Origin of the sequence: Sorangium sp. So ce128 (assembly GCF_051525245.1) — a bacterium.
Lineage (GTDB): Bacteria > Myxococcota_A > Polyangia > Polyangiales > Polyangiaceae > Sorangium > Sorangium cellulosum_B.
On record NZ_CP150313.1, the window covers coordinates 2,531,100 to 2,761,785 of the forward strand.

The window sequence follows — 230,686 nt, forward strand, 5'->3', positions numbered from 1 at the left end:
GCGACGGCAACCCCGGCGATCCCGTGGGGGGCTCGGACGACAAGCAGCCCGGCCAGGGGCAGGCGGGCAGCGGCGAGGGGGACCACCTCCTCGAGGTCGACGTCACGCTCGAGGAGCTCGCCGGCATCCTCGGCGAGGAGCTCGAGCTGCCCGACATCCAGGACAAGGGCAAGAGCAAGATCTCGAACGCCCACGATCGCTACTCCGGCATCCGCAGGGTGGGCCCCGAGTCGCTGCGCCACTTCAAGCGGACGTACCGCGAGGCGCTGAAGCGGATGATCTCGAGCGGGACGTTCCGCCCGTCGGCGCCCGTCGTCGTCCCCGTCCCGGACGACAAGCGGTACCGCTCGTGGAAGACGATCACCGAGCCCGTCGCGAACGCGGTCATCATCTACATGATGGACGTCTCCGGGTCGATGGGCGACGAGCAGAAGGAGATCGTGCGCATCGAGTCGTTCTGGATCGATGCGTGGCTGACCCGCCAGTACAAGGGCCTCGAGTCGCGCTTCATCATCCACGACGCGATCGCCCGCGAGGTCGACCGGGACACGTTCTTCCACACGCGCGAGTCCGGCGGCACGATGATCTCGAGCGCCTACAAGCTGTGCTCGCAGATCATCGACAACGACTACCCGCCGGACGAGTGGAACATCTATCCGTTCCACTTCTCCGATGGCGACAACTGGTCGATGGACGACACGCTCTCCTGCGTGGACGTGCTCAAGACCCAGATCCTGCCGCGGGTCAACATGTTCGCCTACGGGCAGGTCGAGAGCCCGTACGGCTCGGGCCAGTTCATCAAGGATCTGAAAGAACACTTCTCGCAGGACGATCGGGTGGTGGTGAGCGAGATCAGGGACAAGGACGCCATCGTGGGCAGCATCAAGGATTTCCTGGGGAAGGGGAAGTAGAGCGGTATGAGCAAGTTCGCCCTGAACACCGCGCTTCCCCGCTACCTGCGCACCGAGAAGGAGCGCATCGAGAAGATCGCCCGGGACTACGGGCTCGACTTCTTCCCCGTCATCTTCGAGATGCTGACGTACGACCAGATGAACGAGATCGCCGCGTACGGCGGCTTCCCGAGCCGCTACCCGCACTGGCGGTTCGGCATGGAGTACGAGCAGCTCTCGAAGAGCTACGAGTATGGCCTCTCGAAGATCTACGAGATGGTCATCAACAACAACCCTTCGTACGCCTACCTCCTCGAGGGCAACTCGCTCACCGACCAGAAGCTCGTCATGGCGCACGTGTACGCGCACGTCGACTTCTTCAAGAACAACTTCTGCTTCCGGTCCACCGATCTCGACCATCGCGGCCCGATCCTCGACCCGGTGCGGAAGAGCGAGGCCTACGATCCGGACCGCAAGTGGATCGACAAGATGGCGAACCACGGCGCGCGCGTGTCGCGGCACATCGAGCGCTATGGCATCAACAAGGTCGAGGCGTTCGTCGACCACTGCCTCTCGCTCGAGAACCTGATCGACCCGTGGGCCCCCTTCAGCGGCCGTCCTGTGGCCAAGGAGGACGAGGAGCCCACGGAGGAGCCGATGGACACCTACAAGCTCCGGGCCAAGGAGTACATGGACTCCTTCATCAACCCGGAGGAGATCCTCGCGGCGCAGCGGAAGAAGCGGCAGGACCAGAAGAAGCCGGAGCGCAAGGTGCCGGAGCGCCCGGAGCGCGACGTGCTCAAGTTCCTGCTTGACCACGCGCCGCTCGATCGGTGGGAGCGCGACGTGCTCGAGATCATCCGCGAGGAGACCTACTACTTCGTCCCCCAGCGCCAGACGAAGATCATGAACGAGGGGTGGGCCTCGTACTGGCACTCGAAGATGATGACCGAGAAGGTCCTCGATGCGTCGGAGATCATCGATTACGCCGAGAACAACGCCGGTGTCATGGCGACGGCGCCGGGGCGCTTCAACCCCTACAAGGTCGGCGTGGAGCTCTATCGCTACATCGAGGAGCGATGGAACAAGGGCCGCTTCGGCCGCGAGTGGGAGGAGTGCGCGGACCTCGACGCGAAGCGCACCTGGGACATGCGGCTCGGCCTCGGCCGCGAGAAGATCTTCCAGGTGCGCGCGCTCTACAACGACGTGACCTTCATCGACGAGTTCCTGACGCCGGAGTTCGTGATCGAGCAGAAGATGTACACGTTCGGCTTCTCGGGGCGGAACGACAGGTTCGAGATCGAGAGCCGCGAGTTCAAGGAGGTGAAGGAGAAGCTCCTCTTCCAGCTGACGAACTTCGGCGACCCGTACATCCGTGTCGTCGACGCCAACTACGGCAACCGGGGAGAGCTCCTGCTCGAGCACGTGCACGGCGGCTTCGACCTCCGCGCCGACTACGCGCGCGAGACGCTCGTGGCGCTCGTCCGGTGCTGGAAGCGGCCGGTCGGCGTGGCGACGAAGATGGATAACAAGCCTGTGCTGCTCCGGTACGACGGCAAGGAGCACGCGATGACCCCGTACAAGCTGTGAGCGCCTGCGGAGCGATCCGCCGGCTCGGCGTCCTGCTCGCGCTCGCCGGCTGCGCCCCGGCGGCGCCAGCGTCGCGCTCGCCGGCGCCGCGACCATCGACGGAGGCCCCTGCGCCGCCTTCCCGGCTCGATCCGACGGAGAACGCGGCGCCCGCGCCGCCTCCAGGGAGTGGCGCTGCCCCGGGCGAGCCGGTCGGCTCGGGCGTCCCGCTCGACGCGCCGTCCACCAGCGAGGCAGCGGCGGCGAGCCCTCCTCCGCGCGTCGCGCGCGGCACCGGCACGCCGGCGGACAGGAAGCTCGAAGAGGGCGACGCCGCCTATGCGAGCGGCGATTTCGCCGCTGCCGAGAGGGCCTATCGCGCGGCCGCGCAGCTCGACAAGAAGGACGCGGCGGCGATCGTCGGCGCCCAGCGCGCGGCGATCGCCAGGGCAGGCGTGTCCACCGACTACAACGGGGCGCCGGGCGACCGGACGCTGCTCGCCGCGCTCCCTGAGCTGAAGCGTGCGGTGACGCTCGAGCCTGACCACGCGCTCGCGCACCTCGAGCTCGGCCGCACACTCCTTGTCCTCGGCCGGGCCGACGCGGCGCTCGGTGAGCTGACACGTGCCGCGGAGCTCGCCCCGAGCGACGCCGAGGCGCACTCCGCGCTCGGCGTCGCGCACCTCGCGCTCGGCAACCTGCAAGACGCTGTCCGTGAGCTGACGCGGGCGGCGGAGCTCGCCCCCGGGGACGCGGAGCGGCAGGCGAACCTCGGGACAGCGCTCTTGGCCGCGGGGAGGACGGCCGACGCGATCCGCGCTTACGAGCGCGCCGCGAGGCTCTCGCCGGCGGACGCGCGCCTGCAGAACGACCTCGGGACGGCGCTCCTCGCCGCGAACGATCCCGCGCGCGCCGTTCCGCACCTCGAGGCGGCTGTGGCGCGCGACCCGGCGCGCGCCACCTACCGATCGAACCTCGGGTATGCGTACCACCTCCGCGGCGACCTGCAGAAGGCGACCGCGCTCTACCGCGAGGCGCTCAAGCTCGACGACAAGCTCGGGAGCGCCTGGATCAACCTGGGCAACGCCCTTGCGCAGTCGGGCCAGCTGAAGGACGCGCGCGCAGCGTACGAGAAGGCGCGCGCCGTCGATCCCACGGATCCGCGCGTGAAGGCGGTGATGGACGAGCTCGACGCCATCGAGCGGCGCGGCGCTCCGCCGCGGTGACGCCGGGCGCCGGTCGCGTGCGCCACAGCGGCGCTGCGCGGCGCGGGCCAGCGGTCAGGCGCGCGCTGCGTGCCGCGCTCGGGAGGCGGCGCGCTGCCGCGCCGGACAGCGCGACGGTGAACACACGCGGCCTGCATGGATGATTGTCAAGCTCAATCGTTGCGATGTCCGACCTCGCGCGTTTTTGGGCCGCTCGCGCCGCTCGCGGCGAAGGTGAGGGCGCTCGGTCGAGCGGCGCCCAGCTGCGGGACGAGGGCTGCGGGACCATCGATGTTGCGAAGCGCTCCCGGACGCCTGACGACACCCGGCGCCAGCCGCGAGCGCTCGCCCGGCGTGGGGCTCGTCGCGGCGCTGCCTCGAGACGCCGACTCCCGCGCGAGAGGGCCGCATACCGAATCCGCGCCCGAGAGACGCACTCGGCTCCGGCGCGCGATGGGCCACGTGGTAGGTGGGCGCACGGATCTCCTCGCACTCCCGCGGCGACTCGCTGGACCACACGATGCCTGAGCGCACCTCCGCCGCGCGCAGGAAGGGGTTGACAGCAGCGACGCACTTTCGATTACCTCTCTTCTGCTGCTCCAAATGGTCTGATGGTCAACGACTGTGCGCCCCGCCGAGGCGAGCGGGGAGCACATGTGTAGCGAATTACAAATGGCGCCGCCGGCGCGGGTGCTCTGTGGACAAAATGTCTGCCTGTCGTGGTGACCCACGAACATCGCGTGCTGAGGCAAGCGGAGCCCGTTTCACCCGGATATGCGCGCAACGACCGAACGGAGCCGTCGGCCAGCAGCCGGCGCCCTACATCGGTTCACCTGGTCATGAGACCAGTGATCTTCGATAAATGCGAGCTGTATTACAGAAAGTTTGCCGCGCGGTGGCATGCCTGGTGCAACCGCCCGGGCGGTCGCTGACGTTTCTGCCGCGTGAAGGCCCGGATGGCGCTCGCTGGAAACCTCGCGATGCACTCGACGGGGCACCCCGAACCCGGGTAACCTCGTTCGTGCCTCACTTGTCAACCAACCCCCGAGGCTTTGATGTCCGTTTCCAAGCAGGCCGACATAGCTCCGACCTTGCGACCGCCGCCCGCGTTACCGGCGGACGGCATGGTCATTTCCGCGAACTTCTCGGTCGGTGGCTTCAGTAAACGGTGGAACCACTGTCATCAGCTAGCCAATTTCCTCGCGAGGTACGCGAGCGCCAATGAGGATGACCCCGAGCGCCACGCGACCTTGCTCTCGACGTTCTTCAACGAATTGCTGGAAGCGATATACCGGAATCACGGCTCCACCGGCGAGATCAAGATGCGGTTCCGCAAGAAGCAGAACCATATCCTCGTCGAGGCGGAGGTCCCGATCAACGAGCAGAGCGCCAAGTTCTACAACCACGCCGTCCAGCTGGCCAATCAGCCGGACCCGATGGCCTGGTATCGAGAGCAGCTCGAGCACGACGTTCCGGATGATGACGCTCAGGCGCTCGGGCTGCTCGAACTCGCGGTCGTCTACGGCTCGAAGCTCAGTATCTCCGAACCCACGAGCGGGGACTGGCTCCTTCTGGCGATTCAGTTCCCGTTCACTGAGGTAGAAGAACTATGACAGCTCCGATCGGTCGCGAATCCGCCGTACCGCCCTCGTCTGCGAGCGGCCTGCCTTCGTGGCGCTCGCAGGTGACCTTCAGCATGCGCGTCGACCAGACCGACCAGGAGGTTGCGCTCTCGGGCATGCTGCGGCCGTTCGGTGCCGATCAGATGAGGGCCATCCGCGGCACGCTGGAGACCGCGGCCAAGAACGCGAGCGGCGAGCTCTGCCTGGACTTCAAGCGGCTCAAGTACATGAACAACGTGGCATTCCTGGAGATCAACAGGTTTGTCCGTTGGGCTGTCGAGGCGCGTCCCAACCTCAAGATCAGGCTGATCATCTCCAGCGTCATCCCCTGGGCGATCCGCAAGTTTCAGGTCATCGCGGAGATCTACTCGAGCGTCTCCGTCGAGATCTACGACGTCGCGTTCTACCCGAGCCAGGGAATGCTCGAAGATGCCGAGTTCATCGACGTCCTCCGCCTCCAGGAGCGCATCATCTGGGAGCACGAGAAGACGGGGCTGATGAACCACGGCCTCTACCCGGGGATGAAGATCGCCGATATCGCGTGCGGCTTCGGCGACTTCGCGATCTTGCTCCAGAAGGAGTTCAAGCCGGAGCACGTCACCGGGGTCGATCACTCCCGGCCCGCGCTCCGCTACGCGCAGGACCACATACGGCGGCTCGGGCTGGAGAACGTCGAGTATCAGTACGGGGACGCCGCGGCGCTGCTCCTGCCGGACAACTCGTTCGACTTCGTGTCTTGCCGTCTGTCTCTCCAGGTCTTTCCGCAGCCCGAGCGCATCATGCAGGAGCTCTACCGCATCTGCAAGCCGGGCGGCCGGATCTACATCACGAACGAGCTCCTGTCGTGCGCGTACGGCTATCCGGAGCAGGACCTCATCCGTGCGACCTACAAGCGGTTCGTCGAGCTCGGCAGGTCGATCGGGATGGATCTCGATACGGGGATAAAGACGCGGCAGATCCTGGGGGAGGCCGGCCTCGAGGACATCCGCGTCAACCTGATCGACATCAACAACATGAACACGGACTGCTTCGACTTCGCGCGCGTCGTCGAGTGCTGGATCTCGGTGACCGCCAACATGGCCCGGACCGCCGGCGCCCCGCCGGACTACCACGCCGAGCTGAGCACCGGGCTGCGCGCTCACATGGCGGCCATCACGCACCCGCACGGCCTCGCCTCGTGGCCGATCTACGCCGGCTCGGGCCGCAAGCCGATGCGGGTCATGTGAGGGGAGGCCGGGTCGTCATGCTCCGCCGCGTCGTGATGCCGATCGAGTGGCCCAGGGCCGTGCCGTTAGGAGATTGCCAGCCGTGAGCGTTCAACCTCGGAACTCTGGCGAACAGCGGCCTCAAAGCCTGCTCTTCAGGTTCAGGAAGTTCAGCACCAAGATCATCTTCGTGACGGGCGTGAGCGTCCTGCTCGGTGCCGTGTGGAACGTCGTCGTCGGGCGGCAAGGCATCCACCGGCTGAGCAGCGAGGCCGCCGCGGAGATCGAGGCCGGCCTCAACTCGGCGAACCGCGAGTACCTCACCAATCACCTGGAGGACAAGGCCACTCACGTCAACCTCAGGCTCGGCGAGGCGTACAGGGACCTCCAGACCCTCGCCGGCGTCTTGCAGACCGTGATCGATCGCGAGGAGGACGTCGCCCCGTTCCTGCGGACGGCCGCCGACTTCCCGTATTTCCGCGATCAGATGAAGTTCAACCCGAAGGGGAACTGGTACCAGAACGATCCGAGCGAGCCGAGCGTCGTCAGCGTCTGGGGCTACCTGGGGAAGGACGGGACGATCCTGCCCGAGGTCCAGCGGGCCGTCAACGAGACCGCGTTTCTGGATCTCATCCTGCCCTCGTTCGGCAAGTACGGCGCCGACAAGCTTCAGATCTATTACATCGGTCCTGAGGACAAGCCGTATGTGCGGCTGACGCCGTACACCGACATGGCGTCGACCTTCGACAAGCTGTATCCGGGGCACAACGACCAGGGGTGGTACAAGTTCTTCTTCCCCGGCATCGCCGAGAGCTGGAACGAGTGGGCGAAGGACCCCGCCGGGCTGGGCGCGCACCCGGATCAGACCACGGTCACGGCGCCGTACGACGACGCGGCGGGCGGCGGCATCGTGATGACGGCGTTCCACCCGCTCTGGGCGAAGGACCGCAAGACGTTCGTGGGATCCGTCGGGCTCGATCTCACGCTCGCGCAGCTCATCGCGTCGATCAAGGACGTCAAGCTGGCCACCGCGGGCTTCGCCTTCCTGGCGCAGGCGGACGGGAACGTCTTCGCGGTCAACGAGCTCGGCGCAAAGACGCTGCGGCTGCGCACGGACGCGGGCGCCGGCCAGAACTCCGGCGTCGGCATGCTGCAGCGGTTCTTCAAGGACAGCGAGGACTCGGGGGTGTCTGGCATCGTCCTTCCGAACGATGATAAAGTCGACTACCGGGAGATGGTGATATCGGGCGAGACGTACATCATCGCCCTCCAGCGGCTCGCGCCGGTGAACGGCTGGGCCGGGCCGGACGCGCGCGTGGCCAAGGAGCGGTGGACGATGGGCTTCGTCGTCCCGAAGAAGGAGATGTACGCCTCGCTCCTCGCGGCGCAGAAGAGCATCGAGAAGAGCAGGACGGTGATCGTCGGGACCCAGGTCCTCATCACGATCGCCTCGTTCCTCGTGCTCATGCTGGGTGTCTACCTGATCTCCCGCAAGATGACGGGCGCCCTGGTCGCGCTCTCGACCGGCGCGACGCGGATGCGCGAGGGCGATTACGGCGTTCGCATCGACGTGAACTCCGCGGACGAGATCGGGCAGCTCGGCGTCGCGTTCAACGAGATGGCGAGCGAGATCGAGGCCTACACGAACAACCTCGAAGAGCTCGTCGGCGAGCGGACGAGGGCCCTCGAGAAGGCGAACGAGGAGATCAGCGAGCTGAACGCGAAGCTCGCCCAGGAGAACATCCGGCTCGGCGCCGAGCTGAACGTCGCGCGGCAGCTCCAGCTCATGGTGCTCCCCGCGCCGAGCGAGCTCCAGGAGATCCCGGGCCTCGACATCGCGGGCTACATGGCCCCTGCCGACGAGGTCGGCGGGGACTACTACGACGTGCTCCGGAGCGACGGGCTCGTCAAGATCGGCATCGGCGACGTCACCGGCCACGGGCTGGAGAGCGGCGTGCTGATGCTCATGGTCCAGACGGCCGTCCGGACGCTGCTCGCGGCCAACGAGCGGGATCCGAAGAAGTTCCTGAGCATCGTCAACAAGGTCATCTACCAGAACATCCAGCGCATCCGGTCGGACAAGAACCTGTCCTTGACGCTGCTCGACTACAGCGACGGCGGGCTCCAGCTCACCGGCCAGCACGAGGATCTGATCATCGTCCGGAAGGACGGGACCCTCGATCGTGTCGAGACCATGGGGCTCGGGTTGCCGATAGGCATCGACCTGGATATCAGCGATTTCATCGGTAGCATCGAGGTGAAGCTGGAGCCCGGGGACGTCGTGACGCTCTTCAGCGACGGCATCACCGAGGCGGAGGACTCTTCAGAGGAACAGTACGGAATCGACCGTCTGTGTCAGGTGATCTCACGAAACCACGAAAGAACCTCGCGGGAGATCAAGGACGCTATCATCGAGGACGTCTTGGCGCACGTAGGCTACAACAAAATCCATGATGACATCACTGTACTTGTCATTAAGAGGGTATGAGCAAGGGGGAGACTGGGCATTACCATGAGCGAAATCATCGGCGTCTACTCTTTAGACGATTCGTTCAGCGAACACATGTCGCTGACGTTGTACCCCGACTCGTTCGCGGTGAGATGGAGCCTTTGTAACCTGACGGCCAATTTCATGGCCGAGTACTTCGGCGAGCTCTTTCCGGAGATAGACGGCGAGGACAGGCTCATCAGCCGAGACGAGGTCTCAGGCGCCATCGGGTACGTTCTGAACGAACTGGTTGAGAACGCCGTCAAGTTCAATCAGCACGGTGACATCACCGTGACCGTGGGTATCGGGCGTGAGGATCTGGTGTGTCTCGTCAGCAACCAGATCACGAACGCCGCCGTCCCCTCGCTTCGTGAGAAGCTCCTAGAGCTCACACAGGAGGACCCTGGGGAGCTCCTGCGTCGACAGGCGGAGGCGAACGCCGAGGACGCGGAGAACGCCGGGTCGGGGCTCGGGTATCTCATCATCATGAATGATTACGGTGTCAGTCTTGGTTGGAAGCTGGATCCGATCTCGGTCAACAGCTTCAGCATCAAGACGATGGCCAGGATTCCTATTTTGAATGAAAGGTCGAGAATGGAAATCAAGGGTGGTAACTATCGGGTTTGGTACGATCCCTCTGAGGTGGTGGTGTACCTGGAAGGAATCCTTCGTCTTGGCGGCACCACCGAGTACGCCCCCATCGAGGAGCTGCTCGACAAGGTCCTGGCCACGAACCCTCCCACCATCACACTCGACGTCAGGGCGCTGAACTTCCTGAACAGCTCAGGGATCAACGTCCTCTACAAGTTCGCGATCGCCACCCGGAAGAAGGGTGAGCTCCAGCTCATCGTCCGCGGGTCGAAGTCCATCCCGTGGCAGGGGAAGTCGCTGCCCAACCTCAAGAAGTTCAATCAGAACTTCGAGATGATACTCTGTGATTGAGATCGGATGGGTTCTTCCGTCCAACCCGAATCGCGTCCAGGTCGAGCCATGACTGCACCCAAGGACATCAGCTCGATGCACTCCAGAGGCTTCCTGCAGAAGCAGAGCAATCTGGATGCCATCAGGGCGATCGTGAAGGAGCGGCAAGCGTGGAACACGTTGCTCCGCGAGGAGGGGAACTTCACAGACTTCATGGAGCGCTGCAACGCGCTGCTGGAGTACGTCGACAAGCTGAAGCTCGACTTCGACGACCTCTCCCTGGTGCACGAGGCGATCCTGGAACACGCGACCAGCATCGAGAACGAGCTCGAAGGGTACAACCGGGCCATCGACGACGACCTCGCGGTGGCGCGGCAGGTCCAGCGCGCCCTGCTTCCGGAGGCGAGCGGGGCCATCGCCTCGTCCTTCGACATGGCCATCTTCCACAAGCAGCTCGCCCAGGTCGGAGGAGACTACTACGACTTCTTCTACCTTCCCGGCGAGCGCCACGCGATAGGGGTTTACGATATCTCAGGGCACGGAGTATCGTCGGCGCTCATCATGGCGTTTCTGAAGGCGCAGTTCGCCCACGCTACCAAGCGGCTAGATAGCCCTGGGGCGATCGTGGACTGGGTGAACCGGAGCGCTTACTCGTTCCTGCGGGAGGTTCGCCGGTACGCGACGGTGAACTTTGTCATGTTTACTGACCGATTCCTCCGCTACGTCTCGGGCGGAGGGTACGGGCTCCTGGTCCGTCGCGGCACGCCTCGCTCGTTCAACCGGGTGAGCAACTTTATCGGTCTGCGCATCAAGCCATTTCACGAGTTCGAGCTGCCGTTCGAGGAGGATGACGTCCTCGCCTTGTACACAGACGGGATGTTCGAGGCCCAGGACGCGAGCGGGGAGATATATTCCGTGCAACGTCTCAACGAAATCGTCGTCAAGCACAGCGAGGAACCGGTGCAGGTGATCCTCGACCGGTGCATCGAGGACTACACGCGGTTCCGGGTGGCGGACGCCGACGACATCACACTGATCATCCTGCGAAGGTGCGCCTGATGAAGCCCGAGAAGAATCATTCGCAGACGTCGGTCGGTGCATCGATATATATCTCTCCGATCGATCACATCACGGGCGACGTGGCCGGCCTGCTTGCGAACTTTTTGGACGCGCTTCTGGTGAGGTTCTATCCCAGACGGATCTGCCAGAAGGTCAACGTGGTGGTCACGGAGCTGGTCACCAACGTGCTCCAGCACGGGACCGAGCGTGAGAGCGAGGTGCGGCTCGATCTGAGCATCGATCCGGATCGATTGCTCATCAAGGTATCCAACCGCGTTACGCCGGAAGAGTACCGGACCGTCAAGGCGGTATTCGACGAGATCTTCGCCGCGGAGGACCCGAGAGAGCTCTTTGCCAGGACGGTGCGCGAGCGGCGCAACGATCGACGCAGGGGCGGTCTAGGGCTCATTCGGTTGACCGCCGAGAACAAATTCCATCTCTCGACGCAGTACGTCGATGGAATCCTCGTCGTCCAGGCTACTTTCCCTTGAAAAGGCTGCGTATGTTTTTCACGAAAGGTCGCGTATGAAGGCTCTCAGCTATGGCGAAATCACGGATGGCGGGCTGAGCGTCTTTCAGTCGGTCGCCCGGCTCGATGACGACAACCGCCTCGTTTTGACCTTCGAGGGCGCTATCCGGATCGACAACCCGTACCGGTACCTGTCGAGCTACCTGGACGAGCTGGCTCGAGTCCTCCCGCAGCACCCGATCACGTCCACGGTGATGGATTTCGTGAAGATGCGGTTCTGCAACTCGAACGGCTTCTACGTCATCATGGATATCGTGGACGCCGTGTACAACCTGGTGCCCGGCCGGGTGACCGTGCGGCGGATCCTCGACGATGACTGGCAGCACGAGACGCTGCCCATCCTGCTCAACCTGAACGAGGAGCACGTGGCCGCGCGGACGACGTTCGAGGACGTCAAGGAGACCTAGGCGTGGGGGTGTGGGCTGGGGAAGGCGACCGGCGATGGACACACCTGCGAACGAAGCGGACGTAGAGAGGTTCTTCGCTGTCTGTCCCGATCCGCTGTGTGTTCTGCGGAGCGATGGATCGTTCCTGCGCGTGAGCGGCGCCTGGGAGCGGACGCTCGGCCTGGGGACCGAGGATCTCGTCGGCCGGAGCCTCCTCGATCTCGTGCACCAGGACGACGTCGTCGCGACCAGGGAGCAGATGGATCGGCTCCTCCAGGGGCCCGTCACGCTCGGGCTGGAGAACCGGTGCAGGAGCAGGAGCGGCCTCTACGTCTGGCTGTCGTGGTCGATGCTCTCGGTGCCGAGCGAAGGGCTCGTGTACGGGTGGGCGCGCAACGTGGGCAAGCAGAAGCGCCTCGAGCGGGCGCTGATGCAGCGGATCGAGACGAAGATGCTGGTCGCGTCGATCTCGGCCCATTTCATCAACGTGAAGCTTTCGGACGTCGACCGCGGCTTCCACTCGGCGCTCGCGGAGCTCGGCAAGGCGCTGCGCGCCGACAGGACGAGCCTTTTCCTCCTCGCGGAGGACGGGCGGCGGTTCCTGAACACGCACGAGTGGTGCGCCGACGGGGTGCCGTCGCTGCGCGCGGAGCGGGGAGTCGTGTCCAGGGACGTGTATCCGTGGCTCGTCGAGCGGCTGTTCCGCCTCGAGGTGTGCGACGTGCCGCGCGTGGCCGACCTGCCGGATGAGGCAGCGAGCGAGCGGCGGGCCTTCGCGGAGCTCGGGATCGCCTCGCTCGTCCGGATGCCTGCAGCGTACGCGGGGCGGCTCGTGGGCGTCGTGGGGCTCGACGCGGTGCGATCCACCCGCGCGTGGGACAAGAGCGTCCGGGCGCTGCTCCAGGTCATCGGCGAGATGTTCGCGATCACGCTGGAGCGCATGCGCGCCGAGGAGTCGCTGCGCGAGGTGGTCGAGCAGCAGGAGTCGATGCGCGCGGTGATCTCGCGGCAGGAGTCCGCGATCGAGACGCTGTCGACGCCGATCATCCAGGTCTGGGACAGCGTGCTCGTGCTGCCCCTCGTCGGCAGCATCGATCGCCACCGGGCGACAGAGATCACGGAGAAGCTGCTGCGCACGATCGTCGAGACGAAGTCGCGCTACGCGATCGTCGAGGTGACGGGGGTCGAAGAGGTCGACTCCACGACGGCGCAGCACCTCATCAGCATGCTCCAGACGATCGAGCTGCTCGGCGCGCAAGGGGTCGTGGCCGGAGTCCAGCCGCAGGTGGCGCAGACGGCCTCGTCGCTCGGTGTCGAGCTCTCGTCCGTCCAGGTGCATCGGGACCTCCAGGAGGCGCTGAGGTGGTGCATCCGGGAGCTCCGGGCAGACCGGGGGTCAGAGAAGCGGCGGTAGATCCGACGTCGCGCCGCGTTCTCCTACATCCGAACGTTTACGTGGACGTTTACGTGGTCGTGGTCGTGGTCGTGGTCGTTCACGGCCTATCGTTGACGACCACGACCACGACCACGTAAACGTCCACGACCACGACCACGTAAACGTCCACGTTGGTGACCGATGGTGGGGGCGGGCTTCGGTGACCGGACGAGCTTGGTTAACGCCGATGCGCCGGGGGGTGGGGCAGCGCCCGCTCGGTCGGAGGGGGGCGCGGGAGCTTGACGCACCCCCGGGGAGCGAATATTTCGTACACGAAGCATCGTGACAGCGACCCTGCCGCCGCCCGAGAGGCCGGAGATCGACGCCATCGTGGAGATGATCATCTATCTCTACACGGAGTCGCGCAGGCTCACGAAGGGCATGGCGAGCGGATTCGGCCTCACCGGGCCACAGCTCACCATCCTCAAGCTGCTCGAGTCGTTCCAGGATCTGTCGCTGTCCACGCTGTCGGAGCGCATCCGGGCGCAGAACAGCACGGTGACCGGGATAGTCGATCGCATGGAACGAGAGGGGCTCGTCCGCCGCGAACGCTCGAAGGCCGACCGGCGCGTCGTCCACATCCGGCTCAGCGAGAAGGGGGCGCGGCTCGCCCGCGAGATCCAGGTCGAACCGATGGAGATCTTCCGGAGCGCGCTGCTGAGCTTGAGCTCGACCGATCTGCGCGATCTGCTCCGGATCCTGACGAAGCTGCAGAAACAGGTGGTCTCGCGGGTCGGACAGAGCCGGACAGAAGAAGAGCGACGGCGCTGAGGACGCGAAAGGGAGGCAGGGGGCATGAGAGAGAAGCCGACGTTCACCGGGGAACCGAGGGATCCGAACGGACGAGATCCCGATATCTGCGTGGTGACCTGCGCGCTGTCAGGGGTGCTCGCCGGCCGCAAGCAATGCCCCGCCATCCCCTATACGCCGGTCGAGATCGCCGAGGAGGCGAAGCGGGCCTACGACGCAGGGGCGGCGGCGGTGCACATCCACGCGCGCAACGACGACGGATCACCGACGTTCTCTCCGGCCGTGTTCGCGCGGATCAAGGACGAGGTGCGCCAGCGCTGCCCGGTGATCCTGAATTTCTCGACGGGCACCCTCCTCGACGACGTGAGCGAGCAGTGCGCGACCCTCCGGGAGAGCCGCCCCGAGATCGCGGCGCTCAACATGGGCACCATGAACTACTCGAAGTACTCGCGCGCGCGGAAGACCTTCGATTTCGACATGGTGTTTCCCAACACGTACGCGAAGATCAGCAAGCTCCTCAACGCAATGAACGAGGCCGGGACGAAGCCCGAGCTCGAGTGCTTCGATACAGGGCACACCCAGGGCACCTGGCCGCTCGTCGACATGGGGCTCCTCAAACCCCCGCTCCAGTTCTCGTTCATCGTCAACGTGCTGGGCGGCATCCCCGCGCACGTGGAGTCGCTCCAGCTCCAGACCAGGATCATGCCTCCCGGCTCGGAGTGGGAGGTGATCGGGATCAGCCACGGGCAGTGGAGGATGCTGGCGGCGGCGCTCGTGCTCGGCGGCAACGTGCGGTGCGGGCTCGAGGACCACTTCTACCTGCCGAGCGGCGAGATGGCGCGCAGCAACGGAGAGCTCTGCGAGGTGGCCGTGCGCATGGTGCGCGACGTCGGCCGCAGGCCAGCGACGGTCGAGGAAGCCCGGCAGATCCTGGGCCTGCGCGACGACGGCGCGCCCGGCGCTGCAGGAGGGGCGGCCTCGTGACGGAGCGCGCGTACACGGTCATCCAGGCCTTTTCCGCGGGGGGCGTCCTCCGGCTCACGCTGAACAACCCGTGGCGCAAGAACGCGATCGGGCCGGCGATGGTGAGCGAGCTCCTCGACGCCCTCGCGGCGGGCGCGGCGGACGAGACGGTGCGCTGCGTGGTCCTGACCGGCGCGGGCGACGCGTTCTGCGCGGGCGGGGACTTCGCGCAGATCGCGGGCGCCGAGGGGGCGCCGCCGCCCGAGATGAAGGGCGATTACGCGGACCTCCTGCTCGCCTTCGCGAACTCGAGCAAGCCGATCGTGGCGCGGGTGAACGGGCACGCGCTGGGCGGCGGGCTCGGGCTCGTCGCGGCGTCGCACTTCGCGATCGGCGCCCGCGGCGCCAAGCTCGGGACGCCGGAGATCAACGTCGGCCTGTTCCCGATGATGATCATGGCGGTGCTCCAGCGGCACGTGAGCCGGCGCAAGCTGCTGGAGATGATGCTCCTCGGGCAGCGCCTCGACGCCGACGAGGCCGCGCAGTGCGGCCTCCTCAACAAGGTGGTCGAGCCGCGCGCGCTCGACGCCGCGGTCGACGAGGTGACCTCCGCCATCGCCTCGAAGAGCCCGATCGCGGTGCGCCTCGGCCTCGAGGCGTTCGCGGCGCAGGATGATCTCGACCTCGAGTCGGCGCTGCCGCTGCTGCGCGAGCGGCTCGCCGGCTGCCTCGCGACGGACGACGCGCGGGAAGGGCTCCTGGCCTTTCTGGAGAAGCGAAAGCCCCGCTGGTCGGGCAAGTAGGCGCGCCGGGGCGCGCAGGGAGAGGTGGCCCGTGAACATGCGAGAGCTCGTGAAGGACCTCGAGGCCCGCCGGGAGCAGGTGCGGCGGATGGGCGGCGAGGAGCGCGTGGCGAAGCAGCACGCGCGCGGGAAGATGACGGCGCGGGAGCGGCTCGCGGCGTTCTTCGACGACGGCGTGCACTTCGAGGTGGGGATGCACGGCACGCAGATGGGGCTCGCGGCCGGGCCGGACGGGAGCGACCGGCCGCCGGCGGACGCGGTGGTCTGCGGGTTCGGCAAGGTCGACGGGCGGATGGTCTGCGCGGCGGCGTACGACTTCACCGTGAAGGGCGGCAGCATTGGGCAGACGGGCGAGGAGAAGGTGACCCGCCTGCGGCAGATGGCGCTCCGCGGCCGCTGGCCGATCGTGTGGTTCATCGACTCGGGCGGGGCGCGCATCGATCCCGGCTCGATGCACCCGGACAGCATCTCGCTGTTCGCCGGCTCTGGGCACCTGTTCCGCGAGCAGGTGCACATGAGCGGCGTCGTGCCGCAGGTCGCGGCCATGGTGGGGCCCGGCGCCGCGGGCACGGCGTACATCCCGGGGCTCGCGGACTTCGTGCCGATGGTCAAGGACGTCGGCTCGCTGGCGCTCGGCGGCCCCGCGCTCGTGCGCGCGATGACGGGCGAGGACATCTCCGAGCAGGAGCTCGGCGGCAGCAAGGTGCACGCGACGAAGAGCGGCGTCGGGGACGCGGAGTACCCGAGCGACGCCGAGTGCATCGCCGCGGTGAAGAGGTACCTGTCGTTCTTCCCTTCGAGCTGCGACGAGGAGCCGCCGCGCCTGCCGATCACGGATCCGATCGACCGGCGGGAGGAGTCGCTGCTCGACCTCCTGCCGGAGAGCCCGCGGCGCGCCTACGACATGCTGAAGCTGATCGACGCCATCGTCGATCACGGCGAGCGGTTCGACCTGAAGCCGCGGTGGGCGCGGTCGATCATCACCTGCCTCGCGCGCATCGGCGGCCAGCCGGTCGGCGTCGTGGCCAACCAGCCGACCCAGATGGGCGGCATCCTCGACGTGGACGCGTCGGACAAGGCCGCGCGCTTCATGCAGATCTGCGACGCGTTCAACATCCCGCTCGTGTTCCTGCAGGACGTGCCGGGGTTCATGATCGGCTCGAAGGTCGAGCACGAGGGGATCATCCGCCACGGGGCGAAGATGCTGCACGTCATGGCGGCGGCCACCGTGCCCAAGATCACGGTGGTCGTGCGCAAGGCGTACGGCGCGGGCTACTACGTGATGTGCGGGCGCGCGTACGAGCCGGACCTCATCGTCGGCTGGCCGACCGCCGAGATCAGCGTGATGGGGCCGGAGGGGATGCTCGGGATCGCGGCGAGGAAGATGTTCGGTGACGCGCCGCCGCCGCCGGAGGTGAAGCAGGGGATGGTCGACGCGATCCAGAAGAACATCGACGTGATGAAGGTCGCCGGCTGGGGCCTCATCGACGACGTGATCGATCCGCGGGACACGCGGAGGGTGATCGCGTGGGGGCTGGAGCTCGCGCGGAAGAAGCGGGTGGAGCGGCCGGAGAAGAAGCGGGGGATCCTGCCGGTGTAGGGAGCCAGGGACGGGGTGCTCGGCCTCAGGGGGTCCCAGCCGCGCGCCGGCGCATCCCTGTCGTTACTCGTCGTGAGCCTCGTGTTCCGACGCCTGGCTGGCCTCGGGCTTGGGCGTCGGCACGGCTCGCGGCGCGGCCGCGTAGAACGGCTCGGGAGCGCTCTTCACGCGAAGGAGCGTCGTGTTCTTGGCGGGGACGACGGCGGTGTACGCGTCCAGGCCGAGCTCGCTGCCCGGCTCGTTCGCGTGCAGCGTGGCCGTGACCTCGTAGAGGCCCTCGCGGTTGAACGTGTCGGCGGGGCAGACCTCCCGGAGGAGGAGCGAGACGTCGGCCGATGCGCCGGGCTTCAGCGTCCTGAAGAGATCGCGCGGGATCGCCCCCGTCGGCGGGGCCGCCGCGCAACTCGTCTCGCCGTTCGGGCCGGCGACGTGGAACTCGAGCATCCGAGACCGGATGGCGACGGTCATTGGGCGCCTGCCAGCGTTCTTGGCGCTCACCCGGACGACGATCGAGCGAGGGCTCGCCGCGTCGGACCAGGGTTCGCTCGTGAGCTCCAGGCGAGGCGCGTTGGCGTCCACGATCGGCTTGATCGGCGGACCGGCGCTGTGGCTCTTGTCCGACGGAACGCGCTTTTCCGGGGACTCGCCAGCTGGCCTGTCCGCGGACGTCTGGGCCGCTTTCTCGTCCCTGGGTTGAGCAGCCTTGTCGCCCGTGGGCTGAGCGGCCTTGTCGCCCGAGGATTGTGCTGCCTTGTCGCCCGGAGCCGGAGGCTGAGCCGTCTCGTCCACCGGAGAGGCTGGCTCGGCGCCGCCCGCATCGTTCGCGGCGGCCTCCTTGGGGGGTAGGCCGTAGCTCAGCACGACGGTGGGCGCCGCGAGGCCGGGCGCAGGGGCGAACGCCGGCGGATCGTCCGTCGACTCCGCAGCGAACGGCGCCGCCGGCGGCTTCTTCGACCACTTGGGCGGAGGACCCCAGCCGTACCAGGTCCTCACCACCGAGCCGCCGGCGAGCGCCGCCTCGTCCTTGCCGAAGCAGAGCAGGCGCGGGTCGAAATGCTCCATGTACGACTGACCGGGCGCCAGCAGCAGCGCGCGCCGCTCCGGGAAGCCGCTCGGCTTGAGCCCCGCGGGCGCGGCGCAGCGGACCGTCTTCTTCGTGCGCTTGTTCAGCGTGTCGACCTCCAGGCGCAGCAGCCGCACGTCCGCCGGGATGCGCATAGGCCGCTCCCCTTCGTTGTCGATCCGCAGCGTCCATGGCCCGTGAGGCGACGGCGCGATGAGCCACAGGCGCGCCGGCGAAGGCGGCAGCGGCGGGGACTCGGGCGCCTTCTTCTTCGCGTTTGTCTTGGGCGCGCCGACGCTCGCCTTGGGCGCGGCGACCTTGCTCCCTGCAGGCGGCGGGGCCGCGCCAGCCTTCGGCCCCTCCGTTGGCAGGGCGGAGCCCGGCCCCTCGCTCTGCTGCGCGGGGCTCGACTTCTCCTCCGCGAGCGCGGGCGCAGGGCTCGACGCGAGCCCCATCACGGCCGCTGCGGTAGGAGCGATCGAGGTGAACAGACAGGCGATCCGGACGAGACGTGTGCGCATGGAGGATCCGTTCGGGAGCGAACGCTTCCGCTTTCTTTCCGGGGGCGTCAACCTTAGCGTAGCCAGCGAGCCTGGCCTCCTCCGGAGCGCCCGGGCGCTCTCCCATCGCTCGAAGCGTGGTCATGCGCGGCCTGTACGCCATCGTCGACACCGACTCGCTCGCGCGCCGCGGGCTCGATCCCGCGGCGTTCGCCGAGGCCGTCCTCGACGCGCGCCCCGCGGCCATCCAGCTGCGCGACAAGCGGGGCGGGGCGGCCCAGACGCTCTCGCTCCTCCGCGCGATCCAGCCCCTGGCCGCGCGCGCGGGGGTGCCGCTGTTCGCGAACGACAGGGCGGATCTCGCGATCCTCGCCCGCTGCGACGGCGTGCACGTCGGCCAGGACGACCTCCCGGTGGCCGCGGTGCGCAGGCTGGCGCAGCGCGCTTCCGTCCCGCTGCGCGTCGGGCTCTCGACCCACACGTCCGCGCAGATCGAGGCCGCGCTGCGGGCGTCGAGCGAGCTCCGCGATGCCGGTGGTTCCGGCGATTCCCTCGAGCGCCTCGACTACGTCGCCATCGGGCCGATCTTCGCGACCTCGAGCAAGGAGCGCCCCGACGCCGTGGTCGGCCTCGAGGGGCTCGCGTCGCTGTGCGCCCTGGTCGAGCGGGTGCGTCCCGGGCTCCCGGTCGTGGCGATCGGCGGCATCTCGCTGGAGAGGGCGGCCGAGGTGGGCGCGCGCTGCTCCGCCGCCGCGATCATCGCCGCGCTGCTGCCGGATCAGGGCACGCCCGCGCCGCGCGCCCTCGAGGAGGTGAGCGCGCGGGCGCGGGCGCTCCAGCAGGCGCTCGCGCTGGCGGGCGCGCGCGCGGCGCCGGTGGACGGGGGCGCGCGATGAGCCTCACGCTGCTCGCGGCGGCCGCCGCGGTGGCCGCGACCGTGGGCTACATGGCGTCGCGCCGCGAGCGGGAGGCGCCGGGAGCGAACGGCGGCGAGCGCGCGGGAGACGCGCCGGCGGCGCCCCCGGGGGACGCGCGGTGGCACGAGCTGCCGTTCGCGCTCGGCGACGTGGTCCTCGCCGGGAGCGAGGAGCGCTGGCTCTCGGGCGCGATCGTCGCGCGCGAGCGGGGCGAGATCGTCGCCGCGGTGTTCCTCGCGCCCGAGGGCGGCGCGCACGGGGCGGTCGTGGCCTTCCCCGCGCCTCGGCGCGAGATCCTGTGGCTCGCGCCCGCGGCGGCCGATTCGCCGGACGAGCCGCCGGCGACTCTCGAGATCGCGGGCGCGACCATGCGGCGGCGGGCGCGGCTGCCGGCGGCGCTCGAGCGGTGCGGGCAGGGCGCGCCCCCCGTGGGCGACGCAGGGATCATCGCCCTCTACGACGGCCCCGGGCGCGACGCGGCCGTGGTGCTCGCCAGCGAGGGGCGGATCCACGCGTGGGCCGGGCGGCGCATCGAGGACGGCGGATACGAGCGGCTGGGCGGAGGCGGCGAGGGCTGACACCGGCCCGCGCGGCCACGTGGGCGCGCGGCACCTGTCAGCCGACGACGCTGCGCAGCTCCGCGATCAGCGACGCCATCGCGAGGCTCGGCGAGGCGTTGCGCTCGAGCTGCGCCACGGCGCGGGAGACCGCCGCGTAACGCCGGGCCGACAGGCCTGCGTGGCGCGGATCGGACGCGACCGCGGCGCGGGCCTCGCGGGCGAGCGCGGCGCTCAGCGCGCGGAGGTCGTCCTTGAGGGCGCCCTTGTCGCGGTCCACCGACTCGGCGAACGCGACGGCGGGCCCGAGGTCCCGGGCGGCCGCGGCCTCGAGGACACCCTTTACAAAGGCGTCGCGCGAGGCGGTCTGCTCCTCGTCCGCGAGATCGAGCGCCGTGGACGCGCTGCCGGCGGCGAGCTCGACGGCGAGGTCGTGCCGCCCCTCGGGCACGCCGCGATCGCGGAGGATGCGGCGGATGAGGGCCTCGGAGAGCGGGGCGAAGCGCACGGGCAGGGTGCGCGAGCGGATCGTGTTGAGCAGGCGATCGCCGCGCGAGGTCAAGAGGATGAAGTGGGTGCCGGGCCGCGGCTCCTCGAGCGTCTTGAGGAACGCGTTCGCGGCGCCGACGCTGAGGTCCTCGGCGTCGCGGACGATGAACACCCGAGCGCGCCCCTCGTGGGGCGGGTAGGCGGCGCGGGCGAGCACGATGGCGCGGACCTGATCGACCGAGATCTCGGTCAGCTCGTCGCGGCTCCGGCCGATGACGGCGGCGGGGTAGAAGTTCTTCGCGACGATCTGCACGTCGGGATGGAGCGGCGCCGCGGGGCGCCCGTCGGAGCGCGCGGCCGCGCGCCGGCACGCGTCGCAGCGCCCGCAGCCGAGCGGGTCGCCCCCGGTGCAGACGAGCGCCTGGGAGAGGGCGACGGCCGCGAGCTCCTTGCCGACGCCCGGCGGGCCCTCGAAGCGGTAGGCGTGGTGCACGCGGCCCGCCTCGAGCGCGCGCACGAGCGTGCCGACCGCGGTGTCCTGGCCGAGGATGTGGGAGAACGGCACGGCCCGCTATCTAGCACGACCGGGGGTCGACCTGGTCCCGGTCCGCGCCGCGCGCGAGGCCGCCCGGCGGCGGCTTCCTTACCTGCGCATGATGGCGTCCTCGTCATCGTCATTGCGCGCGGCGGTGATAGGTTGCCGCGCATGCGCGTCCTCGTGCTCGGCGGCACTCGATTCATGGGTCATTTCCTGGTCTATCGCCTGCTCGCGGCGGGCCACCAGGTCACGCTCCTGAACCGCGGCGCGACGCCCGACGCGTTCGGCGATCGCGTAGCGCGGGTCCGCTGCGATCGCGCGGCCGGCGATCTCGCGCGGGCGCTCGGAGGTCGCGAGTTCGACGCCGCGGTGGACTTCACCGCGTACACGGCCGCGGACGGCCGCGCGGCGGCCCAGGCGCTCGGCTGCGGGCGCATCGGCCACTACGTGATGATCAGCACCGGCTCGGTGTACCTCGTCCGGGAGGCGTGCCCGCGGCCGTCGCGCGAGCGCGACTACCACGGCGCGCTCCTCCCTGAGCCCGCGGGCGAAGAGGACCGTGAGGCGTGGTCTTACGGCGTGAACAAGCGCGGCTGCGAGGAGGAGATCGCCGCCGCCTGGCAGAGGGATCGCTTCCCCGCGACCGTCCTGCGCATCCCGATGGTGAACGGGGAGCGCGATCCCTACCGCCGCCTCGATCGGTACATCGTCCGCATGCTCGACGGCGGTCCGCTGCTCGTCCCGGACGGCGGCGGACACCCGGTGCGGCACGTCTACAGCGGTGACGTCGTCAGGGCGATCGTGAAGCTGCTCCTCGTGCCGTCGACCTTCGGCGAGGCGTACAACCTCTGCATGGACGAGACGCCGACGCTCACCGAGCTGCTCGAGCTCATCGCCTCGCTGCTCGGCGCGCCGGCGCGGCTCGCGCCGATCCCGTCGGCGGCGATCAGGGCCCGCGGCATCGATCCGGTCGCGATGTCGCCGTTCAGCGACCGCTGGATGTCGATGCTGGATCCGGCGAAGGCGAGGGCGGAGCTCGGCTTCCAGCACACGCCGCTCCGGCGCTGGCTGGAGACGGTGATCACGTCGCTGCTCGCGAACCCGCGTTCCGAGCCGCCGGACGGCTACGAGAAGCGCGCCGAGGAGATCGCGCTCGCGGCGGAGCTCGCCGGCGCGGCGGGGGGTGGAGGGCGCTGACCCTGCGCGGGCGCTTTCGACCGCGAGCGGATAGAGAGGCAGGCGGGCGCTTTCGTTGAACCGGCGTCCGCTTGCTGCGAACCATCGGACGGAGGGAGATCTCGCGATGCAGGATGTGCAACCCAAGCGGGTCCTGGCGGCCATCGACGCCTTCCTGAGCACGCCGCTCGACGCGGCGCTGTCGCGGCACCGTGAGGCCGATCCGGCCGACCGCGCGCTCGCGCTGTTCCACGAGGTCGCCGCCGCTGTCCCTGCTTACCGCCGCTTCCTCGCGGAGCACGGCGTGGACCCGGCGGCGATCCGGACGCCCGTGGATTTCGCGGCGCTGCCGGTGATCACGAAGCAGAACTACGTGCTCCGGCACCCCATCGCGGATCTCTGCCGCGGGGGGCGGGTCGAGCCGTGCGACATGATCGCGGTCTCCTCGGGCTCGACCGGAAAGCCGACGTTCTGGCCCCGCTCCGTCACGGACGAGCTCCCGGTCGCCCGGCGCTTCGAGCAGGTGTTCCACGACGGCTTCCGGGCCGACACGCGCCGCACGCTCGCGGTCGTGTGCTTCGCGCTCGGCTCGTGGGTCGGCGGGATGTACACCGCCGCGTGCTGCCGTCACCTCGCGGCGAAGGGGTATCCGATCACGGTCGTCACGCCGGGCAACAACAAGGACGAGATCTTCCGCGTCGTGCAGGATCTGGGGCCGGCGTTCGAGCAGGTCGTCCTGCTCGGCTATCCGCCGTTCCTGAAGGACGTCATCGACACGGGGCGGGCCCGGGGCGTCGACTGGGCGCCTTTCCGGATCAAGCTCGTGATGGCCGGGGAGGTGTTCAGCGAGGAGTGGCGCACCCTGGTCGGCGAGCGCGTCGGGTCGGCGTCGCCCTGCTACGACTCGGCTTCGCTGTACGGGACGGCGGACGCCGGCGTGCTGGGCAACGAGACGCCGCTCAGCGTCGCGATCCGCCGGTTCCTCGCGGGGAGGCCGGACGCCGCGCGCGCCCTGTTCGGGCAGGACCGGCTCCCGACGCTGGTGCAGTACGACCCGGCGGAGAGGTTCTTCGAGCAGCGCGACGGGATGCTCCTGTTCTCGGGCGACAACGGCGTCCCGCTCGTCCGTTATGCGATCCTCGACAGCGGGGGCGTCACTTCACACGCGGAGATGATGGCGGCCCTGGCCGGCTTCGGCTTCGACCCGCGGCGGGAGCTCGACGGGGAGCGTGGGGCCAGGGAGCTCCCGTTCGTCCATGTGTTCGGGCGCTCGGATTTCACGGTGTCGTACTTCGGGGCGAACATCTATCCGGAGAACGTGGTCGTGGGCATCGAGCAGCCCGGCGTGAAGGAGTGGGTGACCGGAAAGTTCGTGCTGGAGGTCCGCGAGGGCGCGGACAGGGATGTGTACCTGTCGGTGGTGGTCGAGCTCGCGCCGGGGGAAGGGGAGAGCGAGGCGCGGCGCGAGGCGGCGGCGCGGTCGATCGAGGAGCACCTCGTCCGGCTGAACAGCGAGTTCAGGAGCTACGTGCCGGCCGGGAAGCGGGCGCCGCGGGTGATGTTGAGGGCGGCGGGGGATCCGGAGTATTTCCCGCTCGGGGTGAAGCACCGGTATACGAGAAAGCCGGGGGGGTGAGGGCATAGGCGGTACAGGCACTTCGCGGCGTTCTCTGCACAATTCCTGTACTGTGCCTGGATCACCTCGGCCTGCCGCCGGGCTGTGTTCATGTTTCGTGGCAAGGCCATAGGGCCGAGCGTGAATGTCGGCGGCCGTCACGCGTTCCTGTCCACGTGGACGACATGGGGCGAAGCCCGGTTGACGCCTATGGGAGAGAAGGAGGCCGATGTCAGGGATCGACCTCGACCTCGTCCGCCGGCGGGGGGAGGGCGGTGGAAACCGCGTCCAGGAGCGCCCAGCAGAACGCCGCTACGTCGGGGAATCGCTCCGATGCCTCGAACTCGATCGCTCGCTCCAGCACTTTCCTCACCGCATCGCTGCACGGAAGCCGCTCCAGCACCCGCCCCGGATAGCGCATCATGAGCGGTGGCAGCTCCGCTCCGTGCAGACAGAACACCGCCGTCATGCCGAGCCCGTACACGTCTGCGCGCGCGTCCGCCTCGTGCGGGCGGTGCATGAGCTCCGGCGCCGCATAGAGGAACGTCCCCAGCGCGCCGCTCCTCGTGCCGCCCGTCGTGTCGCGCGCCCAGACCAGATCGAAGTCCGTGATCCGGGGCAGCCCGTCCGCGTCGAGCAGGATGTTTGCCGGCTTCACGTCCCGGTGCACGAGCCCCTGCCCGTGGGCGAACGAGATCGCCTCTCCAGCGCTGAGGAGCATCGGTATCACCCGCTCCGCTGGCAGCCGCTTCCCGATGACCGCGCTGTGCACGTCCTCGCCATGGACGAGCTCCATCACGAAGTAGTGCCAGCCGCTGTCCTCGCCCTTGGGATCGAGCATGCGCACCACGCCGGGGTGGTCGAGCTCGGCCATCGCGCGCGCTCCCCGGAAGAACCGCTCCCGGCGGACCTCGTCGCCCGCGAGGTTCGGGTGCAGCACCTTGATCGCCACGGGCAGGTCGCCCCGCCCCGCGTCGAGCGCGCGCCACACGGTCGCGAACCCCCCTCGACCGATCCGCTCGAGCAGCAGATAGCGGCCTTCGCCGAGCTCCTCGCCCACGTGCAGCTGGCCGCCTTCCCGGCGTTTACGCCGGAGGTCGAGGATCTCCCCGTCCACTTCCGCGGTGCTCGCACACGCGGCCTGGAGCTTCACCCTGCGCTGCTGCGCTGCCGCAAGCCTCTTGTCGATCGCGCGGATCGCGTCCTCGGCCTCGCGCAGGGTCGAGGCGAACGTGCTGGGCGGCTCTGGCTTGTTGACCGGTGCCTCCGGCTGCGCGCTCGCAGCGGCTTCTTCCACCGTCGCGCGGATGCCTCGGACGACATCCTTCCACGCTTCATCCAGGTTGGCCCAGCTCGTCACCGCCGCGCCGTCCCGCGGCAGCGCCTGGAGCTCTGCCAGCGGAGTGCCCTCCAGGTCGCACGCGCGCACCAGGATGGGCACCACGCGCGCCGCCCCGCTGCGATGCCGCTCCAGCGCTCGCCCGAGCTCTCGCTCGTAGCAGCTGTCCGAGGCGAGGAACGCCTCGCTCACCAGCAGCAGCACCACCTCGGCGGAGGAGAGCTCCGCCGCGATCGACTCGTCGCGCATCGCGCCTGGGCCGATCCGGCCGCGGTGCCAGGTGCTCACCAGGCCCTGCCGCTTCAGGGAGGCGAGGTGCGCCTCGAGCGCTTCGAGGTGCGACCGATCCGCGGGGGCGTAGGAGATGAAGACGTGGACCGCCATGCGCAGAGGAGCGTCGCTGCGGCGAGCACGCTGCGTCCCGGCCGCCCGCTCCCTGCCGACCAGGCTACCAGACGCGGCGTGGGCTCTCGACCCTCCGTTGGCTCCGCGCCGTCCCGGCCGTGGAAGCGGCCGGGGCGGGCCCCGGGACGCGGGCCGTCGACCTGCGAGATCGAGGGGCCACGATGCCAGCGCGGAGACGTGCTCGCCGCGCTCGCTCAGCCTCTTCGCCTGGTCGTTGCCCGGTCCCTCCGGCCAGCGTCGCCACGCGCCACGTCGGCCGTTGCCTCGGTGCACCTCGGGCGCGGCCGGCAGCGCTCTCGCGCCGCGGAGGCGTCCTCTCGCGCTTGCTGGTAGAAGCGTCGCCCAGCACCCATGCGCAACACCTCCCCCCCGCTCATCGTCCTCGGCTGCGGCTTCACCGGCGTGGTGGTCGCCGGCCTGCGGAGGGCGTCCGGCGGCCGCGTCGTCGCGACGACGCGCTCGCCGGAGCGCGCCGCGGAGCTCGCGCAGGCGGGCATCGAGGTGAGCGTCCTCCCGGCGCTCACCGCCGAGGCCGTCGACCGGCTCGTGACCGACGGCGCGGACGTGCTCGTCGCCTTCCCGCCCGACGGCGCGACCGACGCCGCGATCGCGCCTTCGCTCCGCCGCGCGCGCGCGATCGCGTACGTCTCGTCGACCGCCGTGTACGGCGACGCGACGGGGCGCATCGACGAGGCGACGCTTACGTCGGCCGACGGCCCACGCGCGGCGGCGCGCCTCGCCGCCGAGGACGTGTACCGCGCGCGCGGCGCCGTGGTGCTGCGCGCCGCGGGGATCTACGGCCCGGGTCGCGGCCTGCACCAGCGGCTCTTGCGCGGCGACTTCCGCATGACCGGCGAGGGCGATCGGCAGGGCAGGAACGTCGTTTCGCGCATCCACGTCGAGGACCTCGCGCGCCTCGCGCTCGCGGCGCTGGAGCGCGTCGAGCGCGCCGCCCCCGGCGAGGCCTTCCTGGTCGCGGACGACGCGCCCGTGCCGCAGATCGAGGTCGTCCGCTGGCTCTGCGCGCGGCTCGGCCTCGCGCTGCCGGCCGGCGCGCCGCGGGAGGATCTGCACGAGACGCTCCGCCACGATCGCGCCGTGGACAACGCGAAGATCAAGCGCGCCCTCGGGATGGCGCTGCTCTACCCGAGCTACATCGAGGGGTTCGAGGCGTGCCTGGCCGCCGAGGCCGAGGCGCCGGCCCCCGCCGCGAGTGAGCGCGCCCCGCGGCACCGCGGGTGAGCCGCGCTGGCATCGCGGGTGAACCGCCGCGCGGCCGCGCCGTTCGCCGCCCGCGCTGTCACGCCTCGTCGTCCGCGGTGCCTTGCGGCGGGTCCTGCGGCTCCGTCGTGTCGAGCCGGTCGAGCTCGCGGAAGAGCGCGTCCAGATCGAGCGTCAGCCCCTCGCAGCCCGGAACCTCCCGGAGCACCCCTCCGGGCGCGGTGAGGCGGTGCTGGTAGAGCCCGCCGCGCGCGAGCTCGTGGATCTCCAGCGTGCGGAGCTGCGGATCGAGCAGCCAGTACCAGCGCACCCCGAACGTGGCGTACTCCTCGAGCTTCTCTACGCGATCGCGCCGGCTGTCCCGCGGCGAGGGGGAGACGATCTCGACCATGATGTCCGGCGGGATGCCGACGGCGCCACGGGCCGGGGGCCTCCGCGAGGTCGGGAGGAACGCCGACACGTCGGATTTGCGCCCGCGCCGCGGCTTGAGCGCGTACTTCACCTCGGAGCCGAAGACGAAGCCGCCGCGCGGGATGAGCCAGGCCCGCAGGGTGTGGATGAGCCAGGCGACGGCCAGCTCGTGGACGCAATCGGGCATCTCTTCCTCGACCAGGCGGCCATCGATGAGCTCACCGGCTTCGTCTTCCGGCAGCGCTGCCCACTCCGCGACGGACAAGAGGCGGGCTGCCTGGGGCTCAGGATACGGGCGCTGGCTCACGCCTGGAAAACTACCATCACCGCGCGCCTCGTGCCGGGTCATGAGCGGGGTCGCGAGGTCACGCGGCGCGCCTGCACGGCGCGGCGCGGCGACGCACGATGTCCAGCGAGGCGTCCATGCCTGCCGTGAAAATCAGGCATCGACGGACGGGATGGCCGCGACTAGGGTCGAGGATCTTGGAGGATCGTTGGATGAAGCTTGGGTATTGGATGGTGCTTGCGCTTGCGGCCGCCGCGGTGGGCGCAGGTTGCGGTGATGACGAAGGCGCGAGCAGCGGCCTCGGGCCAGGCGGCCCGGGCGGGGCTGGCGCTGGAGGCGCTGGAGGCGGAGGCGCTGGAGGCGGAGGCGCTGGAGGCGGAGGCGCCGGCGGAGAGGGCGGCACGAGCGACGGCGGGAGCGGCGGGCAGCCCCCGACGCCGCGGTGCGAGCCGTCCGACCCCGCGCTGGCCGACCGCGACGCGGACGAGCTGTACGCGGCGGAGGAGGTCCCGCGCTTCGACTTCTACCTTCCGGAAGAGCGCTGGGCGGAGCTCAAGGCGAACGCCCGCGACGAGCAGTATGTCGAGGCCGAGGCCTGCTACAACGGCAAGAGCCTGGGCGTGGTCGGCCTGCGGTTCAAGGGCGGTTACGGCACCCTCGACATGTGCTTCGACGGGGAGGGGAACCTCACCTGTCCGAAGCTCAGCATGAAGGTGAAGTTCGACGAGGTCGTCGGCGGACAGCGCTTCTACGCGCAGAAGCGCCTGAACTTCCACTCCATGATCTGGGACCCCACCCGGCTCCACGAGCGGATCGCCTATGGCCTGTTCCGGGAGATGGGCGTCGCCGCCCCGCGGAGCGCGTGGGCGACGCTGAACGTGAACGGCGAGTCGCAAGGGCTCTTCTCGATGGTCGAGGACGTGGACGGCCGCTTCCTGGAACACCACTTCTCCGAGGCTCCGGACGGCGATCTCTACAAGGAAGCGTGGCCGGTCTCGGACGACGCCGGCTACTACGCGGAGCGGATCGAGACGAACGAAGACGTGGCCACGCACGAGCGATTCATCGCGTTCTCGACCGCCCTCGCGTCCGTCGAGGGCGCGGAGCGGCTCACCGCGCTGTCGGAGTGGACGGACATCGAGCAGCTGCAGCGCTACATGGCGGTCGACGAGGCGATCGTGAACTGGGACGGCGTCACGACCTACTACGCCAACGAGGCGGGCGCCGCGTTCAACCACAACTTCTACTTCTACGACGAGCCGTCCTCGGGCAAGTTCCACCTCATCCCGTGGGATCTCGATCAGACCCTCGGCCCCAGCACCTACTTCGGTCACGTGCCGCGATGGACGGAGACGCCGACGGACTGCAGCGCCGTGGTCCCGGTGTTCATGGGCTCCGAGCACGTGCGCCCGCCGGGCTGCGACGCCCTGTTCGCCGCCTTGAACCAGGACGCAGCGGGCTACAAGGCCGCGCTGCAGGCGCTCCATGAGGGCCCGTTCAGCGACGGGCGGCTCGAGGAGCAGGTCGACAAGTACGCGGCGCTGATCCGCACCGCCGTCGAGGAGGACCCGCTCGGGCCCGGGCTCGCCGGGTGGGAGCCCGCGGTGGAGCGCCTCAGGAACGAGCTGCCGATCCTGCGAGAGCGCCTGGGCCGCTTCGCCAGCGGCACGCCGCTCGCGCCCTTCTCGTTCACCGCGACGGGGATCAACGACTTCGAGGCCGCGGACACGCTCGGGCTGTACGTCGGGACGGTGCTGTCCACCAACAACGCGTCGAGCGCCGTGCAGGGCCTTTCGCAGGAAGATCCGCTGAACGGCGCGCAGAGCATGCTCCTCCGCTTCGACTTCCGCGACGAGGCGTCTCCCTGGGGGCAGTACGTGTACTTCGGGGTGCCTCTCGCCGAGGGCATGATCGACGCGACGGCGCTCGAGGGGGTCCGCTTCTGGGCGCGGGCGGAGGCGGCGCGCGGGATGCGCTTCGACGTCGAGAGCCCGGCGCAGAGCGAAGGGCTCTCGGGCGTTCGCCACGGATGGGACGTGCGGCTCACCGCGGAGCCGACGCTGATCGAGCTCAGGTTCGCCGACATGGCGCTCCCCGGCTGGGCCATCGATCAGGGGCGCGATCCGGGCGACGACGTGAACGACGTGCTCCGGTCGATCGTCGGCCTCTCCTTCAGCGCGGAGATGAACGGCGTCCGCGCGAACGGCTTCCTCGGCAAGGACAAGGCCGACTCGGGCACCATCGAGATCGATGATGTCGAGTTCTTCGGGCCGACGTCCGAATCACCCTGAACGACGGATACGGAGGCCCGGGGCCGAGCGCTCCGGGTCTCCGCCCCTCCTGCGGCGCAGCCCGAGGCTCACGGCGAGGAGCAGCGCGGCGACGCCGCCGGCGGACGGCGCGTCGCCGCCGAGGCTGCAGCTGCAGCCCGCCGACTCCCCGCTCCCGCTCGCGTCCCCGCCCGCGCCGGTGGAGGGAGCCCCACCCGAGCCCGAGCCGTCCCCGCCCGCGCCCGATCCGGCGTCGCCCGCGCCGACCGAGGCGGCCACGTCGAGCGTCGGACCCGCCGTCGTGGTGGCAGGAGCCGGCGGCTCCTCGGCGCACATGCCGGCCACGCACCGCTCGCCCGCGGGGCACACGACGCCGTCGCAGAGGTCGACGCACGCCCCGCCACGGCAAGTGGTGCCCGCGCCGCACGCGACGTCGGCGCACGCGGCCTCGATGCACCTCCCGGTGTCCGCCGCGCAGCGGTCCTCCGACGGACAGCCCCGGCAGCCGCACTGGACCACGCAGACGCCGCTCTCGCACACCTCGCCCGCGCCGCACGTCACGCCGTCGCACGGATCCAGGCAGCGATCGCCGCGACAGGTCTGGCCGTGCGGGCAAACCACGCCGTCGCAGGGCGCGCGGCACTCGCCGTCATGGCACACCTCGCCGACATCGCACATCGCGTCGACGCACGCCTGCTCGACGCACAGGCCCTCCACGCACACGAGCCCCGGCTCGCACGGGAACTCGGCCGAGCCGCAGCGGTTCACGCAGCGGCCGCGGCTGCACACCTGGTACTCCGGACAGGGCGCCTCCTCGTCGACGATGTCGTCGCAGTCGTTGTCGATGCCGTCGCACTGCTCGGCCTGGCTGCCAGGCTCGACGATCGGCGTGCAGATCGCCTGTCCCTGCGCGTCGCAGTCGGAGATGCCCGCGCGGCACGCGCCCACGTTCTCCTCGACCTCGCACGGCTGGCCGGCCGCGGGGCACGTGATGCCGGAGAAGCGGAACAGGAAGTCCTCGTAATCGAGATCATTGCCGTTGACGCCCGCGCTGCCGGCGGCGTTCCGGAAATCGAGATCCTCGAACCCCAGGTAGAACGTGTTGGCGAGCTGGTTCGACCTGTAGATGAGATCGGAGTACCAGGGCCCCGGGCTCTCGCACGCCGTACACTCCACGTTGAACCGGTGCTCGGTGTAATGGTACTGCGTGGCGTTGCCGTTGCCGGTGCCGTTCGGGTTGGGGATCAGCACGAAGCCGATGAGGCCTCCCGCGTAGGCGGGGTTCTCCCGGATCGAGACGGCCGTCAGCTCGCGCTTCTCGGCGGGCGGCAGGGAGCCAGAGAACGGAAAGAGGATCTGGATATCGCTCTCCGGCGCCGGCGTGCTGAGGTTGGCTCCGGCGTCGACGGGGACATACAGCGGCGGGTCGCCGCTGTCGCGGCCATCGTCGACGTTGTACCAGCCGACCGCGAAGTTGGCGCCGCCCCCCTTCTCGATGTACTTGCCGCTGAACTCGCAGAGCGGCGAGAACACCTGGGGCTCCACCGCGGCGTCGGCCACGACGTCGATCATCTCGTCGAGCATGTCGTTCTTCGTCGAGCCGTTCAGCAGATCGCTCAATCGGCTCGTGATCACGGGGACGACGGTGCCGTTCGGCTGCACCACCTCCGCGCGCGCCGCCCCGCCCGTGCCGAGCGCCACGAGGAGGGCCACACGCCACGCGAGAGAAGACGGTTTGTTGGGGGTCGACCAGCGCATAGGGCTTCTCCTTCCGACAGAACACGTGAGTCCGGATCGTAAATTGGACTCGAGTTTTGCTCTCCTGTCCAGGTGGCGCGCGCCCGCTCGAACCAAATAACGACGGATGTGGAGGACCAGCCCACGTGAGAACACTTCGTGTCTGTACGCACGGAGGCGGGTGATCCCCTTTTTCCAGGGCGCCGGATGACGGGTGATGTGATGACGAAGGGGCGCACCGCGCCGGCTCTGCGCCGCCGTCCGCGTTCTTTCGCGTTCTTTCGCGTCTTCCGCGTTCCGCGAGCCAGCGTCCGTTCGAGCCAGCGAGCCAGCGGGCTCTGCCGTGTCACGATGCGCCAACGGCGGCGGCGCTCACGCCGCGCCGTCGGTGCGCGCCGCGCCAGCCCGTCCGGGCCGGGGCGCTCAGCCGTCCTGCTCTGCCGGCTCTTCCCGCTTGCGCGCGAGCGCCGCGAGTTCGCGGACGAGCTCCGGCATCCCCTCGCCCGTCGCGGCGCTGATGAGGTGGAGCTTCACCTTCGCCTTCGCGAACCGCGCCTTGAGCTTCGGGTAGGCCTCGCGCACCTCGGTCAGATCGGCCTTCGTCAGGACGACGATCTCCGGGCGCTCCGCGATCTCCGGGCTGAACTTCTTGAGCTCCTTGCGGAGCGCCCGGTAGTCGGCGAGCGGCTCGCGGCCCTCGCCCGGGTCGAGCGTCACGAGGTGGAGGAGCGCCCGCGTCCGCTCCACGTGCCTCAGGAACTGGATGCCGAGCCCTACCCCCTCGCTCGCGCCCGGCACCAGCCCGGGGATGTCCGCGATGACGAAGCTCGACCCGCCCGCGCGGACGCCGCCGCCGATCTCGACCATGCCCAGGATCGGGGTGAGCGTCGTGAACGGGTAGTCGCCGATCTTGGGCCGGGCCGCCGAGACGGCCGCGACGAAGGTGCTCTTGCCGGCGTTGGGGAAGCCGAGCAGGCCGATGTCGGCGAGCACCTTCAGCTCGAGGCGGAGCTCGCGGGCCTCGCCCGGCTCTCCCGGCTCGGCGCGCCGCGGAGCCCTGTCGTGCGGCGACTTGAAGTGCAGGTTGCCGCGGCCCCCTTTGCCGCCGCGGGCGACGATGACCCGCTGGCCGTGCTCGGTCACGTCGGCGATCAGCTCGCCGCTCTCCGCGTCGAAGATCTGCGTCCCCACGGGGAGCTTCTCGACCCGGTCGGCGCCGGCGCGCCCGTGGCAGTCGCTCCCCATCCCGTGCTCGCCCCGGTCGGCCTCGAGCGTGCGCGCGTAGGTGAAGTCGAGTAGCGTGGACAGGCCTCCGTCGCCCACGAAGACGACGTCCCCGCCGCGGCCGCCGTCTCCACCCGCGGGGCCGCCGAACGGGATGTACTTCTCACGACGGAATGCGATCGCTCCATTGCCGCCATCCCCGGCGATCACCTTCAGACGGCACCGATCGACGAACCGCATGACGGCGGCTCATAGCATACAATTTAGGAAAGACCCCAAAGCGGAAGGGCGCCCCGCGCATCGGGCCGCCCGCCTGACCGCTCGCCCAGGAGACCCCAGGTGCCCGCTCGAATCCTGATCGTGGACGACAACACGAGCCTCGCCGGAAACCTCCGCGAGGTCCTCGAGGGCGCGCGCGAGCTCGACGTGGAGGTCGCCCTCGCGCCCGACGGCAAGCAGGGGCTCGCGGCCGCCCGGCGCGACGGGTTCGACGTCGCGGTCGTCGACGTCAAGCTCCCGGACGCGAGCGGCCTCGAGCTCATCGCCCCGCTCCGCGCCGCCGCCCCCCACGGCGAGATCGTCCTCGTGACCGGCTTCGCGACCGTCGACGCCGCCATGGCCGCGCTCCGCGCCGGCGCCTTCGCCTTCATCCTCAAGTCGTTCCGCCCCGAGGAGCTCATCTCCACCGTGGCCCAGGCGATCGAGAAGATCTCGCTGAAGCGCGAGCGGGAAGAGCTCGAGCGGCGGTACCGGGCGATCATCGACGCGGCGGACGTGCTCATCCTCGGCCTGAACGCCGGCGGCAGCGTCGCGCTCTTCAACCCGCGCCTGACCGCGCTGACCGGCGTGTCCTGCGACGCCGCGCTCGGCATGGCGTTCTGCGAGGCGCTCGTCGACGAGCCCGATCAGCGCCGGTTCAACCAGTCGTTCCTGAGCGTGGTCGAGGGCGACGCCGCCGCCGAGGTCGAGGTCGGCGTCCGGGACGCGGTGGGCGCGATCCGCCGCGTGCGCTGGCACCTCTCCGGCGTCCGCGGCGGCGGGCGCGGCGGCAGGACCGACCTCGTCTACGGCATCGGCATCGACGTGACCGAGCGGCGCGCCCTCGAGCGGCGGGCCGCCGACGCCGAGGCCCTGAACGCCATGGCCCCGCTCGCCCTCGGGCTCGCCCACGAGATCAGGAACCCGCTGAACGCCGCGGTCCTGGAGCTCCACCTGCTCAGCCGCGGCATCGACCGCCTCTCCGACGAGGCGATCCGCGAGCCCATGAAGCGGCGCGTCGGCATCGTCGAGGCGGAGATCGCCCGCCTGGGCCGGCTCCTCGGCGAGTTCCTCGAGCTCGCCCGGCCGCGCGCGCCCCACCGGGAGCCCGTCGATCTGGCCCGCGTCGTGCGCGACGTGCTCGACCTCGAGGAGGAGGCGTTCGCGAGCCACCACGTCGAGGTCGTCCGCGATCTCGCGGACGACTGCTTCGCGCTGGGCGACGTCGAGAAGCTCAAGCAGGTGGTCTTGAACCTCGTCGTCAACGCGCTCGACGTGATGCCCGACGGCGGGGTCTTGCGGGCGTGCGCGTCGGGGGACGCGCACGAGGTGTGGCTGTCGATCGGGGACACGGGGCCGGGGATCGCGCCGACGATCCTCGCCGAGATCTTCGATCCGTTCTTCACCACGAAGGCGGCGGGCACGGGCCTCGGGCTCGCGATCGTCCGGAAGATCGTCGACCAGCACGCGGGCCGTGTGGATGTCGACGCGCACGCCGCCGACGGCACGACGGTCCGGGTGAGGCTCCCCCGCTTCGTCCCCGAGCCCGTCGAGCGCCCGATCGGCTCGTCACCCCCCCGCGTCGCTGGCGTCTGACTCGCCGCCCGGAACGCGCACCGCCGAGCGCCGCTCACCCCACGATGCGCATGGGGGGCTTCAGGGGGAGGGGAGGCTTGGAGCCAGGGGCGGAGGGGATCGCGGAGGGGGCGGGCTTGGGCACCTCGCCCTCGAGGGCGGCGAGCGCGACGAACAGCCGGTCCATGCCGTAGTCGAGGGCCACCTCGCGCTGGAAGACGTGGGCGACCTTGATGAGGCGCAACGACGTCTGCTTGCCGAGGTCGATCTCGCGCTCGAGGAACGCCTCGAACGAGCCGTAGCCCTTCGCCTGATACAGCTCCTGCTGCTGGATCTCGGCGAGCACCACCCCGATATCGAAGAACCCCTTGTCGAGCCGCTTGCGGAGCGTGCGGATCTTCTGGGTCTGGTTGTGGAGCTCGGCGATCTTCGCCTTGATCTCCTCGGCGCCGCTCGGCACGCGGATGGTCGCCCGGGCGCTGCCAGGGGGCGCCGGCTCCGCGGCCCGGGCCCGCGCCTCGGCGGCGTGCTTCGCAGCGTGCCGCGCAGCCCAGGGCGCAGCGCCACGGAGGCCGAGCTTACGCTTCGACGCGCTCGACGCCGATTTCGAATCTTCCTTGATTACCGGATTCACGGGCTTCGCAAGCTGAGCTTCTGCGCCCCCCTTGCTGCTCGAAGAGGCCTTCTTCTTCATACCCGTCGCCTTCTCGGAGCTGCCCTGCTTTGTGATCTTCGGCATGTCGCTGCGTCCCCCGCTGGGTACGAGATCGTCGCGGCCCTTCGCCTCAAGCGCGCGCCGCCCGCGCGGCGGTAAAGACCCGCACGGCTGTCAAGCCCGATTGGCTCACCAGGTCGTCGCCTTACCAAAAAATCGACCACCCCGTCCACTAAGTTTCGGGGAGGCTCCTCGCTTTCCCGAAGGGCAGCATGACCCAAGATCGGTCCGGGAGCCAAAACCAGCGAGCATCGCACGCTATCGGGCCTCCCGGAAAGCTGGTCGTCCGGCGGGACCGCTGGGTTTCGTCGGCCACATCGGCCCACAATCGCCGGCCCCGGCGGGCTCGGCGCTGGGGTCCGGCGAGAGCCGCGCCCGCGACGCCTGTCGCGCGCCGGTCGCCTGCCGGGCGGTTGGTCATCCATCCATCCAGCCAGCCGTCCCGCGCGATCCCGCGTCATCCCGCGCTCCAAGCGCAGGGGTGGGTCGTGGTAGATCGCGGTGTATGACCTCTCCGCCCGCCGGTCGCGGCCCCGCCGATGACGTCCCCAAGGCCGTGGTCGCTGATGCGCCGCGTCGTGCGAGCGAAATACCACGAGGCGCGGCGAGCAGCCGGATTGCCGTGGTGGTGAACGGCAACGCCAAGAGCGTGACGGCGGAGGTGATCGAGACGCTCGATCAGATCCTTGACACGGGGGATCTGTTCGTCTCGCGGCGGGTGGAGGAGAGCGAGGGCATCGCGCGGATCCTGGTCGACCGGGGTTACGGCACGATCCTCACGGGGGGCGGCGACGGGACGTTCACGGTGGTGGTGACGGCCGTTGTCAACGAGGCGAAGCGGCGCGGGCTGCCGCTGCCGCGGTTCGGGCTGCTGCGCCTGGGGACGGGCAACTCGCTGGCGTGGGTGCTCGGCGCGTCCGGCGGCGCGGGCGCGAAGCCCGGGCTCGCGGTCGACCTCCAGCGGCTGCGCGCCGAGGCCGGGAGCCGGAACCTGCGGCTGGTGGAGGCCGAGGACATCCTGTCACCGTTCTGCGGCTTCGGGATCGATGCGGTGATGCTCCGCGACTACAACGCGGTGAAGTCGGCGCTCGCGCGCGGCCCGCTGAAGCGGCTCGCGCCGGGGCCGGTGGCGTACGCCGTCGCCGCGGCGACGCGGACGATCCCGAGCTACCTCGTGCGGCGCACACCGCACTGCCGCATCATCAACGAGGGCAACGACGCGATCCGCGTCGGCGAGAAGGGGGCGATGCTGGGGGCGCCCATCAAGAAGGGCGGCGTCATCTACGAGGGGCCGGCGAAGATCGCGGCGCTGTCGACGATCCCCTATTACGGCTTCGGCTTCCGGATGTTCCCCTATGCGGACGATCGCCAGGACCGGATGCAGCTGCGCGTGTCGGTGGTCTCGCCGTTCACGTTCCTGCGGAATTTCTCGAGCATCTGGAGCGGAGAGTTCGACGATCTGGAAACGGTGTTCGATTACTTCGTGGATGAGGTCACGATCGAGATGGACCCGGCGACGAGCTTCCAGATCGGCGGCGACGTCCGCGGGGAGCGATCGCGGGTGCGCGTGCGCCTGACCGAGCCGATCCGGATCGTGGATTTCTACGCGCCGCCGCGCGGATGAGGCTCACCCCTCCGGCGGGGCGCGAGACGACACGGATTGGACCAGATTGGCACGACTCGCGTCGTGCTCCTGGCGCAGGGTGGCACGGTGGAGCGCTTCGGGGCTCCTGGTGCCACGACTCCCGGGGATTTCGCGGGATGAGCGGGCGGCGAGGGGCTGGCGCAACGCTTGCTCCGGTCATGTGCCATGAACCTCAAGCTGACCATTCTTCGCTCCGGTTCGGTGGGAATTGCCTCGCTTGCGCTCCTCCTCGGCGTGGCGTCGATCGGCGCTGGATGCGCCGCGCAGGTGACAGAAGGGGAAAGCGGTGAGGGCACCGACGAGGGCGCGCTCGAAGGCGACGAGGTCGAAGGCGACGAGCTCGAAGGCGACGAGGCGGAGGCGGCGTGTGAGATCGGCGAGTCCCGGAGCTGCACCGTCAACGGGACGGAGGGCTTCGAGCAGTGCGAGAACATCGACGGGGTGGCGACCTGGACCGGGTGTCAGGCGGGCGGCAGCGTCACCAGCACGCCGCTCGTGCTCTCGTTCGAGCAACGGCCGGTCGAGTACGTGACCGCGATGAGCGGCGCCTTCGATCTGAGCGGGCTCGGGGCCACGATCGCCACCGACTGGCCTACCGCGGCGACGCCGTGGCTCGCGCTCGATCGGGACGACAACGGGGCGATTGACGGCGGCGAGGAGCTGTTCGGCTCGGCGACGGTGCTCTCGAGCGGCGCCCGCGCGGACAACGGGTTCACCGCGCTCCGCGAGCTCGACACCGACGGAGACGGCCGGATCACGGCGCGGGACGAGGCGTGGTCGCGGCTCGTGCTCTGGAGCGACCGCGACGCGAACCGCGCGTCGAGCGCCGGCGAGCTCGAGCCGCTCGCGTCGCGCGGGCTCGTCGCGATCGAGCTCTCGTATGGACGCGATCGGCGCTGTGACACGCGCGGCAACTGCGAGATCGAGCGGGCCTCGTTCACGTTCTCGGAGGGCGCCTCGACGCGGACGGGCGCGGTCGTCGACGTGCACCTGCGCTGGCAGTGACGCCGCCGCGGGGGCGGCGCGGAGCTGCCGGGCGATCAGTCGTAGTACTCGTTGCCCAGGTGGGTGATGAGGTCCTCCCCCATGAGCCAGCGCATCGTGTTCTTGAGCTTCATCGACTGGATGAATAGATCGTGCTCCGGGTACAGGGTCGGCGCGGTCATGGGGCTCTTGAAGTAGAAGCTGAGCCACTCCTGCGTGCCGCGCAGCCCGGCGCGCTGCGCGAGATCGAGGAGGAGCGCCAGGTCGAGCACGAGGGGCGCGGCGAGGATCGAGTCGCGGCAGAGGAAGTTGATCTTCACCTGCATCGGGTAGCCGAGCCAGCCGACGAGATCGATGTTGTCCCACCCCTCCTTGGCGTCGCCCCGAGGGGGGTAGTACTCGATCCGCACCTTGTGGAAGAGCTTGCCATAGAGCTCGCCGTGGACGTGCGGCTGGAGGATGTGCTCGAGCACCCCGAGCTTCGAGACCTCCTTCGATCGGAACGAGTCCGGGTCGTCGAGCACCTCGCCGTCGCGGTTGCCGAGGATGTTCGTCGAGAACCACCCCGCGACGCCGAGCATCCTCGCCTTGAGCCCCGGGGCGATCACCGTCTTCATCAGGGTCTGGCCGGTCTTGAAGTCCTTGCCGGCGATGGGGACCTCCTGCTTGCTCGCGAGCTCCCACGCGGCCGGGAAATCGACCGTCAGGTTCGGGGCGCCGTTCGCGAACGGGACGCGCTCCTTCAGGCAGGCCCACGCGTAGATCTGGGAGCTCGAGATCGCCGGGTGGTCCTCGGCGAGGCCCGCCTCGAAGCGCGCGACGGAGGAGTGGACCTCCGCCGGCGCGATATAGACCTCGGTCGATCCGCACCAGACGGCGACGGCGCGCGCGGCGCCGCTGTCGCGCAGGAAGGCGCGGATATCCTCCCGGACCTGCTCGACCATCGCGGCCTTGCTCGCGCCCTTCTTCACGTGGTTGCCGTGGAGCCGCCGGACGTACTGCGGGTAGAACACCGCGGGCATCGGGCGGATCCGCTCGAGCTCCTCGCGGACGGCGTCGAGGTGGCGGTGCTCGAGCACGTCCGCGTGCCGCGCCGACTCGTAGGCGTTGTCGGGGAAGATGTCCCACGCGCCGAACACCAGCTGATCGAGCGCCGCGATCGGCAGGAAATCCTTGATCCTGGGCGCGCGTTCGTCGGTGCGCCGGCCGAGCCGGATCGTGCCCATCTGGGTGAGCGACCCGATGGGCGCCGCGAGCCCGCGCCGCGCGAGCAGGGTGCCCGCGATGGTCGTCGTGGAGACGGCGCCCAGCCCCGGCAGCAGGACCCCGAGCTTGCCCTCCGCGGTCTTGATCTCTTTCGGCTGCTTCACGTGACGTGTTCCCCCCGGTCGTGGTCGTGAGCGCTCGCCGGGCAAGGCGGGGCATCCGCCGGCGCCGTGGGCGCGGCGAGCGCGACGTCGGTCGAGGCCGCGCGGCGCTGCGACCCGCCGGGAGCATGAAGCTCGAGGGCCGCGATCACCACGGGCGCGGCGCGCGCGCGATGGCGTTTCCCGCGGGCTCCCTTCGCGCGTTTCCGGCGCTCCCTTCCTCTCGGCGCCTCGGACGGCGGCATGAGGTGCTGGCACGAGATGGCATGTTCGCGACGCGCCGGGCAACCCCGGCGGGCGATCGCGATCAAGGGGAGGGGCGCGGGTAGCCGGCGGCAGGGGTCATCGCCTCGATCCAGGCGCGGATCGCGGCGACGGCCTCCTCGTCGACGCGCCGGGTCGCGAGCGGCGGCATCTGCTCGGGCGGCGCGCCGGGCGCGTCGCGCCGGGACATGCTGCGGAGCACGGCGCTGCGATCCGGATCGAGGGGCCTCAGCCGGTCATAGCGGGCTCCCGGCGGCGCTCCGGGCGGGCGGACCTTCGCGGGCTGGTTGATCGCCGTCTGGTAGACGCGCGTGCCGCGCACGTCGCCCACCCGGCCGGCAGCGTCGACGTCGAGGCGCATCTCGAAGTGCGTCGCGACGCCGAGCGGGTGGTGGCACGAGACGCCGCAGTTGACGTGCAGCAGGCCGAGGGCGCGCCGCTCCGTCGCGGTCCCGGGCACCTCGAGCGCGGCCGCGTCGGGGAGCGGGCCGCCGGATGTCGTCGACAGGAGGCCGCGCTCGACGAGCTCGGCATACGTCAGGCCGCCGGCGCCCCGCGCGGCGAGCTGGATCGCCTCGAATCCAAGCGGGTTGTCGGTCTTGCCAGCGTGGCAACGGATGCAGTCGACCTGCGCCGGGATCGCATAGTCGGGGGCGCCGGGGACGTGGGGGACACCGGCCTTCACCTGCGTCGCGCTCGCTCCGTCCTCCGACCAGACGTAGGTGGCGCGCGTCCAGCGATCCTCCGCGGTCTTCCACAGGAACCTCGTCTCGATACGGCGGCTCGCGCCGGCGACGGGCAGACGGAACTCCTTCCACAGCCTGGTGCCGACAGGAAAGGTCCAGTCGTTCATCCGGGAGACATCGATGGTCGCGCCCGGAGGGAGGTAGATCCACCGCGTCTTCTCCGCGCCGTCGCTCCAGAGCTCGAAGGCGGGCTTGAACTCGCGGACACCCGCCGCGAGCGAGCGCGCGCCGGGGTCGCCGTAGAGCCCGGTGCAGCGGAGATCGTGAGGATCGGTGTCGCCGTCCTTGCAAGGCGGCAGGCCTCCGGGCGCCTGGGCCGCGCCCTGGCCGGGGCGATCGCCTGTGCCGGGGGCGCGCGTGGTGGTCGCGGCCGCCGGGCCGGTCTGGGCCGGTGGGGCGGGGAGAGGTTCGGGCCGGGGCGTCTCCTGCGCGCCGCAGCCGCCGCAGCCGGCCAGCAGCAGCGATGCGAGCACGGCTTGCCAGGCGCGGCCTCTCGTGGTGAAGGTGGAGAGGGAGGTGCCCGCTTGCCCGAGAGACCGAGCCACCGGCGCGTCGTGGGGCGCGCTGCCTATGTGACGAGAGCGTGCCATCGGACCGCCTGGTGCCTCCTGCTCGCAGGCAGTGTAGCCGCCTGCGACAGGCGCGTGCAGGTGGCGGGGCCGCCCGAGGAGCCTCGCGAGGGCGGCCCTCCCGGCCATGCCACGGCGGGGAGCCCGGTCCAGGCGGCTCAGGGGGGCACGGGGGCGCCTGGCGCGGCGCTCGCCGCGCAAGACACGCCGGCCGCGCAGGGGGCGCCCGCCGCGCAAGGCGCCCCCGCGGCGCAGGGGGCGCCCGCGAGCGCCGCGGATCTCGCTCGCCCGGCGAAGTGCGGGGGCGTTCCGCAGCTGAAGCTCACCCTGGTGGCGAGCGGGCTCGAGCAGCCGACGTATGTCGCCGGGCCGCCCGGCGATCCGTCGCGCCTCCTCGTGCTCGAAAAGACGGGGGTCGTCCGGCTCATCAAGGGCGGCGCCGTCCAGCAGGCGCCGTTCCTCGACGTGCGCTCGCGCGTGTTCTTTCCGGCGCCGAACGCGGAGGGCGGCCTGCTCGGGCTCGCGTTCCACCCGGACTACGAGAAGAACGGGCGCTTCTGGCTCCACTACTCGTCGGCCCCGCGCGGCAACGTGGTGATCGAGGAGTGGAAGCGCGCGGCGCAGGGCGGCGACTCCGCCCATCCCGAGCCGGTCAGGTCGCTGGTCGACGTGAAGCACGGCGCCTGGAACCACGTCGGCGGGATGCTCGCCTTCGGCAAGGACGGCCATCTCTACGCCGCGATCGGCGACTCCGCGCGATCGCCGAGCCCCGCGGCCGATCTCACCTCCAAGCTCGGCAAGATCCTCCGCATCGACGTCGATCAGCCGGGCAAGGCGCCGGCGGGCAACATGACGAGCGGTGACCCGATGATCTGGGACTACGGGCTCCGGAACCCGTGGCGGTTCAGCTTCGACCGGCTCACCGGGGACATGTACATCGGCGATGTCGGCCAGAAGAGCTGGGAGGAGATCCTGGTGGAGCGCCCTGGCCAGGGCAGGAACGACTACGGCTGGGAAGCGATGGAGGGCGCCCATTGCTACCCTCCCGGCGCGACGTGCAAGCCGCGCGGCCTCCCGCCCGCGGTCGAGCACCCGCGGAGCGAGGCGGGCTCCATCGTCGGCGGCTATGTCTACCGCGGGGCGAAGATCCCGTGCCTGCGCGGCCGTTACCTGTACGCCGACTACGTGACGGGCCGCTTCTTCTCCTTCGTGTGGGACGGCAACGCAGCGACCGATCCCGCCGAGCTGACCTCGGCGTTGAACCCGAATGGACTCCCGTCCTCGTTCGGCGAGGACGCGGCCGGGGAGGTCTACGTGGTGATGTTCAACACGGGGCGCGTCTACCGGCTCGATCCGGGGTGAGGTGGTTCCACGGCCGCCGGCGCGTCGCCTGCTCCCTCCGGGACGGGCTGTCGACGTGGCGGCGACGAAGGGCTCCGCCGCAGCGCCGCGTCGAGGAACTCGCGCACGTCGCGCTCGAGCCGACGGTGGAACGCCTCGCGATCGAACCCGGCGCGATCGATCGCGGGCAGGAAGTCCGGGCGCCGCATCTGGGGAGGAAACGGGCTCAGGAACGAGTAATGGTTCGCGTTCTCGACGACCTCGAACGTGACCCGGGCCGGGTCAGGGACGAGGTCGAGGACGAGCTGCCCCTGCCATCGCGGCGCGATGCGGTCGTGCTCCGCCACGAGCAGGAGGATGGGCGCCTCGACGTCCTTCAAGGCGTCGTTGGGCACGAACCAGCACGCCGCGGGGGCCATCAAGACCAGCGCCTTGACGCGCGGGTCCTTCGTGACCGCGACCCTCTGCCCCGGCCCCGTCCAGGGCTGCCCGCCCGCGAGGGCGAGCGCGGTGTAGCCACCCATCGAGTGCCCGATGACGGCGATGTCGTCGCCCAGCAGGCGAGGCCCGAGCTCGGCGTCGGAGCAGACAGCGTCCACCGCCAGCCGGGCGTGCCGGGGCCGGCGCTCCAGGTTCTCGACCGCCTCGGTCAGGGACCGATCGTTGCGATTGTCCCCGGGGTGCTCGGGCATCGCGACGACATAGCCGCTCTGCGCGAGGTGGGACGCGAGCGTCCGATACCCGAGGGGCGTCCCGCCGCCGCCATGCGAGATGACCACGAAGGGGAAAGGGCCGCCGTGCGCGGGCGCGTTCCGGGCCACCTCGAGCGAGTAAGGCCCCATGGCGACGACCTCGGCAGGGACGTGCGTCGGGTACATCACGAGGACCGGGAACGAGAGGTCGTTCATCGGATCTCGAACGGTCAGGCTGCGGTAGCCCACGAATTGACTCATGCTCGTTTCTCCGGACGGTGTCGGGGGGATGGGAAGACCAAGGACGATGCCCGTCCGTTTATCAGGAGCTCACCGGCACGACCACCCCGACCTTGGTGACCGATGGTGGGGTAACACCGACGCCCCGTGGACCCGCAACCACGGCCGGTGACGCCGGCGGCTGGGACCCGTCGCGCGCCGCTACGGATCCATCCGCCTCGCCGCGCATCCTCCCCGGCTTCGAGTGAAGCCGTTGATGTCGCCTTCGCCGAGCGGACGGACCCGCCGGACGTGGACGTAACGGCCGCTCGGTAACGTAGGATCGGTACGCTCCCCATGGAGCGGCGGGCGCGCGGCGGGTGAGCGGGCGCCGTGCTACCGTCGCTCGCGGCGGCTCACGATCGGAGCTGCGCCGCGGAATGACGACACGAGGTACGCCAGGCCGCCGGGTGGGGCCTGCGACGCTCCGGGCTCGACCCGCGGGGCGGTAAGGAGTGTGATGACGCGCGTGGAGAGCTGGTTCGGCATCGCGCGTTCGCTCGCGATGTATTACGGCGTGCCGCTCCGCGGCGGCCGGATGGCTCGTCTTTACGGGCAGTTCGTGACGCCGGGCTCGCTCTGCTTCGACGTCGGCGCGCACGCGGGGGATCGCATCCGCGCGTTCCGCTGTCTCGGCGCGCGCGTCGTCGCCGTCGAGCCCCAGGCCGCGTTCGTCCGCCTGCTTCGTGGCCTCTATGGGCGCGACGGGGACGTCGTCGTCCTGCACGCCGCGCTCGGTCGGGCGCCGGGACGAGCGCGCCTCTTCGTCAGCGAGCGCGCGCCGACGGTCACGACGCTGTCGCGCGCCTGGATCGACAAGGTGCGGAGGGATCCGTCGTTCCGGGGCGTGAGATGGTCCGAGGGCGCAGAGGTCGAGGTGCGCACGCTCGACGCGCTGATCGACGAGCTCGGCGTTCCCGCCTTCGTGAAGATCGACGTCGAAGGCTTCGAGGCCGAGGTGCTCTCGGGCCTCTCGAGGCCGCTGCCCGCGCTCTCGTTCGAATACCTGCCTGCCGCGCGGGAGATCGCGCTCGAGTGCGTCGAGCGGCTCACCTCGCTGGGGGATTACCGCTACAACTGGTCCCGCGGAGAGAGCCTCGTCCTCGGCGAAACGGCGTGGCTCGACGCGGATGGCATCCGCCGCTTCCTCGCGTCGCGGACCCTCGGATCGGGATCGGGCGACGTCTACGCCCGCCTCGGTGGCTGGACGCCTTCATCGCCCGCGCCCGCGCCGACGAGCTCATCGTGAGCTCGCCGATCTTCGAGCACGCACGTGCTCGACCCACGGCAATCAGGATTCACTCGAGGAGCAGCGTCCGGATCGTGCGCGAGTAGCTCGGTCGACTCCCCAGAAACGACTGCCGCTCACCTGACTGGATCGCCGCCGGCTTCGCCGTGACATGTCATGGCCGCACCGTGACATGCGCTACAGTCCAGCAGAAGCTTTCAACGCAGCTCCGCCTGGCGACGCGTGGCGCAGCAGCCCTCTCGCTCTGCAGCCGCTGTAGTTGCGACGCTCTGGCGCCGCGGTGACCCGAGTTTGGCGCTGCTGCGCATGCGAGCACCCCGGGGCGCCAGAGCTGGCGCGCCTGTTGCTTTGTCCCTTCAGCAGCGCTCGTCACCTGATCCACGCGTTGCGGGACCGTGACCCAGGGCTCGATCGAATATCGCTGCATGCTCGGGCGCGGACCACGAAAGCGCCGCTGCATGGATCAGTTTTGAAGCGTCGTCAAAGCTGCACGACCCCTATCGATGGAATACATATGAAGAACGTATCGAACAAACTCTGGAAGCTCTCGTGCATCCTCCCTGTCCTGCTCATTCATGGGAATCGGCTGCGTAGCGGCCACGGATGAACAGGCGGGCGACGAGCTGGTGGACGACGAGCTGGTCGGCACGGCCGAGCAGGCATTCGGCGGCTACTGGGGCTGGTCGCGGGCGACGGAAGGTGGCGATACGCCGTCATGGGACATCGGATCGGACGACGATATGAGATGCTTCCTCTCCGGGGTCGCCGGTGACCTCAATGCCAACGACACCTCCAACATTGGCTTTGCGGGGCTCTGGACCTTCAGCGGCCGCTGGTATTTTCGAACGAAGGGCAGCTACGAGGGCGCCAAGGTCAAGGCGACCGCCCTCTGCGTTCCCAGCATCGCGAACAGGACGGGAGATCCGGTGGAGTTCCGGACAGGCGGCGAAGGTCATGGCGCCGGTCACTGCCAACCGGCGGTGTGGCCTGATGAGCGTGTGGAACAACGGGGGCGACAAATGGCAGGCCGCCAGCGACAGCGTGCAGGTCTGGAACGACGGTACCAACTGGTACATCGGCGGCACCGGGAACGCCATAGGCGACGGCAGTTGCGTGGACGTCAGCCCCGGCACCGGCATCGGGCTCTGGACCTATATCGCGCCGAGCTCCGGCACGGCCACGCACAACCTCGTCCAGGCAATCGACCACGGCACGAGCCCGCTCGGCACGCAATGCTTCCTCACGGGCGTCGCTGGACGCTTCCGGACCAGCTCCTGGGACGACGGCGTCTTCGTCACCTATGACCCCGGCACCCACTGGTGGAAGGTGACCGTGAGCAACGGCAAGACGGCCCACGTCATGTGCATCCAGTAGATCCCGCACGACGGTCGACGAATCCCTCCGTCAACGGGTCGCCTGGGCGCCCCCGGTGAGCGCCTGCGGTCCCGCCTGCTACCCGACCCGGGTCGACGCATCGCTCGGCTGCGTCGACCGGTACCGAACAGTCCCGTCACCTCCCGCTGCAGGGGCTCGAGCGCGAGGTTCGCCCCCCGGTCGGTGAGAAAGCTCACTGCCACCGTCCCGCCAACGAGCCGGACGGAGAGCGCTGCGTGCCGAGCCGGCGCCCCGCCCGGCGCGAGCCCGCGCCTCCGGGCAAGGCGCTTCACCCGGCGCGGGCGAGCTCGTCGCGCACCGCCGCCGTGAGCTCGAGCGAGCGCACGCGCGCGGCGTGGTCGAAGATCGGCGAGCTCACGATGAGCTCGTCGGCGCGGGTGCGGACGATGAAGCCGTCCAGCCACCGCCGCACGGTCTCGGGCGAGCCGGCGACCGAGCAGGCCAGTGCCTGCTCCAGGCCGGCGCGGTCCAGGGGGCTCAGGTCGCGCTCGAAATCGTCGACCGGCGGAGGAAAGGGCCCCGGCCGGCCACGGCGCAGGTTGACGAAGGCCTGCTGGAGCGAGGTCCACAGCCGGCGCGCCTCCTCGTCGGTGCCGGCGGCGACCACGTTGACCCCCAGCATGACGCGGGGCGCTGCGAGCTCGTCCGAGGGGCGGAACTCCCTGCGGTACAGCGCGATCGCCTGCGTCATCTGGCCCGGCGCGAAGTGCGAGGCGAACGCGTAGGGGAGGCCGAGCGCCGCGGCGAGCTGCGCGCCGAAGAGGCTGGAGCCGAGGATCCAGATCGGCACGCGGAGCCCGGCGCCGGGCACGGCCTGAAGCAGCTGGCCAGGCTCCGCGGGGCGGAAGTAGCCCATCAGCTCCAGGACGTCCTGGGGGAAGCCGTCGGCGTCGCCGGCCAGGTTGCGCCTGAGCGCGCGGGCGGTGATCGGGTCGGAGCCCGGAGCGCGCCCGAGGCCCAGATCGATGCGCCCAGGAAAGAGCGACGCCAGCGTGCCGAACTGCTCGGCGATCACGAGCGGCGCGTGGTTCGGCAGCATGATCCCGCCCGCGCCGACGCGGATCGTCGAGGTGCCGGCGGCGACGTGCGCGATCACGATCGACGTCGCGGCGCTGGCGACGCCGCCCATGTTGTGGTGCTCGGCCAGCCAGTAGCGGTGATAGCCGAGCCGCTCGGCGTGGCGCGCGAGATCGAGCGAGTTACGGAGCGCCTGCGCGGCGTCTCCGCCCTGGACGATCGGGGCAAGGTCGAGAACGGAGAAGGGAATCATGTTGGACACCTCGCCAGACTGTTGCACGCCACGGACGGTTGCGGCAGCGCTCGGGGACCGGCGCGGCTCGTGCGCGGTCTCCGCGCGCGATCGCGGCGAGGAGGCGCCCCCGCCAGCGCGCGCCCCGCCGCCAGAGCGCGCCCCCGCCAGCGCGCCCCGCGGCGCGTCGCCCCGCGGCGCGTCGCCCCGCGGCGCTCGAGCCGTCTGGAACGCCATGACGCGGCCGCGCCCGCTGTATTACGCTCGGCTCGTGCGCCGTTCGTCCTCGCCGCTGCGCCGCCTACCGCAGGTCCTGCTCGTCGTCGCCGCCTCGGCCGCCGCGGTCGCGTCGCCCGGGGGAGCGGCCGCGACCCTCTGGCCCAACGTGCCGGAGCAGATCGCGCGTGCGCTCACGTCGGGCGACGCCCTGGAGCGGCGCCTGGCCGCGACCCGCGTGGGCGAGCTCGCCCCGGAGACGGCGATCAGGCTGATCCAGCGGGGCATGAGCGACCCGGACGTCGAGGTGCGGCTGCACCTCGCCGGGGCGGCCGTGCGCCTCCGGATGCCGCGCGCGGGGGACCTCGTGATCGAGTGGCTCGGCGAGGGCGACGCGCGCCTGCGGCTCGCGGCCTGCGACGTGATCCGCGCGGCGCCCACGGACCGCTCCGTCGTCGCGCTCGGGCGGGTGCTCGGCGATCCCGACCCGCACGTCCGCCTCGCCGCCGCGACCGCGATGGGCGCGGCGGGGCTCCCGGACGCGGTCTCGCCGCTGCTCGGCCACCTCGACGACACCGCGCCGGAGGTGCGCGCGGAGGTCGCGCGCGCGCTCGGCCGGATCGGCGACGCGCGCGCCGTCGTGCCGCTGATCGGCAAGGTGCAGGACTCGGTGCCGGAGGTCCGCAAGGCCACGGCGCGCGCGCTCGGAGAGCTCGGAGACCAGCGCGCGGTCAGCGCGCTGCTGCTCGCGCTCCAGGACGCATCCCAGGACGTGCGCGTCGAGGCGGTCACCGCCCTCGGCCGGCTGCGCTCGGACGACGCGACGTCGGCGATCGCCGATCTCGTCACGGCGTCGCCGGGGGCCGCGGGCGCGTTCCCGGGGGCGCGGCCGTCCGACAGCGCCACCTCGAGCAACGACGTGCGGGAGGCGGCGCTCCGGGCGCTCGGCCGCATCGGCTCCGACGCGGCCGTGAAGGCGCTGCTCGCGGCGCTCGCGAAGGACAACCCCGCGGCGCCGCGCTCGGCGGTCCGCGACGCCCTCGTCAGCGCCGGCGCCGCGGCCGTCCCCGCGCTCGTCGCGGCGCTCGCGGCCGCGCCGTCGGCCAACACCGCGGCGGGCGCCGCCCTCGTGCTCGGCGAGCTCAAGGCCAGGGAAGCGCTGCCCGCGCTCGCGCGGGGGATGCAGCGGGGCGTCGTCCCGCTCCGGCACGGGCTGCGCGCCCTCGGCGCGCTCGGCGATCCCGCGGCGCTGCCCGGCGTGCTGGAGCTGCTCGGCGACGGCGACCCCGCGGTCCGCGCGGAGGCCATCCGCGCCGCGACCGCGCTGCTCGATCCAGCGCGGCCCGACGGGCGCGCGGTGGACCCGGCGCGCGCCCTGCTGGTCGACCCGGCGACCGCGCCCGACGAGAAGCTCGCCCTCGTCCAGCTGCTCGGGCGCACCGGGTCGCCGCGCGCGCAGGCGGCGCTGCTGCCGCTCGCCAAGGCGCGCTCCACGCCGCTCCGCCTCGCCGTGATCGAGGCGCTCGGGGCCGCGCGCGCTGCAGGACAGCTCGGCGCGGCCGTGGACGCCGCCCTGCTCGCGGCGCTCGACGACGAGTCGGCCGACGTGCGGCTCCGGGCGGCGATCGCGCTCTCCCGCGTCGCCGGCCCAGCGAGCGCCCGGCCGCTGCTCCAGCGCCTCACGGTCGCGGCGGAGCAGGACCGCGGCGCGCTCGGCATCGCCCTCTCGGGCGCCCTGTCGCGCGCGGACGACGCCGGCGGCGCGGGCGACGCGGCGGACGCGAAGGCCGCGCGCGACGCGAGCGGCAAGGGCCTCGTCCACGAGGTCGCGGCCGCGATCGCGAGCGCGCCGGACGCCGCGCGCGACGCGCTGATCGAGGGGCTCGGCCGCATGCCGGGGCAGGCCGCGGGCGCCGCGCTCGCGCGGATGGCCTCGGCGGCGCCCATCGACGATCGCCGCAAGATCGCCGAGGCGCTCGCGGGGCACCCGGAGGCCGCCGCCGCGCTCCGCAAGCTCGCGGGCGATCCGGATCCCGGCGTCCGCGCCAACGCGATCTGGTCGCTGGGCGCGGCGGGGGACAAGGACGCGCTGCCGCTGCTCCTGCCGCTCCTCAAGGACCCCGACGCCGCCGTGGCGGGCAACGCGGCGGGCGCGATCGGGCGCGCCGCCGGCCGCCTCGGGCAGCCGGCCCGCGCGGCCGCGGCGCTCTGCGCGGCGCTCCCCGACGCGCGCCCCTACGTGCGGGCCAACGCGCTCGCGGCCCTCACCGTGGCCGGCGCCCGCTGCGACGGCGACGCGGCCCGGGACCTGCTCGCGCGCGACCCCGCGGAGGCGGTCCGCCTCGCGGCCGCCGACCACCTCGCGCGGAGCGGCGCCGACGACGATCGCCGCGCGCTCGCCCGCTGCGCCGCCGAGGACAGGAACGCCGCGGTCGCAGGGCGCTGCGCCCGCGCGGCGCCGCCCCGCGCGCCGGCCGCCGGCGCCGAGGACGTCGTGGTCTTCATCGTCCCGTTCGACGCGGGCCGGGGCGGCTCGGTCCGCGACGCGCCGGCCCCGCGCGCGCCCTTCGCGCTCGTGCGCGCGGACGGGCTCCTGCGCCTCGGCGTCGCGGACCGGCGCGGAGAGATCTTCGAGCGCGGCGCTCCCCGAGGGCCGATCCGCCTCACCGTCCCGGCCCCGCTCGTGAAGTGAGCCCGCGCCCGCCGCGCTGAGCCGGACACCATGCGAACCCGACCCGACGTCGAGCTCCGGATGTCCAGGACCGTCCACCCGGGCGACGTCGTCCTCGTCGAGCTGGTGCTCCGCTGCCGCGGGAGGACGCCGGTCGACGCGATCGAGCTCCACCTGGAGGGCATGCAGGTCGCCCGCGTCGAGGAGCGCGTCCTCGTGCCGCCCCACTTCCTCTCGCTCGTCGCCCGCGTCTCGGGGCCGACGACGTTGCCGGAGGGCGAGCAGCGCTACCGCGCGAGCTTCCCGGTCCCGGCCGACGCGCCCTGCTCGTACCTCGGCACGCGCGCCGAGATCCGCTACGGCCTCACGCTCTCCATCGCGATCCCGTGGTGGCTCGACGTCCAGGAGTCCTACGAGGTGCTCGTCACGCCCCGCCCCGTCACCCGCCCGGGCCGGTCGCCGGCCGCGGGGACCACGGCGCGCGGCGACAGCCCCTTCGTCGAGGTCTCGCTCGACGATCGCGTCTTCGCGCCGGGCGACGAGATCTCGGGGGCGGTGGCCCTCGGCAACGTGCAGGGCCGCGGCGTGCGCGGGATCGAGATCTCGCTGGTCGGCGTCGAGCGCCTCCTCAGCGCCGACCGCTCCGCGCCGAACCGCGCGACCGAGGCGCACCGCTTCACCGCCTTCCGCCGCGCGGACGGCCGCGACGAGGGGCGGGAGCTGCCCTTCCGGTTCAGGATCCCCCGCTCCGTCGCGCCGTCGTTCGACGCCGGCTGGGTCGCCCTCGTCTGGGGGCTCGAGGTGCGCGTCGATCTCGCGCGCGCGGACGGCGTCGTCCACACGACGCCGCTCGTGCTCGGCGTCTTCGACAGCCCGCCCGGCCTCGGCGCGATGCGGCGGCAGATCGGCTCCGGGAGGTGGCGCGCCGTCTGGGAAGCGGTCGGCGCGCGCCACGGCCTGTCCCTCGACGCGCTGGAGCTCCGCCTCTCGGGCACGCTCTCCGGCGCCGCGGCGTCGGTGTGGATCGACGCGGGCTCCTCGTCGAGCGGCGCGCTCGTGGGCGAGCTGCGCTGGCCGTCGTGGGGGCTCGACCTGGAGGTCGGCGTGAAGCGCTTCCTGCTCGCGCTGTCGTCCGAGGACGACGAGGGCTTCGGCCGCCGTTACCGCGTGCGCGGGCGCGATCCCGGCCAGGTGCGCGCCGTGGTCGCGGGGCCGCTGCGCCGGGCGCTGCTCGCCTTCGACGACGTCCGGCTGGACGACGAGCACGTGTCGGTCCGGTCGCGGACGCCGGGCCACGATCAGCCCTGGCTCGGCGCGTTCCTGGAGCACCTCGCCGCGCTGGCGGCCGAGATCGGCGCCGCGAACGAGCGCATCCCGCCGCCCACGCCGATGGCGGGGATGCGCGCGGCCTGGGAGCGGTTCGCGGCCGAGGTCCACGGCCGCTTCGAGGTGGGCCGCATGCGCATCCGGGACGCGCAGGTCGACGGCGCCACGTTCCACGTCGACACCTGCTTCGAGCGAGGCCCCCACCCCGAGCGCTCCGAGATCACGCTGGTGGTGGATCCGCCCCTCGACGCGGCGCTCGATCCCGACGATCCCGAGCAGCTGCGCGCCGCCTCGCCCAGGGCGCGCGAGGCGGTCAAGGGCCTGCAGGCCCGCACGCGCGCGCTCCGGATCGCCCCGCACGCCATCGTGATCACGCTGCCGGCCCCGCTCGAGGACCCCGCCACCCTGCGCGATCTGCTCGGCGAGCAGCTGCACGTGGCGGCGCTCCTGCGCGGCCCGCGCGCCGCCCGCCCGTACCGCTGAGCGGCGAGGAGCGGGCGCCCGGGCGGGGGCTGCGGCGACCGCGCTGGAGCGCGCGGCCCCAACCCACCAGCCCACCAGGAGGACGCGCGGGCGGAAACGCGAATGCGGGGGCGCGGCAGCGCGAGCGCGGGAAGGCGAAAGCGCGGCAGCGCGAGCGCGGGAAGGAGGAAAGGCGAGGAACCGGGAATCCCCTTACGCGGCGCGCGGCTCGCTGATTTCCACACAAAACGCTGGCGGATCCGGGCTAGAGTCCCCGCCCATGCTCGACAAGCTTTCTCGCGAAGAACGCCTCCAGCTGATGCGGTTCATCTGTTCGTTCGCCTGGGCCGACCTCCAGGTGCGCGACCAGGAGCGCGAGTTCGTGCGCAAGATGATCCTGCGGCTCCACCTGGACGCGGAGGAAGCCAAGCAGGTGCGCGGCTGGCTCGAGGTGCCGCCCGCGGCCGACGACGTGGATCCGATGAAGATCCCGCGCGCGCACCGGCAGCTCTTCCTGAACGCCGCGCGCGAGATGATCTCGTCCGACGGCGAGATCGGCGAGGAAGAGCGCGAGAGCCTGAGCCTCCTGGATCAGCTCACGCGCTGACGCGGGCGGGGGGGCGACGGATGACGGACGACGGACGGACGATGAGCCGGTGAGCGGTGGAACGATGAGCACGATGGCGCAGGGAGGGGCCGGCGAGGGCCGGACCCCAGCGGAAATGGGAGCGAGCTCGGCCGAGAAGCCCTGGGTCGGCGTGATCATGGGCGGCAAGAGCGACTACGAGCACCTCGCCGTCACGAGCGAGCTGCTCGCGCAGCTCGGCATCCCGCACGAGGTGCGCGTCGTCTCGGCGCACCGCACGCCGGACCGGATGTTCGAGTACGCGAGCACGGCCGCGGAGCGCGGGATCGAGGTGATCATCGCCGCCGCCGGCGGCGCCGCCCACCTGCCCGGGATGGTCGCCGCGAAGACGGTGCTGCCCGTCATCGGCGTGCCCATCCCCGCCACGGCGCTGAACGGCATGGACGCGCTGCTCTCGATCGTCCAGATGCCGAAGGGCGTCCCCGTCGCCACGATGGCGATCGGCAAGCCCGGGGCGGCCAACGCGGCCCTGTTCGCGGCGGCGGTCCTGTCGGGCAAGCACCCGGAGCTCCGCGAGCGCCTCGCCGCCTTCCGCGGCGCCCAGGAGGCGGCGGTGCTACGCGACTCGGTCATCGTCTAGCTCGTCAGGCCTCGTCAGGCCTCGTTTCGGTCCCCCTCGTACAGGTCTTCCGGAAATGCCCATCGCTCCCGGCTCCACGCTCGGTATCCTCGGTGGCGGCCAGCTCGGCCGCATGACGGCGCTGGCCGCCCGCACGCTCGGGTACAAGGTCCACGCCCTCGACCCTGACCCGGACTGCCCGGCTCGTTCGGTGCTCGATCACTGCATCGTCGCCTCGTTCGACGACGTAGCTCAGGCGGCCGAGCTCGCGTCGCAGTGCGACGTGGTGACGCTCGAGATCGAGAAGGTCGCCACGGACGGCCTCGTGGCCGCCGCCCGGTTCGCGCCGGTGCGCCCGTCGGCCGACGTGCTGGCCATGGTGCAGGACCGCGGCGTCCAGAAGGGCTGGCTGTCGCGCAACGGGTTCCCGGTGGGGCCCTTCCGCGAGGTCGCGACGAGCGAGCAGCTCCTCGAGGCGACGCGCGCCATGGGCGGGGCGTGCTTCGTGAAGTCGTGCGTCGGCGGGTACGACGGCCGCGGCCAGCTGCGGCTCTCGGGGGACGCGTCGCCGGGCGGCGCCGGCGGTCTCGAGGGCGAGGCCGCGTCGCTCTTCGCCTCGCTCGGCGGCCAGCGCTGCGTGGTCGAGCAGGCGCTCGACCTCGAGGCCGAGCTCTCGGTGCTCGTCGCGCGGAGCCCGAGCGGCAAGCTCGCGGTCTACCCGCCGGCGCTGAACCACCATGTCGACCAGATCCTCGACTGGTCGCTGCTGCCGGGCCCGCTCTCGGCCGCGGTGACGGGGCAAGCGGTCCAGATCGCGCTCGACCTCGCGGTCGGCCTGCGCGTCGAGGGGCTGCTCGTCGTCGAGCTCTTCCTGCTCAAGGACGGCCGCCTGCTCATCAACGAGCTCGCGCCGCGGCCCCACAACAGCTACCACGCCTCCGAGGTCGCCTGCGCGACGAGCCAGTTCGAGCAGGCGGTCCGCGCCGTGTGCGACCTGCCGCTCGGCTCGGTCGAGATCGTCCGCCCCGCGGCGATCCTCAACCTGCTCGGCGACGTGTGGCTCGGCGGCGCGCCGCCCCCGTTCGAGGCCGCGCTGGAGATCCCGGGCGTCCGGCTCCACCTCTACGGCAAGCGGGTCGCCCGCCCCGGCCGCAAGATGGGCCACCTCTCCGCCACGGGCCGCACCCCGGAGGAGGCGCTCGTCGCCGCGAAGCTCGCGATGGCCCGGCTCTCGGCGCAGGCCGGGCTGCCGCTCCCCGGGCGCTGACGCGCCGCCGGCGCACGACGCTCTCCGCTGCCGCCCAGGGGGGCGCGGCGCGCGCCGCGCCATCACGTCGATGGTCGACGGACTCGTCCCGTTCGCGTCGATTCATGAGCCGCCGGTGAGCCGCGGCGCAACTGCATGTTCGGGATGGCCCTGGAGGGTAGGGAGGTGTGTTCTCTCGCGCTCAGGTTCGGCGTCGACTGCGCAGCGGCCGGCGTCTGGGCGCGACGGCGACGCCGCGGCCGCGCGCAAGCGATCTCGGCGGATTCAATGGTCTCGAGCGCTCGTGCGGAGGCATCTCACTGTGTTTTCGTCCACAGGGGCAGCACACGCTGGCCAGGGCGGAATCACGCACACTGGCTATCGGGACGAAACGTCGATATAGGATGCATTTGATCTGAACACACGCCCTGGACTTCAACGAATATCTCGCACAGAGGCGCCGCTGTGGCAGTTTCGATTCTTGACGGGTCACGACCGTGGAGACTCCGGCCGTGCCCCTGCTTGCAACCCTGTCCATCTTGGGCGGCGGTGACCGCCCGAGGAGGAGCAAGTCGATGAAAAAAACCTCATTCATGGTGTTGGCGTGTGTGGCGGGCGGGCTGGGCAGCGTGTCGTGCGGGGGGGCGGACGCGGGCGACGACGCCACGCAGGAGACTGAGCCCCAGTTCTCTGTCGACGCTCAGGGCGGGGTCTTCACCGGGGATGATGGATTCAAGATCGAAGTGCCGCCGGGGGCGGTCAGCGCGGCGACGGAGCTCACCATCGAGAACATCGTGGACGCCCGCGAAGGCGCGGTAGGCCCCACGTACCGCCTCGGTCCGGAGGGGCAGACGTTCGCCAAGCCGATCAAGCTCACGCTGCCGATCACCGTGGAGCTCGAGGCGGAGCTCGGGGAGAATACCGTCCTCGATGCCTACGGCTTCTCCGCGCCGACGGGCTCCGACGCCTTCACGCTGCTCGAGCGTCACGAGGTCTCGGCCGCTGAGCTCATCACGGAGACCACCTCCGTTGGCACCTTCTACGCCGGGATGATCCCGGCGGGGGTGATGGCGAGCCAGCACGCCTACCCGATGGCGCTCGCCGCCGACGACACCTACCTCTACTTCGCGAGCGGCGGCACCGAGTCCACCGCGCCCGCGGACTCGAACGACGGCTACATCTATCGCATCAAGCCGGGCACGACCGAGGTGGAGGCGATGACCCCCGCGGATCCGGACCCCAAGGCGCTGTGGGTCAACGCCTCCCACGTGTACTGGGCGAGCGGCGGAGACAACGATCCGGTCATCCCTTCGGCGCTCAAGCGCGTCGACAAATCGACCCTGGAGATGGAGACGCTGGTCGAGATCGGCTACGTGCTGAGCGTCACCGGAGACGGGTCGTCCGTCTATTTCGGCGATGGCGACGGACACAACATCTACAAGATGCCGCTCGACGGCGGTGAGCCCGTCGTCCTCGCGCAGGGCGCCGGCGCGCCGGAGCACCTGGCGCAGGACGCAGAGAACATCTACTGGACCGGCGGCGCCACGACGAACAAGGTCTACAAGGTGGCGAAGTCGGGCGGGGACGTGACCGTCATCGCCGAGAACGAGGGGGAGCCGGCCGGGATCGCGGTGGACGCGGAGTTCGTCTACTGGGCCAACGCCGGTGACGGCGGCGTGTTCAAGGCGCCGATCGCCGGCGGGGCGAAGACGCTGATCTACCGGGGGGGCTCGATGGCGGGGTTGGCCCTCAGGGGCTCGACGCTCTTCTCGACGGACATGAGCCGGAACCGCAGCGTCCAGGCCCACGATCTCGCGAGCAATACGACCGTCGTGCTCGCGCTCGGCCAGCACTTCGCCTGGCGCATCCTCGCCCCGGAAGGTCAGGACGTGTTCTGGACCAACGGCGGTGACTACCGCTTCGAAGGCCAGATCGTGTCCTACAGCGCTCCTTGAGCGCGCGTCCGGCGGCGATTGCGGGCAGCAGGACAGCAGGGGCGAACGCGGCGGAGGGAGCCTGTTCGCCCTCACCGCATCGAACCGAAGTGGCTCGAGAGCGCATGGCGAGCGCTCCCGAGGCCGCTCGCCAGGGCGCGTTGCGCCGCCCCGCTGCGCCGGTGTCGGCTGCTTTACGCGTTGACCGTGTCCGGCGTCCTGGCGTAGTTCTTCTCATTCGATGCAGATCACCCTCCCGAGGGCCCGGCTCCAGGTCGCGCTGCTCGCCGTGATGGCGGTGATTGCGGGCGCCGGGCTCGCCGTCGAGGTGCTCAAGCCGCTCCTCCACCTGAGGAGCCAGAGCGGCGTCGTCCCGTTGTTCTCGCTGAGCTACGAACAGAATGTGCCCACGTGGTACACCTCGTCGCTGCTGTTCGTGTGCTCACTCACGCTCGCTGTCATTGCCGTCGGCGCCCGCCGCACGGGTAAGTTCGTGAAGCACTGGTGGGGGCTCTCCGCGGCGTTCCTCTACATCTCGCTCGACGAGGTGGTCGAGATCCATGAAGCGGCGAGCTCCTGGCTCGATCTGGGCGGGGTCCTGTACTTCAGCTGGGTGATCCCGGCGGCCGCCGCGGTGGCGATGTTCGCGGTCGCATACCTCCAGTTCCTCTCGCACCTCCCGCGAGATACGCGGAATCGATTCCTCCTCTCGGGCGGGATCTATGTCACCGGCGCCCTCGTCCTGGAGCTGCCGCTCGGGTACTGGACCGAGCGGGCCGGGAGCGACAACCTGATCTACGCGCTCATCGACTTCGTGGAGGAGTCGATGGAGATGCTCGGCGTGAATCTCTTCCTGCTGTCGCTCGTCGATCACCTCGCCGTGCAGGGATGGACGATCGGCTTCTCGCCAGCAGCACCGGAGCCGCGGCCCGCGGCGGCCCCACGTCCCGCATGAGCGCACGGGCCGAGCCCGCGTCCGCTGCGCTGCTCGGTGTGGGCCGGGCCGCGTACATCGTCGGCCCCTGGTACGACTGGGCCTTCTTCCTGCTCCCGCCGCTCGTCGCGCTGGCCGCGGGCGCCCTGATCGCGGGGACGCCGTTCGCCGACGCGACGTTCAGGCTTCATGGGGAGAAGGTCACGTGGGCGGGGCTCTTCATCGGCACGCTCATCCACGGCCACCTCGCCGCGGTGCTCCTCCGGAGCCACGGCAACGCGGACATCTTCCGGCGGCACCGGCTCCGCTTCCTCGTGGCGCCGGTCGCCCTGTTCGCCGCGATGATGCTGTCCATGTGGGCCGTCGCCTGCGTGTCGGTCCTCGTGGTGTTCTGGGACGTCTACCACTCGGCGCTCCAGACGTTCGGCCTCGGGCGCATCTACGACGCGCGCGCGGGGAACGCGCCGGCGCTCGGCCGCCGGCTGGATCTCTGGCTCAACCTCGTCCTCTATGCCGGCCCCGTCCTGGGCGGCGCGACGATGCTCCTCCACTTCCAGAGCTTCGACGCCTTCGATGGCGTGGGCCCCGCCTTCTTCACCGCCGTCCCTGCGCTGATGACGTCGAGCCACCGCGTCCTCAGCTGGGCCGTCATCGCCGCGGGCACGTCGTACCTGATCTATTACGCGCTCGCTTACCGCGCGATATGCCGGCGGGGCTATCGGGTGTCGTTCCCCAAGGTGTGGCTGCTCGTCAGCACGGGTCTCTGCTCGATCTACACGTGGGGTTTCAACCCCTGGGGACAGGCCTTCTTCATCATGAACCTGTTCCACGCCGTGCAGTACCTGGCGCTCGTCTGGTGGTCGGAGGGCGGCCGCCTCCGCCGCCGGCTGCGCCTCGACGCGCTCCGGGCCGGAACGCCGATCGCGGTGGCGGTCTTCCTCGGGGGTGTCCTTGTGTACGGGGTCTGGGCCGAGCTCGCGCCGGCGGACGACCGCGCGCTGTGGTCGATCACGCAGACCGTCGCGCTGATGCACTTCTGGTACGACGGCTTCATCTGGTCCGTGACGCGCAAGCAGGTATGAGGCGATCGCGCCTTCAAGGTGTTGCAAAGAGGGGTGTATGCGAATCCAACGTTGTCTCCGGTCCATGGTCGTCGCGCTCGGGGTCGCCTCCGCGGCGCTCGTCTCGTCCGCTTGCAGCAAGTCGCCGCAGATCACGGCGGAGAGCATGGAGGACAACTGGGCGCTGACGGAGCAGCACGAGCCCGGGTCCGTCGTCATGACGGTGGCCCAGGACGGGCAGGTGACGGCGCTCGTGAAGGATCGCGACGGCAAGCCCATCGCGGCGGATGTGTCGGGCAGCGTCGCGGTCAAGGTGCCTGGCAAGGGCGGAGCCCCCATGAGCGCGGCGCTCGTGCCGGAGCCCAAGTCGGGGGGCGTGCTGCTGGCCAAGCTCCCGCCGCTCGAGGACGACCTGACCGAGGTCAGCTACGAGCTCAAGGTGAAGGGCGAGCCGTTCAAGGGGGTGCTGCACGTGCCGCGCGGCGGGACCCGGGAGCTCCAGGAGAGCGCCAGGGAGCACCAGACCACCCAGCTCGACGGGACCAAGGGGCCGAACGGGGGCGTGCTCCAGCCGGTCGGAGACGACATCGTGGAGATCGTCGCCGACAAGGAGAGCGGCGATCTGCGCGTGTACGTGCTGGATCTCAACCTCAAGCCGGTGCCGATCGGCGAGCGCGAGATCAAGCTCGCGATCCAGACGGCGTCGGGGCCGGACGTCATCGTGCTCGCGCCTGGGCCCGATCGGCTCTACTTCACCGGCAAGCTCGACGTGAAGGTCAATCCGACCAAGATCACGGTGGTGCTCAAGGAAGGCGGGCACACGCACGTGGTCCTCTGCGGTTACCGTCCAGGCGCGGTGATCGTGGTCGGCCCGAGCGCGCCCGTGATCGGCATCCTGGTGGCGACCACGTGGGCCGTGAAGGTCGACGTCAAGCCGACCGTGGTGGTGCACGACGACGATGACGACCGGGTCCTCGTCATCCACAAGCACAAGCACAAGCACAAGGGCAAGGGGAAGGGCAGGTGGCACTGGAAATGACGGGGGAGGAGGGCGCCGCGCTCGGACGGGGCGCGCCGACGCGGTAAGGTGGCGGCGCGGCGCGCCCGCGCCTCACCCGACGGAAAGCCCTCTCCCATGACCGAAGCGCCCGAGCTCCCCGACCTCTCCCCCGACGACTGCCACCCACGGGCCGCCGCTGCCCTCGCCGACCCGTTCTTCTGGTCGCTCACCGACGAGACCGCTCCGTTCGGCAACGAGACCGCGCACGAGACCCTCACCGCCTTCCGCGACTTCCGCGACGAGCACCCGAAGAAGAGCCCGATCGAGCTCCTCGACGCGCTCCTCGAGCGCTGGGAGGTCGGCAATGCCGGCTGGGACGCCGTGGGCGCGGCCGAGGTCGAGGCGCTCGGCGAAGAGGACGAGTACGGCCTGCTCACCCGCGACGAGGCGATCCTCGCCCTGGCCTTCAGCCAGATCGTCGTCGAGGGCAGGCTCGATCCGGAGGTCCGCCGCCGCGCGCTGCTGGCGCTGGCCCGGCAGGCGCTCCCCGCGCTCCTGAGCGCCTACGAGGGGCGCGCCCTGGAGAGGGCGCTGCGGATAGACCGGATGAGAGGCGTCCTCTCCGCTCGCTGGGATTAGAGCGACGGTCACCCGCTTCGGAGACGGGCCCACCTCGACGTTTTCGGTGCTCAGCGCACCGGAGTCTCAGGATCCTACACATCTCGCTTGATGTGTGCAGGGCGACATGATCCAAGCTGCGGATGGGTTCACCTGAAGCAGAGCACGCGGCGGCACTCGCCGAGGAGATGAGCGACGCCCACTTCGGCGACGCTCGGCTTTCCAAGCGCCAGACCAAGCTGGTGCAGAAGCTGGCGCAGGCGCCGGACAAGAGCTTCCCCGCGCTGCTGTCCGATAGCGAGCTGGAGGCTGCGTACCGCTTCTTCGGCAACGATGCCGTCACGCCCGCGGCGATCCTGGCTCCCCATGTGCGCGCTACCCTCGCGCGCATGGAGGCCGAGCCGGTCGTGCTCGCCATCCACGACACCACGACCCTCTCCTTCCGCTCCGACGGCCAGCGGCAGGGACTCGGTCGGCTGCGCTCCTCTGGGCAGACGTTCTTCGCCCACTTCACCCTGGCGGTCAGCGGCGATGGAACGCGTCGCCCGCTCGGCGTGCTCGAGCTGAGCACGCACGTGCGCGACGACCACACGACGGGCAACGAGCACGACCGCTGGGGAGAGCAGGTGGAGCGGGTCGCGGCCCTGGGCAGTGCTCCGCACGCCCTGGTGCACGTCATGGATCGCGAAGGCGACGACTATGGCCTGTTCGCGCAGCTGCTGAGCGCAGGGCATCGGTTCGTGATCCGGCTCGCGCACAACCGTCTGGTGGAGGCTGCCGCCCCCGGAGAAGAGGCCAAGCTTGAGCAGGCCCTCGCGCTCGTTCAAGCGGTGGCCGTGCGCGAGGTGGAGCTGTCCCCGCGGCCGGCGGGCAACCGCAGCCCTCAACAGAAACGGCTGCATCCCTCCCGCGCCGGACGCCTGGCGAAGCTCGCCCTTGGAAGCACGCGCGTGACGCTGCGACGACCGAGATCGCAGCCGCGTGAGCTGCCTGCGACGCTCTCGCTTCAGGTCGTACGTGTCTGGGAGCTCGAGCCGTCGCCAGGCGAGGCGCCGGTCGAGTGGGTACTGCTCACGAGCGAGCCAGTCGAGTCCAACGAGCAGCTGACGCAGCTGGTCGACTGGTACCGCGCGCGCTGGATGGTGGAGGAGTTCTTCAAGGCCCTCAAGACCGGATGCGCCTACGAGAAGCGCCAGATCGAGGACCTGCATGGCTTGCGCAACGTCCTGGCGCTCTTCGCGCCCATCGCCTGGCAGCTCCTGCTGCTGCGCAGCGAGGCCCGGCGCGCTCCGGAACAGCCCGCGAGCGCCGTGCTCACGCCCACCCAGCTCGACGTGCTGCGGGTCTTCGCCCGCAAGCCGCTCCCCGAGAACGCCACGGCCCGCGATGCCTTCCTGGCGATCGCCGCGCTCGGCGGACACCTGCGGCGAAATGGCGAACCCGGCTGGCAGACCCTGGGACGTGGCTACGAGCAGCTTCTCACCCTCGTCCAGGGCTGGAGCGCCGCGAAGGAGACGGGGAAAATGTGATCAATCCTGAGACCGGAGTGCGCTTGCGCGCCGAAAACGCCGATCTGGGCCCGTCTCCTGTGCGGGAGACCGCCGCTCTGCTGCCGCTCTGCTCTGGATGGTGCAGAGGGGGGCGGAAACCGCTGTAGAGCGGGGCGCATCTTCGTGCGCTACGGGCTCATCCGCGTCGTCAGGCTCGCTGCGGCGCCCCTCCGGCGCCGGCGGCTACGGGAGCGCCCAGTCCTGCGCGTCCTGTCGGCACCCAGGCCCGCAGTCTTCGCCGTTCGGGTACCATGTCCGGTACGCGGGGGTGAAGCTCCGCTCTCCGAGGAGGGCGCCGTCCCGGCGCACGACGACGTCGACGCGCGCCGGCGTGCCACGAATCGCGAGCTGCTGCGTGAACTGCCCGGGGGCCGGGACGCAGCTCTGGGAGACGGCGCCGCCGTGCCTCGTCTCCGTGCAGATTGTCACCGCATTGACCGAGACACTGACGGTCGGGCTGCACTGGACGAGCACGCCGCTGCCGCCGACGTTCGTCGTGTTCGTCCAGCTGTAGGCGCACGACACCGCGTTGCCGTCCACCGCGAGCTCCAGCGTGTACTCTCCCGCTGCCCAGCTCTTGTTCGCCGTCGCGGCGGTGATGGTGAAGGTGTCGCTACAGGCCATCTCGGTGCATTGCTTCGGGTTCATGATGCAGCCGGCCATGGCGGCGGTCACGGCGAACCCGGCGGCGAGCGCGGCGGCCTTGCGGGCGCAAGGGCCGAGCGGGACGAGGGAAAAAAGAGATAAGGTCATGGAGCCATCCTCTCTCCGGCGGGACCGCCGTGGATGGAGGCGCTGGCGAAGCAACGGGTAGACCACCTGCGCGGGCGCAAGAAGCCGGCGCTCCTGACGCCTTGTGCCAGGCGCCCGCCGAGCGGCATGACAGGTGTGTCACGGCGACGAACCCGCGGCTCGGCTGATGGACGCCCCGGCGCCGCCGGCGCAGCGCGCCTCCAGACCGCGCGGCGGCGCTTCGAAGGGGGCTCCCGCCGGTGCGGATTCGGGTACCGTCAGGCCTTCAGGTGGTCGCGCGTTCGAACGCGAACGCCCATCCTGCCAGGAGGTTTGCACATGAAGAAGACCTATACAGGGAGCTGCCACTGCGGCGCGGTCCGCTTCGAGGCCGACATCGACCTGAGCGCTGGAACCAACAAGTGCAACTGCTCTATCTGCACCAAGACGAGAAACTGGAACGTGATCCTCAAGCCGGACGCGTTCCGGTTGCTCGCGGGTGAGGACGCGCTGAGCGACTACCAGTTCGGCATGAAATTCGGGCACCACCTGTTCTGTCGACACTGCGGCGTGCGCTCGTTCGGGCGCGGGTATGTCGAGGCGATCGGCGGCGACTATGTGGCGGTCCAGCTCGCCTCGCTGGACGGCGTGGATCTCGAGGAGCTCATCGCCGCGCCGATCCGGTACGCCGACGGACGCAACAACAACTGGGGCGCGCCGCCGGGAGAGACCCGCCACCTGTGAACGACGCCGCCGCTGGCTGCGGCGGACGGGGGCCCATCGACGGAGGCGCCGCCGCACGCCGGCGCCCCCGCCGCGCCGTCTTCACCCGTCTTACTTCGCGACCTCTCCCGTCTTCAGATCCAGCTTCAGCTCCCGCACCACCTCCGGCTTGGCGCACACGATCTGCGGCGTCGAGCCCTGCACATCGGTCTTGATCCGCTCCTCCAATTTCTTGGCGAGATCCCAGGTCGGCACGAACGCGGCGAAGAAGCGCTGCCCCATGTCGCGCGTCACCACGAAGCGCGCCGGCGAGAACTCCGTGCGCCCCTTGAGCGCCTTGCGCGTCAGCGGGAAGTCGTAGTCGTCCGGCGCCGTCTTGCTGAACGTGTAGAGCACCACGAGGTTCTGCGGGCATTTCGGCCCGCCGGGCCTGGGCAAGGTCCGGTTCTCCTTGGGCTTCGGCGGCGGCCCCTTCTGGAGCTGGATGGTCCCAGGCGCCGCGCCCGCGGCCTCGCTGGCGCCGCCGTGCTTCAGGATCGCCCCGCCGGCCGCGACCCACACCGCCCCGTCCCTCCCCACGGCCACGTCGCGGGCCTTCACCCCGTCAGGCAGCGGCGCCTGCTCCCAGGCATCGCCCTTGCGCGCGAACAGCGCGCCGTCCGTGAGCGCCCACAGCGTCCCGTCCGGCGCCGCCGACGCGGTGAGCACGCGCGCGCCCTTCGCCGGCGGGTCGATCTTCTTCGCCTCCCCGCCCTGGTAGCGGAGCACGCCCCCGTCCACGATCCACGCCTCGCCGTCGCCGGGGCCCGGCAGGATCAGCGTGCGCACATCGTCGGCGCTCTGTTCGTCGGAGGGCGCCGGGATGGGCAGGATGGTCGAGCGTCTCTCGCCCGGCTTCCAGACCTCCAGGGCGCTCTCCCCTTTGCAGTCGAGCCCGTAGCTCAGCGCGGTCCCATCGCGCGTCGCCCCGAATGCCTCCGGGCGGACCTCGGTCTCCGAGTAACGCGATGCCCCTTCGAAGTCGAACCCGCGGCACTCCCCCTTCTTGGGCGCCGGCGTGATCGTCAGCCCCACCCTGGGCCCGCGCAGCGTGACGAACCTCGAGGGCCCGATCATCGTCGGCCCCACCAGCCCCACGAGCGAGCTGCCCATGCTCGCCACCCCGGTGAACCACTGCCCCGCGTCGCTCACGCGCTGCACCCAGCCCTTCGCCCCCAGCGCGTAGTGCTCGGCGACGCCGGTGCGGCCCGTCGTGCCCGTCGCGATCAGGTCGAGCTGGTCGGGATAGCGCCCGTGGACGCCGATCACGGACACCCACCACCCCGGCAGGTGCAGCCGCTTCGGGAACTCGATCTTCCCCTCCTTCAGCACGCCGACGGCGGCGGCCACGGCCGTCTGCTCCCCCTCGAGCATCGTCAGGTTGGAGGTCGACACGAGCAGCGCCCCCTCCACCGGGTGCAGCCGCAGCTCGACCTCCTCCGGGATCTGCGCCACCGGCGCGAACGCCGACTTCGGCGGCGGCGCCGGCTTCGCCGCCTCGTCCGCCTTCACAACGCCCGCCGCGCCCGGCGCGCCCGCGGTGCTCGATGCGCCCGGCGCGCCCGCCGCGCCTGCCGTGCCCGGCCCCTGCGCCGCGGCCTCCGCGCGCGGCCCGTCCGCGGCCTGCGGCGCAGGCGCCGGTACGCACCCTGCCATCGCCATCACGAGCCCGCCCAGCCCCCTCCACGCCCTTCGCCCGATCATCGCTCGTCCTCCTCCAGGCACGGCCGCGCCGGACTGCCGCGCCGCGCTCCCATGTTCTCATCCTGGACCCGCCGGCTGCCCGGCCGCTCACCACCCCGGACCGCTCGCCACGCCGGCCTGCTCCCCCTCGCGCCGATCCCTCGTCCGCTCATGGCGCGAGCCTCCCCGACGCGACCCGGATCTCGCCCTCGATCTCCGCGTCGCGCAGGTCCACCCCGTTCGGGTGCGCCACCCGCTGGTAGGCCACCTGCCATGCGATCGTCTGCCCCTCGCCGGCGGCCCCGACGTCGAGCTCCACCGTCACGGGCTCCGCGTGCACCCGGTCGTCGGCCACGAGCTTCCGCCCGATCGCCCCGGGCCGCAGCGCGAAGTGCCGCGTCAGGTAGCGCTCCGCTTGCCCCAGCACCAGCTCGTCGGGCCCGAGCGCCTCGGCCGACACCTCGAGCCTCCGGAACAGATCCCCCGTCGGGAACGCGTGCCCCGCGTTCGCGGGCGCGAGCGTCACCGCCACGCGCGTCGCCGAGAGCCGCCGCGCCGTCACCGCCACGGCGCTCCGCACGAGCGCCTCGTCCCGCGATCCCGCGAACCCGTGGCCGCGCCGCCCCCCAGGCCCGCGGGGCATGTGGCACGCCGCGCAGGGCTGGTCCGCGGCCGGAGACGCGCGGTGCTCGATGACGGTCGACTGCATCAGCTCCGCGGCCGAGCGCCCTCGCGCCGTGGGGAACGCGAACTCGTGGCAGGCCGCGCACGCGTCCACGCCCCCGAACCGCGCGTCCCGGATCACCGCGTGCGGCGCCGCCGGCGGCGCCCCGCTCCCCGCCCACGGCGCCGCGAGCACCGGCGCCACCGCCTGCCCCGCGAGCTCGCCCTCGCCGTCGGTCGTCACGTGGCACGTCACGCACCCCACCCCGAGCGCCCCGAGCGCCTCCGGCTCTGGCTCCTCCGGCCTCGCCTCGGGCGCGTGGCACGCCCGGCAGAACGGCATCGGCTCGATCGCGAACGCCCGCCGGTAGGCCGGCTCGGTGTTCGCCCGGTGGTGGAGCGACGCGCGCCACTCCCGCGCCGCCTCCTCGTGGCACCCCTCGCAGGCCTGGTTCGCGATCGCCGCCGCCCCGAGCCGCGCCCGCGCCGGCCTCGGCATGGGCACCCGCGCCGCCTCCGCGGCCCCAGGCAGGGCGCTGCCGGCCGGCGCCTCGACGTCACCCGTGGGCCGCGCGGGCGCGTCCGGCGCGGCAGCGCACGCGCCCGCGAGGGCGCCCGCGATCAGCAAGCCGAGGCCAGGTACACAGCGCCGCACAGCGATGATTGCGGCTACAACACCCCCGACGCTGCGTCACCTCCGAGGCATCCGCGCGACGCCGGCCGCTCCGCCCCCGTTTCGCGCCGTTCCGCCGCCGCAGGCGGCGTGGCGCCGTAAGATCCAGCGGGCTCCCGTGTTTCCTGCCCATGCACGCGCCTGCTCTGCTCCTGTGCCCCCTGATGCTCCTCGCCACGGCCTGCGCCACCAGGGGGCCCGACCCGGCGGATCCCCCTCACCCGGGCGCTGACAACCCCTGCGCGCCGGGGGGAACGCCGCGGCCTCCCCGCGAGCACGTCGTGGCCACCACGGTCACGCCGGACGGCCAGATCGTCGACTGGATCCCCATCGAGTCCCAGACGCCCGACGGCAAGATCGCCACGCCTCCCGCGGGGCCAGCGGGCCCGGAGGGAGCCAATCCCCCGCCGCCGGCGAGCCCGGGCGGCGCTGCGCCGGCGCGGTCTCCGGCAGCGCCTACCGTTCAGCTCGGGCCGAGAGGCCCGGCCGGCACGGTGCCGGTGCTGCGCCCCCGGCGGCCGCAGTGCGACTGCCTGCCCGGGTATGTCCAGCAAGCCGACGGCTCGTGCGCAGCGCTCGCGTCGCGCTGCTCGGGCGAGGGAGGGATGGCGTCGAGCAAGTCGTTCACGACCTGCTGCCCGGGTCTCACGCCCATCGAGAGCATGGCGCGCGTCGACGGCGCGTGCGTGACCACGGCGCCCGACGCGCACCTCTGCGCGAAATGCGGCGACGGCGCCTGCGGCGCGGGTGAGAACGACTGCAATTGCCCGGGCGACTGCGGTGGAGCCCGGCCCTGAGCGGCCCGACCCAGGTTGTTGTGATCGCGATACACTCTGTGCTGTTCGAGCGACACCGCGACCAGGCTGTCACGGGCCGCGCGAGCGCCAGCGCACGCCCGCAGGCGAGCCAGAGCGGCCGGCGGCCGAGGGAGCGATGGAGGACTCGTGATCTCGCGTCGGACAGGCCAGCGCGGCGGCGCTCGGCGGCGGGCCGCATGAATACGACGCACCTGGTACACGGGATGCTCCAGGGCGCGACATGCGCTCACTTCGATCGAACTCGCCTCGATTGTTCGCGACAGCCCTCTTTCTTTGCGCCGGGGCGGCCCGCGCGCAGGAGGGCAGCGCCCCTGACGTCGCTCCTGCGCGCAGGTCCGCGCCGAGCATGGATTTCAACGTGCAGGTCGGCGCCGGCGTCTACTCGAGCTCGAAGAGCGATGGGCTGCACCTCAATCTCGCGCTCACGTACCGCATCAGCGTCATCGAGGTAGGTGGCTTCGCCGAGACAGGGGGTGAGCTCTTCGGGGAGAGTTTCTCCGGCGTCGGCGCGACGGCGGGCGTCGCGTGGCGATCGCCGGTTGGACTTCGACTCTCGCTCGCGGGCTCCTTGGGGAAACATACCTACCAAGGGGTGGGATCTCTCGGCTGGGACGGCGGCCCCGGCGTCGATGGCGACACGACCTTCGTCGGGGCTCGCGCCGGGGCGAGCTGGATCTTCGGTCCAGGCCCCGTGCACTTCGAGCTCGGCCTCGCCGTCGCCGTCGAGCACGACGTGACGAAGCAGCAAGTCCCCTACTCATCCATTCATGACCCCGAAACCATGGGCGAGCCTCGGCTCATCTCCATCGGAACCACACTCGTGCCCGTGTCGCTGGTGCGGCTTGGCATCACTTGCGACCCGCTCTGACGCGCCCGTGACCCGAGCCGCCGGTAGGTTCTCGCGGGCGCCGCGCGGCGAGCGCCGCCGCCGCCCGGGCGGCGCCGCGTTGGCGTCGACGACGCAGGGGCCAAGGGAGGATCATCCGGCATACAAGCCGCGCGTGCGGCCGCACAGGCGCACGAGGCCGAGCAAGCCGTCGATGGTCGGCGTCGGCACGCCGGTCAGCTTGCCTATCTCGTGGACCACGGTCACCAGCGCGTCGATCTCCAGCGACTTGCCCGCTTCCGCGTCCTGCAGCATCGATGTCTTGAACGCGCCGAGCCTGCGCGTGACCTCCATCCGGTCTTCTCCGCTCTGCGCGATCGGGCAACCGATCCTCTCGCCGATCGCCGCCGCCTCCTGCATCGCCTGGAGACAGAAGCCGCGCACCAGCGGATCGTCGAGTATCCGATCGCACGTCGCACCGGTGAGCACCGACACCGGGTTCATCGTCATGTTGCCCCACAGCTTGTACCAGATGTCCGTCCGGATATCGGCGCTGGCCTCGGCCTCGAAGCCGGCGCGCTGCAGCAGCTCGACCAGCGCGCCCACCCGGTCCGAAGGTCCGCCGGCCGGCTCGCCGAGGAGCAGGCGGTTGCCGAGGCCGGCGCGCACCAGCCCCGGCTCCGGGCTGGAACCCGACAGATGCACGACGCAGCCGACCACCTGGCGGAGCCCGATGGCGCGCGGCACGAGATCGCCCGGGTCGAGCGAGCGGAGCCGAGCGCCGGCATACGGCACGTTCTCGGGCGCGAAGAACCACCACGGCACGCCGTTCATCGCGGGGACGACGATCGTGTCCTGGCGGAGCAGCGGCGCTACGCGCGCGGCGACGTCGGCCAGCGCGGTGGCCTTGACCGCGATGATCACGACGTCCTGCGCGCCGAGCGCGGCCGGATCCTCTGCAGCGCGGATCGGCACGCGGGTGATCTCTCCATCGACCTGCAGCAGCAGGCCGCGCTCCTGCAAGGCGGCGAGGTTCTCTCCGCGCGCGACGGCGCTGACGTCGCAGCCGGCCGTGGCCAGCCGGGCCCCGAGCAAACCGCCGATGGATCCGAAGCCGTAAACAGCAATTTTCATGATGTCCATGCATCCTATCGTCGTGGACCGCCGGTCGCCTCCTCGCCTGCCGCCGCCGTTCACGGCGCACCGCGGCGCGCCGGTCCTTGGCCTGCGCGGAGCGCGCGGTCGAGGCGCTGTGCCGCTCGGTCACCTCGGCCCTTGCGGCGCGAGGCGAGCTGACGATGATGAGCGCGCCCGATCGGCACACCATCCGGGGGCGCTTGGAGGCACTTGCTTATGAAGATCAGGTACTCGCTCGTTGTTTCTTGGATCGTGCTCGTCGCGGCGAACGGCTGTGGCGGCGGCGACGACCCGCTCCAGTCGGAGGGCGGGGGCGGAGCCTCCAGCGGCGCTGGAGCTGGCGGGTCGAGCGGCTCCACGGGCAGCGTGGGCGCCACGAGCTCCAGCGGCACCAGCGCGGGCAGCGCGGGCTCGGGCAGCGCTGCGGCGACGAGCGGCAGCGGGGGCGACGCGGCGGGGAGTGGCAGCGGCAGCGGCGGCGCCGGGGCGGGCGGCGCCGGGGCGGGCGGCGGTGATGAGGTGTCGGCCGTCTGCCCAGGCGGCCCGTACGCGGCCGATCCGGTGCCGGCGAACGGCAGGGCGCAGCTGGTGAGAGGGGGGTTCACGTACGTCGAGGGCCCGGTCTGGGTCGCCGAGCTCGGGGCGCTGTTCTTCTCGGAGATCAACATGCAGGCGCAGAACGCGCCGCCCCTCAACGGGCCGAAGGCGAAGATCCAGAAGCTCACGCCTCCGAGCACGATCGAGGTGTTCCTCGAGAACAGCGGGACGAACGGGCTGGGCATCCACAGCGACGGGAACCTCATCGCGTGTACCCACGACACGCGCAGCGTCTCCGTGTTCGATCTCGGCACGAAGGCGCGGCGCGAGGTCGCCGGGTCGTACATGGGCAAGCGGTTCAGCTCCCCGAACGATGTCGTCGTGCGGAGCGACGGCAACGTCTACTTCACCGATCCCGATTTTCAGCTCAGCGGCGGCAGGCCGGAGTTGCCGACAGCAGCTTACCGCGTGTCCCCGTCCGGCGCGGTGAGCCTCATCAGCACGCTGGAGACCCCCAACGGCGTCGCGCTCTCGCCGGACGAGAGCGTGCTGTACGTGACCGAGTTCACCCCCGGCCGGATCCGCCGCTATACGCTGAGCGCCGACGGAGCGCCCGGCGCCTCGTCCAATTTCGCGGCGAACCTGCCGAAGGCCGACGGCATGGGCGTCGACTGCGCGGGCAATGTCTACATCGCGTGGCGCGACGGCGTCGAGGTCCTCGCGCCGAGCGGCGCGAGGCTCGGCGCGATCACGGGGATGGGCGAGGTGTCGAACGTCGCGTTCGGCGGGGCCGATCGAAAGACCCTTTACATCACGTCGGGCGCGTCGCTCTATGCGATGGAGATGAACATCCCCGGATACCCTTACTGAACCTCGCTGGACGCAGGCCGCCGGTGCTCGGCCGCGCCGGCGTTCCAGCAGCGAGCGCCCGGCGGCTTGCCCCTGCGCGCGAGCGCGCTGTCCAGGAACTCCGTGATGGATTCACCGACGCGGAACACCGAGCGGGCGACAGCGCTTGACCGGTCTGGCGGTCCGGCGTAGGTCACGATGATCGAGGGACTCGAGCCGGTGTGCATGGGAGTGGTTGTCGCCGAGACGCTCGCCGCGCAGCACATCGGGCGCGATGCCGGAAGCAGCCTCGACGCCGCGCTCGCCCTGGCGACCACGCTGCACACGCCGGGGCAGCGCGAGCGCTACCGGCGTCTGCTCGACTGCGCGATCGAGCAGGCGGATCGCGCGCTGGCCGCCGCCGATCAGGAGCGCGCCGCCCTCCAGGAACATGAGGTCGCCGCAGGAAGAGAGCGAATCCTCGCGACGACGATGCGCGCCCGTTCGACGCTGGCAAGGGCCCATGCGGCGCGGGCGGCAGACGCGCTCCACGGAGCGGGCCAGCTCTCGTTGAGCGCGCAGCGCGCGCCGACGCGCGACGCTTGCGACGACGGCTGGCGGCGCGTGGAGGCGATCGTGGCCGGCGCAGAGGCCTCGGCCCGCGCGGCCGCCATCAGCGCCTCGGAGCTCGAGGGCGGGTCTCCGCGGTCAAAGGTCGCCCGCGCGGCGCGCGCGGCGGCTCACGAGGCCGAGGTCGCCGCCCGCGCGGCGCGCAGGATCATCGAGGAGCGAAACCACGCGTATACATTCCACACGGACGGCGGCTTCTCGTTCGGCGAGGGGTGGTACGTCGCCGCGGCCGCCGTCCTCGCGGGCGCGGCGATCCAGGTCGAGCCAGGCAAAGCGGGAACGGCGCAAGCCGAGGCGTTTCTCCGCGATGCAGGCCTGAGCGATCACCTTCAGGCGTACCGCTCGCGCCCGCGCGCGGTGAAGCAGACCACGGAGATCGTCGCGCGCGCCTTCAAGGCCGATCCGTCCTCCGCCCAAGGGAGACTTCGCGCGGCGTTTCTGGCGGACGCGCCGATTCCGGGATCGGTGATCGCCTGGGTCGATCGCAGGCTCGCGGAAGCGCGCGCGGGAGCGTCATGCCGGAAGAAGGTGCTGCTCTGGATCCGCGAGGGGATCCACCACCCGCACCGCAACACGACGCTCGCCGAGCTGCTCGAGCTGACGGACCTCGTTCAACGCACGGGGCTCGTGCCTGTGCTGACCGGCGACGCCCTTCGAGACGCACAGGTCCCCGACGGCGCGGTCGACATGACGCTCTTCTGGAAGGACCCGACTTTCCGGCAGCTCGACATGCGCCGGGCACAGCTGCAGTTCTTCGAGCACCTGAAGCGAACGCACGGCCTCGTCGGCCAGCTCGGCGTCACGACCGCAGGCATGGACGGGCCCGCGCTCATGGGGCTTCCCACGATGTACCTCACCGAGGCGTCGAACGTGCGTATGCGGGAGTGGGTCGGCGCGGTGCCGGGATACCAGGAGATCGTGCGCGAGGGGGGATATCTCGAGCGCGTCCGCCGTGTGTTGTCCGAATGGGCGGCAGCTCCGTTTTCGGGAAGTTCACAGGGAGGCGGGGAGTCGGGGAGTGAAATCCCATCAATCTCCCCGTCTCCCCGTTCAATTTTTTTTCGTTAAAATGCCAGCAAAGTGAGGGGATTTGTCAGGAGGCGCCGCCAGCGCCCCCTCCGCCGCCGGTGCCACCCGCGCCGCCGGTGCCGAGCGGGGTGTCGTCGCCGCTGCAGTCCTGATCGATGCTGTCACCTGCCACGTCCGTCGCGCCGGGGTGGATGTCCGGATTGCCGTCGTCGCAGTCCTCTTCGGGCCCGTAGCCCTCGCATGTCGCCTGGTAGCCGTCGCCGTCGCCGTCGGTCGCGGGCTCGTCACACGGGGGCATGCCGTAGCAGGCCATCAGCGTGACAGCCATCATGCCGCCCGACGCCGCCGCGAGCAGCCGGCCCGCGATCCCGTGGCGCGCCTGCGCGCAGGTGACGCGCTCGGCCGTGGGCGTCGCGCCGCAATGCGGGCAGGCGGAAGCGCCGGGAGGCAGGAAACCATCGCAGCAAGGACAAGCGCCGAGGGTGAGCATGAGGATCTCCGCCTTTGGGCCATGGGGCCGAGCCCTGGCGCGCCTCGGAAGGCCGAGCCAGGGAGGTCAAACCGTCCCATCCTATGGCAAGGCGCCTCGGCGACGCGCAAGGAAAATGAAGGGGAATGGCGCAGCGGCCCGGCGTGCGCGTGCGCAGGTCACCCCCCTTTAACGATCCCCCCCGCGCGTCGAAAGGGCGCCCGAGAGCAGGAGCCGGCGGCGGAGTTCGCGGTAGGCTCCGGCATGGCGCTGCGCCGTCTCGATGTGGTCCCCGGCGAGTATTACCCGGCGTACGTGGTCTGGGAGCTGACGCTCCGCTGCGATCAGCCCTGCCGGCACTGCGGATCCAGGGCAGGGGCCGCGCGGCCCTCGGAGCTCGGCACCGAGGAGGCGCTGGGCGTGGTGCAGCAGCTCGCGGCGATGGGCGCGCGCGAGGTGGTGCTCATCGGCGGCGAGGCCTACCTGCACGGCGGCTTTCTGGAGATCATCGCGGCGCTCAAGGCCGCGGGCGTGCGGCCGACCATGACGACCGGAGGGCGGGGGATCACGGCGCAGATCTCGGCGCAGATGAAGGAGGCCGGCCTGCACAGCGTCTCGGTCAGCGTCGACGGGCTGGAGCGCGCCCACGACCTCATCCGCAAGGCCCCGGGCAGCCACCGGAGCGCGCTCTCGGCGCTCGGGCACCTCCGGGGCGCGGGGCTGCTCACCGCGGCCAACACCAACCTCAACCGGGTGAACCAGGGCGATCTGGAGGCGCTCTACGACCTGCTCCGGGAGCAGGGGATCACGGCGTGGCAGGTGCAGATCACCGCGGCGCTCGGCCGCGCGGCCGACCGGCCGGCGATGCTGCTCCAGCCCTACGATCTGCTCGACGTGCTCCCGCGCATCGCCGAGCTGAAGCGGCGGGCCTTCCGGGACGGGATCACGGTGATGCCCGGCAACAACCTGGGCTACTTCGGCCCGGCGGAGGCGCTCCTGCGCTCGCTGCGCGAGGGCGGCCGCGACCACTTCCGCGGCTGTCAGGCCGGGAAGCTGGTGCTGGGGATCGAGTCCGACGGCGCGGTGAAGGGCTGCCCGTCGCTCCAGAGCGACGCCTACGTGGGCGGCGACCTGCGCGGGCGCGCGCTCCACGAGATCTGGGACGAGGCGCCGCGCCTCGCGTTCGCGCGGGCGCGCACGGCCGACGACCTCTGGGGCTTCTGCCGGAGCTGCGCTTTCGCGGAGGTGTGCATGGGCGGGTGCACCTTCACGGCGCACGCGCTCTTCGGGCGGCCGGGGAACAACCCGTACTGCCACTTCCGCGCGCGCACGCTGGCCGCGCAGGGCAAGCGCGAGCGCCTCGTGCCCGCCGCGCCGGCCGCGGGGAGGCCGTTCGACAACGGGCTGTTCGAGCTCGTGCTGGAGGATCTCGACGGTCCCGATCCCGGGCGCGATTCCCCGGAGCGGCTGGTCCAGCTCACGCGCAAGCCGCGGCCCTCCAGCTGAGTTTGCTAAGATTCCGAAATGGTCCGACCGGTCACCCGCCGAGCCTTCCTCCACGCCAGCTGTTGCGCTGCAGGGATTGCCGCCGTGGATGGGATCGCCATCGAACCTTCCTGGCTCGATGTCGCCGAGCACGATGTCCCGATCCCCCGGCTCCCGGCCGCGCTTCAGGGGTTTCGGATAGCTCACCTCTCTGACATCCACCTGCGCGCGCTGGGCAGTGTCCACGAGAAGGCCATCGACGCCATCCGCGGGCTGGCGCCTGATCTCGTCGTGCTGACCGGCGACTCGATCGAGGGCGAGGGCTCGCTCGGCGTGCTGGAGGAGTTCTGCCGCAGCCTCGCCGCGCCGGGGCGTGAGGTCCTCGCCACCGTCGGCAACTGGGAACACTGGGGGCACGTCCCCTTGCAAAGGCTGAGCGAGGTGTACGCGCGCGCCGGAGCCAGGCTCCTCGGGAACGAGTCGGTGCTGCTGAAGCGCGGCATCTCCATCGTCGCGACGGACGATTTCTGCAGCGGGAACGCCGACCTGCGAGCCGCCCTGGCGAGCGTGCCGTCCGCTCCGGCTCGGCTCTTTCTCACGCACGCGCCCGGCGTCTTCGATACGCTCCCTCCCGGCGCGCCGCGCTTCGATCTGGGCCTCGCGGGGCATACGCATGGAGGACAGATCCGAGCGCTCGGAACAGCGGTGTGGGTTCCGCCTGGATCGGGCCGATTTCGCTCGGGTATGTACGACACGGCCCATGGCAGGGTGTACGTGAGCCGCGGTGTCGGCACAAGCGTCCTTCCTGTGCGGTTCACCTGTCGGCCAGAGCTCCCCGTGTTCCGGCTGATCGCCGGGTGACGCCCTGCCCGACGACGGATGGCCGGGGGTGAGCCGCCCGGAGGCCGTCAGTCGCGCTTCGGTTCTGCGGAGAGCGCGTCCAGGCGGCACACGACCGACAGAGAGAGCCCCACCTCCAGCAGCGAGATGGGCCGCTGCTCGATGGCCCCCGGCGGCGCGCAGTCCACCAGCAGGAGCGGCGCCGACGCGGCCTGCGCCGCCTCCGCGAACGATCGCGCCCTCCGGAGCCATTGCTCGGTCAGCTGCGCGCGGTGCCCCTCCGGCTCCTTCACCTCGGCCCGAGGCTGCCCGAAGGTGGCCCCGCGCCGCCCGTCCTTCGCCGCCTGTACCGTGGCGCTCACCTCGCGCCTGATCTGCGCCATGGCTGCGGCCAGCCGGCTCCTCGCCCAGAAGTCGAGCTCTGGGGCGAGGCGCACCTCGATCACGCCGTCGACAGCGGCCGATACGGCGTCGCCCTCGCTCTCCGCCTTCTCGGTGAAGACCGTGCTGAACGACGCGCCCAGCATCCTCACCGTGGATGCGCCGCCGGTCGCCTCCTTGAACTGCCGCTCCACGTTCTCCACCGCGGCCTGCGCCGCGGTGAGGGCGCGCTGCGGATCGGCGTCGGTCTCCTGGAGCGCGAAGCCAAGGACGAGCACGTCGGGGCGGACGACCAGATCGGCCTGGACCGAAGCCCGACTGGGCAACGCGGGCGCGGACGGCATGCTGGGCATGCTCGCCGACGTGGAGCCCAGGCTCGTCGCGTAGGAGGGGGAGAGGGCCGCGCCGGGCGCCGCCCCGGATGCGCCCCCGCAGCCGGCCAGGAGGGCGAGGGCGAAAACCGCGGTTCGCATCGGGGGCCGACGCTAACACGCGCATCGAAGCCCAGCAATCGTACGGCCGGGTTGGATCTGCTGTGCACGATCTGGAACGCGTGCCGCCGTGCCATCCGCGACGTCGACGCGGACCTTCGGCACGGGAGGCGTGACGCGAGCGCATGGCGCGTGCGTGCGCCGGGTCATCGACGTGGAGCTTGCCGCCTTTTATCCCACCCGCCCGATCACCGTGGGGCCTTCTGGGCATATAGGACGGCCACTTTCTGACGCCTGCTGCAGGCACCACCAAGGGGTCGCACCCCTGGGATGGAGGATTTTTGTGATGAACAGGGCACGAGCTTCGACCGCCGGCATATTGCTCGCGTTTCTCTTGGTGGGTTGCGGTTCTTCGAGCGGCCCGGAAGAACCCGAGAGCTCGGGTGGCCCGGGTGCGGGTGCGGGCAGTAGCGGGAGCGGAAACGCGAGCGGGAGCGGGAGCGGAAACGCGAGCGGGAGCGGAAACGCGAGCGGGAGCGGAAACGCGAGCGGGAGCGGGACGACAGGCAGCGGCGCGGGGACGGGCGGCTCGACCGGTTCGGACGGTGCGGGCGGCGATCCGGGCGGAGACGGCGGCGGCGGCTCGTCTTCCGGTACCGGCGGCGGTGAGCCCGACGTTGTCGAGCCCACGTTGATCACCTCGGGCGCGAACGAGTACTGGAAGATCGGGACGCCGACGGAGGTGACGAGCGGCAATGCCGACGTGACCGTCGACGACGCGGCAACGCAGCAGCGATGGGATGGCTTCGGCGGCTCGTTCAACGAGATGGGCTGGAACATGCTCTCGATGCTCAGCGAGGCTGAGCGGCAGCGAGCCATCAAGCTTCTCTTCGACAAGAACGAGGGCGCAGGGTTCGCCTACGGGCGCATCCCCATGGGGGCCAGCGACTATGCGATGGACCGCTATAGCCTCAACGAGAAGAAAGATGATTTCACGATGGAGAGCTTCTCCATCGCGCGGGACAAGGAGAAGCTGATCCCGTACATCAAGGCGGCGCTCGCCGTCAGGCCCGGCCTCCACCTCTGGGCCAGCCCCTGGACGCCCCCCACCTGGATGAAGAGCAACGGCGCTTTCGACGGTGGCAAGATGAAGGACGACGCGAACACCCTGAAGGCGCATGCCCTCTACTTCGCGAAGTTCGTGGAGGCGTACGCCGCAGAGGGCATGACCATCGAGGCGGTCCACCCCCAGAACGAGCCGACCTACGAGACGAGGTATCCGAGCTGCGCGTGGACGGGGCAGCTCATGGCCAAGTTCATCGGCACCCACCTGGGGCCGCTGTTCGAAGAGCGCGGGATCAAGGCTCAGATCTTCCTCGGCACGATGTCCAACGACGCGGCAGACCCGGGGATCCTCAGCGCCGTGACCGGCGATGCCACCGCGATGAAGTACGTCAAGGGCTTCGGGCTGCAGTGGAACATGCGGGGCAGCGTGAACGGCTTGAAATCGCGGAACATGCCGATCGTGCAAACCGAGCACCAGTGCGGCAACTACAACTGGAACCCTCCGGGCGTGCCGGCGTTCAACCCGAACACGGCAGCGAACGATCACGCCTACGGGCAGGAGAGCTGGGGGCTCATCCGCGACTGGATCAAGGCGGGGGTGAACTCGTACAACGCCTGGAACATGGTGCTGGACCCGGTGGGGAAGAACATCGACTCGCAGCGGCCGTGGCCCCAGAACGCGCTCCTCAACGTGAAAGCCGACACGAAGGAGCTGGTACTGACCCCTGCCTACTACGTCTTCCGCCACGTCTCGCAGTACGTCGATCCTGGAGCGATGCGCGTCAACACGACCGGCGGCGACGCGCTGGCGTTCAAGAACCCTGACGGCAGCATCGTCACGGTCATCTACAACTCCGGCAGCTCCGCGAAGACGACGACCCTCAGCGTGGCCTCCAAGAAGCTCCAGTTCAGCGTTCCTGCCCGCGGCTGGGCCACCGTCAACTGGAAGTGAGGCGCGCGCGACCCGACCCGGGTCGACCCATCGCGGCCTGAACCTGTCGAGAGCCTCCCGGGAGAGATGAAACCTGAACCGGAGGGTGTCGACGCTCCGGAGCGTCGCCGCGCTCGGCCTTGCGAGCCTCCGGCCCCGGGGCGCTATGATCGCCCTCCATGGACGCCGCTTCCTTCCTCGCCGACATCGAGCCGCTGACCCATTACGACCGTGTCCGCCGCGTGGTGGAGCTGGGCCGCGCCGCCGCGCGCGGCGACGCCGGAGCAAGCGCGCTCCTCGGCGCGCTCAGGAGCAGCGCTCAGCCCTACGAGCGCCTCCTCGCGCTCATGAGCGTCTACGGCTCGGGCGACGGCGCGCGCGTCGTGGCGGCCGTCTCCGACCCGTCCCGCACCGTGCGGCGGCGGGCGTGCCGCATGGTCGCCCGCTTCTGCGACGACACGCAGGCGCTCGCGGCGCTCGGCGCCCTCCTCGAGCGGCGCACCCTCCGGCGCACCGTCGCCCAGCTCGCGCGGCGCAAGCGCCAGGCCGCCGTGGACGCCTTCCTCGGCGCGCGCATGCAGGCGGGGCGCGACCCCCTGATCGTGGATCTGCTCCCGTTCGGCTCCGAGGCGCTCGTGTCGGCGCACCGGCGCGCCATCGACGAGGCGGGCGGCCCGAGCTGCCTCGATCGGCTCGGCGTGAGGCACCCCGCGGCCGCGGCGCGCTGGTTCGGGGAGGCGATCGCCCGCTCCCCGTCCCTCGACGTTCGCCTGCGCTACCGCCTCGCGCCGCTGCTCATCCCGCTCGCCCGGCGCGCGCCCGACGCGGCGCTGCCGCTGATCCAGGCCCTCTTCGAGCGCGGCGAAGAGCCCTCGTTCCTCGCCGGCTCCCTGCACCTCCTGGCCCGATCGCGCCCGGCCGCCACGTTCGACCTCCTCAAGGCGCGCCACGAGAGCGGGCGACCCGCGCGGCCGCCCGGCGCCTTCGCGGTGGTGCGCTTCGACAAAGGCGCGCCCGCCCTCGGCGCCGAGCGCCTCGATTACCTCATCCGCCACGCCTGGGGCGCGCTGAGCGACGGCAAGCAGGGCCCGCGGTGGTTCCTGCGGCTCGGCCACGATGACCAGAAGGCCGTCCTCCGGGCCTTCCTGCTCGGAGGGCGCGGGGGCTTCGGCGCCTTCCTGTTCCGCTACGTGAAGGCCGATTCGGCCGAGGAGCAGGCGATCCGGGAGCGGGCCTTCGAGCGCTGGTCCTGCGCGGCGCAGGCCGCCGACGGCTCGATCGCGCCCGAGGTGCTCGACGCGCTGCCCCGCGACCTGCGCGAGCGCGAGGCGAGGCGGCACCTCTCGAGCTGCCCGTCGCTCGTCTCGAAGCCGGAGCGGCGGATGAGCTACGCGCGCCTGCTGTCCTTCGCCGAGGCCAGGGAGGTGCTCGCGCCGCTCCTCGGGCACCCGGAGGGCGACGAGCGGGCGAAGGCGCAGGCGCTGCTCCTCGCGAGCGTCGTGCACGACCGGGGCGCGCTCGCGGACGCGCTCGCGAACGTGCGCGCCCGCAAGTTCGAGCAGGATCCGGTGCGGCGGGCGATGATCGGCGCCCTCGCCGCGCTGCCCATCGGTCGGTTCGCGCAGGAGCACCTGGAGGCCGTGGGCGCCGTGGCGCAGGACGCGCTCGACGCCGCGGATCTGTCCCACGCCACGGCCTCGGCCGTGGAGCGGCTCGTGGTCCGCCTGTTCCGCATCGACGGGGCGTGGGGGGCGCGCTGGATCGCGAAGATCCTCGCGGTGCGCGGCTCGGTCTCGACCGCGGGGCTAGGGGAGGGGCTGACCCGCGCGGAGGCCGAGCGGCTCAGCCCGGCGCTCGCGCAGCTCGCGGGCGCGTGGTGCACGGGTGAGCGGGCAGGGGCGGTGCTCTCGCTCGCGCAGAGCCTCGGCATCCGCCTCAAGGTGGTCACGCCGCTGCTCGAGGCGCTCGAGCGGCTGTCCCGCGAGCTCCCGTTCGTCGGCGTCGCGGCGGGCGCGCTCGGTCTGCTGCGCGCCCACGACAGGCCGCGGTTCGCGCGGCTCGTGCCCGCGCTGCTGCGCGAGGACAGGAGCTTCGTGCTGATCGGCGCCGTCGCCCGGCACGTGAGCCAGAAGCGCCAGGATCTCCTGGACCCCCTGCTGGACCGTGGGCAGCCCATGACCGGCAGGTTCGCGACGGGCAAGACGCGCTGGGTGCTCGATTTCGGCGGGGGCCACGGCCGCTGGACGGCGAGGCAGCAGGAAAAGTACGCCGCCGGCCTCCGCGCGGTGCTCGGCGACGAGACCAGCGACGTCCCCACGCTGCGGTTCGCGCTCTCCACGCTGGTCCGGCTCGCGTACGTCGACGCGTCGGCGATCACCCCGTTCGCCTCGGATCCGAGGCCGCCCCTTCGCGAGATCGCCATCCGCGGCCTGCCGTGGCTCGACGCCGGCCAGGGCGTCCCCGTCCTGATCGAGTGCCTGGGCGACGATCGCGCGCGCTGGGCGATCTACGCGCTCCGGAAGGCGTTCGCGGAGATGTCCCGGGAGCGGGTGCTCGCCGAGCTCCGGGCGGTGCCGACCACGAAGGTGACCGTGGCCAAGGAGGTCGTGCGCCTGCTCGGCGAGCTGGGCGGCGACGACGCCTACCGCGACCTGCTCCGGCTGGACGCCCCGAAGACCCACCGCGACGTGCGGATCGCGCTGCTCCGGGCGCTCTGGGACCACCTGGACAAGCCCGAGACCTGGGACGTCTTCGGCCGCGCCGCGCGGGATCCCGACTGGATCGTGGCCTCGAAGCTCGCGGACATCCCGCTCGGCAGGCTGTCGACCGAGGCCGAGCGGCGCGTGGTGGACCTGCTCGCCGCGATCCTCGGGCGGGCGGAGCCGGAGGCGCGGCTCGACCTGCTCCGGCGCACCGCGCACCTGCCGCTCCGGGACGAGGCGCGCTCGCTCTTCCTCCGGCTGATCGAGCACATGGCCGCGCCCGCGCCCGAGGAGGCGGCGGAGGCGCTGTCCGCGGCGCTCGCCAGGATGCAGCACGGGGAGGTCGCGACCGTCGTCCAGCGGCTCGCGGAGCTCTCGCCGAGGCGCCGGCACCTCGTGGCGTTCCTGCCCGTGCTCTCGGCGCGGCTCGGCTCGTACGCCGCGAAGCACCACGTCGCCGTCGGGGAGGGGCTGCTCGCCGCGCTCAAGGCGGACGCCCTGGCCGTGCCCCAGTACCTGGGGCTCGCGGCGCGCCTCCTTCCCTGGAAGGCGCTCGGACAGGCGCTCGCCGAGCTCGGCCGGCGGGACCTCCTGCACCACGACGCGATGGTCGCGGCCATGTCGGCGGTGCACGGCTGCGTCCACCCGTCGCAGCTCGAGCAGGAGCTCCGGGGGAGCGCCGATCCGCGGCTGCGCCGGCTCGCGCTGGAGGCGCTCGTGCAGGCGGCGTCGCCGAAGAACGGCTGGACGGCGGACCGGCGCGAGCTGCTGGCAGAGCGCTACCGGAAGGACCCGTCCCCCGCCGTGGCGGGGCCGGCGTCGTTCGTCATGCCGCCGTGAGGCGGAGGGCGGCGGGCGCGCCGTCTGGCAGGGCTCACCTCACGACGACAGCGCAGCCATCGGCGGTGTAAATCACCGCCTCTGCCATGGCGAGATCGGCCGTCGGTTGCGTCGGTTCGATCGGCCGCCGACGAGCCGACTTCTTCTTCGTCGAGCGCACGAACGGCCAGAAGAGCTGCTCGGCCCAGGGCTCGACCGGTGCGCCCTCGGGGAGCCCGAAGCCCTCCTGGCGCGCGTGCGGGATCATGAGCGTGCCATGGATCCAATCGAAGCAAATGAGGGCGGCGCCATAGTTCTTCGTGGCATTGCCGAAGCGGCCCACCCCGTGGTGCACATGGTGCGTGTCGGGCAGCGAGACGATGCGCTCGAGGACCCGCATGGCAGGGCGCGTGAAGCGGCCCTGCTGGAGGTGCAGGTCCCAGCGGAGATCGCTGTGCTCCACCAGCACGATCATCGTCCTGAAGGCCAATGCCACGACATAGACGCCAGGGTGGCCGAGCCAGACGACGAGCGGGGCCATCCACATGCCCGGCAACAGGACATCCCAACTCCAGTTTTCCCGGTACGTGACCGCGATGTTCATGTTGCGCGGCACGTGGTGCGGCTTGTGGATCCGCCAGAGCCAGGGCCACTCATGGCTCTTGCGGTGTACCCAGTAGATCCCGTACTCATCGAGGAGCACGTAGATCGGGAACACCAGCCAGGAGCTCACGCCGGCAAGCGCGCCCTCGGAGCCGGGCCAGAGCGCCCCGAGCGCCCAGGTCACGGCGACGAAGGACGCGCCGCGGATCACGAGGTAGACGCCGACGGACACGAGGCTCGCGCCGAGCTCCCGCATGGTGAGCACGCCTGTGCGGCGATACAGGCCGAGCGCGAGCTCGAGGGCGGCAAAGAGCGCGAGGAAGACGAGGACGAACACCGTGCTGTGGAGCATGAGGGCTCTCCTTTCGAGCGTCGTGGCCTGGCTCAGGCAACCGCAGCGGCGGCGCGAGCCACCGAGCCGCGGTCCAGGAATCTGTCGTGATGCAAGTGCATCGGCGGGATCTCGCCGCGCAGCACGTCGAGCACGGCGTCGATCATCCCGGGCGGCCCGCACACGTAGGCCGCGCAATCGGCGTGGCTCGCGGCGACCTCACGGAGGTGGTCGGTGACGTGCCCCTTCCGCCCTGTCCAGCTCGAGCCTTCGGGCTCGTGCGAGAGCACGGGCATGAAGACGAATCGACCTCGCCATCGCTCCTTGATCGAGGCGATGGCGTCGAGCGCATAGAGATCCTGCCGGGCGCGCGCGCCGACGACCAGCGTCACGTCGCGGGCGAGCCCATCCGAGAGCCCCTGCTCCAGGATCGCCTTGATCGGAGAGAGCCCCGTGCCTCCTGCCACGCAGAGGAGCGGCCGATCGGCCTCGTGATAGCGGAAGCTGCCGTGGGGCCCCGAGAAGCAGAGGCGCGCGCCCGTGCGATCGGCCCCGAAGAGCCAACCGGTGAAGGCGCCGCCCGGCACGTGGCGGATATGAAAGAGCGCCCTGCGCGGCGAGGCCCGATCCGGCGCCTCGGCGAACGAGTAACAGCGCGGCTCGCCGAGCCCCGGGGCGCCGGGAACCGTGAGCTGCGCATACTGCCCGGCCACGTAGCGGACGTCCGCGGCGAGGTCGACCTCGAGCGCGAGGACGCTGGGCGCGAGCCGCGTCACGCGCGCGACGCTCGCGTCGATCTGCACCGGCGCTCGATCCGTCGAGCGCCCGCTGCCCATTCCCGGGATCTCGATCGCCACCTCCTCCGACACGGCGAGGCTCTGGCAGGCGAGGACGAAGCCGGCAGAGATCTCCTCGGGCGCGACGTGGCGCGAGATATCGCTCTTGAGGCGGATATGCCCCTTGATGAGGCGGCACTTGCACGTGCCGCACTCGCCCACGCTGCACATGTGTGGAAACGGGATGTTCCCGCGCACGGCTGCGCTGAGCAGCGTTTCTCCGGCCTCGATACGGACCGCGCGATCGCTGCCCAGGAGTTGGAGGGTCCCGGCTCGACTCCTCGTCCGGCCGCCGAATGAGATGGCTTTCACGATGTCATGGCTCCCTGTTGCACGTGGCTTCATGGAGGCGGCCCCCGAAAAGCCCAATCAGGAAATGGTATGAGGCAGATTGCTGGCGTGAATATTCCTCCGAATCCATGGCCGCCCGCCTCTTTTCGGGCCGAGCCCGCCCGCATGGGACGTCTCAGATGCGACTGCAGAGCTCGATGAGGGATCGCCGGAGCCACTCGTGGGCCGGGTCGCCGTCCTGACAGGCATGCCACATCATGAACAGCGGGATCGGCTGGATGGGGAGCGGACAGCTCACCACCCGCACGGGGAAGTGCTGCTCGAACAGCCGCGCCAGGGGGAGCGGCACCGTGCAGACGAGGTTCGACTGCGAGACGATGAACGGCATCGAGAGATAGCGCGGGACCTGCACCCGCACGCGCCGCGATCGCCCAACGACGGCCTGAATTTGCTCTGCCAGGTTGGTCTGGCCCTCGCGCGGCTCGATGATCACGTGCTCGAGCGCCATGTACTCGTCGAGGGTCAGCGAGGGTCCCACGGTCGGATGATCCTGGCGCACCAGCGCGACGAACTCGAGGTCGAGCACGCGCGTTCGCCGGAACTCCTCGCCCGGGATGGCGATGTGATCCAGGACGAGCTCGATCTTGCCGAGCCGCATCTCGTTTTGCAGGGAGGTCCCGGGCTCGCGACAGAAATCGAGCCGGACGCGGGCGCCGAGCTGCTCGAGCCACTGCAGAAAACGAGGCAAGAGGAGGGCCTCCCCGATGTCGCTGATCCCCAGCCTGAAGGTACGGCTCGCCGTGCAATCGAAGGCGCCCGTGTGGGCGAGTGATGCCTGGATCAGGTCGAGCGCCTTGCGGATCGGGCCGACGAGCGCGAGGGCGCGCGGCGTCGGGGCCATCTCCTTGCCGCGGCGCACGATGAGATCGTCGTTGAACAGCAGGCGCAGCCGGTTCAGCGCGCTGCTCACGGCCGGCTGGGTCATGCCGAGGCGCTCGGCCGCCCGCGTCACGTTGCGCTCGGTGAGCACGGCGTCCAGCACGGTGAGCAGGTTCAGGTCCACGGCGCGCAGGCGAGGCAGCGGCGGTGCGTTCATGCGGGGAGGGTAGCGCTGCCCCGAGAGGCACCCGCCGCTGGGGGCCCGAGCGGCGTGCGCGTACGGTCCATGGAGGAGATCCCCGAGACCTCATGGGCACCGGGAGGTGGCGGCCGGCGCCTACGGTGGCCCGGGCGCGGCCTCGATGCCGCCCTGCCCGACGCCCGGGGGCGGCGGCATCGCCGCGGCCACCAGGGCCACGCGCGCCCCGCGCGAGAGACCGAGGGTCACCCGGGTCCCTGCGGGCACGCGGAGCAGGGACCCGACCAGATACCCCAGCTTGCCGGTGACATCGTGGCCGTCCACCGCGACGATCACGTCTCCCACCTGCAGGCCCGCCGCCGCGGCCGGACCGTCGCGGCGCACCTCGACCACCTTGTGCGGCCGCATGGCCACATCCATCGGCGACTGGGGCGGCTCGACCGTGAACCCGAGATCGCCGGGAGGCTCGTCCTGCCTCACCCGGCGCTTCGCCATGAACAACCGCCCGACGTCGGTCTCCGCGCCCGGCTGCACATCGACCGGGATCATCGCCGCGTCGAACGCCGAGCTCATCGGATCCGCGGGCATGAGCATGAGCACGAGGGGACCTCTGGGCACGCGGTCGAGGTGAAAATGACCCGCTCCGTCCGTGACCTCGTGCTGCTGCACCGGCGAGGGCGCCATTCCGCCGGCGCGCGGGTACGCGTGCACGGTCACCCCGGCCATGGGCGCGCCGTCCTCCAGGGACACCACCTGACCCCGGAGGGCGACGCGCCCGGCGAGCGTGAGCACCACCCCGCTCCGCTGCTCCCCCTGCGCGAGCGTCACCTCCCCCGTGGCCGTCCCCTCCGGGGCGTCGGCTGCGAGTTCGTACTCGCCCGCCGGCAGGTCGCTCATCGTCCAGGCCCCGTCCGTGAACGCGAAGGACTCGTTCCGGAAGAACGGCGCTTCGCGGCCCGTGACGCGGATCGTGAACTGATCGGGCGGCGCGCCGCCGGGGCTGGAGACGGCGCCGGAGACGGTGCCTGTCTCCTGGATCGTGAGCGTCACGGTGCCGCCGATCTCGACGTGCTCGACGGCGGCGCGGCCCCCTCCGCGGCGCTGCGCCTGGACCGTGTACGTGCCCCGGCCCAGGTTCCCGATCACGAACTCCCCGTCGGGATCGGTGAGCACCGGCGCGTGGGGCCCCATGCTCTCCGGCGGCGGGGGCGGAGGGGCCGGGGCGCCCGGCTCGCCCGCGCCCTCGGGCTCCCGCTGGACATTGACGAACGCGTCCGCCACCGGCCTGCTGCTCCCGTCGACGACGCGCCCGTGGATCTCGCCGTTCTGGCGCTCCACGACAAGGCTCACGCGCGCGGCCGCCCCTGACTTCACGGTGACCGCGACCCCGGGGTCGTCGCCGCCGGCCTGACCAGGCGCCCTCATGGGCATACCCCCCTGCATGGCCCAGATCCGGTACGCGCCCGGCGCGACCCCCTTGATCACGAATGTCCCGTCCGCGAGGGACTTTCTCGGAGGGCCGCCCCACCCGGGCTGCTGCGCGCTCAGCATGACGTCCGCGCCTGCAACGGGGCGGCGGTCCTCGTCGGTCACGGTGCCCTCGACGCTGCCCCCGCCATCCATCACGAGGGTGATCTCGGGAGCGCGCTCATCGACGAGCTCGACCATCACCGGTTCGGGCGGAATGTGATCGTTCGAGTGCGCCATGACCCTGTGCTTGCCAGGGAGGAGCCCCCGGAGCACGAAGCGGCCGTCGTCATCGCTCTGCCCGACGGGGCCGGGCTGCATCGGCTGCATTCCCCCCATGTCGGTCGGGCTCGCGTGGACCATGGCGCGCACAGGCTTGTCCTCGCGGTCCACCACCCGGCCGCGGAGCGACAGCCCGGCGCGGACGGTCCACACGAGTCCCTCGACGTCCGCCTCGCCGACCTCCACGGCGGGGTAGGCCGGCTCCGACGCGTGATCCTGGCAGAGCACCATCACCTGGTACGAGCCGGGCAGCACCCCCTCGAAGCGCGCCGAACCGTCGGCCCCGAGGACCGTCGGGAGCCAGCCGCTCCCTTCGTGAAACAGGGTGACGGAGCCGCTCGCGCAGGGCCCGCCCCCGGGCGCGACCTCCACGCGGCCGGCCACGCTGCTGGCGGGGTGCATCTCGATCACCACCTCGCTCGCGGTCTGGCCGATCCCGAGCACCACGCTCGCGCGCGCCTGGCCATAGCCGCCCGCGGCGCGCGCCGTGGGCTTGTACCGCCCGGGCGGCAGGCCCGGGATGCGGAAGCGCCCCTCCGCATCGCTCGACACGGGTTTCACCTCCCCGGGGCCCCACCTCTGCGCCATCCCGGGACGGATCGTCGCGCCGGCGATCGGCGCGCCCGAGCCCGCCTCGACGACCCGCCCCTCGATCACCGAGCCGGGCGTCATCAAGATCTCGAGCGGCGGCCCCGGCGCCATGCCGTGCTGCGACCCCTCGGCGTACCCGTCAGCGGTGGCGCGCGCCAGGCAGTATCCCTCCTCGGTCCACGCGGAGAAGGAGCCCTCTGCGTCGGAGCGGGTCACCGCGGCGCCCTGGTGCGACCCCAGGAAGCCATGAATCATGACGAGCGCCCCGGCGATGGGCCCGCCGCTGACGTCCTTGACGTGGCCCCGGACCTCGACGCCGCCGCGGACGAGCGTCAGATCGACGCCGGTGCGCGCCTCTCCCTGGCGGAGATCGAGCCAGCGGGCGCGGTCCGGGGCAGGGGAGGTGTAGCTCGCCGGGCGGTGGCCCGGCGCCGAGGCGAAGATCGTCCAGCGCGCGGGGGAGAGATCCGCGATCTGGTAGCGGCCGTCCTCTCCTGCGGGCGCGCACGTCGGCTCGCCCAGATCGAACGGCGTCAGGCCGCTCGCTCCGCCGCTCGCGCTGGCGCACACAAGCGCTCCGGCGACGGGCGAGCCGGCCGCATTGGCGACCCGCCCCGCGATGCTCCCGAGCGTCGGGGGCGGCGCGTCCCTCGCGCGGAGGCGCCGCGCTCCCCGCGTCGAGGCGGCGCTCGCCGGAGGCGCGGGGCCGTCCGCCGGCGCCCCTCCGGCGCGGAGCCACAACAAGAGGCCCAGGATCCCCGCCGCCGCCAGCCCGAGCACGACAAGGATAAGCCACCGTCTCGCTTCCGCTCTCTTCATGGCCTGACAGCCCCTCCTTCGTGCATGGCCCCCTGCCGCAGGGATCACTAATCCATCGCGCGCACGCGCGGCGGGGGCTCGTCCTGGGGAGCAGGATGACGGCGCGTTCCCACGGCGGGGCGCGGGGGCTTGCCCTGTCGCCTCATCGAGGGCGAATCGAGCGCCTCGACCCGCCCCGGGACCCCCATCGGCGTTAACCAAGCCGCGCCGCGTTCTCCTACATCCGAACGTTTACGTGGTCGTAGTCGTGGTCGTGGTCGTGGTCGTGGTCGTGGTCGTCAACGATAGGCCGTGAACGACCACGACCACGACCACGACTACGACCACGTAAACGTTCACGTTTACGTTTACGTTCACGTTGGTGATCGATGGTGGGAAGGAGAGGGGCGGGCTTCGTGCCCTGAGCGAGACGAACGAGCTTAGTTAACGCCTATGCCCCTGAACCGCCGACACTCCTCCCGAATGCGGGGAGCGACCGCGCCCCCATCACTGACAGGCGGTCCCGTCGGCCAGCGCGAGGCACTCGTCCGGGTTCTCGAACGCGCGGCTCACGTGGAGCAGCCGGCAAGAGACCGTGTCGCCGCCCTCGGCGCTCGCCACGGAGTAGTGGGAATCATGGGCGGCTCCCGTCATCGTGCTGCACTCGTCCTGGCACGCCGCGCCCCAGCCATCGTACGCCTCGCCGAGGGCCTCCTTGCAGGCCGCCTCGAACAGCGTGCAGTACGACACGCAGTTGCCCGTCGTGCCCGAGCCCGGCTCCTCGACCCCGCAATGGCCGTCTCCGCCCGGCCCCGCGTGCGGGCAGTGGGTGGTCGGCGCCAGCATCGCGCTGTAAGCGTGGTACTTGCGGCAGCCCACGGTGTTCTCGGTCCGGTCCTCCGTCGCGCCGGGAGGGAGCGCCGCGCAGACCGAGAGGCATTGCGCTCTCGACTCGTACACGGCCAGATCGCCCGTGCACGACGTCATGACCACCTGGCAGAAGTCCTCGCAGCTCGGCTCGGTCCCTTCCGGATCGCCGCAGGGCTGCACCGGCGTCAGGCTCGCGTGCGGGCAGTGCTCCTCGGGGTCCACCGTCGCGGAGCTCACGTGCACGAGGCGGCACTGCAGCGTGTCGCCGTCGTGGTTCTCGATGACGTCGAACTTGTCCACGTCCTTGAGCCCCGCGCACATGGCGACGCACTCCTCCTCGGTGGCGACCTCGAGCGTGCACGCCGCGGCCCGCAGCGCGCAGTAGCTCTCGCAGTTGCTCCCGCACTCGCCGCCGCCGCCCGGGCCCGCCGCCGGGCAGTGCACCCCGACCTCGCCGGTGGCGCCCGCCAGCTCCGCCTGGCGGGCGCGGCAGGCGACCGTGTTGTCCACGGGCTCCAGGGGATCGCCAGCCGGGAGCAGCGCGCACACGCCCTGGCACGTCGCCAGCGTGGCATAGACCTGGTGCTCTCCCGTGCAGTTCGCCATCACGTCGGCGCAGTACGACGCGCATTGCTCGCTCACGGGCGCCTGCCCGCCCCCGGTCTCCGTGCTGCCCGGGTCGAAGGTGCGGTCCTCGATGCCGGCGATGGCCTGGCAGCCGAGCCACGCGAGGCTCGAGAGCGGGGCGAGCAGGGCGAGCGACAGGAGCCCTGTCATGCGTCTCATTCGAACGTACCTCCCACGCGCAACCCGACGTTGCGCGCGTCCACGAACGCCCCCACCTGGACGGGCGGGGCCTGCCTCGGCGCGACGACGAACACGAGGACGGCGCCGCCGATCGCCGCCGCCGCCCCGAGCCCGAACGCGACGTTCGACACGGTGGCGGCGCTCTTGGCCTCCTCGGTCAGCGTGACGCCGCGCTCGTCCTCACACGTGCTGCCGCCCTTGCAGTAGCCCTCCGCATCGCTGTTCTTCGAGATGGCCTTCACGCCGAAGAACGTCCCGACGCCGAGCCCCACGACGCCCGCGCCGCCCACGACGAGGCCAATCAAGCGCGCCGTGTTGCCCCCGGACGCCGCGGGCGCCGGCGCCGGCGCAGGGGCGCCGCGCGCCGGCGCAGGGCCCGCCGCCTCGGGAGGCGGCGCATCGCGGGGCGCAGGCGGCGGCCCCTCGAGCCGCTTGAGCGCCGGGACATCGACGCTCGCGGGGCCCTTCTTGTCGCCCCCGAGCTTCACGGTCGCCGTCCAGGTCTCGTGGCCCGGGGCGCTCGCCTCGATCGCGATCTCGCCCGGATCCACGGGGATCGCGACGCCGAAGACCGCAGGATCGAGCGCCTTTCCGGCGGAGCGCACCTTGAAGCCCTCGATCGCGAGGTTCTCCGCCGCGACGCCGATGCTCAGCTTCGACAGGCCCGGCTCCAGCCGGGCCGCCCTCGCCTGCGCCTTGCGGGCGCGGTCGGCCTGCCCCGCGGCCTGCGACTCCGACCCGGCCTGCCGGAACGTGGCCCAGGCGCTCGCCGTGCGGCCGGTGTTCTCGTAACACTCGGCCAGGTAGAGGAGCGTGCCGATGCCCGGATCGATGCGCTGGCTCTGCTCCAGCCTCGGGCACGCCTCCGTGCTGCGCCCCTGCTTCATCAGGTCGAGCGCCGCGTCGAAGAGCGCCTCCGCCGTCGCCTTGTCGGCGGCGCTCGGCTCCGCCCGCGCGGGGAGCCCCCCGGAGATCAACGCCGCGCACAGACCCAGGCCGACGCAGTGTGCGATGCTTCGCTGACGACGTTTCGTACGCCTCATACGTCCCGTGTTCTCCTCCAAGCTGGCCACGGCGGCCCCGGGGGCCGTCGCCGGATCGACGCGAGCGCCACGCTCAGCGCCGCCCGCCGAAGTCGCTGATCGAATTGCCCCGCGTCGGCTCCGGGCGCGCCCCCGCGTCGGGCTGCGCGCGCTCGACGGGCCGGGCCGTGGCGGTCGCCCGAGGCGCGCCCGGCTGCGCGGCGAGCGGCGCCGCCGGGCCGGAGGACGCCGCCGCCGGCGCGGGCGCGCTGGCAGAGGCCGCCGGCGCGGTCGGGGCTGGCGAACCGCCGGCCACCTCGGGCGCGGCGCCGGTCGTGCCGGGCGCCTCGTGCGCGTCGCCCTTCGCCATGGCCTCGGAGGTGGGGGCAGCCGTGGCCTCGGAGGTGGGCGCCGTCGTGGCCTCGGCGGTGGGCGTCGCCGCGGCTGCGGGGGGCTGTTCCTGGTCGGTGGCGAGCCCGGAGCGCAGGAAGAACAAGGCGCCGAGCGAGGCCCCTGCCAGGAGGGCGCCGGCGGCGATCGCCAGGACGACGCGCGCCCCGTGCCGGACCGTTCGCACCGGATGGCCCGAGTTGCTCCACGAGCTGACCGTCGGCCCCGTCTCCGCGTTGGGCGCAGTTGGTGCGACCGGCACGAAGGACGGCGTGCCCGGCGCGAAGGACGGCGTGCCCGGCGCGAAGGACGGCGAGGCCGGCGCGAAGGATGGCGAGGCCGGCGCGAAGGACGGCGAAGACGGCGAGCCCGGCGCGAAGGGCGCGCCCCCGTGCGGTATGGACGGGCGCGATCCGAAGCCCTGAGCGCCCCCGCTCGGCACGCCGGTCTGGAGGAGCGACGGCCGCGCGATGTCCGAGGAGCTGCCGAGCATGCGGCGCGCCCGGTCGACGTGCATGTGGCCCGTGGCGGGGCCGAACGGGAGCAGCGCGGCCGCCAGATCGCCGACGTTCGTCCACCGCTGCTCGCGCTCCTTGGCGAGGCAGTGCATCACCACGGCGTCCAGCTCGCGCGGGACGTCGGGGCGCAGCTGGGCGACCGGGGCAGCGTTCTCGTAGAGCAGCGCGTGGAAGAGCTGAGCGACGGAGTCGCCGTCGTACGGAGTCCGCCCGGTCAGCATCTCGTACAGAATGACGCCGAGAGACCAGATATCCGCGCGCGTATCCACATCCTTCGCGGAGCGCACCTGCTCGGGAGACATGTAGAGCGGCGACCCGAGGAGCGACGCTGTCTGGGTCAGCGCCACCTGGTCGCGCGATATGCCGAGCAGCGACTTCGAGATACCGAAATCCAGGACCTTGATGACCCGGTCGCCGTCGGGCCGGAGCGAGAGGAACAGGTTGGCCGGCTTGAGATCGCGGTGCACGATCCCCGTGGCGTGCGCCTCGGCCATCGCGTCGAGGGCCTGGAGCATGTACCCGACGGCCTCCATCACGGGCAGCGGACCGCGCGCCCGGATCTCGTGGGCGAGGTCGTTCCCCTCCAGGAACTCCATCACCATGTAGGGCATCCCGCCCTCCAGCGAGCCGACATCCAGGACGCGCGCCACGTGCTCGCTCTTGATCCTGGCCAGCGCGCGCGCCTCGCGCCGGAACCGCTCCGCCGGGTCGCCGCCGTCCGGCCGCAGCGAGTGCAGGAACTTCATCGCGACGCGCTGATCGAGCTCCAGGTGCCACGCAGCGACGATCGTGCCCATCGCACCGGCGCCAACGATCTGCTCCACGCGGTACTTGCCCGCGAGGACGTCGCCCACAGCAACGGGAGCCATCGCCATGGGCCCCAGGCTAGCCGAGATCCACGAGATCACATACTTCGGCGCGCCGCGATCTGCGCGCAGGGCGGAAATACCTCGTCGACGCTTCCGCTGCGGCGGAGCCGTGCGTCTGGGCGCGTGGTGGGCAGGCATGACACCCGCGCCGGCGAGATCTCACCGGCGTTCCAGCGCGACGCCCGCGACGCAGCGCCAGCGCTCGGTCTGCCCCTCCACGGCCCACAGCTCGAGCCGGTCGGCCCGCCACACCCCGTGCGCGAGCGCAAGCACCCGAGGATCCGCGGCGAGCTCCTGGCGGCGCGCGTCCGGCAGCTCGCCGTACACGAGGCTCACGTGCGGGCGAAAGGGGGCCTCGTTCGCGCCGAGCGCCGCCTCGGCCGCGCGGCGCAGCGCCGCGAGCGGCTCGGACGGCGTCACGTCGAGGAACACGCACTGGTGGCGGGTGCCGCCGGTGGCGGGGCCGCGCGCCTCGAGCGCGACGGGGCGGAGCGCGCCGCCGTCGCCGCGCAGCCCGCCGAGCTTCGCGGCGAGCGCGCCGCCGTCGCCGCGCAGCCCGCCGAGCAGGGTGAGGTGAGGCGCGAACGCCGTGCCTCCGGTCTCCCGGGCGAGCGCCTCGATGAGCTCCTCGAGCCGCGCGGCCGGCGCTCCGCCGGGGATGAGCCACAGGGCGAACGCTGTCTCTTGCGCCATGGCCGACACCCTTTGCGCCGCCGCGCCTCGCGGGCAAGCCGCCGCGCGCCGGAGCTCGCGTGAGCGCCCCCTCCGGCTCACGGCCCGCTCAGGGCGTGCGCAGGGGGGCGGTTCGCGGCGGATGGTTCGGATCGAGCAATGAGACGCTCCTCAGCCGAGCGCCGCGCGCAGGTGCCGGTAGAACGCGTCCGCGGCACCGCCCTCGGGGATGCCCGCCGACCCGCCATCGTTCAGCTCCACCAGCATCCAGCCGCCCCCTTCCTTCTCGGCGACGTCGGCCGCATAGAAACGACTGCGCACGCGGCCGAGAACGGGCGCGAGCACGTCGGCGCTCGGCGGCTCACCCGGATAGTCACCGTCGGCCCAGTACGGTGCCGAGTAGAACGGCCGGCCGTCGAGCACGAAGAAGCGATGCTCGTTCACCAGCGGCAGCCTGCTCTTCGGGTGCAGCCCGATGCGTCGCAGCGCGACGAACTCGCGGAAGACGAGCCCGCCGACGACGTGGTCGTCCTGGAGGCGGAGGAAGTTGCCCACGACGCGCCGCACGTTGGCCTCGTCGTCCGCCGCCGGGATGAAGCACGCGTCGAACCACTCGTGCTTGCGGGACTTCACATAGTCCTTGAGGATCACGGCGCCCGATCCGAACGCCTCTCGCACGTGAACGACGACGGCTTCGAGGTCGAACGTGGAGCCCGGGATCCAGATCGACCGCGCTGTGTGCTCGGCGCCGCCGATCGTCTCGTACCACTCCGGCAGGTGATAGCAGTGCTGGTACGCCGCCGGCTCCGTGATCAACCGCCGGCCACGCGCGGCGACGACCTCACTCATGCATCGGTAAGCATCGAGGCCCAGGAGCCAGCCGCGGTAGATCACCTCGCCCGGGCCTTCCGGCACCCGGCGGAGCTTCACGTCGCCGCCGAGGAACACCTCGAGGTCGATGAAGCCGACGTCGAAGCCTGCGCTGGCGGCATGCCGGGCTTCCTCCTCGAAGGCGCTGTCCGGCGTGGTCGGGTGCAGCGGGTTGCTCGGAAACAGGACGAGCGGGGCTGGGAGCATCTCGTAGACTCTATCCGATTTCAGATCGCTCGTCCGTGGCCGTCGAGCTCAGCTCTGGGCTGCTCCCTCGACATCGATCCACGCTCCGCACATGGTGCAGAGCTTCGCCGAGGCGTCGGGCAGGAAGTTACAGCTCGAGCAGTACCTCTTTCCGTCGGGAGGCGGCGGCATGGGCGGGCGGGGCGGCGGCGGATTCCAGTTTGACGCCATGGGCTCCGGCGGTAGCCAGGGCGGTGGAGCTCCCTCCCAGCCGTTCAGCGCGATTGACGCGCCCGCCCTGTCGCCCGGCACGCAACGCAGCGCCGGCCCGCCGAGCTGGTCGCGCCGCGCCCAGAAATCGCCGTTGCTCATCCGGGACCGCAGCTCCGTGCCGTGCACGCTCGAGGGCAAGAGCGGCCGGTGCGCCCCCGCCTCATCGCGGTAGCGGACCGGCTGTCCGTCGGGCTTCAGGGCCGAGCCAAAGGAGATGTGGTGATCGACCTCGACCGTCGCCCGGAGATCGGGCGGGTTGCCGTCGTGCGCGTCGAGCGCGGGCGCGAACAGCCACTCCGGGTACCTGGGCTCGTACCACCACAGGAGCGGCTCGGGCTGGAGGTTGCCGTTCCAGCAACAGACCGCCACCGGCCAGCCGGGGTAGTAGGCCTCGAACGCCTGAAGCATGCGGTCGTTGAGCGCAGGCCGCTTGGGCTCCGGGACCTGCCCGAGGACGGAGAGCACCGCGCGCGGCGACTCGGCGAGCACCACCGCATAGCTGCCCACGTCGAAGACCACGGCCCGGGCGGCGGGCGGCGCGGCGAACGGCGGCGGGCCGTAGCTTGGCGGGATCGGCCGGCGCGTCGCCTGGCGGATGTCCTCGAGGAAGGTGCGGAACGGGCGCGTGTCGACCGCGTTCTGCGGGCCGATCCGCGTGGCCGGGATCGGCAGGATCATGGCGTTCGGGCCGGAGGTCGACGCCGTGTTCTGGTAGGCGAGGACGTGGACGTAAGCGCCGTTCCACTGCGCATCGCCGGCATAGAGGAGGGTGCTGGAGAGCCTCGCGGGGGAGAAGGTGCAGCACATGGTCGCTGCAGGATACACGAAGAGGAGCCTTTCCGCCCATTGTCGGCGGATGCGCCACGGGCGCCGCGGGCGCCCGTCGGATCCATCGGCAGATTGGGCGGCGTCAGCGTGGTCGCGACGTGCAGCCGCGTCGTTCGCCCCTCCACACACCGCCCTCGCAGGGGTGCCGCCGTGCCTCCGCCGGCGTGAAATCCCCAGTCACCTGTTGCTGCCATCCGGTCGGGTTTGCTCAAGCAGCATTTTAACGCCGGTCGGAGCGCCGCCACGAAAACGCTTTTTCGTTCGACCGCCCACCGGGGTCATCCGTTGTCCCGAACGAGCTTTGAAATGGCGGTTCGAAGACCGCGCGCTACGTCCAGCCATGCCTCGTCACGGTTAGGCCAGCTGGTGATTGGTTTCGCGTCCTTGGGGAGGGCCTGAAGGCGCGCGAATGGCGCCGCGTTCCAATCGGTTGGCCGGACAATAATCGGAATGACCAAAACCTCGCCTCTGCCGAAACGGTTCATAGCTCGAGTCATTTCGACCTCGTAGCAATAGTCCGACGCGACAAAATGCGGACTTACCAAAATGAGCACAATGTTCGACCTGTCGAGGCGCTCGTCAATTGCTTCTCTCCAGTCCGTGCCCGGAGCAATTTGCCGATCATACCACTGCGATATGAGTTTCTCGCGACGAAGAGAAGCGAGATGAACGTCGAGCTCATCTCGCAGTGCTTCGTCCTGGTGCGCGTAGCAGAAGAACACGCTCGCTGGCGAGGTCTGCCCCATACCGGAACTGTGCGGACGTGCGCCTACAGGCGGTACTGGCGGCGGAGGCAACTCAGAACGAAAGACCGAACCGCCACGGGCTTTAGCGATCCTCAGCAATCCTTCCTCAATGAGTTGATCTCTGATTTGGTCGTAGAACTCGGCCTCCCACCCAAGCTGGCGAATCAATGTGGCATCCGAAATCTCCCGCCGATCCACTGGGACAAGCGCCATGAGCTCATTACGGCGGCTCTCTGTCCAGCCTGAGGCGAGCATGACACTGCCGCCGCGTCCTTTTCCTAACCAGATTAAGCCGCCCTCAAGCAACTTCGCGCGGACCGAGTAGTACTTGCTCTCGTCCCAGGCGAGGTGATTGCGAAGCTTGCCGTTGCCGATCGCGGAGCCATCCTTCGGGAGCTGCGACAACATGGTCTCCTCCGCTGCCGTCGACGACTCGACGTCCGGCTCGTCAGAAGGAGGTGCGGACACTACATCGACCAGAGAAATATTTTTGAGCAGTTTGTGACCGCGATGGCGGGAGAGACGAAGGCGTACCCCACTCTCATCGACTCCGAGCGTCCTAGCGACCTGACCAAACAGGTCATAGTGCCGGACCGTTGCGACGCGGAGATTGCCGAGGATGTCGCTCAGGACTACCTCGCGTTCTTCACGATCCACCTTGCCGGGCCACGCAAAGTTGAAGGCATTCTGGATGTGCATCTTGCCTGAGACCTGATCCAACACAAATTCAACCATTTGCGGATCGAGGGTCGTCACCTGGGAGATGTTGTGGCCGTACTCTCCCGTCCTCGCAGCGGCGACCGTCTGCTTGCCGAGCTCGCCAGCAAGATCGGGCCACTCGTTAACGAACACGCTCCGAAGCTGGGCGTTCCCGCGGGCACTATCCAAGCGGAGGCGAACCAGCCGCGGGGGGAGCCTCGTAACCTCGACAATCTCGGCGAGCACGCCGTCACCCGATCCGCGTACTTCCGTCACCGTGCGATCACCGAGGAGCGCCATGCGAACGGTGACGCCAGCATGATCCACGAGCGGCGTCAAGGTTGAGCGCGGACGGCGGGACGTGGACGTCCGCCGGCCCAACGTGCGCTGCGCCGCGGTGCGGCGGGAGGCGATCGCGGCGAGGTCGTCGGGCCGGTCGCGGACGAGCTGGACCTCGTGCTGGACGGCAGGAAGCGGTGAGGTCAGCGCCGCGGCGGCGAGCACCCACTCACACGCGTCGCTGTAGGGCACCGGCCCGAGGTTCTCGTGCGGCAACATCAACCCGGGTCGGGGCCGCTCCTCCACACTCCGTCCTCGCAGGGTCGTCGTCGTGCCTCCGCCGGCGTGAAGTCCCCAGTCACCTGGGGCTGCCTCTTGGGCGGGGTTGTTAACCAGCGTTTTGCGACCAGTCGGAGCGCCGCTTCGCCGCAAAAACGCTAGTTCGTTAGGCTGCTCGCCCCGAGGCCGGCGCCGCCGCGGTACCGGACGGGATCGCAGTCGTCCCGGAAGTCCTTCACCGCATTTTCGCGCCTCCTAGCGATCGGGAACAATCGCCCACTTGCCGGTGTCGTCCCGCTTGAATTTCCGCTCTCTCTCCTTCCTCCCCGGCTCGGGCTTTTCGAGCCGACACGCTTCGATCTTCGGGAGCAGCTCATCGTCGGTCGTGAACTCGCGCTCATACCTCACCGTCGCGGTGTTCCCTTCGGACATGATGGACGTCAGACCGACGAACTTGAACGAGCCACACGCGAAGTAGAGTCCATTCTCGTCAAGGTCGGCCTTTCCGGCGCCCTGAAGGGCGCGTTTGCAACAACCACCGCAGCCCGATGTAACGCAATCTCCGCGCTTGATCAGCCCGGCCCTTTCCAAGGCAGCCCCACATTTCGCCGTTTCATCAAAGTCGGAGAACGTCCACGTCTTGTCGGTAGTACGCCGGGGATCCCTCCAATAGCAGTTGACGCCGGGCCCCTTCGCGAAGTTCGCCTCCACGAGCCGTCGCGCGTTCTCGGCGTCGAGCTTGCCGGTCGGCTGCACTACGTCGGCCTGGGTTGGCGGCGCGAGGACTGGCGCGGGCACGTGCGCGACCCATCCGATCGCCACGCCGAGCACGAGTCCTCCAACCGCCCCTCCTACTCCAGTCTGCCAAGGTTTCATTGGGTCTCCTGTTACCGATCAGTCCCGCGGCCGCGGAGCCGCGCGATCCTTACGCCCGATCGTTGGTGGGGTTCAATCCCCTTATACGCCGCCGCAGGTCGTTCTTTGTCGCTTGCCGCACCGGACCGCTGGCCGCGGAGTCCACGGCACGACTGTCTCCACGGAACTGCGTAAGAATTCGCTGACACAGCCCACTCTGTCCGCCCAACGAAAGCGCTTCTTGGGACGCATCAGGACTCGTAGAGTTCTCGGAATTCCTTATGGGCTGCTCGAAGATCAGCAACGACACTCTTTGCAGAGGAATATCTCTTGACGCGATCCCTCAGTAGAAGTCTCTTGATGCACTGTTGTAGCTTGTCGGAAAGAAAGATCGCATCCTTGGCAGACTGGTGGGCTGCACCGTCGACGATCGCTTGCTTCTTCTTTGCAATAGGCAGGGAAGAATCAATGGCCGACTCTCCCTGCGCCATGAAGTAGAGGACCAAGCCGAGCTGGAACAGGTCGGATTGCGGAACGCTGAAGTCGCCGCGAGCGAGTTCAGGTGCGACGAACGACCAATTGGCAACCTGGGTTACCGCGACGTCGTACTGGCCGTCAAGCTGCTTTGCAATACCGAAATCCCCAATCTTGAAGATCGACTTCCCCTGAAAATAGAAGATGTTGTTGGGCGTTACATCGCGGTGGATCAGCGGACCGGCGGCGCCCCACGCCGTGTGCATGTAGTGCAGTGCGCTGGCGATCTGGATGCCGGCGCGCATGACCTCCGACTCGTCCCAACCCTCCGCGGGCGTGCAATGATCGAGAGAGGCGGTAGCCAACTCCGTGGCCATGTAGAGAAAGCCTTCACATTCGAACGCGTCGAACACCTGAAGGATGTTTGGATGGCTGAGCGAGTCGTGCGTCTCAGACTCGTTCGCCCAGCTCTCGAGAACGGACGCCGTGCTGCCCGGCTTAACCCTGAAGCGTTTCAGCGCCACGCTGAGATTCAGGTCAAAGAGTTCGGCCTCGTAGACATCCCCGAAGCCACCTGACCCGAGCAGCTTCTTAATGACATACCTATACAGCGTGCGGTCGCTCTTGACGATGGGGAAGCCCTGCTTAGTCGTCTTCATATTGTCACCTCAGATACAAGGCGCATGCCACCAGCTGCAGCTCGGGAGCCGGCCTCGCGGCCCAGTCGATTGGTCAACCGAAATCGCCGGACCAGGTCTGTCTAGCTCGTCGCCTTTTGTGACCTCCTCCCACGGAAAATCTCACGGATCGGTTCTGCGCCGCAAGGCCCAAATGCTGTCCAGCGCCATAGGCTAGATCGGTCTAAGACCGGCGGCAGTCGCCGCCTTTCCGGGGAGCCCAGGGGCGCGGCGGACGCGCAGCCAGAGGCGTGGTTCCGCATCGCGCCTGGACGACGCGGCGCGGCCGCCTCGTCAGGAGGTTGCGGGACACCTACCAGTCCGTTCACAACCTCGGACCGAAGGGGCCGTCGAGGGGCTGCGGACGGTCAGGCCGCCGCGGTTCAGCGCGTGGGTGTAGATCATCGTCGTGCTCACGTCGCGGTAGCCGAGGAACTCCTGGGAGCGTGCGGATGTCGTGGCCGGCTTCCAGCAGGTGCGTGGCGAAGGAGTGACGCTGGCGTTCTGCTTCGCGCCCGGGACGTGGGCGGACGCGGAGCTCGACTGCGTCGCGCAGGACGGGCACCTCGTGCCTATCCACGACACGGAGACGCGGGATCTCATGGTCTTGAGTGCCGCGGCGGTCCGGCCGCGCTCCTTTTGGATCGGGGGCACCGAGGCGTCCGGGGGGACTTCGAGTGGACTGACGGCGCACCGTACGACGACGAGCGCTGGACCGGCGGCGAGCCGAACAACGCCGGCCACGGAGAGCGCTGCGTGGAGCTGGCGAGCTTGGCAAGCGAGCAGTGGAACGACATGCCCTGCTACGCCGAGCTGCCCTACGTGTGCAGGCTGCCTTGACGAGGATCACGGCCGCCCCAGCCGCAGAGGCAGGCAGGGCGGCCGCTCACCTCGGTCATCTCATCTGCTTGCGCGCGGCGCCAGCCGGAGCCACACGCCGCCGGACGTGCTCATCGGGCGGGTTGCCGTCGTGCGCGTCGAGCGCGGGCGCGAACAGCCACTCCGGGTACCTGGGCTCGTACCACCACAGGAGCGGCTCGGGCTGGAGGTTGCCGTTCCAGCAACAGACCGCCACCGGCCAGCCGGGGTAGTAGGCCTCGAACGCCTGAAGCATGCGGTCGTTGAGCGCAGGCCGCTTGGGCTCCGGGACCTGCCCGAGGACGGAGAGCACCGCGCGCGGCGACTCGGCGAGCACCACCGCATAGCTGCCCACGTCGAAGACCACGGCCCGGGCGGCGGGCGGCGCGGCGAACGGCGGCGGGCCGTAGCTTGGCGGGATCGGCCGGCGCGTCGCCTGGCGGATGTCCTCGAGGAAGGTGCGGAACGGGCGCGTGTCGACCGCGTTCTGCGGGCCGATCCGCGTGGCCGGGATCGGCAGGATCATGGCGTTCGGGCCGGAGGTCGACGCCGTGTTCTGGTAGGCGAGGACGTGGACGTAAGCGCCGTTCCACTGCGCATCGCCGGCATAGAGGAGGGTGCTGGAGAGCCTCGCGGGGGAGAAGGTGCAGCACATGGTCGCTGCAGGATACACGAACAGGAGCCGTTCACCCCATGGCCCCTGGCGCGGCGCCCGGTCACCTGCCGGCGCGCGGTCCAGCCGGAGCCGCTGCGCTGGCGGCAAGCCGGGCTTCCTCCTTGTTGACGCTCAGGCTGGCTGATGGTCCGCCGAGCAAGCTGCTTGATGGCCATCGCGGGCGTGCACGGTTGCGGTCAAGGAGAGCGATGGCCATCGCTCGGACGCGCGCCGCAGGGCAGCTCGCAATGGCCATCATGGTTGGTGGCCGTCGGCGCCGGCGAGGTGTCCCTTTACCAGCGCCGAGGTGGCGCCCGTCGTGTGGGTCAGCGTCAGCTGCCGTCCGTCCCCAGGTCGCCGACGATGCGCGCCATCACGTCACGCTCGACGAGTTTCTTCTTCCGTCGCGCCGCCTCGCGCAGCGCGGCGGTGGCCATGCGGTCGATCTCGCGCAGGCTCGAGCCAGCCGCCTCGTGGAGCAGCGTCAGAGCGTCCGCGGTGAAGACGTCGCGATCGGCGCCGGCACGGCTCATCCGGAGCCGCACGTACTCTCCGGTATCGTCGGGGACCATCGCACCAATGGACAGACGCCGCTCGATGCGGGAATATAGCGAGCGGTTTTTGCGCAGCTCAAGCCGGTCTTGGAGGTCAGAGAGCCCTACCAGGATCAGCGACAACAGGGCGCGGCTGTCCCATTCGTAGTTGAGCAAGATGTGGAGATGATCGAGCGTGTCTTGGTGGAGCAGGTGCGCTTCGTCCAGCAGGAAAACCGGGTGGATGCGCTCGCGGCCGAGGGTCTCGATATGCGCGCTGACAGCGTAGAATACGGCCGCCGCGGTCGCAGCGGGGTTGAGGCCGAGGGCATGGCAGAGCTGGCGATAGAAGTCGCGGCGGCCCAGCGTGGCGTTGTGGCAGTAGGTCAGCCGGAAGCCGGCCTGCGGCAATCGATGACGCACGGCCCGTAGCACACACGTCTTGCCGGCACCGGGCTCGCCGACCAGCAGCACTTGGGCGTGCTCGTGCACGGCCTCGCACACCTCCTCGACGAGCTGCTCCTTCGAGGGCGGCAGCCACAGCTCGCCGTCCTGGATCTCCTTGGAGAAGGGTGCGGCGGAGAGGGTGAAGAAGCGGACGTAGGACTCGCTCACGTCTCTCCTCCGCGCTCGCTCGTGTCAGCGCCAGTGCCTATCGAGCGGCCGAGCGTCCGCGCGGGGTTGAAGTCCACGGGGCGAGTCGGCTTGTTCACCGCAGGCCCGCCGCACGGCAGCCGCTTTCGGCGCGCGTTGCGCTGCGGGTCGACCGGATGCAGCACCAAGCGCTTGCCCTCGTGCTCGACCCACGGCGGCTCGTCGGGCGCGACGAAGCATCGGGCGACGGAGACGATCTGGCCGGCGAGGTAGCCTTGATCGAGCTGCCAGGCGACGCCGTCGACAGAGACGATGTTGTCGCCCGAGACGCGGCGCCGGGTGCGCTCGGTGAGCGCGACGCGCAGCGCCCTTTCGTCGACGCCGCCCTCGGCGGCGGGGCGGGCCGCGTAGACCTTCGCCGGGGTCTGGCCGAGCAGGCCCCCGTGCGGCGCCGGGTGGTAACGCCTGTCGAGGAAGGCGCGGAGCGTCGTGTTGATGTCCACGAGCGACGCCAAGGCGCCGAGATAGGTAAGGCACCCTTCGCGCAGCGTGCGCCAGAAACGCTCCATCTTGCCACGCGCCTCTGGGTCGTACGGCTTTGCGTGCAGGAGCGTGATGCCGAGCCGCGCGCACGCGGTTTTGAGGATGTCGCCGCGGTAGGTGGAGCCGTTGTCGAGATAGAGCGCGTCGGGCTTGCCGTGGCGGCGCAGGGCGTCGACGGTCATGGCGAGCATGTCGACCTCCTTCTCGGTCGTGTGCGCCTCGAGGGCCACGACGTAACGAGAGGCGTCGTCGAGCAGCCCGTGGATGCGGAGCGGCATGGCTTTGCCGCCGACGGTGCAGCCGGTCACGTGGCAGACATCGCCGTGCCAGAGCGCGCCGGGGCGCTCGGCTTGCCAGCGCAGCCGCGTCTTCGGCTCTCCCTCGGCGCGCGCGGCGCGGCGGCGAAGGCCGTGCGCCGCGTACAGTCGCCGTACGGTGGGCTCGGAGATCTGGGTGGCTTCGAGTCGCCCCTCGTCCACAAGCGTCTTGAGGATGAGCGGCACCGAGGCGTCGGGATGCTCGCGCCGAATGTCGAGCAGCAGCGTACGCAGCTCCTCCGACAGGTCCTGCGCGAAGCCGCGATCGCTGCGTGGCTGTGGGCGCAGGCCGTCGAGGCCAGCGGAGCGATACGCGTACAGCCAGCGCTCGAGCGTGGGCACCGAGTAGGTGCGGGTGCTGTGCGCGCCCGGCGGTCGAAACCGCTGCTCGCTCAGCGCACGCAGCGCTGCGGCGAGCTGGCCGTGAGTGAGTACGCGGTGCATGAGAGGGCCGATGACCGTGGCGCGATAGATCGCGACGGTCTCGGCGTGGTCGGCGGGGCCGAGGGCCATTCGGACAGGTCCTTTCTGCGCCTTGCTGGCGCGCGGTCCTTGTCCGGGATCGGCGGCGTTTTTGGCAGGGATCCTCTCAGGTGGGCTGTACGATCGGGGCTCCTCGGGGGCAAAGGCCCTCACGCCGCATGCGCGGCGCCGAAGAAGGCGCGCTGCTCGATCGGCAGCGCCCGGGTCGTCGGGTCCGCGGTTGCCGCGAGCGATGTCGCGACGGCGGCTGCCCTCTTTCGGAGCGAGGCGGACGGGCCTGGGTCGGGGGCGTCCGAAAACAGACGTCGCTGCGCGACGTCGCGCGCCCACCGACGCAGCGTGGCCCAGCCGGCGACGGCGCTGTCGCCGAGGATCTTCGCTGGGCCCACGCGCCGACGGACCTCGGCCGCCGTCGCGAGCGCCAGGCCCCAGAGCGCGAGGGCGAAGCCGATCGCGGCGGCGCTGTATACGCGAAGGCCGAGCACTCCGCGAGGAACGACGAGCAGCACAGCGCGGCAACTGAGGCAGCGGTAGCGGCGAGCTGTCACCGAGAGCACCTCGGGGCGTTGGTCCGGGCTGGTGGGGCCCCAGACCTGCCGCTCGCGCCTGCCGTGGCCTTGGAGCCGGATGGCGCCGCCCAGCGGACAGCTCGCAGCGCCGCAGACGGGGCAACGCGCAGGCCGCGCTTCGACGACCGTGGGCGGCTGCTGCTGCCAGCGCTTGATGTCGATGGCGCTCTGGATAACACTGCGACCGCTTCGATTCCTGGGCACAAGAACCGGAGCACGACGAGGAGGCTGTCCGCCAAGATCAGGTCTCCTCGTCGCCTATTTTGTGGCCGGCACCGCGCCGCTGCTCCGCTCCTGCGGTCGGCCTAACCCGTCGTGAGGCGGGCGTGGGAGCGACGAGGGGTGGTAATTTTTGACCGATGGACGGAAGTCGGGCGCCCGCGAGGGAAGGGCTTGTTTGAACCGACGCAACCGTGCTCAGAGGGAACGGAGATGAGAATCTTGAGAGGCCGGAGGTAATGCGTCGTGTGTCGCGGCGCTCCGGAGTCGTCGTCCCGGGCTGCGTACGCGGAGCGAGCATCCTCCTTGATGGCCAGCCTCGTTGGGCAGAACCCCTCACCATCAAGCAGCACGCTCGATGCGGTGCGCTGCCGCATCGATGAGAGGGCGCGGTAATACTCCTCGAAGGCGCTGTCCGGCGCGGTCGTGTGCAGCGAGTTGCTCGGGAACAAGACGAGCGGGGCTGGGAGGATCTCGCAGACTCTATCCGACGACGCGGCGGTCGTCTCGACGGGAGTGAACCGTCAGGCCGCGGCGAGCGCGCTGACCATGACGTAATACCCATCAGGATCACGGAGCGCGAATTCGCTGGTGCCGGTACTGGGGTTCAAACGGGGTTCCTCTTCCAGTCCAGCGACGAGGGCGCGTGCCCGAAGCAGCGTCTCATTGAAGTCGTCCACACGAAAGAACAAGAGTAACCCATTGCCAGGCTGAGCGTGATCGGGGCTGATCAGTGGTGGATGCTCGTGGGCTCCCCACTGGTGAACGCAAAGCAAGACCGTTCCATCGGAGTCCAGTATTTGGCCGAAATCATCATGGGCGGGGTTCGTTTCCGGTTGACCAAACAGCGACTGATACCACTTGAAACTACGAGCAACATCAGCAACACCGATGATTGTCCACGTGCGTTTCATCGCTTCCTCCTGCGGCCTGACGTCGGCCGATGCGCCGCGGGCGCCCGTCGGATCCACCGGCAAGTTGGGCGGCGTCAGCGTGCGCGTGGGAGCGCGCCCGCGAGCTGTCGCGTGAGATCGGCCGCTGGCACTTCCTTGCATCCGCTGACGTTTTGCCCCGCCCAGAGCGGCGAGAAGTCGCCGCTGCCCTGGCTTTCCGCCTTGGCGCGCAGGGGGGCGATGGCCGACGTCGCCAAGGGAAAAGCTGGCGCGGCGCCGCTCATCGGCCCAAGCTCCCTCATGAGGCGGTTCACGATGCCCCGAGCGGGTCGCCCGGTGAAGAGGTTGGTGAGCGCCGTGATGCTGGCTGCGCCGCTCGCGAGGGCCGCGCGATGCACCGGGCTCGTGGTGGCCTCCGGGCACAAGAGGTAGGCCGTCCCGATCTGCACGCCGGCCGCACCGAGCGCGATGGCGGCTGCGACACCCCTCGCGTCCGCGATGCCGCCCGCGGCGATGACGGGGATCTTCACGGCGTCCACGATCTGCGGCACCAGCGCGAAGGTGCCGAGCTGGACGCCGAGATCGTCGGACAGGAAGCTGCCGCGATGACCGCCCGCCTCGATGCCCTGGGCGATGACCGCGTTGACGCCGCGCGCCTCCAGCCAGCGCGCCTCGTCGACCGTCGTCGCAGAGGACAGGATCTTCGCGCCCGAGCGGCGCACCCGCGAGAGCAAAGCCTCCGAGGGCAGACCGAAGTGAAAGCTCACCACAGCAGGCCTGAGCTCGTCGAGCACATCAGCGGCCTCATCGCTGAAGGGCAACCGGCCGGGGCCGGTCGGGATGGCGCTTGCGTCGACGCCGAGCTCAGCGAAATACGGCAAGAGCCGGGCACGCCAGATCGCTTCTTGCTCGGCGTTGGGCTCGGGCCGCGTGTGACAGAAGAAGTTCACGTTGAACGGCCTCGTGGTCTGCGCTCGGATGGCCGCCAGCTCCTTGCGCAGGGCGTCCGGGCCCAGCACGGCGCCGGGCAGCGAACCTAGCCCACCCGCGCTGGAGACCGCGACCGCGAGCGCGCTGCTCTGCACGCCGGCCATGGGGGCCTGGATGATTGGAAGATCGACTCCAAGGAGCTCCTGCAGCGTCGTCATGAAAATCTCCAGATCCACTGCCGAGGCAGAGTCCAGCCTTTGGCCTTTTTTTCGTCCAACAGAGAGCGTTTGGCCGTGGGATCTGAGCATAAGCGAAGGGCCCATCGGTGGCAACGCTTGGCGGGCTTGGCTGTTTCGATGCAGGCAAGCTACTATTTGATATCTCTTGGGCAGGGGCGGGCGGTCGAGTTGCAGAGCCGTGGGGCAGCGGCGACGGACCATTTCGGGCACAGCCGGCGTGCAACAGCAGTATCACGAGTAGCGGTGCTTGTGTCGTCTTCATGCGCAGGTTGGTTAGTTTGTCTAACTATCAGTCGATTGGTCGGCCGTAGCCGCAGGACGAGGTCTGTCCAGTGGACAGTTCGGTAAGTCGTTCAACATGGTCGTGGAGCAGAGCCGTCCGATCGCGGCTCGCCGCCGGTGTGCGGGGTCGACTGGCCACCGCGGATGATGTTGAAAGATCTGTCGAACAGTCCACCAGTTCGTTGCCTTTCGTGGCCTCCCACCACGCGAAGCCCTCACCCGGGTTGAGTCCGTCGGGGCCCCGGTCCGGGTTGGGGCCGGCGAAGCCCGTCCCAGCGGCGCGGCTGGAGCTCGCGCCGGTGCGCGGCGCGGCTACACTGCGCGGCCCGTGGACTCCGTGATGGACCGCATCGAGGCGACGGTCGCCTGGTTCCGGCAGCGCCGGTGGGCGCACCTCGCCGTGGTGAACCTGCGCATCCTGATCGGCTTCGCGTTCCTGCCGGCGGGGCTGAAGAAGATCCTCGGCGAGCCGTTCACGGATCCGGGGAATCGCGGCCCGTTCCACGAGTTCTTGCACGCGTTCCACGCGACCGGGCACTTCTACACGTTCGTGGGCGTGGTCCAGCTGGTGGCCGCGACGCTGCTCATGACGCAGCGGTTCGCGACGGCCGGCGCATTCATGGCGCTGCCGGTGACGGGCGCGATCCTGGCGTTCTGCTGGAGCACGGCGGTCGTCCCGACGGCGATCGTCGTCACGCTGATGTTCGCGGGCCTGGTCGGGCTGGTGCTGTGGGACGTCGAGCGGTGGCGCGGCGTCCTCGACGCGCCGGACGCCACGCTGCGGGCCGCGCGTGCCTCGTCACCAGCACCGATCGACCTGCGGCTCTGGAGCCTGTGCGGGGCGGCCATCCTGGCGGCGTACCTCGCGACGTGTCTGCTCAGCGGCGGCATCTACCGGCCGCGGGGGCCCGCGTTCGATGAGCCGGGGTTCTACGTGCTGATGGCGCTGCCGCTGTTCCCGATCGTGACCGCGCTCATCGATCGTCGCCGGCGCGCGGGGCGCTGACGCCCCGGTCAGGGCTTCGATCGCGTCAGGAACTCCGACAGCAGCTGGCCGGTCGGCCCCTTGGACTCCTCGGCCTCGTGGGCGCGCCCTCGCGCGGCGGAGCGCCAACTGGGCGATCGGATCGATCGTCTGCTGGAACGTCCTCCCGCTGGCGGTCGCGCACTGCATGAACGCGCTGTTCTGCCTCTCCCGGCCGCGCTGCGCGATGAAGCGAAACACGTGCCACCGCTCCGTGGAGCTCGCGGAGCTTCTTTTTTTAATGTGTGTATTTTGCACAAATTTTCTTGACGCTCCGGAGGGGGTGACTATATGCATAGTACACATATCTGAAACGCGGTCGAACAAACCGTGGCTCCTTACCAAGCGCCCGGGCCCTCCGCTCGTGAAGGATCCGGCTGCCCGGAGGTCTCATGCCTGCTTCAGTACGTTCGCGTTCCGTCGCCCGAGCCTCGCTGTCCGCCCTCGCCCTCGCCCTGCCAGCCGCCGCCTCGTTCACCGGCTGCTCCGCGGGCGACGGGCCCACGGAGCCCCAGGCGACCGGGAGTAGCCCCACGTTCCACAAGGACGTCGAGCCCATCCTGCAGAAGAGCTGCATGGGCTGCCACTCCGCGGGCAATATCGCGCCCTTCAGCCTTACCGCGTACGACGACGCCAGGGCTGTCGCGGCGCTCATGGTCCAGACGACCAAGGCGGGCACGATGCCGCCCTTCGCCGTGCGTGACACGGACGAGTGCTCGACCCGTCACGCGTGGAAGGGCGACATCCGCCTCTCCGAGGAGGAGATCAGCACGCTGGAGGCCTGGAGCAATGCCGGCACTCCCAAGGGTGATCCGAAGGACGCGCCCGCCTCGTTCGTGCCGAAGAGCCCCGACCTGCCGGGCATGACCCTCGAGGTTCATCCGAACGAGCCCTACGTCACCTCCGGTGAGCAGGACGAGTTCCGCTGCTTCATCATCGATCCCGGGCTCACCGAGGACCAGTACCTGAATGGTCTACAGATGGTGCCCGGCAACCACAAGGTCGTTCACCATGGGATCATCTCCATCGATCCGGAGGGGAGGTCCGCGAGCCTGGCCGGCCCCGACGGGAGCTTTCCGTGTGGCGCCGGCGAGGTCGCGAATGGCGCGGAGATTGGAGCGCTCCAGATGGTCACAGCCTGGGCTCCCGGCGCCGACCCGGTCGATCTGCCCGAGGGGGTGGGTCAGCTGATCCCGAAGGGGTCGCTCATCATGATGCAGATCCACTACCACCCCGCCGGCACGACGGCCGACCCGGACCTGACGCGCATCCAGCTCAGGCTCACCAAAGAGAAGCCGAAGTACGGCTTCCTGTACCACCTGATCGGCAACTTCGATGATCCGGTCGGCGAGCTTGGCTTCGGGCTGCTACCGGGGCCGGGCGACAAGAACGGCGTCGAGTTCCTGATCCCCGCGGACAGCAAGGATCACGTGGAGACGGAGCAGTTCACGGTCCCGGCCCCGGACTCGCCCGGATCGCAAGAGATGCCGTTCCCGCCGGGCACGCGCATCTATGGGGACTTTCTGCACATGCACTACCTGGGCTTCGACGAGAAGGTGACGGTCACGCGGGCGAACGGCTCACCCGATCAACCCAAGGAGGAGTGCCTGGCGCACGCGCCGAAGTGGGAGTTCGGCTGGCAGCGCTCGTACTCGTACGACGCGCCCATCGAGACGCTCCCGACGCTCGAGCCGGGCGACGTGCTCCGGATCCGGTGCACGTACAATAACTCGACGGAGAACCCGTACGTGGTCAAGGCGCTCAAGGAGGCGAAGTTGATCTCGACGATCGACGTGGCCTACGGCGAGGGGAATACGTTCGACGAGATGTGCGTCGCCGGGCTCTCGCTCGTGTACCCGATGCCCTGACGGGAGCGGAGGCGCGAGGAGGTCAAGGGCATCAGGGGAACGTGGCGTCCGCAACGTCGTCCCTCTCGCCCCTTCCTCGCATGGCCGAAGAGCGCGTCGAGGAACCGCGCCGGCGCGCCCGGCGAACTTGACACAGTGTAAACTATGCCCCATGTTGACACCATGTCAAGCAAGGACGGGGAAACCCGCGCCGTGATTCTCGAGGCCGCGCGCCGGCTGGTGACCGAGCCGGGGCGTCGCGGCGTCTCGATGGCGGAGATCGCGTCGGCGGCCGGGGTGTCGCGCCAAGCGGTCTATCTGCACTTCGAGACCAGGACCCAGCTCTTGGTCGCGCTGGTGCGTCACGTCGACGAGGTGCATGGGTTCGCCGACCTGGTCCGAAAGTGCGAGCGCCTCCCCGACGCGCGCGCGGTCCTCTCCGAGTTCATCGGCGCGTGGGCGGGCTACGTCGCCCACATCACCGATGTGGCGCGGGCCATGCGGGTGGCACGGGCCACGGACGAGGACGCGGAGCTCGCGTGGCGCGACCGCATGCGTGGTTTCACGGGCGTCTGCGCGGGCTTCGTGGCGCGGCTCCAGGCCGAAGGCGCGCTTGCCGACGAATGGTCGGCGTCGGATGCGGCGGACTTCTTGGCCACCCTCCTGTCGATCGGGAACTGGCAGGAGCTCATCGAGGAGCGGAGCTGGTCCCGGCCGCGCTACGTCCGCGCGATGCGCCGGAGCGTGGAGCAGAGCCTTCTCAGGCCGATGGAGATCAAGACGGCACCGAGGAGGCGCTCGTGAGCGGCGCGCAGCCGGAGCTTTTGGCGCAGGGCTCGGTGGAGATCGGGCGGCCCCTGCGCGAGACGTTCGCGTACGTGTCCAACATGGAGAACTTCCCGACTTGGTTCCCGGGCGTCGCAGCCATGCGCGAGCTCGACACGCTGGAGCACGGGCAGGTCGGCAAGCGCTACCGGGAGACCGTGCGCATGCCCTTCGGGCGCACCGGCACGATCGACATCGAGGTGAAGGAGGCGCGCGTCGGGGAGCGTCTGCTGACCGAAAGTGAGGGCTTCCTCCTGGCCCGCATGCGTGTGGACTTCGAGGCGCTCTCCGACGACGAGACGCGCGTCGAGTGGCGCATGGTCAGCCGCAACCAGCGGTGGTGGTTTCGCTGGCTTGTGGTCCCCCTCCTGCGCCGCGTGATGCGCGGCCGAGCGCGCGACGGACTGCGTAAGCTGCGCGAGAACCTGGAGCGCGAGCCGTCGTGAATGGTGCCGACGTTCGAGCGCACCTCGGCGCAGCGGCCTCGCGGTGAGCCGCTCCTCTCTGTCGTGATGCACGATCACGCACGAGGCCGCTCGAGGCAACCGCTACGACGACAGATCTCCCGCGCGCTCGGTCGAGAGCGGCAGCTCGACGCAGAAGGTCGAGCCCCGGCCGACCTCGCTCGACACGCGAATTCGGCCGCCGTGCGCCTCGACGATGGTGCGGGTGATGTAGAGGCCGAGCCCGAGCCCCCCGTAATGCTTCGACGAGACGCCGCGGCGAAATCGTTCGAAGAGCTGGGCCTGCACTTCGGCCGGGATCCCGATCCCACCGTCCGTCACCGAGAGCCGCGCGACCCGATCTTCCCGGGTGATGGCGATTTCGATCGGCCGGCGTTCCCCGAACTTGATCGCGTTGGTGAGGAGGTTGGTCACGACCTGCTCCAGGCGGTGCGGGTCCCACCGGCCGATGACCGGCTGCTCCGCGCGCACGGCGACCGCGCTGCCTGACTGCGCGATCTGATCGCCGAGGTGGGCGACGACCTCGTCGACGAGCGCGCGCAGCTCGACGGGCGCTGTGTCCAGCTCGATCCTCCCCGCCTGGATCCGGGAGACGTCGAGGAGCATATCGACGAGGTCGGTGAGGCGCTTGGCCTGGCGGACAGAGAGGGCGACCGCGGATCGCACGCGCTCGACGTCCATGCCCTGCGCGAGCCTTCGCCCCAGCGATTGAATGGCGAGCTGCAGGCTGGTGATCGGGGTGCGGAGCTCGTGCGAGGCGATAGAAAGGAAGTCGTCCCGCAGGTGCACGGCCTTCTCCGCTGCCGTGCGCGCCCGCCGCTCGTCCAGGAGGAGCCGATCGCGCTGCTGCTCGGCGCGCACGCGCGCGGTGATGTCCCGGAAGCTCCAGACCCGCCCGACCACGCGCCCGCCGAGGCGCTGGGGCTGCGAATAACGCTCGAAGACGCGCCCGTCCGCGAACGGGATGACATCGAAGCCGGACTCCTCGGGCGAGGCATAGAGAGCGCGGATCCTTTGCAGGAACGCCTCGGGATCGAGGACCTGGTCGCAGACGAACGTACGGAACGTGTCGTCCGACCCGGTGGAGAGGATCTCGTCCGGGATGCGCCACATCGCCGCGAACCTGTGATTCTGACGCACGACGCGCTGCTCGAGGTCGACGACGAGGATGCCGTCCGTCGTCGATTCGAGCGTGGCCTCGAGGAGCGAGTAGGAATGGCGGAGCACCTCCTCGGCGCGCCGCCGCTCCGCGTTCTCCTGCTGCAGATCCGCATAGAGGCGCGCATTCTCGATGGAGTTGGCCGCCTGGGCCGAAAGGAGCCGGATCACCTCGACGCGATCGGGGGTGAAGGCAGAGCGGGTGAGGTCGTTCTCGAGATAGATCACGCCGGCGAAGCGGCCCTTGTAGACGATGGGCGCGGCGAGCGAGGAGCGCGGCGCACCGCCGGCGAAGCAGGGATCGCGCCCGAACGGCCCGTCGATCGCGAGGTCGTCGAGCAGGACGGTCTCGCGCGTCCGCGCCACGTACGTGACGACGCTGTCCGGCAGGTCCTTGCGGCCCTCGAGGGGCGCCGCGCCGAGCACGTGGACCGACGCATCCCGGATGTGGTGCTCGGCCTCGACGACGAGCCGTCCGTCACGCAGGAGCAGGAGGACGCCGCGCCGCGCGCCGGCGTTTTCGACCATGATGCGCATGAGCGCGTCGAGCAGGCGGTCGAGGACGATCTCGCCCGAGATGGCCTGGGAGGCCTTGAGCACCGAGCCGACGTCGAGCGCGGCGCCGGCCTGCGGGCTCCTCTCGCCGCGGAGGCTCTCGCCGGGGACGAGGTCGGGGTACGCGCGCTCGAGGCGCCGCATCGCCTCCGTCGCGCCCCAGCGGCCGTACGCCCTGTGCGCCTTGGTGAGGTAGGCGCCGGCGATGGTGGTCTTGCCGAGCGCGCGGAAGCAGAGGCCCGCGAGCTCGTTGCCGAGCGCCTCGTCGTGGAGATAGCCGCCGCGCTGCGCGAGCGCGATCGCCTCGTCGTAGCGGTCCCCGGCGGCGCGCGCGTCGCCGCGGGCGCGCTCGAGCTCGGCGAGGAGGAGGGCGCGGCGGTGCGCCACGTTCTCCGGGCAGAGGTCCGCCCAGCGCGAGAGTTTTTCGGCGGAGACCTCGGCGCGGGCGAGGAAGAGCGCGCGCTCCTCTGGGGAGACGACGTCCGCCGCCTGCGTGAACGCGATGCCTGCGTAGCAATGGAACGCGGGGTTGCCATGCCATGCCGCCACGGCCGGGATTTCGATGTTCGGCAAGAGCGCGGCGCGCGCCGCTTCCTCGAACGCCCCCTGGAAGACGCAGAGGACGACGATGTAGAAGTGGGCGAAGAAGAACGAGGCCTGGTTGTCGATGCGGCGGGACTCCTCGATCACCTCGTCGATATCGACCCACGTCCCCTTGAGCGTGGCGGGGCGCTCGGCCTCGACCGAGAGCTGCTGCGCGATCTGTCCGACCGCGCCGACCGCCCAGGTGATGGCATTGAACTCGTCGAGCTTGCGCATCGGCTGGTAGCTCTGCGCCTCGGCGAGGAGGTCGGAGAGCGGGAGGCCGCGCAGGAGGCTGTTCGTGATGCCATTGACCGTGTTGTAGAACGACCAGATGTACTGGCCCGTCTCGAGCCCGGCGTGCATCCCGGCGACCAGCGACGCCTTGCAGGCGGCGTAGCCCTCTCGCCAATGCTGCACGAAGGCGCCCCACATATTGCAGAGCATCGCCTCGGACTTCTTGTCCGTGTAGCGGTCCGCGAGGTCGATGGCGGCGCGGCCGAAGCGGTGGCCGAGCGCGATGTCGCCGCGGGCGCAGAGGAGCATCCCGAAGTTCATGCAGCCGAAGATCGAGTTCTTCGAGAGCCCGTGGCGCAGCGTGTTCTCGAGGATCTTCGCGACCGTGATGCCGAGGTTGTTCGTGGCCAGGAAGTAGCAGGGGAGAAAGAGCTCCTGGAGCACGTCCTGCATGGCGAGGATCTCCGGGTTCGCGAGCGGCGGCAGGCCTGGCAGCGCCTCGAGCGTCCTTTCCCGGACGAGATCCATCGTCGCCCGCACCTGGGCGTCGAGCATGACGTCGTCCGGGAAGGGAGGCAGGTCGATCCCGAACGGGCGCAGGGCCTCGAGCCCCTCCGCGAGCGCGGCTGGCAGGTCGTTCTTGAGCACCTGCACGTTCATCTTGAGCCGGAGCACCTCGGTGCGATCGAGCCGGCTCGCGGCCCGCTCCAGGCCGTCGGAGAGGATCGCGAGGGCGTCGTCATGCCGGCCGCAGAGCGAGAGCATCAGGGCGGTTCTCTTCGCGTACTCGAGGCGGAGCGGGTACTGTGACGCCCAGGCGTCCTCCGGAAGGCGCAGGAGGCCGAGCTGCAGGTAGTGCAGCGCGGCGCCGAAGGCGGCCGAGTCCTCGGCGCGGCATGCGGCCTCGAGGCTCATGCGGGCGAGGTGCAGGCGCTCCACGGGGTCCGACACGAGGTCGCCTGCGCTGTTCAGGTGGCCGACGACGTCGAAGAGGCTCTGGCTCTCCGAGAGATCCAGCTTGTCCGCGAGCAGCCGGCCGATCCGGAGGTGGAAGGCCGGTCGGTCGGCCTCCGGGATCATGGCGTAGGCGCCCTCCTGGACCTTGTCATGGGCGAAGCGGTAGCCGCCGCGCCCGGCGATCACGAGCCCCTCGCTCATGGCGGGATCGAGGCGGGCGTACGCGTCTTCCGGCGAGCACTCGTTCACCACGGCGAGCACGTCGAGGTCGAACCGGTTGCCGATCGCCGCGGCCAGGTTGAGCGACTTCACCGTCGCCGGCGGCAGGCGCGCGATGGTGCGCACCATGAGGTCTGCCACGTTGTCCGTGTACCCGAGCGCGTCAATCGACGCGAGGTCCCAGCGCCAGCCTGATCCGGCTGCGTACGCCAGGGCGCCGTGGTCGTGCAGCGACCGGACGAACTCCTTGACGAAGAACGGGTTGCCGCCGGTCTTTTTCTGCATCGCATCGGCGAGCGGCCCGCAGTCGCTGCGCTTGAGGCTATCCGAGAGCATCTCGATCAGGTGCGGGCGCGCGAGCGGGGCGAGGGCGATGTCGCGCACGACGAGCCCGGCTTGCTCGAGCTCCTCGATCGCCAGGACGAACGGGTGCTCGGGCGATACCTCGTTGTCACGGTAAGCGCCGCAGAAAAAGAGCGCATCGAGCGAGTCGTCGGCGAGGAGCGCGCGGAGCAGCCCGAGGCTCGCGGGGTCGATCCACTGAAGATCGTCGAGGAACAACACGAGCGGGTGCGTGCGCCGCGCGAACACCGAGACGAACAGCAAGAAGCACCGGTTCAGGCGGTTTTGCGCCTCGATCGGGCCGAGCGCCGGGACGGGCGGCTGCGGGCCGATCAGGTGGGAGAGCGACGGGATGACGTCGCAGACGACCTGCGCGGTTGGCCCGAGCGCCTCGAGGAGCGCGCTCCGAAAGCGGAGGATGCGCGCATCGCTCTCGGTGAGGATCTGCCGCACGAGGCCGTCGAACGCCTGGATCACCAGGCTGTAGGGCGCGTCGCGGTTGTATTGGTCGTATTTGCCGCTCGTGAAATAGCCCTTCTGCCGCGCGAGTGGCTTCAAGATCTCGTGCACGAGCGAGGACTTCCCGATCCCCGAGTAGCCGGAGACGAGGACGATCTCACGGCTCCCCTCGAGCGCGCGCACGAACGCGGCGGTGAGCGCCTCGATGTCCTGCTCGCGGCCGTAGAGCTTCTGGTGGATCCGGAAGAGGTCCTGACGATCGCGCTGGCCCGCGACGAATGGCTCGATCGTCCCCGTGCCGCGCAGGGCCTCGCGGCAGCGCTCGAGGTCGGCGAGCAGGCCCTCGGCGCTCTGGTAACGCTCCTCGGTGTTCTTCGCGAGCAGCTTGAGCACGACGTCGGAAACGGCCTCGGGGATGGTCGGGTCGACGCGGGACGGCGGCGCGGGCGCGAGGGCGAGGTGCGCGTGAATCAGCTCCATCGGGTCCAGGGCCTCGAAGGGGCGCTGACCCGTGAGCATCTGGTACAGGATGACGCCGAGCGCGTAGAGGTCGGTCCGGTGGTCGACGCCGCGGTTCATGCGGCCTGTCTGCTCGGGGGAGACGTAGGGCAGCACGTCGGCGATGACCGCCGGCGCGTAGAGCCGTTCGTGCGCGTGGGTGACCTCGGCGTCGACGCCGAAGCCATTGATCTTGACCGCGCCGCGCGCGCCGACGAGCACGTTCTTCGGGCGCAGATCGCGGTGGACGAGCCCGGCCGCGTGCACCGCGGCGAGACCTTCGGCGAGCGCGGCCGCGAGATCGAGCGCCTCGCCGACCGGCATCCTGCGTGACGGGCGCGCGGCGAGGATCCGCGCGAGATCGCGGCCCGGGAAGTCCTCGAGGACGACGATCAAGGAGCCGGCGAGCGCCTCGACGCCGCGCAGCGCGACGAGGCGGGGCGAGGCGATGCGCGCGATGCGCTCGTACTGGTGCTTGAAGCGCGCGATCTCGGCGCCGGTCGATCTTTCCGCGCGCAGGACTTTCAGCAAGACCGGAACGTCGTCGCCCTCGCGGCACGCGCGGTACAGGGTAAAGTCGGCGGTTTCCTCGATCTTCTCGCGGAGCGCGTAGCCTCTCTCGACGATCATCGAAAACCTTGCTCGCTCGCTCGTCAATGCGACGCACGACAACCAGTCACTTGTATATTCCAAAGGGTGTGACCTGGCACCGGCGGAGTTTGGCCCACGCCCAGCTCGTGCGACTCTTGGGTGTGCAGGCGCGTGAGGTCGTCAGGAAACTCCGAACGCCGCGCTGGAGTCCGGACGCTCGGCGCACCCCTTGGCGTCGCCGCTGGCTCCAGCGGACCAGCCGAATGACGCATGGTACGCCGATTTCAAGGGGGATCGTCGATGACGTCTGGGAGCTGCACTACGGCCCGGTTCTGCTCGCGCCGGTCACCCTCAAGAACAAGGAGCTGCAGCTGGTCAGGGCGCGGTGACCTGCGCGAACTCACGCCGACGATCTCGACGTAGGGCGCCATCAGGATAGACGGAGGCGCCGTGCTCGGCGCTCGCTCACCTCGGTCATCTCACCTTCCCGGGCGCGGCTCCAGCCGGAGCCACACGCCGCCAGACGTGCGCAGCGTGGTCGCGACGTGCAGCCGCGTCGTCCGCCCCGGCACCGCGCTGACCCGGTAGCGCTGGAGGAGCCGGGCGAGGATGAGCTGCCCTTCCATGAGCGCGAACTCCTTGCCGATGCACTGCCGCGAGCGCAAGCGGCAGCCTGGGGACGTCCGCGAAGGCGGGCCGCCTGTCGCCGAGCGCCGCGTCGACCTCTGCCGCGAGCGCTTGCAGGAGGTCGGGGTTCTCGACAAGAAAGTGGAGCGCCCACGCGAGGGCGACGGAGGTCGTCTCGTGCCCGGCGAGGAACATCGACACCGCCTCGTCCCGCAGCTGCTGGTTGGACATCTGCTCGCCGGTCTCGGCGTCCACCGTGGCGAGCAGGATCGAGAGCAGATCGCCGCCCCGCCCCGGCTGCGCGCGGCGCTGCGCGATGAAGCGAAACACGTGCTGCTGCGGGAAGTCGGACGGGAAGCGAACCGCCATGGAGGTTTTTCTGCTGAACCAGGGAACTTCCCGCAGTTGTGCTATCTACCTGCGGCGTCCTCCAGCGCCACGACGATGTCGCCGAGCGGCGCAGCGAGGTGGAGCCACGCCTCGCCGCCCACGCGCAGCACGGCGAGCACGTCGTCCGCCCGGCCGCAGAACGCGCCCAGCGAGCGGGCCGGGCCGCCCTCGTCGACCGCGAGCACGGCCACCTCGTTGTCTGCGCGCGCCACGACGACGAGCACACCCGTATTGGTCGCGCCCAGCCAGACAGGGCGGCCGCCGAGCGCGACGTTCCGGGGAGCGCCGCGCTTCGGCGCCTCGTACAGGAGCCCGCGCGGAACGTCGCAGCCCCAGAACGAGCGCAGCCGCAGCGCGGCCGGCAGCGGGCCGCCGAATGCCTCGTAGGCGTCGCAGGCGTCGTAGCCGGGGTCGAGCGGGAGCAGGTCGGCGTCGTTCGGGACGAGGCGGGCGAGCGCCGCGTCGCGCGCCTCCGTGAAGCGTGGCAGCGCATGGCGAAGGCGTAACGCCGGCAGGCCACAGAGCGGTCGCAGGGCTGGGCGAGACTCATCCTCTTCCGTCACAACGCAGCGCCTGCCGCTCGGGTCGAGCAAGAGCACCGCGCGATTGCGGATCGCGAGGGGTGTGTCTGGCCTGAAGACGGGGCACACCTCGAGGACCCCGTGATCCTTCTTCAGCCGCACGAGCCTCCAGCCGTCGATGGCGAAAACCCGGTTGCCATCCGTGCAAAGGCGGCGATAGGACGACGACGTTGCGGCAATGAGGGTCGCCCCCGGAGGAACGAGCGCACCTCCTGACGCCGAGCCTGCGGGCGCTTGGCCGCGTCCTGGCTCGGGGCGCGGTACGGCTACACCGTGCGCGGTGAGCCAGGCGCGGAGCGCGGCAGGCGCGTCCACGTGCGCGGCGGTATCCCACGCAAGCTGGATCGATAGGTCAGCACCCACGCGCAGCGCGGCGATTGGCCGCCCATGGCGCTCGAGCTCCACCGTGACCGGCCCCAGCGTGTCCTCCTCTAGTAGATCTGCGCCCTCGCCGTGCGGAGGCGTATTCCCGCGGAGGCGAAGCAGCGGGCGAAGCGCGTCGAGCTCGGAACGAGGGACGCGAACGCGGCGGCGATCGTTCGCGACGAGCCACGCCGCCGTCGCGCTGCCGAGGGCGCGGTCCACATCCGCTTGCTGCGGAGGCGGCGAAGGCAGGATGGGCCATACAGGCATAGGGCTATCGCTTCGGCGCTGTGGGCACGTACTTCCCGCCGTGCACCGTTGGGTTGTTCGGTGTGCCGCTCATCGTGCCGTAGTAGAGGTGACCCTGCTTGTCGGTGATGTACTCCTTGTCTTCGATGACGAAGTCGGAGCCGTCACCCTGCTTCGCGGTCGGAGACCAGAAGTTGTACCACGGCCGCGGCTTGACGAAGGTGATCGGATGCTTTGTCATCGGCGTTCCCCTCCGCGCCGCCCCGGGATCATCGGCCAGAGCGCCCCACACCGTCGCTCCCGTCTGATTTGCAATTCCCTGGGTGATGCTAGGCGCGTCGTTCTCTCCGGGAGTCGCGCCGTTGCATATGGTAGTGTCCACGCGCACGCCCTTGCCCTTGAACCCCGCCTTGTTGAGCTGCATGCCGATCTCGTCACCCGTGGCGTAGCCACCCTTCTTGCCCTTCCACTGTGCGCGTCCAGGCGCTCCATGCGTCGTGACGAATACATGGTTTTCATTGGCATCAATCATGTTCGCGTTCTTTCCCGTCCCCGAGAGCCTCTGCCAGATTGAGGGTGACTTGCCGAGCTTGTCGCTCCGGATGACCTTCGCGTCCGGATACTGCGCCTTCATTTGCCGGATGGTATCTTTCATCACGGGATCGCCCGGCGATCCATTGATAATCGTCAGCAGTCCGAGCGGATCGATGAAGATCGTCGGGTTCGGGACGTACCCCACGTCCTGCAGCGTGGAGAGGAGGGCGAGCGGATCGGGCGTCAGGAAGACGTGAAGATCCGGCGCATAGTAACGATGCCTGTTGTAATGGAGGCCCGTCAGCTCATCGGCGCGCTGCCCCGCGAAGCGCAGCTGCCCAGGCTGCCCCGTCCTCGACGCCACCTCGCCCCACGTGCTCATCTCGATCGTGGAGCACTGCAGATCCGGCGCCGCGTAGAGCCACGGCGCCGCCGCGGCGTCGGTGAGCACGAGCTGCCAGGCGCCGTCGGGCCCGCTTTCCAGGAGCGGCGTGAAGCCATCGTCCGCGAACACGCGCCGCACAGGCGCGCCCGAGGAGGGGAGCTCCTCGACGATGCTGTTGCCGTCCCAGCCGAACCAGACGCTCGTGCCGTCGTTGAAGCCCACAGCCAATCGGCGGCCGAACGGATCGTACAGATAGCGGATTTCGAGCCCGTCGCCGCGCACCGCTTGGATCAGCTGGTTGTTCTCGTCATAGCGGTATTGCCAGCTCTGCAGCGGATCGTCCGCATGCCGCGCCGCCAGTCGGCCGGCGCTGTCCCAGCTCAGGCGAGCTCGCCCGTTCGCGATAGGCCGCCCATCGCGCCCGAGGGCGAAGGGCACGTCGGCTGGCACGGCGGTGCCCTGCGGCGCGTAGGTGAACCGTTCGCGCACCTCGAGCCCCTCGGCTTCGACCGGCCTCCCCATCACGTCGAGGGCATAGCGGCGGGAGCCGCGCTGCGCATCGATGATCCTGGCGAGCGGGCCCAGCCGGATCCATTCGAACGCTCGCGCCTGCCGCTCGGCGCCTTTCGCCCACGCGATGTTGCCGGATGCATCGTACTCGCGCTCGTACCGCTCGCCGGCGGGGTTCTCGATCCATCGCAGGCGCAGGAGCCCGTCGTATCCGAAGCGGAAACGACCGCCGTCCGGGCGGATCCGCTCGACGAGCGCGCCTGCGACATAGCGGCTCGTCGTGATCGCGCCCTCGGTGGTGCGCTCTTCGATGATCTGTCTCATCGCGTCGGTCACGAAGGTAGTGCGCCTGCCGTTCTCCTCGACGATCTCCGCGACCTCGTTCCGGCTGTCGTAGAAGAGCTCGTAGGTCTGGCCGCTCTCGCCCTTGATGCGCACGGGCAGCCCCCACAGATCCCACGTGTATTCGAAGGTGACGCCGATCGTGTCCACGTGGCGCGCGAGGTTCGCGTGCGCGTCGTACGAGAACGTCTCGGTGGCGCCGCCGGGATGGTCGACCTGGGTCACCAGGCCCGCGGCGTTCAACGACCATGTCGTCACGCGGCCTGCCTCGTCGACCTGCTCGATCTTTCCGCGCTCCCCTTCGCGCTGGATCGTGCGCGCGCCATCCTCGTGGATGGTGATGGACTGCTGTGCCCCGTCGTCGTAGCGCCGTCGCAGCGCCGCGCCGCCGGGCTTGCGATGCCGGTGAGGCGGCCGAATACATCGTATTGCCTCCGCCGCGTCCGTCCTGCCCATATCGCGCCTCCCTTGCGGTAGTTGCGCGCGTTGTCACGCAGGACGTGCTGCGCGTGCCTCGGGTGGTTCAGCGCGACGATCCGCGCGAGCCCGAGATCGATTGTGTACAGATCGCCGAGCTGCTCTCTCGCCGAGACGAGGTAATCGAGCCGATCCTTGAGCAGGTGCGGGAGCACGCCGACGAGCGGAAAGCCACGCGCCGACGGCGGCGCGCTCGCGCGGGCGGTGGCGCGGGCGGGTGTGCTGGAGAGAAGATCCGGCTGCATCATGGCCTCGTCAAGGTAAGGGGCGTATCCGAAGGAAGGGCGGTATCCGAGCCGCTCGGCGGACGGGGCGCCCGCTGCGCTGATCGGACGAGAGTACATGCGCCCGGACCCCGGCGACGAGGACTTTGGAAAGGCTCCTTCACAGCGCGTCCTCGCCGCCCACAGTGTGGACGCGCGAGGCTCACGCGACGGCGTGGGCGGCCGAGGGCCGATGTCCTCGGACGGCGGATTCCTACGCTGTCACGCCATTGCGCGCCGCGAGGTGCCGCTCGATGTGGCCTATCGCCGCCGCCGCGCCGTCCTCGCCGCGGATCTTGCGTCCGAGCTCCTCGGCGCGCTGCTTCATGCCGGCGTCGGTCGCGGCGGTCCGGATCGCGGCCGCGAGCGCGTCGGCGGTGAGGCGTGGCCGCGGGATGGCGCGCGGGCCGACGCGGAGCTCCTCGACGCGGCGCCCCCAGAAGAGCTGGTCCGCGAGGTGCGGGACGACCACCGCGGGCCGCCCGGCGCGCAGGCACGCGGCCACGGTGCCCGCGCCGCCGTGGATCACCGCCGCGGCGACGCGAGGATAGAGCCAGTCGTGCGGCGCGGCGTCGATCCGGAGGATCGTGTCGGGCAGCGCGATGTCGCCGAGCCCGGCCCAGCCGGAGAGCAGGATGGCGCGCTGGCCGCTCCGCGCGACCGCGTCGACGAGGAGCCTCGTCGTGGCGCCGGGATCGTGGGACGTCATGCTGCCGAAGCCGAGGGCGATGGGCGGCTCGCCCGCCGCGAGGAACCGCTCGAGGGCCTCGGGCGGCCTGTACGCTTCGCCCTCGTCGAGGAACCAGTAGCCCGTCGTGTGGTAGCTGGGCGGCCAGTCCGGCGGGTGCGGGACGACGTGGGCGCTGTAGCCGTGGACGACCAGCATGCGGCGCAGCGCGGCCATGTACGTTCGCCGATCCTGCGGCGGCAGGCCGAGCCTCTGCCGCACGCGGGCCGTCACGCCGCCGTACCAGCGCCACACCGTCGGCTCGATCAGGAGCTTGCCGAACAGGAGGTTGAGCACGCTGTCGCGGCGCGGAACGGGGGCGGCGAGCGCGGTCGGCCCGTGGCGCGTCGCCAGGATGGAGGGCTGGAGCGGCATGCTGACCTGCACCGCGCCGGAGGCCTCGGCGATGGAGGCCGCGTACGTGTCCGAGGTGAAGCTGCTCAGGATGAGCTCGGCGCCCTCGCAGGCGCGCAGGGCGTCGTCGGCCATCTCCGCGCCGAAGCGGTCGATGATCCGCTGCAGGATCTTCGACTGGGCCATCGGGTTCGTGCCGCGCGACACCCACTCTTTGCCGAGGTCGCTCTCCATGATGTCGACCGAGTCGACGCTCGCCGGGATGGCGGCGAGCCCGTGCGCCTCGATCCAGGGCTGGAAGCTCTTGCCGGCGAGGACGCTGACGGCGTGGCCGCGGGCCGCGAGCGCCTTGCCGAGCGCGATCGCGGGCTGGACATCGCCGCGGCTGCCGAGGGCGAGGACGGTGGTCTTCACGGGGCCGCCTCGCCTCAGAGCGCCTTCCAGGACGCGTCGCCCGACGGCAGCCGCGGCGGCTCGACCGACAGGATGTAGTCGACCCGGCGGTTGCGCGGCTCGTCCACCTGGTCCGCGGTCTTCACGAGCGGCGCCGACTCGCCGAGCCCCTCGAAGGCGATGGGGAGCTTCACGCCGCGGCCCTTGAACCAGGCGGCGATCGCGCGGGCGCGCTTCCGCGACAGCGTAAGGTTGTGCTCCACGCTGCCGACCGTGTCCGTGTGGCCGACGATGAACAGCGTGATCTTGCCGAGCTCGCTGGTCTTCGCCACGACCTCCGAGATCTTCTGGAGGCTCGCCTCCAGCTTGGGCACCTCGGGGGCGCGGATGACGTCGGAGTTGGTCTCGAACTGCACCTCTTCGTGGGGGATGCTCACGTTCCAGGGGATGATCGCGATGCCCGCCCAGTAACCCTCGGTGTCGTAGCCGTACACCTCGATGCGCGCGACCGGCTCGTCGCTCGAGGGCGACCAGCTCACGGCGAGCGGCGAGCCGGCGGCGGCCCCGCCGAACGGCTTCTCCTCTTCGGCCAGGACCGCGCCCGACTGCCCGAGGACCTTGATGCGCACCTTGCTGGCGGCGCGCGACAGCTTCACCTCGATCTGGCGGCCCTTGAGGTCCACCTTGGACCTGTCGATCGTCACCTCGAGCGCGGGCGGCCTCGCTGGTGCGCTCTGCGCGGGCGGGGGCGAGGGGCCGTCAGCGCGCGCGGCGGCGGGGGCGAGCAGGGAGGCGGCGAGGAGCACGGCCGGGGCATGGCGCATGGGGATCCCCATCTCTGGAGGGTGAGGGAAATGCAGGAAGACGTCCCCGAGCATACCAAAAGGCGCGCGTGGTGGAGCGGCGGGGTGACGTGCTGTGTGCTCGCGGCGCGAGCCGCCCTGCGCGCCGGCCTGCACCGGTGTAGGGTGTACCGTCGAGCGTCGAGCGCGCTCCGGCAAAGGCGCCGGAGATCCTGCTGAACGGCGTTCCACGTCACATGGCAGTCACCATTTTCGACCTCTTCAAGATCGGTATCGGGCCCAGCAGCTCGCACACGGTCGGGCCGATGCGCGCGGCGCGCATGTTCGCGGTGGATCTCGACGAGGCGGGCCTGCTCGCCCGCACCGCGGCGGTGTCGGTGGAGCTGTTCGGGTCGCTCGGCGCCACCGGCCGCGGCCATGGCAGCGACAAGGCCGTGATCCTCGGGCTCATGGGCGAGACGCCGGACGGCGTGGACGTCGAGCGGGCGGGCGCGATCGTCGAGGGCGTGCGGCAGAGCGGCCGGCTGTCGCTGCTCTCCCGCCACGAGATCGGCTTCCAGGTGAAAGGACACCTGGCCTTCCTGCACCGGAGCCTGCCGTTTCATCCGAACGGCATGCGCTTCACGGCGCTGGACGAGGGGGGCGCGCCGCTCCGCGCGCGCGTGTATTACTCGGTGGGCGGCGGCTTCGTGGTGAACGAGGCGGCGGCGAAGGGGGAAAACCCGATCGAAGCGGACACGACGCCGCTGCCGTATCCGTTTCACAGCGCCGCGGATCTGCTCGCGGCGTGCGCGGCGAGCGGCCTGTCGGTAAGCCAGGTCATGCTGGAGAACGAGAAGGTCTTCCGCCCGGAGGCGGAGACCCGGGCGGGCCTCCTGCGGATCTGGGGGGTGATGCAGGAGTGCGTGCGGCGCGGCTTCCGGGCGGAGGGCGTGTTGCCCGGCGGCCTCAAGGTGGTGCGCCGCGCGCCGGCGCTGTACCGCAAGCTCATCGAGAGCCCCGAGGCGGGGCTCCGGGATCCGCTGACGGCGATAGACTGGGTGAGCCTCTACGCGCTCGCGGTGAGCGAGGAGAACGCCGCCGGGGGCCGCGTGGTCACGGCGCCGACGAACGGCGCCGCGGGGATCATCCCGGCGGTGCTGCACTATTACCGGCGCTTCGTGCCGACGTCGACGGACGAGGGGGTCATCCGCTTCTTGCTCACGGCGGGCGCGATAGGCATTCTCTACAAGGAGAACGCGTCGATCAGCGGCGCGGAGGTGGGGTGTCAGGGCGAGGTGGGCTCCGCGTGCTCGATGGCCGCGGGCGCGCTGGCCGAGGTGCTGGGCGGCACGCCGGAGCAGGCGGAGAACGCGGCCGAGATCGCGATGGAGCACAACCTCGGATTGACGTGTGATCCCGTGGGCGGGCTCGTCCAGGTGCCGTGCATCGAGCGCAACGCGATGGCCGCGATCAAGGCGATCAGCGCGGCGCGCATGGCGCTGCACGGGGATGGGGCGCACTTCGTGAGCCTCGACAAGGTGATCAAGACGATGCGCGACACCGGGGCAGACATGGAGTCGAAGTACAAGGAGACGGCGCGCGGGGGGCTCGCGGTCAACGTGCTCGAGCTGCCGGTGGAGGTGGGGGTCAATTTGCCGGAGTGCTAGCGCTCCTCCTGGGCAGCGCCGTGCCTCCGGCATACCCATCGACGAACTCTTGCAGCTTTCGCATCTGGTACGTCCGCACGAGCGCCCTGAGCTGCTCGAGCCACGGGCCGAGCCGCGGGTCGGTTTCCTCCATCCGCACCGCTTCCGCCACCACGTTCCGGACGCGCCCCGACGCCACGAGCCGCGATAGAAGGGCAAGCTCCTCGGCCGAAGGCGGCACCAGCGGACCCTTCTCCCTCGCCGCCGCGACAGGGGCCTTCTCCTCGGCGTGAATCCATTCCACGCCGAGGAAGCGGTGGATCTTGTCGAAGAGCTCGCCCGCTTGCACGGGCTTGTGCAGGGAGTCGTTCCAGCCGGCGCGGACGTCCTCCTGCTGTTCGGCTCCGGACACGTTCGCGGACGAGATCAGGATGACGACCTCGCCGAGCTCGGGCATCTGCCGCAGGCGGCGCGTGGCCTCATGGCCGTCGATGCCCGGCATGACCAGGTCCATCAAGACGAGCGCCGGCCTCCGCTCCATGGCCAGCCGGAGCGCCGCCTCACCGTCTTCGGCCTCCACGACCTCGAAGCCGATCGGGACCAGCAAATCGCTGATCAGGGCACGGTTATGCGGGTTGTCGTCCACGACGAGGATCGTGCGGCGCTCTCCGCGATACCCGGTGATCGTATGCCATCCGAGGGCCTTGTCGGCGCTCGCGGAGGCGGGCCCCTCCGCGAGCGCGAGCGTCACCGTGAAGGCGCTGCCTCGGCCGAGCTCGCTCTCGACCTCGATCGTGCCGCCCATCTGGTCGACGATTCTCTTCGTGATGGCGAGGCCGAGCCCTGTGCCGGCGCTCTTCGCCTTGTGATCTCCGACCTGTTCGAAGGGATCGAAGATGCGCGAGACGTGCTCCGCGGCGATCCCGGGGCCCGTGTCCTCGACCCGGAACCGCAACGTGCTCCCTTCACCGGGGCCGCGCTTCAGCGCGTCGACGACGAGGGCGATGCTTCCTCGCTCGGTGAACTTGATGGCGTTGCTGAGGAGGTTCAACAGCACCTGCGTCAGGCGCTTCTCGTCGCCGTAGAACGCGGACGTCGTTCCGCCGCGTATCTCATGGGTGAAGGCGATGCCCTTCTGGTCCGCGCGCACGCGACACAGATCCACCACCGTGCGCACCAGGGCCTGGAAATCGAACTTCGTCGCGACGAGATCCATCTTGCCGGCCTCGATCTTCGCGAGGTCCAGCACGTCTTCCAGCAATGAAAGGAGATGCTCGCCCGATTGCTTGATGACTTGCACCCCATCACGGCTCTTCAGGGAGAGCTCGGGCGCGCGAGAGAGGACCTGGGCATAACCGAGGATGCCGTTGAGCGGCGTGCGCAGCTCGTGGCTCATGCTCGAGAGGAAATCGCTCTTCGCCCGGTTCGCCCGATCGGCCGCCTCCTTGGCGATCTGGAGCTCGGCCGTGCGCTCCTTGATCTTGGCCTCCAGGTCCCGGTACAGGACGGCGTTCTCGACGGCAATGGCCGCCTGCGAGGCCAGCACCGACAGGAACTCCACCCGCGCAGGAGGGAACGCCGACGGCACGTCGCGGTGCTCGAGGTACAGCACGCCCACGAGATGGCCCCTGTGCGTCAAGGGCAGGGCCAAGAGCGAGCGCACCGCGCGAGACGCGAGGTAAGGGTCGACGGCGAAGCGCGCCTCGCTCGCCGCATCGCCCGTCACCACCGGCTCGCCCGTGCGGGCCGCATACTGCACCATCGTCACCGGCACGTCGTGGCTCTGCTCGAGCGGCTCCGACAGCCCCGTCTCGATGCGAGCCCCCTCCACCGACAGCCGCGCCACGACGGAGAGCGCTTCCCCTTCGCGGAGCACGAGGGCGCCGCGCTGCGCCCCCGCGTTCTCCAGGAGCAGCTCCATCAGCCGGCCCACGACGCGCTCCGGGTCGAGCTCGCTCGAGAGCGCCTGCGCCGCGCGCACCGCGGTGTTCACGTCGAGGCTCGCGCCCGCGGAGGCGCCTGTGGTCGTCGTGGTCCCCGCCGCCGTCATCGTGCGCTCGACAGCCGCCCCGTGCATGGACGCCCTGAGCAAGGCAGGGTATCTCGCGTTCAGGTGGGCGACCACGTTGACCGCGCCCCAGCGCGCATAAGCGTCGCGAGCCTCGCGCAGGTACATGCCACCGATGTGGCTCGTGCCCGTTTGCAGTCGGAACTCGGCGGCGAGCTGGATCGCGAGCGCCTCGATGTGCAGGAAGCGGTGCTCGCGCGCGTGCTCGATGGCCTCGTCGTACCTGGCGATGGCCTCTTCGGTCTTGCCGAGGACGCGGGCGTACTCGGCCTCGACGAGGCGCAGCTTGTGGAGGAAATTCGGCGCACAACCCTCCGCGAAGTAGCGCATCCGCTGGAGGCCGTGCTCGAGGTGCTCCCGCAGCCGCGCCTGCTCCTCGGCGCCGGCGGCGTCATGCCAGCACTTCGCCGCTGAAAGCGCGAGGTAGAACGCGACATCCGTCGCCTGCGGCATGCCGAGGATGTCTGCTCGAAACTGGTCTGCCTCCCGCGCCCGGGATAGCGCTCGCTCCCACCTGCCAGTGACACAGAACAGATAGACTTCCAGGGTCCGAGCGAGCCCTCCCGTGAACCCGTCCCCGTCGGCCAGGAGGGAGAGCGAACCTCGCGGCAGCGGCTCGTCTTTCAGGAGCTTCGGGGCGCCGTCAGGGGTCGTCAGCACCTCACAATAGGACGCGACCGCCTCGAAGTGGTGCCTCCCCACGGCGTCCCCCGCGCGCTGCACGAGATCCCAGCGAGCCTTGATGTGCGCGTCGAGCTGGCCGAGCGGCATGCCGCGCCAGACGCGGTAATAGAGCAGATCGGACAGGAGGCCCCAGCTCGTGCCCGTGAACGAGCCGATCTTCAGGCCGGCCGCGATGGCTTGTTCATAGAAGACGCCCGTCTCGTCGATAGGCCTGGAATAGAGCAGGTAGATACCATGGAGCACCAGACACTCGGGAAGCATCGGGGACCCCACGCGCTCCGCAGCGCGTACCCCGGGCTCGGTCCAGCGCAAGGCGCGGCGATACATGCCTGTGGCCACCGACCACACATTGGAGAAGCTGCTGATCATGAGGGCGGCAGCCGGCGTGAGGGCCCCCCGTCGCACCGCCTCGGAGACAATGCGAACGATGATGAGCGTGTAGAGCATCGGCCGGCCGCCGTAGATGGAGCAGAGCTGCGTCCGCGTCATCAGGTCGTCGATGAGCCGGTGCTCCGGGGACTGATCGGGCGGCATCCGATCGAACGCGCCGAGGTCCTGCTCCAGCCATCGATCCAGCGCGGCGGACTCCTCGACGAGCGCCGGCTGACACGCTTCGTCGGTGTCGGGGAAGGTGAAGCCCCGCTCCGCGAGCGCCGCGATACCAAGCCCGATCCCCCGCGCATACTGGCCCGCCGCCAGGCAGCAGCGGACTCGGATCTCCTGCGCCGACAGCCAGGGCACCACCCCGAGAGGCCTCGCGAGCAAGTCGAGAGCGCGCGCTTCGACGTCGTCGAACTCTCGCAACAGATACGCCGCCTCCAGGTGCTCCAGCGCTATCTCCACCGACAGCGCTCGCTCCTCGTTGTTGGCTCGCTCGCCGAGGAGCGCCCGCGCGTTCTCCAGCAGGCTGGCCATCAGTCGATGGGAGCTCGCGGCCTTCGCGACGCGAGCGGCCTCCAGGTTCAGCCGCGCGACGTCATTGAGCTCCTCCGCGGACGTGAGCCGCGCCGCGCCCTGGTTCATGTGCCGCGCGAGCTCCAGGAGCTGCTGAGCCGTGCCCCCCTCTGCTCGATACCGCGCCCAGAGCCGCCGGCCGATCTCGAGGTGCGCGAGGACGCGCTGCTCCGGCGAGATCCGCTCGTAGCTCGCCTGCTGCACGCGATCGTGCAAGAACCGGTACGTAGCGTCCAGCGCTCCGTCGCCCACCCCTCCAAGCGCCTGCGCGGGGCGATAAGCCCCGTCGACCGGCACGACCAGCTCCTCCTCCAGCGCCGGCCATAACGCCTCCGTCACCCGGGCGCACGCCCACCCGCTCAACCGCTCCAGATCGTGGAGATGGAACGTGTGCCCTGCGCATGCGGCGAGCCCCATGAGCTGCTGCGTCGCGTCCGGCATGTCTCGCACTTTGTCCGTCAGCAGCGCCACCACGTTGTCGGTGATCTGCGCTCGCTCCAGATCCGCCTGGTTCCAGCGCCATTCCCCGCTCTCGGCGTCCCTCACCAGCAGCTCCTGCCGGTGCAGGGAGAGCAGCAGTTGCTCCAGGAAGAACGGGTTTCCACGCGTCTTTTGCCACTGCACACGCGCGAGCGGCTCCACGCGCCTCGGCTCGGTCTCGAGCGTGCGCGACACCCACTTTTGCACCTGCTCTTCCGACAGGGGGCCCACCGTGAGCCTCGATACCCTGGCCTCGCTCGCCTCCACCGCCTCCACGAGCTTCCACAGCGGGTGCTCGGGCGGTGTCTCGTTGTCACGGTAGGCTGCGATCACCAGCAGCGACCTTCGCTCCACGTCCGTCAGCAGCGTCTGCAGGATGATCAGCGTGGCGCTGTCTGCCCACTGCATGTCGTCCAGGAACATGACGAGCGGCGGGTTCGGCGCCGTGACGGTGCGAACGAAGTTCAGCCACGTCAGCTTCTGCCGATTGAGCACCTGCTCGCCCTCCACCGGCGGCACCGGCGGCAGCTTGCCCATGACGAGGTCGAGCTCCGGCACCACATCGGCGATCAGCCGCGCGTTGTCCCCGACCTCGCTCCGGATCCGATCCTGCCATGTCTCCAGGACCGTCTTCGGGCTCGAGAGCCATTGACGCATCAGCCCCCCGAACGCCTGCGCCATCGCGGCGTACGGCGTCGACCGCGCGAGCTGGTCGTGTTTGCCCGCGATCAAGAGGCCGCGCCCCGCCTTCGCGATGTCGTGGTAGACCGTGCGCACCAGCGCCGTCTTGCCGATGCCCGACGGTCCGCCGACGAGCAAGAGCTCCGCCGCGCCCCGCTCGGCGCGGGCGAACGATTCGCCTACCCGCTCGACGTCCTGCTCCCGCCCAACGAGCACCTGCGGCAACCGCAGCTTCCGTGAGAAGTCCTTCTCTCCAAGCGGGAAGGGCTCCACCGTACCACGCTCGTGGAGCGCGCGGAGCGCCTCCTCCAGGTCCTCCGCCGCGCCTCTGGCCGTCTGGTACCGCCGCTCGGGATCCTTCGCCAGGAGCTTCGCTATGATCGCCGACACGGCGGCCGGCACCTCCGGTGCGATCGTATCGAGCGGAGGCGGCTTCTTGGCGAGATGCGCGTGCACCAGCGAGAGCGGATCGCGGTCCGTGAAGGGCCGCCGCCCGGACAGCGCCTCGAAGAGCGTCACGCCCAGCGAATAGAGATCCGTGCGCGTATCGAGCGCGCGCGCCGTGCGCCCCGTCTGCTCCGGCGAGATGTACGCCAGCGTCCCCTCCAGCGCTTCGGGAATGCTGGCCTCGGTCGCTTCCTGGGACAGCAGCGAGGCGATGCCGAAGTCGAGCAGGGTGACCTGCTCGTACGTCTCATCCACGAGCAGGTTCTGCGGCTTGATGTCCTTGTGCATCACACCGGCGGCATGCACGCCCTCGAGCACCCGAGCAAGGCGGCGCCCGAGCCGCAGCCCGGCCGCCACCGGCAAACGCCCCTGCCTGGCGAGCACCTGATCGAGCGAGCTCCCTCCAGGGTTCTCGAGCACCAGCGCCGCCGTGCCATTCCGCTGCTCGAACGCATGCACGCGCGCCACGCCGGGCACAGCCGCGAGGTACCGGAGCACCTGATGCTCGTGGACCAGCCGCCCCATGACGCGCGGGCTCGGCACCTCGGCGAGCGGAAACTTGATCGCCACCTGCGCGCCCGAGGGGAGATGCACCGCGCGACAGACGCGCGTCTCGCTTCCTTCGTAAGCGATATCCCCCAGCGCATACTCCGTCAGTTCCATGCCCGAACCCCTCCCCTGTATCTGCACCGCGGCACGATAGCCGAGTGCGCGCTAAACTAGCCTGGGCAGGGCAACGCAAGTCAATGCAATTGTGAACGATGCTTCGCGACTGCCACCTTTGCGCACCCCACGCGCGTGCGCGGGCGCACGCTGCCTACGGCGTTTCCAGGTCGTGACCAGCGTCACGCGAGGCCGCATACGTCGGCACACGTACAGTTCGATCTGCCCTGGCCTCATCGACGTGAAGCGAGTTACAGATACGTCGTGTCAGCGCTCAGCAGGGATCGTCGGAGCCGCGCTCCTCGGAGCGACGCTGCATGCTTGGCCCTTTACAGTCGTCGCGCGCCTTGATAACGTCCACGCCGCGTTTTTCAGGCACTGGGGGGAAGATTTTGACGCAATTCAATGGTTTCGTGGTCGCGGTCGACGACAACCCCGCCAACCTCGACACGCTCCTCGACGTACTGTCGGGCGAGCATCTGGACCTCGCCGTCGCCACGGATGGCAACATGGCGATCAGCTTGATCGAGCGCGAGCAGCCGGATCTCGTGCTCCTCGACGTCATGTTGCCAGATATCGACGGCTTCGGGGTGTGCAGGCGCTTGAAGGCCAACCCGCAGACCGCCGACACCCAGGTCGTGTTCATGACCGCCTTGAACAATCGGGAGCACCGGTTGCAGGGGTTGAAGGCGGGCGCCGTGGATTACATAAGCAAGCCCTTCGATACGGAGGAGCTCCTTGCGCGGATACGCCCGCACATCGCCGTCCGGCGCATGACGCGAGCATTGCAGGAGAAGAACGCCAGCCTGGAGTCGGAGGTTCGGCAGCGCGTCGCCGTCGAGGCCGCGCGCGAGGCGCTCCTCGCCGAGCTCATGACCCGTACGGACGAGCTGCGCGAGGCCAAGGAGGGGCTCGAGCGCGAGCTCGTCGAGAAGGGGCACGCGAACGCGGAGAGGACCGCGCTGCACGAGCAGATCATCGCCGCGCAGCGCAGCCGGCTCCTCGAGCTCTCCACGCCGCTCATTCCGATCACGGATCGCATCCTGGTCATGCCGCTCATCGGTACGATGGACAGCGACCGGGCTCAGCAGGCCAACCATGCGATGCTCCACGGCGCGAGCAGCCGAGGCGCCGAGTTCGTCATCATCGATATCACCGGCCTCAAACATGTGGACGAGCGCGTCGCCGCCATGCTCCTCGTCGCGGCCAGCGGCCTGCGGCTCCTGGGGACGCGCACGGTGATCACCGGGATAGGCTCGGAGGTGGCCCGAACGCTCGTGCAACTCGACGCACCGCTGCAAGGCATCGTCACGAAGGGCACGCTCCAGGACGGCATTGCCGTCGCGATGCATGCCTCCCGTCATCGAGGATAGGACCTCTGCTCTGCCGGAGGCTCCCGGCCGCCTGAAGCCGAACGCGCGTCAGCTGTCCCTCTTCTTGTCTTTCGGACGAGGGCTCGCGAGCGACGCCCAGGCGTCAGGTCAGCCCCGTCCAGCGCCGGACCGACGCGGGAGAGGTGTTGATTCATTCACGGCGCGCTCCGGCGCCGTGCCAGGCGCGCGTCGAAGGACCAGCGCCCCGCGCCGACGACGACGAGAAAGAGCGCACCCAGCAGCATCGCCCAGTCCGTCCTCGCCTCGTGGGCCATGCTCCAGAAGCCGTATTGCGGCAGCTTGCGCACGTGGAAGCCGAGGATGTCTCGGCCGAGCAGGATCGGAAGCTTGGTCGAGAGCAGCGCCACGACCATGTCGATGACGAGCAGAGCGGCGGCGAACCGGGTCAGGAGCCCCGCGAGCACGAGCGCCCCGCAGACGATCTCGACCACCCCTACGAAAGGTCCCATGGCTTCCGGCCAGGGGATGCCGATCTTGACGAACCGTCCGGCGCCGAGCTCCGCTGGATAGATGAACTTCTGGAGCCCTTCGGACAAGAAGACGGCCCCGACCGAGAGACGGACAAGGAGCGTCGCCGCAGGCGCCTGGGAATCGAGCATCTTGCGCAGGTGTTTCATTATTCATTCCAGCCCTTGTCGAGGGAGTGTCTATGTGGATCTTCCAGAGGCCCACCCGGATCTCACGATGCGCCGTCGAGATCATGGTTCGAAGCGCGTAGGCCATCGTCGTAATCTCGTCAACCTGGACACGCCGGTCGCTGAGGTCGCCGAGCTCGAGGCGGCGCTCGGGATGGCCGACCTCGCGCGCTTCACGCCAGCATAGGCGAAGGTGCGACGGGAGTGCTCGGGCTTCGCGACCGCCGCGCGGCGATGTGGCCGGCGGCGTGATCGTCGACCATAATGCCCACGTGTTGTATGTCCGCCACGTGCCGGGTCCGCCGCTCTCGGCGCACGTCGCCGAGCTCTGGTACCTTTCGGCTGCTCCGCCTCACGCGGCCGAGCGCATCCTGCCTTCCGGTACCCTCCAGCTGGTCGTCAACCTCGACCAGGACGAGGTTCGCGTCTACGACGGCCCCGCCATTCGCCGCTACTCCGGTGCCGTCGTGTCGGGCGCGTACCAGTCCTCCTTCGGCGTCGACACACGCGAGCACGCGTCGATGGTCGGGGTCCAGTTCCGCCCCGGCGGCGCGTGGCCGTTCCTCGGCGCGCCGCCCGGCGCGCTGACCGACACGCACGCCGACCTCGCGGAGCTCTGGGGGCAGCGAGCGGCGGAGCTCCGCGACCGCCTGTGCGCGGCGCCGGAGCCGCGCGCTCGCTTCGCGCTGCTCGAGCGCGCGCTGCTCGACCGCCTTTCGGTTGCGCGCCCCGGTCATCCCCTGGTGCCGCACGCGATCGCGGCGCTCGAGGGAGGCGAAAGGCGCGTCGCCGACGTCGCGGCCACGCTCGGCATCAGCCACCGCCGGCTCGTCGACGTGTTCACCGCCGAGACCGGCCTCGCCCCGAAGACCTTCGCCCGGATCACACGCTTTCGGCGGGCGCTCTCGCAGGCCGAGAGGGAGCGCGAGCCGGACTGGGCCCGGCTCGCTGCCGTGTCAGGGTTCTGCGACCAGTCGCACCTGATCCGCGAGTTCGTGGCGCTGTCCGGCAATTCGCCGACCGCGCTCATCGCCCACTCCTCCCGCGAACGCGTCAAGTTGCACCACATCGCCCTCGCCGCGCCAGCCGCGCTGGATGGGCCGCGCGGAAGGGACCGGCAACACGCGCGATCCCGATGCGTCCCGACCCGATGACCGCGAAGGATCAGCGCGGTGTCGGGACGCATCGCGGCGCTACCGGCGACGAACCCGGTCGCCTCCGAGTCGTCATGATCAACCCGCCGATGCCTCGTGAAGCTCGATCGGGTTGCCGTCGGGATCTTCGAGTTGAATCTGCGCGCCCCCCATGCCGCGTTCGATGTCGTTTCGGAAGGGTGTGCCGGCCGCGCGGAGTCGTTCGATGATCGCGGCGAGGTCGTCGACGTAGAGGACGATGCGGTTCCAGCCGCCGGCGGCCTGAGCGCGGCCGTCGGGCATGGGGCGCGCGCCGGAGCTGCCGGGGCCGCTCAGGAGCAAGCGCAAGTCACCGCGGGAGACCGTCGCGAACGCCGTGCCGGCCTGCAGGTCGAGCGTGAAGCCCAGTTGCTCGGTGTAGAAGCGAACGGCGCGATCGACGTCCGTGTTCTGGTAGCGGACGACGGCCGCGGTGGCATCGGGGCCTTCCGCGGCCGAGGTCGATTCCTCCGGCGCCTCGTGAAGCTCGACCGGGTTGCCGTCGGGATCCTCGAGCTGAATCTGCGCGCCCCCCACGCCGCTTTCGATGTCGTTTCGGAAGGGTGTCCCGGCCGCGCGGAGTCGTTCGATGAGCGCGGCGAAGTCGTCGACGTAGAGGACGATGCGGTTCCAGCCGCCCGCGACCTGAGCGCGGCCATCGGGCATCGGGCGCGCGCCGGAGCTGCCGGGGCCGCTCAGGAGCAAGCGCAAGTCACCGCGGGAGACCGTCGCGAACGCCGTGCCGGCCTGCAGGTCGAGCGTGAAGCCGAGTCGCTCGGTGTAGAAGCGAACGGCGCGATCGACGTCCGTGACCTGGTAGCGGACGACGGCCGAGGTGGCATCGGGGCCTTCCATGACCGAGGTCGATCCGGTGGTATGGGACATGCAGCCTCCGAGAGAGAGAATGACCAGGATGAGGATGATCTTGAGGATGATCTTCATGTGCCGATTCTGTTGCCCGCGCGCGCCGCCGTATTGGACAAATTGGAAGCCGCGGCGGTCCAGGCTGAGCGGCGGGAACGTGGCTTCGGTGGGCGTCTTCGGAAGCCGGGCGGACCGGCCGGCCCGAGCCCTCGAGGGCGGCGCCGAACGTCTCGATGGCGCGCAGCTAAGCGCGCGCTGCAGCGTCGTGCTGCGACAGGGCGCGACCCCGATCGCCAAGGAGCCGCCGGACGTCGGGGGGACGAGCGCTTCGCTGGCCCACCTCGCGCGCTCGCGCCGGGCGAATCAGCGCAGCCGGTCGAACTTTTTGATCGCTTCCGGGCTGACGGGAGTGAAATAGTTCACGAGGTTGCCGTCCGGGTCGCGGAAGAGGAGCGAACGGTTGCCCCAGGGCATGGTCGTCGGCTCCTGCACGACCTTGCCGATGACAGGCGCCAGCTTTCGATATTCCGCGTCGACGTCGCTCACGCGAAACTCGAGGATGACGGAGCGGTTGTCGGCCGGGTGCGCTGCTCCCGCCGCGAAGAGCTCCATGGTGCGCCGGTGCGCGATGGCGAGGGTGCACGAAGGCGTCGTAAGCTCGGCGAAGTCTTCGGTGTACCAGGTTGCTGCGACACCCGTGACATGCTCGTAGAACGTGACCAAACGTCTGGCGGCATCCGTGATGATGCGGATCGAGACAAAATCCATGAAGGCCTCCCTGCACATCCGCAGCTGCGGAGTCGATGCTCCGCCCATGTAGTTCGCCTCTGCTGCCAGCGTGGCGTCAGCAGCGTACCTGGACCGCTCCGATGTTCAGGGCGGCAGCCGCGACATCACCCAGGGAGATGACCACATCATTATTTCTTGAACGCGCTGCTGCTACACGTATGTCAAGGGGCGCCCGTTCTCGAAACTGATTGCCGGCAGCAACAAAGAACCAACGAGCGAAGGCGAGCTGCACATCACGTACATGGACGGCTGCTGGGGCGAGCGCGTCGATGCACGAGCGCGCCGCCCTGAACGTGACCAAAGACGCCTCACGCAACGCCCGACTTCCTGTTGCTGTCGACGGAGCGCCGTGGTCCCCTTGGATCGAGGTCGTGCATGTATGCGCGGTCGGTCTCCCTATCAGGAGCATTCGAGAGAGCCGGGAAATTTTCAATTATCGAAATGATCTGTTTGGGGAGTATGACTTTGGCTACACGGACGCCTGTCAGGTTTGGTTTGGTTGCGATAGTCCCGATGCGCCAGCACCGGAGACCAGGTTCTCAACGCGTGCAGTCACAGTTTCAACCACGGAGTTGGCTGTAAGGTTGGCTCGACGACGTCCTGCCACGATCCTATGCGGCAGCAGTACGTTTATATGTCAGCCGTTCAATAGAGCCTATCCTGACGTCGAGCAGGCCAGGGACATAAGCTTGCCGTGCGATCAACGAGCGTAAGCGCCGTCGGCAGAACCGCCGCGCTCGGCGAGCTCAACCGGAGGCGCCGTGCTGAGAGTTCGACTTGGCGCGGCGGCGGGACTCTATTGCCAATCTTGATGGGCCCGGAGAAGCAGAGCGAGCTCGATCTCGCGCACAAATCGCCGCAGAACGAGGCAAGGCGACGCTTCCGTACACGCCAGTCGAACTCGAGGAAAGCATCCCCGTCCTCACGAACGCGAAGGAGCGGAAAGTGCGCGTGTCCTCCGGCGACCTCCAGGCCAAGAGGCCCTCCGGGAGGAGTGCTGCCGTCGCTTCCGGAAACGGGAGTCGCGGAAGGAGACGTCAACGAGGCAGTACCGGAAGCGGAAGTCGCCGATCCCTGCATGTCTGGTTGTGCCGGCTCCCTGTTCATGGCGCATTGTCTTACAACGCCCACCCGAACTCGATTTCGAACGCGGGGAAGAGGAGTTGCTCGCCGCCTTCGCCTCTTGCCGAGCGGTGCCGGGCGCTTGCGCGAGGTCGAGGAGGTTGCGCTCGCGGACGTCTCTGCTCTTTCCGAAGCTTGCCGGGAAACACGTTCACCCCCCCCGACTCGATGACAGACTGACGAACAGGCGTCTCGACTTGCGAGCAGGGAGCGGCGTCGCTAGTGATCGCTCGAGAGGGGGACCACGATGAGCACGACCAGTATCCACCGATTTCCTCTTTGGGCGCTTCTGCTCGCCTGCGTTACGACGCGGCCCAGCACAGTGGCCGCTTCGACGTGTCCATATCGATTCAACGATAATAGGGTCCATTGGGCAGCAGCGGCAGCCAAGAAGGTGGCCCCCTCCAGCTGTAGCTTTTGTGTCGATAATTACGGCGGCGCCTACTATAGTGCTTGCGACGAAGGGCGCTGGATCCTCTGCACCAATCTAGACGCTGGCGTCCCGTACAGCGATGCTCTACATAACGCTACCGATTACTGCTACAACGAGTACGAAGGCCTGTACGAAACTGCCTGCATCCAAGGAGCCCAGCACTGCGCTGGCAGTTGCTGACGCGGTCGAGAGCTTGGAGAATCACGATAGCGAGATGATCACCATATCCGACCGTGAGCCTCGGTTCGGATGACCGCCGTAGCATCGACCCGGAGCCGATACGATGAAAGCACACATGAATGACGGTCTCACAGAGCTCGCGATGCCGAGTGAGATGTTCGCGCTCAACTCCGGGACGCTCCTGGAGACGCTCGCCTGCGTATTCGACCCATCGATATATTCCCCTGATTATATGCATTATGAGCGGCATTACTCGTGTCACTTCTTCGCCGTCAGGAAGATGCCGCTGCCCAGGTTCGACTGCTCGCCGCCGACGCCGGTGAGGGACATTGAAGGATACGCCGCGCAGGCAAGCAGCCATCAAGCTACGCTGTCTTCGATCGAGAGCGCGATCGGCGCTCGCGAGCTTCGTATGGGGCCCCTTGCCCAAGCGATTCGTGATTATGCGGTATTTCTCCGATCGCTGCCTGGCGAGTTCTGCATCAACGACGACAATCGCGACGCCTTCGACAATCTTCAATCCATCATCAACGCGGCGAGCCAACTCGTCGAGCGTGGCGTGACGGATTTTGAGGCGAACTTCGGGACCTTTCTGAGTGCCGCGGTTCCTCTCCTTGAGTCGGTCAAGCGCGAGTCCGATGCGATCGATACGAGCAGTCGTGATTTTCGCGGCGTCGTGGCGCCGTTTAATCAATACAACGATTGGGTCCGAGGGTGGAGCATAGAAATTTGGACGCTTTCGGATCGAATCTCCGCATTTAACGACTCTTGGCAGCGCTCGCTCGGTGATACTCGCTCGGCATTCTTACGTGCCTTTGAGCAGATTCAGCAGAGCGTAGAGTCGGAGGCGCGTCGGTTCGAAGCGGCGAAGGCGCAGTGCGACGACCACTTTCGACGATGGGAAGAGATCGATGGCCTCCAAGGGTATCTCAATTTCCGAGCGACGCTCCGGACCGTGGCACAGGACATGATCCCAGTCTTCAACGACTTCTTGGCAAAGGTCCCTGCCACCGACCGGACTCGACAAGCGGTCGCGAACGCTCAGCGACAGATTGATGCGATGGTGACGACGTTCGACTCGTTTCCGAGTTTTCTCCCGCTCCCACCGTCGTCGGATGCGTTCCCGTATGAGAGTTATGGGCTCTCGGCGCGGAAGTTTGGGTTAGATCCGATAGTCGAAATTGTGCGCCGCGCATGTGTCGAGTATTTTAACGCTACGCGCCGGCGCCTTTACGTAGGGGACATGTCCTACGAGCACGGTGGGAAGGCCATGCCCCACCGGTCGCATCGCCAAGGCATCGATGCAGACGTCGATCCCATCGAGGTCGGAGACTATGGGACTGATGGCTATAACGCCGAAAGAGCTCTCCAGGCTGCGCAGATCTTCCTGCGAGCCGGCGCGAGCCTGACGTTTTTTGCCGACCCCGTCGTGGTGACGAACGCCAACCAATGGGCGCGAGAGAATGGCATCAGCGGACGCCTACAAGTTGAAAGGCACCATACAAAACATTTTCACCTACGGTCGTGATCGCCGGAAAACGGGTCCATGCTCCCGGAGCATTGGCGCTTTGACACGACCGGGATTCTACGCGTGTGCGTGACACGGCGGCGGGGCGGCGGGTTTCGGGAGGCAAGACACTGTCGTGGTCTTGACGCTGAATGCGGACAGGCCGCTCGGAAGATGCTGTCGTCTTCCCGAAACGCCCGGCGTCCGCCGAAAGGCTGCCGCCCGCGCAGTGTCGGTCCGACCAAGGCGATCTTGACCACCCCGGAGGTGCCGGTTACCAGGCACCATCGCGCCGCAGGAAGAAGCGGTTCTAACGGGGTGGTTACGATGGCGTTGGCCGGCAGTTACGATTATTCTACCGAAGCGACCGGACCAGGTCTGTCTAGAATTGCGGGAGTGCCCCGGCTTTGCCGGGGAGGCACCCACGTTTCACAATGCCGGGAGCTGCAAGGCGGGCCGGCCGTGTTCGGTGCGCTGCGCGAGGAAGACCTCGGTCATTCCGCCGATGGACAGACAGGGCAGGAACTCGTCGTGGGCGAGGCACAGCCGGTTGATTTGGGCACTGTCGAGCACCTCCGCTCCCGAGCCGTTGCGCCGCTGCACACGCAGAAGCTCAAGGTGGAGACGGGCGAGCCGCTGGGCAGTCCAGAGCGGCTCACGACGTATCCAGCTCGCCTGAGCGCGACGAACCAGCGTGTGGTGAAGCTCGGGAACGCGCTGGAAGGGGCCTGCGCCGTGGTGTCCGCGGTCGCACCCCGGGACGCTCAGATTGCGATTGCCCGGCGCGCCCGGGTGCGCTCTCCTTCGATCCAGGAAGCGGGAGACTCTCCCGCGAGCGCGCCGCGATGAAGCCCTCGTACGAAGCTCGTGCACCAGAGATCGTGACGGAGCCCGAGCAGGTGGACCAGCTGCCGGCGCTGATCGAGCGGATCGCGGAGCACACGCGGCGCGATGCCGAGGGCCGGCGGGTGGAGCTGCCGTCGGGGCGCGTCGTCGAGGTGCGATCCGCGGCAGGGGACGAGGAGCGGGTGACGATCCGGAGCGCGTCCGGGGAGATCGAGCTCGACGTGCGCCTCACCGAGCGCGGGCCGGTGCTGCGGATCCGGGCGGCGGAGCTCGAGCTCGAGTCGCCGGGCGCGGTGCGCGTCGACTGCGATCGTTTCCATGTGCGCGCCGAGCACGGGATCGTGCACGAGACCGGCGGCGACCTCGCGCAGACGGTCGCCGGCGACGTGACGACGCGGGCGCGCGGCGAGCTGCGCGTCGAGGCCCGTCAGGTGAACCTCGAGGCCACGCGCGGCGACGTGCAGATCGCGGCGAACGATGACGTGCAGCTGCTCGGCGAGCGGATCAAGCTGAACTGCTGAGCGGCGCGCGCGGCGCGGGGCGTAGAGACGGCGTGCCGCGGGCGGCGCGCGCGGGTCGACCGCGCATCAGAGGGCCGAGAGCGCGCGCTCGACCTGCCCCGCCAGCGCGGCCTGCGCGGCGACGCGCCGCTGCCACACGCGCTTCAGCCGCAGGCCGAGCGGCGCGTCGAGCCCCTGCTCCGCGATCTCGAGCGAGAGCTTGCCCCGCCGCTCGGCCCTGACGAGGCGGGCGTACTGCTCGGCCCCGAATCGGTCCGGGTGGCGCCGCTCCCAGGCGGTCACGTAGGCGTCGTCGAAGCGCTCGCGCAGCGCGCGGTCCCCGTGCTTCAGCGCGCGCTCGAGCTCGTCACGCCAGCGCCGCTCGGCCTTCCGCCAGGTGCCCTCGTCGAGGTCGTGCGCGGAGAGCACCTCGCCGCGCAGCGCGCCCCGCTCGGCGAGCTCCGCGCAGACGGTGGCGTACCGCTCGATCGTGACCGACTCTTCCGGGCGCGCTGCGCTCGGCGCCGGCGGCTCCTTCAGCGGGGCCGGCGGTTGCGGCGCCGGCGCCGGCGCGGGGGCCGGGGCGCGCGGCGCGGCGCCCGCGGGGGCGGGCGGCTGCGATGGAGCTCCGTCGACGTCGAGCGCCGCGAGCACCGCTCCCGCCGCGGGGCCGGGCGTCGTGGCCGCGGGCGGCGGGGTGGCGGGCAAGGTGCCCGACCCCGGCGCGCTGCCGGGCCCGTCGAGCGCCAGCGTGCCGCCCCCGGACCCCTCCCGCCGCCGCGGCTCGCCGGAGCGCGACGGCGCGGCTGGCGCGGCCGCCGCGGGGCGCTGGACCGGCGGGCGCCGCGGCGGGACCGCTGGCGCGCTCCCGATGCCCACGCCGGCGACGGCCACCAGGCGCTCCCGCTGCGCCGGGTCGCGCAGCTCGACGTGGGCGCGCCAGGTGATCGTGCAGAGCAGCCGATCCGCGTCGACGTGGAGGCCGTCGGCGTGGAACGCGAGCCGCGCCGGGGCGTCGGGATCGGCGTCGTCGAGGCCGTATACCGCGCCGGCGACGCGCGCGTCCGGCAGCGCGCTCTGGATGCGCGGGCGATCCGGGTGGAAGCCCTCGAGCACGACGACCGTGTCCGGCTGCAACGCGGAGACCCACTGGTCGCGCGGGGCGCACTGGAAGTACGACCAGTCGAAGGCGCCCGGCACCTCCATCACCTCGGCGTCGAGCTTGGCGCGGGCGCCTGCCGGGAGGCGGCGGCTGCGCGCCGGCCACGCCGCCGCGAGCGGACCGAAGCCGGCGGGCCGCTGCGGATCGACGGGGTCGAGCACGTTCGGCAGCTCGCCGTCGCGCTCGCTGCACCCCAGGGGGTTCTCGGGCACGCCGACGCCGCCGGCGGCGCGCTCGTACACGATCGGCATCCGCACGAACGGCTCCGGCGCCGCCCCGGCCTCCTTGCGGTGGCCGACGACGCGCACCGTCTTGTCGAGGCCCGGCGCCTCGCGCTGGACGAGCGCGAACCGCGCGCTCATCTCGGCGACGGGGCGGCCGCCCGGCGCGGCGGCGTGCCCGAGGGCGGTCACGTCCACGTACTGGCGGTACGGCACCCGATCGCTCGCCGCGGTCACGTGGGTCATCGGGCCGCGGCGGTCGTGGACATCCTTCGCCTGGAACGGCGCCGCCACCTCCGCCGGCCGCATCGGCGACGCGTCGAGCGAGAAGCTGGCCTTCACGACGACCGTCAGCCGCAGCTTGCCCTCGTGGCGCCAGGGGACCGTGTCCACGGTCGCCTGCGCCGCCGTCGCCGACGCCGCCGGCGTGAGCGACGCGCACGCGACGCCGCCCGCGGTGCCTGGCAAGAACGGCAAGGCGCGCGCCGCGAACTGCGCGGCCTGCGCGTCGTCGACCGGGAGTGTCCCCTTCGGCTCGCTCATGTCCCCGTCGTGCACGGTCGCAACCGCGCCTCCCGAGGTCAAGGGCTCATCCAGCGATCGCGGGCCGCAACGACCCTTGGAGTCGTCGTCGGTGTGTGGCGGTGCGCGGATGGCCTCGGAACCTGGCCGCCGAGCTCGGCCAGGGGGCGCGCCGGCGGCGGGAGATCAAAACAAAATACCGAGTGGCCGCCCGCGCGCGCCAAGTACCATGACCGCATGAAGCGGCTCACCGACCCCTTTCACGTGCTGCCTGAGGCGCAGCGCCACGAGCTCATGCGCGACACGGTGATGGCGATCTTCGGCCCCGCGGTGGGTCAGGGCTTCTGGGATCAGATGGAGCCGCTGCTCACCGACACGCGGCGCCAGCCAGGCGACGCGGAGGAGCCGGAGAAGAACTTCTGGCGGGGCCGGTGGCGCATCTACGAGGCAGAGTGAGCGCGGAGCAGCGGACGTGAGCAACGACCCGACGCCGCCCGCCGCGCGCGCCCCGGCGCGCAGACCGCGCCGCAAGACCGAGCTGCTCCTGCAGGGCGAGCCCGACGGGCGGCGGTGGATCGCCTGGATCTCGAAGCGCACCTACCGGATCCACAACGGGCGCTGCGAGCTCGACGCCCCCGCGCAGCAGGAGGTCCTGCACGACGACGAGATCCCGTACAGCGAGGATCGCAAGCCGCCGCGGGTCTCTCCGCCCATCGCCGTCGACGAGATGCTCCCGTTCCGGCGCGCGACCGACGTCGTCATCCAGGCCTTCGCCCACGCCTACAAGCCCGACACCCGCACGCTCACCGCGAGCGTCCGGTTCGGCAAGCACCACCGCGAGATCGTGGTCCACGGCGACCGCGTGGGTGAGATCGACCGCGCGGGCCGGCCGCGCTTCTCCGAGCCTGCGCCGATCGAGGTGGTCCCGATCCGCTACGACTACGCGTACGGCGGCGTCGATCTGACGGCGCTCGGCCGGAACGGCGACCTCCTCGGCCAGCTCGTCCAGGATGCCCGCCGAGGCATCGACCGGCTCGCCGACACGGTGTACCACTACCCGAGAAATCCTTGTGGCTACGGGTACTTGATGGAGCTCGACGCCGAGGGCTTCGCGGGGCGGCCGATCCCCAACCTCGAGTTCCCGTTCGACCCGCTGACGCCGCAGCGCCTCGCCGTGGGCAAGCCGTACCGGTGGATCCATGCGCCGCTGCCGGCAGGCTGGGATTACCAGTCCATGGCCTGGTTTCCCCGGCTCGCTTACCTCGGGCTCGCCCCGACCTGCCAGAGCGACGGCAAGCTCCTCGCCGAGGTCGAGCGCGGCTGGGCCGCCCGGGATGTCCTCTCGATTCCGCCGCTTTATCAGGACCCCGGCGCCCCGCTACGACTGGAATACGCGCAGGTCGCGTCGCCCGGGATGAGCGTCTCCGACCTCGCGCCGGACGAGTACTTCGAGCTGCATCACGTGCACCCGAACCGGCAAGTCTACTCCTTCCACCTGCCCGGCGAGGTGCCCCGGGTGATGCTGGAGCTCGCGCCCGGCCGGGCGCTCACCGAGGCGGAGTCCCACCTCTGCTCGGTGGTCGTGCGGCCGGTCCCGGGCGAGGTCGTGGTGGTCTGGAGCGCCCGCGCCCCCGTGGCCCTGGATCTCACCGAGGAGCAGATGACGAACCTGCGGCGCGAGGTGCGCTGGACCTCGGCGCCTCGATGAGCTCGATGAAGGAGCGCGAACAATGTCGTACGGCTGCCTGACCGTCACGCGGTGGAACGTGTTCCTCGGCCTCTCGTGGCACGAGGCCCTGTTCTGGTGGCCGATGCCGCCGCCCGGGGCTTACGTGCCCCAGAAGTACTGGCCTCATTTCCAGACGGGGCTTGTCAGCGGCACGCACCTCTTCTCGTTCTGGTCGGAGCAGAAGAAGCACGAGATACAGCTCGACGGCGTGCACTGGATGGGGCGGGGGAGCGACGCCAGCCTCGTCGTCCCGCACGTGGACGTGGTCCAGGGGTGGAATCCGCTCTTGCCCTGGACCATCCTCTTCGGGAGCTCCATCTCGGTCTGGGGGACGAGCGGGGTCACGATCGGATGCGACAACCCGATCTTCGGCGAGACGACCTGTGATCTCGCGTGCTCGCCGTTCAAGACCGTGCCGTTCTCGCTCCACCTCGCGTGCAACAGCCCGGTCAGCCTGCCGCTCGATTTCACCATCGTCTGGGGCACCGCCAAGGCCGGCTTCACCTGGACCGACTTCATCGCGTGCCTCGTCGACATCGCGATCGAGATCGCGATGGACATCCTGATGAAGTTCGGCGGCCAGATCGCGGGCAAGCTGTGGAAGGGCGCGAAGGCCGCGGGGAAGGGGCTGGTGAAGGGCGCGAAGATGGCCGCCGCCAGGAGCGCGGACCTCGCGCAGCCGTTCTTCAAGCGGGCCGGCAAGGCCCTCGCGCGGGAGAGCGCCGAGGAGACGCTCGCGAAGATCCTCAAGGAGTCCGCCGAGGAGGCGGCCGACGACGTCGCGTCGAAGGTGGGCAAGCAGGCGGCGGAGAGCTTCTCGGACTCGCTCAGCCGGCTGCGATCGCAGAGCGACGAGCTGCTCGAGGAGCTCGCGGAGGCCGCTGACGGCAGCGTGTGGAAGTCGTTCAAGCAGGGCGCCGCGGAGCTCGGCGAGAGCGCCGCCGATCGCATGAAGAAGCTCGGGAAGAGCCTTGGCTCCGCGGCGAAGTCGGTGAAGGACACGATCATCGCCGTGAAGACGTGGAAGAAGGTGACCGAGCAGAACCTCCTGCAGTCGCGGAAGGTGAGCAGCATCCTCAAGTACACGGCCCTGGCGAACGGGTTCAAATACTCGAAGAAGATCGGCGGCAAGGTCTACAGCTCCATCGACGCGCAGTACCACGACCTCGGGGATCTCGACGCTGGCTCGGACGGGTACAGCTTCGGGCCGTTCGCGCTCGGGAGCAGGAGCGGCGTTTACGACGACCTCGGGGACCCCGTGGGGGACACGGGCGACAACGATGATGATGATGACGAGACCAGCAAGACCGTGGTTGGCGATCGGTTCGCCTGGAGGGGCGACGCGAGCGCGAAGGCGCGCGTGAGCGAGCGCTTCTCGTGGTCCGATCAGCGCGAGGAGAGCGGCGGGAGCGCGGGTGTGGACGACCGCTTTGCCTGGATCATGAGCGACGCCGCCACCTCCGGCGCGTAGCTCCACCCACCAGGAGTCCGGCCAGCGTCATCCGGCCGTACCGACGGGGTGCCCGCTGCTCCCTGCCGAGGGGCGCCACCTTCGAGCGCTCGAAGGAGCGCTCGGCATCGCGCTCTTCACGCGTCCCTCACGGCACGCCTACGGTATCACGAAGATGACCGAGAGATCATCGACGTAGAAGTCGCCCGTGGAGTTCGCGCCCATCCAGGCTCTGACCGCGCCGAAGTTCCGCGCCTGGTTGAGAAAGTAGCTCGGGATCGCGACGTCGAGGCTGCCGGATGCCGCCCCCAGGAGGGTGATGGTCGCCGTCGCCGCGCTCGCGCCGATGTTGAACGTCACCTGTACGCTGAACACCTGCCCGCGCTGATACGTCCCGAAGATCAAGTTGCTGTCGTCGTTGACGCGAACCGTTCCGTTCGTGAGAAAAGTCGAGGTGCAAGAAGCTGTTCAAGTCGCTCAGCGGCTGGTTGAAGCCCTCGAACTGCAGCGTCGGGACTCCGCCGTCCGCGCCTGGAATGAAGAGCCTGGCGGTCGCCATGTATTGACCATCTCCGCGAAAGGCGCTGAAGCGACCCTGGATCGACGTCACGTCGTTGAAGCTCGGGTGCTGAACGAGCACCCACTGATCGCTGGCCTCGCCAGCCGGAGAAGCGGCCACCGTCACGTTGCCGTTGCCGAGCGCCGTCGCGACGGTGCCGACCGCTTGCTGTGCGTTCGGCGGCTGAGATGCGGTGTCCTGGGTGAACCCGGCGCTGAGGAGCGTCTCGGCGGTGCAGCCTGTGAGCAGCGCCGGCGCGGCCAGCAGCGGCAGGCCCAGGATCGTGCGCCGAGAAACGAGGAGCGATTTGCCGGTCGCATGATCTTTGGCGCGAGCAGACGCGATCGTTCGATTGAACCTCATGTTCATCTCCGTTGGGTGAAATCGGCCCACGCACGACGTGCATGGCTCGGTGGTCGAAGGGGCGTTGTCGCCGAGAAGCGCGGCGTACAGCGACAGGTTTCGCAAGCGTCATGCCACGGCGAGCGGGTCGCGCACCCCCCGAGGAGCCCCCGTGTCCGCGCCGAAAACGAGGCTCATCGCTCCCGTGATCTCCGGAGAAGAGCACGGGGCCGCCGCGCTCCCTGTCTCTCTGAAGGAGACACCTGTTCCCCTGGAGAACCAGCGCGAGCAGGGATGGCCTGCGGCGGAGGGCTCCGCGCCGAGAGAGGCGCTCGCCTGCCAGACGACCGTCAGGCCGCCCCATGAGACTGCGAGCTGGAACAAGACATCAACCCACAGAAATTTCCGCCCCAGGAACCGTCGATGTGGGGCAGAATACGTGTCGACGATGGCGCTCCGCGGCAAGCCGACCGCCCACCATCGAAGAGCTGGATCCAGGTGCGCCGTCGGCATCGACGATGGTGATCGTCAACACCAGGCGGGCCGGAACCAGCGCCCAAGCGCACGAGCCTTGCGCCGAACAGACCATGGTTCGAATTTGCTTTACCCTCGCAACCCAGCCTGAGATGCTATGCACTGCGACGAAACAATGCACGACAAGGGCATCGTTTCGAATGCGAAAGCATCCTGGAGGGGTAACATGCCGATTTCAGTGACAGTCAAAGGCAAGACGTACGAGAGCGACGGTCATTACCACGCGGAAGAGGTCATGTTCGCTTCCGTCAAGCGTCAAGGGAACCTCGACGTGGAAATGAACGGTTGGCCGTGCACGGGCGAGCGGCACCACGATTGCCATCAGCTCTTCCTCGACCAGTCCGCTAACCGCACGATCACGGTGACCATCACGGGGGATCATGCCGGCTACGCCGCGAACCATGGGCGCAAATTCGGGGATAAAGGGACGATCACCTACGCCGCTGGCGTCGCGACCTACGGCTAGAGCGGCAAACAGTCAGAAGAGCGTCCAATCCTCCGCCCACCATCGCGGAGACCACGCCCTTCGGCCGAGCGCGGCCTGTTCCATCACGCCTCCACCCCGTACTTGTCCAGCCACTGTTTCAGGCGCTGGTAGCTCCTGAAGCCGATGAGCGCCGCCGCGCGCGTCTTGTTGTGGTTCGCTTCCTTCATGGCCCGCTCCAGGTAGTGCCGGACGACGTGGGCGATGGTCTCCTCGAGGCTGAAGCCGTCGCCGAGCGGCTGGCCCAGCACCGCGTCCCGCGGCGTGTCTTCGCGGACGAACAGCGCCTCGCGGACCTCGACGACATCGATCACCGGCCCGTGCGCCCAGACGAAGGCGCGCCAGAGGGTCCCCTCGAGCTCCCGGACGTTCCCCGGCCAGGGGTGACGGAGCAGGTGGTTCCTTGCGGCGGGAGAGAGCTTCTTCTGGATGCCTCCGGGGCGCGCCTCGTTGTTGAGGCGGGCGAGGAACTGGTCGGTCAGCAGGCCCACGTCGCCCTCGCGTTCGCGGAGGGGCGGCGTGTGCAGGACCAGGATGGCCAGCCGGTAGAAGAGATCCTCGTGGAATCGACCCTGGCCGACCTCACGCATCAGATCTCTGTTGGTCGCGGCGATGATGCGCACGTCGACGGGGACCTCCTGCCTGCCGCCGACGGGGCGGATCTTCTTCTCCTGGAGGGCGCGGAGCAGCTTCACCTGCGCATCGGGCGGCAGCTCGCCGACCTCGTCGAGGAAGAGCGTCCCGCCGGTCGCGCGCCCGAGGTGCCCCTGGTGGTCGGCGGCGGCGCCCGGGAAGGCGCCCCGGGTGTGCCCGAAGAACTCGGAGTCCACGAGCTCCCGGGGCAGGGCGCCGCAGTTGACGGCCACGAACGGGCCCGCGGCGCGTGGGCTCGCCTGGTGGATGGCGCGGGCGAGGAGCTCCTTTCCGGTCCCGGACTCGCCCTGGATGAGGACGGGCGCCGTGGTGCCGGCGGCCTGCCGCGCGCGGTGGAGCAGCCGCTTCATCGCCTCGCTCCGGTGGACGATGTCCGAGAACCCCGGCTCATCGGGCCGGAAGCCGCCCGAGAGGCGGGCCAGGTCTTCCTCGGTGCGGCGGACCGCGGCGGGGATCAGCTCCGCGGCGAGCTCGAAGGGCACGTCGGCGGTCTGGACGCCGGTCTGGGGCGATGACTCGATGAGCTCCGCCTCGAAGCGCGTCTTCGCGACGAGGATCCAGATGGCCGCCATCGCCGGCGTGCCCGCGCTCAGGTGGAAGGTCCGCTTGGCCCTCTTCCCGTACTGCTCGATCGACCAAGCCACAGCCTCCATGACGGCGCGGTAGATGTCCGCGTGGTGCGTCGGGGTGGAGAGCGTCTCCTGCCGGAGGACGATGCTCGCCTTCGTCTTCTTCCTGAGCCATCGCGTGAAGGGCGCGACCTCCTCTCCTGGATGGTTGTTCAGCAGGACGAGGTGGTCGAACTCGCGCTCGGCGACGGCGTGCGCGATGGGGCCTGCGCCGACCGCGGCGTCGCCCGACGCCGCCCTGAGGTCTGTCTTCCCGATCCATGCGAGGAGAACACGGGCCATCGTGCTCGCCAGCGTAACAAACCTTCTGGTAGCAGAGACATTCTTCTTCTCGCCCCGGTAAGTTTCTCTGCCAGCGCCGCTGCGCGGCTGGCGTGCGGCGACGAGGCGCGTGGCACGGGATATGAGAAGGGACGGAAGAGGGAGGTGAAGAAGGGCGGCGCCTGGACGCGTAAGCCCCTCTCACCGGTTGCGTCCACGTCGAGCTTCACGCCGTCGACGCCCACATCGCCTTCCCCCGGGCGACTCACCCCAGAACACCGGCCGGCGTCGAGCCCGGGTCGCGTGAGCCGAGCCGCACACGCTCAGTAGTGCCGCTCCAGCAGGTACCAGGCGAACGCGCGCACGGCGATCTTCGCCTGGGAATCCGGGACGAGCGGATCGAGCTCCGCCCACGCCAGCTCGACCATGGCGCGCGCGCGCGCCATGCAGCGTTCGTTGGCCCCTGCCGCCTCGACGATCGAGAGGATACGACCCACCTCGTCGCCCTCGGTCGGGCGCACGAGGATCGCACCAGCGAGCGCCGCGCGCTCGGCGCGCGGGAGCGAGCCGAGCGCGTCGAGGATCGGGAGCGTGAGCTTGCCGTGCATCACGTCCTCGCCGCGGGTCTTCAGGTCGCCCGCGAAGCCGCGCAGGTTCAGCACGTCGTCGACGATCTGGAAGGCGAGGCCGAGCGCCTCGAAGAAGCGGCCCACGGCGCCGACCTGCGCGTCCGATCCGCCGCCGAGGATCGCCCCGATCCGCGCCATCGACGCCGGAGGCACCGCGCTCTTCAGGTGATGAATCGAGAGGAGGCGATTCGAGAGCCGCGCCAGCTCGTCGTCGTCGAGCGTCGTCGGGGCGAGGCCGGCGAGATCCAGGGCCTGTCCGGCGTGCCCCGCGCGCATCGCCTCGAAGTAGAGCGCGTAGACGCGCAGCTTGTCGCGATCCGGGATGGCGTCGCGATGGACCGGCGGCTCGCCCAAAAAATAGGCGGCGGTCCCCGCGTTGATCGCCGTCGCGTCGCCGTGCATCAGGTGGCAGGTCGGGCCGCCGCGCCGGACGACGGAGCGATCTTCGGCGTCGTCCACGATGAGCGAGCCCGTATGGATGAGCTCCGGCACCGCCAGCCAGTGACGGAAGCGGCGCGCGTCGCCGCCGACGAGCTCGACGCACGCGAGGATCGCGAACGAGCGCCACGTCTTGCCGCCGCGGTCCAGGATCTCGCGGATGGGCGCGATCAGCTTCGCCTCGAAGGTCGCGCGATCGAAGCCGTCGCGCGGGCGCGCGTGCGAGCCGGTCACGAGCGCTCGCAGGCGGTCCTCCGCGGGGCGCGAGGGGATGGTCTCGGCGAGCACGCGCCGCACCTCGTCGCCCACCGAGCGGAGGAATGCGTCGAGATCCCGGGCGCCGTACCCGCGGAGCTCGACCCAGCCACGCCCGCGGACGGCGGCGCCGCGCAGCGAGCCGACGGCGACCACCTGCCCTTCCCAGAACGACGGTTCGGAGAGGATGGTGACGACCTCCTGATCCGCGTGCACCGCTCGGACGCCGATCTCGAGATCGAGCTCCTCGCAGGTGAAGGTCACCTGAACGGGATACTCGACGAAGGTCCGCAAGCTCCGCCATGCGGACTCCACGCGCATCGACACGCGCCGGGAGCGGCGCACGCGCCCCGCCGCGTCGCTCACCACCACCCAGTCCTCGACGAACCCCCCGCGCTCGGCCGGGCGGATCAGATAGATGCTCACGTCGGTGCCGTCCTCGAGCTGGAGCGACGCCCACGTCCACGCGTTCTCGCCGCCGGCGGCCGAGCCCTCCGGGACGAAGCCGAGCTCGTGATCGTACCAGCCGCTCCCGCGCGCCACGGCCTCCTCGCGCCCGGACGCGGCGATCGTCCCGCGGACCGCGCACCTCGGGATGAAGTAATAGAACATCTGCTCCGAGCCCGCGCCGCGGATCACCCCGTCATCGCCCTGCCGTGCAGGGGGCTTTTCGGGGTGGAAGACGAGATCGACGCGGAGATCCGTCTGGTCGTCGCGCAGCGTCAGCTCGTAGTCGCCGTCGGCTCGTCTCTTGAAGCTGTCGGCGCCATAAGACAAGGAGAGCGAGCCGTCGTCCACGCGCGCGGCGCCGTCGATGCGGCGCGTCGGCAGAGGGACGGCGCCGCGCGCGAGGATTTCGCGCAGCGCCCGGCGACTCCGCTCGTCGAGCGACCTCGCTTGATCGACCTTCAGGAGCGCGAGCTCGCGAGTGGCGTCGTCGACGCGGACCGTGGCGGCGTACCCTCCGTCTTCTCCCGTCAGGGCCCAGGTCACGAAGTGCGCGTGCCGCGAATCCGCGACGCGGTGCCGGAAGAACGCCGCGAAGACGCCGAGGCGACGGCCGCCCTCCGTCTCCAGATAGGAGTTCACGTACCACCACTCGAGATCCGATGAGACGTGGGGCCGGTCGTGCACGTCGAGATCGATGGGCCCGGGAGCAGGCCAGTCCGCGGGCCGCGCGATCGGTCTCGGGTTCGTCGTCATGAATGCACACTCCTCCTCTCCGCGCGGGCGCGCGCGGCCGACTCCCCCCAACTCTCCGGTGATCCGGGCCTATCGAGCACCCCGCCACGCGCTCAGCCCTTCGAGGGCGAAGCAGAGCGGGAGCGTCGGATTCCGGCCGTACGCGACGTGCGGGAACAGCACGGTGTAACAGCTGTCGTCGACCCAGCGGCCGTCGGCCTCCTGGTGATCCACGAGGAAGCTCGCCGCGCGATCGAGCTCCGGCGTTCGCGGGAGACCGACGGCGAGGAGCCCGCGAAGGACGTTGCCTGTGAGCGTGGGCATCGACGGGCCGCGGCCCGCCTCGGCGGGATCCGCGTAGCTCGCGATGTCCTCTCCCCAGCCGCCGTCCGCGTTCTGTCGCGACAGCGCGAACTGGACGGCGCGCGCGACCCACGGCGCGCGGTGATCGATCCCCACGGCGCCGAGCCCGGCGAGGACGTACGCCGTACCCGCGAGGTAGTTGCAGGCCCACCGCCCCCAGAACGCGCCGAGCTCCGGCACCTGGTGGCTTCGCAGGAACGCGATGGCCCGCGCGACGGGCGGGCTCGTCGCGTCGTGGCCAAGCGCGCCGAGGGCGCGGAGCACGCGCCCTGTGATGTCGGCGTTCGAGGGATCGCCCGCCTCGGCCTGCAGCATCCATGCGCGGCGCAGCGCGCGGCCGACCGGCGTGCGCGGGCGCAGCGACGCGGGGAGCGACGCGGGATCGATGTAGAGCGGGCCGGGCGGCGCTGCCGGGCGGCCGGTCGAGAACGAGCCCCACCCGCCGTCGGGGTTCTGCATGGCCACGAGCCACGCCTCGCCTGCGTGGATGACGTCTCCGAACATCTGGCGTGGTGACGCGAGCGCGAGCGCGGCGAGCACCTCTGCCGTGCTGTCGAGATCGGGATTGCGCCCGTTGCCTCGCTGGTACGCCCAACCGCCCGTCCTGGGCGCGCCGCGCGGAGGTGTCTGCCAGTCCGTGGGCCCGGGCTGCGTCGCGCGCCCGCGCACCAGGAAGCCGATCGCCGAGGTGATCGCGGGGTGCGACGCCGGAATACCGCTCTTCACGAGCGCGTGGACGAGCTGCGCCGTATCCCAGTGATCACTGAGGAACGGGCTCACCTCGAGCCCCGCCTCGGTCCTCCGCTTGAGCTGATCGCAGTAGGCGAGCGCGCCGCGGATTCGCTGGTCGTCTCGCGGGACGCCGAAGCCCGCGAGGACGATGGCCGCCGTGAGCGTGGCTGGGCCCACGCCCATGAGCCCAAACGATGGATCTTGCCTCTTCGTGAAGTACTCGATTGCGCTCCTCCGCCCGCGCGCTCGGATCGGGTGCCCCTTCGCCTCGCCAGGGCCGTGGTGCAAGAGGTCGAAGACCGCCGTCGCCAGGTGGATCCACACGAGCGTGTTCACACCGAGGGCCTTGGCCAGCAAACGCTCGCTGCCGGGCAACAAGCGAAACGCGAGGCCGGGATCGGGGAGCGTGTCTGCGGGGATCACGCCCGCGAGCGCCAGGGTGATGCGCGCCGAGAGGCTCGCCCGGCCAAAGCCGCCTTTGGAGGTGATGAACGAGCGCGCGCGGCTCAACGCGGGATCCGCCGGATCGACGCCGGCCGCGTGCATCCCCGCGTACCACATGCACGTCGCGTCGAGCTGGCCCGCGCGCGCTCTGGGCCAGGGCGGCACGGAGCCGTCGTCGCGCTGCTCGGCGCGGAGGCGCTTCACGCCGAGCGCGGCGTCCTCCTCGTCGAGCGCGCCGAGCCAGCGCTCGTGCACGAGGGCGACGCTCGTGAAGACGACGCCCGCGTCGTTGAAACCCTGCCAGGCCCCGTCGGTCCGCTGCTGTTCGAGGACCGCGCGGGCGCCGCGGAGGAGGACCTGATCCACGGAATCGGCGAGCGTCGTCCGAGGGAGGGAGAGCGTCGTCATATCCATCCGGGAGAAGGAAATCCAAACGTTTCGGAGACGTCAAGCCCCAATCGCGGGACCTGCTCCGGGTTGGCAGGACGAACAGGCGTTTGCGGGACTGCGCCGGGACCTCGCCCCCGCTGCGGCTCGGGCGCAGTGCCGCAAACGCCTGTTCGTTGGAGCTTGATTCTGGCTCCACGCTCGCGACTCCGAGACTCCAATGATTCAGGCATCTTACACGCACACTGAGCCCTCTCGATCCCGGACCTCGAACATCCAGGCGCTCGCCCGCGCCGGGCGATCTCGGTAGAATCGCCTCCGTGGCTCAACCCGGCGAAGGGCTCGTGCCCCTGGTTCCCTCGGCCCTCCTCTCGAGCCGCTGGTCGCGGGATAACCTCATCACCCCCGATCCGTCTCGCCTCTACACCGGGCCCTTCTCGGTACGCGTCGGCGTCGAGCAGCTGCAGGAGCAGGTCGACGCGCTGACCTCGGTGCTCGGAGACTTCGAGGTGGAGGAGGCGAACCTCGGTGTCCTGTCCTGGAACGTCCGCGGCCGGGATCGGCGCGGCCCCGTCCACCTGGTCCTGCCGCTCGGCATCGACCAGGCGGGCGTCGGCGGACGCAGCAAGGCGCGCGTGCCTCAGGCCTGCTTCGAGCACGCGCGCACCTTTACCGAGCGCCGGCTGGATCGCTATCTCCTGGCTCCGGACCAGCTCGTCGAAGCCCGGGGCGCCGGGGCGGGGGCCTGTTTTCGGCTGCCGAGCGGCTATCTCCCTCTGACCTTCGGCCTGGGTCGCGCCCGAGTCGACGTCATCAGCGAGGACGGTGCCTGGGGGATCAGCCTCGGGGCACGCTCGACTCGAGAGATCCTCGTCGAGCTCTGCGCGGCCATGGCTTACCATTACGACCTCGAGAGCGGGACGATGATCGCCGACGTCGTGATCAACGACGGCGACTTCCTGTTGAAGCGGGATCGCGACGGGAGCTTCGCGCTCCGCTGGACGACGGCGCGCACCCTGGAGAGCGGCGTCGGCCCCGAGCGGTTCTTGCTCTATCTCATGCAGCTCATGGCGTACGAGGACTGGGAGGTCGACGGCGATCTGCTCGGGCTCCCCGTTCCGCTCACCGATCCCGAGGCGGCGTTCGCAGGCTTCACGCGGGGCAGGAGCCTGCGTTGCTTGGACCTCGGCGAGGATCCCGCGCGCGGCGTCGCGCAGGCTCAGGCGCTCCTCGATTCCTTTGCACGTTCTCGAGAAGGCAGGGCCTATCGCCCCTGGGTCGAGCGCTACCGCGATCCCCATTCCTCACCGGCCTTGGCGTCCGATGATCCGCGGCGACCCTGGTGGAACCTGGTCGAGCTGCGACAACGCCGCGACCGATTGCGGCTCGAGCGCGGCGAGGAAGCTGCCGCGCCGCTCAGCACCCTCATCGAACGTTTGCTCGGGGTGGTCGGCGTCCCCGAGCCCGCGGACGCCGGCACGGCGCCCTCGGTCAACGACGTCGATCGCAGGGAGGTGCTCGACCTGCTCGAGAGCGCTGGCGTCAGGGCCGATGCGCGCGCGTCCGCTGCCGACACCTGGTTCGAGCGCTGGCCCTACCGGAGTCGCGCCGAGCTCGAAGCGCGCCTGACGTGCCTCGCCGCCTTGCCGCCGAGCCGGCTTCTGTGCCCAGGCGTCGCGCCCGCCGAGGAGGAGGGCACGCTCGCCTCTCTCGATCGCTGGCCCCGCGCTCGCCCCGCCCGCGAGCTGGCCAATCCAGAGCTCTTCGGAGGACGGCGCCTGGCGCCGGACGCACTCGCCACGGCCGTGTCGCTCCTGCCCAGCTTCGAGGCCTTCATGGACGACGCCCTCCACGACCCGCGCTGGGGCTACTACGCCAACCGCGTCGTCATCGGACAAGAAGGTCACTTCTCGACCCATCCCGAGAACCTGACGCCGCACTATGGCCGCTGGGTGGCCGCCTGGGCCTTCGAGGTGTGGAGAGAGCTTTGCGTGAGCGGCAAGCTGCGGCGGGATGAGCCCTTCTCGCTCGTCGAGTTCGGCGCGGGCAACGGACGCCTTGCCCGCGACGTCCTGGATGCGGTCCGGAGCCTGAGCGGATCGAGCGACGACTGGCGTCGCTTCAGGGAGGTCCTCGCTTATCGCATCTACGAGATCTCGGATCCCCTGCGCAAGAAGCAGCAGGCTCTGCTCGGCGCCGACGCCCGCGTGCTCGAGGGAGACGCGCGGGCGCCGGCAGACTGCCTGCGCCGCGACTTCCCTGACGGACTCGTGGGGCTCGTCGTCACCAACGAGCTGCCGGACGCCTTCGGAGTCCACAAGGTCCGTCTCTCGGCCAGCGGGGACGCCGAGGCGGTCCTGGTCGTCCCGCGCATCGAGTCACGGCTCCTCGAAGTGCTCCGCCCAGAGCTCCGGGGCGCCTGCCGCCAGGCCGACGCGCGTCTCCGTCAGCTGATCGGCGAGAGCCGCCACGGCGGTGAGCTCCTGCTCGATCGGAGCTGTCTGGGAGATCTGATGGCCGCGCTCTACCAGCTCCCCGCGGGCCAGCGTGAACCGCTGATCGACCAGGTCTGGTTCGACGAGGTGCTCGTGCCGGCCGCCAGCTTCGGCTCGCTCGCGGAGGTCCTGCAGCGTGGCGCGTCCGAAATGGCTCGGGCCCTGGCGGCCGAGCCGTCCGGGGTCATCACCTATGTGAACGTTCACGCGACCCGCTTCATCGGCGAGCTCGCCAGGGTCCTGCGCCTGGGCCAGGTCCTCACCATCGATTACGGCGACGCGACCTGGGGCCTGATCCAGGGGGCCAGGCAGGGCCAGTTTCCTTTCCGGATCTACTGCGATGAAGGGAGCTATCTTCCGCGCCCCAACACCCCGTACTCGCGTCCGGGCGCGCAGGACCTGACGGCCGACGTCAACTTCACCGATCTCTCGCTGGCGGCTCGCGAGGCCGGGCTCGAGCACGTCTACTTCGGTCCTGAACGCGCGATCGCCGGCCGCGAGTTTCCTCGGGTCCTCGCGTCCACCGATCAGCGCCCGTTCGCCGAGCTCGTGGGGAATTCGGTCTTCAAGCTGCTCGTCGTGGGACGCGGCGCGTCCTACTTCCCGGCGCTGCCAGGGCTCGAGCCGCTCCCGCTCCTCACGCACGCGCCCGATGCGAGGCTCGACAGACCGAGATCGATCACCGGTGCGCGTCTGTCCCTGGTTCTTCACCCTCGCTGACAAAATTTAGCGATATCTGGCGCGGCAAACGTGCTCTGTCGAGCGCCGGGGCGCAACGGACGCGCGAGGGCGGGCTCCGCTCGTCTACGGTGCGTGGATGAGAATCTTGACCTGGTTGACTCTGGGGCTCCTGTGCGCGGCGTGTGGTGATAACGGCGATCCGTCCGGCCCGGGAGGAGGCGGAGCCGGGGGCGCCGCCGCGGCGACCGCGGGCAGCGGCGGCGGTGCGGGCGGCGGCGGCGATGCCGCCGGCACCGGCGGCGGCGGCGCGGGGGCCGGGGGCGACGTGACCGGTGGAGGGGCGGGCGTCGGCGTCGATCTCGCCGCGCCTGACGCCATCTTCCTCCACCCGGCGGGGGAGACGACCAATATGGTGTTTCACATCGCGATCGCCGGAGCCGACGACGGCGGCGCCTACGTGAGCGGCGAGGGGTTCGGCGAGATCAAGCTGGGCGACCAGACGATCACCAAGCTGGGAGCGTTCCTCGTCCGCCTCGATCCCGAGGGCGATCTCCTCTGGTCGGCGCCCATCGTCACGGCGCAGCAATCCTCGGCGACGGCCGTGACCGTCGACCGAGCGGGCCATGTGCTCATCGCGGGCGAGCTCTATGGCGAGGTCACGATCGGGGGCACGAAGCTGTCCGGCGCGACGGATGATCCCGACGCCATGGTGGCCAAGCTCGACGCCGACGGCAGCGTGCTCTGGGCGAAACGCTTCGCCTCCACGGCCGCGGATCGCTGCTTTGCGATCGCGACCGACGCCACGGGCAATGTGTACGTGGGTGGCTATGTCGACGACGACATCGACTTTGGCGACGGCCTCCTGGCGGTGGATGGCGAGTCCCCGTTCCTCCTGAAGCTCACGCCGGACGGCGACGTCGCCTGGGCCAAGGTGTTCAACAACCCCGGCGGCGCCGGCAGCGCCGTGGCCGGCATCGCCGTCCACGAGGGCGGCGACGTGTCGATCACGGGCTACGCCGACGGGGCGCTGACCATCGACGGCACAGCGCTGTCGCTGCCTGCTGGCTCGACGATGATGGGCTTCGTCGCCCGCTTCTCGAGCGCGGGGGAGGCCCGGTTCGCGCTGCGCTTCGGCGGGCCGGTGTTCGACATGGGCAACGAGATCGCCGTCGGTGAGGGCACGTTCCTCGCCGGCACGGTGAGCGGCGAGAGCGATGTGCTCGGGACGACGGTGGACGCGGACCTCGAGGGCGCGCCGTTCGTCGCGAAGCTCACGGAGAGCGGGACGGCCGAGTGGGTGATCACGCCGGAGCCGAGCGGCACGATGTACGGCCTCGCGCCCGACATGGCCGGCGGCGTCTACGCGGCGGGTCGCTACGACGATCTCGTCACCTTCGACTACACCCCGTTCGCGCTGCGCGCGAGCGCGTCCTCGGAGGTCGCGGCGCTCCAGCGCTACGCGTCGAGCGCCGGCTCCTCCGAGGGCATGGCGCTCACCTCCGGCGGTACGCTCTGGGTCGCCGGCACCTTCTACGGTTCCATCGACGTCGGCTCGGGCCCCGTCGCGTCGCCGAGCACGAGCGGATTCGTCTTCCGCATCCCGGCGCGCAAGTAAAAGAAGCCGGCTCGCCGCGCGATGCGCGAGCCGGTATCGGTCGCGGACAGTAGGTGCCGGGCTCGGCGAGCACGAGGGGGGGACATCATGGCTGTGGCCATGTCGTGGACCAAGAGGGCGCTTGTGGCTACCGTGTGTCGTCGGCCGGGATATCGATGGTTCCGACGAAGACGATTGACGCCCACCACCCGAAGATCCGGATGCGCGAATTCCGCACGTCCGGATCTGTGGGGGGCCGGGGGGTAGTCGACCCCCGCCTACCCGACTAGGGGATTTCGGGCTCGGTGTGCCTTCGCCACTCGTCCCGTGCGCTTGAGTAGGCGGTCCGGGCGGCGAGCTCGCGCTCCACGCCGGTGATGGCGGGCATCTTGCGATGGCACAGCTCCCCGGGAAGGGTGATCTCCACCTGAGTTCGTGCTTCACGCAGCGTGCCGGGCCATCCGCCGGCGGCGGGGCGGCCTTCTCGATGGAGGTCTTGACGCCAACGCCTGGCCCACGCCTGGCCCAGCGCGTTTGCGCTCTGCTCGATGAATCGTTGCCGCACGGCCGCCAGCGCCGAGCCGTTCTGGTCGGTTGCTGGCTCTGACGGGGCGCGCTCGGCGCCCTGGCTCGGCGCTGCGCGCTTCACTCGGTGACCGCAGGCTGAGGCCCCGGGACGATCCCTGCGATGTCCGGATCCTCTCCCGGCGTCCCGCTGACGGCGGAGCCCTTTCCCGTGCGGCGCGCGAGACGGTTCGCGTCTTTCTCGCGCTGCTTCTCTTGCCTTTCGCGTTCCTTTTGCCGCTTCAATGCTCCCTGTCTCTGCATGCCGAACCGGCCTTTCGGCGCCTCCGGGCGCGTTCTTCAGCACCTCATGGTGCGTCCTGAAAGCGCAGGCGTGGCGGCGCACGAGCGCCGCCGCGCCGCGCCCGTGATCAGTACCGGTCGCGACCGCCGCCGCCGAAGCCGCGCGCCGGACGCTCCTGCGCTTCGTTGACCTTCAGCGCGCGGCCATCGAGCATGGCGCCGTTCAGCTGCGAGATGGCGCTGTTCACGGCCTGGGCCGTGCCCATGGTCACGAACGCGAAGCCGCGCGGCTGCCCCGTCTCGCGGTCGGTCGGCATCGCGATCTCACGGACCTCGCCGGCCGCGGCGAACGCGGACTCGAGGGTCTCGCGGGTGGTGTTGAACGAAAGATTTCCTACGTAGAGACGATTTCCCATGCCATCCTGCTCTTTTACGGCCTTCTGGTGCGCTCTGCGGCGGACCCGGCCTGCCATCCGACGAAGCCGTGACGGATCGAACGGAGACGTGCGGCGCGGAACTCCCGCGCGATCACACGGTGCGTCGTCCAGTCGTCCGAGCGAGCTGCAATCTCCCTCACGGGCGAGGGAAGAGGGAAAGCGTCGTTATAGAGGGCCAGGGACGATCGTGAGGGGGGCATCCTAGCCCGGTGCCTCGCCGTCCGCAAGCGCGCCGTTCGGTCTTCCGTCGCTGAGCGTGCCGCCGACCCCAGGCGGCCGGCGAACAACGAGGTTGCATCGGGGCGAAATGGCCCATGTCCGCGATCTCCGTGCACCTCGGCCCCGGACCCTGCGGGGGCCCGCCGTGAGCGATGGTGGTGATCATCGAGTCGGCTCCTGAAGCGGACCCGAACGCACATGTCAGGCTGCGCCGTGACACCGTCCACCTCTGGAGCCTCGAGGCGAGCCTCGACCGCCGGCCTCACCGGTCGTGCGCGACCCGGTAGCTCCCCGGGATCACCGCCGGCGGCGGCCCGTCGTACAGCGTCGCCGTGCGCCGCTCCTCCTTGCGGACGCGGTACTCGAACACGCAGCGGAGGGAGAAGAAAACCCGCCCTTCCCCCGCGACGATCCCTATCTGATCGAGGTGCATGGGAAAGACAACCTCCCGCTCCTCGAGCTGCACGTGGATGTGCATCCGCAGGTCGGGCATCGCGAACGCGAGATCCCCGCCGCGCAGGCCGTGCGTGAGCCGGATCCCGTCGCCCGGCCTCGGCTCGCCGCCTGCCTCGATCATCATGCCCGGGTGCCCCATGTTGAAGAACGTGGGGAGGATGTCCCTGTGCCCCACCTTGAATTCGGGCGCCCTGTCGGGCGTGAGCCGGCTCGGGTCCGGCGCGGCAGCGCTCGTCGCGGCCTTCACGCGGAGCGCGCCCTCGCTCGGGTAGTAACCCAGGCCGACGGGATCGGGGGCGTCGCCGAACGAGCGGAGCAGCCGGTTCGGGTCCTCGAGGTTGGGCAGCGGCTTCCCGAGCGCGCTCTTCGCGTCGAGGTAGAACCCTCGCCCCGCCGGGTTGGGCGTGAAGGGCATGTCGAGCCCGTAGTCGGTGGGGCAGGTCCCGCCGAAGGCGCGCCCGTAGTCGAGCTCCATCGAGACGAACGCCTCCGGCTCGCTCGGGACCAGGGCGCCGCCGGCCCCGGGCACCCAGGAGCGATCGCCGAAGACGGTGATCCGCCGCCGGAAGGTCCGGCCCACCTCGAGCTCGACGTCGAGGCGCGGCCTCGCCGCGCCGCCGGGCTGGCGCACCTTCCCGCCGAGCAGCACGTCGATCCCGCCCATGTAGAACGGCTTGTCCCCCGGCATCTTGCCGAGCGCCGTCGCGACGGGCTCGCCCGAGATCGGCCACGGCTCGTCGGGCGTGGCGACGAGCGCGCCGCCGGCGACCCGGAAGGTGGGCCGCGCGATCGCGCAGCCCAGCATGTGGTCGTCGCTGCGCGCCGACGCCGTCCTGAGGAGCACCGCCGGGTGCCTTGTCTCGTTGCGAAGCTTCACGGATCGAGCCCTCTCCGCCGCGGCGCCGCGCTCAGCAGTTCAGGCGCACGGTGCCGCCGTCGAGCTTCTCCGTGGCGCTCCCGTTGGTCACGTAGATCCCGTCCGAGGTGATCTCGATCTTCGCGGACTTGCCCTCGGCGTCGGTCGAATTGCCGATCTCGAGGATGATCTTCTTCTGGGCCCGGATCCGGATCGTCGAGTCGGCGAACAGGGCGAGATCGGGTCCGCCGATCTGGACCTCCTGCTCGGACTCGACGCGCACCTCTCCGGCGCACGTCATCTCCAGCGCGCCGTCGGTCACCGCCCACTCGAGCGAGCCCGCGCTGAGCGTGCAGTGCCCGTCGACGACCTGCTGCATCGTGCCGCCGACCGAGAGGGTGAGGTTGCCCGTCACACGCCTCGACTCGTCGTCCAGGGACGAGATCGCGTGCGCCCCGGTGACGATGACCGTCCGATCGCCGCTCACCTTGACCGACTCGTCCCCGCCGACGCACGCGCTCCGGTCCCCGGCGACGATGTCGCGGCGGTCCCCGACGACGCTCGCCGTGTGATCGCCCGCGACCGAGAGCCAGCTGTCGGCGCCGACCGAGGTGGTCTGATCCGCTGTTACCGTTCTGGTCTCGGCCGCGCCCACGGTCACGGTGCGCGCGCCCGCGACCGTCACCGTCTCCGCGCCGCCGACGGTCTTCGTGCGGTCGCCCGTCACCGCGAGCGCGTCGTCGCCGCCGACGTTGCGGCGCGCGTCGTTCAGGGCCTCGACCTTGAGGTCGCGCTGGGCGCGGAGGTAGACCTCTTCCCGGCCTGACTGGTCCTCGAAGCGGAGCTCGTTGTACCCGCCGCCTCCCGGGGTGGTCTGGGTCCGCAAGGCCGACTTGGTCTTCTCGGCAGGGAGCGCGTACGGATAGGGGCTCACGACCGTGTACACCCGCCCGGTCACGATCGGCCGGTCCGGATCGCCGTCGAGGAACTCGACGAGCACCGCGCTCCCGACGCGCGGGATGTGCATCGCCCCGTAGCCGGCCCCCGACGCCATCTGAGCGACGTGGACCCAGCACGCGTTCTCCGAGGCGCTGCCGTTGCGATCCCAGTGCAGCCTGACCCTCACGCGCCCGTCGCTGTCCGTCTCGATCTCGGCCCCCTGCGTCCCGACGACGGTCGCGGCCTGCGGGCCGGCGATGCGCGGCTTTGGCGTCCTGCACGGGGGCCGGAAGGCGACGCCGGCAGGGACGCACTCGAACGTGCAGCGGTACCCCTCCTTGCCGTCGAACCGGGCCGCGTGCTGGAGCCGGGTGATGAGGTACTCCGCGTTGAAGCTCTCCCTCGGGTGATCCTCGAGCCGGAACCGCGCGCCGGGCGCGAGCCGCACGGAGAAGGCCTCGCCCTGCCCCACGGCGGCGGTCGCCTGGAGCGCGTCGAGGCGGACCTCCGCGCCGGGGCTGGCCGGGTACGCGAACACGGCGAGGTCCGTGTGCCGCCCCTTCTCGGCCGCCGTGTCCACGACCGAGGCGGGGTTCTCGAACGGCACGTCGCGCGTCGTGACCTTCCCCGGCCGGACCCGCTGCGCGAAGCGGAACGAGTCGATGCCTTCTCCGGTGTGGATCGCCCCCGTCACCGGCCGATACCGGAGCTCCTTCGGGGAGATGGGCGAGTGGACCTGCGCCGTGTCGGAGATCATCAGGGTCGCGCCAGCGTCGGCGTGCTCGAAGTAATAGAAGATGCCTTCTTCCTCCATGAGGCGGCCGAGGAACGCCCAGTCCGATTCGCGGTACTGGACGCAGACGTCGCGCGCCTCGTAGCTGCGCTGGAGCACGATCTGGTAACGCCGGACGCCGCCGAGCTTCAGCACGCGCTCGATGACCTCGGCCGTGGTGACGCCCTGGAAGATGCGGCAATCGTACCGCTGGTCGAGGAGCCAGACCTCCGGCACCAGCGTGGCGCGGTAGGCGGCGTGGTGCTCCGAGGTGTGGACCTGCTCGAACCGGCTGACGATCCCGTGCAGGTGGCGGGCGCCGGCGCCGTGATCGAGCGTCAGCACGGCCGACTCGGCGACGAGCGCGTCGAGGTCGAGGTCGGTGTCGGCGCACTCGACGGTGATATCGAAGGCGTAGAGCTCCGACATCGCCTCCGCGCCTGAGAGCTCCTTCACCTCGAGCGAGGTGTTGAGTCCATCGATCGTGAGTCGTGCGCGGACGAGGGGCGGTGCCACGGCCATGAGAACCTCGGAAGAAGTTCGACCATCAGAGCCGATGCCGCGCCGATGTGCAAACACGTTGCGCGCGGGCCGCGCTGGCCGCGCCGGGCGAGCTGTGCGGTGCAGGTGCGATGTGCCGCTCGCGCCCCGGCCCTGCTGCGCCCAGCACATGTCGCGGGCTGCTCATGCCTCCTCCAGCGACGCGATCCCGAGCGGCCGCTGTCGGCCGTACGACCCTGGGATGTACGCACGTCTCGATGGGCTCGCTCGGCGCCGCTCGAGGATCGAGATCGCTCGCCCGGGGTTCCGCGCGGTCGCGCCGGCGCTACCGAGGGGGCGGCGTCGTCGAAGCGCAGCAAGCGAACTTTGCGTAGTTCGCCTCGTGGGCGGCGCAGCGACCATCGTTCGCGTAGTCGAACGCCGTGAGCACGGCGCCGTCGCTCGCGCACGTCGCGTAGGCCCGTTCCTTGAGGGCGGACGCGTCGATGCACGACGAGCCGTCGACGAGAGAGCCGCCCCAGCAGGCCTCCGGCGGCGGAGGCGGCTCGGCGCCGCAGCACTCGAAGAAGGCCTTGCTGGTCTCGTAGCCGGCGCAACGCGGGTTCTCCTCCTCGTAAGAGAAGGAGGTGAACCTGGCGCCTGCGCTCACGCACGTGCCATAGGCCCGATCCTTCATGACCGAGCGGTCGACGCAGGAGAGGCCATCGCCCAGCTCGCCCTTCCAGCACGCGCCGGACGGAGGAGGCGGCGGCTCGGCGCCGCAGCACTCGAAGGAGGCCTTGCTGGTCTCGTAGCCGGTGCAACGCGGGTTCTCCTCCTCGTAAGAGAAGGAGGTGAACCTGGCGCCTGCGCTGGTGCACGTCGCATAGGCCCGATCCTTCATGACCGAGCGGTCGACGCAGGAGAGGCCATCGCCCAGCTCGCCCTTCCAGCACGCGCCGGACGGAGGAGGCGGCGGAGGAGGCGGCGGCTCGTTACCGCAGCACTCGAAGTAGCCCCAGCTGGTCTCGTGGGCCGCGCAGCTCGGGTTGTTCCGCTCGTAATCGAAGACGGTGAGGTCTCCCTCCGCGCGCGAGCACGCCGCATAGGCCTGGTCCTTGAGGACAGAGGGGTCGACGCAGGATCTGCGATCGCCCAGCTCGCCTTTCCAGCACGCGCGCGGCGGAGGGGGCGGCGGCGTGGAGCCGCAGCACTCGAAGGTGGCCTTGGTGGCCTCGTTCGTACCGCAGCGTCCGGGGTCCGGCAGCGCGTCGAGCCAGGTGAGCGTGGCGCCCGCGCTCTCGCACATCGCGTAGGCCCGATCCTTGATGGCGCCCAGGTCGATGCAGGAGGACCCGTCGCCCAGCTCGCCCTTCCAGCACGAGTTCGGCGGCGGCGGCGGAGGCGGCGGATCGCCGCCGCAGCACTCGAAGACCACCTCGCTGCTCTCGTGCTCGGCGCAGCTCGGGTTGAGGGTGTCGCTCACGAAGCTCGCGAGCTCCGCGCCCATCCTCGCGCACCTCGCCTGGGCGTGATCCCGGAGCGTGGCCGTGTCGTGGCACGTGAATCCGTCGCCCATATCCCCGAGCCAGCACGCCGAGGGCGGGGGAGGCAAGCGTCCCCCGTCGCCGTCTGATCCCGGGTCCTCGCCGCCGCCCGCCCCAGGATCCGCGTTCCCGCCTTCCCCGCCCGTCGAGCCCGCTGGTGGATCGGGATCCGGCGCCATGGTGATGGTGCACCCGGAGCCGACGAGGAGACTGGATATCGAGACGCTGAGCAATAGACCTATCGCAAGGGAAGTCCGCATCGTGATCCTCCGTGAAAGCCGGCGTTGCGCCGGACAGCTCCGAGCGCGCGCTGCTCGTGCTCGGGTCAGCGCGCCCTCTCCGTCGTGTCGCTCTCCATCTACCAACCGCGACGAGGCCGGCGGTTTCCTCGGGCGGGCGATTTCGCGATCAGAAGGGGCAGCAGGTGTAGCTCAGGCTCGTGGCCGTGGCGTCGGTGCAGGCGACGTGTTTGTCCCCGAACACGCGACGGAAGAGATAGTGGCCATTGCCCCTGCAGAGCGCCGTGGCCTCGGCATCCAGCCTCTCGTACGGCTGGCACACCTCACCGAAGTCGATCTCGCTCGTCCAGCACGACGGCGAAGGCAGCGGATCCCCCGAGGGGCAGCACTCGTAGTAGACCCTGGTCGTCTCGTGGTCACCGCAGTCCCGGTCGGGCTGCTCCTGATCGAGGGAGCGGAGCTCCGTGCCCCTGTCTCTGCACATCCTCCAGACCTCGTCCTTGACATACGTCGTGTCGAAGCACGTGACGCCGTCGCCGAGCACCCCTTTCCAGCATGTGGTCAGCGCCATCCTCCCGCACGTGTACTCGGCGTCGAGGTAGCTCCCGTGACCGCAGGGATCGAGCAGCGTCAAGTCCGCGACGATGAGGCTCCGCGCCTCGCACTGCGCCCTGGCCTCGTGCCGCAACGCGTCCGCCGTCTGGCAGAGCGCCTCGTCCCGCGGGGCCGCCGGATCCTCGATCGCGGGTCCTTCGGCGTCCGTGGCTCGGTTACCTTCTCCGCTCTCGCCCTCGTGCGCGGCCGCTTCCGCGGGGACGCCTCCGGAGCCTCGGCGCAGCGCGGCGTGAGGGCCGCGCTGCGCGAGAGGAGATAGCCCTTCCGGGCCATCAACCCATCTCCGGCCCAGCGTCTGCGGGGGGGTCAGCGGCTCGACGCGCACGCGCGCCGGCGGAGGCGAGGCGCGGTCGACAGGGAGCCGGCTGTCGTCCAGGAGCCCTGGGGTGTCGTTCGCGTCCCGCGGCGGCACGGCGCTGCGCGGCACGGGCGGCGCAGGAGCGAGCCGGCGGGGAGGTTCCTGGAGGAGCGGGGCGCGGATCCGGGGAGGCGGCGCTGTCGGGCCGTGGGCCGGCGTGCGCTCCAGGAGCCCGCCGTCCGTGGGAGGCGGATCGCCCACGAGCTCGATCGCTGGCTCGACGGGGCGCTCTGTGAAGATCGAGCCGGGTGTGACGCCCTGGAGCGCGGTGCCGAGGGCGACGACGCTGGCGCTGGCGCCCAGCGCCAGCACGAGCGAGCGCCCCCCGCTCCCGCCCAGGAAAGGCCGCCGCCCGCGCCGGTCGAGCTCCGCGACGAGGCGCGCCTCGAGCCGAGGCGACGGCTTCACCGAGGCGAGCTGCTCGTCCACCTCGCGCAGCAACGCGAGCAGATCACGGTTTCGCGTCATGGCCCACCTCCCATCCGGCGTCGCGGAGCTGCGCAACCGCCTTTTGAATCAGCTTGCAGACGTATCCCTTGGAGTGGCCGAGTATCTTCCCGATCTCCTCCTGCTCCTTGCCGTCGAGATAAAACATCGAGAAAGCGACCTGTTCTTTGGGAGGCAGCGTGCCCAGCGTCTCGAGCGCGCGGCGCAGATCGTCGCGCGCGATCGTCACTTCATCGAGGGGGCTGCGCTCGCCCTCGCCTTGCCCGAGCAGCCAGCGGATGGGCGGGAGCGCCAGGAATCGGTCCCGGCGCAGGCGGTTCAGGCAGCGATTCGAGGTCGTCCGGTACAGCCACCCCTCGAGGTTGTCTCGCTCGGTCAGGGTCTCGAGCGCCTTCATCAGGTCGAGGAAGACGTCCTGCGTCACGTCCTCTGCCCAGGCCACGTTGCCGCGGCCGTAGCGGAGCGCGAGGCGGTACACCAAGCGATGGTGGTTGCGGTAGAGCGCGGCGATATCGTGCGCCTCTTCGCCGGAGCGCTGCGTCACGGCGGGTGGGAGCTTCCGCTCCGAAGGCACGGCGATGTCGTCCGGCGGAGCGCTCCGGCCTCCGTCCCCCGGAGGGGGGAGCAGCTCCTCCGCCCGGGTCTGGCCCTCGAAATGAGGTCGCGCGGCGAGGTTCACCGGCGCCTCCCAGCGAGGGTCCCGTCCGCCGTGAAGCCCCACGAGCCGACCAAGAGTTGCGCCATCTGACACCCTACACAATCGAGGTCGGCGCTGGTTTCCTGTCGGCGGTCTCAGGCGTCGATTTCCCCTCCACGGGGTTCTCCTGGTACCCTCCTGCAACGTCCGCGGTAGAATCGGCGAACGCCACGAGAACCGCTGCGGATCGGCGTCGTCGGGCCCTCGAGGCTCCGCGAGCGCGCCTTGCTCACCCGGTGCGCAGCGTCTTCATCGCTCCGGCCCACGCGAGCAGCTGATCGAGCAAGGCGAAGGCGGACTTCTCGTGGCGGGGGCGGGGCTTGAACACGCTGAAATTTTCGAAGTCGTCGAACAGAGAGAGCATGACCTGCGCGCGCACGTCCGCGATCTGGAGCTCGGCCATCACGAGCCGGAGGTGCTCGACGGCGCGTGAGCCTCCCGCGCTGCCGTAGCTCACGAAGCCAGCCGCCTTGTTGTTCCACTCCTTGTACAAATAATCGATCGCGTTCTTGAGCGCGCCCGAGGTGCCGTGGTTGTACTCCGGCGTGACGAACACGAAGGCGTCGAACGAATCGATCTTCGCCGCCCACGCCTTGGTGTGAGGCTTCGTGTACTGTCCCATCGACGGGGGCGCCGGCTCGTCGAGCAACGGCAGGTCGAAATCCTTGATATCGACGAGCTCGTAGTCGGCGCCGCCCTTCTTCGTCGCCACGTCGTGCACCCACTTCGCGACAGCCTCGCCGTTGCGGCCCGGCCGCGTGCTCCCCAGGATGATCGCCACCTTCAACATGTCTGCTCTCCAAGGCAATAACCCCTCTCCGCTCGAGCCAGCGGGCGGCGTGATGCGCATTCCCACGACGCCGTGGTGGAGAGGAGGGGCTCACGAGGTTGCTACCAGCTCGAGGCTACTACCAGCCAGGCAGGCTTCCCGCCAGCCAGGTGTCGCGGGAGCGCGCGATCCCTGGACGCGTACCGCCGCTTGCGCGGCCGCAGGCGCCAGGGTGGTGCGCCCTGGCACGGGCAGGCGGACCGCGCCTGGGACTTGCCGCGTTATCGTCCAGGCTCGTCCCGGGGGTGGGGGTCGGACATCACGGGGCGGGATCGCCGGCGCCGAGCTCCGAGAGCGCCTGGCGCACGATGCCGCCCCGGACCCAGACCCAGACCTCGCGGGAGTCCACGTGAGCGATGTCCTGGATGTCGAAGAGCTCGGGGGGCGTCGTGAACGACCAGTGATGGGCGTCTGACAGGCGGTAGACGTGGATCACCTTCTCGCCGATCGCGTAGACGGCATAGAAGCCTTCCCCGGCGGCCGAGATGGGGTATCCGATGATAGGGCCCGGCCGGCGCTCCTTCGGCGCGAGATCCGCCTTCGTCGCCGCGAAGGGGCTTGTCCAGAGGCTGGACGCCCCGTAGAGCCCGTCGTCGGAGTAGGGCTCCGCCTCCAGCCACACGAGCGTCTGCCCGTCGCTCTTGATGTCGGCGATGACCCGAGGCGACTCCGCCCGGAGCAGCGGTTCGATGGTGTGGGTCTGACGGCTCCAGATCCACCCCTCGGACGTAGCGTCTTCGAGGGTCGCCAGGCCGAGCGCATGATCGCCGACTGGAACCATCTGGCGGAAGGATGGCGCGCCGTTGCCTGACTGGCGACCGAACCTCTTGGCCTGGTTGCTGATCCTGTCGTAGATGTTGACCGTGCCGGGCCCGGGCCCCGATAGCGCGAGGGTGTCGTCGGTCGTGTGGAGGCCCTGGCTCAGCGCGTCGACCGGGATGGGTTGGCTCGCGGTGGCGAGCGCGTCGTAGCCGGAGACGAGGTAGGCCGAGCCGGGCGCCTCGACGCTCACCCTCTGCGCGCCGAGCCAGACCCGCTCATGACCGACGCTGGGCACCGTCGGTACGCAGTACTCCTGTGTCGGGTCGGCCTCGGGCACGGTCGGCTCGAGGTCCTTGAAACGCCATGCGGCGAGCGGTGTCCCGTCGGCGTCGTAGACGCCGGTCCGTCGCTCACCCCGGTGCTCGAAATACAGCCCGACGCGGTAGCCGTCGCCCCATCGAACGACGGTCGGCGAGGCGGTCCATGGATACTTGCCGGCGTCCCAGTCGACGACGAGCGACGTGCAGCCCGGAGCGCTGCCCGGGCACTGCTCCCAGCGCAAGAGCGGCAGCGCCTTGCTGGGCTCGTCGGCGACGTCGATCTGGCACCTTTCGAGCCAACGCGTGGCTCTCCAGGTGCTGTCGCCTGGATCGTCAGGCGCATCAGGGGGAGCGTCCGGGCCAGCGTCACCCGGGACGCTGGCGCCGGCCGCCGCCTCGCTTGCAGTCCCGGACGCGTGCGTGCTGCCCTGGGTCGCGTCAGCGGTCGCCGGATGTCCGCCGGTGCCGCCGACGCTCGGGGGCTCCGGCGCGCCGCGAGAGCAGCTCGCCGAGAGGGCCGAGAGGGAGAAGAAGAATGGCACGGCGCGCGCCGCGAGACTGGCAAGGAGGTCGTGTTGCATGGCTCAGAATACCGTGGAAGCGCCGGTCAATCCGCTTCCTGGCATGACACGGCGCGCGCCGTCGCGATCGCGGCGCCGCGCGGCCTGTCTCCTGCGTAGACACACGCCGGCGTCGGGGATTTGCTCAGGTCGTTTATAACTAGTATTTACTTGCGGCCCTGGTCCGTTTGTGAACAATCAGCTCGACGGCGCGGCCGAGATGATCGTCAATCCCGGCGATCGCCGCGGTCGCGTCGAACTCTTCCTTTTGGCCGTGACAGCGCGTGATCGAGGGGCAGCCTCGCGCGCGCGGCCGGCAGTGGAGATCAAGAGCCATGACCGACAAGAAGCAAGGAGCACCTCCGTCCAGCTCGACCCCTACCCGCCGCCAGGTGCTGAAGCAGGCGGTGGGCCTCGGCGCGGGGTTGGCCGCCACGAGCTTGCTTGGTGGCGAGGCGTCGGCCGCGCCGCGCATCCGCTCCGGGACCTTCACGACGAGCGACGGGGTCGCCCTCAACTACCTGGAGGCGGGGAGGGGGAGGCCGCTGCTGCTCCTGCACGGGTGGTCCCAGTCGGCCGCGCTGTACAGGGCGCAGATCCTCGCCTTCGCGCGGCACCACCATGTCTTCGCGCTCGACTGGCGCGGACATGGCGAGTCGGAGAAGCCCGAGCACGGCTACCGCATCGCGCGCTTCAGCAGGGATCTTCACGAATTCATCTGCGGGATGAGGTTCAGGCACCTCTCCGTCCTCGGGCACTCGATGGGCTGCGGCGCGCTCTACAGCTACTGGGACAACTACGGGGGGCACTCCCTGGACCGCCTGATCCTTGTCGACGTGGGCCCGGCGATGACGGCCTGGCCCGACTGGTCCGCGGAAGAGGCGGCCGAGGCGGGGGCCCTGTTCACCCCGCAGACGCTCCACGAGACGGCCGCCGCGCTTCGCGGGCCCGACGGGATCGCCACGACCTACGGGCTCGTGTCCACCATGTTCACCCCCGGCTACCCGGCGGATCAGCTCGCCCTGGTCGTCGAGCAGAACCTGAAGCTCCCGCGCGCGTACGCCGCCAAGCTGCTCGTGGACCAGGCCGAGCAGGACTGGAGGGACGTGATCCCGCGGATCGACGTGCCCACGCTCGTCGTCGGCGGAGAGGCGAGCATTTTCAACCCCATCTCCCAGCAGTGGGTCGCCGACCAGATCCCCGGCGCCGAGCTCCTCCTCTTCGGCGCGGACGAGGGGGGCAGCCACTTCATGTGGCTCGAGAACCCCGAGAAGTTCAACGAGGATGTTCTCGACTTCCTCGGCTGAGCTGCGCTGCTCGTGAGCGGCTGCCGCGCGGGGCTGCGCGGCGATACCTGGCTTCGCTGTCGATACGATGACTCGGCGCCTACTTCTTCTTTCTGCTCGACCAGCTCTCGATCGGCAGGCCCTGAAACCGCTGAAAGTCTCGAATATTCACCGTTACCAGGATCAAGCCGTTGCTCTTCGCGATGGCGGCGATTTGCCCGTCCACGAACGGTGCCGGCGTTCCCTTCCCATCGAGCCGAGCGCGCTCTTCGGCATGCCATGCCGAAGCCGCGGCGTCGTACGGCAGGATGGGAAAAGACAGGTAGACGACCTCGCGCAGGTACGCCTCCAGCGCCGTGCGCCGCTTGCCTGAGGGCAGGAGCCGACAGCCGTACCACAGCTCGTGCCACACGGGGGCGGCGAGCGCGCTCTCGTGCGCGTGGGCCTCGATCTTTGCGAGCATCGCCTCGTCGGGCGCCTGCTTCATCGGCTCCGAGATCGTGGAGGTGTCGAGCAAGAAGCGCGGGCTCACAGCTTGACCTGTCGACCCGGCGAACGGTCGCGAACGGACGCGGCGAAGTCGCGCTCCAGGCCCACCTCCTCGAGGACGTGCCTCTTCCGGAACGCTCGGTACGCGTCGCCGAAGCTCGGTCGATCCGCGCGCAGCCGCTCGAACTCCTCCCGGGACAGGACGACCGCTACGGGGCGACCTCGCCGGGTGAGCTCGACGACTTCACCCGCTTCCGCTTGCTCGATGATGGAGGGGAGATGGGCCCGAGCTTCTGCGACGGAGTAGCGATGCGCCATTCCATAGATGTACATCAACATGTACATTCGTGCAACCGGGCGGGATGGCTCTGGTCCACGCTCAGGTCGCGCAGCTCGGCGGCAGGACCGGACCGGTCTTAGCGCCGGAGCACTCCCTCCGACGATCCCGCCGACGATAAGTGGCTCGCGACCAACGAGTCGGCGCAGGGGTTCACGTGCGTGTGCTGTCAGCCTGCATGCGCGTGCTGTCAGACAGGAGATGACGGCGGCTGTGCCATCCGCGTCGCCACACGTCGCGAGCGCCTGCCGTTGCCCCTGCGCTCCCAGCCTGGTATGGGTAGGGTGGCTGCCATGAGCTGGACCGAGGATGACCAGAGCAGGCTCGACCGCCTCCGCGACAGGGAGCTTTCCGGCACGCTGACACAGCCCGAGCAGGAGGAGCTCGCGGCGCTGATCGCGCGGATCGAGGCGGAGGAGGCGGCGGTGCTTGCTCCGGAGATGGCTCGGTTGCGTGCCGAGGCCGGCGAGCTGGCGGTCGAGCTGGCCAGCGTCGAGGGCGAGAACGAGCAACTGGCCCAGCTCATGGCACAGCAACAGGCCCTCGTGACCGACACGCGCAGGTTCCTCGAAGAGTTCGACCGGCGTCGCGCGTCCATCCTCGACGGACTTGCCCGCGTCGCGGGTGGGCCGCTTCCCGCTGCATGAATGGCCGTCTCGACTGAAGCGCGCGCAATCGTGCGGGCCACCTTCGGTGGACGGTGTGGTTACTGCGGCGTTTCCGAAACGTCGGTGGGAGGCGAGCTGGAGATTGATCACTTCTACCCGCTTGCTGCGGGTGGTTCCGACGACATCGGGCCGCGCGCGGCAGAAGCCCAGGTCGTCATTCTGGGAGACGGTCTGACAAAGGGTCCGGGAGAGATGCCCGATTGACCGCGGGCACAGCGATCCAGTCAACTCCTCCCCGTAGTTCGAGCCGACGCGACCACTGCGCCCGTCCCGGCGCCGTCGCTGGCCGCGTTGGACATCCGGTGAGAGAGCGCGCATCGTTGCGGCCATGAAGGTCTTCGTTACAGGGGGCTCGGGGTTCATCGGAGGCCATCTCATCGAGGGGCTCGTGCGCGCCGGTCACGAGGTGAGCGCGCTGGCGCGCTCGCCGAGGAGCGCCGATGTCGTGCGACGTTACGGCGCGGCGCCGGTCTCGGCCGACCTCGGGACGCTGAACGGCGAGGACCTCGCGGGCGCCGAGGCCGCGGTGCACTGCGCCGCGTATGTCGAGGAGTGGGGGACGCGCGCGCAGTTCTGGGAGGGCAACGTGGAGGGGACGGCGCGGGTGCTCGACGCGGCGCGCGCCGCCGGCGTCCGCCGGTTCGTCCACGTCGGCACCGAGGCGGCGCTCTTCGATGGCCACGATCTCATCGATATCGACGAGACGCACCCTTATCCCGAGAGGCAACGCTTCCTGTACTCGGAGACGAAGGCAGAGGCGGAGCGGCGCGTGCTCGCCGCGAACGAACCAGGCGGCATGACCACCGTCTCCATTCGCCCGCGCCTCGTCTGGGGGCCAAGGGATGCGACGGTGCTGCCCATCGTGCTGCGCATGGCGCGGGAGGGGAGCTTCGCCTGGCTCGACGGCGGCGGCGCGCGCACGTCGACGACGCACGTCGCGAACCTCGTGCACGCGCTGCTGCTCGCCCTGGAGCGCGGTCAGGGCGGGCGCGCCTACTTCGTCGCCGACGACGGCACGCGCACGTTTCGCGATTTCCTGACGGCGCTGGCGCGGACGCAAGGGGTGGTGCTGCCCGGGCGCAGCGTCCCGAGCGCCGTCGCCCTCCCGCTCGCGGCCCTGATCGAGGGCGCATGGCGCCTCATCGGCGTCCGCCGGGCGCCGCCGATGACTCGCTTCGCCGTCGCCATGATGTCGCATTCGGTGACGGTGAAGACCGCCCGCGCCCGCGCCGAGCTCGGGTATGCGCCCATCATCGGCGTGGAAGAGGGGCTGGAGCAGCTCTCGGCGGGGCGCTGACAGGCGCGTTCATTGCGCACGAGCGCCGCGGCGCTGCGCAAACAGCCAGCGCCAGGTCGCGTCCTCGGCGTAGACGTCGATGAACACGGCGTGCCCGCCGCGCGCGAACTCCGTGAGCGTGAGCGCCTCGTCCGCGGACGCGCCGGTGCCGGGACGCCAGACGACCCGGCCGCCATGGAACACCGCGGTCGAATCGGACCCCGGCGGATAGCTCAGCATCGGATTGCCGCTCCGGGTACCCCGCAGCGCGGCGATGGCGGACACCCAGGTTGCGGACATGGCGTTCGGCACGACCTCGTCGTCGAAGGCGTGGAACGCGCGGACCGGCAGCGTGCGCAGACCCGCCGCGAGCTCACCCGTCTGCGGGCAAGCGCCGCAGATGGGCAGCGCCGCCGCCAGCCGCTCCGGATGGACAGCGGCGTAACGCCACGTTCCGCATCCACCCATGCTCGGACCGGTGACATAGATGCGGTCGCGATCGATCTCGTGCGCTGCGAGCAGGTAGTCGAGGAAGGCATCGATCGTCGCCGGGTCCCATTCGCCGGGCGACTGCGGTGCGGCGATCAGCACGCCGGCGTCGACGAGCGGGGACGATGTGCCGAACAGGCGCGCGCGCGCCAGATAGCGGAGCGGCGGCAGGCGGTGGATGATGGCGCGCGGGTGCCTACCGTCACCGCGGCTGCTCCCGCCGTGCAGCACGAGCAGGAGCGGGCGCGGCCCCGGCTCCGGCGGCACGTACTCGACATATCCGTAGGGCGACGGCGTCGACCCGATGGGATGCGCCTGCATCATCAGGGCGGGGATCACGTAGCGCAGCGCGAGCAGCGCGAGCCCCGTCGCCGCGACGACGGCCTGCGTCGCCCTCCTCGCGCGGCGAGCCCAACGCGCTCCTGACACGCCCACGAGCCTACCGCGCGCCGAGCATGGGGGCCATCCGCGTACTGCGCTCGGCAAATCTCGGCGCGAGCGCAGCTCGCCCGTGATGCGCAGCAGCTCGCCTCCTGGCGGCCGGCGGACACGCGGCGGAGAGCCGCAGTGTCCGCCGGAGCACGGCCGCTCGCCAGGCGCGCAGCGCGCGGCGCGCGGCGCGCGGCGCGGGAGCGTGCCAGTGCCTCGGCGCACTCACGCCTGCGAGGTTTGCTGGTAGAGTGACGAGCTCATGCCGCGATCACCGGCACGATGAAGCCCCTCCGCCCCGCGCTGCATGAGCGCGCGGGCGACCCCGACAGACGCTGAGCCGAGGAGACCCACATGAGCGCTCGAATCCCTCTGCAGCCCTTCCCCCGAGGCTGGTTCCAGGTCGCCGCCTCGGACGAGCTGTCCACGGGCGGGCCCATGTCGCTCCGCTGCTTCGGGCAGGATCTGGTGCTGTTCCGGACGCAGGACGGACAGGCCCGGGTCCTCGACGCCCACTGCCCTCACATGGGCGCGCACCTCGGGGTGGGGGGCCGCGTCGAGCAGGGCGGCATCCGGTGCCCGTTCCACGGATGGGTGATCTCCGGCGAAGGGAAGTGCGTGCATATCCCTTATGCGGACACGATCCCGCCGAAAGCGAGGACCCGCGCCTGGGAGGTGCGGGAGCTCGACGGCCTGATCCTGGTCCACCACGCGCTCGGCGGCGAGCCCGCCGCCTTCGAGATCCCGCCGCTCGCCGAGGCGCGCTCGACGGAGTGGTCCCTGGGCCTGATCAAGCGCTGGAGGGTCCGGACGCACGTCCAGGAGACCCTCGAGAACATCGTGGATCCGGCCCACTTCGTCGCCGTGCACGCCATGCTCGAGCCGCCCCGGACCGAGATCGAGATCGAGGGCCACATCCTCCGATCGCGGTCGGTGGTGAAGCAGAAGGGCCCGGGAGGGCGGGTGGTCGACGGCACGATCACATGGGAAGGCCACGGCATGGGGTACGGGACGATCCGCTTCACCGGGATCGTCGAGCTCCTCTTCGTGAACACCGTCACCCCGATCGACGACGAGCTCGTCGACATCCGCTTCGCCTTCTGGCTGCGCAACGACGGCGCGCAGCGCCTCGGCCAGGCCCTCGCCGCGGAGATCTGCCGGCAGGTCGAGGAGGACATCCCGATCTGGGAGAACAAGATCTACCGAGCTCAGCCCGTCCTGTGCGCCGGGGAGAAAGGCATCATGACGTTCCGCAAGTGGAGCAGCCAGTTCCTCTGACGCGCGGGGCGCGGCGGCGGAGCCTATCCGAGCGGGGCCGGATCGACAGGGAGCTGGTTCAAGGGCCGCAGCACCTTGCCGTCGAGGAAGGCGCGGATGTCCTCGACCGCCTGGCCATAGACCAGGCGATAGCCCTCCTCGGTGACATAACCGAGGTGCGGCGTGATCACCGTGTTGTCGAGCGCGAGCAGCGGGGGATCCGCGGGCAGCGGCTCGGGCTCGAAGACGTCGAGCGCCGCGCCGGCGATGCGCCGGGCGCGCAGGGCGGCGAGCAGCGCCGCCTCGTCGACGAGGGGGGCGCGCGAGGTGTTGACGAGGAACGCGGTCGGCTTCATCCGCCCGAGCTCGGCCGCGCCCACCAGCCCGCGGGTGCGCGGGCTCAGCACGAGGTGGACGCTGACGACATCCGCGCCGGCGAAGAGGTCGTCCTTCGGGACGAGCCGGGCGCCCACCTCGGCGGCGCGCTCGGCGGTGAGGTTCTGGCTCCAGGCGACGACCTCCATGCCGAAGGCGCGGCCGACCTGCGCGACCTGGCCGCCGAGCTTGCCGAGCCCGACGAGCCCGAGCGTCTTGCCCTTGAGGCCGACGCCGAGCGTCGTCTGCCAGCGGCCCCCCCGCGCGGCGCGGTCCTCGGCCGGGATGTGCCGGAAGAGCGCGAGGATGAGCCCCCAGGTGAGCTCCGCCGTCGGGTAAGGCAGCATGTCGGTGCCCGAGACCTGGACGCGGCGCTCGGTCGCGGCCGCCAGGTCGATCGAGGCGTTGCGCATGCCCGCCGTGACCAGCAGCCGGAGGCCGTCGAGCCTCTCGAACAGCGCGCGCGGGAACGGCGTGCGCTCGCGCATCAGCACCACGGCCTGAAAGGCGCGCAGCCGCGCGGCCAGGGCCTCGAGGTCGTCGAGGTGGTCGGTGAAGGCCTGCACCTCTGCCGCCGGGTGGAGGCTCCGCCAGTTGGCCATCCCGAGCGCCACGCCCTGGTAGTCGTCGAGGATCGCCACGCGCATGGATGCTGCCTCTCTCATCTCGGGTGAGCTCGACTTCTAGCCGATCCCGATGGCCTCTGTTCCGGATCCCTCCGCGAGGGCAGACTGAGGCAGGTCCCCGCGTGCTCGTGCCCGCCCCCAGCTCGCCCTTCTCCGGCGCCGGCGCCGTCGGCGTTGGATTCCGCCCCGAGCTCGCCGCCGATCTGCTGTCCGCGCCCGGCGCGGTGGACTTCGTCGAGGTCGTCGCCGAGGCCTGCTTCGCGAGCCCGGCCGCGCGGCGCGAGGCCTCGGCCATCGCGCGCATCTGGCCGGTGGTGCCCCACGGCGTGAAGCTCTCGCTCGGCAGCGCCTCGGGCATCGACATGGATCGCGCGCGGCGCCTCGGGGCGCTCTGCCGGGAGCTCTCGGCCCCGGTCGTGAGCGAGCATGTCGCGTTCGTGCGCGGCGGCGGCCGGGAGATCGGCCACCTCACCGCCCTGCCGTACACGCTCGAGGCGGCGCGCGCCGTCGCGCGGAACGTCGCCGCCGCCCGGCGTGCGCTCCCGGACATCCCCCTGCTGCTCGAGAACGCGGCGTGCACGCTGCGGTTCCCGGGCGACGCCCTCGGGGAGGGGGACTTCTATGCCGAGGTCGTCGCCCGCACCGGGTGCGATCTGCTCCTCGACGTCGGCAACGTCTATGCGAACGCCGTCAACGCCGGCGTCGATCCCGCGGAGCTCGTCGGTTCCTACCCGCTCGAGCGCGTGGCGATGATCCACATCGCCGGCGGCGTCGTGGAGCACGGCTTCTACTTCGACACGCATGCCCATCCGGTCCCCGCGCCGGTGTTCGATCTGCTGGCCCAGGTTGTTGCTCGCAGCGGGCCGCTCCCGATCCTCCTCGAGCGCGACGGTGACTTCCCGCCCTTTGCCGCGCTCGCGGCCGAGATCGCCACCGCGAGGGCGATCGGCCGGTCCGCGCCGTCCCGACCCACGTTGACCCGACCCAGGTTGGCCGGGCCCACACCGGCCGAACCCAGGTTGGCGCCGGCCCGACCGGGGTTGCCTGCCTCTCGCGCCATCTTGCTGCAAAATTCTCTTGATGCTTCACCCTTCGAGGCGTCGGCGCTCGCCGAGGTCCAGGCCCGCGTGGCCGAGCTGCTCACCTCACCCGTCGATCCGCCGCCGGAGGCCGTGGCTCCGTTCGACGCCGAGGACGTCGCCCGGTCGCGGGCGATCCTCCAGCGCAAGCGCGTCGACGACGCGCTCCCGCTCTTGCCGCGGCTCTCGTCTCACCGCGAGGCGGCCGCGCGCCTCGGGGCCCGGTGCGTCGAGGCGTCGCCGCGGGCCCCGAGCCTCACGGCGGTCGCCGACGCGCTCCGCATCGCCGCGGCGGCGGTGGACGACGCCCGGCTCGCGCCCGAGGCGATCGTCGACCGCCTGCTGCTCCGCGCCCGCTTCGTCGGGCCCGCGGGCGACGGGAGCGTCAGGCCCAGGCTCCTGCCGTTCATTCGACGAGAGCGGCTGCCGGGAGGTCGGGTAGTCTGGGCGATCAAGGGGATTGGCTCGAGCGCCGAGGTCCGGCTCATCGAGCCGCGAAGGTAGACCATGAACGAGGGATCCATCGCCACGGGGAGCGCTGTCTCCAGGTTGCCGGCGCCCGTGCAGGCGCGGCTCGTCGAGCTCAAGGAGAGCCTGGAGCGGACGCTCGGCGACGAGCTTTCGTGCCTGCTCGTGTACGGGAGCGCGGCGCGGGGCGGCTACCGCGACGGGCAGAGCGACGTCGATCTGATGGTGGTGCTCGGGGAGGCCTCCCGCCAGAGCCTCGACGCGATCGCCAACGCGCTCCAGATCGCGCGCTACGCGGCCCGCATCGAGGCGATGATCCTCACCGCCGCCGAGATCCCGCGGGCCGCGGACGTGTTCCCGCTGCTCTACGACGACATCCGCCGGTGCCACGTGCTCCTCTCCGGCCGCGACCCGTTCTCGGCGCTCGTGATCGACGGCAAGAACCGCCGCCTGCGCGTCGAGCAGGAGCTGCGCGAGGCGCAGATCCGCCTCCGGCGCGCGGTGGTGGACGGGATGGGCGCGGACGACGCCTTGAAGGGCGCGGTCTCCCGCAAGGTGAAGCAGATCCGCGGCCCGCTCCACGCCCTGCTCGGCCTGCACGGGATCGAGGGCGGCGACGATCTGGGCACGGTGCTCGCGGGAGCGGGCAAGCTCCTCGGCGTCGACGTGGCCCCGCTGAAGCGCGTCCACGAGGCGCCGGGCCCGGCCTACGCGGCGCTGGCGGAGCTGCTCGCGCGCGCCGTCGACGACGTCGACCGGCTGGAGCACCCGGAGGCGGCGCGATGATCCACGAGATCTTCGACTTCTTCCCGTTCAACATGGCGTCGGGGCCGGCGTTCCTGCTCTTCTATCTGGCGCTCTCGGTCTCTGGCCTCGTCGTCGCCATCCTGGTGCGCAGCGCCGTCGGCGCCTCCCTGGATCGAGCGGGGCAGGCGAGCGTCCCCGCGGGGGGCGCGTCGTACCGCTCACCGGCGTGGCGGCAGCGGCTCTCGGCGGGCTGGATCCCGCAGCCGGACGAGTACTGGGCGATCGCGTACCTCCGCGACGGGAACAAGGGCGTCGCCGCCACGCTGATCGCGGTCGCGATGGGCGCGGGCTGGCTCGTCCCCGCGGGGGACGCGAAGGACGCGCCGCAGGCGCTCCACCTCTTGGTCGGCTCGCCCCCGCCGGACCGGGTGCTCGCGTCGTTCTTCAGCTCGCTCTCGTCGAGGGGCGCGCACGGCCAGCAGACGGTGACGCTCTCGCTCGATCAGGTGCGCGCCTCCGCCGACCAGATCGCGGCCCGCTTCGAGAAGGAGCTCCGCGGCGAGCTCGCCGCCGCGGGGATGCTGCGCCCGCGGGGGACGATGACGGCCCTCTCGGCCGTGGTGTGGGCGGTCGGCGTCGGCCTGCTCGGCGTGGGGCTGATCCGCGCCATCCGCGCGGAGGAGCTCGACCGGCCCTACTCGTTCCTTGTGGTGGAGATGATCGCGCTGCTCGTCGCCACGTGGATCGTGGCGCGGACCGCGAGCGCCTACAGCACCATGAAGTCGGACTACCTGAGGTGGCTCGACGACTCGACCGTCTCGCTCCGCTCCGACGTCGCGAGCGGCCGCCGCCGGGAGGCGGTGGACATCGGCTTGACGGTCGCCGCGAGCGGCACGGCGGCGCTCGCGATGTCGCCGCTCTTCGGGCCGATGGTCTACGCGATGACCCCGCCCCCCCCGGTCTCGACGGGGGGCGGCTCGTCCGGCGGATCGAGCTGCAGCTCGTCGAGCTGCGGGGGCGGCGGCGGCTGCGGCGGTGGAGGCGGCTGCGGCGGTGGTGGTGGCTGCGGCGGGTGACGCCCGCTTCGAGGTGCTCGACGCCCTCGGCCTGTGCCGGCTCACCCGGCGCACCGGCGATCTCGACGGCGCGGTGCCGCTCCGGGTGGCGAAGGCGTGCGTGCCGCTGCTCGAGGGCAACGCGTTCGGGCTCCAGATCACGCTGGCGCGGCCGATCGCGGTGCGGCGGCGCCTTGGGTCGCTCCGCGCCGAGCCGGCGGGCGAGCACCGCGAGGCGCTCGCCCGCGCCCACCGCGCCGCGCTGACGCGGCTTGTCTCGCAGGGCTTCCTGGCGCCGGAAGGGGCATGGCACCGGGCGCTGCGCGGCGGCCTCGCCTGGACGTGCCGGAAGGGGCTGGGGCCGCCCCGCCTGCGTCTCTGGACCGGGCTGCTGGTGCGCCCCGACCCGGGTCTGTGGCTGCGCGTCGCGGGGGCAGCCAACCGCCGGAACGCGCTGATCGAGGTGAGCGAGGCGTACCTCGCCGACGACGGCGCGTTCGTCCCGCTGGTGGTCGAGCTGCGCGTCCGCGACGAGGCCCCGCAGCGCCTGCAGCTCGAGGGGGAGATCGGCTGCATCGCGCCCGTGCTCCCCGACGTGCAGATCGAGGCGTGCTCGCTCGCGGATGCGCCCGAGGTGGGGCGGGCGCACGCGGAGTTCTACGACGCGAAGTACTTCGCGGTGAAGAAGGGCCAGGTGACCCGCAAGTACCGGCGGCTCGTCGGAGGCACGGCGGGTGGGCGGAACGCGAGCGCGGGCGAGGGGAGCGCGGGCAGGGAGAGCACGCGCGAGGGGAGCACGCGCGAGGGGAGCGCCGGGCCGGCGCGCGTGCGGCTGGTCGTCGCCGGGCCGGCGGCGCCGGAGATCACCGAGGTGACCGAGGTCACGACCGCGGCCGGGCCGGATCCGGTCCCCTGGCGCGGGGGTGCTCGGCGGCTCGCGTCGATCGTGGTGAGGAACGCCGTCCCGTTCCGCGCGACGTTCGACGGGCACACGCTCGCCGTCGCGCCGGAGGCGCCGCGCCTCGCCGACGGGGCGGCCGCGGTGGAGCGCGCGTTCGCGCGGACCTTCGGCGACGATTTCCTCGCCGCGAACCGCGGGGCGCTCTGGTACCTGACGAAGTACTTCACGCCGCATCCGCCGGGCGAGCCGCACTTCTTCGTGAAGCCGTGGGCCTTCACCCGGACGCCGCCGGGCTGGTCGAGCCTGCTCGACGGTGTCCACGGCGATGGCTACGACGTGATGCGCGGCGTGGTCGCAACCGACGCCTTCTTCGCGACCCCGGCGGTGTTCCATGTGCGCCGGCTCGGGGCGCCGATCGAGGTGCCCGAGGGCGCGCCGTTGCTCCGGATCGTGCCCATCCCGCGCGATCTGCTCCGGGCCGGCTTCCGGGAGGCCCGCTTCCTCGATGCGTGAGCGGGGTGGACGGCGCCGCCAGCGGGCCTGGTTGTGCTGGATAGATGGTATGAATTTGCCCTTCGAGCCCCCTCGCGGAGCGCGCCCATGAGCGAGCGATGGATCTGGCCCGGGCCGGAGGGCGGTCCGGCGAGGCTCTTCGACGAGCTCGCGGCGCGCGGCTTCTCGGTCCTCCGCGGCGACGCGGCGCTGGCGCCGGAGGAGGCCGCGCGGGCGCCGTGGAGCTTCGCCGAGCGGCTCCTCGGGGCGAGGCCGCTCCTGGTGGAGCGGCAGCCGATCAAGGCCGTGCCGGGCGGCAGGTCGTTCGCCGCGAGCTCCGCGGCGGCGCCGCTCCACACCGACAGCCAGTGCTTCGCGGGCGCGCCCCCGGCGGTGCAGATCATGGCCTGCGTCAGGCCGGCGGAGCGCGGCGGCGGCTGCCTCCTGCTCGACGGCTGGCCGCTGCTCTCGACGATCGAGCGCGCCGATCCCGGGCTCTTCCGCGCGCTCTTCACGGTGTACAGGCGCATCCCGTTCGTCTTCGGCGACTTCTTCGGGCCCACCGTGTCGCTCCGCGGCGGCGCGCTCGCGCTCACGCACGCGCCGGTCGTGCCGCCGGGGGACGCGATCGCCGCGCGCCTCGCGCGGTTCGTCGAGGCGTCGCGACGCGAGGTGATCGAGCTGTCGCTCGGCCCGGCGGACATCCTGGTCGTCGACAACCGGCGCATGCTGCACGGGCGGCGGGCGTTCGAGGGGGCGCGCGAGTTCGTGCGGCTGCTCGTCTGGATGGAGGCGCGGCTCCCGTCGCCGCCGGCGTACAACGCGCTCGCCGCCGATGTCGCCGAGGCCGCCGCGCGCCGCCTCGCCGGAGGGCCGCGGGCCACGCGGCGGCGGCTCGGCCTGGGCGCGCCGCCGCTGCCCGAGGCCCGCCGCCGCCTGGGCCTGGTCCTGGAGATGCTGCGCGGCGTCCCTCCGGGCGTCCTCGCCTCGCGCGAGCGCATCCCCGAGCCCGAACTCTACCGCCTCCGCGACGCGGCGCTCGCCGCCGCGGAGGAGGCGCTCTCGGGCGACGCGGAGGGCGCGGACGACGGCGCGCTGGTCGAGGCGATCGGGCGGATGAGCCGCCGGTGAGCAGCGCTTGCGCCGGCTGACAGCCTGGTAGCGTGCGAGGGAGAGCCCGCCGAGCGGGCGGAAGCTGCGTGGACGGCGCTGTGGACGTCCGCCGGGTCGATGCGGTCGCAGCTGCGCTGGCCTGTCCATCGGCTCCGCCAAGCGGCATGGTACAGTGTGGCCATGAGCGCAGGTGACGAGGCTGCGGAAGCGCGGCGGTTGGCTCGCGCAGGCTGGATGATGCGCGTCTTTCGGCCGGGAGAGGACGAGGCGCAAGCCGAAGCGGACGCCCTCTTCTGGAGCTCCATCCCCATCCACCAGCGTGCCGAGGTCACCTGGAAGCTGAGTCAGGAGCTGTTCGAGCTGGCCTTCCCGGGATCCGCCCATGAACGAAGACTTCCTCGATCTGATTTCCGCCCTGTGCGCCGTTGACGCGAAGTTCTTGGTGATCGGGGCCTACGCCGTTGGCGTGCACGGCCGCCCGCGCGCGACCAAGGACCTCGATATCTGGGTCGAAGCGAGCCCTGAGAACGCGGCGCGAGTGATGGATGCCCTGCGTCGTTTCGGGGCACCGCTCTCGGAGCTGACGGAGCAGGAGCTCGCTACGCCGGGCATCGGGTTCATGATGGGCGTGCCGCCGCGACGTATCGATGTCCTGACGCAGATCTCCGGCGTCGAGTTTGGCGAGGCGTGGCCACGCCGCGTCGAGGTCGCGTTTGCAGAGAACGTCCGTTGTCCGGTCATCGCGATCGAGGACCTCATCGCGAACAAGCGGGCCGCAGATCGACCTCAGGATCGCGCTGATGTCGAGGCGCTGGAGCGCCTCGTCCGGCTCCAGCGCGGTTGACGTCCTGACAGGCTCGCCGCGAGATGCCGCGGCGCGACCAGCGCACCAGGCCGCGCCCCCGCGCGCGCTTCGGTGTTGGTGCGGCGCGGCCGCCGGGATACGCTCTCGAGGCATGGCGTCACGTCCTCTCGGAGCGGCCGCGCTGTGCGGGATCGCCCTTGGCTGCGCGGCGTGCAAGCCGGCGGCGGCGCCGCTGCCGGCGCATGTCCGCATCTCCATCGACGGCGCCGTCATCAGCCCGGCCAAGGCGGACGGCCGTCAATGGGACGGCATGGGCGCGGTCCCGGCGGAGGCGCTCACCGCCATCGGCGGCCTGCTCCGCACGAAGCACCCTGTCGCGGCGGCCGCCAGCGTGGCCGGCTTCGCGGCGGAGGCGGCAGGGGCGGGGACCGAGCCGCCGGAGCCCTTCGGCTCGGCGGAGCTGTTCGCGGGCGGCCGGTCGCTCGGGAGGCGCGCGCTGGATCGCCCGGGGCAACGCGACACCTGCACGCCCGGATGGAAAGGCCCGCCGACCTGGTACCGCGTGCCGCTCACGCCGGATGTCCGCCTGAGCGGTGAGCTCATCGACAGGGATCTCGTGAACGACGACTTCATCGGGCGGTTCGCGATCCACCACGGTCACCTCGTCGAGGCGCTCCGAGCGCGCACGGTCTATCCGGTGGCGGTCGACAACCAGGCCGCCGGACAGGTGCTGTTCGTCTGGATCGAGGTCTGGCCGGAGTAGAGGCCTGCTCGCGCTAGGGCAGCGCGGCGGGCACCGCTTCGACCCGCGTGCTGACGACCCTCCGGCGCTGCGCGCCGATGTTCGCGAGATCGAAGCGAAACGTCAGCTTGGGCAGCTTCACGCCGGGCGACGGCGCGAGATGAGGCGACCTGAAGCGATCGTCCAGCGAGTCTTCGCGGATGATCGACCTGCCGTCTCCAGGTTTCTTCGTCGGCGTCGGGATCCCGTGCGACGTCCCATCCGGCATGACGACCCGGCTGGTCACGTGGACCGTCACCCTGCTCCCGGCGGTAAAGTCGCCGTTCATCGCCAGCGCACGCGCGGAGAAGCGCTTCAACACGGCCTGGGCGACGCGCCGGAAGTCGTCGCCGTTCCCCGTGTTCGCCTCCAGGAAGCGCACCGAGACCAGCCGTCCCTTCGCGTCCAGCGTGAGCTCGAACGAGCTCTCGGAGTCCGGCGGCACGGCGGACGACGACACCTCCTCCGCGACAGCAGAGGCGAGCACGCCCGCCGCGGGGAAGACCAGGACCGGCTGTCGCCCGTCCTTGGCCGCGTCGCTCCGTGCGGAGCGCTCCGGGACGGGGCGCACCGGGGCGAGGGGGCGCTCGGAAGCACGGGAACGCGCTGGGGGCTCCACCGGCAAGACACCTGGCAATACCCAGATGGGCGCGCCGCCCAGGCCTGGAGGTGCCGCGGCGGGGGGAGGCGAGTCGGGCGCGCCCGGGGGCGTGTGGGCGGCGTCCGACGGCGCGTGTGCAGCATCCGGCGGCGCGTGCGCAGCGTCCGGCGGCGCGTGGGCGGCGTCCGGCAGCGCGTGAGCCGCGTCCGGCGGCGCGTGATCGTGGGTCGCCGCGCCGGAGCGGGATGCTCGTGCAGGAGGCGCCTCGGGCAGCGCTCTGCCCCGCTCTCTCGGCGCGGCACGCGAGAAGCCGGGATCGACGCCCCTTGCCAGGGCGAGGCCCTGGCGGGGCTCCGCCGCCCGGGCTTCCGGCGTCCTGGGTTCGTCCAGCACGACGTCGGGGGCCAGCTCCAGGAGCGAATCGCGCTGGTCGCCCGCGCCGGCCCGTGCCGGCACATCGAGGCTCTCGGGCACGAGCACACGAGCCGCGACGACGCCGCCCGCGTGGAGGAGGAATGCTGCGAGCAGAGAGAGGGAGCCCCGACCGCGCACTGGCCGGCGCGAGGGTATCATGTGGGCGCGCTTCCGATGGTCTCACGCCGACGTCGGAAACTGGCTCCGCGCGCCGCATCGCGCGGGCGCTCCAGCCACTCGCCGACAAGCCCTGGCTTCGGGAGGTGCTCGCCATCCTGCATCGACGAAGTCGGCTACCTCCCCTATCCGCCGTCTTCTACGCTGTGCGAGCTCGAGCGACGCTCGGCCGCTCAGCCTCGATTCCGTCTTGCTCGCGCTCCGAAGAGCATGGCTCCGATCGCCGCAAGATGGATCCCGAAGCGCCAAGGCGGCGTTCCGGGTTCGGACCCGGGGACCGAGACGCTGCAGCCAGAGTCCTCCGTCACGGGCGTACCCTGGTCGGTGCCGCCGCTCGCGCTGCTCGAAACCTGCCCGCCAGCCGTTTCAGAACCGCCTGTCGTGACGGCACCACCGGGCACGCCCCCGCCGTTTCCGCTTCCGTCCCCTGCGCCTGCGCCGCTTCCGCTCCCGTCCCCTGCGCTACCGCCGTTTCCGCTTCCGTCCCCTGCGCCTGCGCCGTTTCCGCTTCCGTCCCCTGCGCTACCGCCGTTGCCCGCGGTCTCACCCGCCCCACCGGCCCCGCCCGCCCCACCGGCGCCCGTCGCGCCCCCGTCGAGGAAAATGCGTTGGGCGAAGTTGTAAAAGCTGCGGTTCCAGACGGTCTTGGTATGGCCTTCGTTCGGCTCGATCTGGTAAATATGGTCGATGTTGTTCTGATCCAGGAAGTCGTGATAGTTTCTGCTATTGCCGATCAGGCCGTCTGTGCTGCCGCAAGAGATGAAGATGAGCTTCACGTTGTTCTTGACCGCAGCCACATCCTTGATGGTCTGGCTTGGCTGCTGGGTATTGGGCGCAGCCGAGTACGGTCCGATGTAATGGAAGACATCGGTGTTGGGGAACCCGAAGTTGAAGGTCTGCCCCCCGCCCATTGACAGGCCGGAGATGGCCCGCAAATCGGCGTCGGTGGCGGCGGAATAGGTCCTCTCGACCCAGGGGATCAGGTCGTTGAGCAGGACGTCCCCGAAGTTTGCGAAGCGCGCGAAATCGTCCGCTCCGTCCATCTTGCCGCTGGGCATCACGACGATCATGGGTTTGGCCATCTGCTTCGAGTACAGATAGTCCATGATATTGTCGGCATTGCCTTCGTTGCTCCCCTGGCCGATCCAGGAGACCTCATTGCCGCCGATTCCGTGATGCAGGTAAACGACAGGATATTTCTGGTTCGTCGAATACCCCGGCGGCATGTAGACCGTCACCTTCCGCATTCCGTAGTTTCGGGTCGGATAGCTGACGGAGACGTCCACCTTTCCATGGGGAATGTTGGCGTCCCTGGCATCGAAGCCCCTGGGCGGAAGGGGAAGATCAGCGGGGTCGCTGGCATACACCGCGGCGGGGAGGACAGAGATGACCGAGAGCGAAAGGACAGCAGGCCAGTTCTTTAAGGGCATGGGGACCTCCAACGTGGGTAAAACTCAAACTCGAGTTCCATGGCCCGCGCTAGTTCCATGGACCGCGCTACAAGCGCTTTGGCGCATTTGGCATTGTCACCGTGGTGTCCCAAGCAAGCGGCACGTGCCGACGCACGGGTCGCGCACCACGCAGCAGCTGGCATGCAAAACTACGCCTCAGGCGTTCCGAGGAGCAACAGGGCGAGGAAATCCAAACTCGATCCGAAGGGCTAGAGAATCCAAATGCGATCCGAATGTCAAGCGCCCCGTGTGAACGTTCTCATCGTACAGCCACGCCGCACGTGCCTGTTGACATAGGAAATCTTCGATTCGCCTCCTCCTGGAAAAGTGACGCTGTACCAAGAACTTTTCCGTGCGGGCACGCGTGCCAGGGGCGGCTCGCCCCACACGCCGCGTTGCCTCCCTCGGGGAAAGCGATCAAGGGACAAGGAGTCCGCGGGACATCAAGGTCGCAACCACAGGCTTCGTGCCCTCCCAGGCGATGAGGGCCTGCTTCGTGAGGTGGATGTCTGTCCGTTGTTCGCCACCCTTGCCCTGACTGAATTCGGAGCGGGGGACGAAGACATGGCAGGCAGGGTGGAGACGTTCAGCGCTGCCAGCGATGATCTTGTCGTCAAGGGGGATCTTGTCCTTCGAGGTGCCCCTTCAGGTGTATGCTGCCGGTTGCCGCCCGTGGGACTTCGGGGCGATTTCCGATCCCAGTCTGGAAACTGTCGTAGGTTGATCGCCCCACCATTCCCCGGGCGGCTCTTTGCCATGCCCCCCGCCCCCACCGCGCCCCCCGCACGCTTTCACACCGAGCGCGTCGAGCGCGAGGACCTCGTCATGTTCATCAACGCCTGCTTCGCGTGCACCGGGCAGGCCGAGTTCTATGGCACCTCCGGAGGCCAGGCGGTCTCCATCGAGTTCCTCCACGAGTACATCCTCGGCAATTACCGCCGCCTCTACGCGCGCACGCTCGCCGCCGGCATCAACCACTTCAACCAGGCGCGCATCGCCGTGAACCTCCTCGCGACCGGCGCCGAGACGCCCGCTCCCGACCGGGGCGAGGAGGGCTCGCTCATCGCGGCGGCCCTCCGGGAGCTCCCGCCGCAGCGCGCGCTCCGGGCGCTGCGCGAGCTCCGGGAGCGCCGCGTGAACAACCGCCGCGCGCGCGCCGTCATCCGCGGCTACCTCGCCGGCCGGCCCGACCCGGCGTTCGACGCCGTCAAGTACCGCGCCCACCTCCGCGCGCTCGCGGTGCACGCCCACCTCCAGCTCCCCGGCGAGGTCGGGCCCTTCCTGTTCGAGCCCGGGCGTCGCGCGCCTTTCGAGACGCCGCTCCTCGAGCGCGCGCGGCAGGCGCGTTACGCGAAAGAGGCGATCTTCGACCTGCCGCTGACCGTCGCCGAGGGGCTCGCCGCCGCCCGCGGCGTCTCTCGCGAAGAGCTCCTGCGCCGCGCCGCGCCGCGCATGACCGAGGGCGAGCGCCTCCGGCTCCAGCGCGCCGCCGGGCGCGAGGACGTCGACCTCGCCGTCGACCTCGGCCGCGCCCCGCTCACGCGCGTCGCGCTCTATGCGCTCTCGCTGCCCGAGAAGGTCCGGCGCGAGCGCCGCGACGAGCTCCACGCGGCGCTCGAGCGCGCCGCCGCCCGCGCGCTCAGGAAGAGCCCAGCCGCGCTCGGGCGCGTCGCCGCCGTGCTCGACCGGAGCTACTCGGCGTCCGGATCGAGCGAGAAGCGCCGCCGCCCGCTCGCCGTCGCGCTCGGCGTGAGCTACCTGCTCCGCGCCGGCGCCCGCGAGTACCGCGCCTTCTGGACCGCGCCCACGCCCGACGAGATCCTCGTCGGCGCGCGCGGCCAGACCGATCTCGCGACGCCGCTGCTCGACGCGCTCGCCTGGCGACCCGACGTGGTGGTCGTCCTCTCGGACGGCTTCGAGAACGACCCGCCCGGCGCCGCCGCCGAGGTTGCCCGCTGCTTCCGGGCGCGGCTCGATCCGGGGCAGCGCACGTCGATCGTCCACATCAACCCCGTGTTCGACAGCGAGCGCTACGCGCCCCGCGCGCTCGGCCCGTCGATCCCGACGGTCGGCCTGCGCGACGCCGAGGACCTGCCGACGGTCCTCGGTTTCGCCCGCTTTGCCGAGGGCACGGCGCCGCTCGCGGAGCTCGAGCGCTACCTCGCGCAGCGCGCGGCCACGCTGCTCTCGCGGCACGCCCGGACGCCGGGCGCCGCGGAGCCAGCTGCGGATGCGGGGCCGGCAGACGCCGTGGAGCCGGCAGACGCCGTGGAGTCGGCAGCAGCCGCCGAGCCCGCAGAAGCGGCGCCCGCCGCGGCGCTCGAGGTGCCCTGATGGCCAAGGCGCCGACCCTGCTCCGATCGCTCTCGCTCCGGGGCCTCACCGCAACCCACGCCCAGGTCTTCGCGGGCGTGCGCCTGGTCCCGCTCCTCCGGGACGCGCCGCGGGACGACCTGCGCATCGCCGGCCGCAGACACGAGGACGCCTGGTCGATCGTCGATCTCGGTGACGGCACGGCCTACTGCTCCTACGTGCCGCACGCGCTCGTGATCGGGTGGACCGAGGACGGCTCGCCGGTCGCGTCCTACGGCGCGGCGCTCGCGGGGCCGGAGGTCCGAAACCCACTCAGCAGGTGGGGGTGCGGTGTCCAGCTGCTCCACCGCATGGCCCGGCGCGAGGCGCGCGGCGAAGACCCGGCCGAGCGGAACCGCCTGCGCCTCTTGCCGCTGCACCTCGCGATGGAGGGCTTCCTCGCGCTGCACTTCAACGCCCCCGAGATCGCCTGGTCCGAGTACTCGCGGCGGGCGATCTCCCGCGGCCTCGACCCGCGCACCGAGGTATCGCTCTCCGGCCGGGCGATCCCGAGCCTGGAGGACGCGCTGCGCGTCTTCGAGATCCACGAGGGCCAGTGCGGCGTCCTGCTCTTCGTCGGCGAGCTGCTCGCGTCGGTGTTCGTTGTGTCGCACCCCGACGACTACCGCGCGCTGCACCGCACGCTGATCGAGGACTTCTACGAGCAGACGCTGCTCTACGCGGCCCGCCACAACGGCGACAGCCAGGCGCTCGAGCACCCCTTCGACGCCGCGCAGATCGGCTCGCTCGACGACCTGCGGGCCGCGCTCGGCCGGGCGCGGGCGGAGGCCGGCGCGCTGCACGTGGACACGGCCGCGGGGCTCCTCGGCCGGCCGATCGCGGCGGAGCGCGTGTACCGGGCGGGGCCGTTCTCGCTGCAGCGGTTCATGACCGAGCTCGATCCGTCGCTGGACAACCACATCGGCGAGGCGATCGTGCGCGAGGACGGCACGCTGGAGTACGCGAAGACGTACCGGCTCGCGGCGGGGCAGGTGAGGCGCGCCCGGCTCCTCCAGCAGCTCGCGGCGCACGGGTGGAACCTGAACGCCACGGCGTCGGCGCTCCGGACCACGCGCGACCAGCTGATCCGGCGCATCGAGGGCGAGGGGTTCGGCTACCTCATCGCGGAGCACGTGCTCAAGGCGGCGCTGAAGCGGACGAGGTGAGCGCGCCGTTACCAGCTCGTTCACGTGCGGGCCCGCGGCCGTGGTCGCGCTGCTCCCGTACGGGCAAGCGCGAGAGCAAGCGGTTTTATCGTTTCCTTGGCGTCTCGTACCCGAACGTGGATGACCTGAATCGCGCCCGCGCGAAGGGCATCGAGAAGCCGGGAGGCGCGATCGGCATCCACGGCAGCGACCCCCGCCTCGCCGGCCTGGCGCGCGCCTGGATCCGTCTCGCCAACGCCGCCGGTCTTCAGAAGCTCTGGGGGCCCACCGACGGCTGCATCGGCCTGACCAACGAGGATGCCGATGTGCTCTATGCGCTCGTGCCGGTCGGGACCAAGGTCACCATCCAACCCTGACCTTGGATGAGCGACGACCAGCGGCCTCGGCGTCGCCGCCGGCGCGGCTCCCCGCGCTCGCCGAGGCGCTCGCCGCCCGCCTCGGCGAACGGTAGTTTCGCGACCACGGACGGATCGCCCTGCCGCTCCAGCTGGCCACCTGGGCGCCAGTCCGGTCCGTGCCATGCTGCGCAACCCTGCCCCGCGGAACCGAAGGACGCCTGACATGAGCCTGCAAACCACCCGCGACACCTGCCTTGCCCGCGATGCAAGCGACCCGCTGCGCCACCTGCGCGACGAGTTCGCGCTACCGGGCGATGTGATCTACCTGGACGGCAACTCGCTGGGCGCCCTCCCCAAGGCCTCGCTGGCCCGTGTCAGGGAAGTGATCGAAGCGGAATGGGGCGACGGCTTGATCCGTAGCTGGAACACGGCCGGCTGGGTGCACCTGTCCCGCCGCCTGGGCGACCTCCTGGCGCCGCTGATCGGCGCCGGCAGCGGCGAAGTGGTGGTCACCGACACCACGTCCATCAACCTGTTCAAGGTGCTGGCCACCGCCCTGCGCCATCAGCAGAGCACCGCGCCCGAGCGCCGGGTGCTCGTGTCGGAACGCGACAATTTCCCCACCGACCTGTACATCGCCGAGGGCCTGACCGAGCTGCTGAAGATGGGCGGCGCAGCCTACGAGTTACGCCTGATCGACTCGCCCAAGGAATTGCCGCAGGCGATCAGCGGCGACGTGGCGGTGCTGATGCTCACCCACGTCAACTACAAGTCCGGCTACATGCACGACATGGCCGCCGTCACGGCGCTCGCGCACGCAGCCGGCGCGCTGACCGTGTGGGACCTGGCGCATTCCGCGGGCGCCGTGCCGGTGGACCTCCACGGCGCCCGCGCCGACTTCGCCGTCGGCTGCACCTACAAGTACCTGAACGGCGGACCCGGCGCGCCGGCCTTCCTGTGGGTGGCGCCGCGTCATCAGAGCCGCTTCGGGCAGCCGCTGTCCGGCTGGTTCGGCCATGCCCGGCAGTTCGCGATGGAACCCGCCTACACCCCCGCCGACGGCATCGGCCGCTTCCTGTGCGGCACCCAGCCGATCACGGCGCTTTCGCTGGTGGAGTGCGGGCTTGCCATCTTCCGCCGTACCGACATGGCCGCGCTGCGCGCCAAGTCGCTGGCGCTGACGGAGCTGTTCATCCAGCTGGTGGAAGCCCGCTGCGGCCAGCATCCGCTCACCCTGGTCACCCCGCGCGACGCCGCCCGCCGCGGCAGCCAGGTCAGCTTCGAGCACCCGCAGGGCTACGCGGTGATGCAGGCGCTGATCGCCCGTGGCGTGATCGGCGACTACCGGGAGCCGCGCATCATGCGCTTCGGCTTCACCCCGCTGTATACCCGCTTCGTCGACGTCTGGGATGCGGTGGAAGCGCTGCGCGACCTTCTGGAGAGCGGCGCCTGGGACAAGCCGGAATTCCACCGGCGCGGCGCGGTGACCTGATCCGCCCGTCGCCTGGACGGGAAACAGCCGGGGACGCGTTGGCTCGGCGCTCGCAGCCCTCTGCGATCGGGTAGAATGGGAGGTTCTGAATCGGGCACTCTCGGGCTGCGGGCGAGACATCTCTGAGGAGCACGGCTCATGGGCAAAACGGCCAAACTGTTTTCGGTTCCGAAAGAGCGGCAGATGGAGGCGCTCTGCGCGCGCAGCGCCGAGATACGCGACGAGTTTCGAGCGTGCTTCTCCGTGTCGCCCGGACACCCGAAGACGCACGAGGAGCCGCGAGAGGCCGAGGCGCCCCATTTCGACGGGCTCTGGGTCTTCGGGGATGGGCCTGGCGTCGTGGTGGACGACACCGGCGCGCACGTCGAAGCCGAGCTCCTCTGCAATCGCGCGCTCGGGGAGCGCTCCTACGTGCAGTACGAGGTCCGCATCGAAGCGCTCGATCTTCGGTACAAGGGCGACTACGCGCCGTATTACAGGAATCGCGGCAGAATCCTGAAGCACATCGGAAAGCGCCTCGAGCTCTTCTGCGCGTACTCGCTGCTCGAGCTCCACGAGCTGGTGCAGCGCCGCGGGGTCGAGGACACGACGCTCGGCGCGCTCTTCTCGCCCAAGCACGTGAAGGCCATGTTCGCGGCGTTTCGCGTGCCGATCCGCTTCACCGGCGATCTTGGTTGAGGTGCGGCCCGGCGCCTCGCGATGCGCGGCATGTCGGTCTCGGCCCGTCGCCGGGCACGGCGCGCCGGGCGACGGCTCGTCATCGACCGGTGGTCTGGCAGCATTCTCTCTAGAACGCCGAACATGTTGAAAATCGTCTAATTTCGATATGTTATGCAGCCTCCTGGATCAGCCGCTGGGCCGCCTCAAGATTCTGGATGGCTGCGGTGCGCCGGAGGTCGAACAGATTTCTCCTGGCGCCGATGTAGCGCGCGCAGTGTCCTTTCCGCGCCGCGATATGGGCGAGCGCATGCTCCACAGCTGTCCGCTGCCGGAGCACGGCGCGTCCTGCTCCGGTCTGCTGCAACTTCCGGAACTTGCCCTGCAGAGCTTCATCCTCGGCGATGGACACGGTCCGCCCTCGCCCCGAGGCAGCTTGCGTGCACTTGGCTCGGAGGGGGCACGCGCCACACTCCTCAGGATCAAACTCGACCGTATCGCCCGGTTCGAACACCTCGATCTGCCCCGCTGGACACGTGATTGTCTTGGCGCGCAGGTTGATCTTGAAGTCGCGCTTGCTGAATAGCTCCGGGCTGCGAGCCCGCTGCCCCCAAGGCTTCGAGAACACCTGGCCGCCCGCTCGGATCACGTCATCGACGACGGGACTGTTCACGTAGGCTCGATCGATGTGCAGCTCACCCAGGCGCAGCCCCTGATGCTGGATGTCCTTGGCGATCGGCGCGGCCCCCTCCTCTTCGGGCCGATTCGCCGGCGTGATCGCGCAGGCGACGATGACCGGAAGGTCAAGGTCGCGCGCGATATGTTCCTTGTAGCCGTCGAAGCGCTTCGAGCGGCTCTTGCGACCGTGGCGCATCTCGGCGTCTTCAATGGAGACACGGCGGTCAGGCGCAACGCCTTGCCGGATGCGAACGGTCCCATCCTCGGCTGTTTCCAGGTCCTGGTCTCGAACCTGTGTGACCGCGTCCAGATAGGTGCGAAGCGGCTGCTCGACGACGTCGTCCAGGTGGCGGTCGACCCACTGCTGCAGCGACGAGACCTGCCGCTCCAGGATCTGAATCGCTGCCGCCTTCTGTTTCGGGTCGCTCCAGTCCAGGTCGAGCCCGGCCTTGATACTGGGAGCCAGAAGCAGCGGGATGCCCGCCTTGCGGCAGATCTCCTCGGGCGGACGCTCCGTGATCTTCGACACGACGCGGACGATGCTGCGTGCAGCGTGGCCGAGCAGGTTGATCGTGTCCTCAACCCGCCCGGCCCCCGCTAAAGGGCGGCTATCGATGGCCACGCGCAGCGCCTTGGACACCGCACGCCTCTCGCCCTCCGTCATCGCGCCGGACCGAACAAGCGCTACGGTCCGCTCCAGCAGCATCCGGTCCATCTCGTGCGCGACCATCCGCTCTCGGAACGCCTGCAGCGCGCCCTGCGAGAACGGCGGCGTCGCCGCACCCAGGCAGCCGAGCACCATCTGCCAGCGCAGGTCGACAACGCACAACTCCACCGCCTCGGCATCCGATGCGCCGACGTAGCCTTGAAGCAGCGTGACCATGCACATCAGCGCCGGTGGATGCGGCGCCTCGCCTGCCCCCGTCGTCCGGTACATGCCCTCCAGCTGCTCCTGGAACGTCTCATCGAACAGCTCGTGCCGGTGCTGCCTGAGAAAGCCGAACAGTGCTCTCACGCGCGTCAGCCGCTTCATCAGCGCCTGCTCCTGCCGCGACAGCTCCACCGGCGGCGACCATCGTTCCATCCGTGCACCTCCGGACGCGGACGAGATCATGGCCCGACGAGACCGTCGAGCCTTGCATCGAAGCGACCAGAATTATCGCAAAATCAACCTGATCGGTCCTCTAGGCGCGCGCGCTCACGAGCCAGCAGGCCGCGGTGAAGCGGGCCGCGCCCTCCTGGACGTACGCGTCGAAGGCAGCGCGAACCGCCTGGGCCGTCCGGGCGCGCGTCGGCTCGTCCGCGTCCCGCAGCGCCTGACCCACCGGTCCGAGCCTGGTGACGTAGGCGAGCAGGTCCTTCTCCGCGAGGCCGCTCGGCACGTCGATCGGGCGAATGTCGACGTCGGTCCAGCCGCTCGCGTCCAGGATCCGCTGCACCCGCTCTCTGTCCGCGAAGGCGAACGGGCCGGGTGCGTCGGGGTCCGGGACGCGCAAGCTCGGCAGGAGCGGGGCCGCTGCGCGCGCTGCCTCGGTCATGAACGGATTCTCGTCCGCGCTGCGCCATGCAACGAACGAGAGCTTCGCCTTGCGCCGGGCGGCGCGCCGGATGTTGGCGAACGCCGCCGCGGGATCGTCGAAGAACATCACGCCGAAGCGCGAGATCACCGCGTCGAACGTGCCCTGCTCGAACGCATGGGTCTGCGCGTCCGCCTGGACGAACGCGGCGGACGCCAGCCCCTCGGCGGCGGCGCGTGCCCTGGCGGCCGCCACGAGCGGCCCGGAGATATCCACGCCGAGGCAGAGGCCCGCTGGCCCGAGGCGCCGGGCCATCGCGAGGGACGTGGCGCCCGCGCCGCAGCCGACGTCGAGGACGCGCCCGCCGTCGCCGGGGAAGCCCTCGTTGATGACCGGCGTCGCGAGCGGCGCCAGCATGCCGTCGAGCACTTCCTGCAATTCCACCCAGGTGCGCCCGCTGGCTTCGTTCCACAGCGTGGCCTGGTCGCGATTCGGCGGATGGGCTTCGGACATCGGAGTCTCCTTCGGTTTGCAGTCGGAACTCATGTGCCGTAGTCTGCAAGTTCAAGTCAACTTGAGGTCAAGCGTGAAACGGCTGGACATCGCGGAGGTGGCCCGGCGCTCCGGCGCGCCCGCCTCGACCCTGCGGTTTTACGAGGAGAAGGGGCTGATCGCGTCCACCGGGCGGCGGGGCTTGCGGCGCCTGTTCGACCCCGCGGTGCTGGAGCGCCTGGCGCTGATCGCGCTCGGCCAGGTGGCGGGGTTCTCGCTGGACGAGATCGCCCGGATGTTCTCGTCCGACGGGCGGCCGCGCATCGAGCGAGAGCGGCTGACGGCCAAGGCCGAGGAGCTGGACCGGACCATCCAGCGCCTGGTCGCCCTGCGCGACGGCCTGCGCCACGCGGCGGCGTGTACCGCGCCGAGCCACATGGAGTGTCCGCGCTTTCGCGGCATCGTCCGGCTCGCCGGCGCCGGCCGTCTCGAGCCGCTCGTGCAGAAGGCTCCCCGGCGGCGGCGGTCCGCCTGAGCCTGGGCGGACGCCGCCAGCGCGCCGATCAGAAGCTGGCGCAAAAGCTCGCGTAATCCAGCGCGACCTGGCCGGCGCAATCGAGCGCGATCGCGCGCACCTTCTGGTTGGCGAGGCTGAAGCCGCCGTTCTCGCGCGCGACCAGGGCGAGGCTCGTGGCGAGCCGCCAGACGTCGAGCCGGTAGTGTCCCCGAGAGCGCGGCGCTTGGAGCGTGTGTGCGCCCCGCCCCTGATCTGTGCCAGGTGAGGGAGGCCGGTACCGGCACAACCGCAACGCATTGCGACACCGGACCGCAACACAGAGCGCTTGCCGGGGGTCCGGAACCCTCTGGACCGCAACACAGAGCGCTCGCTGGAGGTCTGGGACCCTTTCGGCCGCCTCGCGGTGCGTGCGTGGGGGGCCGGAACCCTGCTCGGCGGAACGTGGGGCGCTCCGGGTAGCGAGAGCGGGGCGCATTCCAGGTTGCGGTGTGCTCATCCCATGTTGCGGCGCGCGATGTGCTCGCTTGCAACGGTGCGCAGCGCAGGGGCTCAGCTCGCCCGACCCGAGAGCCCCCCGAGGCGTGGCCGATCCTGCTACACTGAGCTCGATGAGCAACCCGGCCGAGAAGCTCCTCGACGAGGCGTTGAAGCTCCCGGAGAGCGAGCGGCGCGTCATCGCGCTCCGCCTGCTCGACAGCGTGGGCGAGGAGCCGCCCGAGGAGATCGAGCGCGCGTGGACCGAGGAGGCCCTGCGTCGCCTCGAGGATCTCCGCGCAGGACGCACCCGGCCGATCCCCTGGGAGGAAGCCCGGAAGCGCATCTTCGCGCGGGGCTGACGTGGCTCGATGCACCCTGTCCTTCGCGCCCGAGGCGGAGCGCGAAGCCCACGAAGCGTTTTTCTGGTACCGGGAGCGGGACGAGCGTGCAGGCGCCCGCTTCGAGGCGGAATTGCTCGCCGCCCTCGACCGCATCACGGAGATCCCCGAGCAGGGGCCCGAGATCGAGCGAGGCGTGCGGCGCGTGCTCCTGCACGGCTTCCCGTACGGTGTCCTGTACGCGATCGCGCCGGAGCACATCGTGGTGCTTGCGGTGATGCACCTCCGGCGCCGACCGGGCTCCTGGCGCGGCCGCGGGGGCTGACGCTTCGAGCGGTTGTGTGACGTCCATGGGCATGCAGCGACCCGGGGCGCCCACCCCATGGTTGGAGATCGTGCTCGACGGCACCGGAGGCGACGTGCGGGCCTCCGCTCGAGGCAGCCGGGGCGAGCAGACGGCGGCTCACCCGCTCGGCCCGGAGCTGGGGGCGAAGCACCTCGGCGCGTGCAGCCTCGCTGGGCTTCAGGCGAGCGAGGGGGCGAGCGAAGGAAGGAACGGGAGCGGGAAGAGGCGAAATTGAAGCAGGGAGAGAAAGAGGAGCGGCGGAGGCTGGTGGCGATTGCGGTCGTCGCCGCCACGGTGGCGATGCTGATGGTCGCCGTCTGGGCGCTGGAGCAGCGCGGCGTGGCACGGAATGCGGAAGCTGCCGCGCGAAGGGCGGAGGATGCGCAGCGAGAGGCGGTGGCCCAGGCGGCGCGAGCGCGAGCTTTCTCGCTGATGGCCGGCGCTCGCGAGCTGCTGGCGCGAAACCAGCCGGAGTCAGCGGTGCAGCTGCTGCTCGAGGTAAGGGACGCGGACGGAGTACGTGGCTGGACCGATCTGACACGTGATGTGCTGGCCTCGGCTCCTTCGATGCTCACGATGCGCGGCCATCGGGGCCACGTGTTGCTTGCTGACTTCAGCCCCGATGGGAAGCGCATCGTCTCGGCCTCGGGCGACAAGACGGCGCGTGTGTGGAACGCGGACGGCAGCGGCACGACCGTGGTGCTCCGGGGCCACGAGGGCGCCGTCATGTTCGCGGCGTTCAGCGCCGACGGGCAGCGCGTGGTCACGGCCTCGGGCGACGGGACGGCGCGGGTGTGGAGCGCGGATGGCAGCGGCACGGCCGTGGTGCTCGGGGGCCATAAGGGCGCGGTTGTGTTCGCGGCGTTCAGCGCGGATGGGCAGCGTGTGGTCACGGCCTCCCACGACAAGACGGCGCGGGTGTGGAACGCGGATGGCAGCGGCACGGCCGTGGTGCTCCGGGGCCACGAAGGCGAGGTGAGCTCCGCGGAGTTCAGCGCGGATGGGCAGCGTGTGGTCACGGCCTCCCACGACAAGACGGCGCGGGTGTGGAACGCGGATGGCAGCGGCACGGCCGTGGTGCTCCGGGGCCACGCGGCTGCGGTGATCTCCGCGGAGTTCAGCGCTGACGGGCAGCGTGTGGTCACGGCCTCGAACGACAAGACGGCGCGGGTGTGGAACGCGGATGGCAGCGGCACGGCCGTGGTGCTCCGGGGCCACGAAGGCGAGGTGAGCTCCGCGGAGTTCAGCGCTGACGGGCAGCGTGTGGTCACGGCCTCGAACGACAAGACGGCGCGGGTGTGGAACGCCGGGAGTGCCCGGAATGGCCCTGTTCACGCGGATGAGTCCGAGCACGCGCAAACCGGTTGCGACCACGACCACGCGGAGGACGGAGGCGCGCCTGTCGTGCTCCGCGGCCATGAGGTAGGCGTTGGGTACGCGGCGTTCAGCGCAGATGGGCAGCGGGTAGTCACCACCGGGTTCGACAGGACGGCGCGGGTGTGGAACGCGGACGGCAGCGGCGTGCCCATCGTGCTCCGTGGCCACGAGGGCGGCGTGAGCTCCGCGGCGTTCAGCCCTGACGGGCGGCGCGTGGTCACGGCCTCGAACGACACGACGGTGCGTGTGTGGAGCGCGGACGGCAGCAGCATGCCTGTCGTGCTCCGGGGCCACGAGGCCCCGGTCTGGTCGGCGGCGTTCAGCGCTGACGGGCAGCGTGTGGTCACGGCCTCGAACGACAAGATGGCGCGTGTGTGGAGCGCGGACGGCAGCAGCAGGCCCGTCGTGCTCCAGGGCCATGAGGCCCCGGTCTGGTCGGCGGCGTTCAGCGCCGATGGGCGGCGGGTGGTCACGGCCTCGCACGACAGGACGGCGCGTGTGTGGAGCGCGGACGGCAGCAGCAGGCCCGTCGTGCTCCGCGGCCACGAGGCAGGGGTCGGGTACGCGGCGTTCAGCGCCGACGGGCAGCGGGTGGTCACGGCCTCGAACGACAGGACGGCGCGTGTGTGGAACGCAGACGGCAGCGGCGCGCCCGTCGTGCTCCGGGGACACGAGGACTGGGTCAGATCCGCGGCGTTCAGCGCCGACGGGCAGCGGGTGATCACCATCTCGCACGACAGGACGGCGCGTGTGTGGAACGCAGACGGCAGCGGCGTGCCCGTCGTGCTCCGGGGGCACGAGGCCCCGGTCTGGTCCGCGGCCCTCAGCGCCGACGGGCAGCGGGTGGTGACGGCCTCGCACGACAAGACGGCGCGGGTATGGAACGCGGATGGCAGCGGCATGCCTGTCGTGCTCCGGGGCCATGAGAGCTCGCTGCTCTCCGCGGCGTTCAGCGTTGATGGGCAGCGGGTGGTGACGGCCTCGCACGACAAGACGGCGCGTGTGTGGAACGCGGACGGCAGCGGGACGCCCATCGTGCTCCGCGGCCACGAGGCAGGGGTCAGCTTCGCGGCGTTCAGCGCCGACGGGCAGCGGGTGGTGACGGCCTCGCACGACAGGACGGCGCGTGTGTGGAACGCAGATGGCAGCGGCGCGCCCGTCGTGCTCCGTGGCCATGAGGGCTCGCTTCTCTCGGCGGCATTCAGCGCCGACGGGCAGCGCGTGGTCACCACGTCGGACAAGACGGCGCGGGTGTGGGCCATCTCTGCCGACGCGCTTCGGCAGGCCCTTCGCGCCGCCACGAGCGACTGCATTTCTCCCGAGATGCGCCGGACCTACCTCGATGAGAGCGACGAAGACGCCCGTCGGGGCTACGAGTCCTGCGAGCGCTCGTACGGCCGGGTACCGTTCTATCCGGAGGTCGAGCTGCCGTGAGCTGATGCAGGGAGACAAGTTCCTGGAAGCCGGCGGCGACGACGCCGCCTCGATCCACCGGAGCGTGGAACGGCAACGCTGAAGAGTGCGCCGTTCCGTACGACGTCCACCGGACGGCCGACCGCGCGCTCATGCGATCCCGCGGCGCGGCTGCCCCTGAAGGGGAGCCAGGCCCCCCACCCGGCAGCGCCGTGGTTGGCAATCGCGAGCCCGACGCGGGTGTCGCTCTCCTGGCTCGCGCAGGTGCGAGCACGCCCACGCCACGCCCACGACGTACGCTACAGCCGTCGATGGGAACGCCGTGGACGGGCAGAGTCCTGCCCCTTCATGCTCTGTCGCTCTACATCACGATCACGAACCAGGCCCAGTCCGTCCAGCGCTGCTCGCCCGTCCGTCACTCACGGAACCTCCGATGTGAGGGACGGTGGCTTTCGTCGCGGGCACCGGCGCGCGCCGTAGACAAGGCGCTGAAGCACAGGCATCTTCAACGATGCGGCATGGTGCGTCTGCTGCGCCGCACGGGCCGCGGGGGAGGTATGGATGCACGCAGACTTGGACGCATTTCCTGAACCGCTCGCGGTGCTCGACGCGAACCTCCGGTTGCGGGAGGCCAACCTGGCCTGGCGCAACACGTTTGGAGAGGCGGCGCTGCTTGTGCCCGAGGCGGAGGAGGCCGCTCGCGCGGTGCTCGGCGGGGCCCAGAGCCGGGCGGAGATCGACGCCACGGCGAGCAACGGGGCGAGCCCGCAGCGCTGGACGCTCCTGCGGTGCTCGAGATCCGAGGGAGAGCCGCTCGTCTTCGTCCACGCTCATGCGGCCGACGACGCCGCGCAGCGCCGCCGCGAGGAGGCGCTCGCCGAGGAGCTGGAGCTCCTGCGCAACTTCATCGACCTCGCGCCCAACCTCATGTTCATCAAGGACCGGCGCAGCCGCTACGTCATGGCGAACAGCGCCCTCGCGAGCTGCTACGGGATGACGCCGGCGCAGGTCGTCCACGCGTCCCAGCACGAGCTCACCGCGAGCGTCGATGAGGCCTCAGGCTTCACAAGCGTCGACCGGCAGGTCATCGACACGAGACAACCCGTGGTCATCGAGGAGAAGGAGACGCGGCCGAACGGCGACGTGCACTGGTACGAGACGGTCAAGAAGCCCATCGTCCGCAGGAGCGGCGAGGTGCAGGTCGCCTGCTTCTGCGTGGATGTCACCGAGCGCCAGAGGGCGCAGGACGCGCTCCAGGGCTCGGCGCGCGAGCTCGAGACCATGGCCGCGGCGGCCCGGCGCGAGGCGGACGAGAAGTCGGCGCTCGCGGCGGAGCTCGACCGGAGGCTCGCCGTCATCCAGGCGCAGCACCGGCAGATCCTGGCGCTCTCCGCGCCCATCCTGGAGGTCGCCGATGGCGTCGTCGGCGTGCCGCTCATCGGCGCCATGGATGAGGAGCGGACGGCGACGCTCACCGAGCGCCTTCTCAACATCATCGCGACGCGGCAGGTGCGCAGCGTCGTGCTCGACCTCTCGGCGCTCGAGACGATCGACACGCGCACCGCCGACCGGCTGGTCGGCATCGTCCGCGCGATAGGCCTGCTCGGCGCGCGCGCGGCGATCACGGGGATCCAGCCAGCGGTCGCGCACACGATGACCTCGCTGGGCATCGATCTGTCGAGCATGGTCACGATGCGCACCCCGAAGGACGCGATCCGCCTCTTCTCGACGACCGGCCCAGCCCGCTAGTCCGGCTGGCGCGTCACATCGGCTCTTGAAGGTCCTTGTAGCTCGACAGCCCGCCGAAGTTGAACCCGATGCCGAGATCGTAGACGAGCCCCGGCCACCGCGATCGAGAACCAGCCCGTGGGGTTCACGCCGAGCATCACCGGCGCGTGAAGACAGACGATGTGTGCTGATGTCTCGTCGCTCACCGCAGCTGGGGAGTCCGCTGCAGGTGGGGCACGCCGGCGATGGATCCGGCCAACACGCGGGCGTGCCGCCGCACCTCGTCAGCGCCGAGCGGCCCTCCGTGGCCCAGGTAGAAGGTCTGTATTCCCTCGTCGACCAGCCGCGTGAGCTCGACGCCGACGGCGCGCGGGTCCAGCTCGAAGGGGGGCCGGATAGCGTGGCCGAGCCGCGCGAGCCCGCCCAGCATCAGCCCCGAGGCGACCAGATCTCCGACCAGCGCCTCGCGCGACTCGAGGACGACCGAGAGTGAGCCCTCGGTGTGCCCGGGGGTGTGGCGCACGCGACCCGCGACCCCGTAGGGAGCCAGGTCGAGCGTCTCGTCGCCGGACAGCACGATGTCGGGCGCGACGGGCGCATAGCGCTCGTGCACGAGAGGGGCCCGGACGAACAGGCGGCCGAACCAACCCGTCGGACAGAACGTCATCGGGGCGCGCCCGTTGAGGTGCTCGACCTCGGCCTCGTGGGCGACGACGAGCGCTCCGGAGCGCTCGCGCAGCTCGGCGGCGCTCCCGGCATGGTCGACGTGGGCGTGAGTGACCACGATCGCCTTCACGTCGGACCAGCCGCGGCCCGCGCGCGCCAGCGCCTCGCCCACCCTGGGCGCCGCGTCCGTCACGCCGGCATCGACAAGGACGCAACCGGTGGCGCCGACGAGCAGGTGGGCGTTGAGCATGCGAAAGGGTAGAATGGGCACGCGAATGATCTGGGCGGCAGACATGATGTTCCTCCGGCGCCGAACGCCTGGCCTCAAGGTGGTGTGTCGGGGCTCCTCTCGCCTGGCCCGATTCGACGCGACGGATGGTCCACGATGGAACTGACCCACGTGGCGACACCTCCGGAGTCGATGCTCGAGCGCGCGGTGCGGGCCGGCCCTGGCGAGCTGCTCTGGCTCGGCGCCGAGCCGTTCGAGGTCCGCTGCGAGCCCAGAGTTTCCACGGGGCTGCTCAAGATCGTCGCCGTGGCCGAGGGGGAGGGGGTGATCGTGCAGGCGGGGCGCCGGGCACTCCTGCGCGAAGGGACGTTCGCGTGGTTTCAGTCGGACACCCCCTTCGAGCTGACGATGAGCCGGGGCCGGCGGCTGCTGCTGCGGCTGCCGCTGTCGGCGGTGCAGCAGAGGCACCCGGGGGTCGACCTACGGACGGCCGTCACGCGCGGCGAGGAGCACGCGGGTGAGCGGGTCGTGGCGGGGCTCTTGCGCCAGATCCTGAGCGAGAGCTCGTCGCTGTCGGAGCGCGATTGCGTGGCGGCCGTCGGCGTGGTGCTCGAGGCGATCGGGATGTGCGGCCGCGCGCCCGCGCTTCCGCAAGCGAGGGTCGAGCGGGCGCTGGCCGATATCGAGCGTCGCCTCGGAGATCCGACGCTCCAGCCGGCGGATATCGCGCGGGCGCAGGGGGTGAGCCGCCGTTACCTCGACGGCGTGATGGCAGAGCAGCTGGGCTGCTCGCTGGCCGCGCACATCCGGAGGCGCCGGCTCGAACGGGCGGCGAGCGAGCTCTCGCTCCGCCCGCTCGAGGCCGTGTCCGAGGTCGCCGCGCGCTGGGGCTTCCGCGACACGAGCCACTTCACGCGCCTGTTCCGGGGCCACTTCGCCACGACGCCCGCGGCCTACCGGCGCGCGGCGCTCGATCACCCCATGCGCACGTGCGGAGGCGGCGGGCGCACGGCCGACGCCGCGCCGCTGGCCCGGGGCTCTTCAGCCGCGGGGTAGCCCGCCCTACGTGAGCACCGGGCGCGCCTCGGGAGAGCCCGCCTCGCCGGCAGGCGCCGGCTGATTGCGCTCCAGCGCCTCGATGCGCCCGAGGAACGCGCGCCCCTTGGCCGGATCCGTCATGTACACGAAGGCCGCGAGCCCCTTGAGCTGCGCGAGCGTCTCGCCCTTTCCTGGCCTCCCGAGCTCCCGGTTGCGGATCGCCGCGCGCAGCGCGCGCACCCGCTCGCGCGGGACGCGCGCCGCCGGCGCCCCCTCGCTCGCCTGGTTGACGACGAGGCCTGTCACCTTCTGCCGGCTGCCCTTGCGCATCACCACGGTCTTGCTCGGATGCAGCCGGAAGCCCTCCGAGCTCAGGATCTCCCGGAGCCCGCGGAGCAGCGCGCCCACCGGCGCGCGCGGCCGCGCGGCGTCGGCGAGGCCGGGCGCCTCGGGCGCGCGGAAGGAGAACGTGAGATCGTCAGCATACCGCGTGTAACGAAGCCCCAGCTTGCGGGCGAGGCCGGACGCGCGCCGATCGAGCCGCAGGCAGATCGCGTTCGTGATCGCCGGGGAGGTGGGCGCGCCCTGCGGGAGCACGCGCGGGCCCGTCGCCACGTAGAGCGTCTGCCCTCGGAACTGCACGACGTCCCGGGGCGCCTCCGTCGAGAGGAGCGCCACGAGCGTCGCGGGACCCTCGGCCACGCCGGCCTTGCGGAGCAGGCCGCGCACGCGGCGCCACGTGATCGTCGGGAAGAAGTCCTTGATATCCACCTTGACGATCGTGTCGGCGCCGGCGTGCGCGGCGGCGTTCGTGACGATGGATCGGCTCGCCAGGAAGCCGTGCGCCGCGGCGTGGACCGGCAGCTTCTCGAACAGGTTGCGGAGCGCCCAGCGCTGCGCGCGCTTCAGATCCCGCTTCGGCGACGAGATGGTACGCGCGCTGCCGTCGCGCTTCGGGATGTGCCACCGCCGGTAATGGGTGCCCGTGTCGACCTCGCGGTGGTACGCGAGCCAGCGGAGCCGCGGGATCGACAGCCCCAGCGCGCTCGCGAGCTCGGCCGCGCCCGGCAGGTCGGGGAGCCCGTGCGCCCGCGCGCGCTCGCTCAGCCCGGGCACATCGAGCCTGTCCGGCCCGACACGGTCGCTCCAGTGCACGCCCGCGCCAAGGTGGTTGACGTGCGTGGCGACGTAGGCCTCCCAGGCCAGGCGGCGCAGCGAGCGGCGCTCCCTCGCCTCGACCTTCTTGCGCTCCTTCCACTGCGCGCGCTCCCGGTCGGACATCGCCTTGGGATCGCCGGTCGCGAGGGCGCCCTTCGACGTGAGCTCCGCGCTCACCCACGCGTCGATCCCGCCCGCCTCGTCGATCGCCTTCCAGCGGGCGACGCGCTCCTCGTGGGCGAGCCGGCGCGCTTCTGCGCCCACGCCGCGGGCCGCCGCGCCGCCGGGGGCAGGCGGCGTCGTGATGGGGAGAACGACGGGGGCTCGGGCTTGAACGGTCGCGTCGATCTTCGCGGTCATGTCTCGGTGGGAGCGTGGTGGTGAGTCACGATGGAAGCGATCTGTCCTGAGGAGGCCGGACCGTCGATCGCTGTCTCATGTCGCCAAGAGAGGCTCCAAGCGCATCACCTTCATCGCTTGGTGCACGGTAGCCTCACCGGTTCTCTTCGGCTAGACGAGCCCTACGGCGTCGGGAGAAACGGCGTTTGCGAGGTTGTCTCAGCTCTCCCGACGCCGTAGGGCTCGTCTAGCCGAAGAGAACCAAGAACAGGCTACCTTGCGGAGAGTGACTGGCGGTTCCTCCAGAGCGGCGCGACGCCGCTCCTACGCTCGAGGCGTGGAGGCTGGTGCGTTCAGAACCTCTCCTGGCAACACGAACAATCTCTTTTTCTTGACCTCCTTTCCTTTCTCATGCTGACGACGCGTCGGCGTCCACGAACCCGGAGGACGTCAATGCATCCAGTCTCTTGAAATACGCGTCGCGCGCTTCGCCGTCCGTGTCAAACCAAATGCGCTGGTGTCGAGGCGCTTCGGCGCGCGCCCCCCACGACAGGTGTACTACGCGGTCGTCCAGGGAGACACGGTAGACGACCTCCGCGCCCGAGGCCTCGCGGCGCACGTACGTGCGCGTCTCGGCGCGGATGAGCGACCGCCCCTCGGCCGTCTGGCGCAGGGCGTCCCGCTCGGCGCGCTCGCGGGCGTAGGCGACGCGGAGCGCGATCATGTGCTCGCACGGACCTTCGCGGAGGCCGCTCCGGCGGAACGTGGGGCAGCTGCACCACGCGTCGGAGACGCGGCCCTCGAGATCCATCGTGAACCGCGGCGCGAAGTCGCGGTGCGCCTCCCGGTCCGCGACCTCTCCGTGGATCTCGGTGCCCTCGCCGGCGATCTCGTGCACCTTGGTCGGCCTCACCGCGCCGGGCGCGCCGAGCAGGCGGTGGGCCGCGGCCTCGCGGGGCGAGCTGTAGCGGATGTCGCGCTCGTCCACCGGATCGGCGAACAGCTCGCGCGGGCGGTAGACGCGGCGCGCGACGTCGTAGAGCACCCGGCCGCGCAGGCACTCGAGCTGGAGCGCCGCGCGGGCGTCCTCGGCGCCGCCGCCGGCCGCGAGCGACGCGAGCGGGAGCGGCCCCCGCTCGCGGAGGAGCGCGAGCTGCCTGCCCGCGAGCGCGTCGAGCGCCGCGCGCGCCTTGTCGCCGCCTTTCCCCTCGCGAGGCATCAGGGCGTCGAACGAGGCGGCGCTGGCCCAGCTGCTGTCGGTCCAGCCCGTGAGCGCGATCGTCAGCGTCGCGCGGCCCAGATCGAGCACCCAGAAGACCGGCAGCCCGGGGCCCCGGAGCTCGGCGCGCACGCGCTGCACGTGCGGCAGGAGCCGCGACAGCGCGAGCAGCCGCTGCCGGCCGAAGGTCCGGACCACGCGCGGCGGGCCCTCGTACGGAGGGCCGTGGCCCTCGATCAAGATCTCCCAGGGCTCCAGGATGAGGCGCGGCGGCTTGCCGGGGACGAGCTCGAAGCGGAGGCCTCGGGGCGGCTTCTTCGCCTTGCGGGTGCGGAGCACGAACAGCGCGTTGTAGAGATCGATCGGCGCGAGCTCGCAGGAGACCGCGGGGAGCGTCGCCGCCGACTGCACCTGCAGGAAGCCGCGAAGCCAGGTCGTCGGGACCTCGAGCGAGCGCTCGATCGGCGTGGCGCGCGCCGCGGCGTCTCCGCGCGCCGCGCCTGCGTCGAGCTCCACCTTGGCGTAGGCGCGCAGGCGATCGATCTGCTCGACGATGCGCGGCGAGAGATCGACGAAGGCGGTGCCGTGGGCCGCCTCGCGGCCCTCGAAGAGGTCGCTGGAGAAGGCGAGCCGGGCGTAGGCGCTCTCGTCGCGCGAGAAGACCTCGATCGAGACCTCGTCCGGGTGCACCGTGAGCACGGGATCGAGCGCGCCGGAGGCCCTCGGCTTCGCCGCGGAGCCGTCGCCCTGGGCCGCGGCGTCGTCGGGGAAGGCGCCCTCCAGGAACGCCTTCTGCGCCTCCCAGATCGCCGCCGTCGCCTTCTTGCCCTGCTTCATCAGGTAGGCGAGGTACGCGGTCCGATCCCGGCCCTTGTACCGGAGATCGCTCTCCAGGATGGTCGCCAGCGCGGCCATCGCGTCGCGGAAGAGCGCCGCGTCGCGGACGGTGCCGCGCACGCCGACCGGGCCGCGGGCGCCGTCGAGGGAGAGGCGCACGCTCGTGTGGAGCGGGGCGGCGGCGAGCTCGCTCGGCGCGGCGTACCGGAGGAGGATCGGGCGGGCGAGTGCGGCCGTCATGCGTTGACTCCTTCGGGGGTCTCGGGCTCTCTGGACGAGCGCGCGGCCGCGAGCCGCGCCGCGCGGGGATCCGCCGCCTTGCGCTTCGCGCGGCGGTACGCTCGGTACGCGGCCTTGCGGACGGCGACGTCGGCCTTCTCTTTGGCCTTCTCCTTATCGAAGGCGAGCGCGGCGAGCGCCTCGAGCGCGCGCTCGCCGCCGGCGCGGCCGAGCGCCGCGATGGCGTCGAGGCGCGCGGAGGCGTCGCCGCCGCTGCCCTGCGCGAGCGAGATCAGCGGGGCGAGCGCGGCGGCGTCGTGGCGCGCGAGGATCGACGGCAGCGCGAGGCGCCGGCCCGGCTCGGTCGCGGCGAGCGCCGCGAGCGCCTCGGGCGAGGCGACGCGCGCGGTCGGCCCGAAGGCGACCGGGTCGAACGGCCTCACCGCCACGGCGATCGCGGCCGAGCCGTCCGGCGCGAGCGCGGCGAGCGCGGCCGACGCCGAGGCCCGGACGCCGGCGTCCATGTCCTTGAGGGCCGCCGTGAGCGCCTCCACGGCGCCCGCGGGCGGCGCGGCCCCTGCGGACCTCGCGGCCGACTCGAGCGCGCCGAGGGTGCGTACGGCCTCGCGGCGGACCTCGCCGGGGGCGCTGTCGTTCGAGAGGAGCGCGCGCAGCGCGGGCGCCATCGCGGTCGCGCCGGCGCGCCCCGCGGCCCAGAGCAGCTCGCGCCACGCCGCGGCCTCGGCGCTGCGCTCGTCGCCGTGCGCGGCCGACCAGCGCTCCGCGGTGCGCTGCGCCGCGGCGGCGAGCGCGCCCGCGAGGGCCCCGCGATCGCCGGCCACGGTGCCGGCGGCGATGAGCCGCGCGGCCTCCTGCCGCGCCGGGGCGCGCTCGTCCTCGAGCATGCGCAGGAGCGCGGCCACAGGCAGCGCGCCGCGGCGGAGCAGGCCCATGGCGAGGCGCTGCCGCAGGTCCTCGTCCTTGAGCGCGGCGAGCCGGGGCAAGAGCTCGGCCGGGTCGGCCTCCGCGGCGAGGTAGCTCGCCGCCGGGCCCGCGATGTCGTCGTGCTCGCTCCCGACCGCGAGGAGCTCGACGCGCGTCCGCTCGCCAGGGAAGAGCTTCTCCAGCGCCTTGCGCGCGTTCTTGCGGACCTCGCTGCTCCGCGCGTCGAGCGCGCGGGCGAGCGCGGGCTCGGCCGCGCTGTCGCCGAGCAGGCCGAGCTCGCTCACCGCGACGACGCGGAGCCTGTCGGGCGTGTCGCCGGCGCGCACGAGCTCCTCGAGCAGCACGCGGGCGCGCTCGCCGCCGATCCAGCGCACGCCCTTCGCCGCCGACTCGCGGAGATCGACGGAGTCCGCGTGGAGCGCCTGCTCGACGCGCTCCGAGGCGCGCTTGCGGAGCTCGGCGCTCCCGAGCTTCGGGGCGATGCGGCCGAGCGCCTCCGTGGCGGCGGCTTGCATCGTTGGTTCGATCGGCGCCTCCTTGGTGCCGCCGGCGGCCACCGCCTCGAGCTCCTCCAGCGCGCGGGCGTCCCCGAGCGTGCCGAGCGCGAGCAGCGCGCGCTCCCGCTCCCCGGGCTCGCCCGCGCGCACGACGAGCAGGAGCGGCCGGAGCGCCGCCGCGAGGCCCCGCTCGGCCACCCCCTCCGCGGCGGGCAGCACGAGCTCGCGCGCGCCCGCGCGCAGCACGGCCTCGAGCGGCCCCGAGGGCGCGCCCTTGTCCTTGACCCGCTTCGCGTAGGACGTCACGGCCGCGACGCGCGTGGGGAGATCGCGATCCGCGAAGAGCGCGACAAGGAGGTCGTTCTGCGCGGGATCGTCGCCGAGATCGAGCTCGCGCGCCGCGGCGAGGCGGAGCGCCGGGTCCTTCGCGCGCGCGGCGGCGGCGAGGAAGGCGAGCGCGAGCGCCGTCTCGCGCTTCTCGCGCTCGCGGCCCTTGTCGACGATCTCGAGGCACGCCTTGAGCGCGGCGCTCCGGACCTCGGCCGCCTCGTCGTCGAAGCGCGCCGCGAGCGGGCCGGTGGCCGCGGGGTTCCGCGTGCTCCCGAGCGCGCCTGCCAGCGCGGCGCGGTCCGCCGGCGTGGCGGCCTCATCCATGCGCGCCGCGAGCGCCCGCACCGCCGCGTCGCTCGCGAGCGCGACGAGCGCCTTGCGGGCGCGCGCCGAAGGCGCGGCCGCGCCCTCGCGCAGGAACGCCGAGAGCACGTCGACCGCGCGATCGTCGCGGCTGCGGGCGAGGAGCTCCGCGGCGCGCAGGCGCAGGTCGTCGTGATCGCTCTCCATCGCGCGGCACAGGGCGGGCACGATGCGCGGATCGCTCGACGACGCGAGGCGCTCGAGCACGCCGAGGCGGAGGTCGGCGTGCTCGCTGCCGAGCGCCGCGAGGAGCGGATCGAGGCTGCCCTTCGGAGAGAGCCGCTCCAGGAGCTCGAAGGCGTAGCGGCGCACGTCGGGCAGCGCGGAGCTCAGCGCGCGCACGATCTCGGGGCGGGCGTCGCCGTCCCGCGCGGCGATCTCGTCGAGCGCGGTCCGCGCCACGTCGGCCGACGCCGACGCGAGCCCGAGCGCGAGCGGCTCGCCCGCCCCCGCCGGGAAGAGCGCCTTGAGCCCCGCGAACGCCGCCTTGCGCACGAGGTGGTGCGGGTCGTCGAGCGCCCGGACGAGCGGCGGGATCGCCGCCGTGCTGCTGACGTGCCCCCTGGCGCAGACGTCGACGATGCGATCGATGGCGTCGCGGCGCGTGCGGTGCGCCTCGTCGTCGCCCGCCGAGACCTGCCGGAGGAGGCCCATGTACGCGCCGAACGCGAGCCAGCGCAGCCGCCGCTGCTCGCCCTCCGGGACCGCGTCGCCGGCCGGCTTGTCGCTCTGCTTCTGGCCGCTCTGCCCGCTCGGCTCGGGCTGCGCGAAGAGGCGGCGGAGCCACCCCTTCGCGGGCTTCGTGTCGCTCTCCTCCGCGGCGCGCGGGGTCGTGTCCGCCACGACGTGGGCGCCCGCGGGGCGCAGCGCGGCCACGCGCTTCGCCTCGCGGAAGTACTCGACCGGCTTGCGCCGGATGCGGAGCACCTGCGCGGCCGCGTAGCGCTGCTGCGGGTCGTCGCTGGCGAGCGCCTCGGCGAGGCCGACCAGGATGCGCCCGCGCGCGACCTCGGGCGGCCAGTCCTTCGTGCCGGCGGGCTTCTCGCCGTCGGCCGCGCGGCCCTGCTCCGCCGTGTCGGGGCGCGGGGGCATCAGCGCCTCGATGAGGTGGGCGAGGTACAGTTCCGGATCGGTGCGGAGCTCCAGCGCGCGCGCCGCGGCGAAGCGCACGTCGGAGCGCTGCGACGAGAGCGCGCTCGTCAGGAGGTCCGGCGGGTCGCCGCGGCGGAACGCCCTGAGGTCGCGCGCGAGCACGATCGCGAAGACGATCTCCTGGACCTCGCGCGAGCTGTCCTCGAGGCCCTGCAGCATGCCGCCGTAGCCCTCGGGCCCGAGCGCCGCGAACGACATGATCGTCGCGACGCGGATGGGCGGGTGCTCGTGGCGCAGCGTGCCCGTGAGCACCGGCAGCGCCCGCACGTCGCCGAGCCGCGCGAGCCCGTCGGCGGCCCACGACCGCACCGCGACGTCGGCGTGGCCCATGGCGTCGAGCAGGTAGCCCTCCTCGCCGCGGCGGGCGGCCATCGCGAGCCCGCGCGCGGCCTGCTCGCGCACGTCGGGGTACTCGTCCTTGAGCAGCTCGGTGGCGAAGTACTTGACGAGGCGCGGCGATCCCAGCGTCGCCAGCGCGGTCGCGGCGCGCGCGCGCAGCGGGCCGAGGACCTGGATCGGCATCTGCGCGGAGGGGACCGCGAACGCGGATCCCCGACCCGCGTTCAAGAGCGATTGATCGGCGAGGAGCGCCCGCATCGGGTTGATCAGCTGCTCGTCGCGCCGGACGGCGCAGAGCTCGGCCGCGCGCACCCGGAGGTCGAGGTGGCTCGACTGGAGGCCGATGTGGAGCGGCCCCGCCTCGCCCGGAAGGAGCTTGTCGAGCGCCTCGATCGCGGCGATGCGCGGCCCCGCGTGCTCGTCCTCGAGCAGCTTGCTCAGGGCGCTGCGCGCGGCCTCGCCCACCGGCACGCGCGTGGCGAGCAGCCGGAGCAGGGCGTTGCGCGCGTCGTCGCCCGCCGGCATGTGCGCGGCCCCGCGCGCGCCGCTCTCCCGGACCGAGGGGTGGATCGACGCCATCGCGGCGAGGTGCGGCTCCGCGGCCTCCTTGCCGCGCAGCTTGACGACGGCGTCGTACGCGGCCTGGGCCACGCCCGCGTCGCGGTCGCCGATGGCCGCGTGCAGCCGCTCCGCAGCCCACGGCTGCTCGCCGTGCGCCTTGAGCTCCTCGACGGCGCGCAGGCGCAGATCGGGGAAGCGCGCGAGCTGGGCGCGGTCGAGCGCCGTCTGCGGATCCGAGGCGTGCCACGACCAGAGCGTCCGGAACGCCTCGCGGCGGACCTTGGGCGACTCGTCCTCGATCGCGTCGGCGAGCAGCGCCTCGGCCTCGGGCGGCCTCGGTCCCTTGCCCTCGCCGGCGAGCGCCACGAGCCGGTCGAGCCCGCGGACGCGGATGTCCTCCTGCGACGAGCGGAGCGACGCCTCGGCGACGGTGAGCGGGGCCGACGGCTGGAGCCGCGCGTAGGCGTCGTGCGCCGCGGCGCGCACCGCCCCGTCCGCGTCGTCGAGCATCCAGATGAGGCGCTTCTCGGCGCGGGTGTCCCGGAGCTCGGCGAGCGCGGTCGCTGCCTGCCGTCGCAGCGACGGGTCCTGCTCGCGCGTGAGCTGCAGCAGCGCGCCGAGGGCGCGCGTGTCGCCGAGCTGCGCGAGGCCGCGCGCCCCACGCACCGCCGTGTCCGGCGTGCGGCACGCCATCGCGGTGAGCAGCGGCTCGAGGTCGGCCTCGGCGGGCTCGGCCCCCGGGCCGCCCACGCCGGGGATCCGGGCGCGCGCCGCCTTGATGGCCGCCTCGTCGGCCGCCTTCGCGCCGTCCTTCGCCCCCTCCTTCGCGTTCGCCGCGGGCTTCTCCGCGCCGCCCGCGCCGGCGCGCCGCAGGACCTCGGCCGCGCGCCGCGCGATGTCGATCGCCGCGCGGCCGAGATCCTCGTCGCGCGCCTCGAGCGCGTGGGCGAGCGCGCGCCGCTCGATCACCTTCGCCGCGAACGCGATGCGGCGCACCTCGGCGTCCTCGTCGTCGAGCGCGCGCGCCGCGATCGGCGCGAACTCCGGCGCCGAGAGCCAGCCGGCGAGCGCCGCCCGGATGAGCGCCTCGACCCGGAGGTCGGCCGGGCCGCGCTCGAAGGCGGCGCGGAGCGGCTGCGGGCCGTCCGGGTGGATCTGCTGGAGCTGGTCGAGCGCCGTGAGCCGCACCGACGCGTCGCGGCCGGCGAGCTTCTCGGCGATGAGCCCCGGGACGAGCGGCGAGCTGCCGTAGAGCTTCCCGAGCTCGAGGAGCGCCCGGCGCTGCACGTCCGCGGCGCGGGCATCGAGCGCCGCCCGGAGCGGGGCGAGCGGCGCGTCGCGCTCGATCGCGCGGAGCGCCTCGAGCGCGGCCATGCGGACGTTCGGGCTCTCGTCGTCGAGCGCCTCGCGCAGCTTCGCGCGCGCGCCGCGGCGCCCTTTCGCCCCGAGCTCGCGGGCGGCGAGCGCGCGCACCTCGGCGTCGCGGTCCGATCGGAGCGCGGAGAGCGCGGCCTCGAGCGCCTCGGGCTCGTCGAGCGAGGCGAGCGTCTTGACGGCGCTCTCGCGGGCCGGCCGCGCGCCCGAGAGCGCCTGGGCGAGGACATCGAAGCCGTGCGCGAGCTCGGCGGTGCCGTCCGCGGGCGCGCCGGCGGCGTCGATCGGGAAGCGCCATACCGTGCGCCGGTCCCCTGCGGCGAAGACGGCGCCGAGCCCGTCCTTCGCGTCCGCGCCGCCGCGGGCGGCCTGCCCGCGCGCGCCTTTGCGCGCGGCGGCCGGCGCGAGCGCCAGCGCGTGGAGCGCCAGCGCGCTCGTCTCCAGCGTGCGCGGCTTGCGCTTGTCCTCGAGCCGGTGGATGCGGATCGCGCCGTCCGCGCCTGCGGACAGCAGGCGGTCGCCGCTCTCCTTGCCGTCTTCCTGCGGCGGCGGGGTGGGCAGGCACAGGAGCGCGCGGACGCCGCCCGCGTGACCGCTCCCGTCCGCGCCGCGCACCTCGCACTCGACGTCGCCGACGAGGTACCAGAGGCGCACGGTGCCGTCGTCGCCGCCCGACGCAAGCCGCCCGTCGCGCGGCGTGAACGCGAGCGCCGTGACCGGCCCGTCGTGGCCCGGCATGGCGCGGACGGCGCCCGTCGACAGCGTGACCACGCGGACGATGCCGTCGTCGCCTGCCGCCGCGCAGAGCTCGCCGGCGGGATCGAAGGCGACGGCGCGGAGCGGCGCCGCCGAGAGCGCGAACGACGAGATCTCGACCGCGGCGCCGGGCTGCGGGGCAGGGGAGCCGGCGGCCTCGCCGACGCGAAACACCCGCAGCGCGCCGTCGACCCCCACGGTCGCGAGGCGCGCGCCGGAAGGCGCCGCGGCGATCGCCGTGGCGCCGCCCGGGTGCGCGTCGATCGCCCGCACGTCGGCCGCGCCGCCCGCGACGAGGCGCAGCGCCCCGTCGGAGCACGCCGCCGCGAGCAGGTCGCCCGCGAAGGCGAGGCCCAGCACGTGCGCGGGCACGTCGATCGAGCGCACCGGCTTGTTCGCCACGTGATCGAACAGCGTCACCTGGCTCGCGCTGGCGGGGGATGGCGCGGTCTGCGTCTCGCGCGTCCCGCCCGGCGCCGGCGCGCGCACGCCGCCGACCGCGAGGAGCCGGGGGCCGATCGCGAGCGCGCGGACCTTCTCGTAATGGCCGATCGCGTGGCTCATGCGGTCTCCTGTCCGACGCCGGGGAGCGCCCGGCCTTCGCCGGCCGCTCCGAGGCCTTCGATCTCGAGCCCTGGATGCGCGTGCCTGAGCCGCAGGAGCGCCGCCAGGCACGCCTGCCACTCGCCCTTCGCGATCGACCCGGTGAACTCGGCGATGACGGGGGCGACGAGCGCCGCGAACGCCGCGTCCTCGACCGCGAGATCGCGCACGACCTCGATCACGTGCCGCTTGGCCTCGCTCGCCGAGAGGCGCCTGCGCGAGCCCGCGTCGTCGCCCGGCTCCGGCGACCGCCCCGCGGGGATCCCGGACAGCACGTACCGCAGGAAGCGCCGGAGCGCCTCGACGTCCGCGAACCGCCCGGCGTCCTCGGGCAGCTCCGCCGCGGGGCGCGCGTCGTCTCCGCGCGCCCCGCGCGGCCGCCAGCCCGGCGGCAGATCGCGCGGCCGGTGCTTCTCCCAGAGCATCCGCACGGCGAAGAGGCGCACCTCGCGGTCGGCGCTCTGCATCAGCCAGCCGAGGCGCTCCGGGCCGCCGAGCCGCGCGTAGTGCTTCAGGATGAGCGAGAGGCCGAGCTCGCGCGCGCTCTTCTTCAGGCTCTCCGTGAGCGCGAAGACCTGCGCCGGATCGAGCTCCTCCGGCGTGAGCGCGATCGCCGGATCGGCCGACGGATCGCCGACCTTGCGGAGCGCGTCGAAGGCGATGTTGCGCACCTCCTTCGCGTCGCTGTGCGCGAGCTCGTAGACGCGGGTCTGGTAGCCCCAGGCCCGGAGCTCGGCGCGCGTGATGAGCGCGGCGAAGCGCCGGACGTCGTCCCGCTTGTCGGAGAGCGCGGGCCAGATGCGCTCGGCGGTGAACGCGCCTCGCTTGAGCGCCGGCTTCAGCTCGAGCTCCTTGGCCTCGCTCTGCTCGGGCCCGAGGACCGGGTGGTGGCAGCGCAGGTACGTCTGCGCGAACGCCCGCATCGGCTCGGGCTCCTTCTCGCCGAGCGCGAGCGCGAACAGCCTCGCCGTGCCCGCCTCGCGGTCGCCGCGGCCGCTCGCGTCCTGCCCCGCGTCGAAGTCCTGCGGCTTCATGTGCGAGAGGAGGTAGCGGCGCGCGAAGCCGTTCAGCGTCGGATCCGCGCGCCGCGCGAGCGCGAGCAGCCAGGGCAGCGTGAGCTGCCGCGGCGGCACGATCTTCGGGTTGCCGAGCACCTCCAGCGCGACCGCGCGCGTCTCGGCGCTGAAGACGAGCCCCTTCAGGCGCTCGACGCCCTCGGCCGTCAGGTCGGGCAGGGCGTCGGCCTTCTGGAGCCAGGTCGCGACCGTGGACCCGAGGCGCTTGCGCGTGAGCGCGCCGAGCAGCCACGGCGTCCCGATCGCCGCGATCGGGTACTTGCCGAGCGCGTCGAGCGCGGACTTCGTCGCCTGGTAGTCGTCCTCGTGGCGCGGATCGTCGAGAACGCGCACCCAGAAGCCCGCCCCGGGCTCGCCGGGCCGGTACTTGGCCTTGAAGTACGCGGCGGCCCACTTCTTCTGCTCGGACTCGCCGTAGAGCATGTCGACGAGGAAGCCCTCGGGCAGCTCGGCGCGGTCGAAGCTCTCGCTCAGGGCCTTGCTGGCCCACGCCTCGGTCTCGCTGTGCGTGAGCAGCCGCCCCAGGAACGCGTGGCCGAGCGCGCGCGGGCTCTTGCCCTGGAGCGCCGACGCCGCGAAGGCGCGCGTGTCCTTGTGCTCGGAGTCGAGCAGCGCGGCGAGGCGCTCCGGGTCGAGGTCCGTCGCGTGCGCCCGGGCATACTCGATCGCGAACGTGCGCGCCTTCGGGCTCGGGGAGCCGAGCAGCGCGAGCGCCGCGTCGTGCAGCCCGAGGCCCCGCAGCTTGCTCTGGTGGAGCTCCGGCGAGCCGAGCAGCGTCTCGATCAGGAACTCGTGCGCGCTCGCGAGCGGCCGGTACGCGAGGCGCGAAAGCCACGCGGGCGTGACGCTCCGCAGGGTGTCGGCGAAGTCCTTCTTGAGCCCCTGGATCGCGAACTTGGCCGGCGGATCGGCCTGGCAGGCCGAGAGCAGGAGCATCAGCGGATCGGGCGATCGCTTCCACGCCTCGTCGAAGGCGCGGTGCTTCACCAGGTCGTTCGGCGGGACGTTGCCGTGGAACGAGCGCCCGTCGTACTTGCCCGTGCCGTGCGCCCAGATGTGGTTCGCGACCCAGAGGTCGCTGAAGCCCGTGCCTGGCGCGTAGTGGCGGAGGACCTCGACGGCGAACTGCGGGTAGAGCTCCGGCGTGCTCCGGCCGAGCTCGCGCAGGAAGCGCCACGCGCGGCGGCGCATGTAGATCAACGTCCCCTTGGAGACCTCGCGCCGCCGGCTGCGGGAGAGCTCGACGTCGAAGCGGAAGGCGAGCGCGCCGAAGAGCTCCGCGTCGAGCCGCGCCTCGGCCAGCTTGTAGATGCGCTTGAGCCCGCCCCACGCGCCGAAGACCAGCGGCGCGCTCGTGGCGATGTCGCGCAGCGCGCTGCGCCCTGCGTCCGTGCCCTCCTCGTAGATGCGCACGAGCAGGTCCGCGAGCTCGAGCCGCGGCGGCGGCGCGGCGTCGACCTGGGCGAGGAAGCGCTTCCACGCGTCGGTCGACTGCTCTCGCCGCTGCTCGGGGGAGCGCATGCCCTGAGCGCGCGAGAGCAGCTGCAGGAACGCCGCGAAGGTGAGCGCCCCCTCGCGCGGCGGCGTCTCCGGTTTGGGATCTGGCTGCCCGAGGTACGTCTCGACGACCTCGGCCAGGGTGGGTGAGCCGCTCGTGGCGAGCTGCTTGACGTTCGCGATGTCGATCGGATTCGGTGAGCTCGTCAAGGCGCCCTCCCGCGGCGGGATGGCCTGGGAGAATCGCGAGCCCCGCGGTGCAGGTCAAGCCAGAGTCGATCTGACGATGACGGAAGCGTCGTCGCTTCTCGCGGTGTGCGCCTGTGGGTGGGGCGTGTTCGCGGATGCCAGGGGTGCCGCGCGGCGCCCGGAGCGTTGCCTCGAGGCGCGCGCCGGACGCGCAGCTCAGGCCGCGCAGCTCAGTCAGCGCAGCTCAGGCCGGGCAGCTCACGCCGCGCGCATCCGCGCGACCCGCTCGGCGACGTGCGGGTCGCCGCCCGCGTCGATGCTCGCGAGGAGGTCCTTCAGCGAGCGCCCGCGGTGGGCGAGGTGCGCCTCGAGGTGCGGCGAGAGCGCCTTCCAGCGGCGCGCCCACCCGGCCTCGGCGCTCATCGAGCCGTGGTGTGGCCGATCCACGAGCAGGGCGCCGAGCCTGAGGCCGAGCTCGGGATCGTCGAGCTCCTCGAGCTGCCGCTTCAGGAGGGCGAGCGCTCCGGCGGCAGGAGAGGTCGCTGGCGGGGCCTTCCAGGTGTCGCGCACCGCGCGCGCGAACGCCGCGGCGTCGAGCTCCGAGAGCAGCTCGATCGCGCGCACGAGCGGCAGGCGATCGCGCGCGCTCGGCGCGACGACGCGGTCCAGGAGCGCGTCCAGCGCGGCGGACAGCGCCCCGTCGGTCGCGGGATCGAGCCCGCCGAGCGACTCGAGCGCCCGGCGGGCGCGTCGGACGGCGCGCCCGAGCACCCAGCTCCGCCGGCCGCGCGCGGCCGAGACCGCGGCGAGCGCGTGGACGGCCGCCTTGCGCCGCGCCTCGGTGGCCTCACCGGGCTGGACGCGCGGCGGTAGATCGAGCTTCGGCGGCTGCGGGGGCGCGGCCGCTCCGGGGGTGGCCGCGGGGGCGCCGCCGCCGGGCGCGCCGCCCCCGGCGGCGGCCACTTCCTGGTAGCCCTCCCTGAGCTTCTCCGCGATCTTCTTGTCGCACTCGCGCTGCGCGGCCTCCGCCGTGGGGAACGCCTTCTCCTTGCGTTGCCCGGCTGTCCCCAGCCGCCCGTAGACGACGATGAACGTCGTGTCGTCCACGTCGGCCATCCAGAACTTGGCGCTCGTCCCCTGCACGAACTCGAACCGGCGCATGCGGGCGACGATATCACGTCGCGCCGGCGGCGCGCCTCAAGAGGGCGGCGGCGAGGGCGGCCGGCGGATCAGCACGAACGGCGCGACCACGAGCGACAGGAAGCGCAGATCGTGCTGCTGCGGCCAGCGCGCGAGATCGGCGGCCGTCGGCTTGGTCAGCTTGCCGGCCGCGATCCAGGCCTCCACCGCGGCCGTGTCGTTCGCGGCCATGGCCTCGCCGACGTCCAGGAGATCGAGATCGGCGGCGACGACGATGACCGCGTCGCGCGCTGTATGGGTGCGGAGATCGGTCCAGAAGACCTCCCCGAGCGTCTTGGCGAGCTGTTCGCGCATGGGGGCAGCATAGGCTCCGGACAGCGGCCGCCAAGCCTGCGCGCCGCCGCCCGGCCGCGGGAGGGCGGCGGCCGCCGGCCGCGGCGGTCCGGGCAGGCGGCGCTGCCCGAGGCTCCGATCGCGCCCTACCAGCCCATGTTGTGGTGGACCCAGCAGTCGATCTGCTGCCAGCCGACCCGCGCGCGGTAATGGGCGTTCAGGATATGGCCCGTGTCGGGGACGATCGCGGTCGTGACGCTCTCGGCGCTGGCATAGAGCGCCGCGTCGGAGTCCGCGTACGACGCCGGCTGCAGCGCGTCGGTCTCCCCGAACTGGATGAACACCGGGCTCGTCACCTCGTCGATGCCGGCGAGCGTCGGGTCCTCGGAGACGGCGAGGAGGCTCAGGAACTGCCCGCGCGTGAACGTGTCGGCGATGGTGGCGTTGTCGAAATCGATGAGCGCCGGGTTCGCGTTCGCGGTGTCGTAGAAGATGGCGGTGCGCATCTCCGGCGGGATCGCGATATAGGGCGCCTGCAGCAGCGCAGAGATCGCCTCCGGGGGGACCGGGATCGGGTGCGGCGTGAAGGCCAGACCGGTGTTCACGAGGACATCGGCGTCATTGTAGGTGCTCTGAACGAACGTGTTGATGATGGCGCCGTTCGAGTGACCGACGAGCGCGACGCGCGTGAAAGGCGTCCTGTAGACGCCGCCCGGCGTGCGCATCTCGGTGATGATCTGATGGACGCTGTCGGCGGTCTGGGCCAGGTCGAGGGAGTCGCCGTCGGGCCGGCTGCTCTCTCCGGCCCCGAGCATGTCGAGCGCCAGGACGGCATATCCCTCCTTCGCCATGTGACGGGCATAGGAGTAATCGTGTCCGCCGAACGACGGGAGATCCCAGTACTCGTGCGTGTAGGTCAGGCCGTGGACGAGCACCTGAAGGGGGCGGTACTTGGCGTGACCCTGATAGTAGAGGTAGCCGACGACGTCGTACGTGTTGCCGTCGGAGAGGGTCACCGGGAACACCAGGCGCTCGACCTTGGTGGGCTGCCTCGACGACGACGCCTCGGCATCGCCCGAAGAGAGCGCGGCGGCCGCGAGCGTCGCCGAGAAGAGTACCGTGCTGAGTGCGCGATAATACAAGTTCATGAATTGACCCTCATGGTTACGGCAGGTGATTGGAGGTGAGGCAACGTCTATCGCGGTGCGATATCCCGTGGTCTCTCAGCTCCAGCGCCGCCACGCCATGTTCGCAAACATTGGACCAGAAAGCGTCTACGTCAACAGGATAGCGCACGATCTCCGCCCGCGCCGCCGTTCGCCGCCATTTCGGAGCGCTGTTTGGTCTCCAGCGCGTTGACCGTGGGCTCGCGCGGACCCTCGCGGCCCGTCGTGAGGAGTGGACGCTGCACGAGTCTTTGCGTGATGCCGCAATGATTTGCACGGGGGTGACGCCGGCTGCCGGTCCCGGCACATGTGCCAGGGAAGGCGTCATCACGACGACTTCTGTGCTGGCGAACAAATCTCCCCGTGCTTTATCGCTCTTGCCGGACGTCATGGCCAGGAGACGCCATCGCGGCACGGAAGTCGTTTGATGAATCGATATGGGATTTTTGTGGCTCTGCTGCACTGTGATCGCAGGTGCACGGGCGATCGCGCCCCCGCGGGTGATCCCGGCGATCCTCGGCGCGGCGCGGGCGCGCAGCCGCGGCGCCCCTGGTGAGCGCGAGCGCTGCTCGTGGCGCGATGACGTCAATGCCGCTCAGAAGGTCGCTTCGGCGCCGATGCTCGGTAGGATGATGGGTCCGAGCGTCTCCGGCTCGCATCCGCGCAGGAGCGAGCACTCGTATTGCAGCGTCTCTTTTCCTGCGGTGGCGTTGAGCACCTCGACCGTGAGCGAGAGGGTCCGTCCTTCGCGGAGGATCCACCGCTTCTCGAGCCGCAGGTCCAGCCGGAAGAACGCCGGCAGCCGCTCCGGCAGGCTCAGCCGGCGGACCACCTGGGCGATCCGCTCGCGCAGCTGCTCGCGGCGCCGGATGTCCTGCTCCGTGTCGGGGCGGTCGTCGTTGCCATCCGGGCGCTGCCCGTCGACGCCGTCGTTGTCCCAGAGGTCGTAATCGACCGTCATGGGAATGCCGCTGTAGAACACCGCCCTGCCCCCGAGCTTCCAGCCGCGGCCCACGTCGACCGCGGCCGCCATGTTGAGCACATGGCGGCGGTCGAACGCCGAGTCGAAGCTCTCCCGGCCGACATGGCGGACCGAGCGGGAGAGGGTGTAGGACACGAACCCTCCGATGCGCTTCGACAGGCTGCGGTGGGCGTGGATCTCCAGCCCATGGGCGCTGCCCTCGCCGCGCAGCTCGGCCCGCTGCGCGAGGCCAGCGTCGGTGCCGGGAGGCCGGTTGCCGAGGGCGTCGCTCAGGTCGAAGAAGCCGCTCCGGAACCCGGTGATCGTGGCCTTGATCTCCCCGGGGAGGCGGAGCTCGACGCCGGCGCTCGCCAGCAGCCCCGTCTGCACGCCGCCGCGCAGGCTGCCCACCTGCAGGCCGGGCACCGCGCCGAGGAAGCTCGGCGGCTGGTGGGTCACGCCGAAGGCGCTCAGCAGGGCGACGCGCGGGGTCGCTTGCAGCCGCGTCGCGAGCCGCGGATCCACCGTGGCCCTCGTCGCGCTGCCGGACGCGAAGAGGTCGCCGCGCAGGCCCGGGACCACCTCGAACCCGGGCGCGGCGCGGACGACGACGTCGGCCCAGAGCCCCGCGGCGAGGTCCTCCCGGCTCGTGAAGAGGCGCGCGAGCGCCCTGTCGTTCCGGGTCGGGAAGTCGCCGTCGTTCTCGCGGATGTCGATGTCGAACCGCTCCAGCTGCGCGTCGGCGCCGGCGCGCGCCGTCAGCCGCTCGGAGACCGGCGCGGACAGCTCCACGCGCGCGCCGACGAGGCGGGCGCGCCCGGCCCGCTCCCCGTCCTGGTTCTCGCTCTCCTCGTGGCCGAGCGTGATCGCGTGCCGGAGGCGGCCGCCGCGCGCGAAGAACCTGTCGTAGCGGAGGTCGAGCCGGTGGAAGTCGCCGGCGAGCACCACGTCCGTGTCGCCGTCGTCCTCGATCTGGGCGAGGTAGTCGTGCGATCCGAAGGCGAAGAGGCCGACCCGGTCGTACGGCGAGGCGTCGTAGGTGACGCGCGCCTGGTAGTCCCAGTAGCCGAGCTCGATGCCGGGCGAGAAGAGCGCGAGCAGCGCGCCCGGGTACGCGTAGCGCCCGCCGACGAGCGCGGTGCCGCGGCCGTCGGCCCACGGCGCCTCGACCAGGGCGCCCGCGTCGACGAGCCGGAGGTTGGCCTCGCCGTGGAGCAGGCGCGCCGGCTCCCGGGTCTCGCCGGCGATGACGCCGCCGGTGTAGCGCCCGAAGCGCGCCGGGAAGCCGCCGGGGTAGAGATCGACCCGCTCGACGAGCGCCGGGTGGATCACGCTGGGGCCGAGCGCCACGTGATAGAGCAGCGGGACGCGCACGCCGTCGACGAAGTAGCCGACGTTGCCCGGCGGCGCGCCGCGCACGAAGAAGTACGGCACGCCGGACGCGATGGGCGTCACGCCGGGCATCGCCTCGATCGCGCGGAAAGGATCGCCGAACGCGCCGGGCACCTGGCGAACCTCCTCGCGCGTCATCGAGGTCGTCATCGGCGCCGCGCGTTCGCCCACCACCACCACGTCGATGGCCTGCGCGGCAGCCGGCGGCGAGGGCGGCACCGCCGCGACGCTCCCGCGGGGCGGCGCGGGCCCGGCGGGCGCCGCAGGAGGCGCGGCCGGCGTCGCGGCGCGAGGATCGCGGAACTTCACGGGGAACAGGATGCGCGCGCCGATGGGCCGCCCGTCGCGCCGGGCGGGCTCGAACCGCCACGACGGCGCCGCGCGCGCGGCCGCGCTCGCGAACGGCTCCTCGCCCTCCACCTCGACCGCGCCCACGGTGCCGTCCGCGTACACCGTGATACGGGCGACCACGGTCGCATCGCCGACGCCGCCGGGCGGGTAAGGCGGTTCGGTGGGGCCGAGCGGCGACGGCATCGTGACCCGGACGCCCTGCGTGGCCGCCGCGGGCGCCGCAGGGGCCTGCTCCGGCGCGGGAGCCGCCGTGGCCTCGCCGTCGGTGAAGGCCACGAGGGCGCCGGTCGCCGCGGCCACCGCGACGGCCGCGGAGCCGCGCGTCCTCCGGCGTCGCAGATCGCTGTGCTCCGGCTCCTCCATCGGCGCTCCGGAAACCATGGAGAGTCGCGGCGGCACGCTCAAGCAAAACGTACCGACGCGCCTTTCGGGCCGAGCGCTGCTCGCCTCGCCGAGGTCGCGCTGGACGACCGCGCCGTCCCTGCCGTAGATAACTGGCAGCGTCGACGTGGGCTCGAACAGGAAGCGACAACAGAAGTCCTGGGGTTCGCGCGTGCTCGTCGCGCTCCTCGTGACCGGGCTCAGCGCGGTGGGGGTCAAGTGCGGCCTCGAGCGCGTGCTCGAGGAGCTCGGCCTCGACCTCGGCGGCGACCGCCCCTCCAGGCCATCGCCGACGCCCGGCCGATCCGGCAGCGCCTCGCCGCCGAAGGGCGCTCCGCCGAAGGGCGCTCCGCCGAAGGACGCGCCCTCCTCGCGCCCGCCCGCGCCGAGCCCGCATCTCGAGCTCGGCGTCCCGGCCCGCACGGGAGCGCGCGCCGCGCGGGCCGACGCGTCCGACGATCACCTGATGATCAAGCCCCAGTACGCCCTCTCCTACAACCGCTCCAGGAACGTGGCGAACTGGGTCGGCTGGCGGCTCGACGCCGCGTCGTTCGGGGACGCGCCCCGCCATCGGGGCAAATTCCTGGCCGACAGCGCGCTGCCGGACGGCTGGTACCGCGTGCAGCACGACGACTACACCGGCTCCGGCTTCGATCGAGGCCACATGGTCCGCTCCGAGGAGCGGACGCGGAACCCCGACGACAACAAGGCGACGTTCCTCCTCACGAACATCCTGCCGCAGCGGCACGAGCTCAACGCCGGTCCGTGGCTGAGGCTCGAGGAGGCGTGCCAGGAGCTCGCGCAGAAGGAGCGGCGGGTGCTGTTCCTGATCGCCGGCGGCCTCTTCGACGAGCGCGAGCGACCGGCCGCCACCATCGGCAAGGACGTCGCCGTGCCGGACGCGTTCTTCAAGGTCGCCGTGGTCCTCGAGCCGGGGCAGGGGCCCGGCGACATCGGCCCGGCGACGCGGGTCATCGCGGTGGTGATGCCGAACGAGACGGGCATCCTCGATCAGGGCTGGGGGCAGTACCGGACGACGGTGGACGAGATCGAGCGGCGCGCGGGCTACGACCTCATGACCGCCCTCCCCGAGGCCACGCAGCGGACGCTGGAGGCGCGCGTCGACGACGGGCCCGCCGGCGGTCGCTGAGCGGCGCGCTCAGGTCTCGACGACCTTCGTCACGAGGCCGAGCCACGCGCCCGACGGATGGCGGCCGACGACGTAGACATCGATCGCGACGCGCCCGACGCGGTAGACCCGGACGTCGGTCAGGTGGCGCTCCAGCAGGTCCACGAGCCGCCGGTACCGCCCCGCCTCGGCCAGCGCCGCGTCGCCGGCGTCCCCGGGCACGTCGATCACCGGCGCGAAGAGGTCGCCCGCCGTCGTGACCTCGACCGGCGTCGCCGCGCCGAGGCCCTCGGCCGCGAGCAGCGCGGCCGGCGAGGACGCGTCCCCGCGCGACCGGAACGGGCGCAGCTCGTGATCGGACTCGCTGGGGAACAGCAGGCCCTGCGCGGCCTCCGCGAGGGATGCGAGGAGCTCTTCGGGCGACATGGATGAGGCCTGCATGCGGATCTCCGGGCGGCTGCTCGGCGAGGGCAAGCCCGCCGTGGGGTGATCATTCCACCGTGAAGCCAGCGGAGAATCCGCTTGCTCCCTGGGCTTTGGCGATGGTACCCGGACCCGCCCGCCCTGCGGATCCGATCCACCCTTCCGCTTTCCTTCGCCGCGTTGCATGCTCGGGCGAGACCCGAGCAAGGAACAAGGATTCAAGGTGCCATGTCCAAGATGAAGCTCAAGCCCGGCGTGATCACTGGCTCCGCTCTTCAGGAGCTGTTCGAGTACATGAAGAGCGTCGAGTGTGCGCTGCCGGCCGTGAACGTGATCGGCTCGCACAGCACGACCGCCGCGCTCCAGGCGGCCCGAGAGGCCAAGTGCCCCATCATCATCCAGTTCTCGAACGGCGGCGCCCACTTCTTCGGCGGCAAGTTCCTCGACAACAAGGGTGAGAAGGCCGCCATCGCGGGCGCCGTCGCGGGCGCGCACTACGTGCGGAACCTGGCCGAGGCCTACGGCGTGCCGGTCATCCTGCACACCGATCACGCCGCGAAGAAGCTCCTGCCGTGGATCGACGGCCTGCTGGAGCACGGCAAGAAGTTCTTCGAGAAGAACGGAGAGCCCCTGTTCTCCTCTCACATGCTCGATCTGTCCGAGGAGCCGCTCCACGAGAACCTCGAGATCTGCCAGAAGTACCTGCGGCAGATGGCGGCGCTCAAGATGACGCTCGAGATCGAGCTCGGCGTCACGGGCGGCGAGGAGGACGGCGTCGACAACAGCGGCATCGACAACTCCAAGCTGTACACCCAGCCCGCGGAGGTGCTCGCCGCGTACGACGCGCTGAAGCCGATCGGCAACTTCACGATCGCCGCGTCGTTCGGCAACACGCACGGCGTCTACAAGCCGGGCAACGTGCAGCTCCGGCCGCCCATCCTGAAGAACTCCCAGGACGCGATCCAGAAGGAGCGCAAGACGGGCCCGAAGCCTGTCGACTTCGTGTTCCACGGCGGCTCCGGCTCGTCGCGCGAGGAGATCCGCGAGGCGGTGTCCTACGGCGTCATCAAGATGAACATCGACACGGACACGCAGTGGGCCTTCACGCAGCCCATCAAGAAGTACATGGACGACAAGGGCGCCTACCTGAAGTCGCAGCTCGGCAACCCCGAGGGCGAGGACAAGCCCAACAAGAAGTACATCGACCCGCGCGGCTGGCTCCACCTCGGCGAGAAGGGCGTGGCGGCGCGCCTCGTGGACGCGTGCAAGGACCTGAACTCGTTCGACAAGTTCGAGTTCTGATCCGCGGCGAAAGCGACGGCCCCGCTCGCGCGGGCGGGGCCGGAGCGACGCCTGTCTGACCTCGCCGCGGCGACACCGCGGCGCGTCGATCAACCCGCAAGCGGCTGGCGGCTCACGAGGGCGACGGGTGCGCCGCGCTCAGCGAGCGGGCCGGCGCCGTCGCAGCAGGGCGGCGGCGAGGCAGCCGGGAGAGCGGCAGGCCGAAGAGGCCGAGCGCGGTGAGCTCGATCCCCAGCACGGGCAGGAAAGCGAAGCCCGAACCCCCGGTGGCGAGGAGCTGCACGAGGGCGATCGGGGCCGCGATCGACAGGAGCGCTGTCGGGTACGTGACGCCGTGAAGCAACGCGAGCAGCACGCCGACGATCCCCACCGTGAGGCAGCCGTCGACGCTGGGGGTCATGTCCAGCGCGCCCGGCGTGCGCAGCGCGGCGCGGATCCACAGCAGGGAGCCAGTCCCCAGGAGGACCATCGCGATCGGCAGGTTGGCCGAGGAGCGGGTCGTCATCTTCGGTATCTGGAAAGCCATGGTTCCGGCCATGACAGCACGCGATATGCCATCACGGCTCCCGGGCGGCGGCGGGCCGGCCGGCGCGCTGCGCGATGCAGGGAGTGCGGTGCGGCGCACGCCTTGCGCGTCACGAGCCCCTGGTCCCATCAGCGCGAGGGCGGACCGGGCTCCTCGCCGGCGCCGGGCTCGCCCGCGTCAGGGCGCTCGTGCGTTCGTGGTGGACGCGCCGGCTCGATGGGCGCGAGCCGGATGCCCAGGTTCAGGAGCTTCACACAGTCCTGCTCGCACGTGGGCCGCCCGCCGGGGAGAAGCGAGCAGTGTGCGACCTCGACGGACTCCTCGGAGCGGCCGTCGACGACGAGTCGGCACCGCACGGGAGCCCCGGTCCGTGGACAGACCAGGGTGGTCTCCGAGGTGTGGTAATGCCGCCGGGCGAGCAGGCTTCTCGTCCCGACGATCAACGCCGCGACGCCTCCAGCAGCCGCCAGCAGCACGACGAGCCAGTCTGCCATCGCGACCCCCTGTGAAGAGCGCTGCGGCGTCCACCGCAGCAGGTACGACGCAGCAAGGGGTGCGCCACGCGCTTCGCCGAGGCGTGGGCCCGGCCGGCGCGGCAGGGACCGTCCCTCGTGCATCGCAGATGCATTCCGCGCGCCTCTCGGCGCAGGGCGTGCGCCCCGGAGCCCCGGGCGAGGAGCAGCAGCCCGCCCCGCCGCCGAGCGACGACGTGAGGAGCCGTGAAGAAGCATGGGAATCGACGGCAGCAGGCGCGAGCCGGTTGCGGTCCTGGCGGCTCGCCATGGCGGCGCCGCGGGTCGACATCTTCCGGCTCGATGATTGCAAACCTCCTTTCATCGGCGGATGCCGCGGGAGGAGGGCGCCATGGCCTGTCATCTGGAGGAATCGGACAAGCTGGTGTGGATCGAGGTCGAGGGGGGTGGCACCGAGCCACGGAGGGTGCGCTGCCCGCGGCGGGCCGCGACGGTGGACGCGCGGGAGTGCTTCGCCTGCCCGCGCTACGCGACGCTCGCGATCCATCCGAGCGGGAAGAAGGTCTATCTCGTCTGCGAGCCCTTCGACGAGGAGCCGGTCGAGCCCTCGTAGCGGCGCGCGAGCCCGGGAGCGCCCCTCACGACCTCCCGTCCCCGATGGCTGCGCTCACGCGCGGCGCGGGCGCCTCAGATCGCGCAGCTTCTCCAGCTCGAAGAACCCCGCGAACGCCACGCCGAGCAGCGGGTACGGGAACAGGATCGCCATCGTGAGCAGCACGCCGAGGTGGAAGAGCCAGGCGGCGCCGCAGAAGACGACCGCGACGCGCCGGCTGAACAGGGCGAGCGGCGCGCCGAGCTCCATCGCCAGGCTGGCGAGCGCGAGGGGCGGGAACAGGAACCCGTAGCGGACGAGCGCGCCGCCGAGCGGAGAGTGCGTGTCGCCGAGCGCGATCTTCCGGACGTTGTCGTAAGCGATGTAGTTGCGGAGGATGTCGCTCGTCGCCCAGTCGAGGCCGCTGTTCCGGAGCTTCGTGACCCCGGCGATGAAATACGACATCACCGTGATCGCGCAGAATAGCCGGCTCGGCCAGCCATAGCGGCCGTCCGGCGCCGGCGCGGGGGCACCCGCGCGGCGCGCCGCGCGCGCGTCGAGCGAGTGCGCGTCCGCCGCGGCCCCGAGGCCGAGCGCGATGACGTGGAGCGCGAGGAGGTTCTCGGTGTGGAACACCATGCCCCAGGAGCTCCGGTAGCTCAGCACCCAGAGCAGGAGCGCGCCGAAGGCGGGCCCGGCGACGCGGAACCGGTAGCCCGCCACGAACGCCGCGCCGGCGGCGATCGCCGCGCCAAGGAGGCTCTGTACCGCCCAGAGGGGGAGCGGCGCGGACAGCACCGAGACCACGCCGACGGGCCTGAAGCTCTCCGGAGGCAGGTGGCTCACCCGCTGGAAGTGCACCGCGCGGACGCAGAGGTACACGAGGGCGAAGCCGCCGACCAGGAGCCGCAAGAGCGCGAGCCGCTCGGCGGGCGCCTCCGCGAAGAAGGCGCGGTCGAACCGCGCAAGGAGCCGCCTCATCGCGCGCCCACCTTGCACGTCGCGTGGAGCTTGGAGTCGATCGGAGCCTCCTGCCCCTCGAAGAACGCGACGGCATCGAAGGTGTCGGTCCGGATCTCGACAGCGACGACATCCGCGTAGCCGTCCTGCGCCGCGACGCGCGCCGCGATGCCGCGGCAGAGCGCGCGGGCCGCGCGGGCGCCCTGGCGGATGCTCTGCGCCAGCGTGGCCTTGGCCTGCAGCACCTCCTCGCTGCCCACGAGGCGCGGCGGGATCGGCCGCCGCCCGCCCCGGGAGTCCACGCCGACGGCGCGCTCCACGGCGGTCCGCGCGTCGTGGCGGCCCCACGAGAACATCGGGTAGGTCGACAGCGGAAAGCTGTCGACCGGAGGGCGGCGGAACAGCGGGGCGAGCATGAGGAGCAGGAACGCGGCGGTCACGCCGTACGCGTACGCCCGGCGCTCGCCGAAGCGAGCGGCCCCGCGCGGGCTCGATCCACCGCCGGCCCCGGCGCCCACGGCGCCGCCCTGCGGGCTCGGTCCACCGCCGGCGCCAGCGCTCGCGATGGCCTCTCCCTCGCCGCCCGCGCTCACAGAGGCCCCGCCGCCGGCGCGCTCCGCCCTGGCACGAGCCCGAGCATCCGGCCCCCGTGGCCGAGCGCGGCCCAGGCGTGCTGCACGTAATCGATGCGGATCCGGGGAGACGCCATGCTCTCGCTGAAGCCGCCCTCGATGACCACGTCGCGGCTGCAGGCGAAGCAGGTCGCGGGCGACCATTGCTGCCGCACGAGGAACCCGAGCACCCGCCGCATCAGCGCCTGATCGGAAGCGAGGTCCTCGCCGCGCGCCTCCTTGACCGCCATCGCCGCGGCCAGCGCCTCGCCGAACCCCGCCGTCGCCGTGTTGTGCGGCGGCAGCACGTTGCCGAACCCGTACCCTCCCACGAGATCGGGCGTCACCTCGCTGTCCTCGTCGAGCACGAGCCGCGACTTGAACGCCACGTAGTCGAGGCAGAACCGCTCGTAGTCGTCGCGGCGGTGGTGCCCGAGCGCCGCGCGCGCCGCGAGGCAGTGCCAGTTCTCCTCCATGTACACGAAATCACTCGCGAAATGGTCCCAGTAGCGGTTCGCGTAGTAGTCCATGGCGCGATCGACGGCGGCGCGCACGGCGGCCGCGGGCGGGTACTCGGGGCTCGGCTCGCGGGCGGCGAGCGCCTCGAGCAGCGTCAGCGCGAGCACCGATTGGCCTCCCTCGTAGAGCTGCGTCGGGCCGAGGACGGGCGCGACGCGCGCGAGGTCGAGCTGCGGCGCGAACCCGCCGTCGTCCCGCTGCGTGGCGAGCACCATCCGGGCGAGCCGCCCGATGAGCGCGTCGTGCGTTCCGTGCGCGTCGCGGCACGAGAGGAACGTGACAAGGCTCAGCGCCGTGGGGTTGAGGCCCGCGATCGTCCCGGGGCTGTCCTTGGGGTAGAAGAGCGCGCCGACGGCGTTGTCTTCGCCGGCCCTGCGCTCGAGCTTCGCGAGCAGCCCGAGCGAGCGCTGCACCACCTTCGCGAGCTCCGGCGACGTGGGCACGCCCTCGGCGCCGACCCCGAGCTCGCACAGGGCGAGCGTCGTGCCGGCCTGCCGCGCGATCGAGAACCCGTCGAACGAGGCGCGCCCGGTGAACGGATCGACGATGTAGCGGAACATGCCGTCCTTCCGCTGCGCCCCGAGGATGTAGCGCTGGGCCGCGGCCGCCGCCTGCTGCGCGGTCGCCTCGGTGAGCGGGACCGACGGCTCTCCGATCCGCGACAGGAGGTGGAGCGCGCCGTCGGCGTCGACGGCATAGCTGAGCGTCTCGATCCGCACGAGGCCGTCCCGCAGCGCGGCGCCGCCGGCGGTGGGGCCGCCGGGCGGCTCGGGCTCGCCGAGGGCGCGGCGCAGGACCGCGAGATCCACGCCGAAGCGGAAGTCGGGGACGCCGGCCAGCGGCGCGTTCGTGTTGAACGCGTCGAGCGCGATGAGCTGCCACGGCATGAGGCACCGCTCCGCGAGGCAGAGGCCGTCGAGCCCGGGGCGCAGCGACAGCCCGTCGAGGCCGGGGCCGGGGGAGGCGAGCGGCTGCGCGGCCGAGACGACGTCGATCTTGAGCGGGCCGCGCAGGGCCTCGGCGAGCGCGCCGCGCAGCGCAGCCGCGGCGTCCTCGCCCGGCGCGGGCTGGAGGCAGCGGGTCGCGACGGCGGCGCGCTCGGGGTCGCGGCCGGGGGCGAGGTGGGTGACGACGAGGGTGGGGCGGTCGGGCTCCGGGGGCGCGGCGCACGCGGCCGGCGCCGTGGTCATGAGCGAGGGCGCCTTGGCCGGCGGCGGCGGGAGCGCGTCGAAGGAAGAGAGCGCCTCGCGCAGCGCCGCCCCGGTGCGCGACGGCGCGCCGCCCGGCACGGGCACGACGTCGGCCTTGGCGACGCGGTGGCGGAAGAGCAGCGAGAGGGCGGCCAGGACGACCAGCGCGGCGAGCGCGGAGAGCGCGGGCGAGGGCCGGCGCTTCGCGCGGAGCAGGCGGAGGCCGCCGGTCGAGGCGACGCCCCAGCACGCGAACGGCAGCGTGAGGAGCGCGACGACCGCCCAGACCGCGAGCAGCGCCGCCGCGATGCCGGTGCCGAGGCCGCGGTTCAGCGAGGCGACGTAGACGGCGGAGGAGAGGAGCCCGAAGCTCAGGAAGGCGAGGTAGCCGAGCGAGCAGAACGACGTCGCGCGGAAGGCGCGGGGCGCGAGCGGGTGGGGGAGGAGCGAGAGGACGGCGGTCGCGGCGTGGAGCAGCGCGAGCGCGGCGGTGACCACGGCGAAGAGCGTCCACGGTCGGAAGGGGAGGGAGAGCGCGGCCCAGGCGAAGACGGGGGCGTGCAGGGCGCTGAGCAGCCCGACGGCCCAGCGGCGCGCGGGCGGGCGCGCGGAGGCGGCGCCGCGGCTGGCGAGCGTGGGGGATTCGGCCGGGAGGGCGCTGTCCTGGAGCGGCTCCGAGGGCGGGGGGGGATCGGTGTCGGGCGCCTGCATGGTGCGGCGACGCTTAACACGGCGCCTGGCGCGCACGATCGCCGCCGTCGCCCGACCGCCGTTCGGGGGGCGAGCGGCCTCAAGGCGCTCGACACCGGCGCCGTTGGCCTGGAGCGGCGGAGGCGCGACACGACTGTGTCCGACTCAAGGGCTGCAGTCGAGGAGCGCGCCCGC

The 230,686-nt window shown here is 70.9% G+C and carries 179 protein-coding genes and 2 pseudogenes (2 of these 181 only partly in view); 91 read left to right on the top strand and 90 right to left on the bottom strand.

Annotated elements, in window-relative coordinates; translation table 11 throughout:
- The 15 genes from WME82_RS09870 to WME82_RS09940 all read left to right on the top strand — a co-directional run.
- Window positions 1-911 carry the 3' portion of a DUF444 family protein gene (locus WME82_RS09870; protein WP_044964401.1) on the top strand. 199 nt of this gene lie to the left of the window's left edge, so 911 of the gene's 1,110 nt are visible here — the last part of the coding sequence; its start codon lies off the left edge, out of view; its stop codon occupies window positions 909-911.
- 6 nt (window positions 912-917) lie between these two features.
- Window positions 918-2,480, top strand: a complete 1,563-nt coding sequence (locus WME82_RS09875) for a SpoVR family protein (RefSeq protein ID WP_437870062.1) — start codon at window positions 918-920, stop codon at window positions 2,478-2,480.
- On the top strand, window positions 2,477-3,685 hold the full coding sequence (locus WME82_RS09880) for a tetratricopeptide repeat protein (protein ID WP_438042609.1): 1,209 nt from the start codon (window positions 2,477-2,479) through the stop codon (window positions 3,683-3,685). The genes WME82_RS09875 and WME82_RS09880 overlap by 4 nt, the downstream gene beginning before the upstream one ends.
- 1,034 nt (window positions 3,686-4,719) lie before the next feature.
- A complete protein-coding gene (locus WME82_RS09885) occupies window positions 4,720-5,277 on the top strand; it encodes a hypothetical protein (RefSeq protein WP_437534412.1) in 558 nt (185 codons plus the stop codon).
- A 71-nt stretch (window positions 5,278-5,348) separates the two neighbouring features.
- Complete coding sequence (locus WME82_RS09890; RefSeq protein ID WP_437745225.1) at window positions 5,349-6,512, top strand: methyltransferase domain-containing protein; 1,164 nt, start codon at window positions 5,349-5,351, stop codon at window positions 6,510-6,512.
- 82 nt (window positions 6,513-6,594) lie between these two features.
- A complete protein-coding gene (locus WME82_RS09895) occupies window positions 6,595-8,979 on the top strand; it encodes a PP2C family protein-serine/threonine phosphatase (RefSeq protein ID WP_438042610.1) in 2,385 nt (794 codons plus the stop codon).
- A gap of 24 nt (window positions 8,980-9,003) precedes the next feature.
- Entirely contained in the window at window positions 9,004-9,921 is a 918-nt protein-coding gene (locus tag WME82_RS09900; RefSeq protein WP_012234413.1) for a slr1658 superfamily regulator, read from the top strand.
- Between the two features lie 48 nt (window positions 9,922-9,969).
- Window positions 9,970-10,959, top strand: a complete 990-nt coding sequence (locus tag WME82_RS09905; RefSeq protein WP_437745227.1) for a PP2C family protein-serine/threonine phosphatase — start codon at window positions 9,970-9,972, stop codon at window positions 10,957-10,959.
- Window positions 10,959-11,450, top strand: coding sequence for an ATP-binding protein (locus WME82_RS09910; protein ID WP_231864758.1), 492 nt, complete (start codon window positions 10,959-10,961; stop codon window positions 11,448-11,450). The genes WME82_RS09905 and WME82_RS09910 overlap by 1 nt, the downstream gene beginning before the upstream one ends.
- Before the next feature lie 34 nt (window positions 11,451-11,484).
- Window positions 11,485-11,895, top strand: a complete 411-nt coding sequence (locus WME82_RS09915; protein WP_012234416.1) for a hypothetical protein — start codon at window positions 11,485-11,487, stop codon at window positions 11,893-11,895.
- Window positions 11,896-11,929: 34 nt separating this feature from the next.
- Complete coding sequence (locus tag WME82_RS09920; protein ID WP_438042611.1) at window positions 11,930-13,288, top strand: STAS domain-containing protein; 1,359 nt, start codon at window positions 11,930-11,932, stop codon at window positions 13,286-13,288.
- A 303-nt stretch (window positions 13,289-13,591) separates the two neighbouring features.
- Window positions 13,592-14,080, top strand: coding sequence for a MarR family winged helix-turn-helix transcriptional regulator (locus WME82_RS09925; RefSeq protein ID WP_437551312.1), 489 nt, complete (start codon window positions 13,592-13,594; stop codon window positions 14,078-14,080).
- A 24-nt stretch (window positions 14,081-14,104) separates the two neighbouring features.
- Window positions 14,105-15,043: a 3-keto-5-aminohexanoate cleavage protein gene (locus WME82_RS09930; protein WP_438042612.1), complete on the top strand. Its 939-nt coding sequence runs from the start codon at window positions 14,105-14,107 to the stop codon at window positions 15,041-15,043.
- Window positions 15,040-15,825, top strand: coding sequence for an enoyl-CoA hydratase/isomerase family protein (locus WME82_RS09935; RefSeq protein ID WP_438042613.1), 786 nt, complete (start codon window positions 15,040-15,042; stop codon window positions 15,823-15,825). Before WME82_RS09930 ends, WME82_RS09935 begins: the two co-directional genes overlap by 4 nt.
- A 37-nt stretch (window positions 15,826-15,862) precedes the next feature.
- Window positions 15,863-17,425 carry an acyl-CoA carboxylase subunit beta gene (locus WME82_RS09940; protein ID WP_438044870.1) on the top strand — a complete coding sequence of 521 codons (1,563 nt, stop codon included), beginning with the start codon at window positions 15,863-15,865 and terminating at the stop codon, window positions 17,423-17,425.
- Window positions 17,426-17,488: 63 nt separating this feature from the next.
- Here WME82_RS09940 and WME82_RS09945 read toward each other — a convergent pair whose 3' ends face one another.
- The gene (locus tag WME82_RS09945) at window positions 17,489-19,009 is read right to left on the bottom strand and encodes a hypothetical protein (protein ID WP_438042614.1); all 1,521 of its coding nucleotides are present in this window, start codon (window positions 19,007-19,009) and stop codon (window positions 17,489-17,491) included.
- Window positions 19,010-19,131: 122 nt separating this feature from the next.
- Here WME82_RS09945 and WME82_RS09950 point away from each other — a divergent pair, with 122 nt between their 5' ends.
- Both WME82_RS09950 and WME82_RS09955 read left to right on the top strand, forming a co-directional pair.
- The gene (locus WME82_RS09950; RefSeq protein ID WP_438042615.1) at window positions 19,132-19,884 is read left to right on the top strand and encodes a thiamine phosphate synthase; all 753 of its coding nucleotides are present in this window, start codon (window positions 19,132-19,134) and stop codon (window positions 19,882-19,884) included.
- Window positions 19,881-20,483 carry a hypothetical protein gene (locus WME82_RS09955; protein ID WP_438042616.1) on the top strand — a complete coding sequence of 201 codons (603 nt, stop codon included), beginning with the start codon at window positions 19,881-19,883 and terminating at the stop codon, window positions 20,481-20,483. The genes WME82_RS09950 and WME82_RS09955 overlap by 4 nt, the downstream gene beginning before the upstream one ends.
- A 37-nt stretch (window positions 20,484-20,520) precedes the next feature.
- On the opposite strand, the gene WME82_RS09960 is transcribed toward WME82_RS09955, so the two are convergent.
- Complete coding sequence (locus WME82_RS09960; protein WP_437769327.1) at window positions 20,521-21,516, bottom strand: ATP-binding protein; 996 nt, start codon at window positions 21,514-21,516, stop codon at window positions 20,521-20,523.
- Between the two features lie 141 nt (window positions 21,517-21,657).
- Here WME82_RS09960 and WME82_RS09965 point away from each other — a divergent pair, with 141 nt between their 5' ends.
- Window positions 21,658-22,686, top strand: a complete 1,029-nt coding sequence (locus WME82_RS09965) for an NAD-dependent epimerase/dehydratase family protein (RefSeq protein ID WP_438042617.1) — start codon at window positions 21,658-21,660, stop codon at window positions 22,684-22,686.
- Between the two features lie 106 nt (window positions 22,687-22,792).
- Window positions 22,793-24,301: a phenylacetate--CoA ligase family protein gene (locus WME82_RS09970; protein ID WP_438042618.1), complete on the top strand. Its 1,509-nt coding sequence runs from the start codon at window positions 22,793-22,795 to the stop codon at window positions 24,299-24,301.
- Window positions 24,302-24,512: 211 nt separating this feature from the next.
- On the opposite strand, the gene WME82_RS09975 is transcribed toward WME82_RS09970, so the two are convergent.
- The gene (locus WME82_RS09975) at window positions 24,513-26,003 is read right to left on the bottom strand and encodes a protein kinase domain-containing protein (RefSeq protein WP_438042619.1); all 1,491 of its coding nucleotides are present in this window, start codon (window positions 26,001-26,003) and stop codon (window positions 24,513-24,515) included.
- Between the two features lie 372 nt (window positions 26,004-26,375).
- Here WME82_RS09975 and WME82_RS09980 point away from each other — a divergent pair, with 372 nt between their 5' ends.
- Window positions 26,376-27,266: an NAD-dependent epimerase/dehydratase family protein gene (locus tag WME82_RS09980; RefSeq protein ID WP_438042620.1), complete on the top strand. Its 891-nt coding sequence runs from the start codon at window positions 26,376-26,378 to the stop codon at window positions 27,264-27,266.
- Between the two features lie 58 nt (window positions 27,267-27,324).
- Here WME82_RS09980 and WME82_RS09985 read toward each other — a convergent pair whose 3' ends face one another.
- Window positions 27,325-27,963: a Uma2 family endonuclease gene (locus WME82_RS09985; RefSeq protein ID WP_438042621.1), complete on the bottom strand. Its 639-nt coding sequence runs from the start codon at window positions 27,961-27,963 to the stop codon at window positions 27,325-27,327.
- A 191-nt stretch (window positions 27,964-28,154) separates the two neighbouring features.
- On the opposite strand from WME82_RS09985, the gene WME82_RS09990 reads away from it, so the two are divergent.
- Window positions 28,155-30,233 carry a CotH kinase family protein gene (locus WME82_RS09990; protein ID WP_438042622.1) on the top strand — a complete coding sequence of 693 codons (2,079 nt, stop codon included), beginning with the start codon at window positions 28,155-28,157 and terminating at the stop codon, window positions 30,231-30,233.
- On the opposite strand, the gene WME82_RS09995 is transcribed toward WME82_RS09990, so the two are convergent.
- Both WME82_RS09995 and obgE read right to left on the bottom strand, forming a co-directional pair.
- Entirely contained in the window at window positions 30,225-31,970 is a 1,746-nt protein-coding gene (locus tag WME82_RS09995) for a hypothetical protein (protein ID WP_438042623.1), read from the bottom strand. The two genes, WME82_RS09990 and WME82_RS09995, sit on opposite strands and share 9 nt — an antisense overlap.
- A 402-nt stretch (window positions 31,971-32,372) precedes the next feature.
- Window positions 32,373-33,413 carry a GTPase ObgE gene (obgE, locus tag WME82_RS10000; RefSeq protein WP_437745242.1) on the bottom strand — a complete coding sequence of 347 codons (1,041 nt, stop codon included), beginning with the start codon at window positions 33,411-33,413 and terminating at the stop codon, window positions 32,373-32,375.
- 99 nt (window positions 33,414-33,512) lie between these two features.
- On the opposite strand from obgE, the gene WME82_RS10005 reads away from it, so the two are divergent.
- The gene (locus WME82_RS10005; protein ID WP_438042624.1) at window positions 33,513-35,027 is read left to right on the top strand and encodes an ATP-binding protein; all 1,515 of its coding nucleotides are present in this window, start codon (window positions 33,513-33,515) and stop codon (window positions 35,025-35,027) included.
- A 34-nt stretch (window positions 35,028-35,061) separates the two neighbouring features.
- Here the strand turns inward: WME82_RS10005 and WME82_RS10010 are convergent, their stop codons facing one another.
- Complete coding sequence (locus WME82_RS10010; protein ID WP_012234436.1) at window positions 35,062-35,745, bottom strand: hypothetical protein; 684 nt, start codon at window positions 35,743-35,745, stop codon at window positions 35,062-35,064.
- A gap of 598 nt (window positions 35,746-36,343) precedes the next feature.
- On the opposite strand from WME82_RS10010, the gene WME82_RS10015 reads away from it, so the two are divergent.
- A complete protein-coding gene (locus tag WME82_RS10015) occupies window positions 36,344-37,345 on the top strand; it encodes a diacylglycerol/lipid kinase family protein (protein WP_438042625.1) in 1,002 nt (333 codons plus the stop codon).
- A 186-nt stretch (window positions 37,346-37,531) separates the two neighbouring features.
- A complete protein-coding gene (locus tag WME82_RS10020) occupies window positions 37,532-38,371 on the top strand; it encodes a calcium-binding protein (RefSeq protein ID WP_438042626.1) in 840 nt (279 codons plus the stop codon).
- A gap of 35 nt (window positions 38,372-38,406) precedes the next feature.
- Here the strand turns inward: WME82_RS10020 and WME82_RS10025 are convergent, their stop codons facing one another.
- Window positions 38,407-39,720 (bottom strand): inositol-3-phosphate synthase, encoded by a 1,314-nt coding sequence (locus WME82_RS10025; protein WP_438042627.1) that lies wholly within the window; start codon window positions 39,718-39,720, stop codon window positions 38,407-38,409.
- A 304-nt stretch (window positions 39,721-40,024) separates the two neighbouring features.
- The gene (locus WME82_RS10030; protein ID WP_438042628.1) at window positions 40,025-41,272 is read right to left on the bottom strand and encodes a hypothetical protein; all 1,248 of its coding nucleotides are present in this window, start codon (window positions 41,270-41,272) and stop codon (window positions 40,025-40,027) included.
- Window positions 41,273-41,377: 105 nt separating this feature from the next.
- On the opposite strand from WME82_RS10030, the gene WME82_RS10035 reads away from it, so the two are divergent.
- Window positions 41,378-42,658 carry a PQQ-dependent sugar dehydrogenase gene (locus WME82_RS10035; RefSeq protein ID WP_438042629.1) on the top strand — a complete coding sequence of 427 codons (1,281 nt, stop codon included), beginning with the start codon at window positions 41,378-41,380 and terminating at the stop codon, window positions 42,656-42,658.
- Here the strand turns inward: WME82_RS10035 and WME82_RS10040 are convergent.
- On the bottom strand, window positions 42,637-43,590 hold the full coding sequence (locus WME82_RS10040; RefSeq protein ID WP_438042630.1) for an alpha/beta hydrolase family protein: 954 nt from the start codon (window positions 43,588-43,590) through the stop codon (window positions 42,637-42,639). The genes WME82_RS10035 and WME82_RS10040 overlap by 22 nt on opposite strands.
- Before the next feature lie 478 nt (window positions 43,591-44,068).
- Between WME82_RS10040 and WME82_RS10045 the strand changes: the two genes are divergently transcribed.
- Both WME82_RS10045 and WME82_RS10050 read left to right on the top strand, forming a co-directional pair.
- Window positions 44,069-44,857 (top strand): FkbM family methyltransferase, encoded by a 789-nt coding sequence (locus tag WME82_RS10045; RefSeq protein WP_438042631.1) that lies wholly within the window; start codon window positions 44,069-44,071, stop codon window positions 44,855-44,857.
- A gap of 990 nt (window positions 44,858-45,847) precedes the next feature.
- The gene (locus WME82_RS10050) at window positions 45,848-46,231 is read left to right on the top strand and encodes a hypothetical protein (protein ID WP_438042632.1); all 384 of its coding nucleotides are present in this window, start codon (window positions 45,848-45,850) and stop codon (window positions 46,229-46,231) included.
- Window positions 46,232-46,520: 289 nt separating this feature from the next.
- Here the strand turns inward: WME82_RS10050 and WME82_RS10055 are convergent, their stop codons facing one another.
- Window positions 46,521-47,522: an LLM class flavin-dependent oxidoreductase gene (locus WME82_RS10055; protein WP_438042633.1), complete on the bottom strand. Its 1,002-nt coding sequence runs from the start codon at window positions 47,520-47,522 to the stop codon at window positions 46,521-46,523.
- Window positions 47,523-47,772: 250 nt separating this feature from the next.
- On the opposite strand from WME82_RS10055, the gene WME82_RS10060 reads away from it, so the two are divergent.
- From WME82_RS10060 to WME82_RS10110, 11 genes are all read left to right on the top strand, one after another.
- Window positions 47,773-50,409, top strand: coding sequence for a HEAT repeat domain-containing protein (locus WME82_RS10060; protein ID WP_438042634.1), 2,637 nt, complete (start codon window positions 47,773-47,775; stop codon window positions 50,407-50,409).
- Between the two features lie 30 nt (window positions 50,410-50,439).
- A complete protein-coding gene (locus tag WME82_RS10065; RefSeq protein WP_437870088.1) occupies window positions 50,440-52,197 on the top strand; it encodes a hypothetical protein in 1,758 nt (585 codons plus the stop codon).
- A gap of 259 nt (window positions 52,198-52,456) precedes the next feature.
- Window positions 52,457-52,783, top strand: coding sequence for a TerB family tellurite resistance protein (locus WME82_RS10070; RefSeq protein ID WP_437551368.1), 327 nt, complete (start codon window positions 52,457-52,459; stop codon window positions 52,781-52,783).
- 115 nt (window positions 52,784-52,898) lie between these two features.
- Window positions 52,899-53,402: a 5-(carboxyamino)imidazole ribonucleotide mutase gene (gene purE, locus WME82_RS10075; RefSeq protein ID WP_438044871.1), complete on the top strand. Its 504-nt coding sequence runs from the start codon at window positions 52,899-52,901 to the stop codon at window positions 53,400-53,402.
- 55 nt (window positions 53,403-53,457) lie between these two features.
- Window positions 53,458-54,648, top strand: coding sequence for a 5-(carboxyamino)imidazole ribonucleotide synthase (gene purK, locus WME82_RS10080; RefSeq protein WP_438042635.1), 1,191 nt, complete (start codon window positions 53,458-53,460; stop codon window positions 54,646-54,648).
- A 554-nt stretch (window positions 54,649-55,202) separates the two neighbouring features.
- Window positions 55,203-56,582: a DUF5050 domain-containing protein gene (locus tag WME82_RS10085; protein WP_438042636.1), complete on the top strand. Its 1,380-nt coding sequence runs from the start codon at window positions 55,203-55,205 to the stop codon at window positions 56,580-56,582.
- 220 nt (window positions 56,583-56,802) lie between these two features.
- Window positions 56,803-57,516: a hypothetical protein gene (locus tag WME82_RS10090; RefSeq protein WP_438042637.1), complete on the top strand. Its 714-nt coding sequence runs from the start codon at window positions 56,803-56,805 to the stop codon at window positions 57,514-57,516.
- Window positions 57,513-58,577 carry a hypothetical protein gene (locus tag WME82_RS10095; RefSeq protein WP_438042638.1) on the top strand — a complete coding sequence of 355 codons (1,065 nt, stop codon included), beginning with the start codon at window positions 57,513-57,515 and terminating at the stop codon, window positions 58,575-58,577. Before WME82_RS10090 ends, WME82_RS10095 begins: the two co-directional genes overlap by 4 nt.
- Window positions 58,578-58,614: 37 nt before the next feature.
- A complete protein-coding gene (locus tag WME82_RS10100; RefSeq protein ID WP_438042639.1) occupies window positions 58,615-59,595 on the top strand; it encodes a hypothetical protein in 981 nt (326 codons plus the stop codon).
- Window positions 59,596-59,691: 96 nt separating this feature from the next.
- A complete protein-coding gene (locus WME82_RS10105; RefSeq protein ID WP_438042640.1) occupies window positions 59,692-60,195 on the top strand; it encodes a hypothetical protein in 504 nt (167 codons plus the stop codon).
- Between the two features lie 122 nt (window positions 60,196-60,317).
- Window positions 60,318-61,703, top strand: coding sequence for an IS4 family transposase (locus tag WME82_RS10110; RefSeq protein ID WP_438042641.1), 1,386 nt, complete (start codon window positions 60,318-60,320; stop codon window positions 61,701-61,703).
- A gap of 204 nt (window positions 61,704-61,907) precedes the next feature.
- On the opposite strand, the gene WME82_RS10115 is transcribed toward WME82_RS10110, so the two are convergent.
- Complete coding sequence (locus tag WME82_RS10115; RefSeq protein WP_438042642.1) at window positions 61,908-62,477, bottom strand: hypothetical protein; 570 nt, start codon at window positions 62,475-62,477, stop codon at window positions 61,908-61,910.
- A 318-nt stretch (window positions 62,478-62,795) separates the two neighbouring features.
- On the opposite strand from WME82_RS10115, the gene WME82_RS10120 reads away from it, so the two are divergent.
- Entirely contained in the window at window positions 62,796-63,200 is a 405-nt protein-coding gene (locus WME82_RS10120; protein WP_437745262.1) for a GFA family protein, read from the top strand.
- A gap of 90 nt (window positions 63,201-63,290) precedes the next feature.
- On the opposite strand, the gene WME82_RS10125 is transcribed toward WME82_RS10120, so the two are convergent.
- Together WME82_RS10125 and WME82_RS10130 are read right to left on the bottom strand one after the other, a co-directional pair.
- Window positions 63,291-64,922 carry a hypothetical protein gene (locus WME82_RS10125; RefSeq protein WP_438042643.1) on the bottom strand — a complete coding sequence of 544 codons (1,632 nt, stop codon included), beginning with the start codon at window positions 64,920-64,922 and terminating at the stop codon, window positions 63,291-63,293.
- Window positions 64,923-65,070: 148 nt separating this feature from the next.
- A complete protein-coding gene (locus WME82_RS10130; RefSeq protein ID WP_438042644.1) occupies window positions 65,071-66,192 on the bottom strand; it encodes a multiheme c-type cytochrome in 1,122 nt (373 codons plus the stop codon).
- Window positions 66,193-66,368: 176 nt separating this feature from the next.
- Between WME82_RS10130 and WME82_RS10135 the strand changes: the two genes are divergently transcribed.
- Entirely contained in the window at window positions 66,369-67,034 is a 666-nt protein-coding gene (locus WME82_RS10135; protein WP_438042645.1) for a hypothetical protein, read from the top strand.
- Between the two features lie 367 nt (window positions 67,035-67,401).
- Window positions 67,402-67,923, top strand: coding sequence for a hypothetical protein (locus tag WME82_RS10140; RefSeq protein WP_438042646.1), 522 nt, complete (start codon window positions 67,402-67,404; stop codon window positions 67,921-67,923).
- A gap of 111 nt (window positions 67,924-68,034) precedes the next feature.
- On the opposite strand, the gene WME82_RS10145 is transcribed toward WME82_RS10140, so the two are convergent.
- Window positions 68,035-69,015, bottom strand: coding sequence for a 2-dehydropantoate 2-reductase (locus WME82_RS10145; protein WP_438042647.1), 981 nt, complete (start codon window positions 69,013-69,015; stop codon window positions 68,035-68,037).
- Window positions 69,016-69,234: 219 nt separating this feature from the next.
- Between WME82_RS10145 and WME82_RS10150 the strand changes: the two genes are divergently transcribed.
- Window positions 69,235-70,425, top strand: a complete 1,191-nt coding sequence (locus WME82_RS10150) for an SMP-30/gluconolactonase/LRE family protein (protein ID WP_438042648.1) — start codon at window positions 69,235-69,237, stop codon at window positions 70,423-70,425.
- Here WME82_RS10150 and WME82_RS10155 read toward each other — a convergent pair.
- Window positions 70,419-70,631, bottom strand: coding sequence for a hypothetical protein (locus WME82_RS10155; protein WP_438042649.1), 213 nt, complete (start codon window positions 70,629-70,631; stop codon window positions 70,419-70,421). The two genes, WME82_RS10150 and WME82_RS10155, sit on opposite strands and share 7 nt — an antisense overlap.
- Here WME82_RS10155 and WME82_RS10160 point away from each other — a divergent pair.
- The gene (locus tag WME82_RS10160; protein ID WP_438042650.1) at window positions 70,630-72,081 is read left to right on the top strand and encodes a hypothetical protein; all 1,452 of its coding nucleotides are present in this window, start codon (window positions 70,630-70,632) and stop codon (window positions 72,079-72,081) included. The two genes, WME82_RS10155 and WME82_RS10160, sit on opposite strands and share 2 nt — an antisense overlap.
- A 25-nt stretch (window positions 72,082-72,106) precedes the next feature.
- On the opposite strand, the gene WME82_RS10165 is transcribed toward WME82_RS10160, so the two are convergent.
- Window positions 72,107-72,532, bottom strand: coding sequence for a putative metal-binding motif-containing protein (locus WME82_RS10165; RefSeq protein WP_438042651.1), 426 nt, complete (start codon window positions 72,530-72,532; stop codon window positions 72,107-72,109).
- A 243-nt stretch (window positions 72,533-72,775) separates the two neighbouring features.
- Between WME82_RS10165 and WME82_RS10170 the strand changes: the two genes are divergently transcribed.
- Entirely contained in the window at window positions 72,776-74,017 is a 1,242-nt protein-coding gene (locus tag WME82_RS10170) for a radical SAM protein (protein WP_438042652.1), read from the top strand.
- Window positions 74,018-74,101: 84 nt separating this feature from the next.
- On the top strand, window positions 74,102-74,857 hold the full coding sequence (locus WME82_RS10175) for a metallophosphoesterase (RefSeq protein ID WP_438042653.1): 756 nt from the start codon (window positions 74,102-74,104) through the stop codon (window positions 74,855-74,857).
- A gap of 47 nt (window positions 74,858-74,904) precedes the next feature.
- Here WME82_RS10175 and WME82_RS10180 read toward each other — a convergent pair whose 3' ends face one another.
- Window positions 74,905-75,690 (bottom strand): hypothetical protein, encoded by a 786-nt coding sequence (locus tag WME82_RS10180; RefSeq protein WP_438042654.1) that lies wholly within the window; start codon window positions 75,688-75,690, stop codon window positions 74,905-74,907.
- A gap of 649 nt (window positions 75,691-76,339) precedes the next feature.
- On the opposite strand from WME82_RS10180, the gene WME82_RS10185 reads away from it, so the two are divergent.
- Window positions 76,340-77,665: a glycoside hydrolase family 30 protein gene (locus WME82_RS10185; RefSeq protein WP_438042655.1), complete on the top strand. Its 1,326-nt coding sequence runs from the start codon at window positions 76,340-76,342 to the stop codon at window positions 77,663-77,665.
- Window positions 77,666-77,823: 158 nt separating this feature from the next.
- On the top strand, window positions 77,824-81,186 hold the full coding sequence (locus tag WME82_RS10190) for a hypothetical protein (RefSeq protein ID WP_438042656.1): 3,363 nt from the start codon (window positions 77,824-77,826) through the stop codon (window positions 81,184-81,186).
- 34 nt (window positions 81,187-81,220) lie between these two features.
- Here the strand turns inward: WME82_RS10190 and WME82_RS10195 are convergent, their stop codons facing one another.
- The 15 genes and pseudogenes from WME82_RS10195 to WME82_RS10265 form a co-directional block, all read right to left on the bottom strand.
- Complete coding sequence (locus tag WME82_RS10195) at window positions 81,221-82,120, bottom strand: sterol desaturase family protein (RefSeq protein ID WP_438042657.1); 900 nt, start codon at window positions 82,118-82,120, stop codon at window positions 81,221-81,223.
- A gap of 32 nt (window positions 82,121-82,152) precedes the next feature.
- Window positions 82,153-83,247, bottom strand: a complete 1,095-nt coding sequence (locus tag WME82_RS10200; RefSeq protein ID WP_438042658.1) for a 2Fe-2S iron-sulfur cluster-binding protein — start codon at window positions 83,245-83,247, stop codon at window positions 82,153-82,155.
- Between the two features lie 154 nt (window positions 83,248-83,401).
- The gene (locus WME82_RS10205; protein ID WP_438042659.1) at window positions 83,402-84,322 is read right to left on the bottom strand and encodes a LysR family transcriptional regulator; all 921 of its coding nucleotides are present in this window, start codon (window positions 84,320-84,322) and stop codon (window positions 83,402-83,404) included.
- A gap of 120 nt (window positions 84,323-84,442) precedes the next feature.
- Entirely contained in the window at window positions 84,443-87,463 is a 3,021-nt protein-coding gene (locus WME82_RS10210) for a carboxypeptidase regulatory-like domain-containing protein (RefSeq protein ID WP_438042660.1), read from the bottom strand.
- A gap of 231 nt (window positions 87,464-87,694) precedes the next feature.
- Entirely contained in the window at window positions 87,695-87,820 is a 126-nt protein-coding gene (locus tag WME82_RS10215) for a hypothetical protein (RefSeq protein WP_438042661.1), read from the bottom strand.
- A gap of 129 nt (window positions 87,821-87,949) precedes the next feature.
- Window positions 87,950-89,098: a hypothetical protein gene (locus WME82_RS10220; protein WP_438042662.1), complete on the bottom strand. Its 1,149-nt coding sequence runs from the start codon at window positions 89,096-89,098 to the stop codon at window positions 87,950-87,952.
- Window positions 89,095-90,162: a hypothetical protein gene (locus tag WME82_RS10225; protein WP_438042663.1), complete on the bottom strand. Its 1,068-nt coding sequence runs from the start codon at window positions 90,160-90,162 to the stop codon at window positions 89,095-89,097. The genes WME82_RS10220 and WME82_RS10225 overlap by 4 nt, the downstream gene beginning before the upstream one ends.
- A gap of 73 nt (window positions 90,163-90,235) precedes the next feature.
- The gene (locus tag WME82_RS10230) at window positions 90,236-91,918 is read right to left on the bottom strand and encodes a protein kinase domain-containing protein (protein WP_438042664.1); all 1,683 of its coding nucleotides are present in this window, start codon (window positions 91,916-91,918) and stop codon (window positions 90,236-90,238) included.
- Window positions 91,919-92,077: 159 nt separating this feature from the next.
- Window positions 92,078-92,611, bottom strand: a complete 534-nt coding sequence (locus tag WME82_RS10235) for a 2'-5' RNA ligase family protein (protein WP_438042665.1) — start codon at window positions 92,609-92,611, stop codon at window positions 92,078-92,080.
- Window positions 92,612-92,761: 150 nt separating this feature from the next.
- Window positions 92,762-93,667 (bottom strand): ATP-grasp domain-containing protein, encoded by a 906-nt coding sequence (locus WME82_RS10240; protein WP_438042666.1) that lies wholly within the window; start codon window positions 93,665-93,667, stop codon window positions 92,762-92,764.
- A 48-nt stretch (window positions 93,668-93,715) separates the two neighbouring features.
- Window positions 93,716-94,744 (bottom strand): hypothetical protein, encoded by a 1,029-nt coding sequence (locus tag WME82_RS10245; protein WP_438042667.1) that lies wholly within the window; start codon window positions 94,742-94,744, stop codon window positions 93,716-93,718.
- Between the two features lie 281 nt (window positions 94,745-95,025).
- Window positions 95,026-96,750, bottom strand: coding sequence for a toll/interleukin-1 receptor domain-containing protein (locus WME82_RS10250; RefSeq protein WP_438042668.1), 1,725 nt, complete (start codon window positions 96,748-96,750; stop codon window positions 95,026-95,028).
- 255 nt (window positions 96,751-97,005) lie between these two features.
- Entirely contained in the window at window positions 97,006-97,626 is a 621-nt protein-coding gene (locus tag WME82_RS10255; protein ID WP_438042669.1) for a hypothetical protein, read from the bottom strand.
- A gap of 230 nt (window positions 97,627-97,856) precedes the next feature.
- On the bottom strand, window positions 97,857-98,738 hold the full coding sequence (locus WME82_RS10260; RefSeq protein WP_438042670.1) for a serine/threonine protein kinase: 882 nt from the start codon (window positions 98,736-98,738) through the stop codon (window positions 97,857-97,859).
- Between the two features lie 312 nt (window positions 98,739-99,050).
- Window positions 99,051-99,255: pseudogene (locus WME82_RS10265) on the bottom strand (tyrosine-type recombinase/integrase); the annotation flags it as partial.
- 140 nt (window positions 99,256-99,395) lie between these two features.
- On the opposite strand from WME82_RS10265, the gene WME82_RS10270 reads away from it, so the two are divergent.
- Window positions 99,396-99,596, top strand: a complete 201-nt coding sequence (locus WME82_RS10270) for a lectin-like protein (RefSeq protein ID WP_438042671.1) — start codon at window positions 99,396-99,398, stop codon at window positions 99,594-99,596.
- A 55-nt stretch (window positions 99,597-99,651) separates the two neighbouring features.
- On the opposite strand, the gene WME82_RS10275 is transcribed toward WME82_RS10270, so the two are convergent.
- From WME82_RS10275 to WME82_RS10300, 6 genes are all read right to left on the bottom strand, one after another.
- Complete coding sequence (locus WME82_RS10275) at window positions 99,652-100,377, bottom strand: hypothetical protein (protein ID WP_438042672.1); 726 nt, start codon at window positions 100,375-100,377, stop codon at window positions 99,652-99,654.
- 224 nt (window positions 100,378-100,601) lie between these two features.
- On the bottom strand, window positions 100,602-101,417 hold the full coding sequence (locus tag WME82_RS10280; protein ID WP_437740784.1) for an ExeA family protein: 816 nt from the start codon (window positions 101,415-101,417) through the stop codon (window positions 100,602-100,604).
- Window positions 101,414-102,769: a DDE-type integrase/transposase/recombinase gene (locus tag WME82_RS10285; protein WP_437740783.1), complete on the bottom strand. Its 1,356-nt coding sequence runs from the start codon at window positions 102,767-102,769 to the stop codon at window positions 101,414-101,416. Before WME82_RS10285 ends, WME82_RS10280 begins: the two co-directional genes overlap by 4 nt.
- A 119-nt stretch (window positions 102,770-102,888) precedes the next feature.
- Window positions 102,889-103,512 carry a hypothetical protein gene (locus WME82_RS10290; RefSeq protein WP_437740782.1) on the bottom strand — a complete coding sequence of 208 codons (624 nt, stop codon included), beginning with the start codon at window positions 103,510-103,512 and terminating at the stop codon, window positions 102,889-102,891.
- 539 nt (window positions 103,513-104,051) lie between these two features.
- Complete coding sequence (locus WME82_RS10295; protein ID WP_438042673.1) at window positions 104,052-104,441, bottom strand: VOC family protein; 390 nt, start codon at window positions 104,439-104,441, stop codon at window positions 104,052-104,054.
- A gap of 74 nt (window positions 104,442-104,515) precedes the next feature.
- A complete protein-coding gene (locus WME82_RS10300; RefSeq protein WP_438044872.1) occupies window positions 104,516-105,568 on the bottom strand; it encodes an NAD(P)H-dependent flavin oxidoreductase in 1,053 nt (350 codons plus the stop codon).
- 643 nt (window positions 105,569-106,211) lie between these two features.
- On the opposite strand from WME82_RS10300, the gene WME82_RS10305 reads away from it, so the two are divergent.
- The 4 genes from WME82_RS10305 (at window position 106,212) to WME82_RS10320 (ending at window position 110,013) form a co-directional block, all read left to right on the top strand.
- Window positions 106,212-106,877 carry a hypothetical protein gene (locus WME82_RS10305; protein WP_438042674.1) on the top strand — a complete coding sequence of 222 codons (666 nt, stop codon included), beginning with the start codon at window positions 106,212-106,214 and terminating at the stop codon, window positions 106,875-106,877.
- Between the two features lie 410 nt (window positions 106,878-107,287).
- Complete coding sequence (locus tag WME82_RS10310; RefSeq protein WP_438042675.1) at window positions 107,288-108,763, top strand: hypothetical protein; 1,476 nt, start codon at window positions 107,288-107,290, stop codon at window positions 108,761-108,763.
- A 162-nt stretch (window positions 108,764-108,925) separates the two neighbouring features.
- A complete protein-coding gene (locus tag WME82_RS10315; protein ID WP_437745295.1) occupies window positions 108,926-109,546 on the top strand; it encodes a TetR/AcrR family transcriptional regulator in 621 nt (206 codons plus the stop codon).
- On the top strand, window positions 109,543-110,013 hold the full coding sequence (locus tag WME82_RS10320; RefSeq protein WP_438042676.1) for an SRPBCC family protein: 471 nt from the start codon (window positions 109,543-109,545) through the stop codon (window positions 110,011-110,013). The genes WME82_RS10315 and WME82_RS10320 overlap by 4 nt, the downstream gene beginning before the upstream one ends.
- 102 nt (window positions 110,014-110,115) lie before the next feature.
- Here the strand turns inward: WME82_RS10320 and WME82_RS10325 are convergent, their stop codons facing one another.
- Window positions 110,116-115,668, bottom strand: a complete 5,553-nt coding sequence (locus WME82_RS10325) for an AAA family ATPase (protein ID WP_438042677.1) — start codon at window positions 115,666-115,668, stop codon at window positions 110,116-110,118.
- Window positions 115,669-115,892: 224 nt separating this feature from the next.
- Here WME82_RS10325 and WME82_RS10330 point away from each other — a divergent pair, with 224 nt between their 5' ends.
- Window positions 115,893-116,018: a hypothetical protein gene (locus tag WME82_RS10330; RefSeq protein ID WP_438045042.1), complete on the top strand. Its 126-nt coding sequence runs from the start codon at window positions 115,893-115,895 to the stop codon at window positions 116,016-116,018.
- A gap of 90 nt (window positions 116,019-116,108) precedes the next feature.
- Here WME82_RS10330 and WME82_RS10335 read toward each other — a convergent pair whose 3' ends face one another.
- From WME82_RS10335 to WME82_RS10365, 7 genes and pseudogenes are all read right to left on the bottom strand, one after another.
- Window positions 116,109-116,255, bottom strand: a complete 147-nt coding sequence (locus tag WME82_RS10335) for a hypothetical protein (RefSeq protein ID WP_438044873.1) — start codon at window positions 116,253-116,255, stop codon at window positions 116,109-116,111.
- A 79-nt stretch (window positions 116,256-116,334) separates the two neighbouring features.
- Window positions 116,335-116,625 (bottom strand): annotated as a pseudogene (locus WME82_RS10340) (cytochrome P450); the annotation flags it as partial.
- A gap of 41 nt (window positions 116,626-116,666) precedes the next feature.
- Entirely contained in the window at window positions 116,667-117,812 is a 1,146-nt protein-coding gene (locus WME82_RS10345; RefSeq protein ID WP_438042678.1) for a hypothetical protein, read from the bottom strand.
- 52 nt (window positions 117,813-117,864) lie between these two features.
- Entirely contained in the window at window positions 117,865-119,868 is a 2,004-nt protein-coding gene (locus WME82_RS10350) for an RHS repeat domain-containing protein (protein ID WP_438042679.1), read from the bottom strand.
- Window positions 119,865-120,332 (bottom strand): hypothetical protein, encoded by a 468-nt coding sequence (locus tag WME82_RS10355; RefSeq protein ID WP_438042680.1) that lies wholly within the window; start codon window positions 120,330-120,332, stop codon window positions 119,865-119,867. Before WME82_RS10355 ends, WME82_RS10350 begins: the two co-directional genes overlap by 4 nt.
- Window positions 120,333-120,564: 232 nt before the next feature.
- Window positions 120,565-121,845 carry a glycosyltransferase gene (locus tag WME82_RS10360; protein ID WP_438042681.1) on the bottom strand — a complete coding sequence of 427 codons (1,281 nt, stop codon included), beginning with the start codon at window positions 121,843-121,845 and terminating at the stop codon, window positions 120,565-120,567.
- 14 nt (window positions 121,846-121,859) lie between these two features.
- A complete protein-coding gene (locus tag WME82_RS10365; RefSeq protein WP_438042682.1) occupies window positions 121,860-122,648 on the bottom strand; it encodes an OmpA family protein in 789 nt (262 codons plus the stop codon).
- Between the two features lie 215 nt (window positions 122,649-122,863).
- On the opposite strand from WME82_RS10365, the gene WME82_RS10370 reads away from it, so the two are divergent.
- Window positions 122,864-124,276, top strand: a complete 1,413-nt coding sequence (locus WME82_RS10370) for an L-serine ammonia-lyase (RefSeq protein ID WP_438042683.1) — start codon at window positions 122,864-122,866, stop codon at window positions 124,274-124,276.
- Here WME82_RS10370 and WME82_RS10375 read toward each other — a convergent pair.
- Complete coding sequence (locus WME82_RS10375; RefSeq protein WP_438042684.1) at window positions 124,257-130,232, bottom strand: AAA family ATPase; 5,976 nt, start codon at window positions 130,230-130,232, stop codon at window positions 124,257-124,259. The two genes, WME82_RS10370 and WME82_RS10375, sit on opposite strands and share 20 nt — an antisense overlap.
- Window positions 130,233-130,645: 413 nt before the next feature.
- On the opposite strand from WME82_RS10375, the gene WME82_RS10380 reads away from it, so the two are divergent.
- Complete coding sequence (locus tag WME82_RS10380; protein ID WP_438042685.1) at window positions 130,646-131,605, top strand: response regulator; 960 nt, start codon at window positions 130,646-130,648, stop codon at window positions 131,603-131,605.
- Window positions 131,606-131,760: 155 nt separating this feature from the next.
- Here the strand turns inward: WME82_RS10380 and WME82_RS10385 are convergent, their stop codons facing one another.
- Window positions 131,761-132,243 carry a DoxX family protein gene (locus WME82_RS10385; protein ID WP_437917372.1) on the bottom strand — a complete coding sequence of 161 codons (483 nt, stop codon included), beginning with the start codon at window positions 132,241-132,243 and terminating at the stop codon, window positions 131,761-131,763.
- 290 nt (window positions 132,244-132,533) lie between these two features.
- Here WME82_RS10385 and WME82_RS10390 point away from each other — a divergent pair, with 290 nt between their 5' ends.
- A complete protein-coding gene (locus tag WME82_RS10390) occupies window positions 132,534-133,415 on the top strand; it encodes an AraC family transcriptional regulator (protein WP_438042686.1) in 882 nt (293 codons plus the stop codon).
- A gap of 78 nt (window positions 133,416-133,493) precedes the next feature.
- Here WME82_RS10390 and WME82_RS10395 read toward each other — a convergent pair whose 3' ends face one another.
- The gene (locus WME82_RS10395) at window positions 133,494-134,375 is read right to left on the bottom strand and encodes a VOC family protein (protein WP_438042687.1); all 882 of its coding nucleotides are present in this window, start codon (window positions 134,373-134,375) and stop codon (window positions 133,494-133,496) included.
- A 285-nt stretch (window positions 134,376-134,660) separates the two neighbouring features.
- Window positions 134,661-135,065, bottom strand: coding sequence for a VOC family protein (locus tag WME82_RS10400; protein ID WP_438042688.1), 405 nt, complete (start codon window positions 135,063-135,065; stop codon window positions 134,661-134,663).
- Window positions 135,066-136,936: 1,871 nt separating this feature from the next.
- Between WME82_RS10400 and WME82_RS10405 the strand changes: the two genes are divergently transcribed.
- The 3 genes from WME82_RS10405 to WME82_RS10415 all read left to right on the top strand — a co-directional run bounded on the left by WME82_RS10405 (window position 136,937) and on the right by WME82_RS10415 (window position 139,695).
- Window positions 136,937-138,349, top strand: a complete 1,413-nt coding sequence (locus WME82_RS10405; protein WP_438042689.1) for a penicillin-insensitive murein endopeptidase — start codon at window positions 136,937-136,939, stop codon at window positions 138,347-138,349.
- A 441-nt stretch (window positions 138,350-138,790) separates the two neighbouring features.
- Complete coding sequence (locus tag WME82_RS10410; RefSeq protein WP_438042690.1) at window positions 138,791-139,177, top strand: hypothetical protein; 387 nt, start codon at window positions 138,791-138,793, stop codon at window positions 139,175-139,177.
- Between the two features lie 32 nt (window positions 139,178-139,209).
- Window positions 139,210-139,695 (top strand): hypothetical protein, encoded by a 486-nt coding sequence (locus tag WME82_RS10415; RefSeq protein WP_438042691.1) that lies wholly within the window; start codon window positions 139,210-139,212, stop codon window positions 139,693-139,695.
- A gap of 66 nt (window positions 139,696-139,761) precedes the next feature.
- Here the strand turns inward: WME82_RS10415 and WME82_RS10420 are convergent, their stop codons facing one another.
- Window positions 139,762-141,600, bottom strand: coding sequence for a DUF2169 family type VI secretion system accessory protein (locus tag WME82_RS10420; protein ID WP_438042692.1), 1,839 nt, complete (start codon window positions 141,598-141,600; stop codon window positions 139,762-139,764).
- Between the two features lie 216 nt (window positions 141,601-141,816).
- Here WME82_RS10420 and WME82_RS10425 point away from each other — a divergent pair, with 216 nt between their 5' ends.
- Genes WME82_RS10425 through WME82_RS10435 form a run of 3 tightly spaced genes read left to right on the top strand, consistent with a single transcriptional unit; the run spans window position 141,817 to window position 144,779 of the window.
- Complete coding sequence (locus WME82_RS10425; protein ID WP_272101560.1) at window positions 141,817-142,035, top strand: hypothetical protein; 219 nt, start codon at window positions 141,817-141,819, stop codon at window positions 142,033-142,035.
- Between the two features lie 16 nt (window positions 142,036-142,051).
- A complete protein-coding gene (locus WME82_RS10430; protein WP_438042693.1) occupies window positions 142,052-143,287 on the top strand; it encodes a DUF2169 domain-containing protein in 1,236 nt (411 codons plus the stop codon).
- Between the two features lie 22 nt (window positions 143,288-143,309).
- Entirely contained in the window at window positions 143,310-144,779 is a 1,470-nt protein-coding gene (locus tag WME82_RS10435) for a hypothetical protein (protein WP_438042694.1), read from the top strand.
- 166 nt (window positions 144,780-144,945) lie between these two features.
- Here the strand turns inward: WME82_RS10435 and WME82_RS10440 are convergent, their stop codons facing one another.
- Window positions 144,946-145,680 carry a hypothetical protein gene (locus WME82_RS10440; RefSeq protein WP_438042695.1) on the bottom strand — a complete coding sequence of 245 codons (735 nt, stop codon included), beginning with the start codon at window positions 145,678-145,680 and terminating at the stop codon, window positions 144,946-144,948.
- Window positions 145,681-146,359: 679 nt separating this feature from the next.
- Here WME82_RS10440 and WME82_RS10445 point away from each other — a divergent pair.
- Window positions 146,360-146,659: a hypothetical protein gene (locus WME82_RS10445; protein WP_437985447.1), complete on the top strand. Its 300-nt coding sequence runs from the start codon at window positions 146,360-146,362 to the stop codon at window positions 146,657-146,659.
- Between the two features lie 83 nt (window positions 146,660-146,742).
- Here WME82_RS10445 and WME82_RS10450 read toward each other — a convergent pair whose 3' ends face one another.
- The 3 genes from WME82_RS10450 to WME82_RS10460 form a co-directional block, all read right to left on the bottom strand.
- The gene (locus WME82_RS10450; protein ID WP_438042696.1) at window positions 146,743-148,242 is read right to left on the bottom strand and encodes a sigma-54 interaction domain-containing protein; all 1,500 of its coding nucleotides are present in this window, start codon (window positions 148,240-148,242) and stop codon (window positions 146,743-146,745) included.
- 302 nt (window positions 148,243-148,544) lie between these two features.
- On the bottom strand, window positions 148,545-150,746 hold the full coding sequence (locus WME82_RS10455; RefSeq protein WP_438042697.1) for a polyprenyl synthetase family protein: 2,202 nt from the start codon (window positions 150,744-150,746) through the stop codon (window positions 148,545-148,547).
- A gap of 69 nt (window positions 150,747-150,815) precedes the next feature.
- Window positions 150,816-152,678, bottom strand: coding sequence for a hypothetical protein (locus tag WME82_RS10460; protein WP_438042698.1), 1,863 nt, complete (start codon window positions 152,676-152,678; stop codon window positions 150,816-150,818).
- Window positions 152,679-152,971: 293 nt separating this feature from the next.
- Between WME82_RS10460 and WME82_RS10465 the strand changes: the two genes are divergently transcribed.
- Window positions 152,972-155,866, top strand: coding sequence for an SAM-dependent methyltransferase (locus tag WME82_RS10465; RefSeq protein WP_438042699.1), 2,895 nt, complete (start codon window positions 152,972-152,974; stop codon window positions 155,864-155,866).
- A gap of 106 nt (window positions 155,867-155,972) precedes the next feature.
- The gene (locus WME82_RS10470) at window positions 155,973-157,442 is read left to right on the top strand and encodes a hypothetical protein (RefSeq protein WP_438042700.1); all 1,470 of its coding nucleotides are present in this window, start codon (window positions 155,973-155,975) and stop codon (window positions 157,440-157,442) included.
- 624 nt (window positions 157,443-158,066) lie between these two features.
- On the opposite strand, the gene WME82_RS10475 is transcribed toward WME82_RS10470, so the two are convergent.
- From WME82_RS10475 to WME82_RS10515, 9 genes are all read right to left on the bottom strand, one after another.
- Window positions 158,067-158,249, bottom strand: a complete 183-nt coding sequence (locus WME82_RS10475; RefSeq protein ID WP_437328622.1) for a hypothetical protein — start codon at window positions 158,247-158,249, stop codon at window positions 158,067-158,069.
- A gap of 107 nt (window positions 158,250-158,356) precedes the next feature.
- A complete protein-coding gene (locus tag WME82_RS10480; protein ID WP_438042701.1) occupies window positions 158,357-158,644 on the bottom strand; it encodes an RNA recognition motif domain-containing protein in 288 nt (95 codons plus the stop codon).
- A gap of 502 nt (window positions 158,645-159,146) precedes the next feature.
- Window positions 159,147-160,217, bottom strand: a complete 1,071-nt coding sequence (locus WME82_RS10485; protein ID WP_438042702.1) for a DUF2169 domain-containing protein — start codon at window positions 160,215-160,217, stop codon at window positions 159,147-159,149.
- Between the two features lie 31 nt (window positions 160,218-160,248).
- On the bottom strand, window positions 160,249-162,423 hold the full coding sequence (locus WME82_RS10490) for a type VI secretion system Vgr family protein (protein ID WP_438042703.1): 2,175 nt from the start codon (window positions 162,421-162,423) through the stop codon (window positions 160,249-160,251).
- A 310-nt stretch (window positions 162,424-162,733) separates the two neighbouring features.
- Window positions 162,734-164,194 carry a hypothetical protein gene (locus WME82_RS10495; RefSeq protein WP_438042704.1) on the bottom strand — a complete coding sequence of 487 codons (1,461 nt, stop codon included), beginning with the start codon at window positions 164,192-164,194 and terminating at the stop codon, window positions 162,734-162,736.
- 148 nt (window positions 164,195-164,342) lie between these two features.
- Entirely contained in the window at window positions 164,343-165,614 is a 1,272-nt protein-coding gene (locus WME82_RS10500; RefSeq protein ID WP_438042705.1) for a hypothetical protein, read from the bottom strand.
- Window positions 165,598-166,272: an RNA polymerase sigma factor gene (locus WME82_RS10505; RefSeq protein WP_438042706.1), complete on the bottom strand. Its 675-nt coding sequence runs from the start codon at window positions 166,270-166,272 to the stop codon at window positions 165,598-165,600. Before WME82_RS10505 ends, WME82_RS10500 begins: the two co-directional genes overlap by 17 nt.
- Before the next feature lie 247 nt (window positions 166,273-166,519).
- Entirely contained in the window at window positions 166,520-167,080 is a 561-nt protein-coding gene (locus tag WME82_RS10510; protein ID WP_437745333.1) for an NADPH-dependent FMN reductase, read from the bottom strand.
- Between the two features lie 298 nt (window positions 167,081-167,378).
- Window positions 167,379-168,782 (bottom strand): hypothetical protein, encoded by a 1,404-nt coding sequence (locus WME82_RS10515; RefSeq protein ID WP_438042707.1) that lies wholly within the window; start codon window positions 168,780-168,782, stop codon window positions 167,379-167,381.
- Between the two features lie 314 nt (window positions 168,783-169,096).
- On the opposite strand from WME82_RS10515, the gene WME82_RS10520 reads away from it, so the two are divergent.
- Entirely contained in the window at window positions 169,097-170,068 is a 972-nt protein-coding gene (locus WME82_RS10520) for an alpha/beta fold hydrolase (RefSeq protein ID WP_438042708.1), read from the top strand.
- A 79-nt stretch (window positions 170,069-170,147) separates the two neighbouring features.
- Here the strand turns inward: WME82_RS10520 and WME82_RS10525 are convergent, their stop codons facing one another.
- Together WME82_RS10525 and WME82_RS10530 are read right to left on the bottom strand one after the other, a co-directional pair.
- On the bottom strand, window positions 170,148-170,579 hold the full coding sequence (locus tag WME82_RS10525; RefSeq protein WP_437745336.1) for a type II toxin-antitoxin system VapC family toxin: 432 nt from the start codon (window positions 170,577-170,579) through the stop codon (window positions 170,148-170,150).
- Entirely contained in the window at window positions 170,576-170,875 is a 300-nt protein-coding gene (locus WME82_RS10530; RefSeq protein ID WP_438042709.1) for a type II toxin-antitoxin system Phd/YefM family antitoxin, read from the bottom strand. Before WME82_RS10530 ends, WME82_RS10525 begins: the two co-directional genes overlap by 4 nt.
- A 291-nt stretch (window positions 170,876-171,166) precedes the next feature.
- Here WME82_RS10530 and WME82_RS10535 point away from each other — a divergent pair, with 291 nt between their 5' ends.
- From WME82_RS10535 to WME82_RS10545, 3 genes are all read left to right on the top strand, one after another.
- Entirely contained in the window at window positions 171,167-171,520 is a 354-nt protein-coding gene (locus tag WME82_RS10535) for a hypothetical protein (RefSeq protein ID WP_437745338.1), read from the top strand.
- Window positions 171,521-171,745, top strand: a complete 225-nt coding sequence (locus tag WME82_RS10540; RefSeq protein ID WP_438042710.1) for an HNH endonuclease — start codon at window positions 171,521-171,523, stop codon at window positions 171,743-171,745.
- A 124-nt stretch (window positions 171,746-171,869) separates the two neighbouring features.
- On the top strand, window positions 171,870-172,838 hold the full coding sequence (locus WME82_RS10545) for an NAD-dependent epimerase/dehydratase family protein (protein ID WP_438042711.1): 969 nt from the start codon (window positions 171,870-171,872) through the stop codon (window positions 172,836-172,838).
- 9 nt (window positions 172,839-172,847) lie between these two features.
- On the opposite strand, the gene WME82_RS10550 is transcribed toward WME82_RS10545, so the two are convergent.
- Window positions 172,848-173,735, bottom strand: a complete 888-nt coding sequence (locus tag WME82_RS10550; RefSeq protein WP_438042712.1) for a hypothetical protein — start codon at window positions 173,733-173,735, stop codon at window positions 172,848-172,850.
- 354 nt (window positions 173,736-174,089) lie between these two features.
- Between WME82_RS10550 and WME82_RS10555 the strand changes: the two genes are divergently transcribed.
- The gene (locus WME82_RS10555; RefSeq protein WP_437870286.1) at window positions 174,090-175,013 is read left to right on the top strand and encodes a Rieske 2Fe-2S domain-containing protein; all 924 of its coding nucleotides are present in this window, start codon (window positions 174,090-174,092) and stop codon (window positions 175,011-175,013) included.
- A 23-nt stretch (window positions 175,014-175,036) separates the two neighbouring features.
- Here WME82_RS10555 and WME82_RS10560 read toward each other — a convergent pair whose 3' ends face one another.
- Window positions 175,037-176,014: a D-2-hydroxyacid dehydrogenase family protein gene (locus WME82_RS10560; protein WP_438042713.1), complete on the bottom strand. Its 978-nt coding sequence runs from the start codon at window positions 176,012-176,014 to the stop codon at window positions 175,037-175,039.
- A gap of 101 nt (window positions 176,015-176,115) precedes the next feature.
- Here WME82_RS10560 and WME82_RS10565 point away from each other — a divergent pair, with 101 nt between their 5' ends.
- The 7 genes from WME82_RS10565 to WME82_RS10595 all read left to right on the top strand — a co-directional run bounded on the left by WME82_RS10565 (window position 176,116) and on the right by WME82_RS10595 (window position 183,416).
- Window positions 176,116-177,576, top strand: coding sequence for a DUF692 domain-containing protein (locus tag WME82_RS10565; RefSeq protein ID WP_438042714.1), 1,461 nt, complete (start codon window positions 176,116-176,118; stop codon window positions 177,574-177,576).
- Window positions 177,577-177,579: 3 nt separating this feature from the next.
- Entirely contained in the window at window positions 177,580-178,326 is a 747-nt protein-coding gene (locus WME82_RS10570) for a nucleotidyltransferase domain-containing protein (protein ID WP_438042715.1), read from the top strand.
- Window positions 178,323-179,363, top strand: coding sequence for a hypothetical protein (locus WME82_RS10575; protein ID WP_438042716.1), 1,041 nt, complete (start codon window positions 178,323-178,325; stop codon window positions 179,361-179,363). Before WME82_RS10570 ends, WME82_RS10575 begins: the two co-directional genes overlap by 4 nt.
- Window positions 179,323-180,756, top strand: coding sequence for a hypothetical protein (locus tag WME82_RS10580; protein ID WP_438042717.1), 1,434 nt, complete (start codon window positions 179,323-179,325; stop codon window positions 180,754-180,756). The genes WME82_RS10575 and WME82_RS10580 overlap by 41 nt, the downstream gene beginning before the upstream one ends.
- An 87-nt stretch (window positions 180,757-180,843) precedes the next feature.
- On the top strand, window positions 180,844-181,866 hold the full coding sequence (locus WME82_RS10585) for a TauD/TfdA family dioxygenase (RefSeq protein WP_438042718.1): 1,023 nt from the start codon (window positions 180,844-180,846) through the stop codon (window positions 181,864-181,866).
- Between the two features lie 364 nt (window positions 181,867-182,230).
- Window positions 182,231-182,692 carry a DUF6036 family nucleotidyltransferase gene (locus WME82_RS10590; RefSeq protein ID WP_438042719.1) on the top strand — a complete coding sequence of 154 codons (462 nt, stop codon included), beginning with the start codon at window positions 182,231-182,233 and terminating at the stop codon, window positions 182,690-182,692.
- Between the two features lie 112 nt (window positions 182,693-182,804).
- A complete protein-coding gene (locus WME82_RS10595; protein WP_438042720.1) occupies window positions 182,805-183,416 on the top strand; it encodes a hypothetical protein in 612 nt (203 codons plus the stop codon).
- 13 nt (window positions 183,417-183,429) lie between these two features.
- On the opposite strand, the gene WME82_RS10600 is transcribed toward WME82_RS10595, so the two are convergent.
- Both WME82_RS10600 and WME82_RS10605 read right to left on the bottom strand, forming a co-directional pair.
- Window positions 183,430-184,515: a hypothetical protein gene (locus WME82_RS10600; RefSeq protein WP_438042721.1), complete on the bottom strand. Its 1,086-nt coding sequence runs from the start codon at window positions 184,513-184,515 to the stop codon at window positions 183,430-183,432.
- Between the two features lie 284 nt (window positions 184,516-184,799).
- Entirely contained in the window at window positions 184,800-186,056 is a 1,257-nt protein-coding gene (locus tag WME82_RS10605; protein ID WP_438042722.1) for an alpha/beta hydrolase, read from the bottom strand.
- 777 nt (window positions 186,057-186,833) lie between these two features.
- Here WME82_RS10605 and WME82_RS10610 point away from each other — a divergent pair.
- From WME82_RS10610 to WME82_RS10630, 5 genes are all read left to right on the top strand, one after another.
- Entirely contained in the window at window positions 186,834-188,411 is a 1,578-nt protein-coding gene (locus WME82_RS10610) for a hypothetical protein (protein ID WP_438042723.1), read from the top strand.
- Window positions 188,411-189,595 (top strand): ARPP-2 domain-containing protein, encoded by a 1,185-nt coding sequence (locus WME82_RS10615; protein WP_438042724.1) that lies wholly within the window; start codon window positions 188,411-188,413, stop codon window positions 189,593-189,595. The genes WME82_RS10610 and WME82_RS10615 overlap by 1 nt, the downstream gene beginning before the upstream one ends.
- Complete coding sequence (locus tag WME82_RS10620) at window positions 189,592-189,951, top strand: L,D-transpeptidase family protein (protein WP_438042725.1); 360 nt, start codon at window positions 189,592-189,594, stop codon at window positions 189,949-189,951. The genes WME82_RS10615 and WME82_RS10620 overlap by 4 nt, the downstream gene beginning before the upstream one ends.
- 211 nt (window positions 189,952-190,162) lie before the next feature.
- Window positions 190,163-191,425, top strand: coding sequence for a kynureninase (gene kynU, locus WME82_RS10625; protein ID WP_438044874.1), 1,263 nt, complete (start codon window positions 190,163-190,165; stop codon window positions 191,423-191,425).
- A gap of 183 nt (window positions 191,426-191,608) precedes the next feature.
- The gene (locus tag WME82_RS10630; RefSeq protein WP_438042726.1) at window positions 191,609-192,103 is read left to right on the top strand and encodes a hypothetical protein; all 495 of its coding nucleotides are present in this window, start codon (window positions 191,609-191,611) and stop codon (window positions 192,101-192,103) included.
- Window positions 192,104-192,254: 151 nt separating this feature from the next.
- Here the strand turns inward: WME82_RS10630 and WME82_RS10635 are convergent, their stop codons facing one another.
- On the bottom strand, window positions 192,255-193,844 hold the full coding sequence (locus WME82_RS10635; RefSeq protein WP_438039071.1) for an IS1182 family transposase: 1,590 nt from the start codon (window positions 193,842-193,844) through the stop codon (window positions 192,255-192,257).
- A gap of 100 nt (window positions 193,845-193,944) precedes the next feature.
- Window positions 193,945-194,790 (bottom strand): class I SAM-dependent methyltransferase, encoded by an 846-nt coding sequence (locus WME82_RS10640; protein ID WP_438042727.1) that lies wholly within the window; start codon window positions 194,788-194,790, stop codon window positions 193,945-193,947.
- A gap of 73 nt (window positions 194,791-194,863) precedes the next feature.
- Here WME82_RS10640 and WME82_RS10645 point away from each other — a divergent pair, with 73 nt between their 5' ends.
- Window positions 194,864-195,304: a helix-turn-helix domain-containing protein gene (locus WME82_RS10645; RefSeq protein WP_438042728.1), complete on the top strand. Its 441-nt coding sequence runs from the start codon at window positions 194,864-194,866 to the stop codon at window positions 195,302-195,304.
- A 28-nt stretch (window positions 195,305-195,332) separates the two neighbouring features.
- Here the strand turns inward: WME82_RS10645 and WME82_RS10650 are convergent, their stop codons facing one another.
- Window positions 195,333-195,572 carry a hypothetical protein gene (locus WME82_RS10650; RefSeq protein ID WP_438042729.1) on the bottom strand — a complete coding sequence of 80 codons (240 nt, stop codon included), beginning with the start codon at window positions 195,570-195,572 and terminating at the stop codon, window positions 195,333-195,335.
- A gap of 322 nt (window positions 195,573-195,894) precedes the next feature.
- Here WME82_RS10650 and WME82_RS10655 point away from each other — a divergent pair, with 322 nt between their 5' ends.
- The 4 genes from WME82_RS10655 (at window position 195,895) to WME82_RS10670 (ending at window position 200,986) form a co-directional block, all read left to right on the top strand.
- Window positions 195,895-196,122 carry an addiction module protein gene (locus WME82_RS10655; protein WP_438042730.1) on the top strand — a complete coding sequence of 76 codons (228 nt, stop codon included), beginning with the start codon at window positions 195,895-195,897 and terminating at the stop codon, window positions 196,120-196,122.
- A gap of 1 nt (window position 196,123) precedes the next feature.
- Window positions 196,124-196,426 carry a type II toxin-antitoxin system RelE/ParE family toxin gene (locus WME82_RS10660; protein ID WP_438042731.1) on the top strand — a complete coding sequence of 101 codons (303 nt, stop codon included), beginning with the start codon at window positions 196,124-196,126 and terminating at the stop codon, window positions 196,424-196,426.
- A 288-nt stretch (window positions 196,427-196,714) separates the two neighbouring features.
- Entirely contained in the window at window positions 196,715-199,258 is a 2,544-nt protein-coding gene (locus WME82_RS10665; RefSeq protein ID WP_438042732.1) for a hypothetical protein, read from the top strand.
- A gap of 540 nt (window positions 199,259-199,798) precedes the next feature.
- Window positions 199,799-200,986, top strand: a complete 1,188-nt coding sequence (locus WME82_RS10670; RefSeq protein WP_438042733.1) for a PAS domain-containing protein — start codon at window positions 199,799-199,801, stop codon at window positions 200,984-200,986.
- 181 nt (window positions 200,987-201,167) lie between these two features.
- Here the strand turns inward: WME82_RS10670 and WME82_RS10675 are convergent, their stop codons facing one another.
- Entirely contained in the window at window positions 201,168-201,926 is a 759-nt protein-coding gene (locus tag WME82_RS10675; protein ID WP_437870357.1) for an MBL fold metallo-hydrolase, read from the bottom strand.
- A gap of 90 nt (window positions 201,927-202,016) precedes the next feature.
- On the opposite strand from WME82_RS10675, the gene WME82_RS10680 reads away from it, so the two are divergent.
- Window positions 202,017-202,916 carry a helix-turn-helix transcriptional regulator gene (locus tag WME82_RS10680; RefSeq protein WP_438042734.1) on the top strand — a complete coding sequence of 300 codons (900 nt, stop codon included), beginning with the start codon at window positions 202,017-202,019 and terminating at the stop codon, window positions 202,914-202,916.
- Between the two features lie 6 nt (window positions 202,917-202,922).
- Here the strand turns inward: WME82_RS10680 and WME82_RS10685 are convergent, their stop codons facing one another.
- From WME82_RS10685 to WME82_RS10720, 8 genes are all read right to left on the bottom strand, one after another.
- Complete coding sequence (locus WME82_RS10685) at window positions 202,923-204,416, bottom strand: reverse transcriptase family protein (RefSeq protein ID WP_437745368.1); 1,494 nt, start codon at window positions 204,414-204,416, stop codon at window positions 202,923-202,925.
- 388 nt (window positions 204,417-204,804) lie between these two features.
- A complete protein-coding gene (locus WME82_RS10690) occupies window positions 204,805-206,691 on the bottom strand; it encodes an SWIM zinc finger family protein (RefSeq protein WP_437915592.1) in 1,887 nt (628 codons plus the stop codon).
- Window positions 206,688-213,551 (bottom strand): HEAT repeat domain-containing protein, encoded by a 6,864-nt coding sequence (locus WME82_RS10695; RefSeq protein WP_438042735.1) that lies wholly within the window; start codon window positions 213,549-213,551, stop codon window positions 206,688-206,690. The genes WME82_RS10690 and WME82_RS10695 overlap by 4 nt, the downstream gene beginning before the upstream one ends.
- Complete coding sequence (locus tag WME82_RS10700; protein WP_438042736.1) at window positions 213,548-216,373, bottom strand: hypothetical protein; 2,826 nt, start codon at window positions 216,371-216,373, stop codon at window positions 213,548-213,550. Before WME82_RS10700 ends, WME82_RS10695 begins: the two co-directional genes overlap by 4 nt.
- Before the next feature lie 237 nt (window positions 216,374-216,610).
- A complete protein-coding gene (locus WME82_RS10705; protein ID WP_438042737.1) occupies window positions 216,611-217,513 on the bottom strand; it encodes a WGR domain-containing protein in 903 nt (300 codons plus the stop codon).
- A gap of 36 nt (window positions 217,514-217,549) precedes the next feature.
- Entirely contained in the window at window positions 217,550-217,846 is a 297-nt protein-coding gene (locus WME82_RS10710) for a DUF2288 domain-containing protein (RefSeq protein WP_438042738.1), read from the bottom strand.
- A 125-nt stretch (window positions 217,847-217,971) separates the two neighbouring features.
- A complete protein-coding gene (locus WME82_RS10715; RefSeq protein ID WP_438042739.1) occupies window positions 217,972-218,973 on the bottom strand; it encodes an alpha/beta hydrolase in 1,002 nt (333 codons plus the stop codon).
- Window positions 218,974-219,586: 613 nt separating this feature from the next.
- Complete coding sequence (locus WME82_RS10720; protein ID WP_438042740.1) at window positions 219,587-222,076, bottom strand: TonB-dependent receptor plug domain-containing protein; 2,490 nt, start codon at window positions 222,074-222,076, stop codon at window positions 219,587-219,589.
- 127 nt (window positions 222,077-222,203) lie between these two features.
- On the opposite strand from WME82_RS10720, the gene WME82_RS10725 reads away from it, so the two are divergent.
- Complete coding sequence (locus WME82_RS10725) at window positions 222,204-223,226, top strand: DNA/RNA non-specific endonuclease (protein WP_438042741.1); 1,023 nt, start codon at window positions 222,204-222,206, stop codon at window positions 223,224-223,226.
- A gap of 9 nt (window positions 223,227-223,235) precedes the next feature.
- Here WME82_RS10725 and WME82_RS10730 read toward each other — a convergent pair whose 3' ends face one another.
- Window positions 223,236-223,646 (bottom strand): nuclease A inhibitor family protein, encoded by a 411-nt coding sequence (locus WME82_RS10730; protein ID WP_437870392.1) that lies wholly within the window; start codon window positions 223,644-223,646, stop codon window positions 223,236-223,238.
- A gap of 210 nt (window positions 223,647-223,856) precedes the next feature.
- Here WME82_RS10730 and fbaA point away from each other — a divergent pair, with 210 nt between their 5' ends.
- Entirely contained in the window at window positions 223,857-224,930 is a 1,074-nt protein-coding gene (fbaA, locus tag WME82_RS10735; RefSeq protein WP_437551623.1) for a class II fructose-bisphosphate aldolase, read from the top strand.
- 112 nt (window positions 224,931-225,042) lie between these two features.
- Here fbaA and WME82_RS10740 read toward each other — a convergent pair whose 3' ends face one another.
- Window positions 225,043-225,456, bottom strand: coding sequence for a hypothetical protein (locus tag WME82_RS10740; RefSeq protein WP_437870394.1), 414 nt, complete (start codon window positions 225,454-225,456; stop codon window positions 225,043-225,045).
- Window positions 225,457-225,584: 128 nt separating this feature from the next.
- On the bottom strand, window positions 225,585-225,950 hold the full coding sequence (locus WME82_RS10745; protein WP_438042742.1) for a hypothetical protein: 366 nt from the start codon (window positions 225,948-225,950) through the stop codon (window positions 225,585-225,587).
- 370 nt (window positions 225,951-226,320) lie between these two features.
- Here WME82_RS10745 and WME82_RS10750 point away from each other — a divergent pair, with 370 nt between their 5' ends.
- On the top strand, window positions 226,321-226,542 hold the full coding sequence (locus WME82_RS10750) for a hypothetical protein (RefSeq protein WP_437551629.1): 222 nt from the start codon (window positions 226,321-226,323) through the stop codon (window positions 226,540-226,542).
- A gap of 54 nt (window positions 226,543-226,596) precedes the next feature.
- Here the strand turns inward: WME82_RS10750 and WME82_RS10755 are convergent, their stop codons facing one another.
- The 4 genes from WME82_RS10755 to WME82_RS10770 all read right to left on the bottom strand — a co-directional run.
- Window positions 226,597-227,502, bottom strand: coding sequence for an HTTM domain-containing protein (locus WME82_RS10755; RefSeq protein WP_438042743.1), 906 nt, complete (start codon window positions 227,500-227,502; stop codon window positions 226,597-226,599).
- Entirely contained in the window at window positions 227,499-228,074 is a 576-nt protein-coding gene (locus WME82_RS10760; protein WP_438042744.1) for a hypothetical protein, read from the bottom strand. Before WME82_RS10760 ends, WME82_RS10755 begins: the two co-directional genes overlap by 4 nt.
- Window positions 228,071-230,512, bottom strand: a complete 2,442-nt coding sequence (locus WME82_RS10765; protein ID WP_438042745.1) for a hypothetical protein — start codon at window positions 230,510-230,512, stop codon at window positions 228,071-228,073. The genes WME82_RS10760 and WME82_RS10765 overlap by 4 nt, the downstream gene beginning before the upstream one ends.
- 144 nt (window positions 230,513-230,656) lie before the next feature.
- Window positions 230,657-230,686, bottom strand: partial view of a trypsin-like serine peptidase gene (locus tag WME82_RS10770; protein ID WP_438042746.1) — the end only. The gene runs 1,230 nt beyond the window's last position; the window shows 30 of its 1,260 coding nt (coding positions 1,231-1,260); its start codon lies off the right edge, out of view; it ends in the stop codon at window positions 230,657-230,659.

Coding starts and splice junctions, on each gene's coding strand:
- purE (WP_438044871.1), top strand. CDS start 52,899: ATGGGAGCGAGCTCGGCCGAGAAGCCCTGGGTCGGCGTGATCATGGGC.
- WME82_RS10730 (WP_437870392.1), bottom strand. CDS start 223,646: ATGCAGGCCTCATCCATGTCGCCCGAAGAGCTCCTCGCATCCCTCGCG.
- WME82_RS10395 (WP_438042687.1), bottom strand. CDS start 134,375: ATGAAGATCATCCTCAAGATCATCCTCATCCTGGTCATTCTCTCTCTC.
- WME82_RS10305 (WP_438042674.1), top strand. CDS start 106,212: ATGGACCGCATCGAGGCGACGGTCGCCTGGTTCCGGCAGCGCCGGTGG.
- WME82_RS09875 (WP_437870062.1), top strand. CDS start 918: ATGAGCAAGTTCGCCCTGAACACCGCGCTTCCCCGCTACCTGCGCACC.
- WME82_RS10520 (WP_438042708.1), top strand. CDS start 169,097: ATGACCGACAAGAAGCAAGGAGCACCTCCGTCCAGCTCGACCCCTACC.
- WME82_RS10440 (WP_438042695.1), bottom strand. CDS start 145,680: ATGAGGTTCAATCGAACGATCGCGTCTGCTCGCGCCAAAGATCATGCG.
- WME82_RS10455 (WP_438042697.1), bottom strand. CDS start 150,746: ATGACGACGAACCCGAGACCGATCGCGCGGCCCGCGGACTGGCCTGCT.
- WME82_RS10535 (WP_437745338.1), top strand. CDS start 171,167: ATGAGCTGGACCGAGGATGACCAGAGCAGGCTCGACCGCCTCCGCGAC.
- WME82_RS09910 (WP_231864758.1), top strand. CDS start 10,959: ATGAAGCCCGAGAAGAATCATTCGCAGACGTCGGTCGGTGCATCGATA.
- WME82_RS10295 (WP_438042673.1), bottom strand. CDS start 104,441: ATGAAACGCACGTGGACAATCATCGGTGTTGCTGATGTTGCTCGTAGT.
- WME82_RS09930 (WP_438042612.1), top strand. CDS start 14,105: ATGAGAGAGAAGCCGACGTTCACCGGGGAACCGAGGGATCCGAACGGA.
- WME82_RS10670 (WP_438042733.1), top strand. CDS start 199,799: ATGCACGCAGACTTGGACGCATTTCCTGAACCGCTCGCGGTGCTCGAC.
- WME82_RS10315 (WP_437745295.1), top strand. CDS start 108,926: ATGTCAAGCAAGGACGGGGAAACCCGCGCCGTGATTCTCGAGGCCGCG.
- WME82_RS10365 (WP_438042682.1), bottom strand. CDS start 122,648: ATGCGCCATGCCCCGGCCGTGCTCCTCGCCGCCTCCCTGCTCGCCCCC.
- WME82_RS10570 (WP_438042715.1), top strand. CDS start 177,580: ATGAACGAGGGATCCATCGCCACGGGGAGCGCTGTCTCCAGGTTGCCG.
- WME82_RS10435 (WP_438042694.1), top strand. CDS start 143,310: ATGTCGTACGGCTGCCTGACCGTCACGCGGTGGAACGTGTTCCTCGGC.
- WME82_RS10170 (WP_438042652.1), top strand. CDS start 72,776: ATGGCGCTGCGCCGTCTCGATGTGGTCCCCGGCGAGTATTACCCGGCG.
- WME82_RS10140 (WP_438042646.1), top strand. CDS start 67,402: ATGGATTTCAACGTGCAGGTCGGCGCCGGCGTCTACTCGAGCTCGAAG.
- WME82_RS10695 (WP_438042735.1), bottom strand. CDS start 213,551: ATGAGCCACGCGATCGGCCATTACGAGAAGGTCCGCGCGCTCGCGATC.
- WME82_RS10070 (WP_437551368.1), top strand. CDS start 52,457: ATGCTCGACAAGCTTTCTCGCGAAGAACGCCTCCAGCTGATGCGGTTC.
- WME82_RS10590 (WP_438042719.1), top strand. CDS start 182,231: ATGAACGAAGACTTCCTCGATCTGATTTCCGCCCTGTGCGCCGTTGAC.
- WME82_RS09955 (WP_438042616.1), top strand. CDS start 19,881: ATGAGCCTCACGCTGCTCGCGGCGGCCGCCGCGGTGGCCGCGACCGTG.
- WME82_RS09950 (WP_438042615.1), top strand. CDS start 19,132: ATGCGCGGCCTGTACGCCATCGTCGACACCGACTCGCTCGCGCGCCGC.
- WME82_RS10475 (WP_437328622.1), bottom strand. CDS start 158,249: ATGCAGAGACAGGGAGCATTGAAGCGGCAAAAGGAACGCGAAAGGCAA.
- WME82_RS10385 (WP_437917372.1), bottom strand. CDS start 132,243: ATGAAACACCTGCGCAAGATGCTCGATTCCCAGGCGCCTGCGGCGACG.
- WME82_RS10225 (WP_438042663.1), bottom strand. CDS start 90,162: ATGAGGCGTACGAAACGTCGTCAGCGAAGCATCGCACACTGCGTCGGC.
- WME82_RS10615 (WP_438042724.1), top strand. CDS start 188,411: ATGGCCAAGGCGCCGACCCTGCTCCGATCGCTCTCGCTCCGGGGCCTC.
- WME82_RS10115 (WP_438042642.1), bottom strand. CDS start 62,477: ATGACCTTATCTCTTTTTTCCCTCGTCCCGCTCGGCCCTTGCGCCCGC.
- WME82_RS10595 (WP_438042720.1), top strand. CDS start 182,805: ATGGCGTCACGTCCTCTCGGAGCGGCCGCGCTGTGCGGGATCGCCCTT.
- WME82_RS10685 (WP_437745368.1), bottom strand. CDS start 204,416: ATGACCGCGAAGATCGACGCGACCGTTCAAGCCCGAGCCCCCGTCGTT.
- WME82_RS10460 (WP_438042698.1), bottom strand. CDS start 152,678: ATGGATATGACGACGCTCTCCCTCCCTCGGACGACGCTCGCCGATTCC.
- WME82_RS10220 (WP_438042662.1), bottom strand. CDS start 89,098: ATGAGACGCATGACAGGGCTCCTGTCGCTCGCCCTGCTCGCCCCGCTC.
- WME82_RS10370 (WP_438042683.1), top strand. CDS start 122,864: ATGGCAGTCACCATTTTCGACCTCTTCAAGATCGGTATCGGGCCCAGC.
- WME82_RS10480 (WP_438042701.1), bottom strand. CDS start 158,644: ATGGGAAATCGTCTCTACGTAGGAAATCTTTCGTTCAACACCACCCGC.
- WME82_RS10720 (WP_438042740.1), bottom strand. CDS start 222,076: ATGGTTTCCGGAGCGCCGATGGAGGAGCCGGAGCACAGCGATCTGCGA.
- WME82_RS10755 (WP_438042743.1), bottom strand. CDS start 227,502: ATGAGGCGGCTCCTTGCGCGGTTCGACCGCGCCTTCTTCGCGGAGGCG.
- WME82_RS10635 (WP_438039071.1), bottom strand. CDS start 193,844: ATGGAACGATGGTCGCCGCCGGTGGAGCTGTCGCGGCAGGAGCAGGCG.
- WME82_RS10165 (WP_438042651.1), bottom strand. CDS start 72,532: ATGCTCACCCTCGGCGCTTGTCCTTGCTGCGATGGTTTCCTGCCTCCC.
- WME82_RS10155 (WP_438042649.1), bottom strand. CDS start 70,631: ATGCACACCGGCTCGAGTCCCTCGATCATCGTGACCTACGCCGGACCG.
- WME82_RS10205 (WP_438042659.1), bottom strand. CDS start 84,322: ATGAACGCACCGCCGCTGCCTCGCCTGCGCGCCGTGGACCTGAACCTG.
- WME82_RS10540 (WP_438042710.1), top strand. CDS start 171,521: ATGGCCGTCTCGACTGAAGCGCGCGCAATCGTGCGGGCCACCTTCGGT.
- obgE (WP_437745242.1), bottom strand. CDS start 33,413: ATGCGGTTCGTCGATCGGTGCCGTCTGAAGGTGATCGCCGGGGATGGC.
- WME82_RS10190 (WP_438042656.1), top strand. CDS start 77,824: ATGGACGCCGCTTCCTTCCTCGCCGACATCGAGCCGCTGACCCATTAC.
- WME82_RS10240 (WP_438042666.1), bottom strand. CDS start 93,667: ATGCTCCCAGCCCCGCTCGTCCTGTTTCCGAGCAACCCGCTGCACCCG.
- WME82_RS10610 (WP_438042723.1), top strand. CDS start 186,834: ATGCCCCCCGCCCCCACCGCGCCCCCCGCACGCTTTCACACCGAGCGC.
- WME82_RS10495 (WP_438042704.1), bottom strand. CDS start 164,194: ATGCGGACTTCCCTTGCGATAGGTCTATTGCTCAGCGTCTCGATATCC.
- WME82_RS09990 (WP_438042622.1), top strand. CDS start 28,155: ATGAAGCTTGGGTATTGGATGGTGCTTGCGCTTGCGGCCGCCGCGGTG.
- WME82_RS10375 (WP_438042684.1), bottom strand. CDS start 130,232: ATGGAACTGACGGAGTATGCGCTGGGGGATATCGCTTACGAAGGAAGC.
- WME82_RS10740 (WP_437870394.1), bottom strand. CDS start 225,456: ATGGCTTTCCAGATACCGAAGATGACGACCCGCTCCTCGGCCAACCTG.
- WME82_RS10180 (WP_438042654.1), bottom strand. CDS start 75,690: ATGCGAACCGCGGTTTTCGCCCTCGCCCTCCTGGCCGGCTGCGGGGGC.
- WME82_RS10300 (WP_438044872.1), bottom strand. CDS start 105,568: ATGACGACGCTGCAGGAGCTCCTTGGAGTCGATCTTCCAATCATCCAG.
- WME82_RS10690 (WP_437915592.1), bottom strand. CDS start 206,691: ATGACGGCCGCACTCGCCCGCCCGATCCTCCTCCGGTACGCCGCGCCG.
- WME82_RS10100 (WP_438042639.1), top strand. CDS start 58,615: ATGCGAATCCAACGTTGTCTCCGGTCCATGGTCGTCGCGCTCGGGGTC.
- WME82_RS10150 (WP_438042648.1), top strand. CDS start 69,235: ATGAAGATCAGGTACTCGCTCGTTGTTTCTTGGATCGTGCTCGTCGCG.
- fbaA (WP_437551623.1), top strand. CDS start 223,857: ATGTCCAAGATGAAGCTCAAGCCCGGCGTGATCACTGGCTCCGCTCTT.
- WME82_RS10235 (WP_438042665.1), bottom strand. CDS start 92,611: ATGGCGCAAGAGACAGCGTTCGCCCTGTGGCTCATCCCCGGCGGAGCG.
- WME82_RS10230 (WP_438042664.1), bottom strand. CDS start 91,918: ATGGCTCCCGTTGCTGTGGGCGACGTCCTCGCGGGCAAGTACCGCGTG.
- WME82_RS10090 (WP_438042637.1), top strand. CDS start 56,803: ATGCAGATCACCCTCCCGAGGGCCCGGCTCCAGGTCGCGCTGCTCGCC.
- WME82_RS10745 (WP_438042742.1), bottom strand. CDS start 225,950: ATGGCAGACTGGCTCGTCGTGCTGCTGGCGGCTGCTGGAGGCGTCGCG.
- WME82_RS09945 (WP_438042614.1), bottom strand. CDS start 19,009: ATGCGCACACGTCTCGTCCGGATCGCCTGTCTGTTCACCTCGATCGCT.
- WME82_RS10135 (WP_438042645.1), top strand. CDS start 66,369: ATGCACGCGCCTGCTCTGCTCCTGTGCCCCCTGATGCTCCTCGCCACG.
- WME82_RS10605 (WP_438042722.1), bottom strand. CDS start 186,056: ATGCCCTTAAAGAACTGGCCTGCTGTCCTTTCGCTCTCGGTCATCTCT.
- WME82_RS10160 (WP_438042650.1), top strand. CDS start 70,630: ATGGGAGTGGTTGTCGCCGAGACGCTCGCCGCGCAGCACATCGGGCGC.
- WME82_RS10500 (WP_438042705.1), bottom strand. CDS start 165,614: ATGACGCGAAACCGTGATCTGCTCGCGTTGCTGCGCGAGGTGGACGAG.
- WME82_RS09900 (WP_012234413.1), top strand. CDS start 9,004: ATGAGCGAAATCATCGGCGTCTACTCTTTAGACGATTCGTTCAGCGAA.
- WME82_RS10050 (WP_438042632.1), top strand. CDS start 45,848: ATGAGCGTGTGGAACAACGGGGGCGACAAATGGCAGGCCGCCAGCGAC.
- WME82_RS10055 (WP_438042633.1), bottom strand. CDS start 47,522: ATGATTCCCTTCTCCGTTCTCGACCTTGCCCCGATCGTCCAGGGCGGA.
- WME82_RS10420 (WP_438042692.1), bottom strand. CDS start 141,600: ATGAGCGAGCCGAAGGGGACACTCCCGGTCGACGACGCGCAGGCCGCG.
- WME82_RS10750 (WP_437551629.1), top strand. CDS start 226,321: ATGGCCTGTCATCTGGAGGAATCGGACAAGCTGGTGTGGATCGAGGTC.
- WME82_RS10040 (WP_438042630.1), bottom strand. CDS start 43,590: ATGAGTCAATTCGTGGGCTACCGCAGCCTGACCGTTCGAGATCCGATG.
- WME82_RS10560 (WP_438042713.1), bottom strand. CDS start 176,014: ATGCGCGTGGCGATCCTCGACGACTACCAGGGCGTGGCGCTCGGGATG.
- WME82_RS09995 (WP_438042623.1), bottom strand. CDS start 31,970: ATGCGCTGGTCGACCCCCAACAAACCGTCTTCTCTCGCGTGGCGTGTG.
- WME82_RS10110 (WP_438042641.1), top strand. CDS start 60,318: ATGGGTTCACCTGAAGCAGAGCACGCGGCGGCACTCGCCGAGGAGATG.
- WME82_RS10555 (WP_437870286.1), top strand. CDS start 174,090: ATGAGCGCTCGAATCCCTCTGCAGCCCTTCCCCCGAGGCTGGTTCCAG.
- WME82_RS09915 (WP_012234416.1), top strand. CDS start 11,485: ATGAAGGCTCTCAGCTATGGCGAAATCACGGATGGCGGGCTGAGCGTC.
- WME82_RS10085 (WP_438042636.1), top strand. CDS start 55,203: ATGAAAAAAACCTCATTCATGGTGTTGGCGTGTGTGGCGGGCGGGCTG.
- WME82_RS10260 (WP_438042670.1), bottom strand. CDS start 98,738: ATGAAGACGACTAAGCAGGGCTTCCCCATCGTCAAGAGCGACCGCACG.
- WME82_RS09885 (WP_437534412.1), top strand. CDS start 4,720: ATGTCCGTTTCCAAGCAGGCCGACATAGCTCCGACCTTGCGACCGCCG.
- WME82_RS10630 (WP_438042726.1), top strand. CDS start 191,609: ATGGAGGCGCTCTGCGCGCGCAGCGCCGAGATACGCGACGAGTTTCGA.
- WME82_RS10210 (WP_438042660.1), bottom strand. CDS start 87,463: ATGAAGAGAGCGGAAGCGAGACGGTGGCTTATCCTTGTCGTGCTCGGG.
- WME82_RS10310 (WP_438042675.1), top strand. CDS start 107,288: ATGCCTGCTTCAGTACGTTCGCGTTCCGTCGCCCGAGCCTCGCTGTCC.
- WME82_RS10680 (WP_438042734.1), top strand. CDS start 202,017: ATGGAACTGACCCACGTGGCGACACCTCCGGAGTCGATGCTCGAGCGC.
- WME82_RS10405 (WP_438042689.1), top strand. CDS start 136,937: ATGAATGACGGTCTCACAGAGCTCGCGATGCCGAGTGAGATGTTCGCG.
- WME82_RS10585 (WP_438042718.1), top strand. CDS start 180,844: ATGAGCGAGCGATGGATCTGGCCCGGGCCGGAGGGCGGTCCGGCGAGG.
- WME82_RS10020 (WP_438042626.1), top strand. CDS start 37,532: ATGAACCTCAAGCTGACCATTCTTCGCTCCGGTTCGGTGGGAATTGCC.
- WME82_RS10355 (WP_438042680.1), bottom strand. CDS start 120,332: ATGCAGCCGGATCTTCTCTCCAGCACACCCGCCCGCGCCACCGCCCGC.
- WME82_RS10145 (WP_438042647.1), bottom strand. CDS start 69,015: ATGAAAATTGCTGTTTACGGCTTCGGATCCATCGGCGGTTTGCTCGGG.
- WME82_RS10425 (WP_272101560.1), top strand. CDS start 141,817: ATGAAGCGGCTCACCGACCCCTTTCACGTGCTGCCTGAGGCGCAGCGC.
- WME82_RS09970 (WP_438042618.1), top strand. CDS start 22,793: ATGCAGGATGTGCAACCCAAGCGGGTCCTGGCGGCCATCGACGCCTTC.
- WME82_RS10195 (WP_438042657.1), bottom strand. CDS start 82,120: ATGCTCCACAGCACGGTGTTCGTCCTCGTCTTCCTCGCGCTCTTTGCC.
- WME82_RS10285 (WP_437740783.1), bottom strand. CDS start 102,769: ATGGCCCTCGGCCCCGCCGACCACGCCGAGACCGTCGCGATCTATCGC.
- WME82_RS10765 (WP_438042745.1), bottom strand. CDS start 230,512: ATGCAGGCGCCCGACACCGATCCCCCCCCGCCCTCGGAGCCGCTCCAG.
- WME82_RS09965 (WP_438042617.1), top strand. CDS start 21,658: ATGCGCGTCCTCGTGCTCGGCGGCACTCGATTCATGGGTCATTTCCTG.
- WME82_RS09980 (WP_438042620.1), top strand. CDS start 26,376: ATGCGCAACACCTCCCCCCCGCTCATCGTCCTCGGCTGCGGCTTCACC.
- purK (WP_438042635.1), top strand. CDS start 53,458: ATGCCCATCGCTCCCGGCTCCACGCTCGGTATCCTCGGTGGCGGCCAG.
- WME82_RS10530 (WP_438042709.1), bottom strand. CDS start 170,875: ATGTTGATGTACATCTATGGAATGGCGCATCGCTACTCCGTCGCAGAA.
- WME82_RS10705 (WP_438042737.1), bottom strand. CDS start 217,513: ATGCGCCGGTTCGAGTTCGTGCAGGGGACGAGCGCCAAGTTCTGGATG.
- WME82_RS10510 (WP_437745333.1), bottom strand. CDS start 167,080: ATGTTGAAGGTGGCGATCATCCTGGGGAGCACGCGGCCGGGCCGCAAC.
- WME82_RS10710 (WP_438042738.1), bottom strand. CDS start 217,846: ATGCGCGAACAGCTCGCCAAGACGCTCGGGGAGGTCTTCTGGACCGAT.
- WME82_RS10255 (WP_438042669.1), bottom strand. CDS start 97,626: ATGAAACCTTGGCAGACTGGAGTAGGAGGGGCGGTTGGAGGACTCGTG.
- WME82_RS10545 (WP_438042711.1), top strand. CDS start 171,870: ATGAAGGTCTTCGTTACAGGGGGCTCGGGGTTCATCGGAGGCCATCTC.
- WME82_RS10325 (WP_438042677.1), bottom strand. CDS start 115,668: ATGATCGTCGAGAGAGGCTACGCGCTCCGCGAGAAGATCGAGGAAACC.
- WME82_RS09905 (WP_437745227.1), top strand. CDS start 9,970: ATGACTGCACCCAAGGACATCAGCTCGATGCACTCCAGAGGCTTCCTG.
- WME82_RS10445 (WP_437985447.1), top strand. CDS start 146,360: ATGCCGATTTCAGTGACAGTCAAAGGCAAGACGTACGAGAGCGACGGT.
- WME82_RS09975 (WP_438042619.1), bottom strand. CDS start 26,003: ATGGCGGTCCACGTCTTCATCTCCTACGCCCCCGCGGATCGGTCGCAC.
- WME82_RS09940 (WP_438044870.1), top strand. CDS start 15,863: ATGCGAGAGCTCGTGAAGGACCTCGAGGCCCGCCGGGAGCAGGTGCGG.
- WME82_RS10330 (WP_438045042.1), top strand. CDS start 115,893: ATGACGCATGGTACGCCGATTTCAAGGGGGATCGTCGATGACGTCTGG.
- WME82_RS09920 (WP_438042611.1), top strand. CDS start 11,930: ATGGACACACCTGCGAACGAAGCGGACGTAGAGAGGTTCTTCGCTGTC.
- WME82_RS10715 (WP_438042739.1), bottom strand. CDS start 218,973: ATGAACTTGTATTATCGCGCACTCAGCACGGTACTCTTCTCGGCGACG.
- WME82_RS10125 (WP_438042643.1), bottom strand. CDS start 64,922: ATGATCGGGCGAAGGGCGTGGAGGGGGCTGGGCGGGCTCGTGATGGCG.
- WME82_RS10045 (WP_438042631.1), top strand. CDS start 44,069: ATGACGCGCGTGGAGAGCTGGTTCGGCATCGCGCGTTCGCTCGCGATG.
- WME82_RS10675 (WP_437870357.1), bottom strand. CDS start 201,926: ATGTCTGCCGCCCAGATCATTCGCGTGCCCATTCTACCCTTTCGCATG.
- WME82_RS10095 (WP_438042638.1), top strand. CDS start 57,513: ATGAGCGCACGGGCCGAGCCCGCGTCCGCTGCGCTGCTCGGTGTGGGC.
- WME82_RS10065 (WP_437870088.1), top strand. CDS start 50,440: ATGCGAACCCGACCCGACGTCGAGCTCCGGATGTCCAGGACCGTCCAC.
- WME82_RS10400 (WP_438042688.1), bottom strand. CDS start 135,065: ATGGATTTTGTCTCGATCCGCATCATCACGGATGCCGCCAGACGTTTG.
- WME82_RS10010 (WP_012234436.1), bottom strand. CDS start 35,745: ATGCCGAAGATCACAAAGCAGGGCAGCTCCGAGAAGGCGACGGGTATG.
- WME82_RS10105 (WP_438042640.1), top strand. CDS start 59,692: ATGACCGAAGCGCCCGAGCTCCCCGACCTCTCCCCCGACGACTGCCAC.
- WME82_RS10655 (WP_438042730.1), top strand. CDS start 195,895: ATGAGCAACCCGGCCGAGAAGCTCCTCGACGAGGCGTTGAAGCTCCCG.
- WME82_RS10575 (WP_438042716.1), top strand. CDS start 178,323: ATGATCCACGAGATCTTCGACTTCTTCCCGTTCAACATGGCGTCGGGG.
- WME82_RS10515 (WP_438042707.1), bottom strand. CDS start 168,782: ATGCAACACGACCTCCTTGCCAGTCTCGCGGCGCGCGCCGTGCCATTC.
- WME82_RS10250 (WP_438042668.1), bottom strand. CDS start 96,750: ATGTTGCCGCACGAGAACCTCGGGCCGGTGCCCTACAGCGACGCGTGT.
- WME82_RS10335 (WP_438044873.1), bottom strand. CDS start 116,255: ATGGAAGGGCAGCTCATCCTCGCCCGGCTCCTCCAGCGCTACCGGGTC.
- WME82_RS10450 (WP_438042696.1), bottom strand. CDS start 148,242: ATGGCCCGTGTTCTCCTCGCATGGATCGGGAAGACAGACCTCAGGGCG.
- WME82_RS10640 (WP_438042727.1), bottom strand. CDS start 194,790: ATGTCCGAAGCCCATCCGCCGAATCGCGACCAGGCCACGCTGTGGAAC.
- WME82_RS10120 (WP_437745262.1), top strand. CDS start 62,796: ATGAAGAAGACCTATACAGGGAGCTGCCACTGCGGCGCGGTCCGCTTC.